The 200,012-nt window shown below is 71.1% G+C and carries 168 protein-coding genes and 5 pseudogenes; 102 read left to right on the top strand and 71 right to left on the bottom strand.

All coding sequences use genetic code 11. From position 1 onward, the window contains the following. Positions 1-280: 280 nt before the first annotated feature. Positions 281-853: a TetR/AcrR family transcriptional regulator gene (locus tag QSK36_RS35265; protein ID WP_285785392.1), complete on the bottom strand. Its 573-nt coding sequence runs from the start codon at positions 851-853 to the stop codon at positions 281-283. A gap of 123 nt (positions 854-976) precedes the next feature. Here QSK36_RS35265 and QSK36_RS35260 point away from each other — a divergent pair, with 123 nt between their 5' ends. Continuing rightward, entirely contained in the window at positions 977-1,534 is a 558-nt protein-coding gene (locus QSK36_RS35260) for a hypothetical protein (RefSeq protein WP_285785391.1), read from the top strand. 108 nt (positions 1,535-1,642) lie between these two features. Here QSK36_RS35260 and QSK36_RS35255 read toward each other — a convergent pair whose 3' ends face one another. Then, positions 1,643-1,957 (bottom strand): hypothetical protein, encoded by a 315-nt coding sequence (locus tag QSK36_RS35255; protein ID WP_183533226.1) that lies wholly within the window; start codon positions 1,955-1,957, stop codon positions 1,643-1,645. Positions 1,958-2,296: 339 nt separating this feature from the next. Here QSK36_RS35255 and QSK36_RS35250 point away from each other — a divergent pair, with 339 nt between their 5' ends. The 6 genes from QSK36_RS35250 to narI all read left to right on the top strand — a co-directional run bounded on the left by QSK36_RS35250 (position 2,297) and on the right by narI (position 9,798). Beyond that, entirely contained in the window at positions 2,297-2,680 is a 384-nt protein-coding gene (locus QSK36_RS35250) for an MFS transporter (RefSeq protein ID WP_352241465.1), read from the top strand. Continuing rightward, on the top strand, positions 2,677-2,883 hold the full coding sequence (locus QSK36_RS35245) for a hypothetical protein (protein ID WP_221263171.1): 207 nt from the start codon (positions 2,677-2,679) through the stop codon (positions 2,881-2,883). Before QSK36_RS35250 ends, QSK36_RS35245 begins: the two co-directional genes overlap by 4 nt. After that, on the top strand, positions 2,883-6,536 hold the full coding sequence (locus QSK36_RS35240) for a nitrate reductase subunit alpha (RefSeq protein WP_285785390.1): 3,654 nt from the start codon (positions 2,883-2,885) through the stop codon (positions 6,534-6,536). Before QSK36_RS35245 ends, QSK36_RS35240 begins: the two co-directional genes overlap by 1 nt. Before the next feature lie 156 nt (positions 6,537-6,692). Next, positions 6,693-8,348: a nitrate reductase subunit beta gene (narH, locus tag QSK36_RS35235; RefSeq protein WP_285785389.1), complete on the top strand. Its 1,656-nt coding sequence runs from the start codon at positions 6,693-6,695 to the stop codon at positions 8,346-8,348. Next, positions 8,345-9,067: a nitrate reductase molybdenum cofactor assembly chaperone gene (gene narJ, locus QSK36_RS35230; RefSeq protein WP_285785388.1), complete on the top strand. Its 723-nt coding sequence runs from the start codon at positions 8,345-8,347 to the stop codon at positions 9,065-9,067. Before narH ends, narJ begins: the two co-directional genes overlap by 4 nt. Further along, entirely contained in the window at positions 9,064-9,798 is a 735-nt protein-coding gene (gene narI / locus QSK36_RS35225; RefSeq protein WP_183533218.1) for a respiratory nitrate reductase subunit gamma, read from the top strand. Before narJ ends, narI begins: the two co-directional genes overlap by 4 nt. A 4-nt stretch (positions 9,799-9,802) precedes the next feature. Here the strand turns inward: narI and QSK36_RS35220 are convergent, their stop codons facing one another. The 3 genes from QSK36_RS35220 to QSK36_RS35210 are packed head-to-tail and all read right to left on the bottom strand — an operon-like array spanning position 9,803 to position 13,436. Next, entirely contained in the window at positions 9,803-10,549 is a 747-nt protein-coding gene (locus QSK36_RS35220; protein ID WP_139579129.1) for a slipin family protein, read from the bottom strand. After that, positions 10,549-11,136: a hypothetical protein gene (locus QSK36_RS35215; RefSeq protein ID WP_183533216.1), complete on the bottom strand. Its 588-nt coding sequence runs from the start codon at positions 11,134-11,136 to the stop codon at positions 10,549-10,551. The genes QSK36_RS35220 and QSK36_RS35215 overlap by 1 nt, the downstream gene beginning before the upstream one ends. Further along, positions 11,133-13,436, bottom strand: coding sequence for a nitric-oxide reductase large subunit (locus QSK36_RS35210; protein ID WP_183533214.1), 2,304 nt, complete (start codon positions 13,434-13,436; stop codon positions 11,133-11,135). Before QSK36_RS35210 ends, QSK36_RS35215 begins: the two co-directional genes overlap by 4 nt. Before the next feature lie 474 nt (positions 13,437-13,910). Here QSK36_RS35210 and QSK36_RS35205 point away from each other — a divergent pair, with 474 nt between their 5' ends. The 18 genes from QSK36_RS35205 to QSK36_RS35120 all read left to right on the top strand — a co-directional run bounded on the left by QSK36_RS35205 (position 13,911) and on the right by QSK36_RS35120 (position 38,461). Beyond that, positions 13,911-17,468: a WD40 repeat domain-containing serine/threonine protein kinase gene (locus tag QSK36_RS35205; protein ID WP_285785387.1), complete on the top strand. Its 3,558-nt coding sequence runs from the start codon at positions 13,911-13,913 to the stop codon at positions 17,466-17,468. Positions 17,469-17,473: 5 nt separating this feature from the next. Beyond that, on the top strand, positions 17,474-18,541 hold the full coding sequence (locus QSK36_RS35200; protein WP_285785386.1) for a hypothetical protein: 1,068 nt from the start codon (positions 17,474-17,476) through the stop codon (positions 18,539-18,541). Between the two features lie 567 nt (positions 18,542-19,108). Next, positions 19,109-20,338, top strand: coding sequence for an acyl-CoA dehydrogenase family protein (locus tag QSK36_RS35195; RefSeq protein WP_285785385.1), 1,230 nt, complete (start codon positions 19,109-19,111; stop codon positions 20,336-20,338). A gap of 15 nt (positions 20,339-20,353) precedes the next feature. Further along, positions 20,354-21,631 (top strand): NtaA/DmoA family FMN-dependent monooxygenase, encoded by a 1,278-nt coding sequence (locus QSK36_RS35190; RefSeq protein ID WP_285785384.1) that lies wholly within the window; start codon positions 20,354-20,356, stop codon positions 21,629-21,631. A gap of 67 nt (positions 21,632-21,698) precedes the next feature. Continuing rightward, positions 21,699-22,766, top strand: a complete 1,068-nt coding sequence (locus QSK36_RS35185; RefSeq protein ID WP_285785383.1) for an LLM class flavin-dependent oxidoreductase — start codon at positions 21,699-21,701, stop codon at positions 22,764-22,766. A gap of 33 nt (positions 22,767-22,799) precedes the next feature. Further along, complete coding sequence (locus tag QSK36_RS35180) at positions 22,800-24,413, top strand: ABC transporter substrate-binding protein (protein ID WP_285785382.1); 1,614 nt, start codon at positions 22,800-22,802, stop codon at positions 24,411-24,413. A gap of 15 nt (positions 24,414-24,428) precedes the next feature. Next, positions 24,429-25,379: an ABC transporter permease gene (locus QSK36_RS35175; protein WP_285785381.1), complete on the top strand. Its 951-nt coding sequence runs from the start codon at positions 24,429-24,431 to the stop codon at positions 25,377-25,379. A gap of 7 nt (positions 25,380-25,386) precedes the next feature. Next, positions 25,387-26,292 carry an ABC transporter permease gene (locus tag QSK36_RS35170; RefSeq protein WP_285785380.1) on the top strand — a complete coding sequence of 302 codons (906 nt, stop codon included), beginning with the start codon at positions 25,387-25,389 and terminating at the stop codon, positions 26,290-26,292. After that, on the top strand, positions 26,289-28,052 hold the full coding sequence (locus QSK36_RS35165; RefSeq protein ID WP_285785379.1) for a dipeptide ABC transporter ATP-binding protein: 1,764 nt from the start codon (positions 26,289-26,291) through the stop codon (positions 28,050-28,052). The genes QSK36_RS35170 and QSK36_RS35165 overlap by 4 nt, the downstream gene beginning before the upstream one ends. Continuing rightward, positions 28,049-28,555 carry a flavin reductase family protein gene (locus tag QSK36_RS35160; protein WP_183533194.1) on the top strand — a complete coding sequence of 169 codons (507 nt, stop codon included), beginning with the start codon at positions 28,049-28,051 and terminating at the stop codon, positions 28,553-28,555. Before QSK36_RS35165 ends, QSK36_RS35160 begins: the two co-directional genes overlap by 4 nt. A gap of 362 nt (positions 28,556-28,917) precedes the next feature. Further along, a complete protein-coding gene (locus tag QSK36_RS35155; RefSeq protein WP_285785378.1) occupies positions 28,918-30,156 on the top strand; it encodes an acyl-CoA dehydrogenase family protein in 1,239 nt (412 codons plus the stop codon). A 26-nt stretch (positions 30,157-30,182) separates the two neighbouring features. Continuing rightward, positions 30,183-31,346 (top strand): LLM class flavin-dependent oxidoreductase, encoded by a 1,164-nt coding sequence (locus QSK36_RS35150; protein ID WP_183533190.1) that lies wholly within the window; start codon positions 30,183-30,185, stop codon positions 31,344-31,346. Between the two features lie 7 nt (positions 31,347-31,353). Further along, positions 31,354-33,210, top strand: coding sequence for an ABC transporter substrate-binding protein (locus QSK36_RS35145; RefSeq protein ID WP_285785377.1), 1,857 nt, complete (start codon positions 31,354-31,356; stop codon positions 33,208-33,210). A 9-nt stretch (positions 33,211-33,219) separates the two neighbouring features. Continuing rightward, the gene (locus QSK36_RS35140) at positions 33,220-34,842 is read left to right on the top strand and encodes a dipeptide ABC transporter ATP-binding protein (RefSeq protein ID WP_285785376.1); all 1,623 of its coding nucleotides are present in this window, start codon (positions 33,220-33,222) and stop codon (positions 34,840-34,842) included. After that, complete coding sequence (locus tag QSK36_RS35135) at positions 34,835-35,782, top strand: ABC transporter permease (protein WP_285785375.1); 948 nt, start codon at positions 34,835-34,837, stop codon at positions 35,780-35,782. The genes QSK36_RS35140 and QSK36_RS35135 overlap by 8 nt, the downstream gene beginning before the upstream one ends. A gap of 6 nt (positions 35,783-35,788) precedes the next feature. Then, entirely contained in the window at positions 35,789-36,778 is a 990-nt protein-coding gene (locus QSK36_RS35130) for an ABC transporter permease (RefSeq protein WP_183533184.1), read from the top strand. A gap of 18 nt (positions 36,779-36,796) precedes the next feature. Further along, complete coding sequence (locus QSK36_RS35125; protein ID WP_285785374.1) at positions 36,797-38,020, top strand: GNAT family N-acetyltransferase; 1,224 nt, start codon at positions 36,797-36,799, stop codon at positions 38,018-38,020. A gap of 90 nt (positions 38,021-38,110) precedes the next feature. Next, positions 38,111-38,461, top strand: coding sequence for a hypothetical protein (locus tag QSK36_RS35120; protein WP_183533180.1), 351 nt, complete (start codon positions 38,111-38,113; stop codon positions 38,459-38,461). A gap of 25 nt (positions 38,462-38,486) precedes the next feature. On the opposite strand, the gene QSK36_RS35115 is transcribed toward QSK36_RS35120, so the two are convergent. Continuing rightward, on the bottom strand, positions 38,487-39,383 hold the full coding sequence (locus tag QSK36_RS35115) for an aminoglycoside phosphotransferase family protein (RefSeq protein WP_285785395.1): 897 nt from the start codon (positions 39,381-39,383) through the stop codon (positions 38,487-38,489). A gap of 78 nt (positions 39,384-39,461) precedes the next feature. Then, positions 39,462-40,097 carry a TetR/AcrR family transcriptional regulator gene (locus QSK36_RS35110; protein WP_285785373.1) on the bottom strand — a complete coding sequence of 212 codons (636 nt, stop codon included), beginning with the start codon at positions 40,095-40,097 and terminating at the stop codon, positions 39,462-39,464. Positions 40,098-40,291: 194 nt separating this feature from the next. Between QSK36_RS35110 and QSK36_RS35105 the strand changes: the two genes are divergently transcribed. From QSK36_RS35105 to QSK36_RS35055, 11 genes are all read left to right on the top strand, one after another. Further along, positions 40,292-40,630: a (2Fe-2S)-binding protein gene (locus QSK36_RS35105; RefSeq protein ID WP_285785372.1), complete on the top strand. Its 339-nt coding sequence runs from the start codon at positions 40,292-40,294 to the stop codon at positions 40,628-40,630. 2 nt (positions 40,631-40,632) lie between these two features. Next, positions 40,633-41,829, top strand: coding sequence for an NAD(P)/FAD-dependent oxidoreductase (locus QSK36_RS35100; RefSeq protein ID WP_183533174.1), 1,197 nt, complete (start codon positions 40,633-40,635; stop codon positions 41,827-41,829). Continuing rightward, positions 41,826-43,343 (top strand): FAD-dependent oxidoreductase, encoded by a 1,518-nt coding sequence (locus QSK36_RS35095; protein WP_285785371.1) that lies wholly within the window; start codon positions 41,826-41,828, stop codon positions 43,341-43,343. The genes QSK36_RS35100 and QSK36_RS35095 overlap by 4 nt, the downstream gene beginning before the upstream one ends. Next, on the top strand, positions 43,336-44,427 hold the full coding sequence (locus tag QSK36_RS35090; RefSeq protein ID WP_183533170.1) for an ABC transporter substrate-binding protein: 1,092 nt from the start codon (positions 43,336-43,338) through the stop codon (positions 44,425-44,427). The genes QSK36_RS35095 and QSK36_RS35090 overlap by 8 nt, the downstream gene beginning before the upstream one ends. Next, positions 44,412-45,323 carry an ABC transporter permease gene (locus QSK36_RS35085; protein ID WP_285785370.1) on the top strand — a complete coding sequence of 304 codons (912 nt, stop codon included), beginning with the start codon at positions 44,412-44,414 and terminating at the stop codon, positions 45,321-45,323. Before QSK36_RS35090 ends, QSK36_RS35085 begins: the two co-directional genes overlap by 16 nt. Next, positions 45,320-46,114 carry an ABC transporter permease gene (locus QSK36_RS35080; protein WP_183533168.1) on the top strand — a complete coding sequence of 265 codons (795 nt, stop codon included), beginning with the start codon at positions 45,320-45,322 and terminating at the stop codon, positions 46,112-46,114. Before QSK36_RS35085 ends, QSK36_RS35080 begins: the two co-directional genes overlap by 4 nt. Then, positions 46,104-47,240, top strand: coding sequence for an ABC transporter ATP-binding protein (locus QSK36_RS35075; RefSeq protein WP_285785369.1), 1,137 nt, complete (start codon positions 46,104-46,106; stop codon positions 47,238-47,240). Before QSK36_RS35080 ends, QSK36_RS35075 begins: the two co-directional genes overlap by 11 nt. Continuing rightward, complete coding sequence (locus QSK36_RS35070; protein ID WP_183533166.1) at positions 47,237-48,613, top strand: NAD(P)/FAD-dependent oxidoreductase; 1,377 nt, start codon at positions 47,237-47,239, stop codon at positions 48,611-48,613. The genes QSK36_RS35075 and QSK36_RS35070 overlap by 4 nt, the downstream gene beginning before the upstream one ends. Positions 48,614-48,684: 71 nt before the next feature. Continuing rightward, positions 48,685-49,035 (top strand): cupin domain-containing protein, encoded by a 351-nt coding sequence (locus QSK36_RS35065; RefSeq protein ID WP_183533164.1) that lies wholly within the window; start codon positions 48,685-48,687, stop codon positions 49,033-49,035. 84 nt (positions 49,036-49,119) lie between these two features. After that, on the top strand, positions 49,120-50,535 hold the full coding sequence (locus tag QSK36_RS35060) for a gamma-aminobutyraldehyde dehydrogenase (RefSeq protein ID WP_285785368.1): 1,416 nt from the start codon (positions 49,120-49,122) through the stop codon (positions 50,533-50,535). 279 nt (positions 50,536-50,814) lie between these two features. Beyond that, on the top strand, positions 50,815-52,167 hold the full coding sequence (locus tag QSK36_RS35055) for a family 43 glycosylhydrolase (protein WP_285785367.1): 1,353 nt from the start codon (positions 50,815-50,817) through the stop codon (positions 52,165-52,167). A gap of 91 nt (positions 52,168-52,258) precedes the next feature. Here QSK36_RS35055 and QSK36_RS35050 read toward each other — a convergent pair whose 3' ends face one another. From QSK36_RS35050 to QSK36_RS35040, 3 genes are all read right to left on the bottom strand, one after another. Continuing rightward, positions 52,259-53,047, bottom strand: coding sequence for an MBL fold metallo-hydrolase (locus tag QSK36_RS35050; RefSeq protein WP_285785366.1), 789 nt, complete (start codon positions 53,045-53,047; stop codon positions 52,259-52,261). A gap of 62 nt (positions 53,048-53,109) precedes the next feature. Beyond that, the gene (locus QSK36_RS35045) at positions 53,110-53,694 is read right to left on the bottom strand and encodes a dihydrofolate reductase family protein (RefSeq protein ID WP_285785365.1); all 585 of its coding nucleotides are present in this window, start codon (positions 53,692-53,694) and stop codon (positions 53,110-53,112) included. Between the two features lie 123 nt (positions 53,695-53,817). Beyond that, complete coding sequence (locus tag QSK36_RS35040) at positions 53,818-54,645, bottom strand: GlxA family transcriptional regulator (RefSeq protein ID WP_285785394.1); 828 nt, start codon at positions 54,643-54,645, stop codon at positions 53,818-53,820. Here QSK36_RS35040 and QSK36_RS43610 point away from each other — a divergent pair. Continuing rightward, a pseudogene (locus tag QSK36_RS43610) lies at positions 54,560-54,943 on the top strand (HD domain-containing protein); the annotation flags it as partial. The gene QSK36_RS35040 and the pseudogene QSK36_RS43610 sit on opposite strands and share 86 nt — an antisense overlap. Before the next feature lie 616 nt (positions 54,944-55,559). Further along, positions 55,560-57,218, top strand: a complete 1,659-nt coding sequence (locus QSK36_RS35035) for a TIGR03767 family metallophosphoesterase (protein WP_285785364.1) — start codon at positions 55,560-55,562, stop codon at positions 57,216-57,218. 114 nt (positions 57,219-57,332) lie between these two features. Here the strand turns inward: QSK36_RS35035 and QSK36_RS35030 are convergent, their stop codons facing one another. Then, the gene (locus tag QSK36_RS35030; protein ID WP_285785363.1) at positions 57,333-59,531 is read right to left on the bottom strand and encodes a glycoside hydrolase family 3 protein; all 2,199 of its coding nucleotides are present in this window, start codon (positions 59,529-59,531) and stop codon (positions 57,333-57,335) included. A 110-nt stretch (positions 59,532-59,641) separates the two neighbouring features. On the opposite strand from QSK36_RS35030, the gene QSK36_RS35025 reads away from it, so the two are divergent. The 8 genes from QSK36_RS35025 to QSK36_RS34990 all read left to right on the top strand — a co-directional run bounded on the left by QSK36_RS35025 (position 59,642) and on the right by QSK36_RS34990 (position 67,305). Then, on the top strand, positions 59,642-60,217 hold the full coding sequence (locus QSK36_RS35025; RefSeq protein WP_285785362.1) for a TetR/AcrR family transcriptional regulator: 576 nt from the start codon (positions 59,642-59,644) through the stop codon (positions 60,215-60,217). Positions 60,218-60,347: 130 nt separating this feature from the next. Next, positions 60,348-61,097 (top strand): GntR family transcriptional regulator, encoded by a 750-nt coding sequence (locus tag QSK36_RS35020; protein ID WP_183533144.1) that lies wholly within the window; start codon positions 60,348-60,350, stop codon positions 61,095-61,097. Next, complete coding sequence (locus QSK36_RS35015; RefSeq protein WP_079312946.1) at positions 61,081-61,308, top strand: ferredoxin family protein; 228 nt, start codon at positions 61,081-61,083, stop codon at positions 61,306-61,308. The genes QSK36_RS35020 and QSK36_RS35015 overlap by 17 nt, the downstream gene beginning before the upstream one ends. A gap of 12 nt (positions 61,309-61,320) precedes the next feature. Continuing rightward, a complete protein-coding gene (locus tag QSK36_RS35010; protein WP_285785361.1) occupies positions 61,321-62,733 on the top strand; it encodes an ABC transporter substrate-binding protein in 1,413 nt (470 codons plus the stop codon). Next, positions 62,730-63,617 (top strand): ABC transporter permease, encoded by an 888-nt coding sequence (locus tag QSK36_RS35005; protein WP_285785360.1) that lies wholly within the window; start codon positions 62,730-62,732, stop codon positions 63,615-63,617. The genes QSK36_RS35010 and QSK36_RS35005 overlap by 4 nt, the downstream gene beginning before the upstream one ends. After that, positions 63,614-64,363 (top strand): ABC transporter ATP-binding protein, encoded by a 750-nt coding sequence (locus QSK36_RS35000; RefSeq protein WP_183533138.1) that lies wholly within the window; start codon positions 63,614-63,616, stop codon positions 64,361-64,363. The genes QSK36_RS35005 and QSK36_RS35000 overlap by 4 nt, the downstream gene beginning before the upstream one ends. Beyond that, positions 64,364-67,126, top strand: coding sequence for a fumarate reductase/succinate dehydrogenase flavoprotein subunit (locus QSK36_RS34995; protein WP_285785359.1), 2,763 nt, complete (start codon positions 64,364-64,366; stop codon positions 67,124-67,126). Beyond that, positions 67,123-67,305 carry a hypothetical protein gene (locus tag QSK36_RS34990; RefSeq protein ID WP_285785358.1) on the top strand — a complete coding sequence of 61 codons (183 nt, stop codon included), beginning with the start codon at positions 67,123-67,125 and terminating at the stop codon, positions 67,303-67,305. The genes QSK36_RS34995 and QSK36_RS34990 overlap by 4 nt, the downstream gene beginning before the upstream one ends. Here the strand turns inward: QSK36_RS34990 and QSK36_RS34985 are convergent. Both QSK36_RS34985 and QSK36_RS34980 read right to left on the bottom strand, forming a co-directional pair. After that, complete coding sequence (locus tag QSK36_RS34985; RefSeq protein ID WP_285785357.1) at positions 67,292-68,398, bottom strand: YeiH family protein; 1,107 nt, start codon at positions 68,396-68,398, stop codon at positions 67,292-67,294. The genes QSK36_RS34990 and QSK36_RS34985 overlap by 14 nt on opposite strands. Continuing rightward, the gene (locus tag QSK36_RS34980) at positions 68,398-68,535 is read right to left on the bottom strand and encodes a hypothetical protein (RefSeq protein WP_183533132.1); all 138 of its coding nucleotides are present in this window, start codon (positions 68,533-68,535) and stop codon (positions 68,398-68,400) included. Before QSK36_RS34980 ends, QSK36_RS34985 begins: the two co-directional genes overlap by 1 nt. Before the next feature lie 136 nt (positions 68,536-68,671). On the opposite strand from QSK36_RS34980, the gene QSK36_RS34975 reads away from it, so the two are divergent. The 9 genes from QSK36_RS34975 (at position 68,672) to QSK36_RS34935 (ending at position 77,867) form a co-directional block, all read left to right on the top strand. Next, positions 68,672-70,003, top strand: a complete 1,332-nt coding sequence (locus tag QSK36_RS34975) for a lanthionine synthetase LanC family protein (protein ID WP_285785356.1) — start codon at positions 68,672-68,674, stop codon at positions 70,001-70,003. Between the two features lie 21 nt (positions 70,004-70,024). Then, entirely contained in the window at positions 70,025-71,161 is a 1,137-nt protein-coding gene (locus QSK36_RS34970; RefSeq protein WP_285785355.1) for a sulfite oxidase, read from the top strand. A gap of 181 nt (positions 71,162-71,342) precedes the next feature. Further along, the gene (locus QSK36_RS34965; protein ID WP_285785354.1) at positions 71,343-71,507 is read left to right on the top strand and encodes a hypothetical protein; all 165 of its coding nucleotides are present in this window, start codon (positions 71,343-71,345) and stop codon (positions 71,505-71,507) included. Positions 71,508-71,969: 462 nt separating this feature from the next. Further along, a complete protein-coding gene (locus QSK36_RS34960; protein ID WP_182903075.1) occupies positions 71,970-72,503 on the top strand; it encodes a flavin reductase family protein in 534 nt (177 codons plus the stop codon). 115 nt (positions 72,504-72,618) lie between these two features. Continuing rightward, entirely contained in the window at positions 72,619-73,143 is a 525-nt protein-coding gene (locus QSK36_RS34955) for an NADPH-dependent FMN reductase (RefSeq protein ID WP_183533124.1), read from the top strand. After that, positions 73,143-74,123 carry a glutathione S-transferase C-terminal domain-containing protein gene (locus QSK36_RS34950; protein WP_285785353.1) on the top strand — a complete coding sequence of 327 codons (981 nt, stop codon included), beginning with the start codon at positions 73,143-73,145 and terminating at the stop codon, positions 74,121-74,123. Before QSK36_RS34955 ends, QSK36_RS34950 begins: the two co-directional genes overlap by 1 nt. Beyond that, positions 74,120-74,938, top strand: a complete 819-nt coding sequence (locus QSK36_RS34945; RefSeq protein WP_221263164.1) for an SDR family NAD(P)-dependent oxidoreductase — start codon at positions 74,120-74,122, stop codon at positions 74,936-74,938. Before QSK36_RS34950 ends, QSK36_RS34945 begins: the two co-directional genes overlap by 4 nt. Positions 74,939-74,989: 51 nt before the next feature. Continuing rightward, positions 74,990-76,051 (top strand): AAA family ATPase, encoded by a 1,062-nt coding sequence (locus tag QSK36_RS34940; protein ID WP_285785352.1) that lies wholly within the window; start codon positions 74,990-74,992, stop codon positions 76,049-76,051. Between the two features lies 1 nt (position 76,052). Further along, entirely contained in the window at positions 76,053-77,867 is a 1,815-nt protein-coding gene (locus QSK36_RS34935; RefSeq protein ID WP_285785351.1) for a vWA domain-containing protein, read from the top strand. 86 nt (positions 77,868-77,953) lie between these two features. On the opposite strand, the gene QSK36_RS34930 is transcribed toward QSK36_RS34935, so the two are convergent. From QSK36_RS34930 to QSK36_RS34915, 4 genes are all read right to left on the bottom strand, one after another. Beyond that, on the bottom strand, positions 77,954-78,484 hold the full coding sequence (locus tag QSK36_RS34930; RefSeq protein WP_183533118.1) for a hypothetical protein: 531 nt from the start codon (positions 78,482-78,484) through the stop codon (positions 77,954-77,956). Positions 78,485-78,728: 244 nt separating this feature from the next. Then, entirely contained in the window at positions 78,729-85,076 is a 6,348-nt protein-coding gene (locus QSK36_RS34925) for an RHS repeat-associated core domain-containing protein (protein ID WP_285785350.1), read from the bottom strand. A 97-nt stretch (positions 85,077-85,173) separates the two neighbouring features. After that, entirely contained in the window at positions 85,174-88,896 is a 3,723-nt protein-coding gene (locus QSK36_RS34920; RefSeq protein WP_285785349.1) for a laminin G domain-containing protein, read from the bottom strand. A 474-nt stretch (positions 88,897-89,370) separates the two neighbouring features. Continuing rightward, positions 89,371-92,016, bottom strand: coding sequence for a helix-turn-helix transcriptional regulator (locus tag QSK36_RS34915; protein WP_285785348.1), 2,646 nt, complete (start codon positions 92,014-92,016; stop codon positions 89,371-89,373). Between the two features lie 42 nt (positions 92,017-92,058). Between QSK36_RS34915 and QSK36_RS34910 the strand changes: the two genes are divergently transcribed. Next, positions 92,059-92,661, top strand: a complete 603-nt coding sequence (locus tag QSK36_RS34910; RefSeq protein ID WP_285785347.1) for a dihydrofolate reductase family protein — start codon at positions 92,059-92,061, stop codon at positions 92,659-92,661. Positions 92,662-92,793: 132 nt separating this feature from the next. Here the strand turns inward: QSK36_RS34910 and QSK36_RS34905 are convergent, their stop codons facing one another. After that, entirely contained in the window at positions 92,794-93,885 is a 1,092-nt protein-coding gene (locus tag QSK36_RS34905; RefSeq protein WP_285785346.1) for a sensor histidine kinase, read from the bottom strand. 20 nt (positions 93,886-93,905) lie between these two features. Then, positions 93,906-94,571, bottom strand: a complete 666-nt coding sequence (locus tag QSK36_RS34900; protein WP_285785345.1) for a response regulator transcription factor — start codon at positions 94,569-94,571, stop codon at positions 93,906-93,908. A gap of 217 nt (positions 94,572-94,788) precedes the next feature. Here QSK36_RS34900 and QSK36_RS34895 point away from each other — a divergent pair, with 217 nt between their 5' ends. From QSK36_RS34895 to QSK36_RS34885, 3 genes are all read left to right on the top strand, one after another. Beyond that, positions 94,789-95,916, top strand: coding sequence for a hypothetical protein (locus QSK36_RS34895; RefSeq protein WP_285785344.1), 1,128 nt, complete (start codon positions 94,789-94,791; stop codon positions 95,914-95,916). 387 nt (positions 95,917-96,303) lie between these two features. Continuing rightward, positions 96,304-96,681: a hypothetical protein gene (locus QSK36_RS34890; protein WP_285785343.1), complete on the top strand. Its 378-nt coding sequence runs from the start codon at positions 96,304-96,306 to the stop codon at positions 96,679-96,681. After that, positions 96,678-97,514 carry an SDR family oxidoreductase gene (locus tag QSK36_RS34885; RefSeq protein WP_285785342.1) on the top strand — a complete coding sequence of 279 codons (837 nt, stop codon included), beginning with the start codon at positions 96,678-96,680 and terminating at the stop codon, positions 97,512-97,514. The genes QSK36_RS34890 and QSK36_RS34885 overlap by 4 nt, the downstream gene beginning before the upstream one ends. A 30-nt stretch (positions 97,515-97,544) precedes the next feature. On the opposite strand, the gene QSK36_RS34880 is transcribed toward QSK36_RS34885, so the two are convergent. Continuing rightward, the gene (locus QSK36_RS34880; RefSeq protein WP_285785341.1) at positions 97,545-98,459 is read right to left on the bottom strand and encodes a hypothetical protein; all 915 of its coding nucleotides are present in this window, start codon (positions 98,457-98,459) and stop codon (positions 97,545-97,547) included. Positions 98,460-98,713: 254 nt separating this feature from the next. Here QSK36_RS34880 and QSK36_RS34875 point away from each other — a divergent pair, with 254 nt between their 5' ends. Next, positions 98,714-99,412 carry a maltokinase N-terminal cap-like domain-containing protein gene (locus tag QSK36_RS34875; RefSeq protein WP_285785340.1) on the top strand — a complete coding sequence of 233 codons (699 nt, stop codon included), beginning with the start codon at positions 98,714-98,716 and terminating at the stop codon, positions 99,410-99,412. A 95-nt stretch (positions 99,413-99,507) separates the two neighbouring features. On the opposite strand, the gene QSK36_RS34870 is transcribed toward QSK36_RS34875, so the two are convergent. The 6 genes from QSK36_RS34870 to QSK36_RS34845 form a co-directional block, all read right to left on the bottom strand. After that, positions 99,508-101,109: an FAD-dependent monooxygenase gene (locus QSK36_RS34870; RefSeq protein ID WP_285785339.1), complete on the bottom strand. Its 1,602-nt coding sequence runs from the start codon at positions 101,107-101,109 to the stop codon at positions 99,508-99,510. A gap of 42 nt (positions 101,110-101,151) precedes the next feature. Beyond that, on the bottom strand, positions 101,152-103,191 hold the full coding sequence (locus QSK36_RS34865; RefSeq protein WP_285785338.1) for a beta-galactosidase: 2,040 nt from the start codon (positions 103,189-103,191) through the stop codon (positions 101,152-101,154). 21 nt (positions 103,192-103,212) lie between these two features. Further along, the gene (locus QSK36_RS34860; RefSeq protein ID WP_285785337.1) at positions 103,213-103,353 is read right to left on the bottom strand and encodes a hypothetical protein; all 141 of its coding nucleotides are present in this window, start codon (positions 103,351-103,353) and stop codon (positions 103,213-103,215) included. Positions 103,354-103,717: 364 nt separating this feature from the next. Further along, entirely contained in the window at positions 103,718-105,082 is a 1,365-nt protein-coding gene (locus QSK36_RS34855) for an ABC transporter substrate-binding protein (RefSeq protein ID WP_285785336.1), read from the bottom strand. A gap of 93 nt (positions 105,083-105,175) precedes the next feature. Continuing rightward, positions 105,176-106,111: a carbohydrate ABC transporter permease gene (locus tag QSK36_RS34850; protein WP_285785335.1), complete on the bottom strand. Its 936-nt coding sequence runs from the start codon at positions 106,109-106,111 to the stop codon at positions 105,176-105,178. A gap of 3 nt (positions 106,112-106,114) precedes the next feature. After that, a complete protein-coding gene (locus QSK36_RS34845) occupies positions 106,115-106,987 on the bottom strand; it encodes a carbohydrate ABC transporter permease (RefSeq protein ID WP_285785334.1) in 873 nt (290 codons plus the stop codon). A 312-nt stretch (positions 106,988-107,299) separates the two neighbouring features. Between QSK36_RS34845 and QSK36_RS34840 the strand changes: the two genes are divergently transcribed. Next, on the top strand, positions 107,300-108,397 hold the full coding sequence (locus QSK36_RS34840) for a LacI family DNA-binding transcriptional regulator (RefSeq protein ID WP_285785333.1): 1,098 nt from the start codon (positions 107,300-107,302) through the stop codon (positions 108,395-108,397). A gap of 25 nt (positions 108,398-108,422) precedes the next feature. Here QSK36_RS34840 and QSK36_RS34835 read toward each other — a convergent pair whose 3' ends face one another. Beyond that, positions 108,423-109,226 carry a tRNA(His) guanylyltransferase Thg1 family protein gene (locus tag QSK36_RS34835; protein ID WP_285785332.1) on the bottom strand — a complete coding sequence of 268 codons (804 nt, stop codon included), beginning with the start codon at positions 109,224-109,226 and terminating at the stop codon, positions 108,423-108,425. A gap of 172 nt (positions 109,227-109,398) precedes the next feature. Continuing rightward, positions 109,399-110,058, bottom strand: a complete 660-nt coding sequence (locus QSK36_RS34830) for a TetR/AcrR family transcriptional regulator (RefSeq protein WP_285785331.1) — start codon at positions 110,056-110,058, stop codon at positions 109,399-109,401. A gap of 186 nt (positions 110,059-110,244) precedes the next feature. Between QSK36_RS34830 and QSK36_RS34825 the strand changes: the two genes are divergently transcribed. Further along, positions 110,245-111,504, top strand: a complete 1,260-nt coding sequence (locus QSK36_RS34825) for a YncE family protein (RefSeq protein WP_285785330.1) — start codon at positions 110,245-110,247, stop codon at positions 111,502-111,504. A 40-nt stretch (positions 111,505-111,544) separates the two neighbouring features. Here the strand turns inward: QSK36_RS34825 and QSK36_RS34820 are convergent, their stop codons facing one another. From QSK36_RS34820 to QSK36_RS34805, 4 genes are all read right to left on the bottom strand, one after another. Continuing rightward, positions 111,545-111,901, bottom strand: coding sequence for a hypothetical protein (locus QSK36_RS34820; RefSeq protein ID WP_285785329.1), 357 nt, complete (start codon positions 111,899-111,901; stop codon positions 111,545-111,547). 149 nt (positions 111,902-112,050) lie between these two features. Next, positions 112,051-112,254 (bottom strand): ferredoxin, encoded by a 204-nt coding sequence (locus QSK36_RS34815; protein ID WP_285785328.1) that lies wholly within the window; start codon positions 112,252-112,254, stop codon positions 112,051-112,053. 40 nt (positions 112,255-112,294) lie between these two features. Then, positions 112,295-113,506 (bottom strand): cytochrome P450, encoded by a 1,212-nt coding sequence (locus QSK36_RS34810; RefSeq protein ID WP_285785327.1) that lies wholly within the window; start codon positions 113,504-113,506, stop codon positions 112,295-112,297. A 216-nt stretch (positions 113,507-113,722) separates the two neighbouring features. After that, positions 113,723-113,848: a hypothetical protein gene (locus QSK36_RS34805; RefSeq protein ID WP_285785326.1), complete on the bottom strand. Its 126-nt coding sequence runs from the start codon at positions 113,846-113,848 to the stop codon at positions 113,723-113,725. A 175-nt stretch (positions 113,849-114,023) separates the two neighbouring features. On the opposite strand from QSK36_RS34805, the gene QSK36_RS34800 reads away from it, so the two are divergent. The 3 genes from QSK36_RS34800 (at position 114,024) to QSK36_RS34790 (ending at position 115,900) form a co-directional block, all read left to right on the top strand. Beyond that, the gene (locus tag QSK36_RS34800) at positions 114,024-114,578 is read left to right on the top strand and encodes a TetR/AcrR family transcriptional regulator (RefSeq protein ID WP_183533078.1); all 555 of its coding nucleotides are present in this window, start codon (positions 114,024-114,026) and stop codon (positions 114,576-114,578) included. 99 nt (positions 114,579-114,677) lie between these two features. Further along, positions 114,678-115,307 carry a DedA family protein gene (locus QSK36_RS34795; protein ID WP_285785325.1) on the top strand — a complete coding sequence of 210 codons (630 nt, stop codon included), beginning with the start codon at positions 114,678-114,680 and terminating at the stop codon, positions 115,305-115,307. Between the two features lie 98 nt (positions 115,308-115,405). Further along, positions 115,406-115,900 (top strand): pyridoxamine 5'-phosphate oxidase family protein, encoded by a 495-nt coding sequence (locus tag QSK36_RS34790; RefSeq protein WP_285785324.1) that lies wholly within the window; start codon positions 115,406-115,408, stop codon positions 115,898-115,900. On the opposite strand, the gene QSK36_RS34785 is transcribed toward QSK36_RS34790, so the two are convergent. Continuing rightward, positions 115,897-116,340 (bottom strand): hemerythrin domain-containing protein, encoded by a 444-nt coding sequence (locus QSK36_RS34785; RefSeq protein WP_285785323.1) that lies wholly within the window; start codon positions 116,338-116,340, stop codon positions 115,897-115,899. The two genes, QSK36_RS34790 and QSK36_RS34785, sit on opposite strands and share 4 nt — an antisense overlap. A 108-nt stretch (positions 116,341-116,448) precedes the next feature. On the opposite strand from QSK36_RS34785, the gene QSK36_RS34780 reads away from it, so the two are divergent. Continuing rightward, positions 116,449-116,868, top strand: a complete 420-nt coding sequence (locus QSK36_RS34780; RefSeq protein ID WP_183533070.1) for a hypothetical protein — start codon at positions 116,449-116,451, stop codon at positions 116,866-116,868. A gap of 10 nt (positions 116,869-116,878) precedes the next feature. Here the strand turns inward: QSK36_RS34780 and QSK36_RS34775 are convergent, their stop codons facing one another. From QSK36_RS34775 to QSK36_RS34760, 4 genes are read right to left on the bottom strand one after another with little or no spacing between them, the layout of a single operon-like run. Then, positions 116,879-117,625 carry an SDR family NAD(P)-dependent oxidoreductase gene (locus QSK36_RS34775; protein WP_183533068.1) on the bottom strand — a complete coding sequence of 249 codons (747 nt, stop codon included), beginning with the start codon at positions 117,623-117,625 and terminating at the stop codon, positions 116,879-116,881. Positions 117,626-117,654: 29 nt separating this feature from the next. After that, the gene (locus tag QSK36_RS34770; RefSeq protein WP_285785322.1) at positions 117,655-118,338 is read right to left on the bottom strand and encodes a 3-oxoacid CoA-transferase subunit B; all 684 of its coding nucleotides are present in this window, start codon (positions 118,336-118,338) and stop codon (positions 117,655-117,657) included. Then, positions 118,335-119,012 carry a 3-oxoacid CoA-transferase subunit A gene (locus QSK36_RS34765; RefSeq protein WP_285785321.1) on the bottom strand — a complete coding sequence of 226 codons (678 nt, stop codon included), beginning with the start codon at positions 119,010-119,012 and terminating at the stop codon, positions 118,335-118,337. Before QSK36_RS34765 ends, QSK36_RS34770 begins: the two co-directional genes overlap by 4 nt. Continuing rightward, a complete protein-coding gene (locus QSK36_RS34760; RefSeq protein ID WP_285785320.1) occupies positions 119,009-120,196 on the bottom strand; it encodes a thiolase family protein in 1,188 nt (395 codons plus the stop codon). The genes QSK36_RS34765 and QSK36_RS34760 overlap by 4 nt, the downstream gene beginning before the upstream one ends. Positions 120,197-120,370: 174 nt before the next feature. Between QSK36_RS34760 and QSK36_RS34755 the strand changes: the two genes are divergently transcribed. Next, positions 120,371-120,733 (top strand): hypothetical protein, encoded by a 363-nt coding sequence (locus QSK36_RS34755; RefSeq protein ID WP_285785319.1) that lies wholly within the window; start codon positions 120,371-120,373, stop codon positions 120,731-120,733. A gap of 21 nt (positions 120,734-120,754) precedes the next feature. Beyond that, a complete protein-coding gene (locus QSK36_RS34750; RefSeq protein WP_285785318.1) occupies positions 120,755-121,378 on the top strand; it encodes an O-methyltransferase in 624 nt (207 codons plus the stop codon). 47 nt (positions 121,379-121,425) lie between these two features. Here QSK36_RS34750 and QSK36_RS34745 read toward each other — a convergent pair whose 3' ends face one another. Then, the gene (locus QSK36_RS34745) at positions 121,426-122,871 is read right to left on the bottom strand and encodes an MFS transporter (protein WP_352241433.1); all 1,446 of its coding nucleotides are present in this window, start codon (positions 122,869-122,871) and stop codon (positions 121,426-121,428) included. Between the two features lie 106 nt (positions 122,872-122,977). Between QSK36_RS34745 and QSK36_RS34740 the strand changes: the two genes are divergently transcribed. After that, entirely contained in the window at positions 122,978-123,397 is a 420-nt protein-coding gene (locus QSK36_RS34740) for a MarR family winged helix-turn-helix transcriptional regulator (RefSeq protein WP_183533054.1), read from the top strand. 31 nt (positions 123,398-123,428) lie between these two features. Here the strand turns inward: QSK36_RS34740 and QSK36_RS34735 are convergent, their stop codons facing one another. From QSK36_RS34735 to QSK36_RS34720, 4 genes and pseudogenes are all read right to left on the bottom strand, one after another. Then, on the bottom strand, positions 123,429-124,199 hold the full coding sequence (locus QSK36_RS34735) for a phosphotransferase (RefSeq protein WP_285785317.1): 771 nt from the start codon (positions 124,197-124,199) through the stop codon (positions 123,429-123,431). 172 nt (positions 124,200-124,371) lie between these two features. Beyond that, positions 124,372-126,240 carry a DUF2075 domain-containing protein gene (locus QSK36_RS34730; protein ID WP_285785316.1) on the bottom strand — a complete coding sequence of 623 codons (1,869 nt, stop codon included), beginning with the start codon at positions 126,238-126,240 and terminating at the stop codon, positions 124,372-124,374. A gap of 180 nt (positions 126,241-126,420) precedes the next feature. Then, positions 126,421-127,182 carry an ADP-ribosylglycohydrolase family protein gene (locus QSK36_RS34725; RefSeq protein ID WP_285785315.1) on the bottom strand — a complete coding sequence of 254 codons (762 nt, stop codon included), beginning with the start codon at positions 127,180-127,182 and terminating at the stop codon, positions 126,421-126,423. 131 nt (positions 127,183-127,313) lie between these two features. Beyond that, positions 127,314-127,421 (bottom strand): annotated as a pseudogene (locus QSK36_RS34720) (hypothetical protein); the annotation flags it as partial. A 217-nt stretch (positions 127,422-127,638) separates the two neighbouring features. Between QSK36_RS34720 and QSK36_RS34715 the strand changes: the two are divergent. The 4 genes from QSK36_RS34715 (at position 127,639) to QSK36_RS34700 (ending at position 131,854) form a co-directional block, all read left to right on the top strand. Beyond that, positions 127,639-128,865: an ROK family transcriptional regulator gene (locus QSK36_RS34715; RefSeq protein ID WP_285785314.1), complete on the top strand. Its 1,227-nt coding sequence runs from the start codon at positions 127,639-127,641 to the stop codon at positions 128,863-128,865. Further along, positions 128,862-129,755, top strand: a complete 894-nt coding sequence (locus tag QSK36_RS34710; RefSeq protein WP_285785313.1) for a polysaccharide deacetylase family protein — start codon at positions 128,862-128,864, stop codon at positions 129,753-129,755. The genes QSK36_RS34715 and QSK36_RS34710 overlap by 4 nt, the downstream gene beginning before the upstream one ends. Before the next feature lie 23 nt (positions 129,756-129,778). Beyond that, positions 129,779-131,095, top strand: a complete 1,317-nt coding sequence (locus tag QSK36_RS34705) for an MFS transporter (protein WP_285785312.1) — start codon at positions 129,779-129,781, stop codon at positions 131,093-131,095. A 213-nt stretch (positions 131,096-131,308) separates the two neighbouring features. Continuing rightward, positions 131,309-131,854 (top strand): YceI family protein, encoded by a 546-nt coding sequence (locus QSK36_RS34700; RefSeq protein ID WP_285785311.1) that lies wholly within the window; start codon positions 131,309-131,311, stop codon positions 131,852-131,854. Between the two features lie 93 nt (positions 131,855-131,947). Here the strand turns inward: QSK36_RS34700 and QSK36_RS34695 are convergent, their stop codons facing one another. From QSK36_RS34695 to QSK36_RS34685, 3 genes are all read right to left on the bottom strand, one after another. Beyond that, positions 131,948-132,256 (bottom strand): hypothetical protein, encoded by a 309-nt coding sequence (locus QSK36_RS34695; protein WP_285785310.1) that lies wholly within the window; start codon positions 132,254-132,256, stop codon positions 131,948-131,950. Continuing rightward, complete coding sequence (locus QSK36_RS34690) at positions 132,253-132,513, bottom strand: hypothetical protein (RefSeq protein ID WP_285785309.1); 261 nt, start codon at positions 132,511-132,513, stop codon at positions 132,253-132,255. The genes QSK36_RS34695 and QSK36_RS34690 overlap by 4 nt, the downstream gene beginning before the upstream one ends. A gap of 532 nt (positions 132,514-133,045) precedes the next feature. After that, entirely contained in the window at positions 133,046-133,660 is a 615-nt protein-coding gene (locus tag QSK36_RS34685) for a hypothetical protein (protein WP_285785308.1), read from the bottom strand. A 432-nt stretch (positions 133,661-134,092) separates the two neighbouring features. Here QSK36_RS34685 and QSK36_RS34680 point away from each other — a divergent pair, with 432 nt between their 5' ends. Then, the gene (locus tag QSK36_RS34680; RefSeq protein WP_285785307.1) at positions 134,093-136,123 is read left to right on the top strand and encodes a beta-galactosidase; all 2,031 of its coding nucleotides are present in this window, start codon (positions 134,093-134,095) and stop codon (positions 136,121-136,123) included. On the opposite strand, the gene QSK36_RS34675 is transcribed toward QSK36_RS34680, so the two are convergent. Beyond that, entirely contained in the window at positions 136,085-137,158 is a 1,074-nt protein-coding gene (locus QSK36_RS34675) for a LacI family DNA-binding transcriptional regulator (protein ID WP_285785306.1), read from the bottom strand. The two genes, QSK36_RS34680 and QSK36_RS34675, sit on opposite strands and share 39 nt — an antisense overlap. A gap of 291 nt (positions 137,159-137,449) precedes the next feature. Between QSK36_RS34675 and QSK36_RS34670 the strand changes: the two genes are divergently transcribed. From QSK36_RS34670 to QSK36_RS34635, 8 genes are all read left to right on the top strand, one after another. Beyond that, the gene (locus QSK36_RS34670) at positions 137,450-138,442 is read left to right on the top strand and encodes an ABC transporter permease (protein WP_183533032.1); all 993 of its coding nucleotides are present in this window, start codon (positions 137,450-137,452) and stop codon (positions 138,440-138,442) included. Further along, a complete protein-coding gene (locus QSK36_RS34665; RefSeq protein WP_285785305.1) occupies positions 138,439-139,311 on the top strand; it encodes a carbohydrate ABC transporter permease in 873 nt (290 codons plus the stop codon). The genes QSK36_RS34670 and QSK36_RS34665 overlap by 4 nt, the downstream gene beginning before the upstream one ends. A 64-nt stretch (positions 139,312-139,375) precedes the next feature. Further along, the gene (locus QSK36_RS34660; RefSeq protein ID WP_183533028.1) at positions 139,376-141,043 is read left to right on the top strand and encodes an ABC transporter substrate-binding protein; all 1,668 of its coding nucleotides are present in this window, start codon (positions 139,376-139,378) and stop codon (positions 141,041-141,043) included. Positions 141,044-141,134: 91 nt separating this feature from the next. Further along, entirely contained in the window at positions 141,135-142,655 is a 1,521-nt protein-coding gene (locus QSK36_RS34655; RefSeq protein ID WP_221263157.1) for a GH39 family glycosyl hydrolase, read from the top strand. Continuing rightward, a complete protein-coding gene (locus QSK36_RS34650; RefSeq protein ID WP_285785304.1) occupies positions 142,652-143,371 on the top strand; it encodes a hypothetical protein in 720 nt (239 codons plus the stop codon). Before QSK36_RS34655 ends, QSK36_RS34650 begins: the two co-directional genes overlap by 4 nt. Continuing rightward, positions 143,358-145,397 carry an alpha-glucuronidase gene (locus tag QSK36_RS34645; RefSeq protein WP_285785303.1) on the top strand — a complete coding sequence of 680 codons (2,040 nt, stop codon included), beginning with the start codon at positions 143,358-143,360 and terminating at the stop codon, positions 145,395-145,397. The genes QSK36_RS34650 and QSK36_RS34645 overlap by 14 nt, the downstream gene beginning before the upstream one ends. Beyond that, complete coding sequence (locus QSK36_RS34640) at positions 145,394-146,644, top strand: SGNH/GDSL hydrolase family protein (protein ID WP_285785302.1); 1,251 nt, start codon at positions 145,394-145,396, stop codon at positions 146,642-146,644. Before QSK36_RS34645 ends, QSK36_RS34640 begins: the two co-directional genes overlap by 4 nt. 77 nt (positions 146,645-146,721) lie before the next feature. Further along, the gene (locus QSK36_RS34635; protein ID WP_285785301.1) at positions 146,722-147,177 is read left to right on the top strand and encodes a GNAT family N-acetyltransferase; all 456 of its coding nucleotides are present in this window, start codon (positions 146,722-146,724) and stop codon (positions 147,175-147,177) included. Between the two features lie 8 nt (positions 147,178-147,185). On the opposite strand, the gene QSK36_RS34630 is transcribed toward QSK36_RS34635, so the two are convergent. Beyond that, the gene (locus QSK36_RS34630; RefSeq protein WP_285785300.1) at positions 147,186-147,653 is read right to left on the bottom strand and encodes a MarR family winged helix-turn-helix transcriptional regulator; all 468 of its coding nucleotides are present in this window, start codon (positions 147,651-147,653) and stop codon (positions 147,186-147,188) included. Positions 147,654-147,910: 257 nt separating this feature from the next. On the opposite strand from QSK36_RS34630, the gene QSK36_RS34625 reads away from it, so the two are divergent. Then, complete coding sequence (locus tag QSK36_RS34625) at positions 147,911-149,296, top strand: extracellular catalytic domain type 1 short-chain-length polyhydroxyalkanoate depolymerase (protein ID WP_285785299.1); 1,386 nt, start codon at positions 147,911-147,913, stop codon at positions 149,294-149,296. Positions 149,297-149,358: 62 nt separating this feature from the next. On the opposite strand, the gene QSK36_RS34620 is transcribed toward QSK36_RS34625, so the two are convergent. Continuing rightward, positions 149,359-150,192, bottom strand: coding sequence for a PaaX family transcriptional regulator (locus tag QSK36_RS34620; RefSeq protein WP_285785298.1), 834 nt, complete (start codon positions 150,190-150,192; stop codon positions 149,359-149,361). Between the two features lie 103 nt (positions 150,193-150,295). On the opposite strand from QSK36_RS34620, the gene QSK36_RS34615 reads away from it, so the two are divergent. From QSK36_RS34615 to QSK36_RS34580, 8 genes are all read left to right on the top strand, one after another. Further along, the gene (locus QSK36_RS34615; RefSeq protein WP_183533016.1) at positions 150,296-151,210 is read left to right on the top strand and encodes an SDR family oxidoreductase; all 915 of its coding nucleotides are present in this window, start codon (positions 150,296-150,298) and stop codon (positions 151,208-151,210) included. Then, complete coding sequence (locus QSK36_RS34610; RefSeq protein WP_285785297.1) at positions 151,207-152,115, top strand: amidohydrolase family protein; 909 nt, start codon at positions 151,207-151,209, stop codon at positions 152,113-152,115. Before QSK36_RS34615 ends, QSK36_RS34610 begins: the two co-directional genes overlap by 4 nt. Continuing rightward, positions 152,112-152,570, top strand: coding sequence for a MaoC family dehydratase (locus QSK36_RS34605; RefSeq protein ID WP_285785296.1), 459 nt, complete (start codon positions 152,112-152,114; stop codon positions 152,568-152,570). The genes QSK36_RS34610 and QSK36_RS34605 overlap by 4 nt, the downstream gene beginning before the upstream one ends. Before the next feature lie 215 nt (positions 152,571-152,785). Next, complete coding sequence (speB, locus tag QSK36_RS34600; protein WP_285785295.1) at positions 152,786-153,733, top strand: agmatinase; 948 nt, start codon at positions 152,786-152,788, stop codon at positions 153,731-153,733. Next, positions 153,730-155,379, top strand: a complete 1,650-nt coding sequence (locus tag QSK36_RS34595) for a N,N-dimethylformamidase beta subunit family domain-containing protein (protein ID WP_285785294.1) — start codon at positions 153,730-153,732, stop codon at positions 155,377-155,379. Before speB ends, QSK36_RS34595 begins: the two co-directional genes overlap by 4 nt. Then, positions 155,376-155,756, top strand: a complete 381-nt coding sequence (locus QSK36_RS34590) for a cupin domain-containing protein (protein WP_285785293.1) — start codon at positions 155,376-155,378, stop codon at positions 155,754-155,756. Before QSK36_RS34595 ends, QSK36_RS34590 begins: the two co-directional genes overlap by 4 nt. A 73-nt stretch (positions 155,757-155,829) precedes the next feature. Further along, the gene (locus QSK36_RS34585) at positions 155,830-157,320 is read left to right on the top strand and encodes an APC family permease (RefSeq protein ID WP_285785292.1); all 1,491 of its coding nucleotides are present in this window, start codon (positions 155,830-155,832) and stop codon (positions 157,318-157,320) included. Beyond that, on the top strand, positions 157,313-159,862 hold the full coding sequence (locus QSK36_RS34580) for a CehA/McbA family metallohydrolase (RefSeq protein WP_285785291.1): 2,550 nt from the start codon (positions 157,313-157,315) through the stop codon (positions 159,860-159,862). Before QSK36_RS34585 ends, QSK36_RS34580 begins: the two co-directional genes overlap by 8 nt. 69 nt (positions 159,863-159,931) lie before the next feature. Here QSK36_RS34580 and QSK36_RS34575 read toward each other — a convergent pair whose 3' ends face one another. Both QSK36_RS34575 and QSK36_RS34570 read right to left on the bottom strand, forming a co-directional pair. Continuing rightward, positions 159,932-160,828 carry an RNA polymerase sigma-70 factor gene (locus QSK36_RS34575; RefSeq protein ID WP_285785290.1) on the bottom strand — a complete coding sequence of 299 codons (897 nt, stop codon included), beginning with the start codon at positions 160,826-160,828 and terminating at the stop codon, positions 159,932-159,934. Between the two features lie 32 nt (positions 160,829-160,860). Further along, entirely contained in the window at positions 160,861-161,712 is an 852-nt protein-coding gene (locus tag QSK36_RS34570; protein WP_183533003.1) for an SDR family NAD(P)-dependent oxidoreductase, read from the bottom strand. Positions 161,713-162,021: 309 nt separating this feature from the next. Here QSK36_RS34570 and QSK36_RS34565 point away from each other — a divergent pair, with 309 nt between their 5' ends. Genes QSK36_RS34565 through QSK36_RS34545 form a run of 5 tightly spaced genes read left to right on the top strand, consistent with a single transcriptional unit; the run spans position 162,022 to position 167,241 of the window. Next, on the top strand, positions 162,022-163,371 hold the full coding sequence (locus QSK36_RS34565; RefSeq protein WP_285785289.1) for an MFS transporter: 1,350 nt from the start codon (positions 162,022-162,024) through the stop codon (positions 163,369-163,371). Between the two features lie 15 nt (positions 163,372-163,386). Beyond that, positions 163,387-164,922, top strand: coding sequence for an acyl-CoA synthetase (locus QSK36_RS34560; protein ID WP_285785288.1), 1,536 nt, complete (start codon positions 163,387-163,389; stop codon positions 164,920-164,922). Between the two features lie 3 nt (positions 164,923-164,925). Next, the gene (locus QSK36_RS34555; RefSeq protein ID WP_285785287.1) at positions 164,926-166,002 is read left to right on the top strand and encodes a Rieske 2Fe-2S domain-containing protein; all 1,077 of its coding nucleotides are present in this window, start codon (positions 164,926-164,928) and stop codon (positions 166,000-166,002) included. Further along, positions 165,999-166,220: a hypothetical protein gene (locus QSK36_RS34550; protein ID WP_285785286.1), complete on the top strand. Its 222-nt coding sequence runs from the start codon at positions 165,999-166,001 to the stop codon at positions 166,218-166,220. The genes QSK36_RS34555 and QSK36_RS34550 overlap by 4 nt, the downstream gene beginning before the upstream one ends. A gap of 37 nt (positions 166,221-166,257) precedes the next feature. After that, complete coding sequence (locus QSK36_RS34545; protein WP_285785285.1) at positions 166,258-167,241, top strand: PDR/VanB family oxidoreductase; 984 nt, start codon at positions 166,258-166,260, stop codon at positions 167,239-167,241. Positions 167,242-167,341: 100 nt separating this feature from the next. Here QSK36_RS34545 and QSK36_RS34540 read toward each other — a convergent pair whose 3' ends face one another. Beyond that, positions 167,342-168,214: a sigma-70 family RNA polymerase sigma factor gene (locus QSK36_RS34540; protein ID WP_285785284.1), complete on the bottom strand. Its 873-nt coding sequence runs from the start codon at positions 168,212-168,214 to the stop codon at positions 167,342-167,344. 135 nt (positions 168,215-168,349) lie between these two features. Here QSK36_RS34540 and QSK36_RS34535 point away from each other — a divergent pair, with 135 nt between their 5' ends. Continuing rightward, the gene (locus QSK36_RS34535; RefSeq protein WP_182903467.1) at positions 168,350-168,739 is read left to right on the top strand and encodes a VOC family protein; all 390 of its coding nucleotides are present in this window, start codon (positions 168,350-168,352) and stop codon (positions 168,737-168,739) included. Between the two features lie 91 nt (positions 168,740-168,830). Here the strand turns inward: QSK36_RS34535 and QSK36_RS34530 are convergent, their stop codons facing one another. After that, entirely contained in the window at positions 168,831-169,352 is a 522-nt protein-coding gene (locus QSK36_RS34530; protein ID WP_285785283.1) for a YbhB/YbcL family Raf kinase inhibitor-like protein, read from the bottom strand. Between the two features lie 133 nt (positions 169,353-169,485). Further along, positions 169,486-170,826: a M1 family metallopeptidase gene (locus QSK36_RS34525; RefSeq protein ID WP_285785282.1), complete on the bottom strand. Its 1,341-nt coding sequence runs from the start codon at positions 170,824-170,826 to the stop codon at positions 169,486-169,488. A 220-nt stretch (positions 170,827-171,046) separates the two neighbouring features. Between QSK36_RS34525 and QSK36_RS34520 the strand changes: the two genes are divergently transcribed. Then, a complete protein-coding gene (locus tag QSK36_RS34520; RefSeq protein WP_285785281.1) occupies positions 171,047-171,535 on the top strand; it encodes a hypothetical protein in 489 nt (162 codons plus the stop codon). Between the two features lie 42 nt (positions 171,536-171,577). Here the strand turns inward: QSK36_RS34520 and QSK36_RS34515 are convergent, their stop codons facing one another. The 4 genes and pseudogenes from QSK36_RS34515 to QSK36_RS34500 form a co-directional block, all read right to left on the bottom strand. Continuing rightward, a complete protein-coding gene (locus QSK36_RS34515) occupies positions 171,578-173,710 on the bottom strand; it encodes a glycoside hydrolase family 44 protein (protein WP_285785280.1) in 2,133 nt (710 codons plus the stop codon). 440 nt (positions 173,711-174,150) lie between these two features. Further along, complete coding sequence (locus tag QSK36_RS34510) at positions 174,151-175,464, bottom strand: vanadium-dependent haloperoxidase (protein ID WP_285785279.1); 1,314 nt, start codon at positions 175,462-175,464, stop codon at positions 174,151-174,153. Positions 175,465-175,649: 185 nt separating this feature from the next. After that, positions 175,650-176,042, bottom strand: a pseudogene (locus QSK36_RS34505) (IS701 family transposase); the annotation flags it as partial. Next, positions 176,039-176,206 (bottom strand): annotated as a pseudogene (locus QSK36_RS34500) (IS701 family transposase); the annotation flags it as partial. The pseudogenes QSK36_RS34505 and QSK36_RS34500, both read right to left, overlap by 4 nt. Positions 176,207-176,323: 117 nt before the next feature. Between QSK36_RS34500 and QSK36_RS34495 the strand changes: the two are divergent. After that, complete coding sequence (locus QSK36_RS34495) at positions 176,324-176,770, top strand: type II toxin-antitoxin system PemK/MazF family toxin (RefSeq protein WP_285785278.1); 447 nt, start codon at positions 176,324-176,326, stop codon at positions 176,768-176,770. Positions 176,771-177,272: 502 nt separating this feature from the next. Here the strand turns inward: QSK36_RS34495 and QSK36_RS34490 are convergent. The 5 genes from QSK36_RS34490 to QSK36_RS34470 all read right to left on the bottom strand — a co-directional run bounded on the left by QSK36_RS34490 (position 177,273) and on the right by QSK36_RS34470 (position 183,532). Continuing rightward, a complete protein-coding gene (locus QSK36_RS34490; protein ID WP_285785277.1) occupies positions 177,273-177,677 on the bottom strand; it encodes a hypothetical protein in 405 nt (134 codons plus the stop codon). Positions 177,678-178,082: 405 nt separating this feature from the next. Further along, positions 178,083-178,316 (bottom strand): NEW3 domain-containing protein, encoded by a 234-nt coding sequence (locus tag QSK36_RS34485; RefSeq protein WP_285785276.1) that lies wholly within the window; start codon positions 178,314-178,316, stop codon positions 178,083-178,085. After that, positions 178,313-180,775, bottom strand: coding sequence for a glycoside hydrolase family 95 protein (locus tag QSK36_RS34480; RefSeq protein ID WP_285785275.1), 2,463 nt, complete (start codon positions 180,773-180,775; stop codon positions 178,313-178,315). Before QSK36_RS34480 ends, QSK36_RS34485 begins: the two co-directional genes overlap by 4 nt. Before the next feature lie 258 nt (positions 180,776-181,033). After that, positions 181,034-181,705, bottom strand: coding sequence for a FadR/GntR family transcriptional regulator (locus tag QSK36_RS34475; protein ID WP_182903473.1), 672 nt, complete (start codon positions 181,703-181,705; stop codon positions 181,034-181,036). Between the two features lie 228 nt (positions 181,706-181,933). Next, the gene (locus QSK36_RS34470; protein WP_183532974.1) at positions 181,934-183,532 is read right to left on the bottom strand and encodes a lectin; all 1,599 of its coding nucleotides are present in this window, start codon (positions 183,530-183,532) and stop codon (positions 181,934-181,936) included. 565 nt (positions 183,533-184,097) lie between these two features. Here QSK36_RS34470 and QSK36_RS34465 point away from each other — a divergent pair. Continuing rightward, entirely contained in the window at positions 184,098-186,851 is a 2,754-nt protein-coding gene (locus QSK36_RS34465; RefSeq protein ID WP_285785274.1) for a beta-L-arabinofuranosidase domain-containing protein, read from the top strand. 19 nt (positions 186,852-186,870) lie between these two features. Here QSK36_RS34465 and QSK36_RS34460 read toward each other — a convergent pair whose 3' ends face one another. Continuing rightward, on the bottom strand, positions 186,871-187,323 hold the full coding sequence (locus QSK36_RS34460; RefSeq protein ID WP_285785273.1) for a GNAT family N-acetyltransferase: 453 nt from the start codon (positions 187,321-187,323) through the stop codon (positions 186,871-186,873). A gap of 68 nt (positions 187,324-187,391) precedes the next feature. Then, positions 187,392-187,970 carry a riboflavin biosynthesis intermediates N-glycosidase gene (gene ybiA, locus QSK36_RS34455; RefSeq protein ID WP_285785272.1) on the bottom strand — a complete coding sequence of 193 codons (579 nt, stop codon included), beginning with the start codon at positions 187,968-187,970 and terminating at the stop codon, positions 187,392-187,394. A gap of 215 nt (positions 187,971-188,185) precedes the next feature. Here ybiA and QSK36_RS34450 point away from each other — a divergent pair, with 215 nt between their 5' ends. Beyond that, positions 188,186-189,619 carry a M48 family metalloprotease gene (locus tag QSK36_RS34450; protein WP_285785271.1) on the top strand — a complete coding sequence of 478 codons (1,434 nt, stop codon included), beginning with the start codon at positions 188,186-188,188 and terminating at the stop codon, positions 189,617-189,619. Between the two features lie 78 nt (positions 189,620-189,697). On the opposite strand, the gene QSK36_RS34445 is transcribed toward QSK36_RS34450, so the two are convergent. The 4 genes from QSK36_RS34445 to QSK36_RS34430 form a co-directional block, all read right to left on the bottom strand. Then, entirely contained in the window at positions 189,698-191,173 is a 1,476-nt protein-coding gene (locus QSK36_RS34445; RefSeq protein ID WP_285785270.1) for an arabinofuranosidase catalytic domain-containing protein, read from the bottom strand. Between the two features lie 46 nt (positions 191,174-191,219). Beyond that, entirely contained in the window at positions 191,220-192,824 is a 1,605-nt protein-coding gene (locus QSK36_RS34440; RefSeq protein ID WP_285785269.1) for a cellulose binding domain-containing protein, read from the bottom strand. A 43-nt stretch (positions 192,825-192,867) separates the two neighbouring features. Then, positions 192,868-194,151 (bottom strand): CE1 family esterase, encoded by a 1,284-nt coding sequence (locus tag QSK36_RS34435; protein WP_285785268.1) that lies wholly within the window; start codon positions 194,149-194,151, stop codon positions 192,868-192,870. A gap of 127 nt (positions 194,152-194,278) precedes the next feature. Next, positions 194,279-195,112, bottom strand: a complete 834-nt coding sequence (locus QSK36_RS34430; protein ID WP_285785267.1) for a pectate lyase — start codon at positions 195,110-195,112, stop codon at positions 194,279-194,281. A 723-nt stretch (positions 195,113-195,835) separates the two neighbouring features. Between QSK36_RS34430 and QSK36_RS34425 the strand changes: the two genes are divergently transcribed. Next, entirely contained in the window at positions 195,836-197,290 is a 1,455-nt protein-coding gene (locus QSK36_RS34425) for an arabinofuranosidase catalytic domain-containing protein (RefSeq protein ID WP_285785266.1), read from the top strand. 81 nt (positions 197,291-197,371) lie between these two features. Here QSK36_RS34425 and QSK36_RS34420 read toward each other — a convergent pair whose 3' ends face one another. From QSK36_RS34420 to QSK36_RS34410, 3 genes and pseudogenes are all read right to left on the bottom strand, one after another. Then, a complete protein-coding gene (locus QSK36_RS34420) occupies positions 197,372-199,075 on the bottom strand; it encodes an immunoglobulin-like domain-containing protein (protein WP_285785265.1) in 1,704 nt (567 codons plus the stop codon). 14 nt (positions 199,076-199,089) lie between these two features. Continuing rightward, complete coding sequence (locus QSK36_RS34415) at positions 199,090-199,386, bottom strand: hypothetical protein (RefSeq protein WP_285785264.1); 297 nt, start codon at positions 199,384-199,386, stop codon at positions 199,090-199,092. Then, positions 199,383-200,012, bottom strand: a pseudogene (locus tag QSK36_RS34410) (hypothetical protein); the annotation flags it as partial. The gene QSK36_RS34415 and the pseudogene QSK36_RS34410, both read right to left, overlap by 4 nt.

Genomic DNA, 200,012 nt, shown 5'->3' with positions numbered 1-200,012 from the left:
GGTGATGGCCATGACCGGCCCCTTTCAACGTCTTTGCTCTCTTGTGACACCTCAAGGAAACCGCGGGCAGCGGGTGCGCCACAGGAGTCGTACGGCACGCTCCGGTCGTCTCGAAGTCCCGTGATCGCGGGACTTTCGGTCCAAGCCCGGCAGATGGGCTTTCGCGGTCGAGCCCTACCGGGCTGCGGCCCGAACGACGCTACTCACCGACTGAAGCGTCAGAGCCCGACGTGTCGGCCAGATCGTCCCGCGTCGAGCGACACGGTCGAGGGCGGCGGGCTCATTTCCTGGTCGAGTCGCCGGTGCCGATGACGGCCCGGCTACTGCGGAGGAACGAGGCGGCGACGGTCGCCGGCTGGTCGAGGTATCCGGCGACCATGGCGCCATCGCGGATCAGCATCAGGTCGTCGGCGACGTCTCCGGAATTCGTGAGACCGAGCGGGGCGACGAGCTGTTCGAACGTCGTCTTGTTCCAGCGGCGATGCGCGTCGACGGCCTTACGGATCGGGCTGTCCGGGTCAGGGTATTCGGCGGCGGCGTTGATGAAGGGACAGCCGCGGAAGCCGGGCGCGCAGGCGATGATCCCGATCGCCTCGGAGATCGCCCGCAGGGTTGCATCGACATCGCCGTCGCCCTGCTTGATCGCCTCACCGATGCCGTCCCGCTCGAGTGCGGCGCGGCGTTCGAGGTAAGCGACGACGAGGTCGTCCTTGCTCTTGAAGTGTCGGTAGAACGTCACCTTCGTCGTACTGGCGAGGTCGATGACCTTGTCGACGCTCACCGCGCGGAGCCCGTGCGCGTAGAACAGCTCGGTCGCCGCCTCAAGGAGGCGCTCACGCATGGGGCTGTTCATGCTCGAGATCATACGCGTCCCTCCTCTTCGCCCCTTGCGCCGGACCTCACCGCCGAGCTACTGTCAGCCCGGTAGAGTTACTAGTCATTCTACCTATGTCCCCCTACCGAAAAGAGATAGAGAATGACCACCGCCACTGATGTGAAAGCCAGCGGCACTGCCGCCGCGTTGCGGAACCTCTACCTGGTGCGATTCGGATTCGCCCTCATCTGGGCGGTCCTGCTGTTCCTGACCGGACCAGGTTCTGGCCCAGTGAGCGTGGCACTGCTCGTGATCTACCCGCTGTTCGACGTCGCCGCCGCCATCGTCGATCTGCGCTCCTCGAAAACCGCGCGCCCCGCCGCAGCCCTGTACGTCAACCTGGCCCTCAGCCTGCTCGCCGCCATCGGCCTTGCCGCCACGGCCGCCTCAGGCGTGCCCGCGGTGCTGCGCGTCTGGGGCGCTTGGGCGATCACCGCCGGAATCGTGCAGCTCATCGTGGCCGTCGGCCGCCGCAGGCTTGGCGGTCAATGGGCGATGATCCTCAGCGGGGCGATCTCCACGATCGCCGGGACGGGGTTCATCCTCCAGGCCGGTACGCCGACCGCATCGCTGACAAGCCTCGCCGGGTACGCGACCGTCGGCGGCGTCTTCTTCCTCATCTCCGCCCTGCGTCTGCACCGCACCGCGAAGAGCACCTGAACCCCGTTCCGTTGCCGGAACCGTCAGCCGCTGAACACGGTGTCCCCTGAGCAGGCGCTGCGCTGCGCATCGGCGAGTGAGCCAGACCTGGGAGCGGCGTCGCGGCGGTCACCGGCGTCCGTGAGTGGAGCAGGACACGGCCACATGGGCGACCACAGGCTCGCCGCGAACGGCCCGATACGCCTCACGGGCGGTGGCGCGGATGCGTTCCGGACATGTGGAGGCGGTGAGGCGGACGGACACGTAGACGTGCGCCATGCCGTCCACCTCCGCCAGGCGGACGTCGTCCACCACGTCGGTGAACGCCTCGTGCAGGGCCTCCCGCACCGCGAGCCGCGCGAGCGGATCCGTGGCCTGGTCGCGGTGCTCTTCGTCCTCCTGGTGCCGGGGGATCGGACGGGGTTGCCTGCTCAGGATCGTCATGACCCAACCGTCCCGCCGGCCGCCCCTGCGCGTGGAGGGCCGAAGGTCCCCGTATCTCCCGACGGTCGTCGGCTTCCGATAGGCGGCACGAGTCGGACGCCGGTGACGCCGTGCACGCGGCGACCTCGGCGTGCACGCGCTCCAGCAGAGCCCGGTCCGGCGGGGACCGAAGTCCATTCCCGGCGCATGCGACGGCACATCCGATGCGGGGGATACCGGCGATTCGGGTGATACGGGATGGTCTTCTGGGTAACGACTGAAGGACCAAAGTCCCTGACGTCCCCGCCGGTCCCAACGGAAAGGTGAGGCGGAAAGATCCTCTTCCCCCGGAGGAACGGAATGACAGTCGGCACGGCAGCCGTCCACGAGACGCGAAAGGGCGGCCGGACGACCGCGTTGATTCTGGCCACGGCGGGGTTCGCGGTGAACTTCTGGGCGTGGGCGCTGCTCAGCCCGCTCAGCTCGACCTACAAGGAGATGCTCCGGCTGACGCCGTTCGAGGCGTCGGTCCTGGTCGCGATCCCGGTCATCGTCGGGTCGCTCGGCCGGATCGTGCTCGGTGCGCTGACCGACCGGTACGGCGGGCGGCTGATGTTCGCGGTGGCGAGCATGCTCGGCGTGGTCCCGGTGGTCTTCCTCGCCTTCGCCGGGAGGCGCCCGGCACCCGTCGCGCGACCGAGCCTTTCCTCGCCAGGTTCCTGGCCGCGGGGCGGTTGCGCGTGACCCGGGAACTGGCCGCGATGTACGCGCTGACCTTCGGCGGATTCCTGCCGCCGATCGTCATGGGCCTCATCTACCAGGCCACCGGTTCGTACGCGATCGGGCTCATGCTGCTGGCGGCCGTCGCGGCGGCGGCGCTCGTCTACTGCTGGTTCGTGCTGCGGTCTCCCAGGATCGCCCGTCTGACCCAGGAAGAGGGAATCTGATGTCGAGGATCGACGGGCCGATCAGCGACGCCCTGCTCGGGCTGGGACGTCACCTGCGCCGCGGCGAGGTGTCGCCGGACCTGCGCACGCTCCACCAGGTCGGCGGGCGGCAGGGCGACGTGTTCTACCGGGACCGGTGGAGCCACGACAAGGTGGTGCGCTCGACGCACGGGGTGAACTGCACCGGGTCGTGCTCGTGGAAGGTGTACGTCAAGGACGGCATCATCACGTGGGAGGCCCAGCAGACCGACTACCCCAGCGTCGGGGACGACCGGCCCGAATACGAGCCGCGCGGCTGTCCGCGCGGCGCGGCCTTCTCCTGGTACACCTACTCGCCGACGCGGGTGCGCTACCCGTACGCCAGGGGCGTGCTGGTGGAGATGTACCGCGAGGCGAAGGCACGGCTGGGCGACCCGGTGGCGGCCTGGGCGGAGATCACGACCGATCCCGTCAAGCGCCGCCGCTACCAGGAGGTCCGGGGCAGGGGCGGTCTCGTCCGCGTCTCCTGGGACGAGGCCGCCGAGATCGTCGCCGCCGCGCACGTGCACACGATCAAGGCGTACGGGCCCGACCGGATCGCGGGTTTCTCTCCGATCCCGGCCATGTCGATGGTCTCCCACGCCGTGGGCGCGCGGTTCGTCTCGCTGCTCGGCGGCACGATGCTGTCGTTCTACGACTGGTACGCCGACCTGCCGGTGGCCTCGCCGCAGGTGTTCGGCGACCAGACCGACGTGCCGGAGTCGGCGGACTGGTGGGACGCCTCCTACCTGATGCTGTGGGGATCCAACGTCCCGGTCACCCGCACCCCCGACGCCCACTACATGGCCGAGGCCCGCTATCGGGGGCAGAAGGTCGTCGTCATGGCCCCCGACTACAACGACGCGGCCAAGTTCGCCGACGAGTGGCTGTCCCCGCACCCCGGCACGGACGGCGCTCTGGCCATGGCGATGGGCCACGTGATCCTCCGGGAGTTCTTCGTCGAGCGCCAGACCCCCCGCTTCCTCGACTACGTGAAGCGCTACACCGACCTGCCCTTCCTCGTGCGGCTGCGCGAGCACGACGGGGCGTACGTGCCGGACAAGTTCCTCACCTCGGCCGACCTGGGCGAGGAGGGTGAGGAAGCCGCCTTCAAGACCGTCCTGCTCGACTCCCGCGACGGCGAACCGGTGGTGCCGGGCGGCTCGCTCGGCTTCCGGTTCTCCGCCGAGGGCGAGGGCCGCTGGAACCTCGACCTCGGCGAGGTGGACCCGGTGCTCACCCTGGCGGACCAGGGGGAGGCGGCAGAGGTGGCGCTGCCCCGGTTCGACGACAGGTTCGACGACCCGGGCGCGGGAGTGATGCGCCGCGGGGTGCCCGCCCGCCGCGTCGGCGGCCACCTGGTGACCACGGTCTTCGACCTGATGCTCGCGCAGTACGGCGTGGCCCGCGACGGGCTGCCGGGGGAGTGGCCGTCCGGCTACGACGACCCGGCGCAGCCGTACACCCCCGCCTGGCAGGAGGCGATCACCTCGGTGCCGGCGGACGCGGCGGCGCGCATCGCGCGGGAGTTCGCCCGCAACGCGGAGGAGTCCGGCGGCCGCTCGATGATCATCCTCGGGGCGGGGACCAACCACTGGTTCCACTCCGACACGATGTACCGGGCGTTCCTCGCGCTGGTCACGCTGACCGGCTGCCAGGGCGTCAACGGCGGAGGCTGGGCGCACTACGTCGGGCAGGAGAAGTGCCGCCCGGTCACCGGCTGGGCGCAGATGGCCTCCGGCCTGGACTGGTCCCGCCCGCCCCGACAGATGATCGGCACGGCCTACTGGTATCTGCACACCGATCAGTGGCGCTACGACGAGCACACCGCCGACGTGGTGGCCTCGCCGCTCGGCGGCGGCTTCACCGGTCGCACCAGCGCCGACCTGCTCGCCCAGTCGGCGCGCCTGGGCTGGATGCCGTCCTATCCCACCTTCGACCGCAACCCGCTCGACCTGGCCGACGAGGCCGAGCGCGCCGGCCGGGAGACCGGCCCGTACGTGGTGGAGCAGGTGCGCGCTGGCCGCCTCGGCTTCGCCTGCGAGGACCCCGACGCGCCGGAGAACTGGCCGCGGGTGCTCACCGTGTGGCGGGCCAACCTGCTCGGCTCCTCCGCGAAGGGCAACGAGTTCTTCCTGCGGCACCTGCTCGGCGCCTCCGACGCGGTGCGGGCGGAGGAGAACGGTCAGGACCGGCGGCCCGGCGACGTGACCTGGCGGGACGAGGCGCCCCGGGGCAAGCTCGACCTGCTGCTGTCGCTGGACTTCCGGATGACCTCGACCACGTTGTTCTCCGACATCGTGCTCCCCGCGGCCACCTGGTATGAGAAGCACGACCTGTCGTCCACCGACATGCACCCGTTCGTGCACGCGTTCACCCCGGCCATCGACCCGCCGTGGCAGACGCGCACCGACTTCGCCGCCTTCCACGCCATCGCCCGGGCGTTCAGCGCGCTGGCGCGCGCCCATCTCGGCGTACGCCGGGACGTCGTCGCCGTGCCGCTGCTGCACGACACGCCCGACGAGATGGCCAGCCCGCACGGACGGGTGCGCGACTGGCGGCAGACCGGCGAGGAGCCGGTGCCCGGCCGTACGTTCCCCAAGATCGTGGTGGTGGAGCGGGACTACGGCGCGATCGCCGACAAGCTGGCCGCGCTCGGCCCGCTCGCCGAGCGCCTGGGCGCCACGACCAAGGGCGTCACGTTCGACGTCGCGGCGGAGGTCGAACGGCTGGGCAGGGTGAACGGGACCGTGCGCGGGGGAGCGGCCGACGGCCGGCCCTCCGTGGCGACCGACGTCGCAATGTGCGAGACGATCCTCGCGTTGTCCGGCACCACCAACGGCCGGTTGGCGGCCCAGGGGTTCGCGACCCTGGCCCGCCGCACCGGCACCGACCTCGGCGGCCTTGCCGACGAGCACCGGCGGATCACCTTCGCCGACACGCAGTCACGCCCGACACCGGTGATCACGTCGCCGGAGTGGTCGGGCAGCGAGACCGGGGGCCGCCGCTACTCCGCCTTCACCATCAACGTCGAGCACCGCAAGCCCTGGCACACCCTCACCGGCCGCCAGCACTTCTACCTCGACCACGACTGGATGCAGGAGGCCGGCGAGGCGCTGCCCGTGTATCGGCCGCCGCTCAACACCGCCGCCGTCGCCGCGGGGCCCGGCGGCGAGGAGGGCATCGTGGTGCGTTACCTCACCCCGCATTCCAAGTGGTCGATCCATTCGGAGTATCAGGACAACCTGCTGATGCTGACGCTGTCGCGGGGCGGACCGACCATCTGGATGAGCCCGGCCGACGCGGCGCGGGCGGGCATCCGCGACAACGACTGGGTCGAGGCGGTCAACCGCAACGGCGTGGTCGTCGCGCGGGCCGTGGTCTCCCACCGCATGCCCGCCGGGACCGTCTACATGTACCACGCCCAGGAGCGCGTGGTGGACGTGCCGAAGAGCGAGACCTCCGGTCGCCGCGGGGGCATCCACAACAGCCTCACCCGCCTGCTGATCAAACCCACCCACCTGATCGGCGGGTACGCGCAGCTCAGCTTCGCGTTCAACTATCTCGGGCCGACGGGTCACCAGCGCGACGAGGTAACGGTGATCCGCCGCCGCGCCCAGGAGGTGGACTACTGATGCGCGAGCGAACGCCAACGAGGAGCGGTGAGCGAGCCATGAGTGCGGAGCGAACCCGACGCAGTGAGCGGAGTGGTCGGCCGAGGCGCTGTTGGATGGGCGCGCCTCCGGCACGACAGGCCGCCCGCGTAGCGAACGAGGAGCGGTGAGCGACTGATGACACGCGTGATGGCTCAGCTGGCGATGGTGATGAACCTCGACAAGTGCATCGGCTGCCACACCTGCTCGGTCACCTGCAAGCAGGCGTGGACCAACCGGGCCGGCACCGAGTACGTCTGGTTCAACAACGTCGAGACCCGGCCCGGCCAGGGCTACCCCCGCACCTACGAGGACCAGGACAAGTGGAAGGGCGGCTGGGAGCTCAACCGGCGGGGCCGGCTCCAGCTCAAAGCCGGCGGGCGGCTGAAGAAGCTGCTGACCATCTTCGCCAACCCCCTCATGCCGTCCATCGGCGACTACTACGAGCCCTGGACCTACGACTACGACCGCCTGTTCTCCGCGCCGGTCACCGAGGACACCCCGGTCGCCCGGCCCCGCTCGCTCATCACCGGCGAACCGACGAAGATCAAATGGAGCGCCAACTGGGACGACGACCTCGCCGGCGCGCCCGAGCTGGCCCCCGCGGACCCCGTGCTGCGCAAGGTGTCCGACCAGGTCAAGCTCGAGTTCGAGCGGGCCTTCATGTTCTACCTGCCGCGCATCTGCGAGCACTGCCTCAACCCGTCGTGCGTGGCCTCCTGCCCCTCCGGCGCCATGTACAAGCGCTCCGAGGACGGCATCGTGCTGGTCGACCAGGACCGCTGCCGGGGCTGGCGGATGTGCGTCACCGGCTGCCCGTACAAGAAGGTGTACTTCAACCACCGCACCGGCAAGGCCGAGAAGTGCACCTTCTGCTATCCGAGGGTCGAGGTCGGCATCCCGACGGTGTGCTCGGAGACCTGCGTCGGCCGGCTGCGCTACATCGGGCTGATCCTCTACGACGCCGACCGCGTCGCCGAGGCCGCCTCGGTCAAGGACGAGAAGGCGCTGTTCGAGGCGCAGAAGAGCGTCATGCTCGACCCGCACGACCCCGAGGTGATCGCCGCCGCGCGGGCGTCCGGCATCCCGGAGGACTGGCTGGAGGCGGCCGGGAACTCCCCGATCCACAAGCTGATCTTCGACTACGGCGTGGCGCTGCCGCTGCATCCGGAGTATCGGACCATGCCGATGGTCTGGTACATCCCGCCTCTGTCGCCCGTGGTCGACGTGCTGCGCGAGACCGGTCACGACGGCGAGCGGGCCGGCAACCTGTTCGGCGCCATCGACGCGCTGCGCATCCCGATCGGCTACCTGGCCGAGCTGTTCTCCGCCGGCGACCCCGAGCCCGTACGCGCGGTGCTGCGCCGCCTGGCCGCCATGCGGTCGTACATGCGGGGGATCAACCTCGCGGGGGAGCGCGACGAGTCGATCCCCGCCGCGGTGGGTCTCAGGGGCGACCAGATCGAGGAGATGTACCGGCTGCTGGCCATCGCCCCCTACGGCGAGCGGTACGTCATCCCCAAGGCGCACGCCGAGCAGGGCGCCCGGCTGGAGGAGCTCGCCACCGAGTGCAGCCTCGACTACGAGGGCGGCCCCGGCATGGGCGGCCCGTTCGGTGAGGCGTCGGGCCCGCCCGCGCCGGTCGCCGTGGAGAACTTCCACGCGCTGAAGGAACGGCAGGCCACCGACGACCTGGGCCGGGCGGACGAGCTGCGCGGCCGGGTCAACCTACTCAACTGGGACGGCAAGGGCACCCCGGACGGGCTGTTCCCCAAGCGGAAGGACAAGTCGTGAGCGACCGCGCGGTGCACCTGGCTGCCTCGGTGCTGCTGTCCTATCCGGACGAGCGGCTGGCCGGGGCGCTGCCGCTGCTGAAGGCCACGGTGGCGGAGCTGGAGCCGGGCGAGCCGGCCAGGCGGCTGGCCGCCTTCCTCGACCACGTGGCCGCCACCCCAATGGCGGAGCTGGCCGAGCACTACGTGGCGACGTTCGACCTCAAGCGCCGCTGCTGCCCCTATCTGACCTACTACACCTACGGCGACACCCGGCGGCGCGGGATGGCCCTGCTGCGCTTCAAGCAGGCGTACCAGGCGGCGGGGTTCGAGGTCACCGGGGAGCTGCCCGACCACCTGGGCGTCGTGTGCGAGCTGTCCGGGCGCGGCGCCACCCATGTGGCGCTGCGGCTGCTGCGCGAGCACCGCGCCGGTCTCGAGACGCTGCTGCGTGCCCTGCGCGAGGAGAAGTCGCCGTACGCCGGCGTCGTCGCCGCGGTGCTGGCGACGCTGCCCCCGCCGACCGAGCGGGAGCGCCGTGCCGCCCTGCGGCTGGCCGAAGAGGGACCACCGGCCGAGGAGGTCGGCCTCGAACCCTACGGTCTCGAGCCCTACGGCTTCGGACCCCACAGCCCGGAACCCCACAGCCCGGAACCCCACGGCCTCGGCCCGTACGGCGGCGGGGCGCCCGACGCGGTCCCCGCGCCCTTCGGCGGCGGGCGGCAGGGAGGTCCACGGTGAACGCCCTCGACGTGACGCTGTGGGTGGTCGCCCCCTATGTGGCGCTGACGGTCTTCGTCCTGGGCCACATCTGGCGCTACCGCTACGACAAGTTCGGCTGGACGACCCGCTCCTCCCAGATGTACGAGTCCAGGCTGCTGCGGATCGGCAGCCCGCTGTTCCACTTCGGCATCCTGGTCGTGCTCCTCGGCCACATCGGCGGCCTGGTGATCCCCAAGAACTGGACCGAGGCCGCGGGGGTGAGCGAGCACGCCTACCATCTCACCGCGGTCGTGCTCGGCACGGTCGCCGGCGTCTGCACCGTCGCGGGCCTGGCCATCCTGATCTACCGCCGCCGCACGGTCGGCCCGGTCTTCACCGCCACCACCCGCAACGACAAGCTGATGTACGCGCTGCTCGCCCTGACGATCGCGCTCGGGCTGGCGGCGACGGTCGTCGCCAACGTCCTCGGCGGCGGCTACGACTACCGCACCACCATCTCGCCGTGGTTCCGGTCGGTCTTCTACCTCCAGCCCGAGGGGGACCTGATGGCGGCCGCGCCGATCCTGTTCAAGCTGCACGCGCTCAGCGCGATGGTCCTGTTCGCCGTCTGGCCGTTCACCCGGCTGGTGCACATGCTGACCGCCCCGGTCGGATACCTGACCCGCCCGTACATCGTCTACCGCAGCCGGGACGACCGCGCCGGGTCGCGCCCGCCCCGCCGCGGCTGGGAGCCCGCGGGCCGCCCCTGACAGCTCAGGAAGATCCCCTCAGGAAAGTCGAGGCGGGCAGGTCGACCGGCACCGGGTAGACGATGGTCGAACGGCCCTCGCCGCCCAGTTCGAGCAGGGTCTGCAGATAGCGCAGTTGGATGGCGGCCGGGTCGGCCGACAGGATCCGCGCGGCGTCGCGCAGGTTCTGCGCGGCCTGGACCTCGCCCTCCGCGTTGATGACTTTGGCGCGGCGTTCGCGTTCGGCCTCGGCCTGACGGGCGATGGCGCGCTGCATCGCCTCCGGAATCTCGACGTCCTTGATCTCGACCAGGTCGACCTTCACGCCCCAGGGCTCGGTCTGCTCGTCGAGGACCTTCTGCAGGCTCTCACCGAGCCGGTCGCGTTCGGCGAGCAGGGCGTCGAGGTCGTGGCGGCCGAGCACGGAGCGCAGGCTCGTCTGGGCGAGCTGGGAGGTCGCGACCGCGTGGTTCTCCACCTCGTTGACCGACCGCACCGGGTCCACGACCTTGAAGTAGGCGACCGCGTTGACCCGGACGGGGACGTTGTCCCTGGTGATCGCCTCCTGCGGCGGGATGGTGAGGGCGATGGTCCGCAGGTCGACGCGGACCATCCGGTCGGCCAGCGGGACCAGGACCACGAGCCCGGGCCCTCGCAGGGGCAGCAGCCGGCCGAGCCGGAACACGACCGCCCGTTCGTACTCGCGCAGCACCCGCACTCCTGCCAGGGCGCCCGCCAGGAGAAGGGCCGCCACGGCGGTCGCCCAGATCATCACTCCGACCTCCAGACGGTGGTGTACCGGTCGCGTTTCGTCGCCTTCTTCTCGGGCTCGGGGAAGGGGCCGGGAAAGCCGGCGGGGGTCGCGCGCAGGTGGCCGGTCAGCCACCATCCCGTCACGGCGGTGGCCGCGAGTGCGGCGGCGGCCAGGGCGAGATCGGGCCAGGCGGGGTGACGCACCGCCTCGATGAGCGTCAGCGTGGCGGCCAGGACGACCAGCACGAGGGCGAGCCCGCGATGGAAGCGCCCCGCCTCGGAGTGCGGCCAGGGCCGCAGCGCCCGGACGATCTCGCGCCCGTGGCGCGAGGGAGTGCAGTCGGGCTTGCTGGGGCAGGCGTTGCAGACCGAGGGCCTGGCCCGGTAGAGCCGGTGGTGCCGGTCCTGGCCGACGGGCCAGAGCAACTGGTCTGCCGGGCACACCCAGGCGTCGTGCTCGGGCCGATAGGTGAAGCCCCCGGTGTGGTGGCGTTCGGATCGCCGGGCGACGTGGCGGGCCAGGCGGTCCAGCCCGGCGGCGGCGACGAGCAGCCCGGCCGCGTAGCCGTACGCCAGGACCGCCTCCGTGGTGAAGGGACCGGTCATGCGGTGTCCACCGGCTCCCGGATGTCCGACAGCCGGGGCGCGGGAGTGAGCCCGGTGGCCGGGTCGGCCGCCGCCCGGCGGCCCCGGTGGCGTACGCCGAGCCAGGCGATCCAGCAGAAGGGCAGCACGCCGCCGACGATGAACAGCGCGTCGCCGGGCAGCCGCAGCCACTCCAGCAGGGTGTTGGTGCGGCCGGTGAGGTAGCCCAGCGAGCGCGCCTCGAAGTAGCCGGAGGCCACCGACTCGTGGAGTTGCAGGAGCCCGAGCGGCAGCAGGGTGGCGAAGCACATCCAGGCCAGGCCGATGTTGAGGGACCAGAAGGAGACCCTGGCCCACTTCTCCGGCCACCGGTCGGCGGGGATCAGGTAGCGCAGCGCGAACAGGCCCAGGGCGATGGCGAGCATGCCGTAGACGCCCATCATCGAGGCGTGCGCGTGGTTGGCGGTCAGGCCGGTGCCGATCTCGTAGTAGGAGACGATCGGGAGGTTGATCAGGAAGCCGAAGACGCCGGCGCCGAGGAAGTTCCAGAACCCGACGGCGACCAGGAACATCACGGCCCAGCGGTGCGGGAACGGGGTGCGCGACCCCATGTGCTGGCGTGCCCCCAGCTGCACGAACGCCCACGCCTCCACGGTCAGGAAGGTCAGCGGCACGACCTCCATCGCGGAGAAGAACGCGCCCAGCGCGAGATGCTCCACGGGTGTGCCGCTGAAGTACAGGTGGTGCATGGTGCCGATCACGCCGCCGGCCGAGTACAGAATGATGTCCAGATAGATCACCACGAGGGCGACCCGTTCCCGCACCACGCCGAGCTGGACGAACATGTAGGCGACCATGGCGGTGGTGAACAGTTCGAGGAAGTCCTCCACCCACAGGTGCACCACCCAGAACCGCCAGAAGTCGGTGACGGCGAAGGTGTCGCCCGGGCGGGCCAGCAGCCCGACCGCGTAGACACCGGGGATCGCCAGGCCCGACAGGAAGAACATCCAGGGCAGGTTGCCGCGGCTGTCCCTCGCGAGGGTCGTCCGGAGCACCCGCCACATCATCACCGCCCACAGCACCATGCCGGAGGCCAGCAGGATCTGCCAGACGCGGGGGAGGTCGAGCCATTCGAACTGCTGGCTGCCCCAGAAGTTGCCCGGCCGGACGAACCCGTGGATGCTCAGCCCCTCCGCGACGAGGGAGCCGAACGCCACGACGGCCAGGGCCGCCAGGAGCGTCCAGGCGAGCCTCCCCTGCCCGCGCGGCTCGGTTCCGGCCATGAGCGGAGCCAGGAAGATGCCGGCCGCGAGGAAGGCGGCCACCACCCAGAACAGCGACAGTTGCAGGTGCCAGGTGCGGGCCAGGTTGAAGGGCAGCAACTCGGCCAGGTTGAGGCCGAAGAAGCTCGTGAGATCGGCCCGATAGTGCTCCGTCGCACCGCCCAGCAGCACCTGGGCGAGGAAGAGCAGCGCGACGACGAGGAAGAAGAACGCGGTGACCCGCTGCGCGGGCGTGAGCGCCACCTGATCGGGGGAGCGGAAGTCGATGGCCTCCGCCTGACGGCCTCGCCAGCCCAGATGGCCGCCCCATCGGCCGACCGCTCCGAACAGCGCCCCGATGCCGACCAGCAGGGCGACCAGCGACACCACGCTCCACAGCACGGTGTCGGCGGTGGGCGCGTTGCCCACCAGCGGCTCGGCGGGCCAGTTGTTGGTGTAGGAGTAGACCGCGCCGGGGCGTTCGGCCGAGGCGATCCAGGCCGTCCAGGACAGGAACGCGGTCAGCTGACGGACCTGCCGCGGGTCGGTGATCGCGTGCGGGCGCAGCCCCTTGTCGGTGCGGGGGTCGGCGAAGTAGTCGCGATAGTGCCCGACGAGAGCGGTGAAGGCGTCCGCCTGTGCCCGCGTGTAGGTGAGCACCCCCGAACGGGGATCGTAGCGATTGGCGCGGAACTCCTGCCTGACCTGCTCACCGGCCCGGTCGCCGCCGCCGCGGGCCCGGAGGGCGGCGGTGGCGGCGCGGCGCAGGTAGTCGGCCGTGTAGTCCGGCCCGAGGTAGCCCCCGTGCCCGAGCACCGACCCGTACTGCATCAGTCCGTTGGCCAGGAAGACCTTCTGACCGTCGGCGACGTCGCGGCCGGTGTACAACTCCTGCCCTGACTCGCTCACCACGAGCCGCGGCACGGGCGCCCCCGCGGTGTACGTGCGGAAGGCGAGCACCCCCATGACGAAGAACCCGAACACCGCCACCAGCGCCGCCGCCTGGATCCAGTGCCTCGAGACCAGAACTTCTCTGCGCGTCCCCGCCCCTGGCACCATCGATCACCGATCTCGATCAGGAAGGGGAGAGTGTTCCTACTCCTATCGGGCGCCGGCCGTACCGGTCGAGAAGACACGCGGCGGCGGGTGTGACCGGGGCCGCGGCGGCACGAGACGGAACCCGGCGAAGCCTGTACGTCGTCACCATCGGCTCCGGTTCCCGACGCCCATCCCGATCGTGATGTCGATCAGCTCTCGCCCTCATCGAGCACGTCCGCGAGGCGTGGGTATCGGTTGGCTCAGCATCCCCGCCCTCGTCGCAAGCGTCGCAACGAGAGACTCAGCGGTGCGGCGCTGCCCGTGCGGGAACTCGGCCTGCTCCGGCAAGCCGAACCGGGCGGCCCCGCCAGACGCGTCGCCCAGAACGTGAGGGGGCCGTCGGGCTATCGACACCGATCACCCGTCTGGTCTTGGCGGCACCGGATCCCCGTAGCACGATCGGGGCATGCGGTCTCCGGCTGGCGGGAGGTCTGGATGGCGACCGTCCTGCTCCCCGGCGATCCGCGCAGGCTCGGCGGCTACTGGCTGGCCGGGCGCCTGGGCGAGGGCGGGCAGGGCGTCGTGTACGAGGCCTACGACGAGGCCGGCCGCCGGGTGGCCGTCAAGGTCCTCCGCCCGGCGGGCGGGCCGGGCGACGCGCGGGCGAGGGCGCGCTTCGCCAAGGAGGTCGCCGCCGCGCGGCAGGTCGCGCCCTTCTGCACGGCCAGGGTCATCGCCGCCGACCTGGAGGGCCCCCAGCCGTACATCGTGAGCGAGTTCGTCGCCGGGCCGAGCCTGCGCGCGGCGGTCGCGCAGGACGGGCCGTACGGACCGGGGGAGCTGCACCGTCTCGCCACGGGCATCGCGACGGCGCTGGCCGCCATCCACGGGGCGTCGGTGGTCCACCGCGACCTCAAACCGGACAACGTGCTGATCGGCCCCGAAGGCCCGCGGGTCATCGACTTCGGCATCGCGCGGACCGCCGACATGTCGCTGACGACGACCGGGCACGTCGCCGGCACACCGGCCTTCATGGCTCCGGAAAGCGTGCTCGGGGCGCGGGCGGGCCCTGCCGTCGACATCTGGGCCTGGGGAGCCGTGACGCTGTTCGCCGCCACCGGCCGGGAGCCGTTCGGCGAGGGGGCCGCCCGTCTGCCCGTACCCGGCGGCGGTCCGGGCGCGGCGGGGCAGGCGCTGACCGGGGTGGCGGCCCTGCTGCACCGCATCCTGGCGGCCGAACCGGACCTGGCGGCGCTGGGGGAGCCGCTGCGCGGCCTGGTGGCCCGCGCGCTCGACAAGGACCCGGAGGCCAGACCGGACGCGGACACCCTCCTCGCGACGCTGCTCGGGCACCCGTCGCCGCGAGGCGAGGCGCTGCTCGCGGAGGGCACCCGTACGGCCGAGGGTCTCGGGCCTTCCAGGGCCGTAGCGCCGCCCTCCCTCGCGGCCGTGGCCGAGGAGGTGTACGGCGCGCTCGTCCCGGCCGACCAGGCGCTGGTGCCGCGGATCCTGCTGCGCATGGTCGCGCCGGGGGAGGGCAACGACGACCTTCCCCGGCCGGTGCCAGAGCACGAGCTCCTCGACGGTGTGGTCGACCGGGAGACGGCCGGCCGGGTGCTGTCGGGCTTCGCCCGCGCCGACCTCGTCGTCCGGGAGGGCGAGACGGTCGCGCTCGCCGCGACCGCCCTGCTGCGCGCCTGGCCACGGCTGCGCGGGTGGGTCGACGCGGATCGGGCGGGCCTGCGGGTGCAGCGGCCGCTGACCGAGGCCGCCCGGACGTGGGACCTGCACGGGCGGCGTCCCGGCGACCTCTACCAGGGGACGGCGCTGGAGACGGCGCTCGGCTGGGCGGCGACCGCGCGCCATCACGTCACGCTGAACACGCTCGAGAAGGCGTTCCTCGACGCGTCCCGGGCCCTCGGCCAGGTCCGCGCCCGGCGGCGCCGCCGCCTCACCGCCGCGCTCGCCGTGCTCGTGGCCGTCGCGGCGACCTCGGCCGGGCTGGCCCTCAACCTGAAGTCGTCCGCCGAGCGGCAGCGGGACGTGGCCGTGGCCCGGCGGCTCGCCGCCCTGGCCGAGACCTCGCGCTCGTCCGATCCCACCCGGGCGATGGCGCTGAGCGTGGCCGCCTGGCGGCTGGCCGGGGTGCCCGAGGCGCGGGCGGCCCTCTACAGCTCGCTCGCCCAGCCGCTGCGGCGGATCGACCCGCCCCCGCCCGTCACCGCCGGAGCCCGGTTCGACCTGAGCGGGGACGGCCGGCTGCTCGCCGTCGCCGACGCCGGCCGGGCGGTCCTGTGGGAGGTGGCCGCCCACCGCGTGGCCGGGGGCGCCGAGGGGATCGGACCGGACCCCGACGCCGTCGCGCTCAGCCCCGACGGCCGCCGCCTCGCGGTCTCCGACGGCGGCCGTCTGCGCGTGTGGGACCTGTCCACCGGCCGTCCGCTCGGGCCGGCGTTCGGGAACGGCGCACTGGAGATGACGTTCGGCCCGGACGGCCGGCGCCTCGCCGTGCTCGCGCCCGGTCATCGGGGCCAGGTCTGGGACGCCCTTCGCGGTGTCGCACTCCTCGACGTGCGCGACGAGCGGGCCGAGGGGGTCGTGGTCTCCGCGCGGCACGCGGCCGTGCTGCTGGACGACGGCCGGTATCGGTTGTACGAGCCGGTCGCGGGGCGTGCGCACGGCCCGCGGCGCCTTCCCGCCCCCGCGGGCGGCAGGGGGGACGCCGTCGCCTTCAGCCCCGACGGCCGCACGATCGCGGTCGGTCACGGCGGGAACGTCGGCTTCTGGGACCTGTCCACCGGCCGCCGCCGCGCCACCGTCCTGGAGGGCGCCTCCGCCGTGTGGCTCGCGTACGGCGACGGCGGCAGGCTCGTCCTGACCTTCGACCGCACCGGCGCCGGCCTGTGGAGCGCGGACGGCGGTGGCCTGCTGGCCTACTCCACACCGGGGGACACCACCGGCATGCCGGACATCAGGGTCGCCACCGGCGCGGCGGGCGGCCCGGTGCTGCGCTACCTGCTGAGCGGCGGCAGGGTCGCCACGGTGGACGCCGGGGCGGGAGCCCGCTCCACGGCGGTGTCCCCGTCGGCGGTCGCCGCCGCCTTCGCCCCGGGCGCACGGGCGCTCGCCGTCTCGCCGGACGGGAAAGGGCCGCTCTTGTGGGATCCGGCCAGGGACATCCGCCTCGGGCCGCCGCTCGGCGGCACACCGGCCGGGGCGCTCGCCTTCCCCGACGTCCACACGCTCGCCTCCGTTCCCGCGGGCGAGGCGGCGGGCGAGGCCGCGACGGTGAGCCTCTGGAGCGTGCCGGACGGCCGCCCGCTTCGCCGCGTCCCGGTCGCGGGCGCCGGCTCGGTGGGCGGGCTGGCGGTCGGGGGCGGAGTCCTCGCCGTGGCACCCGTCGCGGAGGACTACGAGCCGGTCCGGGTGTGGGACCTCGCCCGCGGCGCGGAGATTCCCGTCCCGCGCCGCAGCGGATGGGACGTCATGGCGGTCAGCCCGGACGGCCGGGTCCTCGCGATCGGCGGGCGGGACGCCGCCCTGGTCGACCTGGCCACCGGAACGGTCACCGGCCGTCCATTCGGGCCCGTCCTCGACGGGGTGCGGTCGATCGCGTTCAGCCCCGGCGGCTCGGTGATCGCCACCGGCTTCCACGAGGCCGGCGTGGGCCTGTGGGACGCCCGCACGCTGCGGCGTACGGGGACGCTCGCGCCCGAGGAGGGACGGTTCGACGACGTCGTGGCGCTCGCCTACTCGCCCGACGGGCGGCTGATCGCCACCGGCGGCACGAGCGGGGAGGTCCGCCTGTGGGACGCCGGCACGCGGTCGCCGCTGGGCCTGCCGTACGCCGTCCACACCGGCCGGGTGCTCGCGCTCGCCTTCGACGCGGACGGGCGGTACCTCTACAGCGCCGGGGAGGACGGGACGCTGCGGCGCTACACGATCGACCCGGAACGGGCCGCCGCCGAGGTGTGCGCGCGGGCGGGCGGCGCCCTGGGAGATGACGATTGGCGGCGCCTCGTGCCGGAGGCGCCCTACCGGAAGGTGTGCTGAGCGACATGACGATCATCCACCACCTGCTCGCGCGGCTCCTGCGAAGGCCCGGCCGCGACGGCGCCCCCGTGGAGACCGAGCCCGTGGAGACCGAGCCGGTGGAGATCGAGTCGGTCGAGGTCGATCCCGACCCCGTCCCGATCGGCGGCGAGGACCAGGTCGTGGCGAGCTTCGAGGTGGTCACCAGCGGGCCGTCCGCCGAGGTGAAGGGCGACCTGGTGGCCCCGGACGGGTCCCACACCGGACTGCGCTTCGAGCGCGAGGAGCGCACGACCTTCGAGGAGCGGTGGCGGGCCGGGCACGCGTTCGGCCGGGACGCGGCGACGGGGACCTGGCGCGTCGTGGTCGGCGCCGGTGGCGTCACCGAGGAGCGGGAGTTCGAGGTCCAGGCCGGGGAGGGGCTGCGGCCGTCGAGGATCGACGGCTTCGAGCTGTCCCCGGATCCGGTCGACGAGGGGGATCGGCTGACCCTCTCAGGCCGCCTGGAGACGGTGACCGGGAAGGACGATTGGGGCGGTCTTCCCGGCCGGACGGTCGCCCTGCTGTTCCGGCCCGACGACATGCTCGCCCGCAGGGAGGTGGCGCGGGTCGTCACCGGCAGGTCGGGCCGGTTCGACGCGACGGTGACGGCGACCGAGTCCGGGTTCTGGTCGGCGGAGTTCCGCAGGGCCGCGGAGGACCGCGTGCGCTCGACCGCCGCGAGGAGCGCCGAGGTCCATTCGGCGGTGAACGCCGCCGGGGCGCAAACCAGGATCACCTATTCGGCGAGCCCCAAGAGCGGCAGACGGAACAGGAAGGCGACCCATATCGGCACATTGTTCGTCCGGGTGCAGCCCGCAGGGCAGCCCGCCCGGTGGGATCCGCTGCCCCAGCAGCGCGTCCGCCTCTGGTTCGACCCGTCGGGCTCGGGCGCCGACGCCGTGCAGGGGTCGGCGACGACGGGTTCCGACGGCAGGTTCACCCTGCGGAAGAAGGTGCCGTCGACGGGCGACTGGCAGGTTCGCTTCGAGTCGCAGGCGCCGTCGCAGCGCCGGTCGTGCAAGTCACCGGTCCGCAGGCTCACCGCGACCTGAGCCGCCCATACCGGCAGCGTCTCGCGACCAGGACGCCCGCGAGCGCCCGCCGGCCAGCGCGGATCCCCGGGCGCTGGCCGCTTTTCGAGCTCGGGGCGGGTCGGTGTGCCCGTGCACGGGTACACCGACCTTTCGCATGTCGGCGACTTTCGAGGGCTCCGGCGTCGAGATCGTCTCGATACGCGAGACATGGTTGCTAAACCGACAATGCATGTAGGAAATTAAGGATATGTCCGATCTGTCGCCCTGACTGTCCGCCGCGTGGTCGACTACATGCGCGTGACCAGCAACCGCTGTCGCTGACGGCCGTCGCGTCACCGCACCACCACATCACCGCGGCGCACGGCAGCCGCACGTCCCACCGGGCCGGTCCCATCCGGCTCCCGGCACCCTTCCCCCACCCGACCGAGGCTCGCGCCCGCTGACACGTCCGTCCGACGACGGGCTGACCTCGGCCGATTTCCCCTGCCCTGCGGCTTCCGCCTGATCGGGGCGACCACTACTCCGTGACACCGGAGAGGCCCGGACCGTACACGGCTGCCCGGCCTCCGACACGAAAGATGGCACATGTCTGGTTCTACGTCTTCGCTTCGGCATGCGACCGCGGACATCGAGGAACTGCGCGAGCGGTTCCGCCCGGTCTTCGAGAAGATCGTCGAGGGCAACCTGGAGCGCGAGAAGGGGCGAATCTTCCCCCACGAGCAGGTCAGATGGCTGATCGACGCGCGCTTCGGGGCGGTCCGCATCCCCCGCGAGTTCGGCGGGTTCGGCGCGTCGCTGTGGCAGACCTTCGACCTTCTGCGTGAGCTCGGCGCCGCCGACCCGAACGTCGCCCACGTGTGGCGCAACCACCTGGCGTTCGTGGAGGACCGGCTGAACGCCCCGCGTTCGACGGCGACGGACACCTGGATCGAGAGGTTCCTCAACGGCGAGTTCGTCGGCGGCGGGTGGACCGAGGCCAACAACGGGACGTACGCCAACATCCAGACGAAGCTCGTCCCCGAGGGCGACCACTGGCTACTGAGCGGCGCGAAGTACTACGCCACCGGCAGCCTGTACGCCGACTGGCTGGACGTGCTCGCCGTCAACCCCGACGGTGTGCCCACCACGGCGCTGGTGAAGGCGGACCAGCCCGGCGTGAGCCTGGTGGACGACTGGAGGGGATTCGGCCAGAAGACCACGGCGAGCGGCAGCGCGAACTACTCGCGGGCCCGGGTGGACGGCGACCACCTCTTCCCCGCCACCGACCGCTTCGCCTACCAGGGGCTCTTCTACCAGACCGCGCTGCTGGCGATCCTCGCCGGCATCACCGAGGCGACGCTGCGCGACGGCATCGCGGCGCTGAAGGCCCGCAAGCGCAACTACGGGCACGGTCTCGCCCAGAACGCCGGCGACGATCCCCAGTTGCTGCAGGTCGTCGGCAAGGTGTCGGCCGACGCGTTCGGCGCGCAGGCCGCGCTGTCGGCCTCGACCCCCACGCTGGACGAGATCGCCCACGCCCGCATCGCCGGCGACGAGGAGGCGGTGAAGCGGGCGCTTCTCGACGGGCACGTCGCCACCACACGCGCCCAACTGGTGATCATCGATGCGGCGCTGCGGGCCACGACCGTCGTGTTCGACGCCCTGGGCTCCTCCGGTGTCTCCGAGGACCTGCTGCTCGACCGGCACTGGCGCAACGCCCGCACCCTCGCCTCGCACAACCCGCGTGTCTACAAGGAACGCATCCTGGGCGACTGGCACGTGAACGACGCCGACCCGGCCAAGGTCTACGCGATCTCCGCCGGTCAGAGCGAGTAGACGGAAGGGTCATCGATGTCCGACGTACGCACGGGTCACGTCATCCTCGGGGTCAACGTCCTGGTGCTGGGCTACCTGCCGGCCGCGTGGCAGTCAGACCTCCTCCACAAGGACTCCTTCGTCGACGGCGACTACTGGAAGACGATCGGCCGGGTGGCCGAGCGGGCCACCCTGGACGCCGTCTTCCTGGCCGACGCGCCGGCGCTCGGGAATCCGTCCTACGACGCCAACGCCGGCCGCCTGGAGCCGACGGTCAACTGGAGCCACGTCGCCGTGGCGACCGAGCGCGTCGGCCTGATCGCCACCGCCTCGACCACCCTGAACGATCCCTTCGACCTGGCCCAGCGACTGCTGTCCCTCGACTACCTGTCCGGCGGGCGGGCCGGATGGAACATCGTCACGACGCGCGACGCGTCGGCCGCCCGCAACTTCGGCCTCCCGGAGATCCCCGCACGGGACGACAGGTACGACCGGGCGGCGGAGTTCGTCGAGCTCGTCCTCGCGCTGTGGGAGTCGGCGCGGACCGGTGAGGAGGTGCGCCACCACGGCGAGTTCTTCGACCTCGACGGGAGGCTGCGCGTTCCCCCCTCGAGGCAGGGGCACCCGGTGCTGCTCCAGGCCGGCGGCTCGCCCAAGGGGCGGGCGCTCGCCGGCAGGCGGGCCGAAGGGGTGTTCGCCGCCGAGCTCACCAAGGAGGGGGCGATCACGCACTACCGCGAGGTGAAGCGGCACGCGGCCGAGGCGGGCCGCCACCCGGACTCCGTCAAGATCCTGCCCGGGCTCCTGCTCAGCCTCGGCAGCACCGAGGAGGAGGCCCGGCGCCGCAGTGACGACCTCCACGACCTCGGCCCGGCGTCCTACTCGGTCCAGTGGCTCTCGCAGGCGATCGGATACGACGTCTCGACGCTCAATCTCGACGCGAAGTTCCCCGAAGAGGTCCTGGCCGCGATCGTCGACCCCGCCTCCGCCGGAGGCAGCATCGGCTTCCGGCAGTCCATTCACGAGCAGATCCGGGCGACCGATCCCACCGTACGCGAGTACCTGCGGCAGACCAGGTACACCGGGTCGGGGCACAGCGGGTTCGTCGGCACGCCGGAGCAGCTCGTGGACCACATCGAGGACTGGTATCGGTCCGGCGCGGTCGACGGGTTCAACCTCCAGCCCGACGTCCTCGCCGACGGCCTCGAAGTGATCGCCGACGAGGTCGTCCCGCTCCTGCGCAAGCGCGGCCTCTTCCGGCACGAATACACGACCGACACTCTCCGCGGGCACTTCAGGGCCGCCTCGGCCTGAGCCCCGCCGGCTCTTGACCACATGCCGGCACTCGACCACATCGGCACATCACCAGAGAGACCCGCACATGGGTGACAGCACCACCACAGAAACCTCCACCTACCTGGCCATCGGGCTCGGGGGAGACCACCTGGCCGCGTTGATCGCGGATCCCGGGCCGGCGTCCCGGCTCGACGGCACGGGGGCGGCGTTCGTCGTCGCCGGCATCGACAGGATCGACGGCTCGGCGCCCGCCGGCGTGACCGTGGAGCCCACGGTCGCCGCCGCTTTCCTCGCCACGCACGCCCCGGGAACCGCGTTCCTGGCGGCGGCCGCCCCGCACCGGGACCACCCGTACAACCTGGCGCGCCGGGTCGCCTCCCTCGACCACCTGTCCGGAGGCAGATCCGGCCTGATCCTCGGCGTCCGCGACGGGTATGCGCCCGGGGACACCGCGTGGGGAGGCGCCGGGCTCACCGACGGCGCGCCCCTGGGCGTCGGCACCACCCGCGACGTGGCCGTCGCCGTTCAGAAGCTCTGGCAGAGCTGGCCGCAGGAGTCGATCGTCGCCGACCGCGAGAGCCGGATCTTCGCGCGGGCCGAGCAGATCGCGCACGTCGACCACCGAGGGGTGTTCGACATCGCCGGGCCGCTCACCGTGCCGTCGACCGCGCAGGGCTCTCCCGTCCTGGCCTGGTACGCGGACTCCGTCCCCGCCGTGGCGGCGGCGGGGGAGGTGGCCGATCTGGTCGTGCTCGCCAGCGACGACCCGGACCTGCCCGGCCAGGACCTGATCGGTCAGGCCGTCGGCGCGCTCGACGCGGCCCCGTCGTCCCGGTTCGCCGAGGACGGCCGTCGTCCGCTGCTGTTCGTCCAGGTGACCGTCCCCGGCGGACACGACGCCGCCGCACTCGTGGCGGCGGTGGAGTCGGCGGCCGCCCGCGAGGGCGTGGACGGCATCCTCCTGCGGCCGGGCGTGGGCGCGGACGTCGCCGAGATCGTCGACGGCCTCGTCCCGCGCCTCGCCGACCTCGGGGTCGTGCGCGCGGCGGATGGGCCGACGCTGCGCGACCGCTTGGCCCTGCCGAAGCCCGCCCGTCTTCTCGCCGGCGCCCGCCCGGTCTTCCCGGCTCCGGAGCCTCAGCCCGCGCTCTAGACGGCGCTCGAAAGGAACGTCTTGAAAAACCTCATGAAATTCGTCAAGCACGCCCGGTCGGCGGTCGTGGGAGCGGTCGCACTCCTGACCGCCCTGACGCTGGCCGCCTGCGGCGGCGCGAACGGCGGAACCGCCGCCGGAGGGTCGCGGGGGAGCGGGACGCCCACGGCGGGAGGCACGCTCGTGAGCGGTCTGTATCTGGAGCCCCTCGCCCTCGACCCGCACCGGCAGGGCTACTGGGAGACCTACCGCGTCTCGAGCAACATCTTCGAGGGGCTGGTGAAGGAGGACCTGTCCGACGCGAAGGGGCCGACGAAGCTCCTCCCGGCCCTCGCCACGGACTGGAAGGCGTCCGACGGCGGCAAGAAGTGGATCTTCACCCTGCGCGGCGGCGTCAAGTTCCACGACGGCACGGACTTCACCGCGGAGTCCGTGGACAAGAACGTCCGCCGGGTCTCCGACCCCGCGTACAAGTTCTACGACAAGACGAGCGCGGCCAGGCTCGCGGCCTGGTTCGGCGACCTCGTGAAGGGCCGGGTCGTCGACGACCACACCTACGAGTTCGCGTTCTCCAAGCCCTTCCTGGGGTTCCCGAGGATCCTCGCCCAGTCGATGAGCACCCTCACCATCGGCAATCCGGCGACCTGGGAGAAGTACGGCAACGACGGGTTCGCCGACCACCCCAGCGGCACCGGGCCGTACACGTTCGTCTCCCGGACGATCGGCGACAGGATCGTCCTCAAGAGGAACCCGAACTACTGGGGCCCCAAGCCCAACCTGGACGAGCTCGTCTTCCGCGTCATCCCGAACAACCAGACGCGGCTGGCGACGCTGCTCAGCGGCGAGGCCGACATCATCAGCTACGTCCAGCCCGAAGACGTGAGCACGCTGGAGTCCCGGGGATTCCAGGTGCCGGAGGGGCACGGCGCGGCCTTCCTCTACTTCACGTTCAACTTCAAGAACAAGGCGTTCCAGGACAAGCGCGTACGGCAGGCGGTCATCCAGGGCATCGACCGCGACAAGCTCGCGAAGGAGGTCTACAACGGCAACGCGATCCCGCTGCACTCCCTGGAGCCGCCGGGCAACGAGGCCTACGACCCGGACGCGCGCGACTTCGACTACGACCCCGAGGCGGCCAGGGCCCTGCTGAAGGAGGCCGGTTACGGCGAGGGCGGGCTGAGCTTCACCATCGTCGCCGACGTCGCCAACCAGAACCTGGCCGAGTGGCTGCAGAGCCGGCTCAAGGGCATCGGGGTGAACGTCAAGGTCGTCACCCTCGACCGCCCGAGCTACGTGGCCCGCGCCTTCGGCAAGCCGGAGCCGGACGACGGCCTGAGCATCGACGAGTACGGCGGCAGCTACGCCGAATGGCTCTACCAGGTCTACTACACCAACATCGCGGTCAAGGGCCTCGTACCGGCGGACTTCCCCGAGATCACCAAGGCGCTGGACAAGGCGCGGTACGCCACGGACCAGGACAAGCGGATCGAGCTGTGGAAGGAGGCCGACAAGAAGGCGCGCGAAGCCGCGATCGCCATCCCCGCGGTGTCGCTGACCAGGTACTACGCCCTCGGCCCTAACGTGCAGGGCTTCGTCTACGCGGCCACCAACTGGTATGACCTGACCAAGGTCTGGCTGGCCGGCTGAGGCCCGATCACGGCGATGGGAACCGTCAAGCACATCCTGTGGCGATCGCTGAACATCGTCCCGGTGCTCCTCGTGGTGTCGGCCCTGACCTTCCTGGTCGGCCGGCTGACGCCCGGGGACCCCATCGAGGCGCAGTTCGCGCGGGATCACACGCCGGAGCAGGTCGAGGCCATCCGCGCGTCGTACGGCCTCACCCTCCCCCTGTGGCAGCAGTACGTGAAGTGGGTGAAGGACCTGTTCACCGCGGGCGGCGGGATGTCGATCGTGCAGAACCAGCCGGTCTTCGACATCCTCCTGCCGAACTTCGCCAACACCCTGATCCTCACCGCGGCGGGGGTCGTGATCTGTGCCGTCCTGGGCGTCGCCATCGGCGTGGTCGCCGGGACCAGCCACCGCGGGTTCCTGGACCGCTTCGCGATGCTGTTCGTCCAGACCGGCAGCAACCTGTCGGTCTACTGGTTCGGGCTGATCCTCATCTGGATCTTCTCCCTGCGGCTGGGCTGGCTCCCGACGAGCGGCATGGAGTCGAGGAACGGCGGCGGCTTCGGCGACCTGCTGGCCCATCTGGTGCTGCCGGGACTGTCGGCCGCGTTGATCTCGACGCTCGTGCTCGCCAGGTTCACCCGGCTCGGCATCGTCCAGGAGTCGCACAGCGACTACGTCCGCACGTTCGCCTCCCAGGGGGCGCCGCGCCGGCGGCTCGTCGGCAAGCACATCGGGCGCAACATCCTCCCGGCCGTGGTGAACATCATCGGCCTGGAGATCGGCACCCTGATCACGGGCGTGATCTTCGTGGAGAGCGTGTTCAACTGGCCCGGCATCGGCACCCAACTCGTGAATGCGGTCAACGGGAAGGACTACCCGCTCATCCAGGGCGGCGTGATCCTCGTGGCGCTCTGCTATCTCCTGGTCAACCTGCTCACCGACATCGCGGTGGACGCTCTCAACCCACGGCTGAGGAGGTAGGCCGGAAATGGTGCTTCTCACGGCAACTCCCGGCACCCGGTTGCCGAACCCGCTCAAGGGGACGGCGCCGCGCCGGCGTCGCTCCCGGCTGCGCGTGAACGCGCAGGTGACGGTCGCGCTGCTCGTCATCGCCGGCTTCGTCCTCGTCAGCCTGCTCGCCCCCGTGCTGGCGCCGTACGACCCCGACCTGGCGGACGGCGGCGTCAAATACCTGGGAGTCGGCGCGCCGGGGCATCTCCTGGGCACCGACGAGCTGGGCCGGGACATCCTCAGCCGGCTGATCTGGGGAGGGCGCACCTCGCTGGTCGTCGCGCTCGCGGCGTCGCTGTCGTCGACCGTCGCCGGCAGCGTGCTCGCGCTCGTCGCCGGCTTCTCCGGCGACCGCACCGCCGGCCTGATCATGCGGACGGTGGACGTCATGTTCGCCTTCCCGGTGATCATCATCGCGCTGGTCCTCGCGGTGATCCTCGGCCCCGGCACGCCCGTGGTCGTCCTGTCGATCGTGTTCTCCGCCGTCCCGTACGTGACCCGGGTGGTCTTCGCGGAGGTGAAGCTCCAGCGTGGCCGCGAGTACGTCGAGGCCGCGAGATCGCTCGGCGCGGGGTTCTTCTCGATCCTGTTCCGCGAGGCGCTGCCGAACGTCCTCGCCCAGATCGTGGTGTACGGCACCGGCCTCGTCGGCGGGATGATCGTGTTCTCCTCCAGCCTCAGCGCGCTGGGCATCGGCGTGCAGCCGCCGACGGCGGACTGGGGCCGGATGATCTCCGAGGGCGCCAAGGTCATCATCAGCGGGAACGTGTACCCCGCGCTGCTGCCGGGGCTCGTGGTCCTCGTCGTGGCCCTGGCCTTCAACTGGCTCGGGGACGGCCTGCGCGACGTCTTCGACCCCCACCGAAGGAGGGCGGGACGATGACCGGCGCACTGCTGAGCGTGCGGGAGCTGTCGGTGCGGTTCGGGCGTGGACCCGCGGCCGAGCGTGTGGTGGACGAGGTCACCTTCGACGTCCGGCCCGGCGAGACGTTCGCGATCGTCGGAGAGTCCGGCGCCGGTAAGAGCCTGACGGCCTCGGCGATCCTGGGCCTGCTGCCGGACGACGCGGTGGTGACGTCGGGGTCGATCACCCTGAACGGCGAGGAGGTGCTCACCTCCACCCGGTCGTCGGTCACCAGGTTCCGCGGTTCGCAGATCGGCATGATCTTCCAGAACCCCCTCGCCTCCCTCGACCCGTCCTTCCGGATCGGCAACCAGCTGAAAGAGATCATCGGATTGCACCGCCCGGCCGCCGGGAAGCGGGAGCGGCACGAGATCGCCGAGACGTGGCTGCGCAACGTGGGGATCGACGACGCGGCCCGGGTGCTGTCCGCCTACCCCCACGAGCTGAGCGGGGGAATGCGGCAGCGGGTGATGATCGCGCTCGCGAGCCTGTCCGGCCCGGCCCTGCTGATCGCGGACGAGCCGACCACCGCGCTCGACGCGGTCGTGCAGAAGCAGATCCTCGACCTGCTGACGAGCGTGACCGGAGGGACCGGCGGCTCGCTGCTGCTCATCACCCACGACTTCGGGGTGGTCTCGTACGCCGCCGACCGGGTCGCGGTGATGAAGGACGGCCGGATCGTCGAGCAGGACCGGCGCGACCGCGTGCTCACCGCGCCGGCCGACGCCTACACCCGGTCGCTGATCCGCGCGGTCCCGGAGATCGGGGCCCGGTTCCGGCTGGCCGAGCGCAACCTGCCCCGTCGCCTCGGCCCGGCCGGCGGGGACCGCCCGGCGGGCGCGGTGGCCGAGCCCCGCGACGATGACCGCGACGCCCGGCCCACCGGGCCCCCGCTGGTGACCCTGCGGAACGTGAGCAAGGAGTTCGTGGTCGGCGGCCTGGGGACCGGGCAGCACAAGCGGCGCTTCAGGGCCGTAGGCGACGTGTCGCTGCACATCGGGCGGGGCGAGGTCTTCGGTCTCATCGGGGAGTCCGGGTCCGGCAAATCGACGCTGTCGCGGCTGATCGGCGGCCTCCTGCAGGCGGACGCGGGGGAGATCGTCTTCGACGGCCGGGACATCGCGCGGCTGTCGAAGGCGGAGCTGCGGCGGCTGCGGCCGCGGTTCCAGTTCGTGTTCCAGGACGCGACGAGTTCCCTGAACCCCCGGGTGCCCGTCGGCGAACAGATCAGCCGTCCGCTCCTGCGTCTCGGCAAGGCCGCCTCACGCGCCGCGGGCAGGGCCAGGGCCACCGAGGCGCTCGACCTCGTCGGGCTCCCGTCCTCCTCCCTGCACCGGTATCCGCACGAGCTGTCCGGCGGGCAGCGGCAGCGGATCGGCATCGCCCGCGCGCTCGCGCTGGAGCCGGACCTGCTGATCCTCGACGAGCCGACGTCGGCGCTGGACGTGTCCACCCAGGCGAACATCCTCAATCTGTTGCTGGACCTGAGGGAAGAACTCGATCTCACCTATCTGTTCATCGGCCACAACCTGGCGATCGTCGAGCTCCTGTGCGACCGCGTCGGGGTCCTGGAGCAGGGGGTCCTCCTCGAAACCTTCCGCGCCGAGGAGTTGTCCGCCGCCGACCGTCACCCGGTGACCAGAGCGCTGCTCGACGCGGTGCTCCCGATCAATGACGAGAACCGTCGCGAGATTCGCGGCATACGGGGCCACGCGGTCGCGGGAAAGGCAGACCAATGACCGAGACGTTGCGGGGTCCGGCGGTGGACGGAGGGCTGTTCCGGCGGGCGCTGGCGGCGCACGCGGCCGGGGTGGTGGTCGTCACGGCGCAGAACGAGGGGATCTCGGCGGGACTGACGGCGACGTCGTTCTCCTCGGTCAGCCTCGCGCCGCCGCTGGTCTCCTTCTACGTGGACCAGGGCTCCAGCACCTGGCCGTCGATCCGGTCGGCCGACCACTTCGCCGTCAATGTGCTGGCCGGCGACCAGGGCGAGCTGGCCGCCAGGTTCGCGCGCAAGGGCGCCGACCGGTTCGCCCCGCCCACCCGGTGGCGTCCCGGCGCGTTCGGGGCGCCCCTGCTCGAGGACGCGTCGGCGCATCTGATCTGCCGGCCCCACTCGGCGACCGGCATCGGCGACCACGTGCTGGTGGTGGGCCTGGTCGTCGAGGCGACGGTGCACGGCGCCGGCGGTCCGCTGCTGTATCACCAGGGCCGGTTCGGCAGTTTCCGCCCGCACGACTGACCGCGAGCGCTCTTGCGCCGAATGCCGGTTTCTGCTAATTTCCTACTATGTCTGTAGGGAAAGTGCTGATTGTGCGGCACTACGTCGATCTCGCTCGGCTCGCCGCCAGCCTCTGTCGCCAGTCCTGACCTCTCCCGCCGGGTGCCGGCGCCCGGCGGCGCGTTCCCTACGGCCCTCTCGCGGCACCTCCCGTTTTCGGCGGCCGCCCGCATCTCTCGCCCCTGTCTCCTGTCGCGATGCGATCCTCCCGTCGTCCGGCCGCTCGTCCCCGCGCGAGCGCGACCCTGCGACGCGAAGCGCGCCGGCTCTCCGCGTGCGGCACGGCCGTCCGTACGTCCCCACGCACGACCGCAAGGAATCCCATGAGCATCATCGATCAAATACGCCCGCGTTCCGGCTCCGGCCGCTTCGAGGAATGGCGCGAGGCGGCCCTCAAGGCGGCCGACCGGCTGCGCGCCGACGCCGCCGAGCGCGACATCGCCGGCGCCGACCCCGTCGCCGAGATCGACCTGCTGCGCCGGTCCGGCCTGCTCGCCGTCCACGTTCCCGAGGAGCTGGGCGGGGGCGGCGCGACCTACGAGGAGGTCCTCAGGATCGTGCGCGCCCTGGCTGCGGCCGACACCTCGATCGCCCAGCTCGCGGCCTTCCACTTCCTGGGCAGCCGGGACGGGCTCGGCGGCGGGCGCGCGCTCGCCGAGCGCTGGGCGAAGGGCATCATCGAGGAGGGCTGGTTCGTGGCGGCCGTCGCCCAGGCCGCGTACGAGCCGCTGGTCGTGGCCACGCCGGACGGCGACGGCTTCCTGCTGACCGGTTCCAAGCCGTTCACCAGCGGCGCGGCGGTGGCGGACACGCTGATCGTCTGGGTGCGGTTCGGCGAGGGCGCGGTGGTCGGCGGCGTGGACGTGTCGGGGCTCGTCGGCCGGTTCGCGGTCCGCTCGCCGGCCGACGGCATCGAGTTCCACGGCGACTGGGACAACTTCGGCCAGCGGCTGACGGTCAGCGGCGGCACGACCCTCCGCGACGTCCGCGTGACGGCCGACGACCTGCTCGGCTACACGCACCCGGACACCCCTCCGACGCCCCAGGAGACGCTCCAGGTCCCGCAGGGCCAGCTCGCCTACGGCAACCTCTACCTGGGCGCGGCCCTCGGCGCCCTGCAGGAGGCGCTGGAGTACACCCGGACCAGGTCTCGGCCGTGGCTCACCTCCGGCGCCGCCGCGGCGGGCGAGGATCCCCTCGTCGTCGAGCGGTACGGCCGGCTGTGGGTCCTGGCCGAGTCGGCGGTGGCGCTCGCGGACAAGGCGGGGGAGCTGCTCCAGGCGGCGATCGACCGGGGCGGCGACCTCACCGAGGAGGAGCGAGGCCGGGCGGCCGTGGCCGCCTACCAGTCCAAGGTCCACTCGACCGAGGTGGCGCTCGAGGTCACCTCGCGGATCTTCGAGCTGACCGGGGCCCGCTCGACCGCCCGCGCGTACGGGCTGGACCGCCACTGGCGCAACGTACGGACGCACACGCTGCACGACCCCGCCCACTACAAGCTGCTGGAAATCGGTCACTTCGCCCTCAATGGCCGGTCGCCCGAGCCGACTTACTACTCGTGACGGCGCGGAACGGAACGACGGAGAAAATGAGTCACGACCCCGAACGCCCCATCCGCATCCACTGGTATCTGCCCACGAACGGCGACAACCGCGACATCGTCGGCTCTGGCGACCGCTCGCAGAAGACGCTCGGCGCCGTCGCCGACGGCTTCCGGGCGCCGAGCGTCGACTACCTCGGCCAGATCGCCCGGTCGGCGGAGCAGCTCGGCTACGAGGCCGTGCTCACCCCCACCGGTCTGTGGTGCGAGGACGCGTGGATCAGCACGGCCGCGCTGACCCAGGTGACGAAGCGGCTGAAGTTCCTGGTCGCGTTCCGGCCCGGGCTGCTCTCGCCCACCCTCGCCGCGCACCAGGCCGCCACGTTCCAGCGCCTCTCCGGCGGCCGCCTGCTGCTCAACATCGTGACCGGCGGGGACTCCGCCGAGCAGCGGCGTTTCGGCGACCACCTCGACCACGACCAGCGCTACGCCCGCACCGACGAGTTCCTCGCGGTGCTGCGCGGGGTCACCGGCCTGCCGCCGGGCGAGACGTTCAGCTTCGCGGGCGAGCACTTCCAGATCGAGGACGCGCGCGTCGACGCCGGGCCGTGGGGACGCCCGGAGATCTTCTTCGGCGGCGCGAGCCCGGCCGCGGAGCGGGTGGCGGCCCGGCAGGCGGACGTCTACCTCGCCTGGGGCGAACGGCCCGACCAGATCGCCGAGCGTCTCGAGCGGATGCGCAAACTCGCCGCGGCCGAGGGGCGCGAGCTGCGCTTCGGCATCCGTCTGCACGTCATCAGCAGAGACACCTCCGCGCAGGCGTGGGCGGAGGCCGACCGGCTGCTCTCCAGGATCACCCCCGAGCGGATCGCCGCGCTGCGGCAGGACTTCGCCGGCAGCGAGTCGGTGGGCCAGCGGCGCATGTACGAACTCCACGGCGGCGACCCGGCCAGGCTCGAGGTCTACCCGAACCTGTGGGCCGGCTACGGCCTCGTGCGCGGCGGCGCGGGCACCGCCCTCGTCGGCAGCCATGAGGAGGTCGCCGACCGCATCGAGGAGTACCACGCGCTCGGCCTGGACCACTTCATCCTCTCCGGCCAGCCCCACCTGGAGGAGGCGTACTGGTTCGCCGAGGGCGCCGGCGCCGTGCTCCGGTCCCGGGGACTGCTGGCGTCACCGAAGGCGGACGACCCCGTCCGCCCGACTCTGTGAGAACTCCGTGCGAAAGACAACCACCGTGAAGAAGACGCTCCGCGAACGCCGGCCGCTCCTCTCCCTGCTCGCCGCGTCCGCGTGCGCCGCCCTGCTGGCCGCCTGCGCCGGCCCGGTTCCGCCGGGAGGCGCCGGCACGAACAGCGGCATGGACAGCGGCACGAGCGGCGGCGCGAGTGACGTGGCCGCGGCCCCCGCCGCCGGCGGCACGCTGCGCATCGCGTCGCTGCAGTCCGACCTCGACGCGCTCGACCCCCTCACCGGGTACAGCACCGACTCCTGGGAGATCATCCGCGCGCTCACCCGCCAGCTCGTCACCTACCCGGGCAGCGCCAAGGACATCAAGGACGACACCACGCTCGTGCCCGACCTGGCCGAGTCGTGGGACGTGAGCAAGGACGGCAAGACCTACACCTTCCACCTGCGCGACGGCATCAAATACTCGGGCTCGTCCACCCGCGAGATCGTGGCGGGCGACTTCGTCTACGCGATCAAGCGGTTCTGCGACCCGAACAAGCAGGTCGCCGCGATCAACTACTTCCAGCTCGCCTTCTCCGGCTTCCGCGACTACTGCGAGAAGTTCGCCAAGGTGCCCCCGGGAGATCCGGCCACGTCGAAGGCGTTCATCGACAGCCACGACATCCCGGGCGTCTCCGCGCCCGACGACAAGACGCTGGTGCTGCGCTCGGACACGAAGAACTACGACTTCCTCAGCATCCTGTCGATGAACTTCGTGTCGCCGCTGCCGGAGGAGGTCGCCTCCAAGTACGTCGGCGACTCGCTGGAGTTCCGCAAGAACTACCCCTCGAGCGGGCCGTACCAGATCGCCTCGTACGAGCCGGGACGCAGCCTGGTGCTGAAGAAGGTCCCCGGTTACGACCACGCGGGCGACCCGGCGCGCAAGGCGTACGTCGACGAGATCGTCGTGGACTTCACCACCAACAGCGAGGACGCGGTGGTGCAGAAGATCCAGTCCGGCGACGCCGACCTGTCGCTCTACCTCGACGTGCCGCCGCTGTCCACGATCCAGCAGTACCAGGCGAGCAACAGCCCCTACCTGCACTCCTCCGACAGCGGGGCGGCCAACTTCATCACGATCAACGCCCGGCCGGAGGCGACCTCGCCCGGCGCCGAGGCGCTGCGCAAGCTCAAGGTGCGGCAGGCCCTGGCGTACGCCGTGAACAAGGCCAACCTCGTGCAGGCGCAGGGCGGCAAGATCGCGGCCAGGCCCCTGGGGCAGATCATCACCACGACGATCCTCGGCCACCAGGACTTCGACCCGTACCCGACGCCGGGCGACGCCGGCGACCCCGCGAAGGCCAGGCGGTTGCTCGCCGAGGCCGGGTACCCGGACGGGCTCAAGCTCGACGCCGTCTACCGCGTCAACGCGCAGTTCGAGACGATCGCCGTCACGCTCAAGGCCGACCTCGCGAAGGCCGGGATCGAGCTCAACCTCATCCCCGTCCCGCCCGCCCAGTCCAGCGCGTACCTGCAGGACCCGAAGAGCCGCTGGGACGTGTTCCTGAGCGCGTCCTTCGCACCCGACTGGCAGGGGCCGAGCACGCGGATGCTGCTCGGCGGCTGGCTCGACTCCGACGCCGCGCCCTGCGGCACCGGCAACGTCCACGCCATCTGCTACGACAACCCGGAGCTGAACAAGCTGGCGGCGAAGGCGTTCCCCTCCGACGACCCGGGGCCCATCTGGGCCGAGGCCGACAAGCTGGTCTCCGCCGACCTCCCGTGGATCCCGCTGTTCGAGAAGCGCAAGGTCGCGATCACCTCCGACCGTGTGCGCAACTGGACCTGGTCGTCGCTGGCGACCCAGGCCGACATCACCAACATCGCCGTCGGCCCGGCACGCTAGGAAGCCACCATGGCCCTGTTCTCCGTGGAAAATCTGCGCGTCACGTTCGGGCGGCGCGGACGGACGACCACCGCGGTCCGCGGTGTGTCGTTCGCCGTGGAGCCCGGCAGGACGCTGGCGCTGGTCGGCGAGTCGGGCTCCGGCAAGAGCGTCTCGCTGCTGGGCGCGACCGGGCTGCTGCCGAGCCGGGCCGAGGTGCGGGGAAGCGCCCTGTTCCGCGGCGCGGACCTCACCCGGCTGTCCCCGGCCCGGTTGCGGGCGATCAGAGGCAGGCACATCGGGTTCGTCTTCCAGGACCCGCTGAGCAACCTGCACCCGCTCAAGACCATCGGCGCCCAGATCGGCGAGGCCGTCACGGCCCACGAGCGGGTGGGGCGGGCGGCGCTGCGCCGGCGCGTGCTCGACCTGCTCGGCGAGGTGGGCATCAAGGACCCCGGACGCCGGATCGACGACCACCCCCACCAGTTCTCCGGGGGCATGCGCCAGCGCGCCATGATCGCCATGGCGATCGCGCTGAACCCGGAGCTGATCATCGCCGATGAGCCGACCACGGCGCTCGACGTCACCGTGCAGGCGTCGATCCTGAGACTGCTGCGGCGGCTCCAGGAGGCGCACGGCACCGCGCTGATCTTCGTCAGCCATGACCTGGCCGTGGTGTCCGACATCGCCGACGACGTCGTCGTCATGCGCGACGGCGAGGTGGTCGAGGCGGCGCCGGCGACCGGGCTCTACGCCGCCCCCCGGCACGCGTACACGCGCGCGCTGCTCGGCGCGGCCCGGCACGGGCGGGCGCTCGTACGGTCACCGGAGCCGCCCGAGCCCGAGCGGTCCGAGCCGCGAGCAGAGAGCACGCCGCTGCTGCGGGCGAGCGCCCTGCACATGAGCTACCGCAGGCCGGGCCGCAAGGAGTCGTTCACTGCGCTCACCGACGTGTCGTTCGACCTGCGGGAACGCGAGATCGTCGGCCTGGTGGGGGAGTCGGGGTCGGGGAAGTCCACGATCGGCAGGATCGTGGCGGGCCTCGCCCGGCCGACCGCCGGTTCGGTGTCGCTACGCGGCGAGGTCTACAACGCGCCCGGTGACGTGCGGCTCCCGAAGAGCCTGCGCCCGGCCGTCCAGGTCGTGTTCCAGGACCCCTACGGGAGCCTCAACCCACGGCGCACCGTCGCCGCGACGCTGGCCGAGCCCTTCGTGGTCAACACCGATCTGCCGGCCGCCGAGATCCGCGCCAGAGTCGAGGCGCTGGTCGCACGGGTGGAGCTGCCCCAGTCCGTGCTGCATCGGCTCCCGGCGCAGCTGTCGGGCGGGCAGCGGCAGCGCGTGGCCATCGCCCGCGCCGTCGCTCTGGAGCCCTCGGTCGTCGTGGCCGACGAGCCGGTCTCCGCGCTCGACATCACCACGCAGACGCAGATCGTCGCCCTCCTCCGGCGGCTGCGCGCGGAGCTCGGGACGTCGTTCCTGTTCATCTCCCACGATCTTGGGGTGGTCGCCGACCTGTGCGAGCGGGTCGTCGTGCTCAACCAGGGCCGGGTGGTGGAGCAGGGCCCGGTCCATCGGGTGTTCGACGACCCACGGGATCCGTACACCCGGGAACTGCTCGACTCGATCCCGGGCCGGGTGGCGCATGTCTAGCGAGACACAGCTTGAAGTGCTCACCGCGGAGGCGTACGCCGAGGAGGAGGCCGTACGCCGGTTCCCGGTGCTGCGGGCGATCCTCGCCGAGAGCTCCGCCAGGACCGGGCTGATCCTGGTCGGCGTGGTCGTGCTGGCGGCGCTGCTCGCCCCGGTCGCGGCGGCGCTCACCGGGCACGGCCCGGACCAGCAGTTCCGGTCGGAGGCCCTGGCCGAGAATGGGCTGCCGATCGGCCCGAACGCGCACTTCCCGCTCGGCGCGGACGGGAACGGCCGCGACGTGCTGATCCGGACACTGTACGGCGCGCGCATCTCCCTGCTGGTGGGAATCCCGGCGACCACCCTCGCCCTCGTCGCCGGCACGGCCGTCGGCCTGGTCGCCGGGTTCTTCCCGGGCAGGACCGACCGGCTTCTGTCCCTGGGCACCGACGTCGCGCTGTCGTTCCCGTTCGTCGTGACCGCGCTCAGCCTGGTCGCGCTCAACCGGGGCGGCGACGGAGAGCCCGTCGTCAATCCGGTGCTGCTCGTCGTGCTGGTGATCTCGCTGTTCGCCTGGACCTATTTCGCCCGGCTCACCCGCGGGCTCGTCGTCGTGCTGCGCAACCGGCCGTTCGTGGAGGCCGCGCTCTCGATCGGCGTGAGCCGCCGCCGCCTGATCGTGCGGGAGATCCTGCCCAACGTGCTTCCGGTGGTCGCGGTCTACTGGGCCGTACAGCTTCCCGTGAACATCCTCGCCGAGGCGACGCTGTCGTTTCTCGGGGTCGGCGTCCAGGCGCCTACGGCGAGCTGGGGCAACATGATCGCGGAGGCCCAGCGGTCGTCCCTCTACCAGGTGCAGCCATGGTTCCTGCTCGGGCCCGGCATCGCCATGTTCGTCACCGTGCTGGGGTTCAACGCGATCGGCTCCGGCATCCGCAACGTCCTCGATCCCCAGGGGTAGCCGGCGATGAGAAGGCACATCGCGGGCCACGCGGCCCGCGCCCTCGCGACCCTGCTGGCCGTGCTGGTCATCACGTTCGCGATGACCAGGGTCGCCTACCGCAACCCCGCCGCGGTGCTCGCGCCCCGCAACGCCACCCAGGAGACCCTGGACGGCATCACCCGGGCGCTGCGCCTCGACGAGCCGTGGTATCTGCAGCTCTGGCACTATCTCTACCGGGGGCCGGACATCCAGGGCGCGCCGATGGGCTTTTTCAACTGGCCGCCCGCTCTGGGGTACTCGTTCAGGCAGCAGCGGCCGGTCACCGAGCTGATTCTGTCGAAGATCCCGGTGACGCTCTCGCTGGCGCTGGGCGCGCTCGTCATCTGGATGACGCTGTCGATCCTCTTCGGCGTGGCGGCGGCCAGGAGGCCGGACTCCTGGGTGGATCGGATCCTGTCCGCGTTGTCCTACGCGGGCCTGTCCGTTCCGACGTTCCTGACCGGGATCCTGCTGTCCTACTTCCTGTACTTCACGCTCTCGACGTACGGCATCAGGTGGTTCCCGAGCAGCGGTTACGTCGGCATCACCGAGAATCCCTTCGAGTGGGCCAGGCACCTCGCGCTGCCCTGGCTGACGATCGCCGTCGCCGAGATCGGGATCTTCCAGCGGGTCGTGCGGGCGAACATGCTCGACGTGCTCGGCGCCGACTACATCCGCACGGCGCGGGCCAAGGGCGTCACCGAGCGGAGGGTGCATTTCGGCCACGCGCTCAGCGCGGCGCTGAACCCGATCATCACGCTCGGCGGGCTGGAACTGGCCGCGCTGATGGGCGGGGCCATCGTGACCGAGCAGATCTTCGGCCTCGACGGTGTCGGACGGCTCGCCGTCGAGGCGGCGGTCGGCGGAGACTTCCCCGTCGTCATCGGCACGACGATCCTCGCCGCGGCGATCTTCGTGGTCTCGACGTTCGCCGTCGACGTCGTCACCCGCCTGCGCGATCCCGCCGCCCGCTGACCCTGTGAAGGAGAAGACATGACTTTCGACGTGCGCGTGCTGAGCGGGGAGGACGACCTGCTCGCGGCGTCGGCGACGTTCCGCACCGCCCTCCTCGGCCTGCCGCCCCTGCCGGCGGGAACCGACGTCACCCGGTTCTTCGAACCCGGCCGCACCCTCGGCGCCTTCGACGGGACCGAGCTCGTCGGCACCGCGGACTCCTACGCGAGCACGCTGGTCGTGCCGGGCGGCGTGCGGGTCCCGCACGCCGCGGTCACGCACGTGGGCGTGCTGCCCACGCACACCCGCAGGGGCATCGTGACGGCGCTGATGCGCCGCCAGCTCGCGGACGCCGCCGCGAGGGGTGAGATCGCGGCCACGCTGCGAGCCTCCGAGGCGGTCATCTACGAGCGCTTCGGGTACGGCATCGCCGGGTCGGCCGCCCGCCGGGAGGTGTTCCGCAGGCAGGCCACACTCCGCGCGACCGTGCCGCCCGGGGGGCGGGTCCGGCTGGCCGACCCCGCGTCCTCCTGGAAGACGCTCGCCCAGATCTACGAGTCCGCCGCGGCCTGGACCGGGGCGATCGGCCGGCCCGCCTCCTGGTGGTGGCAGCAGGAGCAGCGGCAGGCCGCGGATCCCGGCCCCGCCTACGTCGCCGTGCACGGACAGGACGGTTCGGAGGACGGGTTCGTCCGCTACCACCCGGCCGCCACGGCGGAGTGGTTCACCAGCCGCGACCGGGCGATCGTCGTCGACGACCTCGTCGCCGCCACACCTGACGCGTACGCCGGGCTGATCCGGTGGCTGCTCGGCCTCGACCTCGTCGACCGGATCATCCTGCCGTTCACCGCCCCGGACGACCCGCTGCCGCTGCTGCTGACCGACGACCGCGCCGTCCGTACGGTCTCCGTCCGCGACGAAACCTGGCTGCGCCTCGTCGACGTGCCCGCCGCACTGGCGCGGCGCGACTATCGCGGCCCCGGCTCGATCGTCCTGGCCGTCACCGACGACCTGCTGCCCGGCAACACCGGGACCTACCTGATCAGCGCCCGCGGGGTCGCCAGGACCGAGGGACGCGCGGATCTCTCTGGGGCCGATCTCTCCGTGGACGTCGCCACCCTGGCCGCCCTCTACCTGGGCGGTTCCCGCTGGTGGCAGCACGCCAGGGCCGGACGCGTGACCGTCCACAGCGATGGCGCCCTGGAGGCGGCCGAGGAGCTGTTCCACACGGACGCATCGCCCTTTTCCGGCACGCTTTTCTGAGGGCTGAGCTGCGGATATGACGGGTGTCACGGGTCAGGACACGACGCGCGGCACTTATCGCCACATCGCCTGATCCGTACCGTGAAGGTCATGACGAACACGCCTTCATCGCAGCGTACGGACTGGCACATCTCCCTTCTCGGCGGCCTGAAGCGCCGGGGGCCGGGGCGGATGCCCGCGGACACGGTCGTCCTCACCCCCGTGGGCGGAGCCGACCTCGACCTGAGCGACGCCGAGATCGCGCCGGTCACCTCGGTGACGAAGATCTCGATCGCGGGCGGCGTACGGCTGCGGGTGCCCGCCGACGTCACGGTGGAGGTCGAGGGCTTCAGCCTGATCGGCGGACGCCATGTGGAGCCGGGAACGCCTGGTCCCTCCGGGCGTGTAATCCGGGTTCGCAACTACAGCGTCTTCGGCGGCGTCAGCGTCACCCGCGGCTGAGCCCCTGCGTCCGAGGGGCGCAGGCTCAGGCGGGCCCGCCGTCCGCAAGGATGCGTTCGAGGGTGCGCCGGCCCATCCGGCTCATGGCCGGGTTGGTCTCGAGGTAGTACCAGACGACCCCCATCGCCTGCGCGAAGGCCCACGCCTTGCCCCGCTCCCACTCGAGGTCGTCACACCCCAGGTCGAGACGGAGCACCCGGCGCGGCCCCGTCTCCAGCAGATGCCAGGCGCTCACGAGGTCGAGAGCGGGATCGGCCGGCCCGAAGCCGCCGCCGTCGAGAATCCCGGCGAGGCGGCCGGCGGACACGAGCACGTTGCCGGGGATGAGATCACCGTGGGTCATGACGTCGGCCGCTTCGCGCGGCAGGCTCCGGAACGTCTCCCACATCCGGCGCAGCCGGGGAACGTCCAGCAGTCCTTCACTGCGCTCGAAGCAGGTCTCCATCCACGCGTCGTGGGACCGGAGGTCGCCTCCCCGGCCCTTGCCGGAGAACGTACGGCCACGCGTGCCGACCTCGCGCAGATCGGCGATGAGATCGGCGAGGTCGTGGGCGAACGCGACCGACTCGCCCGGGTCCTCGTCGGTCGCCACGGCGCCGGGCAGCCACGTCTGCACCGACCACGGAAGCGGATATCCCGCACCGGGCTCGCCGAGCGCGACCGGCTCCGGCGTGGGAAAGCGGGTGCTGCCCGCCAGCTCGCGGGCCGCCTCCGCTTCGGACTCCAGCCAGCGCCGCGTCGCGTCGACCGGCCCTGGCTGCAGGGGAAACCGGGCCGTGAAGTGATCGCCGACGCGGAAGATGGCGTTGACCGTCCCATGGGCGGCGACGCCGGTGACGGGCAGGCCCCGCCACTGCGGGAACTGCTCGTCCACCAAGGCGCGCACCGTCTCCTGTGACACCGTCAGCTGGTCGGCGTGCATCTTCACGCCGGGAGCGTTCCGCGTTCCTGTCCTCTTCCGCAACCTGTTTTCGGCCCCCTGGGGCGGCTTCGCCGGCCGTCAGGTGTCCGCGGCCCCATGGCCGGGCGTCCACGGCGTCAGGCCGAGGTGCACCGAGATGCTGCGCAGCAGCGAGTCGTGCATCCGCGCCCTGGTCAAGCCGGATATCCGCGTCGCCACGGCGATCTCCAGGCCGTCGATCTGGGTGAGGATCAGGTCGACGGTCTCCTCGACGGTGGAGACCACCCGGAAGACCCCCGCCGCCAGGCCCTCCTCCACTGCCGCCTGCACCGGCGCTCGCCAGCCGTCGTACTGCAGCTCGAAGAGGCGCCTGAGCTCCTTGTCCCTGGCGGACGCGGCGGCGAACTCCATGAAGGCGAGGCAGCGGTTCCGGAAGCCTCGCGGGTGGGTGATGTACTCCACCAGGTCGCGGATCCGGTCCCATGGGTCGCGATGGCGTGCCGCGATTTCCTCGAGCCCTTTGACGATCTTCCCCGTGTGGTGCGCGAAGGCGGCCAGCATCAACCCGTCGCGGGTCTCGTAGTAGTGCTGCAGGGTGCCGATCGACACCCCCGAGTGCTTGGCGACGTCCCGGAGCCGGACCCGCTCGTAGCCCATCTCGGCGACCAGCTCGATGACCGAGGCGAGGATGCGCCCTCGCTGACCGTCGGTCCGTACCTCCAGTGCGGCGTCCACCCGTTGCCCTTTCTCGGACGGTCCTGTCCTGTCGCCTCCGGGTCGCACTATAGCCATCCCTGACGCGTAAAAGGAACTCGAAAAGCCCTATTGACAAGGGAATGAACCCGCTCTTCTAATAATGCGGTACTAACGGAGTCGGGGCGCTTGACGCAGGTCGGAGCGTCCCGCCGAGCCATGGACTGGAGGGGGCGGTGGGCAAGACGATCATCTGTCCGTGCCATGACGTGACCGTCGAGGACATCCGGGCGATGTACGCCGCGGGCTACACCCACCCCGAGACGCTGAAGCGGGCGACGGCCGTCTTCATGGGCCCCTGCCAGGGCAAGCACTGCGCGGGTCCGGTCATGGAGCTGCTGCGGGAGCTGTCGGGCGGCGACGAGGGACGGGTCTCCCGGCGCCCCACGGCCCGGCCTCCGCTGCGTCCCGTCCTCCTCGGCGTGCTCGCCGGCGCCGCCGGGCTGTCCGCCCAGACGGGCCCCGAGACGGGCCCCGAGACGGGCGCTGCGAGCGGCGCGACGGGGGGTGCCTGACCATGGCGGTCCCCGGAGCCTGCCGCTCCCCGCTCCGCCGCGCGTACGACGTGGTGATCGTCGGGGCGGGCGTGCAGGGCCTCGCCCTGGCGTACGAGCTGGCCAAGCTCGGCGTCCGGGACGTGGCGGTGCTGGACCGGAGCTATCCCGGAGGCGGCGGCAGCGGGCGCAACGGCGAGATGATCCGCTCCGCGTTCGGCTCCCGCGAGTGGACGGGCCTGTTCGACGAGTCGCTGCGCCGCTGGCGCACGCTCTCCGCCGAACTGGACTTCAACGTGCTGTTCTCCGGCAGCGGCTACCTGGTTCTGGCCTCCACGCCGGAGCAGGTCGAGCGGTGCCGGGCCGACGCCGTACGGCAGGCCGCGCTGGGCGTGCGCTCGCAGTTCGTCACGGCGGAGGAGGCACGCCGAATCGTGCCCGAGGTCAATCCCGATCTCGCGCTGGGCGGCGTCTACCAGGAGCACGCCGGATTCGCCCACCACGACGCCGTCGTGTGGGGGTACGCCCGGGCCGCCGCGCGCCTCGGCGTCGAGATCCACACCGGGGTCACGGTGACCGGTGTCGAGGTCGCCGGTGGAGCCGTACGCGGCGTGCGCACCGACCGCGGGGACGTCGCCACGCCGGTCGTGGTGAACGCGGCGGGCGGCGGGGCCAAGACGATCGCCGAGATGGCCGGGGTGCGGCTGCCGACCCGCACCTGCCGCCTGGAGATGATCGTCACCGAGTCGGTGGCGCCGTTCCTGCGTCCCGCGCTCGCCAGCCTGGAACTGCTCGGTTACTGCCACCAGACGGCCAGGGGCGAGTTCGTGGGCGGGACCGAGTTGCCGTACCCCGACGTCAGCGACAGCCTCAACGGCACCTACACGCTGCTCGCCGACATGGCCGCGAAGTTCGTCCGGCTGCTGCCCCGGCTGGCCGGGGTCCGGCTGCTCCGCCACTGGGCGGGGCTGGTCGACCAGGCGGACGACCTGTCCCCGGTGATCGGTCCGGTGCCCGAGGTCAGCGGGTTCCACCTGACCTGCGGCTGGGTCTACGGCTTCATGGGCGCCCCCGCGACCGGCGCGCTGCTCGCCCGGGGGATCCACGAGGGCGTCATGCCGGAGCTGATCCGGCCCTTCTCGGTCACCCGTCTGCACGAGGGACGGCTCATCCAGGAAGGCACCCTCGTGGTCGCCGCGGAGGAGGGGAGCGCCGCATGAACCTGCGCATCACCACCCATCCGTCGGCTTCGCCGGGCAGGTCCAGGCGGGTCGCGTTCACGTTCGAGGGCCGGACCCTGCACGGCTACGAGGGCGAGCCGGTCGCCACGGCGCTGCACGCCGCCGGGGTTCGGGTGCTCTCGCGCAGCTTCAAGTACCACCGCCCCCGGGGCATCGGACTGACCTGCGGCACCCCCTCGTGCCCCGGCTGCCAGCTCACCGTCGACGGTCAGTACGGCGTGCCGGGATGCGCCACTCCGCTGCGCGGGGGCGAGTCGGTGCGCCGGGAGCGTGCCTGGCCCGGCGCCGACTGGGATCTGCTCGGGGCGGTCGACCGGTTCTCCGCGCTCGTTCCTGCGGGTTTCCAGTTCCGGCTGCTGCGCGGCTCACCCCGGCTGGCCCATGTCGCGGAACGCCTCATGGGCGTGATCGCCGGCGGCGGGCGCACGGTGGCGGCCGGGGTCGCCGCGCGGGCGCTCCGGCCCGGTCTGGGGGAGCGGCGGACCCCGCTCGCCGTCGTCGGCGGCGGTGTGGCCGGGCTGGCCGCCGCCCTGGCCGCGGCCGAGGGCGGGCTGGAGGTGGTCCTGGTGGACCAGGGCGACGAACCGGGCGGCGTGCTCCGGGCGGAGACGCGTCGCGTGCGCGGCCTCGACGGCCTGGAGGTCCCCGGATTCCGGCTGGTGGACGGCCTCGCGGCCCGGGCACGGGCGCACGCCTCGATCACGGTGCTCAGCGCCTCGACCGCGCTCGGCTGGTACGAGGGCGGAGTGCTGCCGGTGGACACTCCGGACGGCCTGCTGGTGCTGCGCCCCGAGCGGTTGCTGGTCGCGACCGGCGACTACGACGTCCCGATGCCGTTTCCCGGCAACGACGTCCCCGGCGTGATGCTGGCCGGTCCGGTCCAGCGTCTGATCAACGTCGATCACGTGCGCCCCGGCGAACGCGCCGTCGTGGTGGCCGCCGAGCCGTACGGTTACGGCCTCGCCGAGCAGCTCCACGCCGTCGGCGTCGCGCTCGCGGCCGTCGTCGACCCCCGGCCGGAACGGGAGATCCCGGCCGGGGCGTTCCCGGCGGCGCTCGCCGCCGCGCGGGTGCCCTACCTGCCGGGCCACGCCGTACGGAAGGCCGTGGGGCGCCGGGGCGTGCGCCGGCTGGTGGTCGCCCAGCCGGGCATGCGCGGCGCCGGCGGCCCGGTCGTGCGGCTGGCCTGCGACACGGTGGTGGTGGCCGCAGGACGGCGACCCGCCGAGGAACTGCTTCTGCAGCGGCTCTACCACGGCGACGTCACGCTCGACGTCATCCGTGACGAGCCGGACGGACCTTACTCCCTGCCGGGCGGCGTGGCGGTCGCGGGCGGCGCGGCGGGGACGACCGACCCCGCCACCGCCCTGGCCCACGGCGCCGAAGCGGGCCGCCGCCTGTCCCGATGGAAGCCGGGAAGCGACCTCCCCCTCACCCCTGTCTCGCCCGGCGCGGCCGGGCGGCCGTCTCCTTCAGGAGGAACCAGTGACTGACACCGGCGCGCACGGGATGCTCTCCCGCCGAACGCTGCTCATCCGCGGTGGCCAAGGGCTCGGCCTCCTCGCGGCCTCCGGCGTGCTCAGCGCCTGCGGCGGTGGCTTCTCCGCCTCGTCGTCGAGCGGTGGCGGTGGCGGCGCGACCCTGACCGTCGTGAGCTTCGGCGGCGACTACCAGAAGGCCCAGGCCAAAACCATGTGGGCGCCGTACGCCGCCAAGAACGGGATCACCGTGAAGGAGGACGGCCCGACCGACAACGCCAAGATCAAGGCGCAGGCCGAGTCGGGCAACCCGTCCTGGGACATCGTGGTCGTCGGGAACGACTTCGGCAGCGAGTCGGACGCTCAGTGGCTGGAGCCGATCGACTACTCGGTCGTCGACAAGTCGTCCATCGTCGACGGCTACGCGCAGACGTACCGCGTCGCCGCCGACATCGAGGGCACCGTCCTCGCGTACCGCTCCGACAAGACCGGTGACGCCGCGCCCACCCCCTGGGCGGACTTCTTCGACCTGAAGAAGTACCCGGGCAAGCGCACCGCGTGGAAGTCGGTGGGCGGCGGCATCTTCGAGATCGCGCTGCTCGCCGACGGCGTCGCCCCGGCGGACCTCTATCCGATCGACGTGGACCGGGCGCTGAAGAAGCTGTCCACGATCAAGGACCAGCTCATCTGGTGGGAGACCGGCGCCCAGGCCCAGCAGTACCTCGAGAGCGGGGAGGCGGTCATGGGCATGGTGTGGATCGCCCGCGCCGTGCTGTCGGCGGCGAACGCCCCCATCACGATCGCCTGGGACTCCTGGCTGTCGCAGGAGGCGTACTGGGTCGTGGTGAAGGGCAGCAGGAACAAGGCCGAGGCGATGAAGCTCATCGCCTACATGACCTCGGCCGGTCCCACCGCCGAGTTCACGAAGTACCAGCCGTACGGACCGGTGAGCAAGGCGGCGCAGGACAAGGTCGACCCCTCGGCGAGGGAGAACCTCCCGACCACCCACCTCGACACCCAGGTCAAGGTGAACGACGAGTGGTGGGGCAAGAACCGGGACTCCGTCAACGACAGGTTCCAGCAGTGGCTGCTCTCCTGAGCCCGCTGTCCCCGAGCGGCCCGGCGACGGCCGCCACACCCGCCGAGAAGGGCGGCGGCTCCCGGGGCAGGGCGCGGAACTGGCCGTTCCTGTTGATCGTCCCCGCCCTGCTGGTCCTGCTCGCGGTCTTCGCGTACCCGGTCGCGCAGACGTTCGTCGGCGCGTTCACCACACCGTCGCCGGGAACCGGCAACTTCGCCTGGTTCTTCGGTTCTCCGGCCAACGTCGCCGTCCTGACCAGGACGTTCTCGACGGCCCTGTGGGCGACCGTGATCTGCTTGTGCCTCGCCTATCCCTATGCGTACCTGATGACGGTGGCCTCGCCCCGGGCCAGGGCGACGCTGCTGCTGATCGTCATGCTTCCGTTCTGGACCAGCCTCATGGTCCGGACCTTCGCCTGGCTCGTGCTGCTGCAGGACACCGGCCTCGTCAACGGGTTCCTCGGGCTGCTCGGCCTGGGACCGGTGAGCCTGGTCCGCACGCAGACCGGAGTCCTCATCGGGATGGTCCAGATCCTCATGCCGTTCATGGTGCTGCCGCTGTACTCGGTGATGAGCGGCATCGACAGGCGGTTGCTGACCGCCGCCCAGAGCCTCGGCGCCCGCCCACTGGTCGCGCTGCTGCGCGTCTTCGTGCCGCTGTCCCTGCCGGGAGTCGCCGCCGGGGCGACGATGGTCTTCATCACCTCGCTGGGCTTCTACGTCACGCCGGCCCTGCTCGGCTCGCCCAGTGAGGCGCTGATCTCGCAGTTCATGTACACCCAGGTCAGCGGCATGCTGATGTGGGGCAGGGGCGGCGCCATGGCGGTCGTGCTGTTCGCCGCCACCCTGCTGCTGATCGGACTGCTCGGCCTGGCCATGCGGGCCGGCCGCCGGGGCAAGGCGGGCGCCCAGTGAGCGCCCGGCTCGGCCGCGCCGCCCTGTGGACCGCCGGCGTGCTGGTCGCCGCATGGCTGGTGGCGCCCACTCTGGTGGTGATCCCGCTCGGCTTCACCGACAAGGTGTCGCTGACGTTCCCGCCGACCGGCTGGTCGACCAGGTGGTACGCCAACTTCTTCGGCGATCCGGCGTGGACCGCCGCACTGGCCAACTCGCTGCTGGTCGGCGTTCTCGTCGCCGTCGTCGCGACCACTCTCGGCACCGCGGCGGCGTTCGGGCTCACTCGCTGGACGAACGGAAGGGGCGCGGCCGCCGCGAGCGTACTGCTGCTCGCCCCCATGATCGTCCCGGGCATCATCCTGGCCATCGGGATCTACGCCGTCTTCCTGAAGCTCGGCCTCGCCGGGACGCTCGTCGGCTTCGTCGCCGCGCACACCGTCCTGGCCATGCCCTTCGTCGTCGTCTCCGTGACGGCCTCCCTGCGCACGTTCGACGTCCGGCTGGAGACCGCGGCCGCGAGCCTGGGCGCCGGGCGGTGGGCGACGTTCCGGCAGGTCACCCTGCCGCTGATCATGCCGGGTGTGGTCTCGGGCGCCCTGTTCGCGTTCGTGACCTCGTTCGACGAGGTCGTGGTCTCCCTGTTCATCCAGAGCCCCACCCTGGTCACCCTGCCCGTCCAGATGTACTCGAGCGTCACCCGCGAGACCGATCCCACGCTCGCCGCCGCCGCGACCATGATCCTGGCCCTCACCACGGTCCTGGTCGGCGGCGGCCTCACCCTGGCCGCAAGGAGGAACCGTGCCCGTTGACCCGCCCGAGGGGGCGGCGCTGCCCGCAGGCAAGGGCGCCCGCATCGACCTGAGCGGCATGACCAAGCGCTACGGCGGCTCCGTCGCCGTCGACGACGTCACGCTCACCGTGGAGCCGGGGGAGTTCATGACGTTCCTGGGGCCTTCCGGCTCCGGCAAGACGACGACCCTCAACATGATCGCCGGCTTCACCGACATCACGTCCGGGACCCTCCGGATCGACGACCGGCCCGTGGGCGCCGTGCCCGCGCACAAACGGGACATCGGCGTGGTGTTCCAGCATTACGCGCTCTTCCCGCACATGACGGTCGCCCAGAACGTCGCCTTCCCGCTGCGACAGCGCAGGGTGCCCAGGGCCGCGCGCGACCGCCTCGTCGCCGCCGCCCTGGAGACCGTGCAACTGCCCGGCCACGCCTCCCGCTACCCCCGGGAGTTGTCCGGCGGGCAGCAGCAGCGGGTCGCGCTCGCCCGGGCCATCGTGTTCAGCCCCCGCGTCCTGCTCATGGACGAGCCGCTCGGCGCGCTCGACCGAAAGCTCCGCGAGTTCCTGCAACTGGAGATCAAACGCATCCACCGGGAGGTCGGGTCCACCTTCGTGTTCGTGACCCACGACCAGGAGGAGGCGCTGGTCCTCTCGGACCGCATCGCGGTGTTCAACAACGCCAGGATCGAGCAGGTCGGCACCGCCCGTGACCTGTACGAGCGGCCGGCCACGCTGTTCGTGGCCCGGTTCCTCGGCGAGTCCACGGTCCTGCGGGGCACCGCGACGCCGGACGGGAGCCGGTCCCGCCTCGACCTGGACGGCTTCGCCGTACGGGCTTCCGGCGGGGTACGCAGCGGACCGGCCGCGCTGGTCGTGCGGCCGGAACGGCTCCGACTGGAGGCCGACGAGACCGACGCCGGCGGCAGCGGGAACGCGATCCCGGTCACCGTGGTGGAGGAGATCTACCTCGGAGCGGCCCGCAAGCTGGAGGTGCTGCTGCCCGGCGGCGCGCGGGGTCTCGTACGCGAGCAGGCGGGCGCGTCGAGCGACCTGAGGGTGGGCGACCGCGCCCGCCTCTGCTGGCATCCCGACGACTGCGTCCTGCTGCCCGACGACCCCACCACCGAAAGGATCCTCACATGACCGCCAACGGCGGAGTGTCGTTCTGGTACCGCGAGACGGGGTTGCCCGCGCGACGCCCGCCTCTGGAGCGGCCCGTCGACGCGGACGTCTGCATCGTCGGGGCCGGCTACACCGGCCTGTGGACCGCCTACTACCTGAAGAAGGCGCAGCCGAGCCTGGACATCGTCGTCCTCGAGCGCAAGTTCGCGGGCTACGGCGCTTCCGGCCGCAACGGCGGCTGGCTGACCGGCGCGCTGGCGGGGTCGCCCCGCAGGTTCGCCCGCACCCACGGCGGTGAAGGCGTGCAGGCCCTCCAGCGGGCGATGAACGAGACCGTCGACGAGGTCATCGCGGTGGCACGCGCCGAGGGGATCGACGCCGACATCGTCAAGGGCGGCATCCTCAGGGTGGCGCACGCCCCGTCCCACCTGCCGCGCCTGACCGCCCAGGTGCGGGCGGCCCGGGCCTGGGGCGACACCGAAGTGGAGCAACTCGACGCCGAGCAGACAACGGCGAGGATCCGGGTGGACGGCGCGCTCGGCGCCTCGTTCAGCCCCCACTGCGCCAGGGTGCAGCCGGCCAAGCTCGTGCAGGGGCTCGCGAGGGTCGTCGAGGGGCTCGGGGTGCGGATCTACGAGTCCACACCGGTGACGGAGATCGTGCCGCACGAGGCGCGCACTCCGTACGGCGCCGTGCGGGCGGACTTCGTGCTGCGCGCCACGGAGGGGTTCACCGCCGGGCTGGCGGGCGAGCGCCGGACCTGGCTGCCGATGAACTCCTCGCTCATCGTCACCGAGCGGCTGCCCGGCCGGGTGTGGGAGCGGATCGGCTGGGAGGGCCGCGAACTGCTCGGCGACATGTCCCACGCCTACATCTACGCCCAGCGGACGGCCGACGATCGCATCGCCATCGGCGGGCGCGGTGTGCCCTACCTGTTCGGTTCCCGTACGGACGACGACGGGCGCACGCACGCCACGACGGTGCGCGCCCTGCGTGACGCCCTGGTGCGGCTCTTCCCCGCCGTACGGGACGCCGCGGTCGAACACGCCTGGTGCGGTGTCCTCGGCGTGCCGAGGGACTGGTGCTCGACCGTCACGCTGGACCGGCGGACCGGGCTCGGCTGGGCCGGCGGCTACGTCGGTCACGGCGTGGCCACGACCAACCTCGCAGGGAGAACGCTGCGCGACCTCGTACTCGGCGCCGACACCGACCTGACCCGGCTGCCCTGGGTCGGCAGAAAGGTGCGCAGGTGGGAGCCGGAACCGCTCCGCTGGATCGGCGTGCGCGGGATGTACGCCGCCTACCGCGCGGCCGACCGGGCCGAGATCGTGGGCGGCCGGACGACGACGTCGCCCATCGCCAGGATCGCCGACGCCGTGGCCCGCCGGAACTGATCAGCTTCGGCAGGGACACGTACAGCACATGTTGAGCCGCCGGATGATCCGGCGGACGAGCAGGAGAGAAGTTGACCAGCATCGTCGTTCCCGACGCGAGCACGGCCGTCCTCGGCCCCGCCGCGCCCAAGCCGACCTCCGTCGAGGGTGACCAGCGCGAGGCGACCCTCGCGGTGTGGACCTCCGAGGACGGCAGGACCAGCGCCGGCGTGTGGGAGTGCACGCCCGGCAGATTCACCGCCGTGCGGGACGGTTACCACGAGATCTGCCAGATCCTTTCCGGGCGGGTGACCGTGGTCTCGGCCGACGGCATGGAGCAGGAGGCCGGCCCCGGCAGCACCCTGGTCATGCCGGCCGGCTGGCGGGGGGAGTGGCACGTCCACGAGACCGTGCGGAAGACGTACGTGACCACCCGTCTGTGACTCTTCCGCCCGCCTTCCCTGGCCGTGTTCGGCTGAATAAAGCGCAACTTCAGGAGATTTCCACCAGTGTCTGACCTGCCGGTATTGAAGAATTTCGTCGATGGTCGTTACACCGACACGGCCGACGGCGTCACCTCCGAGCTGATCGATCCCTGTGACGGCGAGCCCTACGCCCTCGCACCCGTGTCCTCGAAGGAGGAGGTGGACGTCGCGATGCGCGCGGCGGCCTCCGCGTTCGAGACCTGGCGCGACACGACTCCGGGGGAGCGCGCCCGCGCGCTGCTGCGGCTGGCCGACGCCATCGAGGAGAACGCCGACCGGCTCGTGGACGTGGAGTGCCGCAACACCGGCAAGCCGCGTGGAGCGACCGCGTCGGGCGAGGTGCCACCGATGGCCGACCAGGTCCGCTTCTTCGCCGGCGCCGCCCGGCATCTGTCCGGACTGTCCGCCGGAGAGTACGCACAGGGGCACACGTCGATGGTCCGGCGGGAGCCGATCGGGGTGTGTGCCCAGGTCACGCCGTGGAACTACCCGATGATGATGGCGGTGTGGAAGTTCGCTCCGGCGATCGCGGCGGGAAACACCGTCGTGCTCAAGCCGTCGGACACCACTCCTGCCTCGACTCTCCTGCTGGCCGAGATCGCTGCTGAGTTCCTGCCGCCGGGCGTCTTCAACGTCGTGTGCGGTGACCGCCACACCGGCCGCGCCCTGGTGGAGCACGAGATCCCGCAGTTCGTCTCCATCACCGGTTCGGTCCGGGCCGGCATGCAGGTGGCCGGCAGCGCCGCGGCCGACCTCAAGCGCGTCCATCTGGAACTCGGCGGCAAGGCGCCCGTCGTCGTCTTCGACGACGCCGACATCGAGGCCGCCGCCCGGAAGATCGCCGGAGCCGCCTACTACAACGCGGGGCAGGACTGCACGGCCGCCACCAGGGTCCTGGTCGCGGAAGGCGTGCACGACGCGCTCACGGGCGCCCTGGTGGAGCAGGCGCGCGCCCACCGCACCGGTCCCGGTGTCGCCGATCCCGACTTCGGGCCGTTGAACAACGCCGCTCAGCTCGCTCACGTCTCCGGGTTCGTCGAACGGCTCCCGGCACACGCCGAGGTCGTGGCGGGTGGCGGCCGGATCGGCGACCGTGGCTTCTACTACGCCCCGACGGTGGTGTCAGGTCTGCGGGAGGAGGACGAGATCGTCCGCAAGGAGATCTTCGGTCCCGTGATCACCGTGCAGCCGTTCGCCGACGAGGCCGACGCCCTGAGAATCGCCAACTCCACGGAGTACGGACTGGCGTCCTCCGTCTGGACGAAGGACCACGGCCGGGCGATGCGCATGGCACGCAAGCTCGACTTCGGGTGCGTGTGGGTGAACACGCACATCCCCCTGGTCGCCGAGATGCCGCACGGCGGGTTCAAGCGCTCCGGATACGGCAAGGACCTGTCGATGTACGGATTCGAGGACTACACCCGGATCAAGCACGTCATGAGCAACATCGACCTGTGAGCCTCTCGAATTCGCGATTAAAAATGGAAAGCGATTCGGCATTGCGTGCGCCGGCTATTCCGTGTCCCGCCGACGCTTCACACGGATTCGTCACCGGTTGCTTTTCGCGGTCGGCCCGGAAATGACGGAGACTTCCACGACCGGTGGCAAGTGACGTCCAGGCCCGACGTGAGCGCGTGGAGAACCTTTTTGTCGTCTGTTCACTGTCGAAATAAGTCTCACTACCGTGTCCTCCCGGCAGGGCGCCCGCGTCCTGCGTGAGAAAGGAGGACGCTACTGATGACTGGTTCCGATAACGGGTTGTACGTGGGCCGGCGGTCCGTGCTGGCCGGTGTGGCGGGCTTGCTGGGAGCGGCGGCGCTGCCCGCGGCCGCCGCGCACGCGGACCCGAAGGAGTTGCCGAACGGGGGCGCGCCGAAGGGGCGGTACCCGTCGAACTGGCCCGAGCTCGCGCCCTACGGCCTCGCGGACACGCGGCCCGACCTGTGGCCGCGCGACGACAACTCCTTCATCCTCCCTCTGGAGCTGCGCCCCCGCGACGAGGAGCTCGGCCGGGTCTGGATGCGGGACACCTACGTCAACTGCTTCGACGTCGACGGTCGTCCGATCTACGTCGCAACCGGCACCACCCGGGTGCCCGGGCTCGCGGCGGCCGGCCCGTGGAACGACGGCATCTTCGTGTGGACGGCCACGTCCCTGCACGGGCCGTGGAAGCTGGCCGACACCACCGGCATCCGGCCGGACGCCGAGAAGGGCAAGGTGTGGTCGCCCGAGTTCGTCGGCGAGAACCGGCCCGGGCGCACGGTCGTCGCTCCGTGGCAGGAGTACTGGTACGACGACCAGTTCGGCAAGCGCGGCAACGCCTGGGCGCCCGAGGTGCACTACTTCCGCGGCAAGTGGTACATCGTCGCGTGCATGGGCGACCATTCCCAGAAGGTCGGCTCGTTCATGCTCGTGAGCGAGGGCGGGGTGGAGGGCCCATACCGGCTCATCCAGGGCAACTACGACAAGCCCTTCGGCGACTCCTTCATCGGTGGGCCCGCTTTCATCAAGCCCGGCGCCTACCACCACATCGACGGCGGCCTCTACAGCGAGGGCGACGAGGCGTGGCTCGTGCTGCACAACAACCTGTACGCGAAGTTCCGGGATGACATGGAGGACATCATCCCGACGACGAACCTGCCAAGCTTCCAGCAGACGCCTTACGCACCCGAGCCGTATCTCGAAGGCGCGTACGTGTTCAAGTACGGCGGCAAGTACTACCTCATCCACGCCGCGTGGGACCGCTCGTCGGCCAACTCCGACGGCAGCACGCGATACGCCTACGACACCGCCGCCCCCGGCCGCGTGCAGTACCAGTACGACGCGATCATCGCCGTCGCGGACAAGTTCGAGGGGCCGTATTCCAAGCGGTGGACCCTGGGCGTCGGCGCCGGCCACAACAACATCTTCGTGGATCGCAGCGGCCAGCTGTGGGCGACGTTCTTCCGCAACCCCAACGTCGGCTACTGGGCCGACCCGTCGCGTATCGGCGACGCCGCCGTGCCCGGCGTCGTACGGCTGGAGTGGACCGGCCCCGAGGGCAACCACCTGTACGTCGCGCGCCGGAACCCGGGGCACAGCGAGGATTGACCACCCCGGCGCGGACTGGCGCCACTGGGAGTCTCGCCGTACGCCGGCGGCCTGAGCGGGCTCGACCAGCTCGGCAGGCGCCGGCGGCGCGTCACCCGGGGCCCGCGCCGCCGCTCGGGACGCCCTTCGCGATCACATCTTCACCGATCCCGACGGTGAGGCCCTCCTCGGCGGCCAGCACTTCACCGCCGAACGCCGGCCGAGCGGCCGCCACGGAGGCGTCCCGATCGTTGCCCGGCCAGAAGTGGGTGAGCATCAGACGGCGGGCGCCCGCCCGCCGGGCCCAATGACCGGCCTCGGCGGAAGTCATGAGATTGCGGGTGGAGCGGCCGGTCTCGCCGCCGCGGTCGGTGGCCTCGACGATGAACAGGTCGGCGTCGCGGCCGAGTTCGGCCAGCACCGGGGTCGGGCCGGTGTCGCCGGAGTAGGCCAGGGCGATTCCGCCGGCCTCCAGGCGGACGCCCGCGTTGGGCACGTGATGCGGAAGCGACAGCCCCGTCAGTTCGAAGGGCCCCACCCGGTGGCGGCCAGGCAGCGGATGCACCTCGAAGACCGTACGCAGGTCGACGTCGGGTTCCAGTCCGCCGATGCGGTCGAGCACGCCTGGCGGGCAGTACAACGGCAGCCGCGGTGCACCGGGGTGGCCGTAGAACCGCATTCGGAACAGCGCGTGCAGGTCAATGCAGTGATCCGGGTGCTCGTGCGTGATGACGACGGCGTCCACCGCGCCGTCTGGCCGGCGCGCGAGCAGCCGGGGCAGCGTGGCGTATCCGAGGTCGAGCACCATGCGGAAGCCGTCCCAGTCCACCAGGAAGCCACTGCAGGCACGGCCCGGTTCGGGAAATGCGCCACAACTGCCGAGCACGGTGACCTGTCGCATCCGTACAGAGTGTCAGATCGCGTCTGCGGCCGTGCGTGACGATCGGTGCCGCCGCCGCTCGATCACTCGACGGTTCCGGCCGGGATCCGCGCCGTCGTGGCCGGCCGGTAGCGTACGTTCACGACCGACGTGGGGTCGCCTTCGCCGAGCCGGTGGAGGCGGATCGGCTCGCCGCCGGGGTTGTCGTACAGCCGGATGCCCTCGCCGAGCAGGACCGGCGCGATGTGAAGGTCGATCTCGTCGATCAGCCCGAGTTCGAGAAGCCGCCGCCCGATGGTGGGCGAGAACACTTCGAGGTTCCTGCCGCCGGCCGCCTCCAGGCCGATCCGCACCGCCTCGGCCGGGTCGCAGTTCAGGAACGTGACGCCGTCGGCGGGCGCCGCGTCCTCGGGGTGGTGGGTGAGCACGAAGACCGGACCGTCCCAGAGGCCGCCGTACGGGCGGTGGCCACCGGCGGCGTCCCAGCCGTCCCGGCCGCCCAGCACGGCGCCCGTGCTCCGGACGTACTCGTCGACCAGGCCCGGACGGGCCGAGATCCCGCTCATCCAGTCCATCCCGTGGTCCGGCCCCGCCACGAAACCGTCCAGCGACATGGTGAAGTGCCAGAGGACCTTCCCGGTCGCGGTCTGCCGCTCGGTGTCGCGCATTCGTCGCCTCATCCCAAGTGGTTGCGTTTTGCCATCAGTAAGCCGACGCTAGATCATCCGGTTGTGGTTCGCAATCGGTTTGGCGATCAGGCCCCGCCGCGCAGGGAGATCCCTGAAGCACGCCTAGGGCGACCGCCGGAAGGTGGCTCGGTAGTTTGCGGGGGAGGTGCCGACGTGGCGGTGAAAGGCCGCCCGGAAGGCCGCGGGGCTGCCCAGACCGCTGAGGTGGGCGACCTGTTCGACGGGGGCCGTGGTGGTCTCCAGCAGTTCGCGAGCCCAGTCGATGCGTGCGGCGGTCAGCCAGGCCATCGGTGAGGTGTCCGTCTCCTGCTGGAAGCGCCGGATGAACGTCCGGCGGGACATGTGCGCGCGGTGGGCGAGCTCGTCCACGGTCTGACGGCGAGCGAGGTTGTCGAGCATCCAGCCGCGGATCGGCGCGAGGCCGTCACCACGGGCATCTGGCCGGAAGCGCTCGATGAACTGCGCCTGGCCGCCGGAGCGCTGGGGCGGGGCGACGAGTGCCCGCGCGCGGGCATTGGCGGCCGCGGCACCGTGATCCCTTCGGATGATGTGCAGGCACAAGTCGACGCCTGCGGTCACTCCCGCCGAGGTGAGGATGTCGCCGTCGTCGACGTAGAGCCGGTTCGGCCGGACGTCGACCCGGGGGTACAGGCGCTGGAGCAGAGCGGTCTGCTGCCAGTGGGTCGTCGCGGGGCGCCCGTCCAGCAGCCCTGTGGCCGCCAGCGCGAACGCTCCCGTGCAGATCGACACCAGCCGCGCTCCACGGAGGTACGCGGAGCGGATTGCCCGCAGTGCCGCGGGGGGAAGCGGGGCCTCCGGGTCCTGGTAGCCGGGGACGACGACGGTGCCGGCGTCCCGCAGCGCCTCCAGCCCGGCCGACGTGGCCACGGTGAACCCGCCGCTGCGGACCGGCCCCCTGGCCGAGGCCATCCTCTCCACCGCATGTACCTCCGAGACCCCGTCGGTGGCCAACCACAGCGTGCGCAGCTTCTTGTTCGCCCAGCTCCTCGCCGCCCACGAGGGCTGCCTGGAGGACCCCGCCTACGACCGCGACCTGCTGTTCGCCGCGACCGTCCTGCACGATCTGGGCACCGGCGACCTCGCCAAGGGCGAAGCCCGCTTCGAGGTGGAAGGCGCGGACCTGGCGGCGGACCTGCTGCGGGAGCACCGCGTCGCCGAGGCGGACATCGACCGCGTGTGGGAGGCGATCGCCCTGCACGCCTCTCCCGGCATCGCTGAGCGCCGCGGCCTGCTCGCCTACCTCACCCGCGAGGGCGTAGGCATCGACTTCGGGCGCAACGCGGAGATCGTCTCCGGGTGGGAGAAGCGGATCCACGCCGCCTATCCCCGCCTCGCCATGGCCCGTTCGCTCGTCGACGCGATAGTGGAGCGAGCCGCCCGGTCGGCCGCCGCGGCTCCCCGCTACTCGATCGGCGGCGAACTGCTACGCGAACGCCGGGCCGACGGCGTGACCAGCCTGGAACTCGCCGCCGCCTCCTCCCACTGGGGAGAGAAACCGCCCTGTCGGGCTGGGGCGCAAGCAGCATCTCTGCCTGCCCCAGCCCTCCCGGACCCGGACCGTGGATACTCGATGGCGGCTGTAGTCGCCGCGCCCGGCCTCGCGGACTCGCGACCGAGCTCTTCTGAACGGTGGGACCGGGCTCTTCTGAACGATGGGAAAGCGGCAGGCTTCCGGCCCGCTGCCCCCAGGTGTCCGTATCACCTACGGCTATTTCTAGGCCATATATGGCTGGACAGCGTTTCAGCCGTGTTAGGCCGGGAGTCATTCCCGCTGTCAAACATTCCCAGTGGACGTTCGCCTCGACGCCACCACTGGGAGCATCATGGATCCCGCCCTCAGCCGCCGCGCCTTCCTGCTCGCCTCCGGGATGACCGCCTCGGGCGTCGCGCTGGAGATCGCACTTTCCTCCACCCCGGCCGCCTCCTCGGCCGTGACGCCCTCGACCACGACGCCCATGACGACGGTTCACTCCGTCGCCGGACCGCACGGCACCGGCGGATACCGCAGGCTGTCCGACGGCCCTGGCTGGCGACGGGTGACACGCACCGAACTGGCCGAGGCCAAGAAGGGCAGGGCCGAACGCCGCACGGCGCTGGCCTGCTTCGTCCAGTTCACCGACCTGCACATCACCGACGTGCAGAACCCGCAGCGCTATGAGTTCCTGCGCGCCGGCGACATGGGCTCCTGGCGCCCGCAGGAGGCGTTGACCGCCGTCGGCGCCGTCTCATTGATCGAACAGGTCAACACCCTGCGGTACGGCCCGGCCACCCGGGCGCCGATCGGCTTCGTCATGACCACCGGTGACAACACCGACAACAACTCCCGGATCGAGCTGGAGTGGTTCCTCACCGCCATGACCGGCGGCCGCTTCACCCCCAACACCGGCGACCCCGGCGCGTACGAGGGCGTGCAGAACTCCGGCCTGGGCCTCTACTGGCAGCCCGATTCCGGCATGCGCGACGTCGACAAGCGGGTAGGGTTCCCCCGCCTGGACGGCTTCCTGGAGGCGGCCATCCGCGAGGTGAGCAGCCCCGGCCTGGCCGTGCCGTGGTATTCCACCATCGGCAATCACGACCAGCTCTTCGGCGGCGCCTATTCCGCGGCCGGCGGTTTCTTCACCGACCTGGCCACCGGCTCGCGCAAGCTGTTCGCCCTGCCCGCCTCCGAGGCCGGCGCCGTCTACCGGGCACTGCGCCGGGGCGACCCCACGGGCGCCGGCTTCCGTGCCGCGTGGAAGCGCTACAAGGGCAAGGCCCGCACGGTCACCGCCGACGAGCGCCGCGCCCCTTTGAGCCCGCACGCCTACATCGCCGCTCACCTCGACCCGGCGTACACCGGCTCGGGACCCGTCGGCCACGGCTACACCCGGGACAATCTCGACAGCGGCCGGCTGGACTACTCCTTCCGGATCGCCGACGGGGTCATCGGCATCAGCCTGGACACCACCGACCGCGGCGGCGACTACCGCGGATCGGTCGGCACCCGGCAGCTGGCCTGGCTGGAGAGGACCCTGAGAACCCACGCCGACGACACCGCGCTGATCTTCAGTCATCACCCGAGCTGGGCCATGACCAACCTCGCCCCCAATCCCGCCCGCCCGCACGAGAAGCGCCACGGCGGGCAGGAGTTGCTGGCAGTGCTGAGGAAGCACGGCAACGTGGCCGCGTGGATCAACGGTCACTCCCACCTCAACAAAATCGTCCCTCAGGGCGGCTTCTGGGAGATCTCCACCGCCTCCCACGTCGACTACCCGCAGCTGGCGAGGGTCGTCGAGCTGGCCGACAATCACGATGGGACGCTGTCCCTGTTCACCACGCTGGTGGAGTCGGCCGCGCCGCACCGCACCGACTTCACCGATCTGTCCCAAAGCGGCCTGGCCGCGCTCTACCGCGAGCTCTCGTTCAACTCCCCGGGCATGCGGAGCGGGCTGGCGGGCCTGCCCGGTGACCGCAACACCGAGCTTCTGTTGAAGAGGCGCTGACGGCGCGCCTGCGGGCACCTGCTGCCACGGAGGTGGCAGAACGGTCGCCCTCGGCCGTCCCGAAATCGCCGTATCTCGTTGCGCCGTCGGTTGCGACGCTGCTGACCACCGCCGTCACAGCGTGACGGTCGAAACGACGGCGTCGGGGTCGCCGGCGTAGGACGCCGCTTCGATCAGGGCCGTCGGGGAGGCGGGGACGAACCCGGTGGGCGTCCACCTCTGCAGGGGCCGGGTCGAGGCGGGCACGGTGACCCGGGCCGACGCTCCGGCCGGGAGGTCGACGGTGGCGAAGCCGAGCAGGACCCGGGTGGGGAAGTCGTCCGCGGCCGCGTCGATGCCTGTGGGCCGTCCGTAGAGCTGCACGACGTGGCGGCCCGCACGCGAGCCGGTGTTGGTCACGGTCACGACGCCCGTGAAGGAGTCGCCGTCGGGAACGCTGACGGTGAGGTCGGCGAGGGCGAAGCCGGTGTAGGACAGCCCGAACCCGAGCGGGAAGGCCGGCGCGTGGCCGTCCCGGTCCAGCAGCCGCTGGCCGAACCACTTGTCGTAGGTGATGGCGGTGGCGTCGCGGTCGAAGTGCGGCAGGTGCTCCTCGGCGGCCGGGATCGAGTACGGCAGCCGTCCGGCGGCGTCGACGTCGCCGAGCAGCACGTCGGCCAGGGCGCGGCCCCCCTCAGAGCCGGAGTACCAGGAGACCAGCACGGCGGGTACGGTGTCCCGCCACTCCTCGGTGATGACGGCCCCGGCGGTGACGATCACCACGACGGTGCGGGGGTTGGCGGCCGCCACGGCCCGGATGATGTCGGCGTCGACGGGCCGCAGCCGCAGACTCGCGCGGTCGCCGCCGGCGCTTCCCCCGCTGATGGAGTCCACCGCGCCGGGCTCGGCCAGGAAGGCCGCGAACGACTGCCCGGCGGGGTCGTCGCCGGGGGGTGGGAACAGCGCCAGCAGGCCGGGATCGGTCAGCACGTCCCCGCCGACCCACTCGCCCTCGTCCGCGGCGGTGTAGCCGGCGACGACGACGGCGACGTCGGCCTGCCCGGCCGCGGCGGCGGCAGCGGCCGGATCGTCGTCGGCGACATGGATGATCCGGGTCCGCGGGAGCGCCTCGGTCAGACCCCGCAGCGCGGTGATCACCTCCGGCGCGCGCACGTCGGAGGAGCCGTTGTCCCCGGTGTTGGCCACGTCCGCCAGGCGCCCGATGACCGCCAGGGAGGTGACGGCGTCCCGATGCAGGGGGAGCAGGGGCGCGTCACCGACCGGCTCGTTCTTGAGCAGCACCATGCCGCGGGCGGCGACCTCGCGCGCCAGCGCCCGGTGCTCGGGGCTGAACACCACGTCGAGCGGGGGCTCGGGCTCGGTGAGGGCGGCGTAGTGGCGCAGCTGGGTGCGCAGGACGCGGCGGGCCGCCCGGTCGACGTCGTCCCAGCTCGCCCGGCCCGCCTCCAGGTCGGCGGGCAGGTGCTCGGCGCGCTGCTGGCGGAAGGGCTCCTCCACGTCCAGCCCGGCGCGCAGCGAGGCGGCGGCGTCGCGCAGGCCCCAGATGAAGTCGGAGACGGTAACGCCTTCGAAGCCCCACATCCCGCGGAGCACGCCTTCCATCAGGTGCTCGTTCTGCCCGGCCCACTCGCCGTTGACGGAGTTGTAGGCGGTCATGACGCCCGACACGCCCTCTTCCACGATCCGGCGGAAGTGCGCCAGGTAGACCTCGTGCAGGGCCGCGCCGTCGGCGGTGACGTCGACTTTGAAGCGGGCGTTCTCCATGCTGTTGAGCGCGAAGTGCTTGACGACGGCCATGGCGTTGCGCTGCACCCCCCGGGTCAGCGCCGCGCCGAACTCGCCGAGCAGGATCGGGTCCTCGCCGTACGTCTCCTGGGCACGCCCCCAGGCGGGGTGGCGGGGCAGGTTGACGCACACGCCGCCGAAGAAGTTGGCGCCCTGGGCGCGCAGCTCGAGCCCGATAGCCGTGCCGACGCGCTCCTCGAGTGCCACGTCCCAGGTGGCGCCGCGGGCCATGGAGACCGGAAACGCGGTCGACCGCCCCATCACCACGCCGCGCGGGCCGTCGGAGAACAACAAGCCGGGGATGCCCAGCCGTTCGATGCGGCCCATCGGGATGGGGGTGAGGTTGTAGCCCTCGGTCATCATCTCGGCCATGCCCCGCCAGAACGGCAGGTCTCCGTCCAGCAGCCACAGGCGTTCTTCCCGGGTCAGCTCCGACAGCAATTCGTCGACCGCCTCGTCCAGGGGCCGTCCGGCACGCACCGCGGTGACGGCGGCGGAGAAGGGAGTGGGAGAAGAGGGCGTCGACATGCGCACACAACTCTCTGAACAGGCGCGACAGCGCTATCTACCAAACGGTAGATAACCTAGGCTGGTATCGTGATCGAAATCAACCCCCGCCTCCGAGGAGCCAGGACGGCATGACCCCCTCGCCGGGACGGCGCCGGCTGCCGCTCGCCGAACGCCGAGAGGAGATCCTCAAGGCGGCCACCGAGCTGATCGCCGCCTCCGGATTCAAGGGCGTCACTCTCGAGGCGTTCGCGGCGGCGTGCGGCATGACCAAGGCGGGGTTGCTGCATCACTTCCGCTCCCGGGAGGAACTGCTCATCGCGGTCCTCGAACGCCGGGACACGCTCGACCTCACCAGCGTGGTCGACGCGCTGGAACCGGCGCCCGACGCGGCCGCTGCCCGTGCCGTCATGTCGGGATTCGTCCGCCGCAACCTCGCGCAGCGCTCACTCGTGCAGCTCTACACGGTGCTGTCGGCCGAGGCGCTGGACCCCGCGCACCCCGCTCACGCCTACTTCCAGACACGGCTCCGCGAGGGCCGCGCCATGCTGCAGCGCTACCTGCTGGCCTGGCATCCCCGGCCCGGTCAGGCCGCCGTGGACCTGCTCGCCTTCCTCGACGGCCTGCAGCTCAACTGGCTGCGTGACGCCGGCATCGATTTTCTCGCCCAGTGGGAGGCCTTCGCCGACCGGTTCTTCGCCGCCTGACCTTCCCGGGGTGGCGGTTGTCGGCCGTATCGGCATGAAGCCGCAGGTAGAAGGCGTTTCACGACCTTCCGAAGTGGCGTAATCGCGCCGTTATCCAGGTATTCCTACCTAAAAGGTAGTCTTTGGCCTCATGGAGTTGGCGGACGCGAGACGGCGCCGGGCGGACAGGGCCCGCCAGGTCGCCGACCTGCTGCGGCGGGAGGTCGTGCACGGCGGGTTCGGCGGTGGTCACCTGCCGCTGGAGTCCGCCCTCGCCCGGGAGTTCGGGACCTCCCGCAACACGATCAGGGAGGCCCTGGACCTGCTGCGTGACGAGGGCCTCATCGAGCGGTGCCCGGGAGTGGGCACCACGGTGGCCGCGGAGAAGTATCCGCACGGCCTGCACCGGCTGCTCGGCCTCGCCGAGACCCTCCGGGAGCACGGCGAGGTCACCAACGAGGTCCGCGCGATGGGGCTGATCCCGCCTCCGGCCGCCGTCCGGGGACGGCTCGGCCTGCCGCCCGGCGAGTCCGTCGTCTACGTGGAGCGGCTGCGCAGGCTCAACGGGCTGCCGCTCTCGCTCGACCTGACCTACCTCGTCCGCGAGGTGGGGGAGCCGCTCTTCGAGGCCGATCTCGTCCACAACGACGTGTTCGTGCTGCTGGAACGGGTCGCCGGCCAGCCGCTCGGCGTGGCGGAGCTGACGATCGAGGCCGTGAACGCCGACGCCCACACCGCGGCCGTCCTCGACGCGCCGCGCGGCGCGGCGCTGCTGATGGTCGAGCGCCTCACTCACCTGTCCGACGGCCGCCCGGTCGACCTGGAGTTCGTCAGGTTCCGCGGCGACCGCCTCACCATGCGTGGCCATCTCTGGAGGAACACCGATGACCCTGGTCAATAGCCGTGTCGACGTGCCCGTCACGATCGACGAGTCGCTGTGCATCGAGGGCTGCACGCTGTGCGTGGACGTGTGCCCGCTCGACTCGCTGGCGATCCACGAGGTCAGCGGCAAGGCCTATATGCACGTGGACGAGTGCTGGTACTGCGGCCCCTGCGCCGACCGGTGCCCCGCCGACGCGGTCACGGTCAACATCCCCTACCTGCTCCGATAGAAGGACACCCCCATGCGTAAGCTCATCGCCGCCGTGGCGCTGCTGGCCGCGGCCGGGTGCTCCGTGTCCGCCGGCGCCGACGACGGCAGACAGACGGTCGTCGTCGGATACCAGTCGAAGACCATCAACACGGTGACGGCCGGGACGCTGCTGCGCGGCCTCGGCTACCTCGAAAAGCGCCTCGGCGACAGATACCGGGTCGAGTGGCAGGACTACGACACCGGCGCCCCGATCACCGCCAAGATGGTGGCCGGGAAGATCGACATCGGGTCGATGGGCGACTACCCGCTCCTCATCAACGCCTCCCGCACCCAGGGCGTGCCCTCCGCGCGGACCGAGCTCGTCTCGGTGACCGGCTACAACCTGCGTGGCGGGCTGAACGCGGTCGTCGTGCCCCCGTCGTCGGACGTGGAGACGCTGGCCGACCTGAAAGGGAAGAAGGTCTCGGCCAGCTCGGGCTCGGCCGGGCACGGCACGCTCGTCCAGGCCCTGGAGCGGGCCGGGCTCGACCCCGCGACGGACGTGGAGGTCGTGAACCAGCAGCCGCCGGTGGGCGCGTCCGCGCTGCAGTCGGGGAACGTGCAGGGATACGCCCAGTTCGTGGCCTGGCCGGGACTGCTCGTCTTCAAGAACCAGGCGAGGCTCGTATACGACGGCTCGGCGCTCGGCGTGCCGACGTTCCACGGCGTCGTCGTACGGCAGGCGTACGCGAAGGAGCACCCCGACGTGCTCCAGGCGTTCCTCCAGGCGCAGATCGACGCGACGAACTACCTCCACGAGCATCCCCTGGAGGCGGCCGAGGCGGTCGCCGAGGCCACCGGCCTGCCGCCCGAGGTGGTCTACCTCTACAACGGCCGCGACGGCATCGCCTCGTTCGACGTGACCGTGAAGCCGCAACTGCTGGCCGCCCTGCGGCACGACGAGAAGTACCTCAAGATCATCGGCACCGACTTCACCGACGTCGACGTGACGAAGTTCGCGAACGACTCCTCCATCAGGAAGGCGTACGGCGCCTCCTACGACGCCGGCACCGCGAGCACCGTCAACGCGGCGAGGATCACCGGGACCGACGAGGCCTGCGGGACCGCCGTGAGCGACCCCTCGAAGGCGGGCGAGCTCTGGCTCGCCGGGGAGGACCGGCTCCGCCCCGCGGCCACCCCCACCTGCCTGCTGCGCCAGATCGCCGCCGCCACCTCGGCCGGCGGGACCGTACGGGCCGCCTACGTGCCCGACGCGGCCACCGGCACGCACTGGTTCGCGGACAAGTCGGTCTGGGTGCGCGACCCCTCGGCGGACGAGAACGAGCGGTTCGCGCCCTTCACCACCCGGGACGGCGCGCAGGCGTACGTGAAGGAGCACCCCCGGGCGCGGCTCGTCGGATACGACGAGGCGCTGAAGGCCGCGGCGGGAGGTGCGTCGCGATGAGCACTCCGGCGCTGGACGCGACGCTCGGCCCCGCTGCCCCCGCCGCCGCAGGCGCGGACGCCGCCACGGCGACGGGCCGGACGAGAACGGCGGCCGGCCTGCGCAGGTGGGCGGTCAGATCGGCCTCCCTGGCAGCCGTCGTCGCCGTGTGGCAGTGGCTGACGACCGCGGACGCCCGGGTCGGACTGCGGTTCGACCGGCTGCCCTCGCCCGCCGAGGTCGCGGCGGAGTTCGGCCGGCAGCTCGGCACCCGGATCTACTACCTCGACCTGGCCCAGAGCCTGATCCGCATCCTCACCGGATTCGCGCTGGCGGCCGTGGCCGGCATCGCCCTGGGGGTCCTGGTCGCGCGGTCCCGATGGGCCGGCGACGTGCTGCTGCCGCCCGTCGAGGTCGTCCGGCCGATCCCGGCCATCGCCCTCGTCCCGATCGCGATCCTGGTGTTCCCCACCGACGAGCAGGGCATCGTGTTCATCACGTTCGCCGCGGCCTTCTTCCCGATCATGGTGAGCACGCGGCACGCCGTACGGGCGCTGCCGACGCTGTGGGAGGACGCGGTCCGCACGATGGGCGGCGGGCGCGCGCACGTGCTGTGGAACGTCGTCCTCCCGGGCACGCTGCCAGGCGTCTTCGGCGGGCTGTCCGTCGGCATGGGCGTCGCCTGGATCTGCGTGATCTCCGCCGAGATGATCTCCGGGGAGTTCGGCGTCGGCTACCGCACCTGGCACGCCTACACGGTCGTCGACTATCCGGCGGTGCTCGTCGGCATGGCGTCGATCGGCGTGCTGGGCTGGGTCGCCTCGGCCTCGATCGAACTGCTCGGCCGGCGCCTGACCCGGTGGCTGCCCCGTGTCGACGAGGGTGTGGAAGGCGGCGCCCGATGACCGCGCCCGCGGTGGACGCCGCACGGGCGGACGCCGGGCTCGCCATCCGGCTGGAGGGCGTGTCCCTCGGTTACGGGCGGCACGCCGTGCTGGAGGACCTGCGCCTCGACGTCGCCCCCGGCGAGGTCCTGGTGATCGTCGGTCCGTCCGGGTCGGGCAAGTCCACCGTCCTGCGGGCGATCGCGGGACTGCTGGCGCCGCGCGCCGGCCGGGTCCTGGCCGAGGGCGTGCCGGTCACCGGGCCCTCGACCGACCGCGCGATGGTCTTCCAGGACGACGCGCTGCTGCCCTGGCGCACGGTCCTGCGCAACGTTGAGCTGCCACTGCGCATCCGCGGCGTGCCGAGGCGGGAGCGCAGGACGGCCGCCGAGAGCTGGATCGCCCGCGTCGGCCTCGCCGGTTGCGAGGACCGGCTGCCCCGGGAGCTGTCCGGCGGCATGCGGCAGCGGGTGCAGCTCGCCAGGTCCCTGGCGGGCGCGCCGCGCGCCGTGCTCATGGACGAGCCCTTCGGCGCGCTGGACGCGCAGACCCGGGCCGGGATGCAGCGCCTGCTGCTGGACGTGCTCCGCGACACCCTCGCCACGGTCGTCTTCGTCACCCACGACGTGGACGAGGCGCTGCTGCTCGCCGACCGGGTCGTCGTGCTCGGCCGCGGCGGCATCGGACGCGTCCTGCGCGTGCCGGACCCGCGCACCCCCGACATCGACCGCGCCGGGCTGCGCGCCCGCATCATCGAGGAGCTCTGAATGGACATCCCTGCCCGGGCGGACCGCACGCATCTGGAATGCCAGGTCCTGGTGGTCGGCGGCGGCACCGCCGGGACCATGGCCGCGATCACCGCCGCCGAGCGCGGCGCCGACGTGATCCTGCTGGAAAAGGCGCACGTACGGCACAGCGGCGCGCTGGCGATGGGCATGGACGGCGTGAACAACGCGGTCATCCCCGGCAAGGCCACCCCCGAGGACTACGTCGCCGAGATCACCAGGGCCAACGACGGGGTGGTCAACCAGCGCACCGTCTACCAGACGGCCACGCGCGGCTACGACATGGTCCGTCGGCTGGAGCGCTACGGCGTGAAGTTCGAGAAGAACGAGCACGGTGAGTACGCGGTGCGCCGGGTTCACCGCTCGGGCAGCTACGTCCTGCCCATGCCGGAGGGCAAGGACGTCAAGAAGGTGCTCTATCGCGTGCTGCGCCGCCGCGACATCCGCGAGAAGGTGCGCATCGAGAACCGGGTGATGCCGGTTCGCGTGCTGACCAGCGAGGGCCGGGCCGTCGGCGTCGCCGGGTTCGACACCCGCTCGGGCGGGTTCGTCACGGTCGCCGCCGGTGCCGTGATCCTCGCCACCGGCGCGTGCGGGCGGCTCGGCCTGCCCGCCAGTGGCTACCTCTACGGCACGTACGAGAACCCGACCAACGCCGGTGACGGGTACGCGATGGCCTACCACGCGGGCGCGGAGCTCAGCGGCATCGAGTGCTTCCAGATCAACCCGCTGATCAAGGACTACAACGGCCCGGCCTGCGCGTACGTCGCCAACCCGTTCGGCGGCTACCAGGTCAACGCCGAGGGGGAGCGGTTCGTCGACTGCGACTACTGGTCGGGCCAGATGATGGCCGAGGTGGCCGGGGAGATCGCCTCGGCCCGCGGTCCGATCTACCTCAAGGTCAGCCACCTGCCGGACGAGACGCTCACCGCGCTGGAGAACGTCCTGCACACCACCGAACGCCCCACGCGGGGCACCTTCCACGCGGGACGCGGGCACGACTACCGCACCCACGACGTCGAGATGCACATCTCGGAGATCGGCCTGTGCGGCGGCCACTCGGCCTCGGGCGTCTGGGTGGACGAGAACGGCTCCACCACGGTCCCCGGCCTGTACGCCGCGGGCGACCTGGCCTGCGTGCCGCACAACTACATGATCGGGGCGTTCGTGTTCGGCGACCTCGCGGGCGCCCACGCCGCCGAGCACCATCGCACGCCGGACGGCCTGCCGGAGGACCAGATCGCCGACGCGCACGAGCTGATCTACCGCCCACTGCGCAACCCCGACGGCCCCCCGCAGCAGCAGGTCGAATACAAGCTGCGGCGGTTCGTCAACGACTACGTCGCCCCGCCGAAGACCGCCAGGAAGCTGGACATCGCGCTGGAGACGTTCGAGCGGATGCGCGGCGAGATCGCGACCATGGGCGCGAGGACCCCGCACGAGCTGATGCGCTGCGCCGAGGTGACGTTCATCAGGGACTGCGCCGAGATGGCCGCCAGGTCCTCGCTGCTCCGCACCGAGAGCAGGTGGGGCCTCTACCACGACCGCGCCGACCTGCCTCGTCGGGACGACGACGAGTGGCTCTACCACCTCAACCTGCGCAAGAACGCCGCCGGGGCGATGGAGTTCGTCAAGCGCCCGGTCGAGCCCTACCTCGTGCCCGTCGAGGGCTTCGCCCCCCGCCCGGCCGAGCCCGTCCTGCTTGGCGCGTACGGCACGGCGGGCCCCGCGCGGCGCAGGGCGGGCGGGCGGCTCGCGGTGGAGGCGATCGGGCGCTCGCCCCGCATCCTCGAACTCCTGCGGCTCGCCGACGCCGAGCCGGCGCTGGACCAGATCACCCCCTACCTGGCGGAGGCCGACCCCAAGGTCCGCAGGGCGGCCGTCGCGACGCTGACGGAGACCGCGCCCCGGGGCGTGGAGACGGCGCTGACCCGGGCCCTCGCCGACCCCCACGGCACGGTGCGGCGCGCGGCCGCCACCGGCCTGCGCGAGCTCGTCGAGGTGCTGCCCGCGACCGCCGAGTTCGGCGCCTCGCTCCGCGCCGTCGCCGGCTACACGGAAGCGGGCCAGGGCGGAGCGGGGGATCCGCTCGTCCGCGCGGCCGTCCTGGACGTCCTCCGGGCGCTGCACCTCGGTGACGCCGCGTTGTTCGAGGCGGCGCTCGCCGACGCCGACACCCGGGTGCGGATCGAGGCGGTCAGGGGCCTGGTCGCGCTCGACGACGCGGAGCGGGTGGCGCTCGCCGCCGGCGACCGGGACCGCGAGGTACGCGTCTGGGCGGCCAGAGGGCTCGGCGTCATCGGCCTGCCGGGCGGCGCCCCCGCCGTCGAGCGGCTCGCCGCCGACCCCGACCCGCTCGTCCGGGCGGCGGCCCTGGAGGCGTTCTCCGGGCTCGGCCAGGCCCTCCACCGGGAGCCGGGCTTCGCGGAGACGGCCGTACGGGCCCTGGCGGATCAGGCCTGGCAGGTGAGGGTGGGGGCGGCACGGGGACTGGCCGCCGCCGACCCGGCCCTCGCGGTGGAACCGCTGGTGGCGGCGCTGGCCGACCCGCACCTCGACGTGCGCAAGGCCGCGGTCCTCTCGCTGTCCGGGTGGGCGGCGCGGCCGGAGGTCGCCGCGGCCCTGCACGCCGCTCTCGGCGACTCCGACGCCGACGTCCGGGCCTACGCCCGCAGGGCGCTGGACGCCGTACGAGCCGAGTCGGCCGAAGGTCCGAGTGCGGTCCCGGCGGAGGCCCGGGCATGAGCGCGCCCGGCCGTCTTCCGCCCGGCACCTCGTCGTTCGCCGCGGGCGAGCCGGGCACGCCCACGGCTCCCTTCCCCGGGGACACCCACTGGTACGACCTGCCGGACGACGACGCGGCGCCGGAAGAGGACGAGGGCGGCGTGTTCAGATGGTTCGGCCGGCGGCTCAGGCGACGGTGAAACCGCTGAACAGGACCGTGGCGAGCCCCAGGGCCAGCAGCACGTTGGCCACGGTGGCGGCGGCGAAGACGGCGACAGGACGCCAGCCCGCCTCCCGGAGCGAGGCCACCCGGAACTCCAGGCCGATGCTGACGAAGGCCAGGATGAGGAACCAGGTGCGCAGGTCGTTGGCGACGCCCACGACCGCCTTGCCCTCGGCCGCGCCGACCGTGGTGAGGTACCACGTGGTCACCACAGAGGCGGCCACGAAGCCGAGCACGAACTTCGGGAACCGCCGCCACAGCTCGCCCGCGCCCGGCCGCTTGGCGCCGGGACGGCGCTCGATCCGGAAGGCGAACCAGGCGGTCAGCGCGACCACCACGACGCCGATCAGGGCGTTCTGCGTGACCTTGACGATGGTGGCGACGGCCAGCGCGTTCTCGCCCGCGAGGGTGCCGGCCGCGGTCACGGCCGCCGTGGTGTCGATGTTGCCGCCGATCCAGGCGCCCGCGACCTCCGGGCTCAGCCCGAGGGCCGACGCCAGTGCCGGGAGGACGAAGATGGACGGCAGGGCGAAGGCGATCACCAGGCTCGCGCTGTAGGCGAGCTGCTCGCGCCTGGCCTGTACGGCTCCCGCAGCGGCGATGGCGGCGCTCACGCCGCAGATGGACACGGCGGCCGACAGCAGCGCCCGCAGCCTGTCGTCAAGCCCGAGGCGGCCGCCGAGCCACCAGGTGAACAGGAACACCGCGCTGATCAGCACGATGCCCTGGACGACCGCGGGACCGGCCGCCGTGACGATCACCTTCAGGTTGATCGACGCCCCGAGGAGCACGAGGCCGGTCTTGATGAAGAACTCGGTGCGGAAGCCGGCGGCCAAGCGGTCGCGCAGCCCGGTCGCGGTGAGCACCGCGTTGCCCAGCAGGCCGAGGACGATCGCGTAGACGGGGTACTCGATCGCCTTGGCCAGGTTGGAGCCCGCGAACCACTCGGGCACGCCCTTCTCCAGGGCTCTGGTGCCTGCGGCGAGGACGAGGACGGTGAGGACGCCCAGGGCGGGCCACTGCCACGCAGTGGCCCTCGTCGCTGTGGGCACGGCCGCTTCGCTGCTCATCACGGCACCAGCCCCGTCGGGATCACGCCGGTGATGACCAGCACGAGGAGGACGAGGCCGACGACGGTGGCGGCCCAGTCCTCGTTGATCGCGGCACGGGTGTGCTCGCCGACGGTCGGGGGGTGTTCGTTGCTCACGCCGGACGCCTTTCTCGGGAGTGCGAGTGTTCGGCTCGACTGTGAGACGGTAATACCTATCAAGTCAATAGGAATTGCAGGGAAAGCTTCGATAGATAGTTGCTATTACCTACCAGGTTTGTGGGATAGTGAGTCCATGGGCCCGGACCCGATCCGCTCATCCGATGAGCGCGCAGAGACCCCGCTGACGGCCGCCATCATGGCGGGACGGTGGATCCGTACGGCCGCCGTCGACGACGAGAGCGGCAGGAGATGGCGGGCCAACCCCGACCCGCTCGGCCGGTCGGCAATGCCCGGCGGGCCCGCGTCCCTTCACTCCGCGTCCCTTCACTCTGGGGCGGCCGGAATCGTGCTGTTCTTCCTGGAACTCGCCGCCGGCACCGGCCATGAGGCGTATCTGGAGGACGCCCGTGCGGGCGCCCGCTACCTCGCGTCGACCTGGCGGCGGCAGTCCGACGTGTCACTCCACCACGGCCTCGCCGGTGTCGTCCTCGCGCTGACCGAGGCCGGCTGGACGCTCGGCGAGGAGCGTTTCGAGAACGCTGCCGTCGCGGTCGCCGACAGGATCGTCAGGAGCGCCCGCGCGTTCGACGACGGCGGGATCGGCTGGTCGGGAGATGTCACGCTGCGCGGTGACGGCGGCGTGGTGCTGGGGCTGCTGCGCGCCGCGGCGGCGCTCGGCGTGCCGGCCTACGAGGAGGTGGCCGTCGAGGCGGGACGGCGGATCACGCGGCTGGCCGCGCCGCGCGAGCGGCCCGCGGCGTGCCCCGCCCTGTCCGCGGAGGCGGCCTCGCCCGGCTTCCTGTCCGGAATCGCCGGGACGGCCTTCCTCCTCGCCCGGCTGTACGGCGCGACGGGCGAGGAGGCGTTCCTCGACGCGGCACGCCGCGGCGCGGGCCTCGTCCGGGCCGCCGGCGTCCTGACGGGGGAGAGCGCGACGGTCACCGACCACCTGGGCTACTGCTCGGGCTCCGCCGGGATCGCGCGCATGTTCTACGAGCTGTATCGGGTGAGCGGCGACGGCGGCGACCTGGAGTGGGTGAGGCGGCTCGCCAGGGGTGTCAGGGAGTCGGGCGCGCCCTTCCGGCAGACGGCCGGCCTGTGGAACGTCGCCTGTCAGTGCTGCGGCACCGCCGGGCTGATCGAGCTGTACGTGGGGTTGTGGGCGGCGACCGGGGAGCAGGAGCACCTGGAGTTCGCCCGCAGGCTCGCCGACCACCTGATCGGCCGGGCGACCGGCTACGACGGCAGGGGATACCGCTGGTATCAGGCATACCGGCGGCACCGCCCCGGAGAGGTGTCGGCCGACACCGGCTACCTGACCGGGGCGGCGGGGATCGGGGCGGCCCTGCTGCACCTGGACGCCGCGGGACAGGCGGACCGGCCGCGCCGCGTGCTCCTGCTGCCCGACAACCCCTTCCCGCCCATCCCCGTGCCGGCCGTCGCTCTGCGGAGGCCGGCCGGCTGACAGCGACAGGTGAGGAGGCACATGACTGCCAGGAAGGACGGCCTTGGAGCACGGTGTGCGGCACCGGAAACGGAAACCCCGCCCGGCATCCGCAAGCCGCTGCCGCCCCGCCTGTTCGCCGTGCACGGCACGAACGCGGAGACCCGCTGGGAGGCGCTGCGCGGCGAGGGCTACCTGACGCCGGAACACCTCTTCTTCGTCCGCAACCACACGGCGACACCGCTGATCGACGCGGCCGCCTGGCGGCTCACGCTGTGGGGCGACGCCCTGCGCGGCGGGCCGGTCGGCTTCACCTACCGTGACCTCCTCGGCATGCCGGCCGAGACCGTGACCGCGTTCATCGAGTGCGCGGGCAACGGGCGCCGCCTGTACGGCGAGCAGCAGAACCAGGAGGTGTCGGGAACGCCCTGGCGGCTGGGCGCGGTGGGGGTGGCGCGCTGGCGGGGCGTGCGGCTCGCGACGCTCCTGGAGAGGGCGGGGATGAGCGACAGGGCCGTCGCGCTGATGCCGCGCGGGCTCGACGCCGACTACGTCGAGGCGGGGGAGAACCTGGGGAGGGTGCGGCGCCCGCTTTCCGTGGCCAAGGCGCTGGACGACGTGCTGGTGGCCTACGAGATGAACGGGCGGCCGCTGCCGCCCGACCACGGCCACCCGGCGCGGCTGGTGGTGCCGGGATGGGTGGGCGCCGCCTCGATCAAGTGGCTGGGGGACATCGAGGTGTCGGCGGAGCCGCTGGAGTCGCCGTGGAGCACGCGGCTGTACCGGATGCACGGCCCCGGCCATCCGCCCGGGGGCGGCCCGCCGCTGACCCGGATGGGGGTGAAGAGCGCCTTCGAACTGCCCTGGCCGGCCCGTCTCGAGGCGGGGCGCGAGCATCTGCTGCGCGGCCGTTCGTGGTCGGGCGGCGGACGCGTGGTCCGGGCCGAGGTCAGCGACGACGAGGGCGTGTCGTGGCGGCCGGCCCGCCTGCGCGACGACCGCCACCCCCGCGGCTGGGTCCGCTGGACCTTCCCCTGGACCCCGCGCGAGGCGGGGAACCTCCGGCTGCTCGTCCGGGCCGCCGACGAGACGGGCGCCGTGCAGCCCGGCCGTGCGGCCTACAACGCCCTCGGCTACGGCTTCGACGCGGTGGTGCGCCACCCCGTCGTCGTCACCTGACCCGGTCGTCGGCGGCGATCTGTAGATCCTCACAGCAGCCAGCGGAGGCGAGGACGTCCGGCGTCAGGGGGGATGCGTGTCCCGCTGCGGATCCTTGCGGCGCCGGTGACAGCAGATGGTGGCGGTGGCCAGCGCCCACAGCGCCGCCGCGTACCCCTGCCGGCCGGAAAGGAATGTTCTCATGGTCGAGAGCGCGGCGCTGATGGTGCTCGTCGCCCTGGTCATCCGATATGCGCCATCTCGGCGGGCCATCGTGATCCGCGTCCCGGGCGCCCGGCGTGGCGGCACCGGCCTGCCCGCCCTTGCCGCGCTCGTCCGGGCCCAGGGCGGTAAAGGGCGCGGGTGACCTCGATGCCGTCGGTTCCGAGCATGCGGATGTCGGCGAGCACCACGTCAGGCACGCAAGGTCGGCGCCGGGAACCGCGTCGCGATCGCCGCGTGGATGGGCGACCGGCAGGGCGGAGCCCTGATCGCAGCTGGATTTTCCGGTAAAGCTAGTAGGAAATATTGACTTTCCCGGCCGGTGATCGTACGTTCGGTGGTATGAGCCAGGGCGTTCGTCTGACCCGGCGTTCGAGCGTGGACTACGGCCACGTCGCCAGCGCGCAGTGTCGTTGATCGTGAATCTTCCGTCGTCTTCGTGCCGATGAGGGGCCGGCCGCGGCACGCGGCCGCCCTCCTCGCGAGCCGTGCGTGACCGCGTCACGCCCGGTCCCGCCTCCATCCGAATCCCTGATCCCGCGTGTCGTGGTGCCTGCGGCGGGCGGGATCGACCTTGTGAGCAGCTGCGACCTTCCGGAGGTTTGCCATGACGGAGACTCTGCTCGGCCCCGGCCTCGACGCCGACGACTACAAGCGCGCGCTGGACGCCGACGGTTACAAGCGCGCCCTGGCGGTGCACGCGGCGGGGGTCGTCGTGATCACCGCGCGGAGCGGGGGAGTGCCGGTGGGGTTGACCGCGACCTCGTTCTCCTCGGTCAGCCTGGACCCGCCCCTCGTCTCCTTCTACGTGGACCAGTCATCCACCACCTGGCCGTCGTTGCGCGCGGCGGACCACTTCGCCGTCAACGTCCTGGCCAGCGACCAGGCCGATCTCGCCGCCCGGTTCGCCCGCAAGGGCACCGACCGGTTCGCCGAGCCCACCCGGTGGCGTCCGGGCCCGCTCGGAGCGCCCCTGCTCGAGGACGTCTCCGCGCACCTGATCTGCCTGCCCTACGAGCGGGTCGGCGTGGGCGACCACGTCCTCGTCGTGGGGCTGGTCACCCAGGCCGAGGTGCGCGGGCCGGGGCGTCCGCTGCTTTACCACCAGGGCCGCTTCGGCCGGTTCATCGCCCACCCGTGATCCCGCCCCCGCTTCGCACGAACACCCGTTCCGATCTGGAGGACCGTCTGTTGACCACTCGTACGCTCTTCGACACGGACACAGGACACGCTGCGCGGCACGAGGCGGTGGCCTCGTGAGCTCTCTCGTGGTGCTGGTCGGCAATCCGCGCGGCGGTTCCCGCACCCACCTCGCGGCCGTGGCGGCGGCCGAGGCGGTGGGGCGCCGCATCGGGTACGAGGCGCCGCCCGAGGTCGTGGATCTGTCCGGGATCGGGCCGCACCTGTTCACCCCCGGGCCTTCGCCGACCGTGGAGGTGGCGCTGGAACTGGTCGCCGGAGCGCAGGTGCTCCTCGTGGCCAGCCCTACTTACAAGGCCACCTACACCGGCCTGCTCAAGGCGTTCCTCGACCGCCTCCCCGGCGGCGCGCTGGCCGGAACGGTGGCGCTGCCGCTGCTGGTCATGGGCTCCCCCCGGCACGCGCTGGCCGTCGAGCTGCACCTGCGCCCCGTGCTGGTCGAACTGGGCGCCCTCGTGCCCACCCCCGGCCTGGCGCTGCTCGAGGCCGAGATCCCCGACCTCGACCGCGTCCTCGCCGACTGGACGGATCGCGTCGCCGCCCAGGTGGCCGCGGCGCTGGAGAGGAGGGCGACCGCCTGATGACCACCCACGCTCCCGCGTACGCGAGCCCCGCCGACGTCGCCGCCTTCGGCCCGTACGGGCCGGGCAGGACCGACCGGCCGGGACCCCTCTATCCGTTCCGGGGCCGGATCACCGCCGACGGTTCCGCCGGCCACCCCGCCGAGCCCGGCCGCTACCACCTGTACGTCTCGTATGTGTGCCCCTGGGCGCAGCGGGCGGCCATCGTCCGCGACCTGGCCGGGCTGAAGGACGTCGTCTCGCTGTCGTACGTCGACGACGAGCGCGACGCGCGCGGCTGGGCGTTCCGTGAGCGGCGCGGTCCCGACCCGGTCAACGGCTTCGCGTTCCTCGCCGAGGCGTACGACGCCACCGAGCCCGGCTACCCCGGCCACATCTCGGTGCCGGTGCTGTGGGACCGGCGGACGAACCGGATCGTGAGCAACGACTACCCCGACATCCCGGTCGACCTCGGCACCCGGTTCGCCGAGTGGGCCGACCGGGGCGTGGACCTCTATCCGGAGGACCTGCGCGACGAGATCGAGGCGCTGGACGAGGAGATCGCCCGTGATCTCGGCCAGGGCGTGCACCTGGTGGCCAGGGCCGCCACGCAGGAGGAGTACGAGCGGCGGCGCGGCGAAGTGCTCGCCGCGCTGGATCGCCTCGACGCCCGCCTGGCCGACCGGCGGTACCTGTTCGGGGACCGCCTCACCGAGTCCGACGTGCAGCTCTGGGTGGTCCTGGTCAGGTACGACCTGCTGCACAACCCGCTCGCCGGGATCGGCGAACGGCCGCTGACGGATTATCCCCACCTCTGGCCGTACGCGCGCGACCTCTACCGGCTCCCGGCGTTCCGGGAGACGACCGACTTCGCCGCCTTCCGGCTCACCGCCCGCCCCGCCTACGTGGGCGACGGGCCGGTGCGGATCGCGGTCGAGCCCCGGGAGGCCGGCTGGGACGAGCCGCACGGGCGCGGGGCGCTGACCGGACAGCGCGGGTGACCACCCGCCGCGACGCGGCCGGTGCCGGCGTGCCCGGCCGCGCCCGCGGTGAACGGCCGCTGCGTGCCGTCCTGGTCACGGGCGCGGCGTCCGGGATCGGGAGAGCCGTCACCGAGCTGCTGGCCGAGCGGGGCGTCGGGGTCGTCGCGGTGGACCGCGACGAGGACGGGCTGGCGTCGCTCGCCGGGCTCGGCGGCGTGCTGCCCCACGTCGGTGACGTCACCGCCGAGGAGACCGGCCGCGCCGCGGTGGCGCTGGCGGTCGAGGAGTACGGCCTGCTCGACGGGGCCGTGCTCAACGCCGGGATCGGCGGCACCCGGCCCTTCGAGGCTCCCGGGGCGGTGGAGGCGGCAGAACGCATCTTCTCGGTCAACGTCCGCGGACCGGCCCTCGGCATCCGCGCGGTCGTGCCCGCGCTCCGCTCGGCGGGCGGCGGCGCGATCGTGGTGACCGCCTCGGTGGCCGGCATCCGCGCCGACCCCGGCGGCTGGGCCTACAACGCCTCCAAGGCCGCCGTGATCAACCTCGTGCGGGCGGCGGCCCTGGACTACGCCGCGGACGGGATCAGGGTCAACGCCCTCGCGCCGGGGCTGACCAGGACGCGCATCACCGCCGGAGGCGACCGGAGCCCGGCGCTGAGGGCGGCCGTCGAACGCAACATCCCGCTCCGGCGCTTCGCCGAGCCACGTGAGCAGGCGGAGGCCGTCTGGTTCCTGCTCTCGCCGGCCGCTTCCTACGTCACCGGCGCCACCCTGGTCGTAGACGGCGGCCTTGACGCCAACCTCGGCCTGCTGCCGCTGCCGGAGCCGCACTAGCGGATCTTAATGAGGTGCGCCGGGCGCGCGGGTTTTGCGAATCTTGGGGGCATGCAGGCGACCCTGACCGTGACTCCCGCGCAGCTTCCGGAGGTGCTGCTGCACGTCGCCGTCGTGCGCCCGGTGTTCCTGTGGGGTGCGCCGGGCATCGGCAAGAGCTCGCTCGTCCGCTCGTTCGCCGACTCCCTCGGCCTCGAGTGCGTGACTCTCCTCGGGACGCAACTCGCTCCCGAGGACCTCATCGGCGTGCCGCAGATCGTCGGGGACCGCAGCCGGTTCGCCCCGCCGGAGACGATCGCGAGGCAGGAGCCCTACTGCCTGTTCCTGGACGAGCTCAACGCCTCCTCCCCGGAGGTCCAGAAGGCGTTCTACTCGCTGATCCTCGACCGGCGCATCGGCACGTACGAGCTGCCGGCGGGGTCGGTGGTGATCGGCGCGGGAAACCGGGCGACCGACAACGCGCTCGCAAGGCCAATGCCGTCCGCGCTGGTCAACCGCATGATCCATGTCCACCTCCGGGCCTCGGCCGACGACTGGCTGAGCTGGGCGGCCACGAGCGGCATCCACCCCTGGATCGTCGACTACCTCGTCCAGCGCCCCGACCACCTGTGGAGCGCGCCGCCCAAGACGGAGGAGCCGTTCTCCACGCCGCGCGGCTGGCACATGCTGTCCGACGCCATGCACTCCTACGGTGAGGGGCTGGACGACGAGACGCTGGGACTGCTGGCCTACGGCACGCTGACCGCCGCGCACGCCTCGGCCTTCCGCGCGTACGTGAAGACGGTGCGGCACGCGTACGACCTCGACGCCGTGATCAAGGGGGACGCGGGGTGGCCGCGCCGGCCCGAGGACCGCGACCTGCTGTACTTCCTGTCCGAGACCTTCCGGGCCCGGCTGGTCAAGGAGCTGCCGCAGTCGAAGGAGCACGCCTCGCCCGCCGGCCGGCAGCTCGCCTTCCGGGCCAAGAACCTGCTCGTCGAGCTGGCGGGGGTCTCCCTCGAATGCGCGCAGCTCGTCATCGCGGCGGGCGACGACGGTGCGCCGGTGCTGCCGTCGTGGTTCCTGGTCGAGGTCGGCCGCGACCTGCCGCGCCTGGCCGCGGCCCGCGGCTGACGTGGCCCGCAGGAAGCAGAAGGCCGACCCCTGGCGCGACGCCGTGCTCAAGGGCTGGGAGGAGGTGCGCTCCCACCCGCTGTTCCGCCACCTCGGGGGCTACCTGTACGCGGCGGACGAGCACGAGCTGCCCCACGACCGGTGGGCCTACATCACGCCGGGCGGCAGCGTGTACCACCACCCCCGACGGCGCGCCGAGGCGGGCGAGTGGGCGTGGGTGTTCGCGCACTGCCTGCTGCACGCGGGATTCGGGCACATGGACCCGCGCAACGCCCTGCCCGAGGACCTGAACAGGGAGGAGACCCCTCGGTGGGAGCAGCCGCGGCGCGCTCCCCGTCACCCCTACCTGGCCGCCTGCTGCCTGAGCGTGGACCGGTTCCTCGCCACCCTCAAGATCGGCAGGGCGCCGGAGCCGCGGCCGCCGGTCTTCCCGCCGGAGGACGAGCGGACGCTGGCCGGTCTGTGGCGCACGTCCGGGGTGCCCGCCGAGTTCGACGTGCCGGCCTTCCCGGACTTCTTCGCCGGCACGGTCGAGACGGCCACGGCCCGCGACTACGAGAAGGGGCTCGCGATCGGGGTCGCCGCCGCGGCGGCGACGGCGATCGAGGTGGCCGGGGGCGCGCGCGACTCCGTCCAGAGCAGGGTGAAGAAGCCGTGGGACCACGCACTCGGCTGGTTCGTGTCGTCCTACCCGCTGCTGGGGGCGCTGGCGGCGGGGATGACGATCGTGGCGGACGCGGACCTCGCCCGGGGCTGGGACATCTCGGTGGCCGCGGTCAACGCCGAAGCGGCCGAGATCTACGTCAACCCGCTGGTCTCGATGACCGTCGAGGAGTGGCGGTTCGTGCTGGCCCACGAGATGCTCCACGCCGCACTGCGGCACGGTGAGCGGGTGGGCTGGCGGGAGCCGTACCTGTGGAACGTCGCCTGCGACTACGTGGTCAACGGCTGGCTGGTCGAGATGGGCGTGGGGGAGATGCCCGAAGGACTCCTCCACGATCCGGAGCTGCGCGGGCTGTCCTGCGAGGCGGTCTACGACCGGATCGCGCGCGACCTGCGCCGCCTGCGCAAGCTCGCGACGCTGCGCGGGCGCGGCCTGGGCGACATGCTCGGGCAGCCGCTGCCGCGTCCCGGCACCCCGGGACGTTATGTGGACCTGGACGACTACTACCGCAACGCCCTCGTCACCGGCCTCGCCTACCACCACAGCGGAGGCAGGGGCACCCTCCCGGCCGGCCTGGAGCAGGAGATCCGGGCCCTGGATCACCCGCCGCTGCCCTGGGACGCCGCGCTCGCGCGCTGGTTCGAGGAGCACGTCCCTGCCGTCGAACGGCGCAGGTCCTACGCCCGGGCCTCCCGTCGCCAGTCCGCGACGCCGGACATTCCCCGTCCCGGCTGGGTGCGGCCGGAGGAGGCGGTGCGCCGGGCCACGTTCGGTGTCGTGCTCGACACGTCGGGATCCATGAACACCCGGCACCTGGGCAAGGCGCTCGGCGCCATCGCGTCGTACGCGACCGCGCGCGACGTGCCGCGCGCCCGGGTCGTGTTCTGTGACGCCGTCGCCTACGACGCGGGATACCTGCCGGTGGAGGACGTCGCGCGCAGGGTCCGCGTGCGGGGACGCGGCGGGACGATCCTCCAGCCGGGCGTGGACCTGCTCGAACGGGCCGAGGACTTCCCCCGGGACGGCCCGATCCTGGTGATCACCGACGGGGAGTGCGACGTGGTGCGGATCCGCCGCGAACACGCGTTCCTGATCCCCGAAGGCGCCTTCCTGCCGTTCGCCCCGCGCGGCCCGGTCTTCCGCATGAGCTGACGGGATTTTCTCCGCGGCCGCTCGCGGCCTGCGGCAGTCCCGCCGCCGCACCTGTCACACGGTGCGGCGGCGGGACGTGCCGCCGGTCACGGGCGGCAACGGTCCGGGTCGGCGCGCAGGAAGACGTCCCGGTCCGTCTTCACGGTCTCCTCGCCTCCCGCCCACGCCAGCACCTGCCCGCGGCCGAGACCCGCCAGGTCGGCCGTGGTGAACGGCACCCTGCTCCGCAGGCTCAGGTCGCCGGCGGTGCCGTTGACGGTGGCGACGTAGGGGACGCCCTCCCGCAGTGCGGTGAGGCTGTCGCCGGTGGACCGCCAGCCTTCGGGCGGCGGCTGGAAGAGCCGGATCTCGTTCACCGACCCGGTCCAGCCGCCGTTGTGCACGCTCCAGGTGACGAGCTCGCCGTCGTCGTCGGTGTCCTCAAGCACCGAGAAGTCGGCGGCGACGTAGCCGGGGCAGCCGCCGAGCAGCAGCCTGACCCCGCCGTCCTCGGCACGCTCGACGGCGAGGACGCCCTTGGGCGCGGGTGCGGTGGTGTCGCACGCCGCGCCGAAGAAGGCCAGAGCGGCCAGCACGACGGCGGTGCGCCCGCGCCCCGGCCTTCTTCCACGCGTCATCGTCTCCCTCTCCCTTCGCCGGTCTCCGAGCCTAGGTCGTGTCTGACAAATCATGGCCCTGCTGCGCGTGGCCCAGGCGGCGCCTCGCTGCGTTGCCCCACCCACGAAAATTCCTCGCAGGCTCAGAATTTCCGCGGGGCCCGGGGTCGTCGTCGCCGATAACGCTGTTATCGGCTCCTCCTCCGCCTTGCGATGCATCCACCTGGATCCACGCTCGCGACGGGCAGCCTTTGTCAGACACTCCCTAGGTCCCCGGCAGGCGGTACTCGAGCGGCCGCCAGTTCGCGTAGCTGCCCCACCACAGGTTGGCCCCCACCTCGAAGGAATTGGTCGCCGCGGGACTTCCGGTCTCCCGCTGGGATTTGAAGGACTCGTAGCCGTACGCCGCGATGTAGGCGGTGGCGGTGCTGTAGCTCGCCCACTGCTCCGAGTGGACCGCCTCGTGCTTTTCCAGGTTGGGCCCGTACTTGTCGGCCGTCTCCCGCCCGGCGACCCGCGCGATGTCGTCCCGGCGCTGCTTCTCATCCCGCAGCCGGTTCTCGAAGTCCTTCTTCGAGTACGGGTAGAAGTGGACGTCCCCGACCGTCATCGGCTGGTCGCCTCCGGGTGAGCCGTTGTAGCAGACGTACTGCAGGGCGCGGCGCTCACAGGATCCGTCGCTGAAGAGCGTGTGGTAGCTCAGGGCCAGTTCGTTGGCGCCGTTCGCGTTGTTGCCCCAGTGGAACGGGTGGATGAGCAGTGCCCTGAACAGGTTGATCCCGTTCGAGTGGCAGAAGCATCCGCCGGGCGGCGGTACCGGCGGCGGGCCCGGAGACGGGCTCGGCGTCGGGTGGCTCTTCTTGGGCTTCTTCTTGTGCTTGTTCGGGTCGACCTTGCCGGTCTTGGGGTCGTACCCGACCTTCCCCCGCTCCTCCTTCGAGCAGTACTTGATGTCGTACTGGCAGGAGTTGGGCCGCGAGCCGATCTCCTCGCCCGTCGGGTCGCTGAACGTGACGGGGTTGTTGTTGCCGTAGGAGTACCCGTTGAGCGACTGGGCCTGGTCGGTGGACAGCACCGGGTCCACGCTCAGGAACCTGCCGACGGCCGGGTCGTACATGCGGGCCCCGACGTAGGTGAGCCCGGTGGCGGCGTCGGCGGGCTTGCCGAGGAACCCCTTGTCGTCGGGCCAGGCGCCGCCGACCGTGTCCCCGCGCGGCGCGCCGAACGGGGTCGTGAAGCGCTTGCTGATCGCCTGACCGGCCGCGTCGACCGACAGCGAGGAGGTGCCGTGCTGGTCGCCGGCGAGGAAGGAGACCGCGTTCTTCCCGCCCTGGGTGGTGCGCACCGCGATCACCTGCGTGTCCGCGGAGTAGAAGCGGCTGGCCCAGGTCGTGACGGTGCTGCCGGTCTTCTTCGAGTGGATCTCGGAGGCGCCGAGGTAGAGCACGCTCTCCCCGTCGCCCACCGCGCGGCGGATCAACAGTCCCCCGTCGGCGTCGTACACGTGGGCCGTCTTCTGCGTGCCCTGGGTCAGGGTCGCGATGCGGCCCTGCGCGTCCCAGGTCAGCACCTGGCCGTCTCGCCCGGTCGTGTTGCCGGACTTGTCGTAGGAGTAGGTGGCGGTCGCGCCGGTGCAGGAGCCCGTCACGACCGCGGTCAGGGCGTGCCGCTTGGCGGTGTCGCCGTAGCAGTACGTCGAGGTGGTGGCGGTGGAGCCGCTGTAGCGGGTCTCCGTCGCCCGCAGCCCGGAGGCGTTGTAGGTGTAGACGGTCCGGTACGGCGCCGCGCCGCCCAGGGTCTTGTTCGTGCAGTCGTCGGTCGCCGGCGTCCACGCCTCGGTCAGCCGCCGCTGCCCGTCGTAGGCGAAGCACTGGATGTCATTCTGTCCCGCGCCGTCCTGGGTGGGGGTGTCGGCGATCTCGGTGACGTTGCCCGCGTCGTCGTAGTGGTAGGCCAGGTCCTGCGGCTTGACCGGCGTGGACTGGGTGGTGACGAAGGCCCGCTTCAGCCGGTCGGTCCCCTCCTCGTAGGTGTTGTTGAGGAAGGTCTTCTTGGCCTCCGTGGCCCCCGACAGGCCGAGGGTGAACTGCAGGGGCTGGCCGAGCGCGTTGTAGTCGGCCTTCTGGAGGTAGTCGGTGGTGCCGGTCAACCCGGTCACCTGCCCGGTCGGCGTGTAGGTCAGGCTGATCTTCTCCTCGGCCAGACCGCCGACCGCGGGCTCGGTGGAGTTCTTCAGCGTGCCGTCGAGGTTGTAGTCGCTGCCGAAGGTGTAGCTGGTCTTCGCCGCCCCGGAGAGGACCATCGGGTCGTTCGGGTCGATGTCGATCTCGGTGCCGGTGGCGCGATACTGACCGTCGTACGCGAGGACCTTCTTCGTGTACGCCTTGCCGGAGACGCCGCCGTCGTAACTGGTGGACGAGGCGAGCTGGCCCTTGGCCACGGTGTCGTAGGTCCAGGCGGCCAGCTTGTTCGCGTCGGTGCGCGACCCCGACCACAGCCCGGTCTTGCGGCCGAGCTCGTCGTAGCCGTACAGCAGGACCGTGCCGTTCGCGCCGGTGACCGTGTCGGTCTTGTCGAGCGCGGTGTAGCGGACGGTGCTCGCGCCCTTGTCGGGGTCGCTGATGCCGTTCTGCCTGGCGAACAGGTCGTAGGTGTAGGACCACTTCGCGCCGTCGGGAGCGGTGACGGTCAGTTCCTTGTCGTCGGCGCGGTAGGTGAAGGACGTGGAGGTGTACCCGCTGGAGGTCAGCGCGCCGTACTGGGTGTCGGCGGGGGAGGGCGAGTTGTACTCGCGCCGTTCGACCGTGCGGTCGAGCGCGTCGGTGATGGTCCGGGTCGCCGTGCCGCCGGTCGGCGCGCTGACGGCGGTGGAGTCACCGGTGTAGGCCGTGGTGGTCGTCCACTTCTCCACGCCGTACGACAGGAACGTGCTGCGGATCTGCCGGCCGGCGCCGTCGAAGACGATGTTCGTCTGCTTCGGCGCCTCGCCGTACTCCTCCCGGGTGTAGGTGGCGTTCGGCGTCTGCTTGGAGTCGAAGATGTCGGCGTAGGTCTCGTAGGCGAGGCCGCGCGAGTCGTAGCGGGTGTCGGTCAGGAGCCGGCCGCCGTTCGGGGTCGGCTTCTGCGTCTGCATCGGCCGCAGCAGCGAGTCGAAGATCTCGTACGACCAGCTGGCGGTGGTGGACGACTTGACGGTCGAGGTGCCGATCGCGGGCGCCTTGCCCCGCTCGTACACGTAGGAGTAGGCGTAGGTGGGGGTCTGCCCGCCGTCCTTGCTGCGGTCGGGCAGCCACACGCCGGTCAGCCGGCCGAGAGCGTCGTAGGTCTGCTCGGTCTTGCCGTTGTTCGGGTCGTAGGTGCGCACCGGAAGGCCGCGCGTCCCGTCGAGGAACGTCGTCGCCTTCTGCTGCTTGGCGTTGGTCTCCACCTTCTTGGTGAGGACTCCGGCGCCGGTCGGCGTGTACGCCGTGGTGGTGGGGTTGCCGCCCGCGTCGGTCACGGTCAGCGGCCTGCCAAGCGTGTCGTAGGTGGTCGACTCGGTGCGCTGCCAGCCGGTCGGCGGGCGCTCGTCACCGGTGACGGCCGACGGGTAGCCGGTGGCCCGTCCCGTCCAGGTGGCCTCGCCCTTCACCGGCTTCTGGCTCGCCGACCACCCGGTCGCGGCGGTGTTGTCGTACACGGTGGCCGTGTCGGACAGCACGTCGCCCGAGGTGTCGGAGCCCGCGGGCAGCGACAGGTCGGCCTCCTTCACCGAGCAGGCGCGGCCGACCACGCGGGTGCGGGAGACCAGCGAGTTCAGACCCTTGGCGTCGTCGCGGGCATACCAGGTGCGGGTGCAGGTCTCGTCGCCGCTCTTGGCGGTGTCGCCCGTGCTGTCCTCCTTGACCGCCATGCCGTACGAGTCGTACGTCGTGGAGGTGGTGACGGTGCGCCAGGTCTTGGGGACGGTCAGGTAGGTGTGCTCCGACGTCTTCCCCACGCGCACGTAGTAGGCCTCGGTGTCGGCGTACGACTTGTGCTGGGTGGCGGTCTTCGCCGACCAGGGGTCGTTGACCGTCACGTCGACCGGGGCGGTCCCGTCGTAGGTGACCTCCTCGCGGGTGAGGCCGGAGTACTGCTCGGAGTCCGTGAGGTCGGGCACGTCGAGACCGGCCACGTCGAGGCCCGGCACGGTGGCGGTGCGCCGCTTGTCGGGATCGACCGTCCTCGGGTCGGCCGACTTGAGCAGCCGGTCGCCGTTCATGCCCTGCAGGAACACCTTGACCGACGTGGTGCGGGTGCCGTCGGCGTCGCCGACGTACGTCGTGACCTTCTGGTAGCCGCGCCACAGCGACCAGGTGCGCTCGTCGGCCGGGGTGAACGGGCTGTCGTTGTAGCGCCAGCCGGGCGAGGCGTACTCGTAGGCGTACTCGACCAGCGGGTTGTGGCCCGCCGGGTCGGCGATGTTCAGCGCGAGCACGCGGTATTTGTTGAACCAGTCGATGGAGGCGTCGGTGGCGCCGTTGATGTGCCAGAACTGCGGATAGCAGGACAGCGCGTTGTCGTCCTCGGCCTTCGGCATCTTCGAGCCGCGCACGCATTCCGGCTCGTTGTAGCTGACCGTGATGATCGCGCCGGTCTCCGAGGTGACCGTCTCGATGCGCGGCTTGGTCAGCGGCAGGATGTTGCCGCCTCCCGGCTGGGTGCCGCCCGCCACCCGGTTGGTCCGCATGGCGTAGGTGAACGAGACGGGGTCGAGCGTCAGCGGCGTGTCACCGGCCGAGCCCGTCCGCACGATCGACATCAGTGACAGCGTCTGGTCGGCGGAGCTGCCGATGTCGCCGCCGTCCAGGTACTTCTGCGTGAACGCCCACGAGTCGACCGGCTTGTACGCGGTGCCGGACAGGACACTCGTCTCGATCTTCACGAGGCGCTTGCGGCTGAAGAAGGCCGGGCTCTCGGCGTGGCAGTCGTCCTTGTCGGCGTCCTTCTTGCAGATGGCGTCGAAGGGGACGTCGGGCCAGTTCTCCGCGGTGTCCTTGGTGAGGCTGCCGCAGTCGGAGGCCGTGCAGCGCTCGGCGTAGGAGAAGGCGACCTTGTAGGGCGCGTCCACCGTGAACAGCGTGTCGGACCGCTGCCCGTAGAGGATCTTGTCGAGGTAGCCGCCGCGGACGTAGGAGGTGGTCGCGGTGTCGGACTTGTTCTTCCGGTAGTAGTTGGTCTCCGTCGTGTACCAGTACGTCATGGCGTTGCCGTGGGTGTCCTCGGCGTAGTCGAGGTTCCACCGCCACGCCTGGGTGACGGATCGGTCGGCGAAGGCGTCGCCCTTGGTGTAGCCGGGCTCGCCCGAGTCGTCGCCGTACACCGGGACCGTGAACACCGAGTTGGTCCGCTGGCTGCCCGCGCCGCTCAGCTTGTTCAGGCCGAAGACGTACTTCGTGCCCTCGCCGGTGACGACGGTCCAGTACTCGCCGTCGTCGTCGCCGTTGTCGGCGCCCGTGGAGTGGGTGACGGTGGAGGCGTCGTCGTTCTTCAGCCGCCACTTGCCGCTGGTGTCGTCCTTGACGAGCTCGGTGGACTTGCCGTTGAGGACGAGCGAGGCGTTGTCGTACTTCCAGCACAGGTCGTACTGCTTGTCGTGGCCGTCCTCGTCGCAGCTGCCGAACTGGCGGTCGATGTAGGAGGTGGCGGCGGTGTCGAAGCCCTCGCCGATCGAGGTGCCCTGGTTGTTGGTGGTGGAGGTGCGCCCGTCCACGCTGCCCGAGTCGTACGACAGGTCCAGCGCGGGCGCGGGTCCCGCCGCCGGCTCCACCGGGGCGATCGGGTAGGACCAGGTGAAGGAGCCGGAGTTGCCGCCCGCCTCCCACGTGGACGACGCGGCGAGCGGGGTGGCGGCGTAGTTGCCGCTGCCGTCCGCCGCCTCGCCTCCCTCACCGGGGGTGTCGGCGGTCAGGGCCAGCACGGCCGGGGCGGCGTCGAACGTGACCGGCGCGGAGAGGGTCTGCGCCGTTGCCGAGTTGTCGGTGTCCAGCGGGGTCCGCGTGCGGCACTCCTCCCGTTCGGGGGTGGTCGCGGCGCAGGCGGGCAGCCGGACCAGACGCAGCCGGCCGCTCCACCCGCCGCCGTACGCGGAGGCGAAGGCGGCGTAGCCGACGCTCAGCGTCGCGGTGCCCGGGGTCTGCGCCGACGCGGCCAGCAGCACCCCGTCCACCCCGGCCGCCTCGGCGGCGGCGCGGTCGAGCACCCGCACGCGGGCCGTCTGCGAACCGGCGATGCCGGGGGTATCGGCCGGGGCGGCGGCTTTCAGGCTCACCGGGAGCCCGCCCACGCTGACGCTCCGCTCGCCGCCGATCGGCACGTCGGCCTCGCCGGCGCTCGGCCACCGGGCGGCCTCGCGCTCCTTCGCCGCCCGGTCGGCGGCGGCGTCGTTGCGCGCCCTGGACGCGGCGACCCGTTCCCTGGCCTCCTTCGCCCCGCTCGCGTCCATGGCCCTGACCTTGCTGGACCGTTGTTTCTGCACGGGTGGGGCGCCGGGCGGTCCCTCCGCGGCCGAGGCCGCCGTCACCCCGACGGGTAACGAGATCACCACCGCCAACGCGGCCACCAGGGCAGCACGAATTCCGGGCCGACGCATGACCCAACCTCCTCGAGAGGAAAAGAGAGAACCCGCGGATCAACCGGGGGAAGATGCGGGAGGTGCGGGGACCGGCGAGCCGGTCCCCGCACCGCCGTCAGTCGCCGATGACGGCGTCCATCTGGTCGGAATCGGCCATGGCGCCCGCCCACAGCCGCAGATCGGTGATCCTCGCGGGGAGGAAGTGACCCCAGGAGGTCGCGCTGAAGCCCTTGCCGGCCGCGAAGTCGCCCGACCCGGGCACGGCGGTGTAGGCCATGTCGAGGTCGTTCTGCTCGTGGCCGACGTAGAGCCGCACCACTCGCCCGTTCGCCGCGAGGGCGTCGTACACGCCGGTCAGGCGGACCGGGCTGTCCAGGCTGGCCGAGGCGTCGGAGCTCACCCAGGTCTTCGTGCCGTCCTTGTTGACCCGGCCGAAGCGCCAGAAGCCGACCGGGACGCTGACCTCGTTGCCGTCGTCGTCGAGCTGCGTCTCCTTGCCGGTCAGCTCGAACCACAGGCCCCACGACGACCCGTCGGCCGTGCGCTGCCCGGCCACCTGGCCGACGGTCCCGATCGGCTTCGCCAGGATCTTGTCCCGGTCGAGCTCGACCTTCACGGTCACCGTGAACGAGCCGGTGTCGTCCACGACCGGCCCCGCGGTGGTGGCGGCGTCGTCGACGCCGTCGAGCACCAGGCCCTCCCCGTCCAGCGACGCCCCGCCGGCCAGCGCCAGCGCCCGGCCGTAGCCCGACAGCGAGTCGGGCACCTGCGTCCCTGCGGCGCCCGCCGGGTCCCAGTCGGCCACCAGCTCCACGTCGTTGCGCCCGGACGCCGGGGACTCCGACCGAGCCTCCGTCGCGACCTCCTCCGGGGTCAGGACCCGCTGCCAGGCGGCGACCTCGTCGATCGAGCCGGGGAAGTAGAACTGGAAGACGTTGGCCCACTTGTAGCGGCCGATCTCGAACGGTCCGGTGGCCGACCACACGCCGGAGACGGTGGCGGTGCCCTGCGGCACGCCGTTGACGTAGAAGCTCAGCTTCTGCGTCGCCGGGTCGTAGGTGCCGGCCAGGTGGGTCCAGACGTTCGCCCTGGACGTGCCGTTCTTCGAGCAGACCCCGTAGTAGGCCTTGCCGGTCGCCTCGTCCTTGTCCTTCACGCCGAAGCAGAAGGCGCCGTAGTCCTTCTCGTGCCAGAGCAGGAAGGGGCTGTAGCCGCCCGAGCCGTCCTGCGACAGCACGATGCCGTCGTCGCTCACCTTGTCCAGCCGCACCCAGGCGGAGACGGTATAGGCCGACCGGGTCTCCAGCACCGGCCCCGACGTCGCCGCGTACGCCGACGTGCCGTTCAGGCCCAACCCCTTGTCGACCTTCGGGGTGTCCAGTGCCGTGCCCGCGTCGTCGTACCAGACCTCGCCGCGGCGTCCCCGGGTATCCCGTACGGCGCCGCCGGAGAGCGTGGCGTCGTGGTGTCCGCTGCCCCGGTCGACGGCGGCGCCGGAGTCCTCGTCGAAGTGCCACCTGCCGGTCGGGCCCGCGCCCGCGGCGACCAGGAAGTCGACGACGGTGGTGGCGCCGTACCTGCCGACGTTGTCCTTGGCCCGCACGTACAGGCTGTACGTCCCCGAGGCCGGCGGGGTGATCACGGCCTTCGCCGTGGCGCCCGCGACGTCGGGCGACCAGGTCGAGCTGGTGGACGCGCGGTACTGGTAGGCGACGTTGTTGGAGTCGCCGGACGCCGGGCCGAAGGTGACGGTGGTGCTCTGCCCCGGTCCGCCGGCCGGCGCGCAACTGGTGGCGGTGCAGGCGGTGTACGGCGCGCCGAGCGTGACCACAGGTGCCTTCGGCGCGGTCGGGTCGACCTTGAAGAAGCACCAGCCGGTGGTCGAGGCGTTGGACGGCCCGGGCAACTGCTTGGTGTAGTTGCTGTAGTAGGAGCGCGTCCACGAGCGGTAGCGGTAGAGCACGCCTTCCGACAGCGTCGGCGTGGAGGCGGTGACCTTCACGTTGTCGCCGACGTGCCCGGTCGTCGGCCGCTCCATGGTGGCGAACGCGTCGGTCCAGGTGCCGTCGGCGTTCTTCTTGTCGACGTCCATCGCCGCCCGCAGCATCGCGCCGGACTCGCCGCCCGCGGCGGTCTGCGGCGTGGACGCCAGGGTGGGCGTGGGGTCGGAGACGACCGCGGGCGCCGACTCCTTGGTCTCGCAGACGGTGCCCGAGCCCGTGACCAGGCCGATGCCGGTCGGCAGCGCCGGCAGCCCCACGTAGTCGACGACGAGCACGGCGTCGTTCCTGAACCGCTTCCAGGCGGAGGTGTCGCCCTCGTCGTGCGCCCGCAGTTCCAGGGTGAGCTTGGAGAACTTGCCGGCCGCGAAGTCCTTCACGGTCGGGGTCAGGTTCTCGTTCGGCTCGTCGGGGTTGTCCTTGAACTCGATCGGCGCGGCCGGCTCGTCGGGGTCGCACGCCGAGCCGCGGCCCGCCGACACGTACCGGTCCACCATCCAGTCGAGCTCCTTGGGGCGGCCCGACCAGGTGGTGGACGACGTGAAGTTGTTCGTACGGACGAGGTCGACCCACCGGGGGTCGCACTGGAACGCCCAGGGCTCGGTGACGCGGAACGCCGCGCTCAGCACCTGCTTGCCCTTGAGGCTCGCGGGGGAGAACTGGAAGTACAGCCGCTGGGTGTAGCCGGGCCCGCAGTAGTAGCCGTTCCAGGTGCCGCAGTGGCCGACGCCCTCACCCTGGTTGTTGCTGCCGTTGCCCCAGTTGTACGACTTGTAGCCGTCCGAGCGCAGCAGCGTCCTGTCGGTCTCTCCCCAGGTCACGGTCGGGTCGATGTAGACGGGGTAGGCCGACTCGTCCTTCTGCCGCAGCAGGCCGGCGTCGGGGACGAGCGTGAGCGTGTCCTTGCCGACCTCGATCGGCAGCTCGGCGTGCCCCGCCCCGGGGGCGGGGCCGTCGGCGGCCTGCCCCTCGTCCGAAGGGGCGCTCGTCTCCGTCGCCTGTGGTGTCGTGTCCGATGTCGTATTCGGGGCCGGTGAGCCGTCCGCGGCGGGCGCGCCCTGGGGAGCGCCGGCCTTCGCGGACGGGGCGGAGGCGGCGGAAGGGGCCGGGGAGGACGGCGCGGCGGGGGCGTCGGCCGTCCCGGCCTGCCCGGCGGCGGGGTTCCCGGTGGAGTCCCACATCGCGGCCGGAGGCGAGGTGAAGACCTCGGTGGCGTTGCCGTCGGTCGCGGACATGCCGCCGTCCGCGGTCTCCTCCACCTTGAGCCCGGACGACTTGACGGCGTACTGGATCCGCCCGAGCGCGGGGTTGTCCGCCGCCTCCGGTGTCTTGACGATCAGGACCTGACGGAAGCCCTCGGTCGTCGCGGTCATCCTGAGGTCCACGTCCGGCAGCACGTTCTGGTAGGTGGCGTTCGGGCCGTCAAGCACCGGCGCGGGCAGGGTTCCCGGCCAGCCCAGCGCGAGGGTCCGGCCGTCCCGGTTCATCGTGACGAGGTTCCCGCCGTCGCCGCCCCCGGAGAAGGAGATGCCCACGGCCGCGGCGGCCGGTCCAACACTTCCGTCGGCGCGCCGCTGCAGCATCGCGTCGGGTGACACCCACGTCCCGTCCGGTCCCTTGACCCGGACGGGGGTGGTCGACTGCTCCAGCCGGAACGACTCGCCGTCCGGATTTGCGTATGTGGTGGTGAACTCGGTCCGGGCCTCGGTCACCTCGACCGGTTCCCGGATCTCGGCAGCGCGCTTCAGCGCCTGCTGCCAACCGCTGAGCCGGCCCGCGTCGGATCCCGTCCGACTTTCCTGTGCCGCCATCGCGGCCGGGGGTGTCCCGGTTCCCACCAGTACACCCGCCACGACCACGGCAGTGAGCGAACGCCAACTCCGCAGTCCGGGAAACCTAAACATGGGTTATCTCCCGTACGAAATATGCAAGATCGCACACATTAAACGTTTACTGTCACCCCCTGTCAACGAAATCTTTTCGCCCATCAAGGATTTAAGTCATGTTGTCAACATAAAGAGCAAATAAAGTGATATTAGGTCGGTAAGTCAGACAAATTGACACTGCGGTGCACAGGAAGTGCGTCGACATGCCAGACCTCCGCCGTGGATGTCGCGTCACGGAGACCGGGCACTCACGGCGGGTGATCGACGGCGTCGATGAAGCGGCGGCGCACGGGGGGTCGCCCAGGGCAGGCGCCAGGGCAGGAGACAGGGCAGGAGACAGGGCAGGCGACAGGGCGGGCGGCGCCGTCAGGAGGTGGGCCGCTCGCGGTGCCGCGTCTGCCCCCCGGGCCGGAGCCGGCCGGTGTCTCAGCGGTCGTGTTCGCGGTGCAGCGCCGCCAGCTCGGTGCGGTTGGCCACGCCGAGCTTCGCGTACACGTGCGCCAGGTGCGTCTTGACCGTGCTGCGGCTCATGAACAGCCGGCCGGCGATCTCGGGGTTGGACAGGCCCGCCACGGCCAGCCGTACGACCTCCTGCTCCGCGGGGGTGAGGCTGGCCCAGCCGGTGGCGGGACGGCGGCGTCCGCCGTGAGCGCGGCCGGTGAAGGCGATGGCCTCCTCCAGCGCCATCCGGCGGCCTTCGGGAGCGGCCGGGACGCTCGGCCGGTGCGGCCTGGGGTAGCCGAGCTCCTCCCGGGCCCGATCGCACGCGCCCATGATCCGGGCGCCGGTGGTGGCGTCGGCCAGCGCTGCCAGAGCCTCGAGGCTGTCCACGCAGGCCAGGCGGAGGCCGTTGGCGGCGCGCAGGCGCAGGGCCTCCAGATGCAGAGCGACGGCGCGCGCCTCGTTGAGGAACGCCTGCTGCTCAAGGGCTTCGGCGATCAGGCGCGGCATTCCCAGGGCCCGGGCGGCATCGAGGCCGGCGGCGCAGGCGCGGGCCGCCCCCTCCGGGTCGCCGGCCTGTCGCAGCGCCGCCGCCAGGGCGATGCGGGTCTCCGGGGTCAGCAGCTCGTCCGGCTGCTCGCCGCCGCGCCAGGCCGTCTCACTCCTGAACCACTCGGCCGCCCGCACCGGCTCGCGCCTGCTCAGGCAGAGCCGCCCGATCGTCAACGCGAGCCTCGGCACGAAGGGAGCCGAGGGCGCCTGGTCCACCAGCCGGATGACGGGGTCGAGGGCGAGTTCTGCGGCCTTGTCGTCGCCTTGCAGGTGGCACACGTGGGCGAGGACGGCGCGCGCCGTACCGGCACGGTGGTAGTCGGCGAGAGGGGTGGCGACCTCGACCGCCTGCTCCGCCCACGTTCTGGCCCGGGGCAGCTCGCCCAGACAGGCGCTGCCGAGGGCCATCAGGCCGAGCGCCAGCGCCGCCACACCGCGGTCGCCTCGCCGCAGCAGGCCGCTTACCGGCGTCTCCATCTCCGCCAGCGCCTGGCGATGCTCCTCCCTCATGTGGTGGACCAGGCCGATGAGGACCTGCGCGGCGTCGGCCACGAAGGCGTCGCCGGCCGCGACGGCCTCCTCGCGGACGGCGGCGGCTCTGACCCGCGCCTCGTCCGGAGAGGTGAGCAGCATGCCGATGGCGCTGAGCGACCCCGCCAGGCAGGCGGTCCGCAGATCGCCGTGGTCGAGCGCCATGACACGGGCGGTGTGGGCCGCGTCGAACTCCAGCCCGGCCGGATGCGTGGTGTCGGCGACGAGCGCGAGGCCGGTGAGGACCCGGGCCTGCAGCGCGCTGTGCTCGCCGGCGCCTCGCTCGGCCGCCAGCCGGAGCAGCCCCAGGCCCTCGCCGAGCCGGCCTTCCAGGTGCCACAGCCAGGCCAGCTCGGCCGCCAGGCGGCGAGCCTTGTCCGGGCGGTCGCCGGCGAGACCCCATTCGAGTGCCGTGCGCAGATTGGGGTACTCCTCGCGCATCCTGGCCCGCCAGGTGTCCTTGTCGCTGTCCAGCAGCGGGGCGGCCTCCAGGACCAGGGCCAGGCAGACGGCCAGGTGCCGGTCGCGCACGGCGGCCAGCTCGCCCGCCTCGGCGAGCCGCTCCCACGCGTACCGCCTGACCGAGGACAGCATCCGGTAGCGGGTGACGCCCTTGCGGGTCTCGGCCAGCAGCAGCGACTTGTCGATCAGCCGGCGCAGGCCCGTGAGCAGCTCCACACGGCCATGGCCGTCCAGCACGCCCTGGGCGGCGGCGAGGGTGAAGCCCGGCTCGAACACGCCCAGCCGGCGGAACAGCACCTGATCGCGCTCCTGAAGCAGGTCGTGGCTCCAGGCCATGGACGCCGCCAGCGTGCGGTGCCGCGGCGCAGCCCCCTGGTTGCCGGTGACCAGGATCGAGAACCGGTCGTCCAGCTCGGCGTCGATCTCCTGAGGCGTCAGCGTGCCGGTCCAGGCGGCGGCCAGCTCCAGCGCGAGAGGGATGCCGTCCAGCCGGGCACAGATGCGGCGCACCGCGGTCAGGGCCTCCTCGGTGCGCGGCACATCGTGGCCCCGGTCGAGGAAAAGGGCGACTCCGTCGTGCGCGTCCAGGGGTGGGACCCGCCAGACCAGCTCGCCGGGCAGGCTGAGCGGTTCCCGGCTGGTGGCCAGGACGGTGACGTGCGGGCAGTGGCGCAACAGGCCCGCCACCACGTCGGCGACGCCGCCCAGCAGGTGCTCGCAGTTGTCCAGCACCAGAAGCAGCTCGCGCTCGCGCAGCTGCCTGGACAGAGCGGCGATCCCGTTCGAGTCGCCGGCCAGGAGCACCCGCAGGACCGTCGCGACGAGGCGCGGCACCGCCGCCGGGTCGGTCTCCTGCGCGAGATCCACCCACCACACGCCGTCGCGCGGCAGACGCGCCGGCCGTCTGGCGAGCCGGGCCGCCAGACGGGTCTTGCCGCAGCCTCCCGCACCGGCCAGGGTGACCAGCCGGGCCTCGCCCAGGGCGGCTCCGATCATGTGCAACTCGGCCCGGCGGCCGACGAACGAGGTCAGCTCCGGCGGCGGAGCGCCGTTGTCGGCCATGTCCGAATCTGGCATATCAGCCATCTGGCCGATGTTAGTCACTCTCGGCCCGAGAAGACTTGCCTCATGACAACGAACCGCACCGTAATCAGCAACATCACCCTCTCCCTCGACGGCCGGATCCACGGCCCCGGCGGCGAGTACGACATGGGCTGGATCGTCCCCCACGCCGTCAGCGACGTGGCCCGCGACCACATGGTCGAGGTGACCACCGGGGCCACCACCGCGCTGTTGGGCCGCAAGAACTACCAGGGCTTCGGTGGCTTCTGGCCCGCGGTGGCCGAGGACGAGTCGGCCGACCCCCGCGACCGGGCCTTCGCCCAGTGGCTGAACACCGTCGAGAAAGTCGTCTTCTCCACCACGCTCACCGAGGCCCCGTGGCAGAACTCCCGCATCGTCGCCGCCGGCCCCGCCGAGGTCGTGAAGGAGCTGCGACAGCAGGACGGCGGCGACATCGTCGTGCTGGCCAGTACCAGCGTCATCCAGGCCCTGCTGCGGGCCGGAGAGCTCGACCGGCTGAGCATCACGCTCGCGCCCGAGCTGGTCGGCGACGGGCCCCGCCTGTTCGCCGACGGCCTTCCCGCCACCGGCTGGCGGGCTGTCTCCGTCGCACAGGCCGAGAGCGGGGCACTGTGCCTGCTGTACGACAAGGTTCGCGACAGCGACTGAACACGAGCCCGGCCCGGTTCCCGTGGCGCCGGCCGGGCCTGCCGGTCAGCAGGTGGCCCCAGGGAACCGCGGGCCTGGGCAGCGGCGTGTCGTCCCCGGCCGTGAGGGGCAGGAGGCGCCGGCCGGGTGGAATCAGCCGAACAGTATTGTCACGTCCAAGCCGCCCCCGGGGCGGGGGTGGGCCGTCAGCTGCGCGCCGTGTGCTTCGGCGACGGCCTGCACGATGACCAGGCCCAGCCCGTGGCCGTCGGCGGTGTGGGTTCGCTGGGTGCCGAGTCGCTGGAACGGTTGGAAAAGCCGTCGTAGGTCCTGCGATCGGATGGTCGGGCCGGTGTTGCCGACCGACAGGCGGGCGCGACCATTCGTGAGTTCGGTGGCGATGGTGACGTGTCCGCCGGGAACGTTGTGGTGGAGTGCGTTGTCGACCAGGTTGCCGATCATGCTGGCGATCAGGTCGGGGTCACCGCTGATCGGTGCTGGGTCCAGCGATGCCTGGACCGTGATGGTTCGCCGGACGGCCTCCGCGCGGCGCGACAGCATCAGCCCCTTGGTGACATCGGCCAGGTCGACCACTTCCCGGTGCTCGATGCCCTTCTGTCCTTCCGCCAGCGTGAGCAGGGCGTCGATCAAACGTGCCTGCCGTTCGCCGAGACCGAGTGCTTCCTCGCACGCGGCTCGCAGGCTGGCCTCGCTCGCGTCGGGGTCGGCGAGCGCGACCTGGAGTACGGCGCGCTGACCGGCCAGCGGGGTGCGCAGCTCATGCGAGGCGTTGGCCACGAAGTGGCGCTGCGCTGCGAACGAGGAGTCCAGCCGCTCGAACAGGTCGTCGAGGGTGCGCCCCAGCTTGGTCAGCTCGTCGTCCGGGCCGCGCAGGCCGAGCCGCCGGTTGAGGTTGGTGGCTGAAATCTCCTGGGCGGTCACGGTCATGGCGCGCAGCGGGCGGAGGAAGCGCCCGGCCAGCCACCACGCGATCAGCACGGTGAGGACCACGACGATGATCGCGGTGATCGCGAGCGCGGCATCGACCTGCTGGGTTGCCGTGTCGGGCGGAGGGACGGCGTCCCCGGCCCGGACGCGGATCTGGTCTCTCCCGAAGAGGAAGCCGGCGAGCAGCAGCACCGGGACGACGACGGCCAGAACCAGGCCGGCGTACAGCGTCGTGAGCTGCGCGCGCAGGGACGGCCGGCGCAGGTGGTGCCGGGCGCGGCCGGCACGGCCGGTCACCGTTGGGTCCAATGCGGGATTCATCGCGGGACTCCGATCCGGTAGCCGCCCTCACGGACGGTTTCGATCACCGGCGGTTCGCCGAGTTTGGCCCGCAACCGGCGCACCGTCGTCTTGACGGCCGTGGTGAACGGGTTTGCGGCCTCGTCCCAGACCCGTTCCAGCAACTCCTCCGAGGACACAACCCGGTCACCGGCAGCGAGCAGGCATTCCAGCAGGGCGAACTCCTTCGGGGTGAGCTCCAAGCGCCGTCCGCCACGAAAGGCCGCCCGCCGGCTCGGGTCCAGGGTCAGATCTTCTGCCTGGAGGATCGGAGGCACGGCGGGCGCCGAGCGGCGCCCCAGCGCGCGCACGCGGGCCACGAGTTCGGTGAAGTCGAACGGCTTGGGCAGGTAGTCGTCGGCGCCCAAACCCAGGCCCTCGACCCTGTCTCGCACGGTGCCTGCGGCGGTGAGCATCAGCACCCGCGACCCGGCGCCACCGGCGGCGATGTCACGGCACACGTCGTCGCCGGGTGTGCCGGGCAGGTCGCGGTCCAGCACCACCACGTCGTATCGGGTGCCGGCCAGGTGGGCCAGAGCGTCGTCGCCGTCGAGAACGACGTCCACCGCCATGCCCTCGCGGCGCAATCCGGTCCCGATCGCCCTCGCCAGAACCTCGAAGTCTTCGACGACCAGAACTCGCACGACCGTCCTCCTTCTCGTTGGTGGTGCCGCGTTCGGCAGGCCGCGACCGCACTGCTCACGATGTCAGGGATCCGGTGTCGGCCGGGTGTCAGCCGCTGACACCCGGCCGACACCGGCCGTGCCGTACAACCATCCCGGAAAGGCGTCCACGAGAGGCACGACCCGTGAGCACGGTGCCCGTCACGCGAGCGAAATCGCCATTCGGAAAGGACCAGACGTGAGAGATCCACGGTTGACGCGGCGTAGGTTCCTCGCCATCACCGGTGCCAGTACGGCAGCCGGCGGACTGCTGACGACCAGCTCGGCGGGCAGCGCCGGCGGGCAACTGACGACCAGCTCGGCTGGCAGCGCCGGCGGGCAACTGACGACCAGCTCGGGGGGCAGGGCCGACGCGGCCACACGGGACCTCAACCAGGCGGTGTTCGCGGCCTTCGAGCGCCACCGGCTCGTTGCGATCGGTGAGTCACACGGCCAGCAGGAACACGGTGACGCGCAGCAGATGCTGCTCGCAGATCCGCGGTTGCCGCAGGTGGTCGACGACATCGTCGTCGAGTTCGGCAACGCGCTGTACCAGCCGATCGTCGACCGGTTCGTCGCCGGGGCGGCTGTCGACGACCAAGTGTTGCGGCAGGTCTGGCGGAACACCACGCAGTCGCCCGGGGCCACCGGCGACCAGCCGATCCGTGAACAGTTCTTCCGGACGGTCCGCGCCGTCAACTGGACGCTGCCTGCGGAGCGAAGGATCCGGGTGCTGCTCGGGGATCCGCCGATCGACTGGTCCCACATCACCACACAGGACCAAGTGGATGTCTTTCTCGCCCAACGTGACGCCCACATGGCGTCAGTGGTGAAACGGGAAGTGCTCGCCAAGAAACGCCGGGCACTGATCTGCTACGGCAGCGGGCACGTGATGCACTCGCCGGAGCCAGGACAGAACGCCGACCACGGAGTCCCGCTGATCGAGGAACAGACCGGCCAGCACGTCTACGTGATCGTGGCCGGTAGCCATCCCCGCCTGGTGACCTGTCCACGGCGCACCGTGATCCCGTGCTCGGGCACCTGGCTGGAATCCACCGACGCGGGACAGTTCATGGACGCGCCGCGGCTGTGCGGCGTTCCCTTGGGAAAGCTGGCCGACGCTGTGCTGTACCTGGGCCAACTGACGGACCTGACGCAGTCGCTGTGGAACCCCGCGATCTTCCTCGACCCGGTGTACTGGGCGGAACTCCAGAGGCGCGACGCGATCAACGGGAACCTCATCGACCTGGAACAGTACCGGCAGCAGCAGCCGATCACTTTGCCCGCGCCACCTCCCGGGAGCTGCGCCGCCGACCGCGGTCACTGACAGCGAGAAGCACGGATTCACCCCAGGGGCGGCTCGGGTTGGATCTGCCTATCGGCCGGGTTCTCCGGTTGCGGGCGGTTTCGTGGTAATTTCTTGATCGTAAGGTGCAGTGCTCGTACGCGAGCGCGTCGGGACATCCGGCCGGCACGACAGCCTCAGTAAAGGCTGTCTGGATCTCTCAGTGGAGAGTCTGCCTCGCCATGTCCTCAACCCTGTCTCCACGCGCGTGGGCGATCTTCCTGCTGGTGGTCGCCGCCGACATGCTCGATCTGCTGAGCACCACGGTGACCAACGTGGCTGCCCCGCACCATCGTGCGGGACCTCGGCGCCTCCTGGTCGCTGGCTCCCTGGCTCGGCGCGAGCTACACGCTCGCGATGGGCTCCCTCATGATCGTCGGCATCATCGCCACCTCGATCACGGTCCGCAGCCGCATCGCCTCCCACGGGCGCGTCGTCGTCTCGATCGGCGTGCTGCTGTTCGCCGTGGGCATCGTCGGCATGACGGTCGTGATCGAGGCCGTGCAGCAGCCGGTGCCGCTGATCGCCGCTCCGCTGTTCGTGGCCGGTCTGGGCACGGGCTGCTGCTTCGGCGCCGTGTTCGCGGTCGCCCTTGGCGATGTGAACTCCGCCCGCCGTCACCGCGGCATGCGCGGTGAGCATCCCGCTGCTTCCGCGCCGGGGAGCGCTTGCCCACTGAGCCTTCCACGCTTCCGCCGGAACGCATTCGCATTCACATCCGTACCGATCACCGGAGTATTTCCATGATTCTCGTCACCGGAGGCCGCGGCGCGGTCGCCACCCACCTGCTGACCCTGCTGCTCGAGGCCGGTCGCCCCGTACGCGTGGCCTCCAGCAACCCCGGACAGCTACGGGTCCCCGACGGCGTCACGGCCGTCACCTGCAACCTGCGGGATCCCGCCACCTTCCCGGCCGCTCTCGCCGGCGTCACCGAGGTCTTCCTGTACGCCGAGGCTTCGCACATCGCCGAGTTCGTCGACGCCGCCGTCACGGCCGGGGTGGAACACGTCGTCCTGCTGTCCTCCGCCAGCGTGCTGGACCCCGGCGCGGCCGGCAACCCGCTGGCCACGTCCCACCTCGACGTCGAGACCGCACTGCTCGGCGCACCGCTCACCACCACGATCCTGCGCCCCGGCTCCTTCGCCGGCAACGCGGCCGCCTGGGCCTGGCCCGTCAGGGCCGGGCGCCCGGTGAGCCTGCCCTACCCGGGCTCCCACACCGACCCCGTCCACGAAAGGGACCTCGCAGAAGTGGCCTTCACCGTGCTCACCGACCCGCGCCACCGGGGCCGGTGCCTCCACCTGACCGGCCCGGAGAGCCTCACGTTCAGCGAACAGATCGAGCAACTCGCCGAGATCACCAGCCGGCCGATCACCGCCAACCACGTCACCCCCGAGGAATGGAGGCAGGAGATGGCCGATTACATCCCCGGTCCTTACGCGGACGCTCTGCTCGACTACTGGCAGGCCAACGACGGCCGCCCCGTGCCCCTGACCGACACCGTCGAACAGGTCACCGGCCACGCTCCCCGCACCTTCGCCACCTGGGCCCGCGACCACGTCACGGACTTCATCGGGTAGCACCTTCATAGCGGGCCGCCGGGGCGTGGGTCACCCGACCTCGCTCCGGCGCGTTCGCGCGGCCTTGAGCAGCGCGGCCAGCATCACGATTCCGGCGATGACGCCCAGCCCGTGCTGGACGACGGAAACGGCCGGATATTCGGCGGCCGCGTAGCCGCCCGGCCGGAGGAGGGCCCACGGAAGCTTCCACGCCGCCCACGCGAACAGCGAACCCGACGACGTGAAGGCCAACGCCATGGGGATCCACAGGGGCATCCTCGGCCGTCCCGTGGCGAGCATGCGGATCGCAGCGGCGCCCATGACGGCCCAGAGCGCGGAGTTGCCGGCGAGCAGCCGTCCGTTGACGTCCATCAGGTCGCGGTGCGCGGGGGAGAGGCCGAGCGTTCCGCCCGCCGTCCAGTACGTCCATAGGAGGGCCAGCGCCGCGACCAGGATGTACAGAGCTCGCAGACCGGATCGGCCGAGGGGCGAGGGAGGGCGGTCACCGACGCGTCCGAGGAACGCGGCCGGCCACCTTTCCCGCATGTAGATGGGGAGCGCTATGGCCAGTCCCAGGGCCATGCCCGCGAATCCGATACCGATGAAGACCAGCTCCCACGATGGGGCGGCATCCCCGCCGCCGGAGTCGCCGCCTCCCGCGCCGCCTCCGAGGACGGCGCTGAACAGCATGTAGGGGATCATCGGTATGAGGAATCCCGCTCCCATCCAGGCGAAGAAGACCAGCGGCGGCGCCGGGACGGGACGTCCCCGTCGTCGCGCGAGGACCAGCCCCAAAGCGATGCCGACGACCGACATGGCGACGGTGACCGCGTTCAACAGGACCCAGTCGCCGTCGGTGAAGGTGGACGGTGTGTGCCCGAGCAGCGCCGCCACCACCCAGACGACCTTCACCGCGAGATAGAGCGACAGCGACAGTGCGGCGCCGTAGCCGGCCACCACGCGCACCGCGGTCCATCCTGCTCCGACCTGGTCCGTCCCGACCGGTGTCGTGGGGCCCTTCACCGTTGTGTCCAACCCATGTGCATGGTCGAGATCCTTCCGGCGAGCGCCGGCGCCGGCCTCCCCCGCGGGAACCACGCGGCTCCCCCGCATGGGGGAGCAGGTGAAGAGCCGCCGCGGGCCGTGTGAGACGATGATCGGCCCCGGGCGGTCGCGCCGGGGAGAACGGTGACGGGACGCCGACGAAGGGGCTTCACGGTATGGCTGTCATCCATCACACCACGCTGACGCCAAGCAAACTGGAGCTGCTCACGTCGTGGCTTCCCACCCAGCCCTGGTACGAAGGCAACGGGCGGCGGCCGGAGCTGACGAAGGCCGGGGGCTTCCGGCTCGACGACCCGCAGGGCGAGGTCGGCATGGAGTTCATGGTGGTCACCGACGTGTCCGGCGACCGTCCCGTCTCCTATCACGTGCCGCTCACTTACCGGGGGGCGCCGCTGGAGGGGGCTGATCGCGCTCTCATCGGGACGACGGAGCACGGCGTCCTGGGACGCCGGTGGATCTATGACGGCACCCACGATCCGGTCCTCGCCGCACAACTCCACGCCCTGTTCGTGGGGGACGTCGAGGCGCAGGATCAGAACGTGAGCGACACCCCCGACCCGTCGGTCACCAGAAGCTTCACGGGAGCCGCCGCGTCGGGCCCGATCCGGCCGACCGCCGTGGCCGACGCGCCGCACGCCACCGACATCGTCGTGGACGCCGCCACAGCGGAGGGAACAGTGGACGGCGGCCGGGGCGGACGGCTGACCATGCGGGTGACCCGCGTCCTGCGGCCCGGCGAAGCGGACATCGCGGAGGTCGCCGACGTCCTGGGTCACGTCGCGGCCGGTTGGCGGCTGCCGGACGGAGCCGAGGTCCGGGGCGTGTTCGCCGTCGTCACGGACGCGCCCCGCTGATCCTGACCTCCGATGAGCCGTCCGGCCGCCGGGCGAGGCCTCCGGCGCGGGGTGTCGTCGCCGTCGTGACAATCGGCCGCCGCTGGGGGATGCGGTCAGGAATCCGGCGTCCTGACGCGTGTCGTGGCGGCGAGGGCCGTGGCCGCCGCGGACCGCAGGGCTGCGTCGTCGTCCTCCTCCGAGGCCCAGGCGACGTGCCCGTCCGGACGGATCAGTGCGGCGCGGACCCGCCGCCATCCGGCCCGGGACTCGACCGGCTCGTCCGCGCACACAGTGAGTCCCGGCGGCGTGGGCGCTTCCGGGGACACGGTCACCCGGCCGGGCAGGGCGCGGCCCGCCCCCGTGAGGTCGAGGAACACGTAGCGCCCGGGGACGAGCAGCGCGAACAGCCCCGGCCCGCCGGACAGCCGCAGGTCCGGAGCCCGTGTCCCCACGAGCGGGTGATCACCGGCGCCCCGTCCGTACGACACGCCGATGCCGGAGACCTGCTCCGCCAGGAAGCGGGAGAACTCCGGCACCCGCGCGATGGCGTCGTCGAGGACCGATCGCAGGGCGAGAGTCTCGGGCGTGAACGTCGTCATGAGCGCGGTCTGCCCCCGGGTCAGGCGCAGCGTGGCCGCGCCGACCGGGTGCCTTTCCGCGTGGTAGCTGTCCAGCAGCCCGTCGGGAGCCCATCCCCGCACCGTGGCGGCCAGCTTCCAGCCGAGGTTCCACGCGTCCTGCACGCCGACGTTCAGGCCCATGCCCCCGGCCGGGTACAGGCGGTGCGCGGCGTCTCCGGCCAGGAGGACGCGGCCGCTGCGGTATCGGTCGGCGAGGCACGAGGCGGATCCCGTGCCGGACACCCACACGGGGTCGTGCAGGCCGAAGTCGGTGCCGGCGACGGCCACGAGCCAGGCGCGCAGTTCATTCTCCGCCGGCTGTCCCTCGTACCCGAGGGCGCCGGCGCCGTCGACGCCCGCCACCCGGTGGAGGCCGGGGCCGATGGGCACGACCAGCACCTGGCCGGCCTCGTTGGTCTTCTGGAAGTACGGCACCGCCGGGGGATCGTCGAGCGTCACGTCGGCGACCCAGGCGTACGCGGTGGAGCCGGTTCCCGGGAAGCCGATCCCGGCGGCCGAGCGGACCGCGCTGCCCGCTCCGTCACAGCCGACCAGGAACGCCGTCTCCATGGTGGAGGGCCCTCCCAGGCCCTCGGCCCGCACCACGACCCTGTCCGCCTCCTGGGTCAACGCGGTGAAGGCGTGCCCGCGCCGGACGTCCACCCCCAGGTCGCGGGCGTAGCCCTCCATCAACTCCTCGACCTTCGGCTGAGCGAGCAGAAGGACGTACGGGAAAGGGGTGTCGAGCGTCCCGTAGTTCATCCGGTGGTCGAGGAGACCGAAATGCGAGTCCGGCACCCGCCTGCCCTGCGTGACGAACGACTCGCCGACGCCGCGCGACGCCCACAGCTCCATCGTGCGGGGGTGGATCGTGAAGCCCTTGGAGTGCGGGTCGCGTTCCGCCCGCCTCTCCAGGACCGTGACCTCGACCCCCGCGAGACGTAACTCCGCCGCGAGCCACAGCCCGGTTGGGCCGCCTCCGACGATGACGACTTCTCCCATGTGCCTCTCCCGAGAACGATCCGCTGACCGTGATCTTCGGTGCGAGGACGGTGGACCGCGCGTGCAGCGCCCGACCCCTCGTCGCCCCGTCATCCTCTCCCGGCGGAGGGGACGGCGCCAGCCGGCGAGGGCCCGCTATGGGCGGGGCCGTCGCAGGACGCGGACCTGCCGGGGGGCCAGGGTCGTGTCCCGGGCCAGGGCGGGGCCGTGGAGGGGGTCGCCGGGGATCGCGGACAGGTCGACGTGCCGGTCCGTACGGTTGATCAGGAACCAGTAGTCGTCCGTTCCGTCGGTGCGGACGGCGACGTCGACCAAGCCGCGTGCCTCGGGCGGCAGTTCCGAGGCAACCTCGGCGGCGTCCAGCAGGTGAGGAAGGACGACCCCCAGACCCTCCGGGCCGAGCCGCGTGGAGACGTACGACGCCGAGCCCGCTCCCGTACGGCGCGTCGTGACGGCGGGACGGCCCGCGTGGTCGCCGGTCTTGTACGTCGCCACGACCTCGGTCGCGGGGCCGGTGAGGTCGATCCGGTCGGTCCAGAGGGTGCCGGTCACGCCGAGGTCGAGGTCGACGGCCTCGCCGTCCGGCAGGGGGCCGAACTCCTCGATGCGGATGCCGAGCAGGTCGCGCAGGGCCCCGGGGTAGCCGCCGAGCCATACGTGGTCGTCCTCGTCGACGACGCCGGAGAAGTAGGTGGTGACGAGGTGCCCGCCGGAGGCGACGTAGTCCTCCAGCCGCCGGGCCAGAGCGGCGGGCACGACGTGCAGGATCGGGGCCACGAGCAGCCGGTAGCCGCTGAGGTCGTCGTCCACGTCGACCACGTCCGCCCGGACCCCCGCGTCGAGGAACGCGGTGTACCAGTCGAGAGCCTCCTGGCGGTAGCGCAGCAGCGAGGTGGGGTGGGAGTCGAGCTCGGCGGCCCACCAGGAGTCCCAGTCGAACACCACCGCCACGGGGGCGCGCAGCCGCCGGGTGCCTGCGACGGGCGCGAGGGCGGCCAGTGTGGCGCCCAGGTCGGCGACCGACCGGAACACGTCGCTGTCGGTGCCCGCGTGGGGGACCATCGCCGAGTGGTACTTCTCGGCTCCGCCGGCCGACTGCCGCCATTGGAAGAAGCAGACGGCGTCGGCGCCGTAGGCGACGTGGGTGAGCGAGTCGCGGGCCATGCCGCCGGGCTTCTTGGCCAGGTTGACCGGCTGCCAGTTGACCGCGCTGGTGGAGTGCTCCATCAGGTACCACGGCCGGCCGCCGGCGAGTGAGCCGGTGAGGTTCGCCGAGAAGGACAGCTCGTCCTGGGCCTGGGGACCGGTCAGCAGGTAGTGGTCGTTGGAGACGAAGTCCACCTCGGCGGCCCAGTCGGCGTAGTCCATGCCCTTGGTCTCGCCCATGACCATGAAGTTCGTGGTCACGGGGATGTCCGGGGTCAGCTCGCGCAGGGCGTCGCGTTCCGCGCGCAGGTAGTCCTTCAGCGCGTCGGAGGAGAAGCGCTTGAAGTCCAGTTGCTGGGTGGGGTTGGGGTAGGAGGCCGCCAGGCGCGGCGGCAGGATCTGCGCCCAGTCGCTGTAGCGCTGGGACCAGAACGAGGTCGCCCAGGCGCGGTTCAGCTCGTCCAGCGTGCCGTACCGTGCCCGCAGCCACTCACGGAAGGCGGCCGCGGCGTCGTCGGAGAAGTCGTAGACGTTGTGGCAGCCGAGTTCGTTGGAGATGTGCCAGGCGGCGAGAGCGGGGTGGTCGCCGTAGCGCTCGGCGAGGGCCCGGGTCAGCCGCAGCGCGTGCCGGCGGAAGACCGGCGAGGTCGGCCGCCAGTGCTGCCGCGCCCCCGGCCACACCGTGTGGCCCTGCTGGTCCACGGGGAGGATCTCCGGGTGATTCGCGCTCAGCCACGGCGGCGGCGAGGCCGTCGCCGTGGCCAGGTCGACCGCGATGTCGTGGGCGTGCAGCAGGTCCATCGCCTCGTCGAGCCAGTCGAAGTCCCAGACGTCCTCGCTCGGCTGGATCCGCGCCCACGAGAAGATCGCCAAGGAGACGATGTTCACCCCGGCCGCCCGCATGGCGCGCATGTCCTCGTCCCAGACCTCCCGGGGCCACTGCTCGGGGTTGTAGTCGGCCCCGAACCCCAGGCGGGCCCGTCCGGGGTCGGACGGCCAGCGCACCCAGCGGTGTCGGTCAGCGTTCACAACGACTCCTTCCAAGGATGGTTACGTGGTCTTCCAGCCGGCCGCTGCCGGCGACGCGCCGGCGAGTACGCCGGCGGAGACGACGGCCAGCGCCGTGAGCGCGCAGGCCAGTGAACGGCGGCGGGAGTGCGTTCCGGGGTGGGTGCGGGGGTGGGAGTGCATGGTGCTTCCTCTCGTGCTTCCTCTTGGGGAGGACCGGCAGCCGGGCCGGGGCGGAGTCCGCTTGACCTGCCTGTTGGACCCCGTCTGTCGAATCGGGGGATCGGGCTGTCGGTGGCCGGGACGGCGCCGCCGGTCGGCGGCGCGCGGAAGTACGTATGCGGTGGTGCGGTGATGCGGCTGCGGTGAAATCGGCGCGGTGGAATCGGCGCGGTGGAATCGGCGCGTGGCGCCGGGAACGCGCGGGCCCGGGTCTGGGGCCGATGGTCTCGGGCTTATGGTCTCGGGCCGATGGTCTGGGGCTCGTCCTGCCGCCGCGCTCCCCGCGGAACGGCGGCAGCTATGGCGCCGGTGACTACGGTGACTTCTACTTGACGGTGAAGCCCTGCTCCTCGCCGTACTTGAGGGAGGCGTCCTGCCAGGCCTTCAGGCCGTCCTGCAGGGTGGTGGAGGAGGTGTACGCCTTACCGACCGTGTCGTTGAAGATGCTGTTGGCGTAGACCTGGAAGGGCAGGTAGGACCAGCCGCTGACGACCTGCGAGGCGGACTCGGCGAGCACCTGGTTGACCTTCTGGCCGCCGAAGTAGGGGAACTCCTTGTCCTGGAACTTCGGGTCCTGCAGCTGGGCGGTGGTGGCGGGGAAGGCGCCGCCGTCGACCCGGGTCTGCACCCCCTCGTCGACGTTCGCGTACTTCAGGAAGGCGTAGGCGAGGTTCTTGTTGGCGCTCGCCTCGGGGATCGCCAGCGAGCTGCCGCCGTTCTCGGCGGTGGCCCTGCCTCCGGCCTCCCACTGCGGCATGGGCGCGACCTGCCACTTGCCCTCCCCGGCCTTGACCCCGGACTCGAGGTTGGCGGGCATCCAGGCGCCGATGACCAGGGTGGCGATAGTGCCGTCGCCCAGGCCCTTGTACCAGGCGTCGCTCCAGCTGGTGGCCGGCGCGAGCAGCTTGCCGTCGACCAGCTTCTGCCAGAGGGCGGTGAACTTCTGCGTGCCCGGCTCGGCGAAGTCGATGCCGACCGTGGTGCCGTCGACGGTGTACGGCTTGCCGCCCGCCTGCCAGATCATGCTGGTGGTGAAGCCCGCGTCACCGGTGTCGTTGGTGATGTACGCCTTCGGGTTCGCCTTGTGCAGCTTCTCGGCGTCGGCCGCGAACTCGTCCCAGGTGGTGGGCACCTTGAGGTCGTACTTGTCGAAGACCTCCTTGTTGTAGAACAGCGCCATCGGGCCGGAGTCCATGGGCAGGCCGTAGATGCCGTTGCCGACGTGCACGGAGCTCCACGGGCCGGGGGTGAAGGTGCCGTCCAGCTTGCCCGCGCCCAGGGCGCCGAGGTCGGCGACAGACTTGGCGAGGGCGAACTGCGGCAGGGCGTAGTACTCCACCTGGGCGACGTCCGGGACGCCCGAGCCGGCCTTGATCGCGTTCTGCAGGGCGGTGTACTGGTCGTTGCCGGTGCCGGCGTTGACGAGGTTGACCTTGACCTTCGGATACTTGGCCTGGAAGTCCGCGACGACCTGCTTGAGCGTCGGCTCCCACGCCCAGACGGTGATGGAGCCGCCGGTGTCGAGCGCCTTCTGGATGTCGGCGTCGGAGACGGCCGCGGACGCCGCGGGTGCGGCGGTTTCGCCGGCGCCCGAGGAGGAGCCGTCGTCGCCGGAGCCGCAGGCGCCGGCGGTGAGCGACACGGTCAGGGCCGCGCCCAGCAGGAGGGCGCGACGGCGGGTTATCGCCATGGGATGTGCCTTTCTGGATTATCGGGGGAGACAGACGTCGGTGGGAGCGGCCATGCCGTGCCGGTCATGCCGTGCCGGATATTCCTTGGCCGGTCATTCCTTGACGCTTCCGGCGGCCAGGCCCGACTGCCAGTAGCGCTGCAGCAGCAGGAACGCCGCGATCAGCGGGACGACGGTGAGCAGCGATCCGGTGATCACGAGGTTGAAGACGGCCTCGCCGCCCGCCGTGAGAGCCTGCTGGTTCCATTCCTTGAGGCCGACGGTGAGCGGATACCAGTCGGGGTCCTTCAGCATGATCAGCGGCAGGAAGTAGTTGTTCCAGGTCGCGACCATGTTGAAGAGCAGGACCGTGACCAGGCCGGGCGCCAGCAGCGGCAGGCTGATGCGGAAGAAGGTGCGGAACTCGCCCGAGCCGTCCACCCGCGCCGACTCGAGGATCTCCTTCGGGACGGCGTCGGTGGCGAAGGTCCACATCAGATACAGGCCGAACGGCGAGACCAGCGACGGGATGATGATCGCCCACGGGGTGTCGGTCAGGCCCATCTTGGCGAACATCAGGAACGTGGGGACGGCGAGCGCGGTGCCGGGCACCGCCACCGCCCCGATCACCACGGCGAACACCGCCTTCTTGCCGGGGAAGTCGAACTTCGCCAGCCCGTAGCCGGCGAGCGTCGCCAGCAGGGTCGCGCCGCCCGCCCCGACGACCACGTACAGCAGGGTGTTGAGCAGCCAGCGGACGAAGATCCCATCCTTGTAGGTGAAGGTCGTGCCGATGTTGTCGAACAGGGCGAAGTCGCCGTCGAACCACAGGCCGAAGGAGCCCAGCAGCCCCTCCTGGGTCTTGGTGGCGTTGATCACCAGCCACACCAGGGGGAGCAGCGTGTAGACGAGCATGAGCGCCGTCAGCACGGTCAGCGTCGCGCTGCGGCGGCCTGTCGCGGACCGGCGCCGCCGGACGACCAGGGGGCCCCGGGCCGCGACGGTCTTCGGGCGAGGCGCTCGGTCGGCGGTGGGAGTGGAGGTCGCCATGGCTCAGACCGCCTTCCGCATGCCGCGCAGCTGGACGAGGTAGGCGACGATCATCGTGATGATCCCCATGACGATGGCGACCGTCGCCGAGTAGTTGAACTGCTGACCCGCGAAGGACAGCGAGTAGGCGTAGTAGTTCGGCGTGAAGTAGGTGGTGACCGAGTTCGGCGCGATCGTCTTGAGGATGCTCGGCTCGTTGAACAGCTGGAAGCTGCCGATGATCGAGAAGATCGTGGCGATCAGCAGCGCGCCGCGCAGGGCGGGCAGCTTGATCGCCCAGATGATCCGGAGCTGGCCGGCCCCGTCGAGCGCGGCGGCCTCGTACAGCGAGGGGTTCACCACCTTCAGCGCCGAGTAGAGGATCAGCATGTTGTAGCCCACGAACTCCCAGGTCACGATGTTGCCGATGGAGGCGAGGACCAGGTCGGGCGACAGCGGGTCGGGCAGCGAGAGCCCGAACGCCTCGTTGAGGTTGCCGACCAGGCCGAATCTGGTGCCGTACATGAAGCCCCACATCAGCGCGGCGACGACCGCGGGCACCGCGTACGGCAGGAACACCGAGATCCGGAAGAACGCCGACCCGTACAGCCTGCCGCTGTCGATCGCGAGCGCGACCAGCAGCGCGAGGAACAACATGATCGGCACCTGGACGACCAGGAAGAGCGCGACGCGCCCGAACGCCGACCAGAACTGCGGGTCCTGCAGGACCTTGAGGTAGTTGTCGGCGCCGACGAAGGCGGTCCCGCCGATGAGCCGGGTGCGGAACAGGCTCAGGTAGATCGAGTACGCGATCGGGGCCAGGAAGACCAGCGCGAAGACCGCCATGAAGGGCCCGACGAACTGCCAGCCCACCCATGACCGGCGTCTGCCGGCCAAGACCCCCCGAGCATTCGAATACCCTTCCGAGACCACCGGCTCGCTCCTCTCCGCGGCGTGGTTACCGGCCGTGACTCTCCCGTTCACGTGAACATCACGAGCATGTTTACGTGAACATCGCGAGCGAACGAGCACGGCTCGGTTGTTGCGGAGGGTGATTTCTCGAGTCGCCAAGGTTATGTTTACGTAAACTTCTGCTGCGGTATGGTGGCACCCGTCCTACGAGAGGTCAAGGGCTCCCCACGTCACGCCCGGTCGGATCGCGGCGTACGATCTCCGGCGACGGGGCGAGCAGGCGGGAGCGACACAGGAATGGATCCGGACGGCCCGGCCCGGCAGGTCCCGGCGCCGATGGGCGGCGCGCAGCGGGGTGGCTCGGGCGTCCCGGGCGGGCGCCGCAAGCAGCGGGTCTCCATGGCCGACGTGGCCAGGCTCGCGGGCGTCTCGTCCCAGACGGTGTCCAGGGTCGCCAACGGCCACCCCGGCGTCGTCGGCGCGACCCGCGAGCAGGTGCTCGCGGCGATGCGGGAGCTGGGCTACCGCCCCAACAGCGCCGCCCGGGCGCTGCGCTACGGGCAGTTCAACACGATCGGCGTGATCCTCTTCGGGCTGGCCTCGACCGGCAACAGCCGCACCGTGGAGGCGATCGCCACCCACGCCGCGGCCGAGGGCTACGCGATCACGCTGATCCCCATCGGCATCCCCACCCAGGACAACGTGCTGGGCGCCTTCACCCGGATGGGCGAGCTGGCCGTCGACGCCGTCATCGTCATCATCGAGATCCACCTGCTCGACGCGGGCACGGTGACGCTTCCTCCCGGAGTCCACGTCGTCGTCGTGGACTCCGACGCCGGAGACCGCTACAGCGTCGTCGACACCGACCAGGCCGAAGGCGCCCGGCTCGCCGTACGCCATCTCCTCGACCTGGGGCACGAGACGGTCTGGCACGTCACCGGCCCGGAGACGTCCTTCGCCGGCCAGCGCCGCGCGCAGGCGTGGCGCCTGGCCCTGGAGGAGGCGGGGCGTCCCGTGCCCCCGCCGCTGCACGGCGACTGGTCGGCCGAGTCGGGCTACGCCGCCGGGCTGGCGCTCGCGAGCGAACCCGGCTGCACGGCGGTGTTCGCCTCCAACGACCAGATGGCCCTCGGGCTGCTGCGCGCCTTCCACGAGCGGGGGCGGGCGGTCCCCGCCGACATCAGCGTGGTCGGCTTCGACGACATCCCCGACGCCTCCTGCTTCGTGCCTCCGCTGACGACCGTCCACCAGGACTTCGCCGAGGTCGGCAGGCGCTGCGTCCAGGGGGTCCTGCGGCAGATCCGCGAGGGCGGCGCATCCCAGCCCGGCACCGAGCTCGTCCCCACCCGCCTGGTCGTCCGCGAGAGCACGGCGCCGCCGCGCACCCGGCCGTGAGGCGGCATCCCGGGCAGGCCGAGCGTCATCTGGCCCTCCCGGCGGTCAGCGAAGGCATGGCGAGGATCACGGCGGCGAGCCATCCGGCAGGGTCCGCGGTGAGGCGCGGCGCCGCCTGCGCCTCCCACCACGACCGCGCGGCGAGGATCGTCTCCGTCTGCCCCGTCCGGCCGTCCCGGTAGGCGGCCTCGCGTTGCCCGGTCTCCCGGACGACGACGCGGCCCCGCTTCGCACCGGCGTCGTAGTCGTTCCAGTTGATGCCGTGGCCGGCCCACAGCATCTCCTGCATCTGGCCGGTGGACCTGCCGTGGAGCTCCCGGTGGGAGAACTTCGCCTGGGCGGCCATGGTGATGCTGTTGCGCACGCAGTCGTTCTGCCGCCACAGGAAGTAGTTCGCGACTTCGAAAGGGTCGGCGAGGGTGAACGCGCGGGCGTCGAACATGGCACGCCGGCCGCCGGCGCCGCCGGTGACGTACGCCTCGTCGAACGTGATCGTCGCGATGCTCGCGGCCACGCTGACGATCTTTTGCGTCACGCCGCCGAACCACGGCTGCGAGGACGGGGTGGCGAAGTCGGTCATGAGGACGCTGCACTCGTCGGACTGGACGTACGCGAACACGCTGCCGGTGATCTCCTCGCACAACGCCCTGCCGACCTCGTTCATGGCGTCGATGACCGCGCGGTCGAACGGCCGCTCGGCGTCGCGGAGGAAGGTGTGGAACGCCCGCCCGTCCACGCGGAGGATCGTGTACGCCCGGCGCGGCAGCACACTCCTGGTTACGTACTCGTACGCCTTCATGCGGTCGCCGAGCGCGGTCCTGTCGCTCATGCCGGTCTCTCCTTGGCCTCCGCCGCCTGGCCGGTCCGGGGGTGGAATGGGTGATGCAGGATCTCACGCCACGGGGGAGGGGCCGCCACCGCTTATCGCCACCGAGGACGGAGGCCGGCATCCTCAAGGCCGGTGGGTCAGGAGGCGGGGGTCGGTTTCGCCGTCGGCCTGTTCAGCCGTCTACCTTTTCATCGGCGACCTGGAGCCTGCCCAGGAGCATGAGCAGGAGCTCGTCCACGATCTGGTCGCGCGTGGCGTCGACCCAGCCGACGGCCCAGTCGTGCATGAGCCCGTTGATCGCTCCGATGAACGCGGCGGCCGTGACGCGGAAGTCGCGCGGGGGAATCTCGCCGCGGCCGGCGGCGTCGTCCAGCTGCTCGCACAGGAAGTCGATCCATCGGGCGCGGCGGTCCAGGCGCTGGCGGTCGAGCCGGGCGCTGACGCCGATGATCTCCACGAACGCGATGCGGGTGTGGCGGGGGTCGGCGGTGGCCCCGGCGGCGTACGCGCGGAACAGTTGGGTGCAGCGGTCGATGGGCTCCAGGTGCCGCACCTGGGGCAGGACGTCGAGGACGGCCTGCTGGGCGGCGTCGTTGACGTACAGGTGCAGCTCGGCCAGCAGGTCCTCCAGGGTGTGGAACTCCTCGTAGAACTGGCGGCTGGACAGGCCCGCGGCCCGGCACACGTCCGTGATCCTCGTGGCGCGGTAGCCGGGGCCGGCGCCGAACAGGTCGAGGCCCGCCTTCAAGAAGCGCCCGCGGCGCTCGGCCTGCCGTTCTGCCGCCGACCTGCCGCCGTACCGGCCCGCCGCCGGGGTGATCCTGCCCGCCACCGCGTCCTCCGCATCCGTGATGCATGAATTTTGGGCCTTGTCGCGGGCGTCAGACGTGCCTACTATCCAGTAACAAGTTTGAATATCGAAATGTTCAGACTTGCGGGGTCGCGCGCGAAGGCGTGCGGACCCCTCCGGCCGGCCATGCTCGATCTCCGCCCACCTCCCACCCCCCGGAGGAAGAACATGCACGCTTCGGCCCTCGCACGCCTGCGCAGATCCCTGCTCGCCGCCGCCGTGGCGGTCGCCGGCGCCGTCGTCTGCGGCGTTCCCGCCGGTCCCGCGAGCGCCGCCGACGGACTGCGCGAGGTGATGTTCGTCGGCAACAACTGGGACGGCACCGCGGACGTCATCGAGTCGAGCGGGAGCTTCGCCAGGATCGGCCGGATCAACGTCATCCCCGACAAGGCCCGGCGGCTGGCCGAGATCTACCTCAACCCCATCAAGCTGGCCTTCTTCCTGGGCATCCGGCAGGGGCCCGGCGAGGGGCACGACCAGTTCGTCGACGACATGTACGCCACCCCGGACGGCACCGCCATGGTCGTCTCCCGCCCGAGCTTCGCCGACGTGGTGTCGATCGACCTGGCCACCGGGGCTCTCAGATGGCGGTTCCCCGTCTCCGGCTTCCGCGCCGACCACATGGCCGTGTCGCCCGACGGCACCCGGGTCGCGGTGTCGGCCTCCACCTCCAACACCGTGCACGTCCTGGACATCAACACCGGCAGGCAGCTCGGCTCGTTCGGCACGGGGGACAAGCCGCACGAGAACATCTTCACCGGCGGCGGCAAATACATCTGGAACATGTCGATCGGCGAGGTCAACAACGACTTCGACAGCCCGTCGCAGGACTGGCTGAAGGGCGACCGCCACATCACGATCGCGGACGCCTCGACGTACAAGGTCGTCAGGACCATCGACATGCGCGACCGGCTGAACGCCTTCGGCCGCGGTGACCTGTCGGACGCGGTGCGGCCCGCCGTCTTCACCCCCGACGAGTCGAAGCTGTACTTCCAGCTCTCGTTCTTCAACGGCTTCGCCGAGTACGACACGGCCACCGACAAGATCACGCGGATCAAGACCCTGCCGAAGAACCCGGCTACCAGCGAGGACCGCACCACCTGGGTGAACGACTCCCGGCACCACGGGCTGTCGATCAACCCCGCCGGCGACAAGCTCTGCGTCGCCGCGACGATGGACGACTACGCCACCGTCGTCGACCGGGCCACGCTGCAGGAGGGCCCGCTGGTGAGCGCGTCCAAGCCCTACTGGGCCACCGTCAGCGGCGACGGACGGGCCTGCGTCATCTCCGAGAGCGGCGCCGATCGGGTCACCGCCATCGACTTCGCGACCGGGCAGAAGATCACCTCGGTGCCGGTCGGCGACCACCCGCAACGTGTCCGCATCGCCCGCATCCCGGCCGGTTGGACTCCTCCGGCCGCCGGCTGAACCCCCCGGGAGTGCCGGGACGGGCCGCCCCGTCCCGGCATCACCGGACGCGCTCGCCCGGCCTTCGGATTCGTACCCGCTCGTCAGCCGGACGGCGACCACGACGGCCACCACGAGCGCGATCGCGACCACGACCGCGACCGGTGGCGGTCATCGGCGATGCGCCCGCCGTCGACCGGGCCACCATGGCCAGCACGCCGGCGGCGACGACCACGAGCAGAGGGACGGACAGCACGAGGCCGAACTCCCCCAGGATGAGCGTGCTAAGGATCCAGACAGGGGTCACGCACACGAGCAGCAGCGATCCGACGATCCACGCGCCCGCGACCTGCGTCACCCGCAACGTAACGAGCGACGGCGGCTTGGGCGCGCCGGCCGGCACCGGTTCCGCGTCCATGGTGATGTGACGACGATGCGGTCCTGATCACGAGCTGTCCAGCGTGGGGGAGATCCTGCTGGTTCGGCCGACGGCCGTTCGGGTGCCCTGCGGGAGCGTGCCCGCCTCAGGAGATGCGGGCACGCTCCCCGGGGGAGCCCCGTGGAGACTCAGGCGTCGTCGTCCTCCAGTCGAATGGCCGCGGCAGGGCAGACGGCGGCGGCCTCGCGGACCGCGGTGTGCTGGTCCTCGGCGGGCTCGGGCTCCAGCAGGACGACGATGCCGTCCTCGTCGCGCTGGTCGAACACCTCCGGTGCGATCAGTACGCACTGCCCGGCGCCGCAGCACTTCGCCTCGTCGACGATGGCCTTCATGTCCATGTCCTCCTTGCCGATCGAGCCTTGTCTCCAGGGGTCACCAGCGGACCGGGACCTCGCGCAGGCCGCCGACGGCCAGCCCCTCCACGCGTTCCAGCTTCTCCACCGGCACGGCCAGCTCCAGCGTCGGCAGCCTGCGCAGCAGCACCTCCAGGACGACCTGCAGCTCGGTGCGGGCCAGCGCCTGCCCCAGGCAGGAGTGGGCGCCGGAGCCGAAGGCCAGGTGGGGGTTCGGGCTGCGGGTCAGATCCATCTCGCCGGCGTTCTCGAACGCGGTCTCGTCTCGGTTGGCGGCGGCCATGCTGCACACCACGGTCGTGCCGCGGGGCAGGACCGCCCCGCTGACCTCGGTCTCCACGTTGAGGTAGCGGGGCAGGCCGAAGCCGGAGTTGGCGTCGAAGCGCAGCGACTCCTCCACCGTGGTGCGGATCAGCGACGGGTCGGCCAGCAGCCGCTCCCACCGGGAGCGGTCGGCCAGCAGCATGGAGACCAGCTTGCCGATCATGTTGGCGGTGGTCTCGTGCCCGGCGACCAGCAGCGCCATGCCGGTGACCAGGATCTGGATGTCGGACAGCCCGCCGTCTTCCGGGCCGCCGGCCGTGATCAGCTCGCTCAGCAGGTCGTCGCCGGGCTCGGCGCGCTTGCCGGCGACGAGGTCGGACATGTACTGGAAGAACTCGGCCTGGGCGGCCTCGATTTCGGCCTTGCCGTAGCGGGTGAGGTTGAGCAGCGTGTCGGACCAGTAGGAGAACCGGTCCCGGTCGGCGGCGGGCACGCCGAGCATGTCGCAGATCACGTAGACCGGCAGGGGAAAGCCGAGGCCGGCCCTGAGGTCGCCCGGGGCGCCGCGCTTGACCATGTCGTCGATGAGATCCTCGGCGATCCGGATCATGGCGGGCCGCATGGCGTTCATGCGCTTGGCGGTGAACCACTTGCCGACCAGGCGCCGCCAGCGCTGGTGCTCCTCGCCGCTGTCGGGGATGATCGTCGCCATCTCGCTGCTGAACACCCCGCCGCCGTCCGCCGACAGCCGGGCCGCGTCGGGCGCGTTGAGCTGGCGGGTGAAGCGCGGGTCGGCCAGCACCTGCTTGACGTCCTCGTAGCGGGTCAGCAGCGTCGCCCGGTCGCCGCTGGGCAGCGTGACGTGGGCCACCGGGCATCGGGCACGCAACTCGGCCCACTCCGCGGGCGGGTCCAGCGCCGCGTCGTTCGGGATCGGGTAGCTCAGGACCTGTTCGTTGACACTCATTCGGCATCTCCTCTTATGGATGGTCGGTCGCCGTGCACCCCAGATCGGAAGGACGGCAGATCGGAAGGACGGCGCCCATCACGTATGCCCGGATTGGTGTGAAGGCCGGTCGTACCGGTGCCCGTCTGCATGCAAACTCCCGGGCGTCTCAGGGGCAGATGTCATAGGGGCGGATATTTCAGGGGCGGATGTCTCAGGGGTGGGCGGCGACCGTGCTCACGGCGTGCGCCCGTGCGGCTCGTCGCCGACGAGCGTGATGACGCCCCGGTAGCCGGTCCTGCGCAGCGCCTCGGCGGTGCTCAGCCCGCCCACCGAGGCGCCGACGATCACAACCCGGTTCACGACTGCCCCAGCGTGTTCATCGCGTTCCCTCCGACAGCCGGTGAGACACCCGCGCCCGGTTCAACCGGACAACTGTGTCCGGAACACCGTAGCCCGCCTGACAGAAATATGTCGAGTGAAGACGAGTGAGATGTCGAAAAATCGGACATCGATGTCCGGTTGCTATCCTGGCCGCATGGCTGTAGCGCGCCGGACGAACAGGGGACCCAGCGCCGCGGCGGGCAACCGGGCGGCGCTGATCGCGGCGGCCCGGGAGGTGTTCGCCGCCGCCGGGTACGACGCGCCGCTCAGCGCGGTCGCCCGCACCGCAGGGGTCGGCCAGGGCAGCCTCTACCGGCACTTCCCCGACCGCACCAGCCTCGCCCTGGCCGTGTTCGAGGACGGCGTCGCCGAGCTGGAGGCGCTGGCCGCCGAGCCCGGTGCGACGCTCGACGACCTGCTGACTCTGATCACGGAGCAGACCATCGCCTCGACCGCGTTCATCGAGATGGTCAGCGCGTACGGCGACGACCTGCGGATCATCGCCGTACGCGACCGCGTGGCCAAGGTGCTCGACGGCAAGCTCGCCGAGGCCCGGCGCGCGGGGCACGTCCGCGCGGACCTCACCACCGAGGACCTGATCCTGGCCGTCGGCATGTTCGCCGCGGTCCTCACCATGAGACCGGCGCCGGCCAGGCGCGTCGCCGCCGCACGGGCGTGGGCCCTGCTGCGCAAGGGCATGGACGCCTGACCGGGCGGTCCGGCGAGAACCGAGCGAACCACACTCGGCCGCGCGGCGCGTAAGCGCATCTCCTCGGGACACGACAACGGGGAGGCGCATGGAGGACGGGTGGACTCGATCATCAACTGGCTCTGGGGCCTGTCGGGCACGGTGCTCTACGCGGTCGTGGCGGCGCTGGTCTTCGCCGAGGACGCGCTGTTCGTGGGCTTCGTCGTGCCGGGGGAGACGGCCGCCGTGCTGGGCGGCGTGCTCGCCGGCCAGGGCAGGCTGTCGGTGTACTGGCTGGGGCTCGTGGTGACGCTTGCCGCGATAGCCGGCGACAGCGCGGGCTACTTCATCGGCCGCCGCCTCGGCCCCGGCGTCCTCGACGTACGGGTTCTGCGCCGCCGCCGCGACCGTGTGGAGAGGGCCCAGGCGCTGATCCGCCGGTGGGGCCCTCAGGCGGTGTTCTTCGCTAGGTTCGCCGCGTTCCTCCGCGCCTTGATGCCGACTCTGGCCGGGGTCTCGCGCATGAGCTACCGGCGGTTCTTCCTGTTCAACGTCCTGGGCGGGGTGCTCTGGGGAGTCGGTTACACCCTTCTGGGCTTCTTCGCCGGGGCGGCGTACGAGCAGGTGCAATCGGCCGTCGGCGGTGTGGTCGCGGCCGTTCTCGCCGCGGTCGTCGTGACCGCCCTGGTCCTGTGGCGCGTCCGGCGGCACCGCAGAGGCTCCTGCGAGCACGGGAAGTCCGGCCACTGAGCCCCTGGCAGGGGGACCTACGAGCGGCGGTGCGGCTGACTGTCGGTCCCGTCTGACAGGCTGGTTCGCTCATCCGTGATCGCGTGAAGGGGGATCGCGTGGCCAACTGGCGTGAAGTCGCCGAATCGGCGCCGGAGTTCGCCGCCCTGGTCCGGGAGTCGTTCGAGTCGCACAAGCACAAGACCATCGCGACACTGCGTAAGGACGGTTCACCACGGGTCAGCGGCATCGAGGCCTACGTCGTCGGTGACGAACTGTGGTTCGGATCGATGCCTGGTGCTTTGAAGGCCCGCGACCTGCGGCGTGATCCGCGCTTCGCTCTGCACGGCCCTCCGGTTCTCCTCGGCGCCGGCGATTCCGCGGGCTCAGCGGGAGGTGACACGAAGCTGTCCGGATATGCGGTCGAGGTCACCGACCGAGACCGGATCGCGCCGATGCTGGCCGCGCGCGGCTTCGGTCCCGATGCTTTCAGCGAGTCCCATTTCTTCACGGCCGACATCCGCGAGGTCGTGTTGACGCGGATCGAGGGTCCTGCCATGGTCATGGACCTCTGGCGGCCCGGGCAGGGACTCCGCCGCCTCGAGCGCGTCTAGCAGGTGATCGCCTCGGCGGCCCGGACCGCGCCGGCCATCCGGCGCAACCGCTCCGGGGACGTCTCCTGACGCAGCCGGAGGAACTCCTCCTGCTCCTCGTGCGTGGCGTGGTCGACGACCGCCTTCTCCAGGGCGGCGAGCCGGGTGTCGAACTCGGGGTGGTCGACGCCTAGGTCGTACAGGTCGGACAGGGCGTGCTTCGCCTCGTCCTCCTCGTGCAGCCGGGCCTCGACGACCTCGTCTCCCGCCTTCGACCGCGCCGCCGGGTGCACGACCTGCTCCTCGGCGGCCTCGTGCACCGCCAGCAGCCGTACGAGGTCGTTGAACAGCTCACGCCTGCGCTCGCCCCGCGCGGCGGCGACCTCCGCGAACATGGTCTTGATCTGGTTGTGCTGCGCCAGCAGCAGGTCGATGACGTCCTGTTCTGTAGCAGTGGTCACTTTTGTCACCTTTCGACTCGGAGACTTCGACCGCCTGCCCGGCATCGGCTGCCCTACACCCGGACGTTCTCGTTGAGCCGAAGGGCGCCGCGATGCGTCATAGAGAGCATGAGGATTTCGCGTATCGCGCTGCTGCCGCTGGCGGCCCTGTCCGTGCTGCCCGTCACCGCTCCCGCCGAGGCGGCCACGGCACACAGGAAACTGCTGGTGGAGTTGCGGGAGGAGGGCGGATTCGCCGGGCTGCACAATCGGGTGGCCGTCTACACGGACGGCTGCGCCGTGCTGAGCCGTCGCACCGGACCCACGGTCCGCAAATGCCTGACCGCCGCGGAGTGGCGCGGCCTGCGCGGCTCGCTGAAGCACCTGCGGCTCGGGCGCTCCGAGTCCCAGCCGCCGGGGGCCGACTTCATCGCCTACCGATTGGCCTACAAGGGACACCGGGCGACCCGGTACACCCTGCCCCCGACCTGGCAACCGGTCGTGAGCAGACTGGAGAAGGTCCTGGTCAAATACTGGGCGCCCAACTGACCATCTCGGCTCAGCTGCGCAGGTAGGAGGCGCCGTTCAGATCGACGATCGTGCCGCTGGCCCACTCGGCGTCCGGTGACGCCAGGTAGAGGACGGCGGCTGCGATCTCCTCGGGCCTCGCCACTCGCCCGAACGGGCTCTGGGCGCGGATCTCGTCGCCGCGCGGCGCCTTGAGATGCTCGTCGGTCATGTCGGTCTCGACGAAGCCGGGCGCCACGGTCGTCACGGCGATGCCGAGGGGCGCCAGGGCGATGGCGAGCGACTGGCCCAGCGCGTTCAGGCCCGCCTTGCTGGCCCCGTAGGCGGGACTGTCCGGTTCCCCGCGGAAGGCGCCGCGCGACGAGACGTTGACGATCCTGCTGCCCGGAGCCATGTGCCGTACGGCGTTCCAGGTGACGTTGGCCGGTCCGACGAGATTGACGGCCAGCGTCTCGCGCCACACCGTCTGCCACTCCTCGTACGAGGTCTCCGTGATCGGGTGGTGCACGAAGACCCCGGCGTTGTTGACCAGGACGTCGATGCCCCCGAGCGCGGCCGCGGCCTCCTCGACCATGCGCCGCGCGTCGGCGGGATCGGCGACGTCGGCCTGGACGACGGCGTGGCCCTCTCCCGGCAGTTCGGCACGGACCCGTTCGGCCAGGTCGGGGGAGCCGCGGTGATGGATCGCGACGCGGTCGCCGGCGGCGGCGAAGGCCACCGCGATCGCCCGTCCGATCCCGCGCGACGCGCCGGTGACGAGGACTGCTCGCTCACTCACAGGGGGAGACTATCGTCCCTTTCGTCCGGTCACGGCTCCTGGCCGAGGGTGTGTACGGCGACCTCCAGCCGGTCGGCGAGCTCGGCCACGCCGGTGCCGTACGTCTCGACCACGGTGACGCCCCCGCGGTCGATGTGGAAGACGGCCAGGTCGGTGTAGAGGCGGCTCACGCAGGCCAGCCCGGTGAGCGGGTAGGTGCATTCGGGGACGAGCTTGGGCGTGCCGTCCTTGGTGAACAGCGTCATCATGACGAACACCTGCTTGGCGCCGGTGGCCAGGTCCATGGCGCCGCCGACGGCGGGGATGGCGTCGGGAGCGCCGGTGTGCCAGTTGGCCAGGTCGCCGCGTTCGGAGACCTGGAAGGCGCCGAGCACGCACACGTCGAGGTGGCCGCCGCGCATCATCGCGAAGGAGTCGGCGTGGTGGAAGTAGGAGGCGCCCGGCAGCTCGGTGACGGGCATCTTCCCGGCGTTGGTCAGATCAGGGTCGATCTCGTCGCCGTGGGCGGCGGGCCCCATGCCGAGCATGCCGTTCTCGGTGTGCAGGACGACCCCGGAGCCGGCCGGGAGGTGGTCGGCGACCGTCGTCGGCTGGCCGATGCCGAGGTTCACAAAGGCACCGGGCGGGATGTCCCGGGCGACGAGGGCGGCGAGTTCGTCGCGGCCGAGCGGGTCGCGGCCCAGGTGTTCGACGGTCTTCACAGTGGTTTTCACGACGTCGCCTCCGTCGCGCTCAGGTCCAGGATCCGGTCGACGTAGATGCAGGGGGTGACCACGGCCTCGGGGTCGAGCTCGCCGGTCTCGACGACGTGGTGCACCTGCGCGATCGTCAGCGTCGCGGCGGTCGCCATGACGGGCCCGAAGTTGCGCGCGGTCTTGCGGTAGACGAGGTTGCCCATCCGGTCGCCGACGTGGGCGCCGATGAGGGCGACGTCGCCCTTGATCGGATATTCCAGCACGTGGTCGCGGCCGTCGATGGTGCGCGTCTCCTTGCCCTCGGCCAGCGGCGTGCCGACTCCGGTGGGGCAGTAGAAGGCGCCGATGCCGGCCCCGGCCGCGCGCATGCGCTCGGCCAGGGTGCCCTGCGGGACGACCTCCAGCTCGATCTTCCCCGCACGGTAGAGGCCGTCGAAGACCCACGAGTCGCTCTGGCGGGGGAACGAGCAGATCATCTTGCGTACCCGCCCCGCGGCGAGCAGCGCCGCCAGGCCGGTGTCGCCGTTGCCCGCGTTGTTGCTGACCACCGTCAGGTCGGTCGCGCCCTGCCGGATCAGCGCGTCGATGAGCCGTACGGGCATGCCGGCCATCCCGAAGCCGCCGATCAGGACGGTGGAGCCGTCCGTGACGCCCGCGACCGCCTCGCCGGGGTCGGTGAACACGGCGGTCATGACGCGCTCACGTTCTCGAGCACGACCGCCAGCCCCTGGCCGACGCCGATGCAGATCGCGGCCACGCCCCACCGCTCGCGCCGTTCGCGCAGCACGTGGGCGAGCGTGCCGAGGATGCGGCCGCCGGAGGCGCCCAGGGGATGGCCGATGGCGATGGCGCCGCCCCTGGTGTTGACGATCGCGGGATCGACCTTCCAGGCGTCCAGGCACACCAGCGACTGCACGGCGAACGCCTCGTTCAGCTCGACCGCGCCGACGTCGTCCCAGCCGATGCCGGCCCGGCGCAGCGCCTGGTTGGCGGCCTCGACCGGCGCGTAGCCGAACATCTGGGGTTCGAGCGCGCAGGCCCCGCGACCGGCGACACGGGCGATCGGGTCGGCGCCGATCCGGTCCGCGGCGGCCTGCGAGCCGAGCACGACCGCGGAGGCGCCGTCGTTCAGCGGGGAGGCGTTGCCGGCCGTGATGGTGCCGTCGGGGCGGAAGGCCGGTTTCAGCCCGGCGAGGATCTCCGGAGTCGAGCCAGGCCTGATGCCCTCGTCCCGCGCCAGGGCGGCGCCTTCGACCGGGACGACCAGGTCGTCGTAGAAGCCGTCGTTCCAGGCCGCGTCGGCCAGCACGTGGGACCGCGCGGCGAAGGCGTCCTGCCGCTCGCGCGAGACGCCGAACCTCTCGCCGAGCTGCTCGTTGGCCTCGCCGAGGGAGACCGTCCACTCCTTCGGCATGCGCGGGTTCACCAGCCGCCAGCCGAGGGTGGTGGAGACCGCGGTCACGTCCCCGGCGGGGAAGGCCCGGGAGGGTTTGGGCAGCACCCAGGGGGCCCGCGTCATCGACTCCGCGCCACCGATGACGACGACGTCGGCGTCGCCGCTCTCGACGGTCCGCGAGCCGATCATGGCGGCGTCCAGGCTCGACCCGCACAGCCGGTTCACCGTGGTGGCCGGCACGGTCACCGGCAGCCCGGCCAGCAGCACGGCCATCCGGCCCACGTTGCGGTTGTCCTCACCCGCGCCGTTGGCATTGCCCCACACCACGTCGCCGATCTCCGCCGGGTCCAGCCGCGGGACCTTGGCCAGGACGCCGCGTAACGCGGTGGCCGCCAGGTCGTCCGGGCGGACGCCCGCGAGCGCGCCGTTGAACCTGCCGAACGGCGTACGCGCCGCGGCGTAGACGAAGGCCGAGCCCATGACGTTCCCTTCTTGTTCGCTATGCGAACGTAGGTTCATTTTGCGAACACGACGAGCATAGTCCATGCGGTCGACGCGAGGATCGGCGCCACAACGATCTCCAAGTGGTTCACAAGGGCGACCCGCCACGCTGGCGCGGTCGATGTGGTGACGACCCTTGAGAGAACCATCGTGATGACAGTAAACGTGACCGGGAAGTTCGCCGTGGGCGCGGCCGTCGCCCTGACCATGCTGATCGCGCAGCCGTCGATCGCCCAGCCCGCCGATGCCGCGACGACCTACAGCAGCCCGTGCCAGGGGATCCGCGATTGCTTGGGAGAGATGCAGAGCGGCGAGGGATGGATGATCGAGACCCCTGTGAAGAACTGGAAGCGGGTGGTCTACCAGTTCAAGCACCTGAAGAAGAGCGAGAAGAGGGTGTGCGCCCACGAGTACCCGCGCCTGACCATGTGGATCAATGATCCGAACAGCAAGCGCCACAAGACGGTCGTCATCAAGGCGTCCGGCAAACTTCCCCACCGCGCCTGCTTCTACTAGGGAACGGTCTAACCTGGGGTGATGTCGGTTGACGGTACGGCGGCATATGCCGATGTCACGGGGTTGCCTCCGCTGGTCGGGCGTGCGGTCCAGGTAGCCCGGCAGGCGGGCTTCGCGCCTTCCTGCCGGCCTGAGCAGGGGCGGCTGCTGTACGCCCTGGCGGCCGGCGCCGAGACGATCGGGGAGACCGGCACCGGGTGCGGAGTGGGCTTGGCATGGCTGGCCTCGGGCGCCCGCCCCGGGACCCGGCTGGTCAGCGTCGAACAGGACGCGCGCCGAGCCTCACTGGCCGCCCAGGTCTTCATCGATCACCCGCAGGTCTCGGTCATCTGCGGTGACTGGCGGGAGATCCATCGGGACGGGCCGTACGACCTGCTCGTGCTCGACGGCGGCGGCCAGGGCAAGAGCGGTGAGCAGCCGGCCGACCCGCACCGGCTGCTCCGGCCGGGAGGCACGCTGGTCGTCGACGACCTGACCCCGGCTCGGCACTGGCCGCCGCGGTTCGGCGGCGCCGTCGACCAGGCGCGGATGCACTGGCTCGGCCACCCGGGGCTGGACGCGGCCGAGCTTCGCCTCGCGCCGGATCTGGCCGCGCTCGTGGCCACGCGCCGTTTCGCCGAGACGTCCGGCACGACGGATCGCTGACGGTCAGGCGCCCTCGGCGGAGTCGCGGCGCCGGTAGGCCGCCGGGGTCAGGGCTTCGTGGCGGTGACGGGCTCGGCGGGGACGTCGTGATCGGCCGTACGGCCCGCCGGGCGTGCGGGGAGAGCCAGGGTGACAGCGGCGGCGACGAGGGCGGCGGCGCAGCCGATCAGCATCCCGGCGCGGAAACCGCCCTCCGACGGCAGGACGTGCCCGCCCAGCCGGATGGTCATCTGCGACAGGACGACGCCGACCACCGCGGCCGAGACGGTGGTGCCGATGGAGCGCATCAGCGTGTTGAAGCTGTTGGCGGCGGCGGTCTCGGAACGGGGGACCGCGGCCATGATCAGGGCGGGCATCGCCCCGTAGGCCAGGCCGACGCCGATGTTGCACACGCAGGTGACGATCAGCAGGCCCCAGGTGGAGCCCAGCAGGACGGTCGAGGAGCCGTACCCGAGCGCCATGACCAGGCTGCCGGCGATCAGGGTGACCTTGGGGCCGCGGGCGGCCGACAGGCGGGCGCCCAGCGGCGAGACGGCCATCATCATCAGGCCGGAAGGAGCCATCCACAGGCCGGCCGCCAGCATCGACTGGCCCAGGCCGTAGCCGGTGGCCGCGGGGAGCTGCAGGATCTGCATGACGATCAGCGCCTGGGCGTACATCGAGATACCGACCACGATCGAGGCCAGGTTGGTCAGCAGCACCTGCCGCCGCGCGGTGACGCGCAGATCGACCAGCGGGTCGTTGACGCGCAGTTCCCACCAGCCCCACAGCAGCAACACGACCAGCGCCGCGGAGAGCAGGCCGAGTGTGGTGCCGCTCGCCCAGCCCCAGTCGGCGCCCTTGGAGACGCCCAGCAGCAGGCACACCAGCCCGGCGCCCAGGCCGAGCACACCGGCGACGTCGATCCGGCCGGAAGCCCGGGCGGGCGTGGCCGGGACCAGGAGCCAGATCAGCACCGCGACCAGCACGCTCAGCACCGCCGAGCCCCAGAACAGCGCCCGCCAGCTCGCGTACTCGGCGACCGCCGCCGCGATCGGCAGACCGAGCGCGCCGCCGATCCCCATGGACGAGCTCAGCAGCGCGATGGAGGGGCCGAGCCGCTCGGGCGGCAGCACGTCGCGCAGGGCGCTGATGCCCAGGGGGATCATGCCCATGCCCATGCCCTGCAGACCTCTTCCGATGACCATCGGGGTTAGGGAGCCCGCCAGCGCGCAGACGACGCAGCCCGCGATCAGCGGCGCCGAGCAGACCAGCATCATGAGGCGCTTGCCGTACAGGTCGCCGAGCCGGCCGGTGACCGGAGTCGTGACCGCTCCCGCGAGGAGCGTGACGGTGATCACCCAGGAGGCGTTCGACGCGGTGGTGCGCAGCAGGTTCGGCAGATCGCCGATCAGCGGCACCACCAGGGTCTGCATCAGCGAGGCGACGATGCCGGCCACCGCCATCACGCTGACGATGCCGCCGGGGCGAGCGGCGGACGTGGAGCCTCCCACGTGGGTCTCCCTCGAATCGATGGGCAAAACGATGTGCACCCTACACACCATGTGTTACACGCACAATTCGTGTAGGGTGCACATATCTGTACGAGAAGGAACCGGCATGGACAAGCCCACGCATCTCATCGAGTTCGAGACCATGCTGCTCGGGCGGCACCGGCACCTCGACCGCAGCGCCTACCTGCTGCTCAATCGCATCCACGCCACGGGCCCGATGTCCATAGGCCAGCTCAGCGACGCCTTCGGGCTGGACGTGTCCACCCTCAACCGGCACACCTCGGCCCTGCTGCGGGCCGGGCTGGTGGAACGCATCCCGGACCCCGGCGGCGGCATCGCCCGCAAGTTCCGCCTGACCGAGGAGGGCGAGCGGTGGCTGGGTGAGGAGCGCGAGAAGAACATCCTCGGCCTGGAGAAGGTGCTGGCCGGCTGGACAGCCGAGGACGTCACGGCCTTCGCCGCCTACCTGAGGCGGTTCAACACCGACATCGAACACCTCGCCGGACGGCCCTGGCCCCGCCCCTAGCAGCCGTGCGGCGGACTCGCAGGCACCGATCTCACTCGCCGGGAAAGCCGGTCAGTTCCTCGACCGCCGTGTCCAATGACCTGTCGACGCCGTTGCCGACCATCTTCCGGTACGCCGGGTCGCCCGCCGCCGCCAGACGCCGGATGCCGTCGGCGGAGGCGCTGACCCGCTGGCGGACGGTCTCTATGAACCGCCCGGCCGGGCCGTTCCAGCCGTAGGCGTCGAGGAACAGCCGCAGTCTCCGGGGCCGCTCGGCGAACGCGGTGAACCCCTCCGCCGCCACGACATGGCGGGCGTGGAGCGGCACCCAGGAGAAGGCGGTGAAGGCGAGGTCCCACTCGGGGGTGACCGGACCGGCGAAGTCCCAGTCGAAGAAACCGATGAGGCGCCCGTCGGCCCACGCCGCGTTGTACGGCGCCGCGTCGTTGTGGCCGACGACCAGGCCGGGCCGCCAGGTCCCTCCTTCGCGCCAGACCGCGTCCGGCGGAGGGACGAAACCCGCGACCGCGGTGTGGAAGTTGCGCAGCCAGCCGGCCACCTGACGGAGCGCGTCGTCACTGTGCACCCACGCGGGCCACGGCCGCGCGGTCCCGACCACCTCTCCGGGCAGGTACGAGAGGACCTCCCGCCCCTGGTCGTCGAACCCTCGTGCACGCGGGGCCCGGTCGAAGCCGACGTCCTCCAGATGCCGGAGCAACGCGTGCACGGCAGGCGTCCAGAGCCCGGGGACACGGCGGACCGTGTCGCCGACCCGGACCGCCCCATTTGTGTTCCCGCCGGGAAGACGTCGCTCTTCGATCATGCGTCCATGATGGCCCCCCTGACCGCCCCGCGGGCCCTGACGACTGTCGGGACAGAGTGCGTTCGTGAGCCGGCAGGGTCACGTAGGCGATGGGGCCGCCTGACGTGGACGGAAGGGGCTTGCCGAGAAGGAGTTCGGCGATCACCCACGCAGTGCTGGGCGCCGGGCCACCCTATCGATCAAGCAGGGTGGCGAGGAAGTCCTGCGTCCTGGCGTCGACGGAGTAGACCGCCGTGCCGATCATGCCGCGGGTGAGCAGCACCTTGTAGGTGTTGCGAATCAGCCGGTCGGCCTGCTCGTCCGTGACGGACTTCTTCGTCAGCGCCGGGTCCGCGCTGGCGCCGCGCACGGTGATCAGACGGCCGTCCCGATGAACGAGGTCGGGTCCGAACACGACGCCGTTCCAGTCGTACTCGAAGCCCTGGGCGGTGTACACGCAGCCGACCTGCTCGAAGCCGCCCGGCATGGTGGCCCACAGCGCGCTGGGAGGGGCGTCGCCGACGGCGCGGTCCCCCTTGACGTTCCACGGCTTGGACCAGCCGTCGATCCGCACGTCGGAGACGAGGCGGTCGCCATCAGGGTCGCTCCATCGCCAGCAGAAGCCGGCCGTCATCCGTGCCGAGTAACCGTCGTCCAGCTTCCCCCGCAGCAGTCCCTCCAGCTCGTACGGCGAGTCGGCGAGGGTGACCTCGAAGTGGGGGTCGCCGGTCCACGGCTCGGGTTCTTCACCGTTCAGGCCGAGCAGTCGCAGCACCCATTCCTCGTACGCGCGGCTGCCGCCGCAACGGAACTGGGCGTCGAGATCCACCTGCTGCACGGCCAGACCGCGGGCCTGTGCGTGCGCCCTGATGTCGGCGACGGTCCCGGTCTCGCCCGGCCGCACCACCTGGTGTTCGTCGAGGAGGAAGACGGGGACGCGGGCGGCGCTCATCAGCTCGTCGAGCTGGGACCGCCCCGTCCGTGCGGCGGCCTTGGTGAAGCGGTTCGCCGAGGTCTCGCGGATCCGGTGGGCCTCGTCGCAGATCAGTACGTCGAGGTCGTTCGGCTTGGCGGTCATGAAGTTGTTGAAGTACTTGAACATCGCCTTCGTGCGCGTGGATCCCCTGGCCACGTGGCGGCGCATGGTCTCGGTGAAGGACCGCGATCCGGTGGCGTGGTGTGCCGGATAGCCGCGCTCGGCGAGTTCGCCGAGCAGAGACAGAGCGATGACGCTCTTGCCCGAGCCGGGACCGCCGGTGACGATCACGACCTCCTTGGAGTCGGCGGCCCTGGCCTTCTCCACCGCGTGCAGCACAATTTCGTACGCCAGGCGCTGCTGGTCCAGCAGGACGAACCGGTCCCGATGCTTGATCTCGGCCGCGGCCACCTTCAGCAGTTGCTTGGACGGCCGGATCGCCGACGCAAGCAGCCTGTCGGCGGCGCGCGCACCGGGTTCGGGCGCGAACTGCGCGCGCAGGTAGTCGACGAACCGACCGCGACGGCTCTGGCTGAACAGACGGGTCCGCTCGTCCTCCACGCGGTCGTAGAGGTCGTGGATGTCCGGGTCGTTCGCGTTGTGCAGGTAGGCGACGCCACGGACGGCGTGACGGCGGTGCTCCAGGGCGCCGACGAAGTCGGCGAGGTAGTCGCAGTAGCCGTGCACCTGCAGGACCGGGTGAAGTCTGGGGTCGTTGCCCATGCCGGGGACGAGAACGAGGTCGGCGTCCTCTTCGTACAGCTCGGCGTGGCTCCACTGCTTGAGCTCCACGACGACGTACGCGTCGTCGCCGCTGTGCCGGTCCACGCCGGCGAGGATCACGTCGGCTCGCTTGCTGGTGAGCGGTAACTGGTATTCCAGCAGCATCTCGACGCCGCCGAGCCCTGCGTCGACGAGGTCGCGGGCGAGAACGGGCAGGCTGCGGTCCCAGGATCTCCGCTCACTCGTGCCGGGGTTGACGCCCTGGGTGATGCGAAGTTGTTCGGCGATCACCTCGCTGAGCTTCCTCTCGGGTACGGACGCGAGCTGAAGCAGACCTTCCGCGGAGTGCCGGACGACGGCCACGAACTACCCCCAGGCAGCACGAGAGACTCGTGCGGTATGGGGGCGTGTCCGCTCTCAGGCAAGGAGCGGAAGCCCGTCGGGCCGCATCACCAATACGTCCGGAAGATTACAACGATCCACGCGACATGATCCCGGCGATGCGTGCGTCTCATGCCGTTTGCGCCGAATCAGGTGGCGGGGTCAGCAGCCGGGGTACTTGTCGCGGTCGAGGCGGCCGCCGGTGAACTGGGTGGTGAAGTCGTCGGCGAGCTCGATGACGGTGTCCCTGCCCTCAAGCCGGGACACCCAGCGCCCCGGGAGGGCCGCGTCGCCGTACACCGTGCCGAGGAGGTTGCCGCAGAGGGAGCCGGTGGAGTCGCTGTCGCCGGAGTGGTTGACGGCCAGCAGCAGTGCCCGCTCGATGTCGTCGCCGCTCGCCAGCGCGCAGCAGACCGCGATGGCGAGCGCCTCCTCGGCCACCCACCCGCCGCCGAGCGTCTCCACCGCCTCGGGCGACGGCTCCGCCGCACCGGCCAGGGCGACCGCCGCCTCGATCGCGGCGGTGGTCTCCTCGTGTGCGGGCCGCTCGGCGAGCAGGCCGAGGGTGTCGTGTACGGCCGTAGCGAGCGGCGTGCCCTGGGACAGGAAGCAGACCAGCGCGGCGAAGGCGCCGGCCGCCAGATAACCGGTGGGGTGCCCGTGCGTGATCTGGGCGCAGCCGGCCGCGAGCGTGAAGGCCGCCCGCGGGTCGCGGGTGGCCAGTCCGAACGGGGCGGAGCGCATCACGGTGCCGCAGCCCTTGGAACCGGGGTTGACCGGCCCGGGCATGCCGGGGGCCGCGAGCGGGCCGAGGTCGGCGCGCAGGCCGGACACGCAGGCGTTGCCGGGCGCGCGACGGGAGTAGAGCCAGGTCTGCTCGCGGAGCCGGCCGGTGCGGACGAGGCCGTCGGCGGGCGGCGGCACGCGGTGCTCCTGCGTGTCGAGCCAGCGCAGGTAGGCGTGGCGACCACCTGCACCTCACCGCCGCCGATGCCTTTCTCCCTGACGCGCACGTCGGCGCGGATCAGCCCTTCGACGGTGAACAGCGTCATCTGGGTGTCGTCGGTGACCAGGCCGGTCTCGCCGCGCCAGTCGGGCGCCAGGTCGGTCAGCCCCGCCCTGCCGTGGTCGCGGCGGATGGAGGCGATCGAGTCGAACTCCACGGGCGCGCCGAGGGCGTCGCCGACGGCGCCGCCGAGCAGGCAGCCGCGTACTCGGGCCCCGAACGGAATGTCGCCCGTTTCGGCATTACTCACGATGATCCCCTTTCTGCCTTCCAAGAACGGTAGCGGTCTTGTCGCGGGGCCGCCGATCGGATAGAAACGGCTCACCTTGAGTAGGAAACTTTCCGACCTACTCGGGCCGGGTCGCGAGGTGAGCGTGAGCGGGAACTACCTGGCCGGGCCGCAGGGCCTGCTCTGGTCGATCAACGCCCGCGCCGTGCTCGACGTCATCGACCGTGAGGGGCCGCTGGGCCGGCCGGAGATCACCAGGGCCACGGGCCTGTCCAAGACCACCGTCGCCCAGGCGCTGCGCGAGCTCGTCGCACGCGGTGTCGTCGAGGAGGCGGGCGCCGACACCACCCGTCGCGGGCCCGCGGCGACCCTCTACCGGATCGCCCCCCGCTGCGCGCTCGCGCTCGGCGTCGACATCGGCCACCTGCGTATCCGCGCCGTCCTGGTCGACGCGGCGGGGGAGACGCTCGCCCAGGCGGAGACCCGGGCGCCGCGCCGCAGGGTGGCCGACACGGCGGCGGCGGTGACCGCGCTCGCCGCCGAGTGCGCCGAACGCGCCGGGACCGGGCCGGGCGACATCGGCCAGGCCGTCGTCGGCGTCCCCGCGGTCGTGGCGCGCGACGGCCGCACCGTCAGGCGGGCCTACGGGCTGCCGCAGGGCGGCCGCGGCCTGGCCGAGGCGATCGAGCGCGACCTGCCCGTGCCCCTGCTGCTGGAGAACGACGTCAACCTCGCCGCCGTCGCCGAGCAGCGGTTCGGCGTGTGCGCCGGCGTCGCCGACTTCGCCCTGCTCGGCGTCGGGGTCGGCCTCGGCGCCGGGATCGTGCTCGGCGGCCGGCTGCACCGGGGCTTCGCCGGGGGAGCGGGCGAGGTCGGATTCCTGCCCCACCCCGCGACCGAGCTCGGCACGGAGGTGCTCGGCGCCCGCCGCATCGCCGAACAGGCCAGGCAGGCCGGAATCGAGGGCAGCCCGTCCCCTCGGGAGATCTTCGAGAGCGCCAGGGGCGGCGATGAGAGGGCACTCGCCGTGGTCGACGCGACCGCCCGCAGGATCGCCCACGTCGCGGCGTCCATCGCCCTCGTGATCGAGCCGGAGCTGTTCGTGCTCGGTGGCGCGTTCGGCGCCAGCGCCGACCTGTTGCTCGACCGCATCCGCCGCCACCTGGCCAGGGACGCCGCGCCGCTGCCGATCAGGATCATCGCGAGCGGCGTCCCCGGGGACGCGGTGCTGCGCGGCGCGGCCTGGCTCGCCCGCCATCGCGCGCGGGAACGCGCCTTCGCCGCCGTGATGGGCGGGCGGCCGCACGACATGACGACCGGGGGACCGTACGACACGGACCTCACCGGGTCAGGGAAAGGGGACATCACGTGAACCTCGCGCGACGGCTCGGCGCCGGGCCGGGCGACCGGCTGCTGATCGTGAACGCCGACGACTACGGCATGTGCCGGGCGGCCAACACCGGCATCACCTCACTGCTCGCTGCCCGCGCCATCAGCTCGGCGACCGTGATGACGCCGTGCCCGTGGGCTCCCGACGCGGTCCGTACGGCCGTCGCGGGCGGCTACGACGTGGGCGTCCACCTGACGTTCACCAGCGAGTGGGAGGGATACCGGTGGGGACCGGCGACCCGCGACCGCGCGGTGTCCTCGCTCGTGGACGACGCCGGCTACTTCCCGGCCGACTGCCGCACCGTGGAGGAGCGGGCCGACCCCGAGGAGGTCCGCGCGGAGATCGACGCGCAGATCCGCAGGGCCGTCGCCCTCGGGCTCGACCCGTCGCACGCCGACAACCACATGGGCAGCCTGTACGGCCTGGCCACCGGCCGTGACTTCCTCGACGTCGTCTTCAAGGCGTGCGCGGAGCACGGCCTGCCGTTCCGGCTGCCCCGGACCCTCCACGGCATGGGCCTGCCGGAGGAGCTGGAACCGTTCGCGCGGGCGAGAGCCGAGGCCGCCGACGCGGCGGGCGTGGTGATCCTCGACCGGCTGTGGACGCTGCCCTTCGAACTGGCCGAGGGGGAGACGTACGAGAGCGTCAGAAATGACATGATCGGGCTGATCCGGGAGCTGCGGCCCGGTGTCACCGAGATCTACATCCACCCGTTCGAGGAGACCGGCGAGCTCCGGCAGATCATGCCGCATCACGCCAAACGCGGCATGGAGCTGCGGCTGTTCACCGATCCGGAGGTCCGCCGCGCCATCGCCGAGGAAGGCGTCCGCCTCATCGGCTGGTCCGACCTGCGCACGGCCCAGAGGGCCTGATGAGGCACGGCCCAGAGGGCCCGATGAGGCGCGGACAGGTGCTGGCCTACGGGTCGGGCAACCTGTCGGTCAACCTGCTCAGCCAGGCGTTCGCGACCTTCGCCACCTTCTACTACGTCGACCACCTGGGCGTCGACCCGTCGCTCATCGGCGTCGCCATGGTGATCCACGGCATCGTCAACGCGGTGCTCAACCCGCTCGTGGGGCACGTCTCCGACCGGACCCGCACGCGCTGGGGCAGGCGGGTGCCGTACATCGTGATCGGCATGGCGCCGCTGGCCGCGGCCTTCACCATGATCTGGATCCCGCTCGTGGACGGCGCGACCGCGAGGTTCTGGTACTTCCTGATCGTGGTCCTCGTCTACGACGTGCTGTTCGTCGTCGTGGTGCTGAACTACGTGGCGCTGTTCCCCGAGATGTTCACCACCATCGCCGAGCGGGCCGCCGCCGCGTCGTGGCGGCAGATGTTCGCGATCGTCGGCATGATCGTCGGCGTCGCCGCGGCGCCCCTGCTGTACGGCGCCGTCGGTTGGGCCGCCATGGGCGTGTCCTTCGGCGTCGTGGCGCTGGCCTTCTTCGCGCTGTCGCTCCGCGGCTCGGCCGAACGGGCCCACGCGGAGCGCGAGAGCTTCGGGTTCCTCGCCGCGCTCCGCTATACGCTCGCCAACCGCGCCTTCGTCACGTACGTCACCGGCAGCTTCCTGCTGCAGCTGACCTTCGCCCTGCTGCAGGCGGGGATCCCGTTCTTCACCAAGTACGCCCTGGGCGAGGCCGACTCCGCCAACACCGTCATCCTGGGCGCGGTTTTCGTCACCGCGATCCCGATGGTCTACGTGTGGAGCCGGGTGACCACCCGGATCGGCCCGCGCCGCGCCGTCCTCGCCGCGATCGTCGTGTACGGCGCGGCGCTCGTGCCGTTCCTGTTCGTCGGGAGCCTCGCCCTCGCGGCGGTGACCGGGGCCGCGATCGGCGTCGGCATCGCGGGCATGCTGGTGCTCCTGGAGATCCTGCTTGCCGAGGTGATCGACGACGACGAGCGCAAAACGAGCACCCGCCGCGAGGGGATGTACTTCGGGATGAACGGGTTCATCGTCCGCTGGGCGGTGTCCCTGCAGGCCGTGGTCATCACCGTCGTGCTGTCCCGATCTGGCTACCACAACGGGGCGGCGGTCCAGCCGGCCTCTGTCGTGACCGGCGTCCGGCTGATGATGGGCCTGGTGCCCCTGGCCGTGCTGGCGCCGGCCTTCTGCTGCTTCCTCCTCTATCCGCTGCGAGCGGGCGCGTCGCACCGTGCTCCCGTTGCGGCCCGGGATGCCGGCGCGGGCCGCCCGTCGTCGTGACCGGCCGCCGGCTGAATGAGGCCGCTGGTACGCCTGCTCTCACCAGACCGACGAGACAGCCCGGCCGAATGTGAGGTCGGCTCTCGCCTCACATTTCCCGGTGCCGCGTCGTCGTACTGGCGAAGACAAGAGCGTCCGGCCGACAGGATCCGGCGGTCCCCCGCCTGGGGCGCCGGTGGACCGGCCGCGACTTTCCCCTAGGAGTGACCAAGCATGTCGACAACGACCGAATTCAGCGAGCTGACCGGTGATTACGTCCTCGACACCGCGCGTACGCGGATCGGCTTCGTCGCCCGGCACACGATGGCCACCCGTGTGCGCGGGCGGTTCGACGAGTTCGGCGGCGGCGTGCACCTGGACGGCGAGGATCTGTCGAAGTCCGACGTCCGGCTCGTCGTCCATGCCGACAGCGTTCAGACCGGCAACGCGCAACGTGACGCGCACCTGCGCGGCAGGTTCCTGCGCGTGGACGACCACCCGGAGATCACCTTCACCTCGACCTCGGTGGAGCGGGCCCCCGGCGCCGGCTTCGAGGTCACCGGCGACCTCGCGATCCGCGGCATGAGCAGGCCGGTGACCGTGGAGTTCGAGCTGACCGGCGTCGAGCACCACCCGCAGGGAGCCCTCCGGGTCGGCTTCGCCGGTCGCCTCACGATCGACCGCACCAACTGGGGCGTGAACTGGAACGCCGCGACCACGGCACTGATCAGCCCGAAGGTGCTGCTGGAGTTCGACGTCACCGCGATCCGGCGGTCCTGACACGTCCGGCGCTGGTGCCCCCGCCGTCGGCGTCGGCGGGGTGACGGCCCATCGAGCGGAGGCCGGGAACGTGGTTGTACACGGTCGTACGCCTCACCATGGTCTGGCAGCCGACCCATCCGCCTCCAGCCCGAACCGCACCAGGTCTGCCCACCGGCCCCCCTTTCCCTCCCGCACTCGCCGCATGGCCAGGTCGGACAGTGCGGTGGCGCAGCCGGCGTCGGCGGCGGCGCGGGCGAGGCGTTCTGCGCCTTCGTGGTCGCCGGTCTGCTCCCGCATCTGCGCCAGCTCCCGCAGCACGCTGGTGTTGCCGGCGTCGGCGACTGCTTGGTACAGCGCGGAGGCATGCCGATAGCGCCCGCGGTCGCGGGCGGCCTGAGCGAAAGCGCGGTGGTCGCTCATCGTGGCGGCGTGGCGGCGTGGCGGGTGACGGCGTTCCAGAAGGCGGCGGGGGGACAGAGGGAGCGGCGGGTGCGGGTGCCGTGTTGTTCGAGGTAGTCGGCGAGGCGATAGGTCGGCTCGCCTCCACGTTGTGCGGCGGGGGCGTGACCGGTGCCAGGACGAGGTTTGATCCGGGCCAGCGGCGGGCGGGCTCCCCGGCAGGGGTGGTGATCGGTGAGGTAGGTGAAGGCCCGCAGTCGTCGGCGAGCAGGTTCCATTGCTCGTCGCTGAGATAGCCGGGGGCGGCTTCTGCAAGCAGGAGGCGGGGCAGGGCCGGGCCGTGACCGAGCCGGCGGGCGTCGGTCGCGGCGTCCAGGACGGCGCGGGCGGCGGGTTCGGCGTTGTCGTAGAGCTCCAGCAGAGCCGGACCACCAGCCAGGTACTGGGTCAACCGCCCCTGCGGGGCCTGGCGCAAGGCCTCGGCCAGACGTGGATCGCCGGTGTTCGCCGCCTGCCGACCTGCGGTGTCGAGGTCGATGCCGGCAAAGGACTCGGGAAGGCGGATGCCGGCGCTTTTGATCAGCTCGCGGGCCTGGGCGTACGGATCGGGCTGACCGGCGTGCGGGACCGCGGTGAGAGTCTTCCAGTAGGCGGGCCAAAGGGTGCCCAGCACCAGCACCGGCCCTCGCTCCTGAGCACGCAGCAACTCCCGGACCCACCGGCGTACCCGCTCCCCGACGGCTGGATCGGCGGTGAGCAGATAGTGCTGGGTCTCGTTCAGCCACACGACGGTGTACGGGCCGATCGACTTCAGCTCGGCCAGGACCGCCGCCGGGCGGCCCGGGTCGATCGGGTGCCACAGCCGCCACGGCTCGGGCAGGGTCCGGACCGCTTCCCACAGGGCGCGGGTCTTGCCCGTCGACGAGTCGCGACCAGCACGTCCAGCCGGGACGCTCCTGCTCGCACCTCGCGGACCACCTGGGCGAGGGTTTCGTCATGCGATCGAGGGATGTAGGCGGGTAACTCCTCCAGCTCCTGATCGGCGGTGTCAACGCGAATCGCCGGATGGACTTCCAGGTCCAGCGGCCGGAGTTGTCCGATCGGCCGGCCCGGTTCTGCTGCGGCCGAGGGTGAGGCGGGCGAGGCGGCCATCGGGAGAGGGCAGGCCGGCGGCCGGCCGTTCTGCGCGTCGTCATAGGCCTGCTTCCACGCCGCCATGTCGCCCAGCACCGCGTCGGGATCCCCGCGCCTGTCCTCTGTCACCTTCTTGCGGTAGGCCTCCAGCAGGCGCTCGACCTGTTCGGTCCAGGTCGGTAGCCGCTTACGCGTGCCGTGGATGAGCGACTCGACGGTGGTCTTCGGGATGCCGGAGTGGCGGGACAGCCACTGCGCCGAGGGGTTCCAGGCCGCCGACCGCGCCCGCACCAGGTAGTCGAGGAAAACTCAGACACCGTCGCCGTGGTCGTTGGGCGGTTTCGCCATGTCGTGTCTCCTTTGCTGTCCTCCCCGACAGATCCCGGTACCGTCAGCTACGGCGGCGATTTCAGGCTAAAACCGGATCCGCCGCACTGCACGTCGGCTGCGGCCACGGGGTGACCCCGGGTGATCCGGGGTCACCCGGCAGCCCGGACGTGGCAGGCCGTCGGCGGGTGCTCGTGCGCCGGTTGTCGATTGACTCATCCGTGTACGTCCGGTTAGCTCTGGTGGCAGCTCGCGACGGCGTACGGACGGAGCCGCATGCGGGGTCGGCCGGGACGTGCGAGCGTCGACAGAACGCGCTGACCTGTCCGTTCCGGCGGCGGCCTCCGCCGTTCCGGCCGGTCGCGGACGGGGACTGCGACAGCCGGGGAGTGACGGATGACAGACGCTCGCATGCGTGCCCTCATGGATCGCCTCGGCGGCCTGGCGTACGGCGGGGACTACAACCCCGAGCAGTGGGACCCGGGCGTGTGGCGGGAGGACGTCCGGCTCATGCGCGAGGCGAGGGTGAACCTCGTGTCGCTCGGCGTCTTCGCGTGGGCCTCGCTCGAACCGGAGCCCGGCACGTACGAGTTCGGCTGGCTCGACGAGGTCATGGACCTGCTCCACGAGAACGGCATCGCGGTCAACCTGGCCACCCCCACCGCCGCGCCGCCCGCCTGGCTGACCCACCGGCACCCCGCGGTCCTCCCGGTCATGGCGGACGGCGAGCGGTTCGGCTTCGGCAACCGCCTGCACTACGACCCCTCGTCCCCGATCTACCGCGAGCACGCGGCGAACATCACCAGGCGGCTCGCGGAGCGGTACTCCTTCCACCCCGCCCTGGCCATGTGGCACATCAGCAACGAGTACGGCCCCACGGCCTACAACGAGGCCGCCTCGGCCGGCTTCCGCCGCTGGCTCACGCGCAGGTACGGCGACCTGGAGACCCTCAACGAGGCGTGGACCACCCGCTTCTGGGGGCAGGTCTACACCGACTGGGATCAGGTCGAGGTGCCGAGCGTCCCCCGCACCTGGATGAACCCCAGCCGCATCCTGGACTTCAAGCGCTTCACCTCGGACGCCCTGCTGGAGTGCTTCGTCGCCGAGCGCGACATCGTCCGCTCCTTCCGCGACGACATCCCGGTCGTCACCAACTTCATGCGCTTCTACCGCAACGCCGACTACTGGCGCTGGGCCCCGGAGGAGGACGCGGCGGCCCTGGACATCTACCCCGACCCCGCCGACCCGGACTCGCACGTGTCGTCGGCCTTCCAGTTCGACCTGTTCCGGTCGCTCAAGGGCGGGCGTCCGTGGCTGCTGATGGAGCAGGCCGCCAGCGCGGTCAGCCAGTGGAGGCTCAACGTGGTCAAGGAGCCCGGCCGGATGCGGCTCGGCTCGCTCCAGGCGGTCTCCCGCGGGGCCGACTCGGTGATGTTCTTCCAGTGGCGGGCCGGCCGGGGCGGGCACGAACGCTTCCACTCGGCGATGCTGCCGCACTCCGGTCCGCAGTCGCGCACCTTCCGCGAGGTCGCCGAGCTCGGCCGCGAGGTCGGGCTGCTGTCACCCGTGGCGGGAACGGCCACGCGGGCCGAGGTCGCCGTCCTGTTCGACTGGAACGGCTGGTGGGGGCTGGAGGAGCTGTGGGGCCTGCCCCGCAACGACTTCAGCTACGTGGACACCGTCATGCGGCACTACCGGCCGCTGTGGGAACACCACTACGCGGTCGACGTCGTGTCCACCAGGAGCGACCTGTCGCCGTACAAGGTGCTGGTCGTGCCCAACGCGTACCTCGTCGACGACGAGGGCGTCGCCGCCGTCACCGAGTTCGCCCGCGGTGGCGGAACCGTCGTCATGTCCTTCTTCTCGGGCGTAGTGGACCAGTGCAACCGCGTCCGCCCGGACGGCTACCCGGGCGCGTTCCGCCGCCTCATCGGCGCGAAGATCGACGAATACTGGCCGGCGCGTCCCGGCGAGCGGTTCACGGTCGAGTTCACCGACGGACGCACGGCGACGTCGGACTGGTGGCGCGAGGACATCCACCTCGAAACCGGAACGGCACTGGCGACCTACGCGGACGGGCTGCTGGCGGGACGCGCGGCGGTCGTCGCCAACGACTTCGGAGCCGGCCGGGTCGTCTACTTCGCCACCCTCCTGGAACAGGACGCCTTCGACCGTGTGCTGATCGGCGAGCTGAGAGCGGCGGGCGTGGAGAACCGCTTCGACGGCCTCCCCGCCCACCTGGAGTGCACGGTCCGCGAGGACGAGCGGCACGAATACCTCTTCCTCCTCAACCACGACGCTGAGACGCCCGTCGCCGTTCCGGTGGAGGGCGGGGGTACGGACCTCCTCACCGGCCTCCCGGTGTCAGGGGAGATTACTGTGCCTCCCCTAGGAGCGGCGGTCGTCCGCCGGGCGCGGCAGGCGTGACCGTGCCCGGCTCCCCGGCGGCGCGGTGCTCTCGCGGACCACGAGCTCGTTCGCGAGGTCGATCCGGCTCGTGGCCGGCTCCACGCCGCGGGCCAGGTCGAGCAGCATCTGGGTCGCGACCGTCGCCATGTCGCACAGCGGCTGGCCCACCGTGGTCAGGGCGGGCTCGACCCAGCCGGCGACGGGCACGTTGTCGTAACCGACCACCGACAGGTCCCCGGGGACGTCGAGGCCGAGCCGCCGGGCCGCGCGCAGGACGCCGAGCGCCTGCAGGTCCGACCCGGCGAAGATCGCGGTCGGCCGGTCCGGGCGTGGCAGCAGGTCCATGGCGTGTTTGTATCCGGCGTCGACGTAGAAGTTGCCGTACCTGACGAGGGCGGGGTCGACGGTGAGCCCCGCCTCGTCGTGGGCGACCCGGAAGCCGGCGACCCGTGCCCTGCTGCACATCACGTCCTTCGGGCCGGAGACGACCGCGATGCGGCGGTGGCCCAGCTCCAGGAGATGACGGGTGGCGAGCAGGCCGCCGTCCCAGTTGTTCGAACCGACCACGGGCACGGACTCGGCGATCTCGCCGTCGGTGTCGACGACGACGAACGGGACCTGCGCCCGCCGCAGCTTCTGCTGCTGCGACTGAGACGGGCTGGACATGACGAACAGCACGCCGAGGGGGCGATGGTCGAGCACACCGTCCAGCCACTCCTCCGGCGGCCGGTGCGCCCCTTTCAGCTGCGACAAGACGACCTCGATCCGCGCTGCGGCGGCGACGGCGTCGACCCCACGGATGATCTCCATCGACCACATGGAGTTCAACTCGTGGAAGACGAGGTCGATCTGCCCCTTGAGCGTGCGCCGCTTCGAACGGCGGCGGTACTGGTGCCGCGCGAGGCCGGCCTCGACGCGTTCGCGCGTGTCGGGCGCGACGTCGGGGCGGCCGTTGAGGACCTTGGAGACCGTGGTCACCGACACGCCGAGCTCTTCGGCGATGGACGCGATCGTGGTGGGGCGTGGATCGCGGGCGGGGGAGGGGCTGGTCATCTGTCCGCTCGTCGTTTCTCCGAAACTTTCGCGAAACTCTACCACCGGAAGGCTCTGAGATATACCGAGATCCAGGCTGTGTTGGGCTCGGCGGCGAGAGAGTCTCGGCGATTGACTACCCTCTTGACGCACTCAGGTCCGGGTCTTATATTTCCGCAATATTAATGAGGACTTTCGAAACTTTCGGTTCGCGCTGCCGTGCCGTTTCCCGGGGCGGGGTGCGCGAAGCCGCCCCTTTCGGCGGCCGCACGCGCCGCCGTGGATCCGCTCGGATGGCACCGGAGGCACGGGATGAGCACCACCAGGACGATCGACGCGTCGCCGGATACGGGGGATCCCCGGCGGGCGAGACCGGATCCCGCCCGTGCGAAGCGCCCGCCGCGCCGCACCTGGCGGCAGGCGCTGCGCCGTGACTGGCAGCTCTATTCGCTGGCGATCCTTCCGCTGCTGTTCTTCGTGATCTTCCGATATCTGCCGATGATCGGGAACGTCATCGCCTTCCGGAAGTTCCAGCCCGGCGGCAGCGTGCTCGGCGAGGAATGGGTCGGCCTGCGTTACGTGAAGATGTTCCTGAACGACCCGTCGTTCTGGCAGGTCTTCACCAACACTGTGGTCATCGGCGTGCTGACCCTGCTGTTCTGCTTCCCGACGCCGATCGCGCTCGCCCTGCTGATCAACGAGCTGCGCGGCCGGAGGATCAAGCGGTTCGTCCAGTCGGTGTCCTACCTGCCGCACTTCCTGTCGATGGTCGTCGTGGCCGGGCTCGTCATGGAGATGCTGTCGGTGGACGGGCCGGTCAACCAGCTCCTGCGCGCGGCCGGCAACGAGCCCGTCGCGTTCCTGCAGGAGGCGGGGTGGTTCCGGACGATCTACGTCTCCTCGGAGATGTGGCAGACGGTCGGCTGGGGGACGATCATCTACCTCGCCGCGCTCACCACCATCGACGAGCAGTTGTACGAGGCGGCCCGGATCGACGGCGCGAGCCGGTGGCGGCAGGTCTGGCACGTGACCCTCCCCGGCATCCGGCCGACCGCGGTCACCCTGCTGATCCTCAACATCGGCACGTTCATGGCCGTCGGCTTCGAGAAGATCCTGCTGCTCTACAACCCGCTGACGTACCCCACCGCCGACGTGATCTCCACGTACCTCTACCGGATGGGCATCGTCTCCAACAGCTTCAGCTACGCCGCGGCGATCGGCCTGTTCGAGGCCGTGATCGGGCTGGCCCTGGTCATGTCGGCGAACCTGATCTCCCGGCGCACGGTGGGGACGAGCCTGTGGTGACCGTCGACAGGACCCGGGGCTACCGGGTGTTCCGGATCGTCAACGCGATCGTTCTGACCGGTGTCGTGGTCGTGACCCTGTACCCCTTCGTCAACATCGTCGCCCGGTCGCTCAGCGACGAGTTCGCCATCCGCGCCGGCAAGGTCAACCTCGTCCCCGTCGGGTTCACCTTCCGTACGTACGAGTTCGTGGCCTCCGACCCGACGTTCTGGATCAACTACCGCAACACCCTGGTCTACACGGTCGTCGCCACGGCCATCGCGATGGTCATGACCACGTGCTACGCGTACGTCCTGTCGAAGAAGCACCTGAAGGGCCGCACGTTCCTGATCGGGATCGCGGTCTTCACGATGTTCTTCTCCGGCGGGCTCATCCCCAACTACATCCTCATCTCCAGCCTCGGGCTGAAGGACAGCATCTGGGCCATCGTGCTGCCGAACGCGGTCAGCGTCTTCAACCTCCTGGTGATGAAGGCGTTTTTCGAGGGCCTGCCGGTCGAGCTGGAGGAGGCCGCCGCGATCGACGGCATGAGCACCTACGGCATCCTGCTCCGGATCGTGCTGCCGCTGTCGAAGGCGGTCCTCGCGACGATCGTGCTGTTCTACGCCGTGTCGTTCTGGAACTCGTGGTTCGCGGCCTTCCTCTACATGAGCCAGAACGACCTGTTCCCCGTGACCGTCTACCTGCGCAACCTCATCGCCGGCGCCACCACGGGCACGTCCGTCGGCGCCGACGCCACCGACATGACGGTGGCCACCAACATCAAGTCCGTGACGATGGTGCTCACGGTCATCCCGATCCTGGTGGTCTACCCCTTCGTCCAGCGGTACTTCGTCAAGGGCGTCATGCTCGGCGCGGTGAAGGGATAACACGCCGGACCTCTCATTCCGCATTCACTCAGCCCGTTTCCCCAAGGGAGAGGACCCCCCTTTCATGTATGAGATCAACCGGCGTCAGGCGATGGTCGCCGTGGGAGCCTTCCTCGCGCTCGCGGCCTGCAGCACTGACGGCACTGACGGCGATTCCGGGGCCAAGAAGAGCGGTGACGACTTCGCGGCGAACCGCGACGGCGCGATGGCCGACTACGCCGCAGGCAAGCCGTTCAAGGCCGCTGCCCCGCTCTCGTTCAGCATCCTCTACAACAACCACCCGTTCTATCCGATCAAGAACGACTGGCTGTTCTGGTCGGAGCTGACCAAGCGGACCAACGTGACGCTGCAGCCGAACGTCGTGCCGCTGAGCGACTACGAGAACAAGCGCAGCCTGCTGATCGGCGCCGGCGACGCGCCGATGATCATCCCGAAGACCTACCCCGGCCAGGAGACCCCCTTCGTCGCCTCGGGCAGCGTCCTGCCGGTCAGCGACTACCTCGACCTGATGCCGAACTTCAAGGAGAAGATCGCCAAGTGGAACCTGCAGCCCGACCTTGACACGCTCCGGCAGGCCGACGGCCGCTTCTACCTGCTCCCCGGCCTCCACGAGGACTACTGGACGGACTACACGCTGATTGTGCGCAGCGACATCCTCGACAAGCTCGGGCTGGAGATCCCGCAGACCTGGGACGACGTGCACAACATGCTGAAGGCGATGAAGGAGGAGTATCCCGACTCCTATCCCTACTCGGACCGATGGGGCATCCCCACGCCGGGTGGCGCCATGCTCAACCAGGTCTTCGGCCTGGGCAGCGGCGCACGCGGCGGCTGGGGCTTCACGACCGGCATCACGTGGGATCCCACGGCGCAGAAGTTCGCCTACACCGGGGCGATGGAGCAGTACAAGCAGATGCTGCAGTTCCTCCACACGCTGGTGGAGGAGAAGCTGCTCGACCCGGAGAGCTTCACTCAGCAGGACGATCAGGCGATCCAGAAGCTGGCGTCCGGCAAGTCCTTCGTGATCAGCGGCAACGCCCAGACGCTCGTGAACGAGTATCGCCCGCCGCTGAAGAAGGCCAACCCGAAGGCGAAGCTCATCAAGATCCCGGTGCCCATCGGGCCGCAGGGGCCGGTCAAGGCCGACGCCAACGACAGCCGGCTGGAGAACGGCATCATGATCTCCAAGAAGGCCCGGGACAGCAAGAACTTCGTCGCGATGATGCAGTTCATCGACTGGCTCTGGTACTCCGACGAGGGCCAGGTGTTCGCCAAGTGGGGCGTCGAGGGGACCACCTACACCAAGGACGGCTCCGGCAAGTTCCAGCTCGCGAAGGACGTCGACTTCGTCGGCCTCAACCCCGGCGCACCCAAGCACCTGCAGAAGGACTTCGGCTTCTCCAACGGCGTGTTCGCCTACGGCGGCAGCACCGAGCTGCTCCAGTCGACCTTCTCCGAGGAGGAGATCGAATGGCAGAAGACGATGAACGCCAGGAAGGCGCTGCCGCCGAAGCCGCCGAGCCCGCTCAACGACGAGGAGCGCGAGCAGGCCGCGCTGTGGCAGACCCCGCTGAAGGACCACGCCACCCAGAACACGCTCGCGTTCATCCTCGGCAAGCGGAGCTTCGACGAGTGGGACGCCTACGTCAAGGAGCTCGAGGCGAAGAACATGACGTCCTACGTCAACCTCGTCAACGGCGCGTACGAGCGCTACAAGAAGGAGCACGGCTGACCGGCCCGTGCCGGTCGTGCCTGTCCCACGGCCGGCACGCGCTGTCCGGAACGGCGAGCGAAGGACGATGATGCCCCACCCTGTCCCCGATATGCCGGACGAGACCCCGAGCCGGCTGACGGACGCCTGGCGGTTCTGCGTCGGCACCGGCCGGTTCGACCTGGCCCTGCGCCGGGACTATCAGGAGTCGCTGGCGCTGGTTCAGCGGGAGATCGGCTTCCGGCACATCCGGGGGCACGGGCTGCTGAGCGACGGGGTGGGCGTCCACCGGCCGTACGAGCACCGGGGGACCCGGCACGTGCGGCACGTGTTCACCTACGTGGACCAGGTGATCGACGCCTACCTCGACCTCGGGATCGCGCCGTTCCTGGAGCTGGGCTTCATGCCCTCCGGGCTCGCGTCCGGCGACCAGACCGTCTTCTGGTGGAAGGGCAACGTCACCCCGCCCCGGTCGTGGCAGGAGTGGGCCGCGCTGGTGCGGGCCACCGTGACGCACCTGGTCGACCGGTACGGGCTCGACCGGGTGCGCACCTGGCCGATCGAGGTGTGGAACGAGCCCAACCTCAAGGAGTTCTGGCTCGACGCGGACCAGGACGCCTACCACCGCCTGTACGAGGTGACCGCGAACACCGTCAAGGACGTGGACGCCTCGCTCCAGGTGGGCGGGCCGGCCATCTCTCCCGGCTCCGACGAGTGGCTGGTGCGCTTCGCCGACTTCGTCGCCGAACGGTCCCTGCCGATCGACTTCGTCAGCCGGCACGCCTACACCTCCGGCCCGGCCCAGCACGTGCCGTTCGGCGTGCACCAGACGCTGGCCCCGCCGTCGCGGCTGCTGGAGCAGTTCGCCACGCCCCGGCGGCAGCTCCGGGGCGGTCCGCTGGCGGATCTGCCCGTGCACATCACCGAGTTCAACTCCTCCTACCGGCCGGACAACCCGATCCACGACACGGCCTTCCACGCCGCGTACCTCGCGCCGGTGCTCGCCGCCGGGGGAGACCTGGCCGACTCCTTCTCCTATTGGACCTTCAGCGACGTGTTCGAGGAGGCAGGGGTGCCGGCCTCGCTGTTCCACGGCGGCTTCGGCCTGCTGACCCACCGTCAGATCAAGAAGCCGGCCTATCACCTGTACGCCTTCATGGCCCGTATGGGCGAGGAGATCCTGGCACGCGGACAGGACCACCTGGTCACCCGGGACGACGCCGGCCGGGTCACCGCGCTGGCCTGGGCGCCGGTGGACGTCACCGGCGGCCCGCCGGTCGACGGGCACACCGTGCGGCTGTCGATCCCGGTCGGCTCCCCGTCCGGCCGGGCCTTCCTGCTGCGCTCGTCGGTGAGCGAGGAGAAGGGCAACGCCTGGAGGGCGTGGTGCGAGATGGGCCGCCCCGCCTCGCCCCGGCCCCGGCAGCTCGACGCGCTGCGGGAGGCGGCGGAGCCGGTCCGCGGCCATCGCAGCCTGCCGATCGAGGACGGAAGGGTCGCCCTGGACGTCACCCTCGACCGCCACGAGGTCACCCTGCTGGAGATCACGCCCGTGGTCGACGAGACTCCGCCCTGGGGGGACAGGTGGGACGACCGCCGCCTGCTCGGCCTGGATGAGGAGGCTGCACCATGACAGAGACGACGATCCGGCGGTTCGGCCAGGGACCGCTCTCGCGCGCCTCCGCGCTGGTCTACACCCTGCTCGTGGTAGAGCTCCTGGTCCTGGTCACCACCGTGCCCGGCCTGATCGGGCTCGTCCTGCTCGACCGCGACGCCGCCAACGTCCCGCTGGCGGCGGCCTGCGCGCTCCCGGCCGGCCCGGCGCTGTCGGCCGCGCTGTACGCGTTGCACCACCGCCGGCTCGACCTGACGGATCTCCACCCGGCGACGGTGTTCTGGCGCGGCTACCGGATGAACGTCCGCGGGGTGGTGAAGCTCTGGATCCCGTTGCTGGCGTGGCTGACCGTCCTCGGATCGACGCTCGCGAACTTCGGCGCCGCGGGCGTCCCGGGGTGGTGGGCGATCCTGCTGGTCCTCATCGCGCTGGCGGCGGCCCTCTGGGGCGCGAACGCCCTCGTGATCACATCGCTGTTCGCGTTCCGGGCGAGGGACGTCGCCCGCCTGGCCGCGTACTTCCTCTTCTCCTCACCCCGGGTCGCGCTGGCCGACGCCTGCCTGTTCGTCGTCGCCGCCGGCGTCACGCTGGTCGCCTCCGAGGCCGCGCTGACGCTGCTGGCCTCCGTGTTCGCGGCGGCGCTGCTGCTGAACAGCCGGCCGCTGATCGCGCAGGTCACGGAGAAGTTCACCGTGCAGGGCGATTCCCCGGAGGGGCCTCGTGACGACTCCTGATCCTGTCCATCCGGCGTGGCTGCCGCCGGAGGCGTTCCGTGCGATCGGCTCGCGCCGCACACTCGTGCTCGGTGACGGGCTCCTCGCCGGGACCGTGCACGACGAGGTGGCGGACGCCTGTGCCCGGTACGGCGGACGCGTTCGTCGCGGCGCCGAGGACGGGCCGTACGACCTCGTGCTCGCGCTCACCACGGAACCGCTGCCGGGCGTCGCGGGCGAGGTCCGCCCCGACTCCGCGATCGGCGCCGAGGGATACCTGCTCGCGCGGCGCGACGGCGTGACAGTCGTGCTCGCCGACGATCCCGCCGGGCTGCTCTACGGCCTGTTCCACGTCGTGCGGCTCGGTGAGCGGGCGTTCGCCGGCGAGCGGCAGGCCGAGCGTCATCGGCCCGCGATGCGGCGGCGCATGCTCGACCACTGGGACAACGTCGACGTCCATCCGGTGATGGGCCAGGTCGAACGCGGCTACGCGGGCGGGTCGATCTTCTGGCGCGACGGCGCGCCGCGCGGCGACCTGGCCCGCGTGCGGGCCTACGGGCGGCTGCTGGCCGCGTGCGGCGTGAACGCGATCTCCGTGAACAACGTGAACGTACGCGCCACCGAGGCCCGCCTGCTGACGGACCGGCTCGGCGACGTCGCCACGCTCGCGGACGTGCTGCGGCCGTACGGGATCAGGGTCCACCTGTCGGTGAGTTTCGCCTCGCCCGTCGTCCTCGGGGGGCTGCCGACCGCCGACCCGCTGGACGAGGGCGTGCGGAAGTGGTGGGCGGGCGTCACCGAGCGGGTGTACGACACGATCCCCGACTTCGGCGGCTATGTCGTGAAGGCCGACTCCGAGGGGGAGCCCGGCCCGTTCGCGTACGGGCGCGACCACGCCGACGGCGCGAACCTGCTGGCCGAGGCGCTGGAGCCGTTCGGAGGGGTCGTCCACTGGCGCGCCTTCGTCTACAACCACCGGCAGGACTGGCGCGACCGGTCCACCGACCGGGCCCGCGCCGCGTACGACCACTTCGCCCCGCTCGACGGGCGGTTCCGCGACAACGTGATCCTGCAGGTGAAGCACGGCCCGGTGGACTTCCAGGTGCGCGAGCCGGTGTCTCCGGTGATCGCGGCCATGCCCGCCACCCGCCTGGCCGTGGAACTGCAGGTGACGCAGGAGTACACCGGCCAGCAGCGGCACGTCTGCTACCTCCCCCCGATGTGGCGCGAGGTGCTCGGCTTCCGCCCCTGGGGACCGGACGGAACCGCCGTGGCCGACGTCGCCGGGGGAGCCTCGGGCGACGGCGGCGGGCTCGTCGCGGTCTCCAACGTGGGCGACGACCCCTACTGGACCGGCCACCCGCTCGCCCAGGCCAACCTGTACGCCTTCGGCAGGCTCGCCTGGGCGCCGTGGACGGACCCGGCGGAGATCCTCGACGAGTGGATCGACCTCACCTTCACGCCGGCGGCGACGGGGGACACCGAGGGGTTGAGGCACACTCTGCATGCGATCATGGACGGCTCCTGGCGCACCTACGAGCGGTACACCGCGCCGCTGGGCGTCGGATTCATGGTCCGTCCCGGCCACCACTACGGGCCCGACGTGGACGGATACGAGTACACGCCGTGGGGCACCTACCACTTCGCCGACCGGGACGGCGTCGGCGTGGACCGCACCCGCGCGACCGGGACCGGCTTCACCGGCCAGTATCCGCCGCCGTGGTCGGAGGTGTACGAGTCGCTCGACCGGTGCCCCGACGAACTGCTGCTGTTCTTCCACCACGTCCCGTACGGGCACGTGCTGCACAGCGGGGCGACCGTCGTCCAGCACATCTACGACACCCATTTCGCGGGAGTCGAGGAGGCGATCGAGGCCAGACGGCGATGGGAGGAAGCCGCCGCACTGTTCGACCCGTCCCTGCACGCCAGGGTCAAAGAGCTCCTCGACGAGCAGGTCCGCTGCGCGGAGGAGTGGCGCGACCAGGTCAACGCCTACTTCTTCCGCAAGTCGGGCGTGCCCGACGGCCGCGGCCGGCGCATCCCATGACGGCACCCGAACGCCACGGCGTGCTGCAAGGGGACGGGCACTGGGTCGCCACCTGGACGGCGATGCCGCAGTTGACGGAGCCGGACAACATGCCGCCCGCACCGTTCACCCGGGATGACCTCGTTCTCGCCGACGCCACGCTGCGGCAGACGGTCCGGGTCTCCGTGAGCGGGCGGCAACTGCGGGTGAGGGTGTCGAACGCCTTCGGCGGCGCGGCGCTGCCCATCACGAAGGCGACCGTGGCGCTGCCGGCCGGGGGGCGGGCGGGGGTGAGCGCGGTCCAGCCGGGGACGGTGCGGCCGGTGACCTTCCACGGCCGCCCGTCGATGACGATCCCCGCCGGGGCGCAGGCGGTCTCCGACCCGCTGGACGTCGAGCCGGCGCCCGGGTCGAACCTGACGGTGACCGTCTATCTGGCCGACGGGCAGCGCTCGGCGGGCATCACCTCGCATCCGGGCTCGCGGACCACCTCCTACCTGCTGCCCGGCGACCACGCCGACGCCGAGGACCTGCCCGGCGCGACCGCGGTGGACCACTGGTACTTCCTCAGCGGAGTGGAGGTGTGGGCCGATCCTTCGGTCGCCGCGGTGACGGTGGTGGGCGACTCGCTGTCCGACGGCCGGGGCTCGACCACCAACGGCAACGACCGCTGGCCCGACCGGTTGCTCGACCGCCTGCGGTCCCGGCACGGAATGGACGGCGTGGCGGTGGTCAACCAGGCGGCCGGCGGCAACCGGGTGCTCAACGACGGCCTGGGCCCCAACGTGCTGGCCCGGTTGGACCGCGACGTGCTCGCCCACAGCGGCGTGGCGTGGCTGGTCCTGTTCGAGGGGGTCAACGACATCGGCACCGCCGAGGCGACCCCGGCCGCGCAGAAGCAGGTGACCGACGACCTGATCTTCGCCTACGACCAGATCGTCACGCGGGCGCACGCCCGGGGCATCCGTGTCTACGGGGCGACGCTGACGCCGTTCGGCGGCAACGCCTCCTACGACGACGCGCAGGGCTACCGGGAGGCGGCCCGGCAGGCGGTCAACCAGTGGATCCGCGCCGGCCGCCGGTTCGACGCCGTGATCGACTTCGACGGCGCCGCCCGCGACCCGGCCGATCCCCGCCGGCTGCTCCCCGCGTACGACGTGGGCGACCACCTGCACCTGAACCCGGCGGGATACCAGGCCCTCGCCGACGCCGTACCCGCGCACCTGTTCCGGCTGGAGCCGCTGCCCCCGGGCTTCGGATTCGCCTGACGCCGGCGGCTAGAGTGGCGTCCGGCTGTGGTTCCCGAGCACCGATGTCACCGAGCACCGATGGATGAACGAGCGCGATGAGAATCGTCGAGGACGACCTGTCCGGCCCGCAGATCGCCGAGTTCCTGCGGGAACACGTGCGGGAGATGCGGTCCATCACTCCGCTGGAGAGCAAGCACGCCCTCGACCTCGACGGCCTGCGCACGCCCGAGGTCACGTTCTGGTCGGTGATGGACGGCGACACCGTCGTGGGCTGCGGCGCGCTCAAGAGGCTCGACCCGGCGCACGCCGAGCTGAAGTCGATGCGCACCGCTGTGGCGCGCAAGCGCAGCGGGATCGCGTCCCTGCTGCTGGGGCACATCATCGCCGAGGCCGGGCGGATGGGCTTCACCCGGCTGAGCCTGGAGACCGGCTCAGCCGACTTCTTCCTGCCCGCCAGAAGGCTGTACGAGAAGTTCGGGTTCGGCTACTGCGAACCCTTCGCCGACTACCGGCCCGATCCGCACAGCGTGTTCATGACCAGGCTGCTCTGACGACTTCGTCAGTACGCGTCCGGGCGTAGGGCCCGGGCGCACACGGTGAGGCCGTCTCTGAGGGTCTCCCGCGTCGTGTCGTCGACCTTCGCGAGCATGACCGCTTCGATGTCGTCGAGCGAGCTGTCGCATCGCCGCAGCACGGTCACCCCCTCGGGAGTGAGGCGGGCGCACAGTGTGCGGCCGCCGTCCGGGTGCGGGTCGCGGCGGATCAGGCCGCGCCGTTCCAGGTCGCGGATGACGAGGTTCATCGCCTGCGGCGTGACGAAGGCGATGCGGGCCAGCTCCGCCGACGACACCCCGTCGCGCGTGCGCAGTTCGCTGAGCGCCATGTACTCGGTCGTGGTGACGCCGTGCCGGGCGAGCGTGTCGTCCAGGCGGGCGCGGATGCGGCGCTCCAGGCGGAACACCAGGTAGCTCAGGCGTGCCGCGGGCGCGGTCGGCTGGGCGGCGGGACGGGGGCGGTGGGCGGTCACCGGACGACGATACCGCGCGATCTTCGAGATGTAAGTTTCGCGGCTTGCTATCAAGTCACTTGATAGCAAGTACCTTGATATGCAGCGATAACTCCTATTCGATCGCCGGGGCCCTCGCGGCCGTGACTTGACCGCAGGCGGACACCGCTTCTATACCGGCTGACGTCACGACTTCCGAGCGGACGGCGATTCCGGAACGTGCGCGGAAAGGCGCACGGAAAAGAGGGAACCGCCGCTGATCGAAAAAGGAGGAGCGGATGAAGCGATTACTCGCGGCGCTCGCCGGTGCCGTCGCCGCGGTGCTGTGCGCCGCTGCGGCCCTGGCGTCGGTGCTGGTGTCCGCGCACCCCGCCGCCGCGGCCACGCTGACCGAGGTGACCAACTTCGGCGCCAACCCCGGCAATCTGCGCATGTACGTGTACGTCCCGAACAGCGCCCAGCAGAACCCGGCGATCGTGCTGGCCATGCACACGTGCGGCGGCACGGGGCCGGGCTTCTACTCGTCCACCGAGTTCGCGTCGCTGGCCGACCGGTACGGCTTCATCGTGATCTACCCGTCGGCCTCGAAGAAGATGAACTGCTTCGACAACTGGTCCGACGCGTCCAAGGTGCGCGGCGGCCAGACCGACCCGGTGTCGCTCATGTCGATGGTGACCTACGTCGAGCAGCAGTACCACGGTGACCCGAACCGGGTGTTCGCGACCGGCGCCTCCTCGGGCGGCATGATGACCAACGCCATGCTCGCCCTGTATCCCGAGGTGTTCAAGGCGGGCGCGGCGTTCATGGGCGTGCCGTTCACGTGCTTCCCCAACGAGGCGGCCTACAGCCCGGGCGGCAACTCCTCCCCGTGCGTCGGCAAGACCGCGCAGCAGTGGGGCGACGCGGTGCGTAACGCCAACCCGAACTACCGGGGGCCCTGGCCGCGGATGCAGCTGTGGCACGGCACCGCCGACACGGTGGTCAACTACGCCGAGCTGGAGGAGGAGATCAAGCAGTGGACGAACGTGCACGGCCTGAGCCAGACACCCACCAGCACCGACACCCCGCAGTCCGGCTGGAGCCGCCGCCGCTACGCCGACTCCACGGGGGCGGTGAAGGTCGAGGCGTACAGCATCCAGGGCGCGGGCCACAGCCTCCCGATGAGCGGCATGGCCGCCGTCGCCATCCAGTTCTTCGGCCTCACGGGTAGCGGCCCGAGCCCGAGCCCGAGCCCGAGCCCGAGCCCGAGCCCGAGTCCGAGCGCCACCGTCAGCCCGTCGGTCAGCCCGTCCGCCAGTCCGTCCGCGAGCCCGTCGCCGTCCGCGAGCCCGTCGAACCCGCAGCCCGGCGGGTGCAGGGTCACCTACACCCCGAACACCTGGAACAACGGGTTCACGGCGGACGTCACGATCACGAACACCGGCACCGCTCCCGTCAACGGCTGGACCGTCACCTGGACCTGGCCGGGCAACCAGCAGGTCACCAACGCCTGGAACGCCACTGTGACCCAGTCCGGTGCCCAGGTCACCGCCCGCAACGTCTCCTACAACCCCGCCATCCCCGCCGGAGGCAGCACGAGCTTCGGCTTCCAGGGCGTCTACAGCGGCACCAACACCGCTCCGACCGGCTTCGCCCTCAACGGCGCGGCCTGCACCATCGCCTGACACCGGCCTCGGCCGCACCCGGCCGCGCCGCGACAACCATCAGGGGGCGGCGCGGCCGGGCGTCAGACGGCCAGCGTGTCCAGGACGGTGGCGGCCAGCTCGGCGGCGGGCGGTTCGTACCGCTGGGCGAGCGTCTGGAAGGTCTGCTCGGCCTGGATCGCCGGCCAGTCCCGGGGCAGGTGCTCGGCGGGCAGGTGCGGATCCTGGCGGACGAGCTGCAGCCAGTCGGTGTGCAGCAGCAACTGCCGCGCGAGGTCGTCGGGCGCGCCGGGGAACGGCCGGGGCACGTCCCACTGGGCGAGGAACGCCCGATAGCGCGCGGCGATCTGCTCGATGTCGAACGCCTTCCCGACGAGGTCGGACGCCTCGGTCGGCGTGAACGCCCTGGCGGTCAGCACGGTCACGTGGTCGCCCAAATCGAGAGAGGCGAGGACGTCGGTGACGTCCTGGACGCCCGGCGCGATCCACAGCCCGCTCTGCAGCAGGCCGAAGCCGTTCCAGATGAGCCGCGACCGCAGGTCGTGCCGGGTGCTGCGGCGGCTGTCCGGGATGGAGAAGCCGACGAGCGTCCAGGTGCCGTCCCAGTCGCGGTTCACCGCGCCGGTCTCCCACACCCGTTTGCGCCCGTCCTCCAGGACCTCCACGGCATGCGGGGTAAGCCCGAAATACACCTTCCGGCCCTGCCGATGCCGTGCCAGCAGGTTCCGCTTCACCATCCGCGCGAGCGTCGACCGTACGGCCTCCTCGGAGACGCCGAGGCGGGCGAAGACGTCGATGACGCTTCCGGAGTAGACGGCGATGTCGCGATGCAGCACGTAGATGCCGAGGAAGCTGAACATCAGGGACTGCGGGCGCAGGGATGGCGCCGTCTGGTCGTCTTCGCCGCCGAGGATCACAACAGAAGGGTAGACGGTCCCGGACGTCATGCAAATCTTTGACGGCCGTCAGATAGCTGCCATACATTCGACGATATCGGGCTGCCGAGCGAAGGGCGACACTATGGATCTTTCCGGCAAGGTGGCCGTTGTCACCGGCGCGGGCCGCGGCCTCGGCCGCGCGTACGCCGAGGCGCTGGCGGCGGCAGGGGCGGCGGTCGTCGTGAACGACGTGGACGGCGACGCGGCCACGGGGGTCGCCGGCGGGATCACCGCGAAGGGGGGCAGGGCCGCGGCAGTCGTGGCCCCGGTCGGCTCCGCCGAGGTCGCCGAGCGGCTGGTCGACACGGCCGTCAAGGAGTTCGGCCGGCTGGATGTGATGGTCACGAACGCGGGGATCCTGCGCGACCGGGTGCTGTGGAAGATGTCGGACGACGACTTCGACGCGGTGATCGGCGTGCACCTGCGCGGCACGTTCACCTGCGCCCGGGCGGCGGCGATCCGGATGCGTGAGCAGGGGAGCGGAGGCCGCCTGATCCTCGTCTCCTCACCCGCGGGCCAGCGCGGGAACTTCGGCCAGACGAACTACGCCGCCGCCAAGGCGGGCGTGGTCGCCATGGCCAGGACCTGGGCGATGGAGCTGGCCAGGGCGAACATCACGGTGAACGCGATCGTCCCGGTGGCGGCCACGGAGATGACCAAGACGATCCCCGCCTTCGCCCCGGTGATCGAGGAGGCGGAGCGGACCGGAAAGCCGTTCCCTCGGTGGCTGCGCAGGGGCGAGGGGCTGGGCACGGTCGAGGACGTGGCGGGGCTCGTCGTGTTCCTCGCCTCGGACGCCTCCGCCGGGGTGACGGGCCAGGCCATCGGCGTCGGGGGAGACCGGCTCGCGCTGTGGTCGCACCCGGCGGAGAAGGCCGTGGCGTACGCCGACGGCGGCTGGACGGCCGACGCCATCGCGGCCTCCTGGCCTACGGGCCTCGGCGCCGCCCTCGAGACGTACGGCATCCCCGCACCCGCGAATTCGGAGACCCGGTGAACGTCGAGGACCTGGTCGCGATCGACGTGCACACGCATGCCGAGGTCTCCGCCGGCGGGCACGCCTCGCTGAGCGCCGAGCTGTTCGGCGCCTCGGAGAAGTACTTCAAGGAGCACCCGAGGCCGACCATCCCCGAGATCGCCGCGTACTACCGCGAGCGGAGGATGGCCGCGGTGGTGTTCACCGTGGACGCGGAGCATGCCACCGGGCACCCGCGCATCCCGAACGAGGAGGTGGCGGAGAGCTGCGCGGAGCACGCCGACGTGCTGATCCCGTTCGCCAGTGTCGATCCCTGGAAGGGCCGGGCGGGGGTGCGCGAGGCGCGGCGGCTGGTGCAGGAGTACGGGGTGCGCGGGTTCAAGTTCCACCCGAGCATCCAGGGCATCGCCCCCAACGACCCCGTGGCGTACCCGCTGTATGAGGCGATCGAGGAGCTGGGCGTTCCGGCGTTGTTCCACACCGGGCAGACGGGCATCGGCGCGGGCGTCCCCGGCGGGGGCGGGATCCGGCTCAAGTACGGCAATCCCATGCTGGTGGACGACGTGGCCGTGGACTTCCCCGAGTTGCGGATCATCCTGGCCCATCCGTCGTTTCCGTGGCAGGACGAGGCGCTGGCCGTCGCCACCCATAAGCCGTATGTCTACATCGATCTGTCGGGGTGGTCGCCGAAGTACTTCCCGCCGCAGCTCGTGCGGTACGCCAACACGCTGCTGAAGGACAAGGTGCTCTTCGGCTCCGACTATCCGGTGATCACCCCGGACCGCTGGCTGGCCGACTTCGACAAGCTCGAGATCAAGCCCGAGGTCCGCCCGAAGATCCTGAAGGACAACGCCGTACGCCTGCTCGGGCTCGGCACCGGAGAAGGCGCGCAGGACGGCTCCGCGGAAGGGACGGCAGGCACATGACCATCACGGTGAACGGGCTCGACGAGATCAGGGCGCTGGCCGGCAAGGATCTCGGCCACAGCGGCTGGCTGGAGATCGCCCAGGACCGGGTGAACACCTTCGCCGACGCCACCGACGACCACCAGTGGATCCACGTCGATCCCCTGCGGGCCGCGGACGGGCCGTTCGGCGGCCCGATCGCCCACGGCTACCTGACGCTGTCCCTGGTCATCCCGCTGTTCAACGAGCTGCTGGACGTCCGGGGTGTGAAGATGAGCATCAACTACGGCCTGGAGAAGGTCCGCTTCCCCAGCCCCGTGAAGGTCGGCGGCAGGATCCGACTCGCCGCCGCGGTCGTCTCCGTCGAGGACGTCCCGGGCGACGGCGTCCAGATGCTGCTCGACTTCACGGTCGAGATCGAAGGTGCGAACAAGCCGGCCTGCGTCGCCCGGGCGATCTACCGGCACTACGCCTGACACCCCGCACCTGACACCCGGCGGCTGAGGGCCGTTTCCGCCGGACGACCCGGCGACCGCCCCGGCCGCCGGGTCGTCCGCGTTTGTTCTCATCCACAAACCTGCCCCTGACTCTCCGTTGTTGCACCAATTGCCGGTTTAGTCCGGTTGCGTGCAGACTTGCCGATCCATAGGCCCCTGACCTGGGGCTTCGCGGCGGAGAGAAAGGATCAGGTATGAGCGTGCCCCGGGGGCCCGTCGATTCCTCACGGGTTCCGCGATTCGCCGGACCGGCCACCTTCGCGCGGCTGCCGCGGCTGGACGAGGTCGGGCACGCCGATGTGGCGGTGGTGGGCGTGCCGTTCGACAGCGGGGTCTCCTACCGCCCCGGCGCCCGGTTCGGCCCCTCGGCCGTCCGCGAGGCCAGCCGCCTGCTCCGGCCGTACCACCCGGGCCTGGACGTCTCGCCGTTCGCCGAGATGCAGGTGGCGGACGCGGGCGACATCGCGTGCAACCCGTTCGACATCCGCGAGGCGGTCGAGACCGTCGAGGAGGCCGCCTCCGGGCTGACGGAGGGCGGCACCCGGCTGGTCACGATCGGCGGCGACCACACGATCGCGCTGCCGCTGCTGCGGGCGGCCGCCCGGCGGCACGGCCCGGTCGCGCTGCTGCACTTCGACGCGCATCTCGACACCTGGGACACCTACTTCGGGGCCGAGTACACCCACGGCACGCCGTTTCGCCGGGCGGTCGAGGAGGGCATCCTCGACACCGAGGCGGTGTGCCACGTCGGCACCCGCGGCCCGCTGTACGGCAAGAAGGACCTCGACGACGACCGCCGGCTGGGTTTCGGCATCGTGACCAGCGCCGACGTGATGCGCCGCGGCGTGGACGAGGTCGCCGACGCGCTGCGGCAGCGGATCGGGGGCCGCCCGCTCTACCTCTCGATCGACATCGACGTGCTCGACCCGGCGCACGCGCCCGGCACCGGCACTCCCGAGGCCGGGGGGCTGACGAGCCGGGAACTGCTGGAGATCCTGCGCGGCCTCGCCGGCGCCGATCTGGTCGGGGCCGACGTCGTGGAGGTCGCGCCCGCCTACGACCACGCCGAGATCACCTCCGTCGCGGCCTCCCATGTGGCCTACGACCTGATCGGCCTGCTCGCACTCAAGGAGGAGAAGTGAGCGACACGAACGCGACGAAGGGGCTCCCCGCCGCCTTCGCATGGTCCCCGAAGGGCTGGCCCTCCGAGCGTGCCTTCGGCACGCCCGGCGCGGCCGAGGTGTGGTGCTACACCGACCGGTTCTCATACTTCCCGGGGGAGACCGTCCGCTTCCATCTCAGCGCGAGCGTCCCGTCCTTCGACCTCGAGGTGGTCCGCGACGGGCTGGAGCCGCGCGTCGTCTGGTCGCGCGACGGGCTGTCGGCGGGCCGGTTCGAGGCGCCGGCCGACGCCCACGCGGTCGGTTGCGGCTGGCCGGTGGGGCTGGAGCTGGAGATCCCGGACGACTGGCGGAGCGGCTTCTACATCGTCACCATGCGCGCGGTCACGCCGTCGGGCGAACTGTGGGAGCGCGAGCACTTCTTCGTGGTCAAGGCGCCGGCCGGGCGACGTTCCCCCGCCGCGCTCGTGCTGACCACGGGCACGATGCTGGCCTACAACGACTGGGGCGGCGCGAACCACTACCGCGGCCTGGGCGACGACCCGCGTTCCGACAACGGGTCGCCGCTGGCCTCGACGCAGCGCCCGATCGCGCGGGGCATGATCCGCAAGCCGGCGGGCGCGCCTCGGGAGGCCAACCCCGGCACGCTGCCGATCAACGGCGCTCCCCGCTACCCCTCGTACGAGTGGGCGCGCCTGTTCGGATACAGCCGCCACCACGCCGACGCGTTCTGGGCGACCTACGAGCGGCACTTCGTGGTGTGGGCCGAGCGCAACGGCTACGAGATCGACTACCTGACCCAGCACGACCTGCACTTCGACCCCCACGCGCTGGACGGCTACTCCTGCGCCGTCGTCGCCGGGCACGACGAGTACTGGTCGTGGCGGATGCGCGACACGGTCGACGCGTTCGTGGACGCCGGCGGCAACCTGGCCAGGTTCGGCGGCAACTACCAGTGGCAGGTGCGGCTCAGCGACGACGGGACCACGCAGTACTGCTACCGGCTGCCGTCGCTCGACCCCGAGGCGGCCGAGACGCCGCACCTGGCCACCACGGTGTGGGAGGCGAAGTCGGTCGGACGGCCGGGCGCCACCACCATCGGGCTCAACGGCCTCGGCGGGATCTACAACCGCTACGGCGTCGCCACTCCCCGCTCGTCGGGAGGCTTCACGGTCTACCGGCCGCACCACTGGGCGTTCGAGGGGACCGACCTCTACTACGGCGACCTGCTCGGCGGGCCTCCGTACTTCTTGGCGGCCTTCGAGCTCGACTCGGTCGAGTACACCTTCCGGCGCGGCCTGCCGTACCCCACGTTCGAGGACGGCGCCCCGGAGACGCTGGAGATCCTGGCTCTCGCCCCGGCCGTACGCGGGGAGGAGGACCGCTTCGGCGGCCGGGTGCCGATCGGCGGGCCGGAGGAAGAGGTCTACAACTACAACGCGGACCTCGGCGACGACCTGCCCGGCTACGTGCACGAGGGCGAGATGCGGGGCGCCGGGATGATCGCGGCGTTCACCCGCGGCGACGGAGAGGTCTTCAACGGCGGCACCACGGAGTGGTCCCACGTGCTCAGCCTCGGCGACCCCTTCGTCGAGCGCATCACCCACAACGTCCTGCGCCGCTTCGGTCTGCGCGGTCGCTTCGAACACCAGGGGGTGGCGTCGTGAACGACCGGCAGACCCCGGCGGGCATCGACGCCGTCCGCGCGATCACGGCGGAGAACGGCGAGCGCTTCGTGCCTCCGCTGAGCGACTACCATCTGCTGTCCGCCGAGTGGACGGAGGCGGAGTTCCGCGTCTTCGGCGGCGGCGCGAGCGCGTTCACCGGCGGTTTCTGGAGGGGCGAGCCCGGTGCCGTGCGGTTCGACTCCTGGCCCTATGACGAGATCTGCTTCGTCCTCAAGGGCCGCGTCGCCGTACAGGACGAGTCCGGGCGGCGCAAGGAGTTCGGCCCGGGGGAGTCGTTCCACATCCCGCAGGGCTTCCGCGGCGACTGGATCACCCTGGAACCGAGCGAGAAGGTCTTCGTCGCGGTCAGCCGCTGAGCTCCCCTTTCCTGCCTTCGGGCCCCACCTGCCTCCAGCCCCGAGCCGACCCGCAGTAAGGAGCACACACACCATGCCAGGTCATCCCCCCGGGAGCTCCGCGAACGCGCCCGACTCCCTGGCCAGCAACGCCATGGGGACCAAGGATCTCGTCTTCACGGTCCTGGCCGCGCTGGCCCCGCTGACGCTCATCGTCGCGGTCGCCCCCCTGCACTTCCTCAAGGGCGGCGCCGCCGTCCCCGGCGGCTACCTGGTCGCCGGGGTGGTCATGGCGCTGTTCGCCGTCGGTTTCATGACCATGAGCCGCTACGTCCGCAACGCGGGAGCGTTCTACGCCACCATCTCGCGCGGCCTGGGCAAGCCGGCGGGCTCGGGCGCGGCGATGCTCGCCGTCGTCGGCTACAACGCCCTGCAGATCAGCACGTACGGCGCGCTCGGTGTGTACGCCAACGAGACGTTCAAGAACTACTTTCACCGTGACGTGCCGTGGTGGGTGTTCGCGATCGTCGGCCTGATCTTCGTGGGGTGGCTCGGATATCGGGGCATCCACACCAGTGCGCGGATCCTCGGGACCCTGCTGGTGCTGGAGACGGTCGTGCTCGTCGTGCTCGCGGTCTACGTCCTGGCGAAGGGCGGCGCCGGGGACTGGTCCGCCGAGTCGTTCGCGCCCGGCAGGGTCTTCGACCCGGGCAACGGGGCGATGTTCGCCCTGGTCGCCGGGGCGTTCATGGGCTTCGAGGCCACCGCGATCTTCAGCGAGGAGGCGCGGGGCGGCATCCGTACGGTCCGCCGGGCGACGTACATCGCGGTCGGGTTCATCGCCGTGTTCTACGCCTTCATCACCTGGGTCATCGTGATGGCCTACGGCGTCGACAAGATCGGGCCCGCGGCCGAGGCCGACCCGGTCAACCTCGTCGTCGCCGTCTTCGACAGGTATGTGCCCGCCCCGATCACCGAGGTGATGCACATCCTGCTGCTGACCAGCGCGTTCGCCGCGCTGCTCGCGCTGCACAACGCGGCCAACCGCTACTTCTACGCGATGGGCCGCGAGGGTCTGCTGCCGCGCGCGCTCGGCCGCACCCACCCGCGGACCAAGGCCCCCTTGGCGGCCGGCCTCGTGCAGACCGTGCTGGCGGCGGTGGCCGTCGTCGTGTTCGCGGTCTTCGGGATCGACCCCTACCTGGGGCTGCTGCTGTGGGGCAGCGCGCTCGGGTTCCTGGGGATCATCTGCCTGTGGGCGTTCTGCTCCCTGGCGATCATCCGCTTCCTGCGCCGGCAGGCGCCCGAGGCAGGGATCTTCCGCACCACGATCGCTCCCGGGCTCAGCTTCGCCGCCCTGGCCGTGGTGCTCTTCCTCGTCCTGAGCAACCTGCCGCTGCTGACCGGCGCCGGTACCACCACCAACATCCTGATCGTCGGTCTCGGCGTGGCCGCCGTCGTCGCCGGCGTGACCAGGGCCCTGTATCTGCGGGCCCGCGCACCCCGGCTCTACGCCGGGCTGGCCCAGACGTCCGTCGACGAACCGCCCGCGGGGCGGAGAGAGCCCGCCATCGGAAATGCCTGATCACGACACGTCATCGCCCGGCGGCTGCCGGGGCTACCTGCCGCTCGACCTGGCCGGCGTGCTGAACGCGCCGCGTTCGGTCCTCGACGACGGCGACTCCTGTCCGCTCGGGCCGCGTACGCTCTACGGCCTGCCGTTCCTGTTCGGCGACGAAGGGAACGCGGGCGCGGCCCTGCTGCGCGTGGGCGGGCCCGACCCGGCGGCGGTCACCGTGCCGGTGGACCGCGCGTTCACGTGGATGGTGGTCGCCCACGCCCTGGAGTCCCCGGACCTGTTCGACGGGCAGATGGCCGGTCAGCTCTGCGGGCACTACACGCTCGTCTACGACGACGGGACCACCGAGCGGCTGCCGGTGCGCCAGCGCCTGGAGATCGGGCCCACGCCTCGGCTGTGGAGCGACCGCGCCATTCCGCTCGACTGGGGGCAGACCCCGTTCCTGGCCGTCCCCGACGCCCAGCACCGGCTCATGCCGCGCACCCACGGGCGTTTCGACGCCGCCGGGGCCCGGTTCGTCGACATCGACGACCCGCAGGCCCGGTCGCCGTACGTCCTGCCCTACCGGTTCTACCTGTGGCCCTGCCGCAACCCCCGCCCGGGCGCGACGGTCCGCGCCCTGGAGATCCACTCGGCGGGCCCGGCCATCCTCGTCGGCGCGCTGACCACCAGCGAGCTCGACGAGGACCCTTTCGGGCGTACTGTGTGGCGCGACGTCCTGCTCGACCTCGACCCGCCGGTGGGGCCGATCTCGGAGGACCTGGCGGTGACCGTCGACAGGGGATCGGCGACCTACGTCTACCGCACGGTGGGCTCCGGCGAGGCGGCCGCGGGGGACACGCCGGCCTGGGGGACCCCGGTGGGGGAGCATCACCAGGGCTACGTACGCGTCGCCGCCACCCCGTCGGCGCGGCTGACGCTCACCCGCGGGGAGGCGGTGATCAGCGCCTGCGGATGGGGGGAACTGCTCACCGCCGGGCGGCACAGCGACGGCGGGGTCACCTGGCGCGTCCCCGACGCCGGGCGGGCCTGGGTGCGCACCACGGTCAGGGACGCGGCGACCGGTGAGCCGGTCCCGTGCCGCATCCACTTCCGTTCCGCCGACGGGGTGCCCTACCCGCCGCACGGGCATCACGGGCACATCAACTCCGACGGCAACACCTGGAACCTCGACATCGGCGGCGACGTCCGCCTCGGCACCACGACCTACTCCTACATCGACGGCACCTGCGAGGGCTGGCTGCCGCTGGGCGAGGTCACGGTCGAGGCGGCTCGCGGGTTCGAGTACGAGCCGCTGCACACCACCGTCACCATCCGGCCGGGCCAGACCGAGCTCGAGCTGACGCTGGCCAGGGTGACGGACCTGGCCGCCGACGGCTGGTACAGCGGCGACACCCACGTGCACTTCGTCTCGACACTCGGCGCGGAGCTGGAGGCCCGCGGCGAGGACGTCCGGGTCACCAACCTGCTGCTCAGCCAGTGGGGGCACCTGTTCACCGGCACCGAGGAGTTCACCGGGCACCCGCACACCTCCCACGACGGGCACACGCACGTGTTCGCCGGTCAGGAGAACCGCAGCGGCATGCTCGGCCACATCAACCTGCTCGGCCTGCGCCGCCCGATCATGCCGTGGTGCACCGGCGGCGCCGAGGAGTCGGAACTCGGCGGCGGCCTGGAGACCACGCTGTCCCACTGGGCCGACGAATGCCACGAGCAGGGCGGCACCGTCGTGCTGGCGCACTTCCCCGTGCCCAACGGCGAGGCCGCGGCCCTGCTCGCCACCGGCAGGCTCGACGCCGTCGAGATGATCGCCTACGACCCCTACAACATCCAGGAGTACTACCGCTACCTCGACGCCGGCTACCGGATCACCCTGGTGGGCGGCACGGACAAGATGAGCAGCGAGGTGCCGATCGGCCTCATCCGCACGTACGCGCACGTGCCTGCGGACGAGGAGTTCGACTACTGGGCCTGGTGCCGGGCCGTCCGGGAGGGCGCGACCTTCGTCACCAGCGGGCCGCTCCTGTGGCTCGGCGTGGACGGCCGCCGGCCGGGCGAGGACGCCCGCGTGCCCGCGAGCGGCACCGTACGCGTCGAGGCCCGCGTTCAATCGATCTTCGACGTCGACCGGCTCGAGATCGTGGTCAACGGCCACGTCGTCGCCGAGCGCCGGATCGACACTCCCGGCCGCACGCTCGAACTGACCGCGGACGTGCCCGTGACCGAGGACAGCTGGATCGCCGCGCGTTGCTACGGGCCGGGCGCCGGCGTCGCCCGCCACCACGACGTGTGGGCCAGGCCGATCATGGCGCACACGTCTCCGGTCTACCTGCGGACGGGCGAGGAGTACGCCCGGTTCGACGCGGCCACGGTCGACCACATGCTGAACCTCGTCGACGGCTCCCTCGCCTACATCGACGAGCGCAGCCGGCGTCTGTGGCCCGGCCAGGTCTGCCATCGGCACGGGCAGGAGGATCACCTGGCCTTCCTGCGGGCGCCGTTCCTGCAGGCCCGCGAACTGCTGCGGGAGCGCCGGGCCGCAACCTGATCGTGCGCCGCCGGCGCGATCCCGTACGGCTGCCGCCCGGTCGGCCCACGGCTGTTCGGCCACCGGCGTTCACCGCAGGGTGAGCGGGGTCTCGAATCCGATCCGGGTCAGTTTCTGCGGGTTGCGGACGTAGTAGAGGCCGGTGATACGGGCGTCCTCGACCCGGATCGCTACGACGCCGTCGATCTCGCCGTCCACCCGGAGGATGAGCGCCGGGCCGCCGTTGACCATCGTGGGCTGAGCGTTGAGCGTGACTTCGGCCTTGCCGATGCCGCCGACGATGAAGCGGGCCACCTTGCCGGCGCTGATGACGGGCCGCGGTGCTGCCTGCTTGACGCCGCCGCCGTCGCTCACCAAGACGACCTCGGGAGCGAGCACGTCAAGCAGGCCCTGCAGGTCGCCGGCTTCGAGCGCGCGCCGGAACGCCTCCAGGGCCGCCCGGGTCTCACGTGAGGAGATGGCCTCGCGGGGTCGGCGGGCGTCGACATGCCGCCGGGCGCGGTAGGCGATCTGGCGGACGGCCGCGGGGCTCTTGCCGACGGCGGTCGCGATCTCGTCGTAGCCGACGTCGAAGGCCTCGCGCAGCACGAAGACGGCGCGCTCGGTCGGCGACAGCGTCTCGAGGACGAGCATGAGCGCCATCGACAGACTCTCGGCGAGTTCGACGTCCTCGGCCGCGTCCGGCGCGGTGAGCAGCGGCTCGGGCAGCCAGGGGCCGAAATACGCCTCCTTGCGGTGCTTCATGCTGCGCAGGCGGTTGAGGGACTGGCGGGTGGTCATTCGAATCAGGTAGGCACGCTGGTCGTGCACCTGCTCCACGTCGGCCTTGACCCAACGCAGCCAGGTCTCCTGGAGGACGTCTTCGGCGTCGGCCGCCGATCCGAGCATCTCGTACGCGACGGTGAAAAGCAGGTTGCGGTGGGCGAGGAAAGTCTCGGTCGCCGGGTTGCCGGCATGGCCGCTCATGTCTCGGTTCTTCTCCTCCGCGACCGGCCCTGTCACCGATCTTCCTGGTCGAGCTTTCCATGAGCCTCCCTCGAAAGGTCCTGCCAGTCGGCCCAGGTCTTGAGCCGGTCGGCGTAGACCTGCCGGAGCATCGGGTAGAAGCCCTGGCCGAAGAGCACCCGCAGGGGCGGGTTGTCGGAGTCGACGATCTTGAGAAGTGCCCGGGCCGCGGCGGCCGGATCGCCGGCGGGCTGCTTTCCCGTGATTTCGGCGAGGCGCCGGCGGAGGCCGTCGTAGGCCGGGTCGGCCTCGGCCACGTGGCCGTTGTCGAGCGGATCGGGGTTCTTGCCGGACCTGGTGGCGAAGCCGGCGGGCTCGATCACCGTCACCTTGACGCCGAAGCCGGCGACCTCGTGGGCGAGGGTCTCGTTCAGGGCTTCCAGGGCCCACTTGGAGGCCTGGTACGCACCGCCCAGCGGCATCGCGATGAGCCCGGCGGCCGAGGACATCTGGATGACGTGTCCCGCGCCCTGCTCGCGCAGGTAGGGCAGCGCGGCCTGGATCACCCACACCGCGCCGAACAGGTTGGTCTCGAACTGGTCGCGCAGGTGCTGCTCGGTCAGTTCCTCGATCGCGCCGATCTGGGCGTAGCCGGCGTTGTTCACGACGACGTCGAGACGGCCGAAGTGCTCCTTGGCCCGCTTCACGCCCTCGAAGACGGCCGCCTTGTCGGTCACGTCCAGTTCGAGCGCGAGCACCGCCTCGCCATGAGCGGCGACCAGCTCGTCGAGGCTCGTGGTGTTCCGCGCGGTCGCGGCCACCTTGTCACCGCGAGACAGTGCGGCCTCGACGAAGTTGCGGCCCAGGCCGCGGGACGAACCGGTGACGAACCAGACCTTGCCCATGATGACTTTCCGTTCTTTCTGCGGTTGTCTGCTGTTTCACCCCCTAGACACGCAACCCGGCGCAGATATAACAGCCGCCGGATGTGACCTGCGTCTCTCCGGCACGCGTGGCACAGCACGACTGTGGCCCGTGGGTGCCGCGACCGGACAGGGTAGGTCGGAATGGAGGCCGAGGGCCGGGCATGCGTGCGCCCGGACCGGGCTGCCCGCATGCATATTGGGCAAAGTATTGACCTCCGTTAGAAATCTGCCTAACCTCCGGACGAGAAGGCGAGAGTCTCAACTCGCTCCCGGACGAGGAGCTCGGTCATGCCGAACCTGTCAGTCGCACCCCCCAGCCCGCTTCAGCTCCGCCGCGCGGTGACCTCCAGCTTCCTGGGCAGCGTCATCGAGTACTACGACTTCCTGCTGTACGCCACGGCGTCGGCAGTGGTCTTCAACAAGGTCTTCTTCTCCTCCCTCGACTCGGTCACCGCGACGGTCGCCAGTTTCGGCACGTTCGCCACGGGCTACCTGGCGAGGCCGCTCGGCGGCGTGATCTTCGGTCACTACGGCGATCGGCTGGGACGCAAGCGCATGCTCGTCCTGACCATGACCCTGATGGGCGTCGCCAGCTTCCTCATCGGCCTGCTCCCCACCTACGCGCAGATCGGCAGCCTCGCGCCCATCGCACTCGTCGTGCTCCGGGTCCTGCAGGGTGTCGCCGTCGGCGGCGAATGGGGCGGCGCGGTGCTGATGTCCGCCGAGCACGCGACCCGCAGGCGCGGCCTGTGGGCGAGCTTCACCAACGCCGGAGCCCCCTTCGGCATGGTGCTGTCCACGGCGGTGCTCAGCGGCACGGCCGCCGTCATGGACGAGCGGGCGTTCCTGAGCTGGGGCTGGCGGGTGCCGTTCCTGATCAGCATCGCGCTGCTGGCGGTCGGTCTGTTCGTCCGGCTGCGGGTCGAGGAGACCCCGGTGTTCGAGGCCGCCGGGAAACGCGCATCGAGGCTGCCGCTGCTGGACGTGTTCCGCGACCACCCGAAGGCCCTCCTGCTCGGGGTCGGCGTCGGACTGTCCGCCTTCGTGGCCCAGGGCACCCTCACCACCTACCTCATCGCGTACGGCGTGCGCGCCGGCTTCGCCAGGCAGGCGGTGCTGAACGCGCTCACGCTCTCGTCCGCGCTGGCCGTCCTGGGCATCGTCGGCTGGTCGGCGCTGTCCGACCGGGTCGGGCGCCGGCCGGTGGTGCTCGTGGGCGCGGTGCTCATGGCGGCGTACGGCTTCGCGCTCTTCCCGATGGTGGACTCCGGCAGCACGGCCGTGCTCGCCCTCGCGCTCGTGCTCGGCCAGTCGCTCATCCACCCGCTGATGTACGGCCCGCTCGCGGCGTTGTACACCGAACTGTTCGCCACCGGGAGCCGCTACACGGGAGCCTCGCTCGGCTACCAGATCGCCGGGCTCGGGGCAGGTCTCGCGCCGCTGCTGTTCGCCCAGCTCGACGCGTCGACCGGCGGCGGGACGACGACGATCTCGGTGATCATCGCGGCCTGCTGCCTGCTGACCGTGGTCTGCGTCCTGGCGCTGCGCGAGACCAGCCGCCAGGACCTGACCTCGGTCACTTCCGCCGCGCCCGCGTCCGGTCGCGTCGCCGACACGGCGAAACCGTCCTCCGCCTGACGAGGAGTGCCATCCATGCGCAACGCCGGACTGGGAGGCTGGCCGGCCCGCAGGGCCCAGATGAGCCCGGACCGCACCGCGTTCGTCTACGCGGACCGGCCGCTCAGCTACGCGGAGGTCCACGAGCGGACGACGAGGTTCGCGTCGCGGCTGCGTGAGGCGGGGGTGCGGGCGGGGGACCGGGTCGCCTACCTCGGTCCCAACCACGTCGCCTTCGCCGAGACGATGTTCGCCACCCACGTGCTCGGCGGGATCTTCGTCCCGCTGAACTTCCGGCTGGCCGCGCCCGAGATCGCGTACATGCTCGAGCACTCGGGCGCGTCCGTCCTCGTCTACGGGCCGGAGTGCGCGACGGTGGTCCGCGATCTCCCCGGCTTCCCGGGTCTGCGCACGGTCGTGGCGCTCGAGTCACCGGCGGAGGGGGAGCGGCACTACGAGACGTGGCTGTCGCAGGGCGACCCCACGCCGATCGACATCCCGGTGGCGCTCGACGACATCGCCCTCATCCTCTACACCTCCGGCACCACCGGACGGCCCAAGGGCGCCATGCTCAGCCACGCCAACCTGGCGTGGAACTGCTTCCACATCATGATCGGCGTGGACGTGACGAGCACCGAGGTCACGCTCATCAGCGCGCCGCTGTTCCACGTGGCGGCCCTGAACCAGACCCTGCTGCCGACCTTCCTCAAAGGCGGCATCTCGGTCATCATGCCGTCATGGGATGTCGACCGGTGTTACGACCTCATCGAGAGGCACCGGGTCACCTGGATGTTCGGGGTCACCGCGATGTTCGCCGCGTTGGCGCGGTCGCCCCGGTGGCCCGGTGCCGACCTGTCCTCGCTGCGCACCCTCATGTCCGGGGGCGCGGCCATCCCCGTCGCGTTGATCCGCGCCTACCAGGAACGGGGCCTGGTCTTCTGCCAGGGCTACGGGATGACCGAGACCGCGCCGGGCGCGACCTTCCTGGAGGCGGGCGAGAGCGTGCGCAAGGTGGGCTCCGCCGGGGTGCCGGTGTTCTTCGCCAACGTACGCGTGGTTCGGCCCGACCTCACCCCCGTGGCGCCCGGCGAGCCGGGCGAGGTGCTCGTGCAGGGGCCTAACGTCACCCCCGGCTACTGGCGCGATCCGGAGGCGACCGCCGCCGCGCTGACCGAGGGCGGCTGGTTCCACTCCGGAGACATCGCCACCCTGGACGACGAGGGCCACCTCTACATCGTCGACCGGGTGAAGGACATGTACATCTCCGGCGGGGAGAACGTCTACCCGGCGGAGGTCGAGGGCGTGCTCTTCGAACACCCGGCCGTGGCGGAGGCCGCCGTGGTCGGGGTGCCCGACGACACGTGGGGCGAGGTCGGCCGGGCCTTCGTCGTGCCGCGCCCCGGCGTGGCCGTCACCCCCGGCGAGGTGCGCGACTTCCTCCGCCCCCGGCTCGCGAAGTACAAGATCCCGGTCTACGTCGACGTCGTCGACGCGCTGCCGAAGACCGGTTCCGGCAAGATCCGCAAACCCGACCTGCGCCGGCGGCCCCTGCCCGCCGGCCCCGAGGAGTGACTCGTGATCGTCACCGAATTCGCGCGCAACCAGTGGTATGTGGCCGCCTACGGCCACGAGGTGGGCCGGCGTCAGCTCGGCCGCACCATCCTGAACGAGCCGATCCTGCTCTACCGCACCGAGGACGGGCGGGCCGTGGCGATGGCCGACCGCTGCGTGCACCGCCGGTTCCCCCTGTCGGAATCGCCCAGCCATCTGGTCGGCGACCGCGTGGTCTGCGGCTACCACGGCTTCACCTACGGCCCGGACGGCGTCTGCGTCGCCGTGCCCGCGCAGCAGCGCATTCCGCGTACCGCGCGGCTGCGCACCTACCCCGTGGTGGAGCAGGACTCGTTCGTCTGGGTGTGGATCGGCGACCGCGAACCGGGCGACACGCTGCCGCCGCGCGCTCCCTGGCTGGTCTCGCCCGACTACGCCACGGTGTGCGGGGTGGAGCCGCTGAACGCGCGGTACGGCCTGCTCGTGGACAACCTCCTCGACCTGTCCCACGAGACGTACCTGCACGGCGGGTACATCGGCACCCCGGAGGTGGCCGAGACCCCGATCACGACGGAGGTCGACGAGGACGCGGGCGTCGTCTACGTCAGCCGCCACATGGACGACGCGGCCTGCCCGCCCTTCTACGCCGAGTCGACCGGCATCAAGGGCCGGATCACCCGCTGGCAGGACATCGAGTATCACCCGCCGTGCCTGTATCTGCTGCACAGCCGCGTCGCCCCGGTCGGCTCGCCCCCGCCCGCCGCCGACGGCACGGACCCGCACGCCTTCCACGTCGAGGTCGTGTACGCGATCACCCCGTCGACGGAGAACGCCACCTACGACTTCTGGGCGGTGGCGCGCGACTTCGCGCTCGACGACGAGAAGGTCTCCGACTTCCTGCGGGACAGCAACCGCACCGTCGTCCTGCAGGACGTGGCCGCGCTCAACACGCTGGAGCAGGTCCTCGCCGCGGAGCCGGACCGATACCAGGAGCTGTCGGTGAACATCGACACCGGCGGGCTGGCCGCCCGCCGCCTGCTCGCCCGGATGGCCGGCCCCGTGCCGGCAGACTCCGTGCCCTCGCAGACCGCCGTTCGATGAACGCGCACGACTCCGGTGCGCGGGCCGGCCGCACCGTCTACCGCATCCGCTGGCTGCCGGGGACGGACCGGCTGCACGCCTCCTGCTTCTGCGGCGCGGAGCGCGAGTTCGAGGACCCGGTGGCCTTGTGGGACTGGCTGCTCGGCCACCCGGAGGGCCACCGGCCCCCGCCCACGGCGACGCAGGACTCCCCGGCCCCGGCCGCCGCGCTCGTCTGAGACGCGACATCCTCCCAGAAAGGAAGCCTCGGCGACCATGCCCGTCACGGAACCGGAGCTCGACGTGAAGGTGGCGGGCAAGGTGCCCGTCGCCGAGGGCGTCGTCCTCCTGCGTCTCGTCCGTCCCGACGGCGGCCCGCTGCCCGTCTGGACGCCGGGCGCACACGTCGACCTGCTGCTCGGCCCGGGACTGGTCAGGCAGTACTCGCTGTGCGGCGACCCCGGCGATCCCTCGGTCTTCCAGGTGGCGGTGCTGCGGGAGACCGGCGGGCGGGGCGGCTCGGCGTACGTGCACGACCGGCTCGCCGAGGGCGACACGATCCGGGTGCGCGGTCCCCGCAACCGCTTCGGCCTCGCCGAGTCACCGCGCTACCTGTTCGTCGCCGGCGGCATCGGCATCACCCCGATCCTGCCCATGATCGGGGAGGCGGCGCGGCGCGGGTGCGACTGGCGGCTGGTGTACGGCGGGCGCACCCGGACCTCGATGGCGTTCGCCGATCGGCTCGTGCGGCAGCACCCGGGCCGGGTGGAGCTGTGCCCGCAGGACGAGACGGGCCTGCTCGACCTCGACGCGCTGCTCGGCGTCCCGCGTGCGGACACCCTCGTCTACTGCTGCGGACCCGAGCCGCTCCTGGCGGCGGCGCAGGAGCGGTGCGCCTCCTGGCCGAAGGGAGCGCTGCGGGTCGAACGCTTCGTGCCCGCGGCCCGGAACGGCGCGGGCACGGCGGAGGGCACGGAGCAGGGCACGGCGGAGGGCGCCTTCGAGGTGGAGCTGGCCCTGACCGGCACGACGCTGACCGTGCCGGAGGGCCGCTCGATCCTGGAGGTGGTCGAGGAGGCGGGGGTCGCGGTGCTGTCGTCCTGCCGCGAGGGCACCTGCGGCACCTGCGAGACGGCGGTGCTCGGCGGGGTCCCCGACCACCGCGACGACCTGCTCACGGAGGAGGAGCGCGAGGCCGGGGACGTCATGTTCATCTGCGTGTCCCGGGCCCGGTCCGACCGCCTCGTCCTCGAACTCTGACCCGCTCCGAAGCGGAGGTCGCCTGCCGGCGCGACCGGCTCCGGGAAGGTGGACAAGCTCGCCGACCTCGAACGGGGCCGTGACGGCGTCTACACGGCAGTCACCGCCGTTCCTTGTCGTCGGCGCCGAGGAAGACGATGTCGAGTTCGTGGAGCTGGTCCGGGGCGGCGTCGACGGCGATGCGGGTGATCTTCCCGTCGCTGATGGCGAACGTGAAGACGGCCTTCGGCCGGCCACGGTGCGACCAGACGGCCGCCGGAACGCCGTCGACCAGAGCGAGCCGGGCGGCCTGAGCCCGTCCGGCGAAGAAAGCCGCCACCGCGTGGGCGCCGCGGACGTCGCCGGCCACGGCGTCCGGGTCGAGCAGCTCGAGCAGGGCGGCGAAATCCCCGTTCCGGGAGGCGGCAAGGAAGGCGGCGACGATTTCCCGCTCCGCGGATCGCGCGGCATCGGATGCCTCGGCCGCTCCTCGCACCCGGCGCCGGGCCCGGCTGGCGAGTTGCCTGGCCGCCGCCGGGGAGCGGTCGATGATGGCGCCGATCTCGTCGAACGACACAGCGAAGACGTCGTGCAGGACGAACGCGAGCCGCTCGGCGGGCGTCAGCGTGTCCAGCACCACCATCAGCGCGACACCGACGGAATCGGCCAGCAGCGCCTCGTCCTCGGGGCCGGCCTGGGTCGTCGGGTGGGGGCCCGCGTGCGGTGCGGCCGGCTCGGGCGGCAGCGTCCCGGCCGACTCCTCAGGCCGGGTCCGGCGTGCCTCGAGCATGTTGAGGCAGACCCGGGCGACGACGGTGGTCAGCCACCCGGCCGGATTCTCCACCTGGCCGGTGTCGGCGCGGCCGGCCCGCAGCCAGGCCTCCTGCACCGCATCCTCGGCTTCACTGGGCGAGCCGAGCATCCGGTAGGCCACCGCTTGCAATCGGCCCTGGTGCTCGGCGAACCGCTCGCTCAGCCAGTCCTGCTCGCCCATGTGTCACATTCCTCCGTCGCCGCCTGTCATACCAAATGACCGGCGAAAGCACGCCGATGTGACATCCGGGCCCGGTCCGGATGCCCGGCCTGCCGGTTCAGCCGGCGAATACCCCGAAACCATCAGGAGAGAACCGTGTCACTACAGGTGAACGCCATCATGCTCGGCGTCGAGGACCTGACCCGAGCCAAGAAGTTCTATGAAGGCCTGGGCTGCGAGATCGACAAGGACACCCGCCATTTCGTCTCGTTCAGCCTGGGCGAGGGATCCCCGCAGCTGGCTCTCTACGAATGGGAGGCGGCGGCACAGGACGCCGGAGTCTCCGCGGAGGGATCCGGATTTCGCGGTGCCTCATTCCACTTCAACCCCGACTCCAGGCAAGCGGTGGATGAGATGTTGCGCAACGCGGTGGCCGGCGGCGGCAGCGTGGTCAAGGAGGCGGCTCCCGCCCAGTGGGGCGGGTACTTCGGCTACTTCAGCGACCCGGACGGCTATCTGTGGAAAGTCACCACCTACGCCTCCTGACCTGTAGAACTCACGCAGTTCCCCGGCCGCGCCACCCCGGCGCGGCCGGGGACCAGCCCGGGCTCCTCGCGGCGATCCCACATCTCGCCTGTCAGCCACTCCGGGTGCCGACCGTCTCGCCCGAGGCGATCGCCGCATCCTTGATTCGCTGGTGCACCGCTGTCGCGTCGCCGCCCGGCGTGATCGGGCCGCGCAGCGCGTACACGATGAAGTGGTAGTGATGGACCCCGCTCGGCGGGCAGGGGCCGGCGTAGGCGGCCTTGCCGTCGCTGCCCGGCAGGACCTTCCCCGGGGCGCGGCCCTCGGGCGTGCTCGTCTCGGTGACGGGGACGCCGGTCACGATCCAGTGGATGTACGTCCCACCGGGGGCGTCCGGGTCGTCCACCACGATCGCCAGCTCGCGAGCGGACTCGGGAACGCCGCTCCAGGCCAGCGGGGGCGAGACGTCCTGGCCTCCCTGCCGGGCGCACACGTATCTCCCGGGGATCTTGGCGCCCTCGGCGAAGGCCTGGGTGCTCACCTTCAGAGTGTCCGTGGGCGGGGCGCCCTCGGCCGAGCACCCCGGGAGGACGACCGTCAGGAGGACGCCGCCGACCAGCTTGCCGATCTTCATTCGGCCAGGATAGGCGGCCGGAGCACGTCGGCGCCGTCATTGCGTGCGGCGTGTGCGACGCCGGGCCGCCGGGAAAAAGCGATGCGAGCCGTCCCGCCCCCGGTCACGCCGGGAGCGGGACGGCTCGGCGCACTCAGCCGTCGATGCGGTGGGTGGTCCAGAACGACGACAGGTCGACGGAGGTGGCGGCCTGCGCGGCGGCCTTGAAGTCCGCGGTGGTCGATATCCCGTACCAGTGGGCGGCGGCGTAGTTCTTCAGCAGGTTCTGCATCGCCGTCGTGCCGATCGCGCGCCGCAGGTCGTGCAGCGCGCACTTGCCGTAGGTGTAGACGACGGTGCCGTACCTGCTCGAATGGGCGTCCCAGTAGGCCATCGAGTTGCTGATCTTCTCGGCCGACGACTGCCAGGAGACGCTGTTCCAGCAGTTGGTGCCCGAGATGCCGTTGTAGAGGTCGGTGGCGTAGTCGGTGAACGACTCGTCCAGCCACGGGCTGCTGTACTCGTCGTCGCCGACGATGCCGTACCACCACTGGTGGGCCAGTTCGTGGGCGAGCGCGGTGGAGCTGACCACGTCGAGCACGAAGCCCGGATACTCCATGCCGCCGAACCAGAAGTTGTTGTCCAGCACCACGTCCGCCTCGCCGTACGGGTAGGCGCCGAACCGTCCCGCGTGGGCGACGAGCGCGTTCTTCGCGGTGGTCATCATCGAGCTCGCGCTGCCGGAGCTGATCGAGCTCACCCGGTAGACGTTCACGACGACGCCCGTCGTGGTGGTGCTCGTGGTCTTCACGAACGGCCCGGCCGCCCAGGCGAACTCGCGCACGTTCTTCGCGGTCGCCTTGGTGATCGTGCGGCCGGACGTTCCCGCCGTGTCGACGGAGGTGCCGGTCGCCGGCACCAGCAGCGACGTCGGGTGGTCGAGCGTGACCGAGTAGTCGCTGGTCAGCGCGTAGAAGGACTCGCCGTTGTTGCTGTACGGATCGAGGTGCCAGCCGCTCGCGTCGCGGACCGCCAGGACCGGCAGCGCGTTGCCGATGAAGTTGTAGGACCCGTCGCGCCCGAACCGGTCGGCGCCGCTGGGCACGACGATGCTGAGGTCGAACCCGATCGAGGCGCTCTGGTTCTGGGTGAGCGGGGCGGACAGGGTGATCTTCAGCGCTGTGCAGGAGACCGACAGCGGGGACGGCGTGCCCCCGGTCACGTTGGTCACGGTGACCGGCGTGGACGGGCACGTCCCGTGATAGTTGTCCCACAGGCGGAGATAGACCTCCGTCAGGGGGTCCGCCGACGGGTTGGCGAAGGTGACGCTCTCATGCCCCGTCCACGTGCTGCCCGAGGCGTTGCTGGTCAGGGTGACCGTGTAGGAGGGCGATCCCGGCGTCCTGGTCCCGTCCACGGCGTGAGCGGCCGGCGGGACGCCCCAGACGAGGACGAGCACGGCCGCCGCCGTGGTGATCAGGAATCGTCGCACCATGAGGAGGGTCTCCTTTCGAGCGCCCGGACCCCCGATCTGCCGACGTAATGTAACTTTTTGTCAAATGGCGGTCAATGATTTCTTTTTGGCCGTTCTAGCGCTTTTAGCGACAAGATTTGCCCCGACCGGCGCCGGTCGCCTGATTGCGCAATGTGATTGCACGGGGACGAACTGTCATCGATACTCGTCCGGGTGGCAGCCGCACTCGGGGAGGGCCAGGGTGGTTCGGACCAGGCATGGCAGGACCACCACGGCGATCGTCGCCGCGACCGTGCTCCTGTCCCTCCCTTCTTCGTCCTGCGCGGCCTCTGCCGGTCCCGGCGGTGATCGGCCGATCGACTGCCGCGACTGGTCGTGGCCGAACTCCCACACCGTGAAGAACGCCAGGCCGGTGTACTCGCTGACGAGCGGGAAGTGGGGCGACGAGGTGGACGTCACGCTGTGGCGCGGCGACGCGGGGCCGCGCGGGGAGTGGCACTACTGGGCGACCCTCACCGGCCGCACCCGTCCGGGTGACGCGGTCTGGCTCGACGTCTGGCCGCCGGGTGGCGGCCCGTGGCATCGGTGTGGCCCCTTCCCGGTGGGCCGCGACGGCCAGGCGGTCTCCTCTCCGATGGCCGTCTGGCGTGATTACACCCTCGTCAAGGCCTGCGGCCGGCACGACGACTTCAGCGCGTGCGGACGCGACAAGGGCGCGATGGTGGATTGATCCCGGTGCCGGCCGGGGAAGGCCGGCACCGGGATCGGCGGGTCAGCTCGTCGCGCAGGGCGAGCCGTTGAGCGTGAACTGCTTGGGCGCGGGGTTGGCGCCGTTGTCCCAGCGGCCGAGGAAACCGAAGGTCACGCTGCCGCCGTTCGCCGCGATCGTGGCGTTGTAGCCGGCGTTGGTCACCGTCACCTTCGACCCGCTCTGGGTGTAGGAGCCGTCCCACAGCTGGGTCACGGTCTGCCCGTTGCCGTACGTCCAGCCGAGCCGCCAGCCCTTCACGGCCGTGGCCCCCCGGTTCACGATCCGGACCCCGGCCTGGAAGCCGCCGGGCCACTGGTTGGTGACCGTGTACGTCACCGTGCAGGCGGCGGCCGGCGTCGGCGACAAACTGGGAGAGGGACTGGGCGACGGGGACGGGCTGGGGCTCGGGGACGCCGACGGGCTGGGAGAGGGGCTCGGGGACGGCGAGGCAGAGGGCGAAGGACTCGGGGAAGGCGAGGGGGAGGGCGACGGGCCGGTGCCGGCGGGGATCACGACGGTGCTGATCGAGTCGGCCGGGAACGTGCCGGTGAAGCCGCCGGCCCCGACCTGTACGTCGGCGTCGCGCCTGATGGCCGAGGTGTCGGCCGCGCCGTACCGGTAGACCTGCGCGGTCGCGCCGCCGTCGCGTCCCTTGACGGCGACCTCACTGGTCAGGTCGTCGCCGGTCTTGTTCACCACGACGAGCGTGAGCGCATGGTCGGAGGCCCGCTCGGCGGCGTACACCGCCAGCTTGCCCTGGTCGGCGCTGGTCGCGCCGACCGCCGTCTCGCCGAACCGGCCGCCCTCGCCGTCGTAGTTCAGGTACATCCGGAAGGCGTACGCGCCGGGCTGGGAGGCCGTGGGCGGCCCCCACAGGGTGGCGAGGTCGAGGCCCTCGCGGCCGAAGATGCCGAGGATGTCGGCCTGGGCCAGGGCCCCGTTGATGTGGTCGAGGGCACCCCAGTTGTACTCGGTGATCGCGGTCTTGGTGCCGGGATACTCGGCGGCAACCAGCTCCTTCATCCGGGGGATCAGCCGGACCTGCGTGTTGATCCAGCTCTCGTCCGTGTACGACGGATCCCACAGCGCCCGGGTGGAGCGCAGCCGCAGTGCGTCGGTGGCCGGGTCGCCGCCGGAGCCGAAGGCGACGCCGGACGCCTGCGGGTAGAAGTGCTCGTCGAAGTAGTCGAGAACGCGCAGGCCGTGCTCGTCCTCGTAGTTCTTCATCTGCCGGAGGTACCACGTGGTGAACGGAAGGCCGCCGCGTACCTCCTTGTCCGGAGGGTTCGACCAGCAGTTGGTGCGGCCGCAGGTCTCCTGGTCGAGGCCCGAGTAGTCCCAGGAGGACCAGCCCCAGCCGACCGGGCCGAGCGTCTTCGCGCCGGGGTCGGCGGCCTTCACGGCGGCGCCGATGAGGTAGGCCTTGTCGCGCAGCTCGACCGAGCTCGCGCCCTCGGGGTGGACGTCCCGGTGCGTGCTGTGCCAGATGTCGGGCTCGTTGTCGAGGTTGTAGAACTTCACGCCGCCGCCCGAGGCCGTGCCGTACCTGCCGGTGAGGTGGCCGATCCAGTCCTTCACGTACGCCGCGCCGGCCTCGACGCTCGTGTCGTGGGGGTCGTTGCCGGTGATCTTCGTGCCGTCGGGCTTCACGCCGTTGCCGCAGTCCGGACGCCACTGGTCGGTCTGCTGCTGCGGGCCGTATTCGGCGACGGAGAACCCGCAGGAGGCGTCGCGACCCTTGGGGACCCAGCCGATCAGCGGGACGGTGAGGATGGTGTCGGTGCCGGTGCGCCGGTCCTGCTCGACGAACCGGTCGGTGGTGGAGCCGTCCGGCAGTTTCGACGGGTCCGGGTTGTCCTCGGCGATGTTCTCGAAGTACCAGTCGGAGGCGCGGTTGCTGGTGTCGTACAGGTAGTTGTAACGGGTCGTCGCGTTGCCGCCCCACCGGCGCACCGGGAGACGCAGTTCCTTGGCCAGCGCCTCGTCGGCGAAGTTCATGCCGTAGATGTACGGACTGATGGGGTGCCGCCCGGTGGTGGTGTCGACCGTCAGCGCGGGGCCGTCGGCGGCCGCGAGGGCGGGCACCTGGCCCGCCGCGCCGAGCGACAGGGCGATCGCCGCGGTGAGGGCGATCGGGAGCGTTCGCGTTCGCACGGGTCTCCTCTCGAGTCCCTGGGGGTCTGGGGTTCCGGGGCCGCCGGATGCGAGGGGAGCACCCGTCGCGCGGCCAGGCCATCACGCTGGCCAAGACCCGGGCGGGGAACAAGAACGCGATCTGCCGGAGGACCGCGGGCACGCGTTGAGCAGCCACACCCCCTCACCTGCGGATGGAAGTTTCACGAGGACACCGGACCCCGGCCGGGCCCCCACGGCGTGCCGCATCGCACAACCGAGGCACCCGTTCCTGGGCTGGAAGCCTCAGACGAGGCGCCGCCGCCGACTGCGGAGGTCGAGCGACTTCCTGCGTACCGCGGGCTTCTCCCGGGGGTCTGCTTCTCCTGAGTCCCCGAGTCCCTTCTGGGACCTGAGACTGACAAGCCGCATATCAGGAGACTGTCCGTCACGGATCGAGGCGGTGGCGGGGCCGCGAGGCTCTACCGGCTTCTCGGCCTCGGCTTGAAATAGTGCGCGACCATGTAGGCGGTGACCTGCGCGCCGATCTTCGCGCCCTGCACGTCTGCCGTGCGGGTGTGGATGCCGCCCCAGATGCGGGCCTCTATGACCTCGGCGAGCGCCTGGGAGAAACCGCGGAAATACCTGGTGGTGCCCGAGTCGGCGCTGTAACCGCTGAAGGGGATGTCGTCCCGGCCGAAGAAGTGCCTCAACGCCGACATGCTCGCCGCGGTGAAACAGGTGTGCCCGGACGTGTAGTCGGGGTGCGGTGGCGTGACAAGCAACGGCGTCCATTCGGGATCGGCGGACGTCTGCCGGTTGTCGTCCGTGTCGGCCAGCCGGATCGCGGTGACCGGCCGCCAGAAGTTCCATGCCGCCTTCTCGTTGTAACAGGCGATCGTGGCATCGGCTTCGGCCAGGTCGACCATCGCGAACATTCGCGCCGTCTGAAGGGTGTTCAATCGCTGCCGCGTCGCGAGCTGACGCTTGATCTCCCATTCGGCCAGATGCCGGTCGTGCCACCAGATCGCGGCCTGCGTCTGGTCGGCAGTCCTGACCGTGCTGGTCGCCGAGCCGACCACCTTGACCTCGTTGAAGTCCCGGGCGTACCGGCGGCTGGTGAGCGTCGGCGGGCCGGACGTACGGAAGACGGACGCGCTGGGGATGAGGAACGGCTCGAGGTGACCGACCCATGCCCCGTCCGAGGCGAACGTGGGCGGCGTCGGCCGCCACTGACCAGGGCGGGTGCCCACGGGCCAGGTCTGGTCGCCGAACGCCCCGTCGTCCCGTCGCGCCGCGATCATCGCATCGGCCGCCTGCGTGCCCACGGTGATTCCACGCTGTTTCGCGGCGCCGTCGGGAATCGCGCCCAGCGACTCGTCGTACTGGGTATTCAACCTCGCCTGCTGGTCGGGAAACAGCGCTTGCAGTACCCGGTAACCCGCGGTCGCGACGGCCGCGTCCGTCGATTCGGTGCCATCGGCGGCCGGTGCGACCAGGTACGGCTGGTAGGGAGCACCGGCGATCGCGTTCACCGCGTCGTAGACCGCTCCGTGCACCATCGCGAAGCTGCGAGCCTGGACCTGCGGCTGCTGACCGGCAATGTCCCAAATCGCGGTCTGAGCATTACGGTCCCAGACGATGACGGAGTTGGCGGAGGAGACCGAATCTTCCGCGTATGCGGGGGACGAGCCGAGTACGGTCGGCGACCCGGCGGCGATGACCCCGGCGACGGCCGCCCAGACGACTGCGGCTCGCATAGCCGCTGCCCGGCATGTAGCAAATGGGCTGAACATGAACGCAAACTACTATGCAGCCGAAAAACGTTACAGTGACCAATGCGCCAAAAAATCGATATCTACCCAACCGGAATGAGCTTCGTCAACTTGCGAGCTATTTATGCCCTGATCATGCTGGGTAGGATGCGCCACCGGAACACTGACGAAACGGTGCTTAATACTCCAGCCGTAGATCGTGATCTTCATGTCTGATTCGCGGCTTGTCGGCGGTAATGGCTGGCCTGGGCTCGGGCCTGGTGGCGGCGGCGCCAGGCGGACCAGCGGAGCCGGTGGGCTGCATCGTGCACGGGCCGGACGATCAGCGTCGTGAACAGTCGCTGGATCTCGTTGCAGGTGAGCGGGATCAGCTCGTCCGGGGCGGGATGGCGGGCGTGTTCGTCGGCGCGGACGACGGCGAGGAAGGCGTGAGCGAGCATGGTCAGGGTGACCCAGCGGGACCAGGAGGTGAAGCGGCGAACCTGGTGCTCGTCCAGTCCAGCCAGGCCCTTTCCGGTCTGGAAGGTTTCCTCCACCCGCCATCTTGACCCGGCGACGCGGACCAGCGTGGTCAGGGGCGCCGGGGCGGGCGACCAACAGCATCGGCATCCCACTTGGCCCGGCCCAGCAGGTGCTGCATGCCATCAGGACTCGCCTCCCCGGCCCACTCGGCGATTGTCCAGCAGTTCTTCCGCGGCAGGTCCGCCAGCAGCCCGCGCACGAAGTCCCGCGCCCGCAGGCGTGGTTCGACCCGCGCGAACCTCGCCGCTATCCGGCCCATCAGACCCTCGAACGCCTCCTGCCACCGTGCAGGGTCTACGCTGTGAGCTTCGGCCACCGCATGATCTTCGTTTGTCCACACAGCTCACAATGATCATCGGTGGCCGCAGCCGTCTTCTCACAGGCCCTGACCAGCCAACATTACGATCTGTGCCTGGAGTTGGCGGCGGTCGAAGGGGCGACGCAGGCGCGCCGTCCCGTATCAGGAGGACATATGCGACGTGGCGAAGTCTGGTGGGCAGATTTCAACGAGCAGCGGGCAGTCGTACTGCTGTCGGGAGAAGAGGCGTCCGGTTTCTTGGCGATGCAGATCGTCGCTCCCGCGGGCACCGATCTCAGCGGCGTGGCCGTTGAGGTGGCGGTAGGTGCCCCCGAAGGACTGCCTCTCGAAGGCGTCCTGAGAGTCGCACTTCCACGTCCCGACCTCATCCCTTGCACTTGGCTGGTCACCCTGGCCAGGGAAGACCTGATCGGGCAGGCGGGCGTCCTGCCGTCCGCGAAGCTCAGCGAGATCGAGGATGCCCTTCGTCTCGGTGGACTCAAGTAGGCAGAGAGGGATGGACGCCGCCGATGGCGCGGCCGGTCTCGTCGAGATGGTCAATGGTGGCCGCGCCATATCAGCGGCGCCCCCACTCACAAGATCACGATCTACGGCTGGAGTATTAAGCCGGGACGGCAGTCGCGTAATCACCGGATTCCGGCCGTGCCGGCTCAGAATGAGTAGGCCAGACGCGCCAATGCCGTGCTGGGGGAGGCAGCCACGTACCGTGGCCGGAGCGCCACTGCCAGCACAGAGAGCGGAGGAGGCGCATCAGCTGATCGGGATTCCCGGCCGGCACCTGCTCGGCCCGGTTGTGCATCTGCCGCTGCCCCTTCGGGGTCCCGCACGGAGTCGCAGACGGAGATCGCCAAGGGTGAACGAACGCGTTCAGCGCCCCGAGGCCGAGGCCGACCCGCGCTTCGTCGAACGCCTCGCGGTCTTCGGGGATGACCAGTGCGGCCCGTATGGCTCGCAGGTGTCGCGGATCTTTTCCCGTTTACCGGTGGTTCTATAGGCATCGAAGCCAGGCGACCAGTGGATATCCGCCCCCATTCGGTAGCTCCATCCATCGATAACCCGCCTCGACCCGGGCACCGATGTTCCTGGTCTCTCCTTCGCCCCAAAGGCATTCGGGGCGACCGCCGATGTGAAGCATGCCGTCGTGATCCGTCCACGGCACCTCGGCTGGAAGCTGCATCGCCTGCCCGCCGTCCGGGGTGAACGAGCCGCCACTGCCGTCGGCAACGAGTTGGGCATACCCCTCAGCGGCGATCAACGAGACCTTTCCGATGGGCAGGTTCTGCGCCGCCACGCCCCCGATAAGGGCGGCGCCAACCACGATCGTGATGAGAAAGGCAGGGCGAATCGAAACTTCGCCTGTGAGTGAATGGAGCAAGCGGCGGGGGAGTGACATGCCGGGACTGTAGCTTTGATCCCTGCGCGGCGCGCACGCCTTCACTTGACTGATTTTCCCGTCCGCCTCGACCCGCCGCGGAGCGGCAGCGGGCCGGCGACGGAACCCTGCTGCGGCACCTGGCGTACGCGAAGGAAGCCTGACCCACGCTGACGGGCCGTGTCTTCTCGCGGGCATGACACGAAACCGCCCCACGTCCCGTGGGAGACGCGGGGCTCACTGCTTCGAGTTCGACCGCCGCGCCTCGTGGTCGCTGGGCGGTGCTCAGCCTGTCGACGTGGTGACCGCAGCCGCTGCCCACCGCCCTGGTCCGCCGCGAAGCGCAGCGGGAGGGACGCGCAGCCGGTGATGCCGTCGCCGGTCGCCTGGCCGCCCGCCACCCGTACGCCGTCGAGGCGCAGGGGTTCAGCGCCACGGTGGCGAGGCGCCGCCGGTCCAGCCGTCCCCGGTCGCCGTGGCGGTGATCCGCGCGCTTCTGGTGCCGTCGGCGGGCCCGCTGGTGACCGTGAACGTCGCGGTCCGCGTCCGGCCCGGCGCGGACGCCGGCAGGTGGACCGTGGCCGGAGTCGCCGTCCACCCCTTGGGCAGGGTCAGCGTCACGTCGGACGCGGGCACCGCCCGCCTGCGGGCGGCGGTCACGGCGAGCTCGACGGGAAGGAGGCGTCCGGCCCCGTCGCGGCGGGCGCGATGACGGCGACCGCGGCCTCGTTCTGGATGGTGTACGCCTTGCCGGCCGTGGCGTTCCACGTCAGCGTGTCGCCGTCGCGGTGCGGGCCGACCTCGTGGCCCTTCTCGTCGTGGACGCGGTGGCGGCCCGCGATGAAGCCGGACCTCACCCTGATCGGTCCGGTCGAGCCCGGGTGCACGGTGATCGTGTCGGCGGCGCCGTTCTTCCAGGTCGCGTCCACGGTGACGTCGCCACGGGCGCGCAGGCCGGAGAACGAGCCGTTCTTCCACGCCGACGGGAGCGCCGGCAGCACGTGCACGTAGTCGTGCTGGCTCTGCACCAGCATCTCCGCCACCCCGGAGGTGGCGCCGAGGTTGCCGTCGATCTGGAACGGCGGGTGGGTGTCCCAGAGGTTGTCGAGGGTGGAGGTCTTGATCTGCTCGCTGAGCATCTTCAGCGCGTGGTCGCCGTCGAGCAGCCGGGCCCAGAAGTTGATCTTCCAGGCCTTGCTCCAGCCGGTGCCGCCGTCGCCGCGGGCGGCGAGCGAGACCTTCGCGGCCTCGGCCTCGGGCGTCCCCGCCGTGATCTGGTTGCCGGGGTGCAGCGCGTAGAGGTGCGAGACGTGCCGGTGGTCGTCGGTCGTGGCATCCCAGTCGCTCTTCCACTCCTGGAGCTGGCCCCGGGAGCCGACGCGGATGCCCGGATCGAGCGTGGCGAGCTTCGCCTTCACCTCCGCCTGGAAGTTCCCGTCCACGCCGAGCCTCTGCGCGGCGGCGAGCGCGTTGGTGAGGACCTCGCGCACGATCTGCTGGGACATCGAGGCGCCGGCGGAGAAGTCGCCGTGCTCGGGGGAGTAGCTGGGCGACACGACCAGCGTGCCGTCGCGCGGATCGGTGTGCAGGAAGTCGAGCCAGAACTCGGCGGCGCCCTTGATCACCGGATAGGCGGTGTCGCGCAGGTAGCCCAGGTCGCCGGTGAACCGATACCTGTCGTAGAGCTGCTGGGTGGTCCAGGCCGCCGCCTCGGGGAACCAGAACGCGGTGGCCCAGTCGTGCACGCCGGTGAAGCCGAACGGGTTGGTTTCGTTGCCGACCACCCAGCCCCGGGCGCCGTACATCTCCCGGGCGGTCTTCGCGCCGGGAGCGACCATCGCCGAGATGTACCTGTCGTACGGACGGGTGGTCTCGTCCAGGTTCGTCTGCTCGGCCGGCCAGTAGTTCATCTGCAGGTTGATGTTGACGTGGTAGTCGGCCGACCAGGGCGGGCTGGTGGAGTTGTTCCACACGCCCTGGAGATTGGCGGGCAGCAGGTCGTTCTCCCGCGAGGAGGAGATCAGCAGGTAGCGGCCGTAGGCGAACATCAGCGCCTCCAGCGCCCGGTCGTCGGCCGAGCCGCCGCCCGTGTACGCGCGGCGCAGCCGGTCGGTCGGGACGGTCGGGGTGCTCTGGCCGATGTCCAGCTTCACCCGGTCGAACAGGCCGCGGTAGTCGGCCAGGTGTGCCTGCTTGAGCTGGTCGTAGCTCTTGCCGGCCGCGGCGTCCACGGCCGCGGTCACCTTCGCGTGCGGATCGGGGCCGCGGTAGGCGGGGTAGTCGCCGGCGTAGTCGGTCCCGGCCGACAGCACGAAGACCGCGCTGTCGGCGCCGGTGACGGTGACCTTGTCTCCGTCGTCGGTGCGGGTGCCGCCCTGGTTGATCACCTGCACCTGGGCCTCGAACTTCATGGTGTTGTCCGACAGGGCGCCGCGGATGGTGAGCCGGCCGCCCGCGGCGGTGACGGTCTTGTCGTCGCGCGGCGAGGTGTGGCGCAGCGTGAAGGAAACCTTGCCGCGCCGGTCGGCGGAGAGCCGGCCGGCGATCACGTTGCCGGGGTGGCCGGCGAAGTACTCACGCGAGTACGTGACGCCGTCGGCGGCGTAGGTCACCCGGGCCACGGCGTCGCGCAGGCTCAGCTCACGCCGGTACGCGGTGGGGTTCAGAGGTGCGCCGGCGAAGTCGAGATACAGGTCGCCGAAGGTCTGGTAGGCGCCGAAGCCCGTCTTGGGCCGGCCCAGCTTGGCGGCCACGGCGTCCGGCGCCATCGTGCCGTCGCGGTCGATCTGCCGCTGGACCTCGGCGATGGCGTCCGGCAGCGGGGTCTTCCGGTTGCCGAAGTCGTAGCCCGGCGAGCCGGGACCACCGGTCCACAGGGTCTTCTCGTTGAACTGGAGCTGCTCGGTGGCCACGCCGCCGAAGATCTTGGCTCCCAGCGGACCGTTGCCGATCGGCAGCGCCTGGGTCTCCCAGTCGGTGGCGGGCCTGTCGTACCAGAGGGTCAGGTCGTCGGGCGCGCCCTCCTGCCGGGCGGCGGGTTCCGCGGCCGCCCGCGCGGGCGGGGCGAGACCCGCGGCCGGCGCGAGGACGGCCGGGAGCCGTGACGGGGAGTGAGTCACACATTCCTCCGGGGGTGGCATGAGCGAGCGAACCGGTGAGCACGGCGAGATCGTGACGCTGGAGAACCTCGACGTCCGCTTTCCACATCAAGGGAATCGGGCGGCTCCGACGCGATGAATCCGGATCCGGACTACTCGGCCGCCTACGTGGTGCTCAGGGCCTGTGACGGCCTCGAAGGGCACGGCTTCGCCTGCACCATCGGGCGGGCGCAACGTCGTCGGACCGCAGGCCGAGGCGCGACCCGGGCCGGCACCGGTTCAGAGCGTGCGGCGGAGCCACTCCTCGACGCCCGCCACGTGGACCGTGGCCCATGCCCTGGCCACCTCGGGCCTCCGGGCCGCGATCGCGTCGCAGATCATGACGTGCTGCTCCCGGGTGTCGTCGAGCGCTCCCTCCTGCGTGAGGCCGCGCCACACCCGGGCCCGCGTCGTCGGCCCCGAGAGGCTGTCGATCAGCGAGCACAGCACCGGGTTGCCCGCCCCCGCCGCGATGTGCTGGTGGAACCGCAGGTCGTTGGCGACCAGCTCCTCCACGCTGGGATCGTCGGGCAGCGCGTCGAGGATGGCACGGAGCTCCTTGACGTCCTCGTCCGGCATGTTCATCGCGGCCATCGCGGTGGCGGCGGGTTCCAGGACGCGCCGCACCTCCAGGAACTGCAGCACGGTGTCGTCGCGGTGGAAGTCCACGACGAACGACATAGCCTCCAGGAGCAGGTGGGGCTGCAGGCTGGTGACGTAGGTGCCGTCGCCTTGCCGTACGTCGAGCACGTTGATGAGAGCGAGGGCGCGGACGGCCTCCCGCAGGGAGTTGCGGGACAGGCCGAGCCGTTCGGCCAGATCGGCCTCCTTCGGCAGCCGGTCACCCGGAGCGAGCTCGCCCGACGTGATCATCTGCTTGATCCTGTCGATCGCCGCGTCCGTGACCGCCACGAAGCCTCCCCCACTGTCTCCTCGCGAACGAGGCCGCATACATCGGATGTCTAGCAGTGTAAAGGAGTGGAGGTCGCGTCCGCGCCGGACCTGCCTGCGCTGAGCCCTGCCGCTTCGCGGCATCGGGGAGGAGGAACGGCATCGACGCCCTCCTCCGATGTCCTTCGGAGGAGGGCGCCCGGTGGGGCGCCCTCGCGACGAGGGCGCCCCGGGCGATGGTACGCGTGGTCAGACGCGGGTCCAGCGCTGGTTGGCCTGGCCGTTGCAGGTCCAGATGATGACCTTGGTACCGTTGGCGGTGCCGTTGTTGTAGGCGTCCAGGCACTTGTTCGCGCCGACGGCGGTGATGCTGCCGTCGGAGTTGAGCCGCCACTTCTGGTTGTTCTGCCCGTTGCAGTCCCAGATGATCACGTTGGTGCCGTCCGCGGTGCCGGCGTTGTACACGTCCAGGCACTTGTTGCCGTAGACCCGCAGCTCACCCGAGGCGGTCGGCGTCCACTGCTGGTTGGACTGGCCGTTGCAGTCCCACAGTTGCACCTGGGCGCCGTTGGTCTGCGAAACGCCGCTGACGTCCAGGCACCGGCCCGACCCCACGCCCTTGATCGCGCTCCCTCCGGTGGGAGTGGGTGTGGGGGACGGCGTGACCAGGCCCCCTCCGCTCACGATGTACATGGCGGCCCCGTGCGCGGGCACCGACGCGCTGATCGTCCCGGACGAGGAGCCGGTCGTGTGCGCCCACAGGTCGCGTACGGAGTAGGAGGCCGCGGCGCCGAGGCCGAGGGCGGAGGCGGTGGTGGACACCGTCGCCGTCGAGGTGCCGCGGTTGAGCAGCACGACCGCGACCGAGCCGTTCGACATCGGCTTGCGCCAGACCTCGAGGTTCCCGTTGTCGCTGATCTTGGTGCCCTGCCGGCCGCCCCAGTCCTGGTTGACCGCGATGACCTCGGTGTTGGTCAGGATCGTACGGGTGTCGGCGCTCATTGAGCGGATGTCGTTGCCCGCGATGAGAGGCGCGTTCAGCAGCGCCCACAGGCTGAAGTGCGCCCTGCCCTCGGTTCCGGTGATCGAGCCGTTGCCGACCTCCAGCATGTCGGGGTCGTTCCAGCCGCCCGGCCCCGAGTACGCCTCCAGCCCGACCTGCTGGTCCAGGATGCCCATGACCGAGCCGAAGTTCGACTGGATGTCGCCGGTCGTGCGCCAGGAGTTACCGGTCGGCATGCCCCAGGTCCAGACGCTCTCCTGGCCCCAGTTGCACAGGCTGAACAGGATCGGACGCCCGGTGGCGGCGAGCGCGTCACGCATCGCCGTGTACCGCTGCTGCCCGTTCTTGCCCTGGTGGTCGCCGCAGTTGTCGTACTTCAGGTAGTCGATGCCCCACGACGCCCACAGGGCCGCGTCGCGCCGCTCGTTGCCGAGGCTGGCCGGATAGCCCGCACAGGTCGTGAGGCCCGCCGAGGAGTAGATGCCGAGCTTCAGGCCCTTGGAGTGGACGTAGTCGGCCACGGCCTTGATCCCGTTGGGGAACTTCTGCGGGTCGGGCACCAGGTCGCCGTTGGAGTTGCGGCTCTTGGTCGACCAGCAGTCGTCGATGTTGACGTACTGGTAGCCCGCCGCCGCCATGCCGCTGGAGACCATGACGTCCGCGGTCTGCCGGATCAGGCTGTCGTTGACGTTGCAGCCGAAGCTGTTCCAGTCGTTCCACCCCATCTGGGGGGTACGGGCGAGCCCGTTGTCCAGCGCGGCGGCCGGCGACGTCATGCCGCCGGCCGCGACCAGGGACCCGGCGGCCAGCACCGCCGCCAGCGTCCATCGAGCGATCTTGTGCATCTGACTCCTTACCCGTGGCCGGTCCGTCGCCCGTGGGAGCGGATCGGGGCCTGTTATCGGTAACATTTCGTGCCGGGTCGGCCTTCACGTGGGATGGGTTTGTGGTGTGCGGCGGAGCAAATACGACCCCGCCGATCCCGTCAAGAGGGCTGCGGCGCGTGTGCTTCGCCGGATGCCGCGCCGCCTGCCCTTACCGGGTGCGGCCGTCGATCCGGGGCGCGCGCTCCGGTGAAAGTTTCAGCCCAGAGCGCCACTGCTGCGCATTCTTGGAACGTTGCCGCGGCGGCATTCCTCATCGTCCCAGGCAGGCGTGTTTTGCCGGCGAGTGATCACGCGAAACTTTCCGGCTTGTCTTGACACTTTTCGTGACGGTTTCCACACTGAGCCCGGGTGGTCTCCTGTCGGAGCGGCGGTGGGCGGCGGTCCCGCCGCCCACCGCACGCTCCCGCGACGGGGCCACGCCGTCGATTCCGCGGGTGTCCCGCGCCTCGTTCGACGTCATCCGACAGCGGATGGCGAGCAAGGCAAATTGTTAACGCTAACAAAAGGTCGTCCAGGAGGCCACGTGTCGCCCTCATCCTTCAGCCGACGCCGGCTGCTCCAGGCCGCCGGGGCCGCCGGGGCCGCTGTCGTGGTCTCCGCCGTCGGGGAGGTCGCCGGCGCCCGGGCGGCCGGAGCCGCGGTCGCGCCGGCCCGGGCCGACATCGGCGTGTCGGCGTACGCCTTCGAGCTCGGGCAGGTGCGGCTGACCGGGGGCCGCTGGCTGGACAACCAGAACCGGACGCTGTCGTATCTGCGGTTCGTCGACGCCGACCGGTTGCTGTACAACTTCCGGGCCAATCACCGGCTGTCCACCAACGGCGCCGCCGCGAACGGGGGGTGGGACGCCCCCAGCTTCCCGTTCCGCACCCATGTGCAGGGGCACTTCCTGACCGCGTGGGCCCAGGCCTATGCCGTGCTCGGCGACACCACGTGCCGGGACAAGGCGAACCACATGGTGGCGGAGCTGGCCAAGTGCCAGGCCAACAACGGCGCCGCCGGGTTCAACACCGGGTATCTGTCCGGCTTCCCCGAGTCCGACTTCACCGCCCTCGAGGCCCGCACGCTGAGCAACGGCAACGTCCCGTACTACTGCGTGCACAAGACGATGGCCGGGCTGCTCGACGTGTGGCGGCACATCGGCAACACGCAGGCGCGTGATGTGCTGCTCGCGCTGGCCGGCTGGGTGGACTGGCGGACCGGCAGGCTGAGCGGCAGCCAGATGCAGGCCATGCTGGGCACCGAGTTCGGCGGCATGAACGCCGTGCTGACCGACCTCTACCAGCAGACCGGCGACGCCCGCTGGCTGACCGCGGCTCAGCGGTTCGACCACGCGGCCGTGTTCAACCCCCTCGCGGCCAACCAGGACCAGCTCAACGGTCTGCACGCCAACACCCAGGTGCCCAAGTGGATCGGTGCGGCCCGCGAGTACAAGGCGACCGGCACCACCCGCTACCGGGACATCGCCGCCAACGCCTGGAACATCACCGTCGGCGCGCACACCTACGCGATCGGCGGCAACAGCCAGGCCGAGCACTTCCGGGCTCCCAACGCCATCGCCGGGTATCTCACCAACGACACCTGCGAGCACTGCAACAGCTACAACATGCTCAAGCTGACCCGCGAGCTGTGGCTGCTCGACCCGAACCGGGCGGCGTACTTCGACTTCTACGAGCAGGCGCTGTTCAACCACGTCATCGGCGCGCAGAACCCGGCCGACGGCCACGGGCACGTCACCTACTTCACGCCGCTCAAGCCGGGCGGCCGCCGTGGCGTGGGCCCAGCGTGGGGCGGCGGCACCTACAGCACCGACTACAACTCGTTCTGGTGCTGCCAGGGCACGGGTGTGGAGGTCAACACGGCGCTGATGGACTCCGTCTACTTCTACAACGGCACCACTCTGATCGTGAACCTGTTCACGCCGTCGGTCCTGAACTGGACCCAGCGGGGGATCACGGTCACCCAGACGACGTCCTATCCGGCGAGCGACACCGTCACCCTGCAGGTCACCGGCGACGCCGGTGGGTCGTGGTCGATGCGCGTCCGCATCCCCGGCTGGGCCACCGGGGCGACGATCAGCGTCAACGGCGAGCAGCAGAGCGTGGACACCACCCCCGGCACCTACGCGACCCTCACCCGCACCTGGGCCTCCGGCGACACCGTCACGGTCAGCCTGCCGATGCGCGTGGTCATGAAGGCCGCCAACGACAACCCCAACGTCGCGGCGATCACGTACGGCCCGGTCGTCCTGTCCGGGAACTACGGCAACACGGCGCTGTCGGCGCTGCCCGCCCTGAACACCGCCTCGATCACCCGGACCGGCACCACGGCGCTCACCTTCACCGCCACCGCCAACGGAGCCACGGTCAACCTGGGCCCGTTCTACGACGCACACGGGTACAACTACACCGTCTACTGGAGCGCCAACGGGCAGAGCGGCGGAGGCGGGACAGCGACCTACCGGCTGGTCAACGCGGCCAGCGGCCTCGTCCTGGGCATCCAGAACATGTCCACCGCCGACGGCGGGCTCGCGCTGCAGTGGAACGACAGCGGCACCGCCGACCACGACTGGGAGATGGTCGTCGACGGCACCGCCGTCCGGCTGCGCAACGTCAACAGCGGCAAGGTTCTCGGCGTGGAGAACATGTCCACCACCGACAACGCCCGCGTCCTGCAGTGGAGCGACAACGGCACCGCCGACCACCGTTGGACGATCACCGACGCCGGCGACGGCTCCCACAAGATCCGCAACGTCAACAGCGGCAAGCTGCTCGCCATCCAGGGCGGCTCGACCGCCAACGGAACCCAGGCGGTGCAGGACTCCGACAACGGCAGTGCGGACAACCAGTGGCGGTTCGTGCCCAACGGGGCCCGGCGCATCCAGAACCTGGCCAGCGGGCTGGTGCTGGGTGTGCAGGACATGTCCACGGCCGACGGCGGCTTGGCGATCCAGTGGGGCGACACCGGTACGGCCGACCACCTGTGGACCGCCGTCGTGGACTCCGGCGGCTATCTGCGCCTGCGCAACTCCAACAGCGGCAAGGTGCTCGGCGTGGAGAACGCGAGCACGGCCGCCGGCGCGCGGGTGCTCCAGTGGGCCGACAACGGCACCGCCGACCACCGGTGGCGGCTGCGGTACGGATCCAACGGGTGCTTCCGCATCCAGTGCGCCAACGGCGGCCGGGTCCTCGGTGTCAGCGGCGGCTCCACCGCCCAGGGCGCCCAGGTCGTGCTCGCCGACGACAACGGAGCGAACGACCACCTGTGGCGGTTCCTCTAGTCCGCAGGTGAGCGGGCGGTCAGGGCCGCCAGCGGTAGCGGGCGTCGGGCAGGTTCTCCTCGTTGCCGCTGCCGTCGCCCTCCGCGACGAGGGTGAAGCCGTGCCGCTCGTAGAAACGCCGGGCACCGGTGTTCTGCTGGAACACATGCAGGTCGAGTCCGAGGGGGCGCGCCTTCTTGGCGTGGTCGAGCAGCGCGCTCCCGACGCCGCCGTTCTGCGCGGCGGGCGCGAGGTAGAGGTGGTCCAGCCACTGTCCGCGCAGGGCGGCGAATCCCACGATCCGGCCACGCAGCTCGGCGACCCACACCTGCGACGAGGGGAGCATGACGCCGGCGATCCACGCCCGGGTCTCCTCGTCGGAATGCAGGCGGGGCAGATAGGTCATCCCGGCCCGGGCGGCGAGGAACACCTCGGCGACGCCTTCGGCGTCACCGGTCCCGGCGCGGCGGATCAGCGGCACAGTGCGTGGCACAGCGCGTGTCACAGTGCCGTGAGCGGACTGTCCCGCGCGGTTCGGCCGGGCAGCGGGGGTGCCGGCGTTCACGAGCCGGTCCGCAGGGCGTCGCGGGCCGCCATCAGGGCGAAGCCGAGCAGGTTGAGGCCCTGCCAGGTCGAGGGGGAGGCGGCGCGTTCGTCGTCGGCCGCCAGGCCGATGCCCCAGATCCGGTCGAGTGGGCTGGCCTCGACCAGGACCCGGTCGGCGGTCGCGAGCAGGAAGCGCGACAGCTCGGGGTTCTGGCCGAACTTGGCGATGCTGCCGCGGACCACGATGCCGAACCGGTCAGCGGCCCAGACCTGCTCGTCGAAGTCGCGTACGGCCCGGCCGAGCTTCTTGGCCTCGCCCGGATGACCGGCCGCGAGGATGGCTTCGGCGGTCCGCGTGTCGCCGAACAGCCAGGCCTTGTGCGCCATCATGTAATGCTCCGCGGAGGCGAAGGTGTGGCCGTCCTCCGTGAAGGCGGCCGGCCACCACTGCGACAGGCAGCCGGGGCCGACCCCGCCGTCGCGGGCCGGCCGGTGGCCCCAGAAGTACAGGTAGCGGAGGCTACGGCCCGCCTGCTCCGCGGCGATCGCCTCGTCCACGCTGCGAGGCGGCGAGATCTGCTCGGACACGCACACACCGTGCCACAGGCGGCCCCGTTCCGGCCATCGAGTTACGGTGCCCGGCGCGACGCCTCGCACGGACGCCGGGCCCTAAGCTGACCGAACCGGCTCCGCAGGCCGGCCTTCGCCGAATAACACCGCTCGTCGGCACGCCGCGGCGGTGAGCCCCGAGGAAGTGCTCCGGGAGCGGTGACCGGTCTTGGGAGGAGTCGTCCGTGTTACCAGGAGGCATGACCCGCAGACGTGTGGCATGGCTCGTGCTGGCTCATCGCCCCCGGGCCTTCATCCCCGGGTGGCTGAGGGACGGCCGGTGGCCGCCCCTGCCCGCTTTGCGGGGAGTGTGGCACTGGAGCCTCCTCCCCGGGTGGCTGAACAACGCGGCTCTCCCGGTGGCGGCAGGCGTGGTCGCCGGGGCCGTCGCCTGGAGCCACGGTTACCGGGAACAGGCGCCGATGGTGATCGCCGGCATCGTGATGGTCGCCGTGCGCGTGATCCCCTTCGCCTGGCCGCGCCGCGCGCGCCATCGGCACCTCGCCCGGCGGGCGGACTACCCGGAGCTCCACGCGATGGTCGACGAGGTGGCCGGGACGCTGGGCGTCCGGCGTCCGTCACGCGTGTGTTTCGTGCCCATCGCGGAGTCGGGCGCCACCCCGCTGGGACCGCGGCGTACGGAGCTGTGGATCGGCCTGCCGTACGCCATGGGTTTCGACCGGGCGGAGTTGCGCGGGGTCATCGCCTTCGAGCTCGCCCTCCTGGAGGCGTGCAGGAGATGGCCGGTCCGTGCGCTCATCGAGCTGTGGGCATCGGGGCCGAAAAAGAAGGACGCCGTCCGGACGGAGATCGCCGCCGCCGTCAGGGCCCTCCTCGTCCAGGCCGACGAAGAGAGCTGCCGGGTGTCCGATCGGCGAACCGTGGCGACCACGCTTCTTCGGGGTGCGCTCCTGGGCCATTCGCTGGGCTGGTTCCTCGGCCGCTACGCCGCGGATCTGCCCTCCTATGGGCTGTTCGCCGTGGACCTCTATCAGGGCTGGCGCTGGAAGGTGTACGAGGACGACCTGCCGGCCCGGCTCATGCCCCGCTGCCTTGAGCTGTACGCGGCCGACCCGGCCGACCACGGGTTCGTGACCGACCGGATCGCCGCACTCGGCGTCACTCCGGAAGGCCCGCCTCGGCCGGCGGAGAACCCGATCGTGGGGGCGCTCCACCCGGCCGTCGAAGATCGGTTCGCCCGCCGGCTGCTCAGCCACTACACCGCGGGCCGGACGGTGCACTGGTACGTCAACTTCGCCGAGATGCCCTTCTCGGTCTGGGACGCATACATCGAACAGGACTATGACAGCGTCCTCCGGGCTACGGCCCGTCTGTCCGGCCGGCCGGACCCGGTGCTCGCCGACCTGGTGGAGATCGTGGTGGCCGGGCGCGGCGCGCGGCTCGAGTGGGAGCACAGACAGGGATCGTGCACGCACCTGTCCGCCGGAGTGTGCGCCCTCTTCCCGGTCCTCCACCGCACGTTGCGGCTGAAGGGCTACACCTACGTCAACGCGCTGCGCCACCGGGAACTCGCCGGGCCGGACGGCGACGTCGTCGACGTCGTACGGCTGGCGCGGGCGATCGAGCGGGGCGACCGACTGCCGGAGATCCTTGAGCCCGCGGCGACGTCATGACGAGATGGCACAACCGGCGGCGGGCCGTCCCCGGGGCTGTGCCCGGGGACGGCCCGATCCGTCGTGGTCGTCGCCGGTCTACTTGTATCCGGCGGCGACGATGTTCGCCTGCACCTCGTTCTCGGTGGCCGCGGTCGGGTAGCCGGAGGTCATCACGCCCTCGTAGAAGGTGCCCGCGGAACCGTGGCTGTTGTCGCCGCCGATGCCGAGGATGATGGCGCCTTCCTTCTTCATCGGGTTGTAGCCCGAGGCGTTGGGCCGCTTGCCGTCGTAGAAGGTCGACAGACCGCCCGACTGGGCGTTGCCGGCCCGGATGGCCCAGTGGTTGGGCTCACCCTTGATGATGGCGGTCAGGTATCGGTAGTTCACGCTCGGGTCGTTGGCGTTGTAACCGGGGTTCACGCCGGAGAACAGGCCGTTCTCCAGGTCGGCCATGACCCAGGGGCCGTTGCCCGTGCCGTAGCCCCAGACCTTGATGTTGCCGAAGTAGATGGCCTCCATCGTGCCGTTGCCGTTGTCGCGGCTGTTGGTCTCGGCGTTGCCGTAGTCGAAGCAGCAGCCGCCGTTGTAATGGGTGCCGTCGAAGACCGCGTACATCCCCTCCGGCTGGTCGCCCTTGGCGACGCCGTTGGTGGCGTTGTTGCGGTAGCCGACGCCCGGGTCGACGTAGACGCCGTAGGCCTTGTGGCCGTAGACCGTGGTCGGCGCCTTGGTGGCGGTCGCGAGGTTGTCGTAGCCGCCCGCGGCCGGGCCGGAGAACCCGCCGGGAGGCGCCTGGGTGAGGTGGTTGCCTCGGCCGGACTGGTCGTAGATCTTGGTGATGAGGCAGGTGGTGCCGGAGCAGAACGAGTCCTGCGCGGCGGCGTTGGCGGCTCCGCCCGCGCTCAGCACGCCGATGTCGCGGGTGGTGTTGTCCGAGGAACGGCGCACCTGGTAGAGCGGGCCGTTGTAGTTCGCGTACAGGGCGCGGGTCGTGCTGTGCGCCGCGACACACGGAGTGCCGCCCGCGGCGTAGATGTCACACGGCTGCTTGGACGACGGCGGCGAGGGTGACGTTGACGGCGAGACGCTGGGGGAGGCACTGGGAGATGTGCTGGGGGAGGTGCCGGGCGACGGGGAGGTGACGCCGCCGGTGCAGGTCACGCCGTTGAGGGCGAAGCTTGTCGGCACCGGGTTGGAGCCGTTGAACGCTCCGTTGAACCCGAAGCTGGTGCTGCCGCCGCTGGGGATGCCGCCGTTGTAGTCCACGTTGGTCACTGTGACCTGGGAGCCCGACTGGGTGTAGGTGCCGTTCCACAGCTGGGTGATGGTCTGCCCGGCGGGGAACGACCAGGTCAGCTTCCAGCCGTTGATCGGGTCCCCGAGGTTGGTGACGCTCACGTTCGTGCCGAAGCCGCCCGGCCACTGGTTTGTGACCGTATAGGTGACCTGGCATCCGGCCGCGGCGGCCGACGCGGTATGCGTACCGGCCACGCCGACGCCGGCCGCCAACAGCGCGGCGACGGCGGCGGCCGACAGCCTCAACCGCCGGTGGAAAGAGCTGACATGTCGCACAGGTGTTTCCCCAATCTCTGAGTAGTCGATTCGCGGACCTGCTCGGTCACGGGCTCGTGCAGGTCACGCTGGTGGGGGCGATCGAGCCGTCGCCCTCGGCGGTGAATCCGAACGTCGTCGACCCGTTGGCGGCGACGGTGCCGTTGTAGGGGGCGTTCTTGACGGTGATCGCGCCGCTGGTGCCGGTGTTCACGCCGTTCCACAGGCTCGTGACGCTCTGTCCGCCGGCCAGGGTCATCGTCACGGTCCAGCCGTTGAGCGCGGCCGATCCGGTGTTGCCGACGGTCACCTCGCTCTGGAAGCCGCCGCCCCAGCTGTTGACCAGCCGGTACGTCGCCGTACACCCGCCGGGTCGCCCGCTCGGCGACGGGGTGGGGGACGGTGACGGCGTGAGGGACGGCGACGGGGTGGGGGACGGTGAGGGGGTCGTGTCGCCGCTGACCCGGTAGACGACGGTGCCGTGCGCCGGCACGGCGGCCGAGATGGTGCCGTTGCTGCCGCTGACGGCGTTCGTCCACGCGTCGCGCAGGGTGAACGAACCGCCGGACAGCCCGATCGCGGCCGCGGTGGTGCTGATCGTGGTGGTGCTGCCGCCCTGGTTGAACAGGGCGACCGCGACGTCGCCGTTGCCGAGCTTCTTGGCCAGCACGCGCCGGGTCCCGTCGTTGCTGATCTGGCGGGCCTGCAGACCGAGCGGGTCCTGGTTGATGGCGATGAGGTTCTGGTTCTTCAGGATGGTCGTCGTCGCCGAGTCCATGCTGCGCAGATCGTTTCCGGCGATCAGGGGTGAGGCCATCACCGCCCAGAGGGCGAAGTGGCTGCGCATCTCCGTGTCGGTCATGCCGCCACGGCCGACCTCCATCATGTCCGGGTCGTTGAACGCTCCCGGTTTCGCGTACGACGCGAGTGGGACGGTGACGTTGACGATGTTCTGGATGCCCATCGGGTATCCGTTGGTCTGACCGGTGTCCCACTTGTTGGTGATGTCCTCGGTCGTCCGCCACATGTTGGCGACGTCGCCCCAGTCGCGCTGCGGCCCCGTCTTCGCGTGGATGCTGTTGGGGTTGATGCTGTAGACGATCGGCCGTCCGGTCGCCGCCAGCGCGTCACGCATCTTCGCGAACGTACGGACCTGGTCGTCGATGGTGCCGTTGGGCGAGCACCAGTCGTACTTCAGGTAGTCCACGCCCCAGGCGGCGAACTGCCGGGCGTCCTGGACCTCGTGTCCCTGGCTCCCGGTCGCGCCCGGGTAGCCGCCGAAGTACTGCGCGCAGGTCTTGTCCACCGGCACCTGGTAGATGCCGAACTTCAGCCCTCTTGCGTGCAGGTAGTCGCCGAGGGCCTTCATCCCGCTGGGGAATCGCGAGGGATTGCCCTGGAGGTTCCCCGCGGAGTCGCGGGTGGGGTTGAACCAGCAGTCGTCGACCACGACGTACTTGTAGCCCAGGTCGCGCAGGCCGGAGCTGACGATCGTGTCGGCCATCTGCTTGATCAACGTCTCGTTGATGTTGCAGCCGAACGTGTTCCAACTGTTCCAGCCCATGGGCGGCGTGCGGGCCACGCCGTTCTCCAGGGCACCGGCCGGGTCCTGCAGGGCGATCGGGGCGCCTGCGAGAATGCCCGCGGCGAGTAGGACTCGCACCTTCCGCACGGATCCTCCTTGTGAGCTACGGATGCATGGCGAATGACGGGGATCAAGGGCTCGTGCAGGTGGCGGTGGGGGTGGCCGCGCTGCCGTTGGCGGTGAAGCCGAAGGTGGTGGACGCCCCGGCCGCGATCGAGCCGTTGTAGTCCGCGTTGCGGACGGTCACGCTGGACCCGGACACGCTCTGCGTGCCGTTCCACAGGCTGCTGATGCTCTGCCCGCTCGGCCAGGTCCACTTCACGGTCCAGCCGTTGACCGCCGCGCTGCCCGCCCGTACGGTCACCGTCGACTGGAACCCGCCCGGCCAGCTGTTGGTCGTCTCGATCGTCGCCGAACACGCCCCGCCGACCGGAGGCTTCGGGGACGGCGAGCTGCTCGGTGACTGCGAGGCGGAGGGGGACGGCGACGGCGACGGCGACGAGGTGGTCTGGAACTGCGTGAAGAACTTCCACACCTCTGCGGGGACCCAGGTCCTGGAGCCGCTGTCACCGGTGGCCCCGTCCTGAGGTGCGGCGATGTGCCCTTCGTCGAACGCGGCCCACACGACCGGGTGTCCGGCCGAGCAGCCCGAGTAGGTGGTGATCCTGTGCGTCAGGCTGCCCTGCGCCGGCTCGGGCGGGTTCTGGGTGGTGCAGCCGTTGTTCCTGACGAACCGGTCACGTAGGGATCGTCCGCCGGAGATGTTGAGCACGCCGTCCCTGATGCCGTGGATGCCCATGTACGCGATCGGCTGGGTGCCGCCGCTGCACCCGCTGAGCACGCCGCCGGACTGGACCGCGACCGCGCGGAAGACGTTCGCCCGGGCACACGCGATCGAGTAACTCATGGCGCCGCCATAGCTGAAGCCCGTGGCGAACAATTGCGATGTGTCGACGCAGAGAGCTCCCTCGATCTGCTTGATCATGTCGTCGACGAAGGTCATGTCTTCACCGTTGGAATTGGCCCAGCCGTTGTTGAGGCCCTGCGGGGCGACGAAGATCGTGCTGTTGTTCGACAGGCGCAGCAGCCCGTAGTAGGCCCACACGTCCCTCTGCACGGTCTGGCCCGTCGCGACATCGGTGGCGGTGCCGCCCAGCCAGTGGAACCCGAAGACCAACCGATAGGGGTGGTTGTTGTCGTAGTTGTCGGGGACTTTCAGGATGTAGCTGCGATTCTTCCCGCTGCTCTGAATCGTGTGCGTACCGCTCGCCAGCCCGGCGGCCTTGCCGCATCCGGCCGTCGCCGCGGCGGCGCTGACCGCGCGTGCGGGAGTCATGCCGGCGCTGGCGCTCAGCGCCGGGCCAACCGTGGCCAGGACGGCGGCCAGCGCCGCGACCGCTATTGCGGTGAACAAGGGTCTATGTCTTGACACAGTGCACTCTCTCTGCCGGTCGAACGCCGGCGTACGCCGATGGGGGATGAGGCGCAGAGGCCCGTCGTTGCCGAAGGGCCCTCGCGGGGGTGAGCGCCGAGTGGCGGGTCTACCGGTAGGTGATGGCGGACGACGAGTAGACGCAGTTGGCGCCGTCGGCACCGCTGCCGATCTTCGTCGGCTCGCCACTGGTCACGCCCCTGTACTTCTCGCAGATGACGACCTTCTTGCTCGGGTCGTTCACGATCGTGATCTGCGAGAAGCGCGCCGTGTCGCCGTAGTTGGTGTTGATGCCGGCCAGCACCTTGCCGGGCGTGGTCGCCGTGACGTTCTGGATGACGACGTTGCGCTTGTACTGGGTCGAGCAGTTGCCGCAGGAGCGGTAGAGCTTGCCGAAGTTCTGCACCTGGAAGTTCTTGATGTACATGGTGCCGGGGCCGTTGTGCTGGAAGACCTTGTCGCTGGCCGCCCTGGCGCCGCCGCCGTCGATGGTCATGGTCTGCGACGACGAGGTGCCCTTGAACGTGGCCGCGTCCTCGCCGACGTCCTCCCACCACACGTTCTGCAGGGTGCACGTGCCCATGCAGTGGACGCCGTCGGCCGCGGGCGCGCCGATGACGACGTTCTTCAGCACCGCGCCGTTGGCCAGTTTGAAGATGGGGGACTGGCTTTCGCTCTGGCTGCCGCTGCCGAGGGCGCCGGTGCCGTAGTAGCGCTTCATCCCTCCGTCGAGCGTGCCCGAGACGTTGATCGTGGCGCCGACCGCCTGCTGACCGGTGGGGGACGGCCAGGCGGCCAGGCGCAGTGCCGCCGCCGGGACCGCCGCCGGGACCGCGTCCGGGACGGTGCCCGCGGACGCGCCGCCGGCCGGACCGGCCGCGAGAACCATCCCGGCCGCCGAGGCGGCGAACAACGCGGTGCGGAATCGTGCGGACGTGTTCATTCACACTCCAGGGGGAGATACGGCGACTACGCCGCCGCACGCGGTGATGCCGGCTGCGGGGAGCTCAGGCCGGCCGGCGCTCCATCGACGTTCACGAGAGCGAGCGGAAGCCAGGCCCGGCGGATTCGCGGCCCGATCCAGCTGCGGATGCGACACTCACGGCGTCGCAACCGGGAACCCCTGCCGCTCACCACCGACCCCGGCAGGAGGCCGCTTCGGGACTCAGTTTGGAAACCGCGAAGAAACCTGTCAAGGGAATCTCGAAATTGTTTCGTTGAGCCGCAGGGGGTCTCATCCACACTGGCCTGCGCTGGTGAGCGACCCGAACTGTGAAAGTTTCCGCAGCTCCATCGCGCAACGCCAATCTGGTCGTCGGCCGGCCGATGGCGCTCAGAACGTTACGTCGGCATTGCCGTGAAACTTTCACCACCTGAACGTCGCGAGTGAACGGGACCACGCCCTGATGCGAGCAGGTGGGACAGGCCGCCGGCGGACCTAGGGCCGGCGCGGAGAGGACCCGGCCCTTGACGAGGCTCCCTCGCGTCGTATTTGCTCCGCCGCACCACCACCAGCACATGCTCCGACAGAGAAGGACTGGTTCCGCAGATGGATTGTTAACGCTAACAGCAGGATCCGCCATCTCTGCCGGCTCGCGAGAACTCCGAGCCGCCTGTCGCTGTCGCTGACCGCCATGAAGACGTGAAACGAACCCCGGGAGTACGGATGAAGGTCCCTCGCCTGCGGCTCTGGCTTGCCACCGGGCTCGCCGCCGTGGCCGGCGCGGCCGGTGCGCTGACCGCGCCCGCCGCGCACGCGGCCACAGGCTGTCGCGTGGACTACTCGGTCACGAACCAGTGGCCGGGTGGCTTCGGTGCGAACGTGAGCGTCACCAATCTGGGTGACCCGATCAACGGCTGGAAGCTGACCTGGTCGTTCTCCGCAGGGCAGACCATCACCCAGCTGTGGAACGGCACCTACACCCAGTCGGGCTCCCAGGTCACCGTGACCAACGTGGACTACAACGGCGGCATCCCCAGCGGCGGCAGCACCAGCTTCGGGTTCAACGGAGCGTTCAACGGCTCCAACCCGGTGCCGACGAGCTTCGCGCTGAACGGCGTGACCTGCACCGGCGGCGTCACCGGTTCGCCCAGCCCCAGCCCGTCCACGAGCCCTTCCCCGAGCCCTTCCCCGAGTCCTTCGGCCAGCCCGTCGTCCACACCGACATCGAGCAAGCCGTGTGACATCTACGCCGTGGGCGGCACGCCCTGTGTGGCCGCGCACAGCACGACGCGGGCGCTCTACCACTCCTACAGCGGCAACCTGTACCAGGTCAGGCGCTCCTCCGACAACGCGACCAGGGACATCGGCGTCCTGACCGCGGGCGGCACCGCCAACGCGGCGGCGCAGGACTCGTTCTGCGCCGGCACCTCCTGCGTCATCACCGTGATCTACGACCAGTCCGGGCACGGCAACAACATGCTCTACCAGGGACCCGGCGGGGCCGGCGGCAAGGACACCCCCGCGACCGCGACAACCGAGTCGCTGACGGTCGGCGGCAGCAAGGCCTACTCGCTGTACATCAAGCCCGGCAACAGCTACTGGCGGGACGGTCACCTGACCGGCGTGCCGACCGGCAGCGCGCCCGAGGGCATGTACATGGTGACCAGCGGCACGCACGTCAACAGCGGCTGCTGCTTCGACTACGGCAACAGCGAGACGACCAGGAAGGCCGACGGGGCCGGTGCGATGGACGCCATCTACTTCGGCACGAGCTGCTGGTTCGGCGGGTGCTCGGGGACCGGCCCATGGGTCCAGGCCGACCTCGAATATGGCCTCTACCCCGGCGGCAGCTCGTCGTGGAACCCGAACCAGCGGGCGTTCACCAGCAAGTTCGTCACCGCGATGCTGAAGAACAACGGCACGTCGCGCTTCGCCATCAAGGGCGGCAACGCGCAGTCCGGCGCGATGACCACGCTGTGGGACGGCGCGCTGCCTCCCGGCTACAGCCCGATGAAGAAGCAGGGCGCGATCATCCTGGGCAGCGGTGGCGACTGCTGCGCCACCAACACCAACCTGAGCCAGGGCACCTTCTACGAGGGAGCCATCGTCTCGGGTTACCCGTCCGACGCGACCGAGAACTCGGTGCAGGCCAACGTCACCTCCGCCGGCTACCGCTGATCCGAGAATCGGGCGGTGCGCGGGCAGGCGGCAGCGAACCCCGGCCGGTCACGACCGGCCGGGGTGAGCGGCCGGTCGTGGTCAGATGGGCCGGTTCGAGGATGACGGGGGAGGCGAGGGCTTCGAGCCGGACACGTTCACGACGTGGACCTGGAACGAGACGGTCCTCGTCACACCGGCCACCGTGTACGAGACGGTCACGGTCTGCGTCCCGGGGATGGCGGGGTCGTACCCCGCCACGGAGTATCCGCCGTACCCTTCGGCCAGGACCTCGTCCTTCACACCGTCCGTGTAGTCGGCCGTGACCACGAGACCCGTCAGGTCGAGGGACTGACCGATGGCGTAGACGGTCGTGGCCGGGGGCGTCTTCACCGAGACCGACGACAGGTCCGCGCCGCGCAGGGCGGCGTGCTCGGCCTGGGTCAGCGCGAAGACGTGCCCGTGGCGGATGACCCCGTTCGCGAGGTTGTAGCCCGGCGTCTGCCAGGTGACGGGCGTCCACTCGCCCGACGCGAGGTCCTTACCCCAGTAAGGGCTGAGCTGCTCCTCCATGTGGTCCCCCGCGGGTGCGTCGGCCCACTTCTGGTCCGCCCACAGGTAGTAGCCCTTCCCGCGTACGTCGCCGGGGTTCGCCTTGACGACCATCGGCGCCTCGGCGTAGGTCGTGTTCATCGCGTCGTGGGTGATGCAGCCCCTGACGAGCTCCCAGTCCTCGGGCGGCGCGAGCACCGACGTCGAACGCTCTTGATAGATGTCGTCAATTGCGCAGCCGGGGACGTACGTGGTGACCCCGACGCCGGTGGAGACGCGGTCGCTGACGAACCGGTGGTACGACCCGTCCTCGTCGTCCCTGATGATGACGGCGTCGAGCGTCCCGTGGCCGGGCCTGCCGCTCATCACCTTCGCCGGCGTGAACGTCACGAAGTCGCGCGTCGTGGTGTAGAGGGTCTGGTTCCTCGTCAGCGGATAGCGGCCGTTCGGGTCGTCGCGGTCGGGGGTGTAGTAGGTCCCGGGTGGATACATCGACGACGTCCAGAAGACGACGTAGGCCCCGATCGCCTCGTCCCAGATCGCCTCCGGGGCGAACGCCATCCCCGCCTCGTCCGGGGCCACCCGTACGTGCCGCTGCTCCGACCAGGTCCGCAGGTCACGCGACTCCCAGACCTCGATGTAGCGGCTGGCGCCGCTCTGCGCCCAGTCCCAGCCCTTCCACCCGTACGCCGTGCCGTCGACGTTCAGGTCCGTGGCGACGAGGTAGAACCTGTCTCCCTCCGGCGACCGGACGATCGACGGGTCGCGCACGGCGTGCATGCCCTTGGTGGACTGGAGGACCATCTCTCCGTTGTTGACCGCCACCCAGCGGGTCGGGTCGTTGCCGACGCTCGTGGCCATGTAGATCTGCTGCCCCGCCTGGCTGTTCGACCTGGCGAAGTTCGCCATTCCATAGCGTGAGAACGGGGCGAGCTTCACCGCGGGCCGCACCGTCAGGAGGAACTCACGGCGAGCCTCGGCGGCGTCGACGGTGACGCACGCCGTGAGGGTCACCGTGGCCGGGCCGGCCCCGGCCGGCGGGCGCTTCACCACGCCCGCCGCGATCGCGCCGTCCGCCTGGTCGGACACGATGTCCGGATTCGACGAGGTCCAGCTGACAACCGCGCCCGGCGCCGTCGCCACCGTCGTCGGCAGGGTCACGTTCCCCCGCACGTCGTCGGCGTTGGGAATCGCGATCCCAGCCAGGGCCTGCTCCGCGCGCCTGGCCGCCGCGGTGCTCTCGGCGCGTGCCATCTGACCGCCTCCCGTCACAGGCTCACGGGCGCGAGCGCCGCCGCCGTTGACGCAGCCGAATGCCGTCGCCGTCGATTTGTCATCGCCATTGCCTGCCTCCTTCGGGCGCCGTAGCGCGTGTTCACAGGGCGAACGCCGCCATGATGGACGATCGGCGCGTCGGCGTCACGCAGGAGCGTGGCCCTGACCGGAGTGTCGGTGACGACCTTCTTGTCACCCTTGTCCTCGGCCTTGCGTACGCCGTTGAGTGACTTGTGCGGCTTGCCGGCGTTCTTCGTGGTGAGCTCTCCGCCCGCGGGCTCGGGTGTCACGTCCCAAGAGGGGTGCCGCGGCCGTTGAGGATGATCAGTTTTTCGATGCGCTTGCGGCGGCGTGCGCTGGTGATGCGGATGGCGAGGACGACGAGGACGAGGAGGGCCAGGAGGGCGAGTTGCGGCCAGGGGATGGCCCAGACGGTGGTGTCGATCGCGATGCGTTCGGCGGTGACGCCGGGCAGGGGTTTGCCCGCGGGGGAGGGGATCGCGGTGATCGTGGTGCCGACGGGTCCCAGGGGCCAGGTGCCGGTCACGCGTGCGGTGAAGGTGCGGTGCCCGCCGGGCATGATTTCCCTGGCTTTGGCTTCGGAGGTGTCGTCCCAGCCGTTTTGGCCGGCGATGGTGGAGGTCAGGATGCGGCTGTCGGGGGCCAGGCGGACGTTGCCGGTGTTGGCCAGGGTGTAGGTGACCTCGACGGTGCCGGGGGTGAAGGGGTTCCACGACCAGGTGTAGGTGGTGTGGATGCCGCTCACGGCGACTTTGGCGGCGAAGGTGCCGGTCACGCGGATGTTGAGGCGGACGCCGACGCGGTTTTGGACGCGGACCTGGCCGGAGATGGTGTCGATGGAGGCGGTGACGCCGGCGGGGTGGTCGCCGGGGGTGGCGTTCTGCGGGATCGAGAC

Origin of the sequence: Microbispora sp. NBRC 16548 (assembly GCF_030268985.1) — a bacterium.
GTDB lineage: Bacteria > Actinomycetota > Actinomycetes > Streptosporangiales > Streptosporangiaceae > Microbispora > Microbispora catharanthi.
The sequence above is the reverse complement of the archived record's forward strand: the minus strand, read 5'-3'. Positions and strand labels throughout refer to the sequence as shown.

Coding starts and splice junctions, on each gene's coding strand:
- QSK36_RS34965 (WP_285785354.1), top strand. CDS start 71,343: ATGGTCGAGAGCGCGGCGCTGATGGTGCTCGTCGCCCTGGTCATCCGA.
- QSK36_RS35150 (WP_183533190.1), top strand. CDS start 30,183: ATGAGTCACGACCCCGAACGCCCCATCCGCATCCACTGGTATCTGCCC.
- QSK36_RS34585 (WP_285785292.1), top strand. CDS start 155,830: ATGCCAGGTCATCCCCCCGGGAGCTCCGCGAACGCGCCCGACTCCCTG.
- QSK36_RS34750 (WP_285785318.1), top strand. CDS start 120,755: ATGTCGGTTGACGGTACGGCGGCATATGCCGATGTCACGGGGTTGCCT.
- QSK36_RS34850 (WP_285785335.1), bottom strand. CDS start 106,111: ATGGCGACCTCCACTCCCACCGCCGACCGAGCGCCTCGCCCGAAGACC.
- QSK36_RS34970 (WP_285785355.1), top strand. CDS start 70,025: ATGACTGCCAGGAAGGACGGCCTTGGAGCACGGTGTGCGGCACCGGAA.
- QSK36_RS34810 (WP_285785327.1), bottom strand. CDS start 113,506: ATGAGTGTCAACGAACAGGTCCTGAGCTACCCGATCCCGAACGACGCG.
- QSK36_RS34635 (WP_285785301.1), top strand. CDS start 146,722: ATGAGAATCGTCGAGGACGACCTGTCCGGCCCGCAGATCGCCGAGTTC.
- QSK36_RS35255 (WP_183533226.1), bottom strand. CDS start 1,957: ATGACGATCCTGAGCAGGCAACCCCGTCCGATCCCCCGGCACCAGGAG.
- QSK36_RS34940 (WP_285785352.1), top strand. CDS start 74,990: ATGCAGGCGACCCTGACCGTGACTCCCGCGCAGCTTCCGGAGGTGCTG.
- QSK36_RS34655 (WP_221263157.1), top strand. CDS start 141,135: ATGCCGGACGAGACCCCGAGCCGGCTGACGGACGCCTGGCGGTTCTGC.
- QSK36_RS35205 (WP_285785387.1), top strand. CDS start 13,911: ATGGCGACCGTCCTGCTCCCCGGCGATCCGCGCAGGCTCGGCGGCTAC.
- QSK36_RS34835 (WP_285785332.1), bottom strand. CDS start 109,226: ATGAGCGACAGGACCGCGCTCGGCGACCGCATGAAGGCGTACGAGTAC.
- QSK36_RS35175 (WP_285785381.1), top strand. CDS start 24,429: ATGGGAACCGTCAAGCACATCCTGTGGCGATCGCTGAACATCGTCCCG.
- QSK36_RS34425 (WP_285785266.1), top strand. CDS start 195,836: ATGAAGGTCCCTCGCCTGCGGCTCTGGCTTGCCACCGGGCTCGCCGCC.
- QSK36_RS35115 (WP_285785395.1), bottom strand. CDS start 39,383: ATGCACGCCGACCAGCTGACGGTGTCACAGGAGACGGTGCGCGCCTTG.
- QSK36_RS34540 (WP_285785284.1), bottom strand. CDS start 168,214: ATGGGCGAGCAGGACTGGCTGAGCGAGCGGTTCGCCGAGCACCAGGGC.
- QSK36_RS34530 (WP_285785283.1), bottom strand. CDS start 169,352: ATGAAGATCGGCAAGCTGGTCGGCGGCGTCCTCCTGACGGTCGTCCTC.
- QSK36_RS35025 (WP_285785362.1), top strand. CDS start 59,642: ATGACCCCCTCGCCGGGACGGCGCCGGCTGCCGCTCGCCGAACGCCGA.
- QSK36_RS35215 (WP_183533216.1), bottom strand. CDS start 11,136: ATGACCGGTCCCTTCACCACGGAGGCGGTCCTGGCGTACGGCTACGCG.
- speB (WP_285785295.1), top strand. CDS start 152,786: ATGAGCGTGCCCCGGGGGCCCGTCGATTCCTCACGGGTTCCGCGATTC.
- QSK36_RS34490 (WP_285785277.1), bottom strand. CDS start 177,677: ATGTCACTCCCCCGCCGCTTGCTCCATTCACTCACAGGCGAAGTTTCG.
- QSK36_RS34985 (WP_285785357.1), bottom strand. CDS start 68,398: ATGAGCAGCGAAGCGGCCGTGCCCACAGCGACGAGGGCCACTGCGTGG.
- QSK36_RS35055 (WP_285785367.1), top strand. CDS start 50,815: ATGACTGGTTCCGATAACGGGTTGTACGTGGGCCGGCGGTCCGTGCTG.
- QSK36_RS34825 (WP_285785330.1), top strand. CDS start 110,245: ATGCACGCTTCGGCCCTCGCACGCCTGCGCAGATCCCTGCTCGCCGCC.
- QSK36_RS34840 (WP_285785333.1), top strand. CDS start 107,300: ATGGATCCGGACGGCCCGGCCCGGCAGGTCCCGGCGCCGATGGGCGGC.
- QSK36_RS35165 (WP_285785379.1), top strand. CDS start 26,289: ATGACCGGCGCACTGCTGAGCGTGCGGGAGCTGTCGGTGCGGTTCGGG.
- QSK36_RS34765 (WP_285785321.1), bottom strand. CDS start 119,012: ATGACCGCCGTGTTCACCGACCCCGGCGAGGCGGTCGCGGGCGTCACG.
- QSK36_RS34670 (WP_183533032.1), top strand. CDS start 137,450: ATGAGCACCACCAGGACGATCGACGCGTCGCCGGATACGGGGGATCCC.
- QSK36_RS34575 (WP_285785290.1), bottom strand. CDS start 160,828: ATGAGCGGCCATGCCGGCAACCCGGCGACCGAGACTTTCCTCGCCCAC.
- QSK36_RS34625 (WP_285785299.1), top strand. CDS start 147,911: ATGAAGCGATTACTCGCGGCGCTCGCCGGTGCCGTCGCCGCGGTGCTG.
- QSK36_RS35210 (WP_183533214.1), bottom strand. CDS start 13,436: ATGGTGCCAGGGGCGGGGACGCGCAGAGAAGTTCTGGTCTCGAGGCAC.
- QSK36_RS34420 (WP_285785265.1), bottom strand. CDS start 199,075: ATGGCACGCGCCGAGAGCACCGCGGCGGCCAGGCGCGCGGAGCAGGCC.
- QSK36_RS35020 (WP_183533144.1), top strand. CDS start 60,348: ATGGAGTTGGCGGACGCGAGACGGCGCCGGGCGGACAGGGCCCGCCAG.
- QSK36_RS34605 (WP_285785296.1), top strand. CDS start 152,112: ATGACCATCACGGTGAACGGGCTCGACGAGATCAGGGCGCTGGCCGGC.
- QSK36_RS34450 (WP_285785271.1), top strand. CDS start 188,186: ATGACCCGCAGACGTGTGGCATGGCTCGTGCTGGCTCATCGCCCCCGG.
- QSK36_RS34565 (WP_285785289.1), top strand. CDS start 162,022: ATGCCGAACCTGTCAGTCGCACCCCCCAGCCCGCTTCAGCTCCGCCGC.
- QSK36_RS35010 (WP_285785361.1), top strand. CDS start 61,321: ATGCGTAAGCTCATCGCCGCCGTGGCGCTGCTGGCCGCGGCCGGGTGC.
- QSK36_RS35160 (WP_183533194.1), top strand. CDS start 28,049: ATGACCGAGACGTTGCGGGGTCCGGCGGTGGACGGAGGGCTGTTCCGG.
- QSK36_RS34690 (WP_285785309.1), bottom strand. CDS start 132,513: ATGGAACCTGCTCGCCGACGACTGCGGGCCTTCACCTACCTCACCGAT.
- QSK36_RS35265 (WP_285785392.1), bottom strand. CDS start 853: ATGAACAGCCCCATGCGTGAGCGCCTCCTTGAGGCGGCGACCGAGCTG.
- QSK36_RS34925 (WP_285785350.1), bottom strand. CDS start 85,076: ATGCGTCGGCCCGGAATTCGTGCTGCCCTGGTGGCCGCGTTGGCGGTG.
- QSK36_RS35135 (WP_285785375.1), top strand. CDS start 34,835: ATGTCTAGCGAGACACAGCTTGAAGTGCTCACCGCGGAGGCGTACGCC.
- QSK36_RS34430 (WP_285785267.1), bottom strand. CDS start 195,112: ATGAACACGTCCGCACGATTCCGCACCGCGTTGTTCGCCGCCTCGGCG.
- QSK36_RS35155 (WP_285785378.1), top strand. CDS start 28,918: ATGAGCATCATCGATCAAATACGCCCGCGTTCCGGCTCCGGCCGCTTC.
- QSK36_RS35045 (WP_285785365.1), bottom strand. CDS start 53,694: ATGCGCGACACCGAGCGGCAGACCGCGACCGGGAAGGTCCTCTGGCAC.
- QSK36_RS34675 (WP_285785306.1), bottom strand. CDS start 137,158: ATGACCAGCCCCTCCCCCGCCCGCGATCCACGCCCCACCACGATCGCG.
- QSK36_RS35030 (WP_285785363.1), bottom strand. CDS start 59,531: ATGTCGACGCCCTCTTCTCCCACTCCCTTCTCCGCCGCCGTCACCGCG.
- QSK36_RS34640 (WP_285785302.1), top strand. CDS start 145,394: ATGACGGCACCCGAACGCCACGGCGTGCTGCAAGGGGACGGGCACTGG.
- QSK36_RS34660 (WP_183533028.1), top strand. CDS start 139,376: ATGTATGAGATCAACCGGCGTCAGGCGATGGTCGCCGTGGGAGCCTTC.
- QSK36_RS34615 (WP_183533016.1), top strand. CDS start 150,296: ATGGATCTTTCCGGCAAGGTGGCCGTTGTCACCGGCGCGGGCCGCGGC.
- QSK36_RS35200 (WP_285785386.1), top strand. CDS start 17,474: ATGACGATCATCCACCACCTGCTCGCGCGGCTCCTGCGAAGGCCCGGC.
- QSK36_RS35220 (WP_139579129.1), bottom strand. CDS start 10,549: ATGATCTGGGCGACCGCCGTGGCGGCCCTTCTCCTGGCGGGCGCCCTG.
- QSK36_RS34705 (WP_285785312.1), top strand. CDS start 129,779: ATGAGGCGCGGACAGGTGCTGGCCTACGGGTCGGGCAACCTGTCGGTC.
- QSK36_RS34510 (WP_285785279.1), bottom strand. CDS start 175,464: ATGTTCAGCCCATTTGCTACATGCCGGGCAGCGGCTATGCGAGCCGCA.
- QSK36_RS34800 (WP_183533078.1), top strand. CDS start 114,024: ATGGCTGTAGCGCGCCGGACGAACAGGGGACCCAGCGCCGCGGCGGGC.
- QSK36_RS35000 (WP_183533138.1), top strand. CDS start 63,614: ATGACCGCGCCCGCGGTGGACGCCGCACGGGCGGACGCCGGGCTCGCC.
- narH (WP_285785389.1), top strand. CDS start 6,693: ATGACACGCGTGATGGCTCAGCTGGCGATGGTGATGAACCTCGACAAG.
- QSK36_RS34960 (WP_182903075.1), top strand. CDS start 71,970: ATGACGGAGACTCTGCTCGGCCCCGGCCTCGACGCCGACGACTACAAG.
- QSK36_RS34815 (WP_285785328.1), bottom strand. CDS start 112,254: ATGAAGGCCATCGTCGACGAGGCGAAGTGCTGCGGCGCCGGGCAGTGC.
- QSK36_RS34975 (WP_285785356.1), top strand. CDS start 68,672: ATGGGCCCGGACCCGATCCGCTCATCCGATGAGCGCGCAGAGACCCCG.
- QSK36_RS34890 (WP_285785343.1), top strand. CDS start 96,304: ATGATCGTCGGCATCATCGCCACCTCGATCACGGTCCGCAGCCGCATC.
- QSK36_RS34755 (WP_285785319.1), top strand. CDS start 120,371: ATGACAGTAAACGTGACCGGGAAGTTCGCCGTGGGCGCGGCCGTCGCC.
- QSK36_RS35190 (WP_285785384.1), top strand. CDS start 20,354: ATGTCCGACGTACGCACGGGTCACGTCATCCTCGGGGTCAACGTCCTG.
- QSK36_RS35125 (WP_285785374.1), top strand. CDS start 36,797: ATGACTTTCGACGTGCGCGTGCTGAGCGGGGAGGACGACCTGCTCGCG.
- QSK36_RS35180 (WP_285785382.1), top strand. CDS start 22,800: ATGAAATTCGTCAAGCACGCCCGGTCGGCGGTCGTGGGAGCGGTCGCA.
- QSK36_RS35100 (WP_183533174.1), top strand. CDS start 40,633: ATGGCGGTCCCCGGAGCCTGCCGCTCCCCGCTCCGCCGCGCGTACGAC.
- QSK36_RS35095 (WP_285785371.1), top strand. CDS start 41,826: ATGAACCTGCGCATCACCACCCATCCGTCGGCTTCGCCGGGCAGGTCC.
- QSK36_RS35070 (WP_183533166.1), top strand. CDS start 47,237: ATGACCGCCAACGGCGGAGTGTCGTTCTGGTACCGCGAGACGGGGTTG.
- QSK36_RS34695 (WP_285785310.1), bottom strand. CDS start 132,256: ATGAGCGACCACCGCGCTTTCGCTCAGGCCGCCCGCGACCGCGGGCGC.
- QSK36_RS34650 (WP_285785304.1), top strand. CDS start 142,652: ATGACAGAGACGACGATCCGGCGGTTCGGCCAGGGACCGCTCTCGCGC.
- QSK36_RS34820 (WP_285785329.1), bottom strand. CDS start 111,901: ATGGACGCGGAACCGGTGCCGGCCGGCGCGCCCAAGCCGCCGTCGCTC.
- QSK36_RS34545 (WP_285785285.1), top strand. CDS start 166,258: ATGCCCGTCACGGAACCGGAGCTCGACGTGAAGGTGGCGGGCAAGGTG.
- QSK36_RS34470 (WP_183532974.1), bottom strand. CDS start 183,532: ATGCACAAGATCGCTCGATGGACGCTGGCGGCGGTGCTGGCCGCCGGG.
- QSK36_RS34870 (WP_285785339.1), bottom strand. CDS start 101,109: ATGACGGGGCGACGAGGGGTCGGGCGCTGCACGCGCGGTCCACCGTCC.
- QSK36_RS35140 (WP_285785376.1), top strand. CDS start 33,220: ATGGCCCTGTTCTCCGTGGAAAATCTGCGCGTCACGTTCGGGCGGCGC.
- QSK36_RS35005 (WP_285785360.1), top strand. CDS start 62,730: ATGAGCACTCCGGCGCTGGACGCGACGCTCGGCCCCGCTGCCCCCGCC.
- QSK36_RS35170 (WP_285785380.1), top strand. CDS start 25,387: ATGGTGCTTCTCACGGCAACTCCCGGCACCCGGTTGCCGAACCCGCTC.
- QSK36_RS34885 (WP_285785342.1), top strand. CDS start 96,678: ATGATTCTCGTCACCGGAGGCCGCGGCGCGGTCGCCACCCACCTGCTG.
- QSK36_RS34700 (WP_285785311.1), top strand. CDS start 131,309: ATGTCGACAACGACCGAATTCAGCGAGCTGACCGGTGATTACGTCCTC.
- QSK36_RS35130 (WP_183533184.1), top strand. CDS start 35,789: ATGAGAAGGCACATCGCGGGCCACGCGGCCCGCGCCCTCGCGACCCTG.
- QSK36_RS34950 (WP_285785353.1), top strand. CDS start 73,143: ATGACCACCCACGCTCCCGCGTACGCGAGCCCCGCCGACGTCGCCGCC.
- QSK36_RS34525 (WP_285785282.1), bottom strand. CDS start 170,826: ATGGTGCGACGATTCCTGATCACCACGGCGGCGGCCGTGCTCGTCCTC.
- QSK36_RS34760 (WP_285785320.1), bottom strand. CDS start 120,196: ATGGGCTCGGCCTTCGTCTACGCCGCGGCGCGTACGCCGTTCGGCAGG.
- QSK36_RS35240 (WP_285785390.1), top strand. CDS start 2,883: ATGTCGAGGATCGACGGGCCGATCAGCGACGCCCTGCTCGGGCTGGGA.
- QSK36_RS34680 (WP_285785307.1), top strand. CDS start 134,093: ATGACAGACGCTCGCATGCGTGCCCTCATGGATCGCCTCGGCGGCCTG.
- QSK36_RS34855 (WP_285785336.1), bottom strand. CDS start 105,082: ATGGCGATAACCCGCCGTCGCGCCCTCCTGCTGGGCGCGGCCCTGACC.
- QSK36_RS34570 (WP_183533003.1), bottom strand. CDS start 161,712: ATGGGCAAGGTCTGGTTCGTCACCGGTTCGTCCCGCGGCCTGGGCCGC.
- QSK36_RS35250 (WP_352241465.1), top strand. CDS start 2,297: ATGACAGTCGGCACGGCAGCCGTCCACGAGACGCGAAAGGGCGGCCGG.
- QSK36_RS35195 (WP_285785385.1), top strand. CDS start 19,109: ATGTCTGGTTCTACGTCTTCGCTTCGGCATGCGACCGCGGACATCGAG.
- QSK36_RS35120 (WP_183533180.1), top strand. CDS start 38,111: ATGACGAACACGCCTTCATCGCAGCGTACGGACTGGCACATCTCCCTT.
- QSK36_RS34875 (WP_285785340.1), top strand. CDS start 98,714: ATGGCTGTCATCCATCACACCACGCTGACGCCAAGCAAACTGGAGCTG.
- QSK36_RS34580 (WP_285785291.1), top strand. CDS start 157,313: ATGCCTGATCACGACACGTCATCGCCCGGCGGCTGCCGGGGCTACCTG.
- QSK36_RS34995 (WP_285785359.1), top strand. CDS start 64,364: ATGGACATCCCTGCCCGGGCGGACCGCACGCATCTGGAATGCCAGGTC.
- QSK36_RS34550 (WP_285785286.1), top strand. CDS start 165,999: ATGAACGCGCACGACTCCGGTGCGCGGGCCGGCCGCACCGTCTACCGC.
- QSK36_RS34915 (WP_285785348.1), bottom strand. CDS start 92,016: ATGGCTGATATGCCAGATTCGGACATGGCCGACAACGGCGCTCCGCCG.
- QSK36_RS34740 (WP_183533054.1), top strand. CDS start 122,978: ATGGACAAGCCCACGCATCTCATCGAGTTCGAGACCATGCTGCTCGGG.
- QSK36_RS35040 (WP_285785394.1), bottom strand. CDS start 54,645: ATGGCCTCGGCCAGGGGGCCGGTCCGCAGCGGCGGGTTCACCGTGGCC.
- QSK36_RS35035 (WP_285785364.1), top strand. CDS start 55,560: ATGGATCCCGCCCTCAGCCGCCGCGCCTTCCTGCTCGCCTCCGGGATG.
- QSK36_RS34930 (WP_183533118.1), bottom strand. CDS start 78,484: ATGACGCGTGGAAGAAGGCCGGGGCGCGGGCGCACCGCCGTCGTGCTG.
- QSK36_RS34860 (WP_285785337.1), bottom strand. CDS start 103,353: ATGCACTCCCACCCCCGCACCCACCCCGGAACGCACTCCCGCCGCCGT.
- QSK36_RS35050 (WP_285785366.1), bottom strand. CDS start 53,047: ATGCGACAGGTCACCGTGCTCGGCAGTTGTGGCGCATTTCCCGAACCG.
- QSK36_RS35260 (WP_285785391.1), top strand. CDS start 977: ATGACCACCGCCACTGATGTGAAAGCCAGCGGCACTGCCGCCGCGTTG.
- QSK36_RS35015 (WP_079312946.1), top strand. CDS start 61,081: ATGACCCTGGTCAATAGCCGTGTCGACGTGCCCGTCACGATCGACGAG.
- QSK36_RS34780 (WP_183533070.1), top strand. CDS start 116,449: ATGAGGATTTCGCGTATCGCGCTGCTGCCGCTGGCGGCCCTGTCCGTG.
- QSK36_RS34560 (WP_285785288.1), top strand. CDS start 163,387: ATGCGCAACGCCGGACTGGGAGGCTGGCCGGCCCGCAGGGCCCAGATG.
- QSK36_RS34735 (WP_285785317.1), bottom strand. CDS start 124,199: ATGATCGAAGAGCGACGTCTTCCCGGCGGGAACACAAATGGGGCGGTC.
- QSK36_RS34910 (WP_285785347.1), top strand. CDS start 92,059: ATGACAACGAACCGCACCGTAATCAGCAACATCACCCTCTCCCTCGAC.
- QSK36_RS34990 (WP_285785358.1), top strand. CDS start 67,123: ATGAGCGCGCCCGGCCGTCTTCCGCCCGGCACCTCGTCGTTCGCCGCG.
- QSK36_RS35185 (WP_285785383.1), top strand. CDS start 21,699: ATGGGTGACAGCACCACCACAGAAACCTCCACCTACCTGGCCATCGGG.